This window comes from Sphingobium sp. YBL2, from assembly GCF_000943805.1.
In the GTDB taxonomy this organism is placed as follows: Bacteria; Pseudomonadota; Alphaproteobacteria; order Sphingomonadales; family Sphingomonadaceae; genus Sphingobium; species Sphingobium fuliginis.
Genome location: NZ_CP010954.1, coordinates 2,256,589 through 2,484,214, shown reverse-complemented (window position 1 = coordinate 2,484,214; position 227,626 = coordinate 2,256,589). Strand labels below are relative to the sequence as shown.

Annotated in this window: 211 protein-coding genes, 5 tRNA genes, 1 pseudogene and 1 riboswitch (2 of these 218 running past the window's edge); of the genes and pseudogenes, 123 read left to right on the top strand and 94 right to left on the bottom strand. The window is 65.6% G+C overall.

Annotated features, from left to right (window positions below; translation table 11 throughout):
* The 7 genes from rplD to rpsL all read right to left on the bottom strand — a co-directional run.
* Positions 1-279, bottom strand: partial view of a 50S ribosomal protein L4 gene (rplD, locus tag TZ53_RS11310; RefSeq protein ID WP_025547264.1) — the beginning only. 345 nt of this gene lie to the left of the window's left edge; 279 of the gene's 624 nt are visible here — the first part of the coding sequence; the start codon lies at positions 277-279; its stop codon lies beyond the left edge, outside the window.
* 2 nt (positions 280-281) lie between these two features.
* Positions 282-1,037 carry a 50S ribosomal protein L3 gene (rplC, locus tag TZ53_RS11305; protein ID WP_025547262.1) on the bottom strand — a complete coding sequence of 252 codons (756 nt, stop codon included), beginning with the start codon at positions 1,035-1,037 and terminating at the stop codon, positions 282-284.
* Between the two features lie 274 nt (positions 1,038-1,311).
* Positions 1,312-1,620, bottom strand: a complete 309-nt coding sequence (gene rpsJ, locus TZ53_RS11300; protein WP_007686587.1) for a 30S ribosomal protein S10 — start codon at positions 1,618-1,620, stop codon at positions 1,312-1,314.
* Positions 1,621-1,828: 208 nt separating this feature from the next.
* Entirely contained in the window at positions 1,829-3,019 is a 1,191-nt protein-coding gene (gene tuf / locus TZ53_RS11295) for an elongation factor Tu (RefSeq protein WP_025547259.1), read from the bottom strand.
* Between the two features lie 136 nt (positions 3,020-3,155).
* A complete protein-coding gene (gene fusA / locus TZ53_RS11290; RefSeq protein WP_044661334.1) occupies positions 3,156-5,228 on the bottom strand; it encodes an elongation factor G in 2,073 nt (690 codons plus the stop codon).
* A 174-nt stretch (positions 5,229-5,402) separates the two neighbouring features.
* Positions 5,403-5,873, bottom strand: a complete 471-nt coding sequence (gene rpsG / locus TZ53_RS11285) for a 30S ribosomal protein S7 (protein ID WP_007686590.1) — start codon at positions 5,871-5,873, stop codon at positions 5,403-5,405.
* Positions 5,874-5,888: 15 nt separating this feature from the next.
* Positions 5,889-6,260, bottom strand: coding sequence for a 30S ribosomal protein S12 (gene rpsL, locus TZ53_RS11280; protein ID WP_007686591.1), 372 nt, complete (start codon positions 6,258-6,260; stop codon positions 5,889-5,891).
* 526 nt (positions 6,261-6,786) lie between these two features.
* On the opposite strand from rpsL, the gene TZ53_RS11275 reads away from it, so the two are divergent.
* On the top strand, positions 6,787-7,965 hold the full coding sequence (locus TZ53_RS11275; protein ID WP_044661333.1) for a M23 family metallopeptidase: 1,179 nt from the start codon (positions 6,787-6,789) through the stop codon (positions 7,963-7,965).
* Positions 7,966-8,102: 137 nt separating this feature from the next.
* Here the strand turns inward: TZ53_RS11275 and rpsI are convergent, their stop codons facing one another.
* The 4 genes from rpsI to TZ53_RS11255 all read right to left on the bottom strand — a co-directional run bounded on the left by rpsI (position 8,103) and on the right by TZ53_RS11255 (position 10,607).
* Positions 8,103-8,630 carry a 30S ribosomal protein S9 gene (gene rpsI, locus TZ53_RS11270; RefSeq protein WP_044661332.1) on the bottom strand — a complete coding sequence of 176 codons (528 nt, stop codon included), beginning with the start codon at positions 8,628-8,630 and terminating at the stop codon, positions 8,103-8,105.
* Positions 8,630-9,109 carry a 50S ribosomal protein L13 gene (gene rplM / locus TZ53_RS11265; protein ID WP_007686594.1) on the bottom strand — a complete coding sequence of 160 codons (480 nt, stop codon included), beginning with the start codon at positions 9,107-9,109 and terminating at the stop codon, positions 8,630-8,632. Before rplM ends, rpsI begins: the two co-directional genes overlap by 1 nt.
* A gap of 137 nt (positions 9,110-9,246) precedes the next feature.
* Positions 9,247-9,564 carry a divalent-cation tolerance protein CutA gene (cutA, locus tag TZ53_RS11260; protein ID WP_044661331.1) on the bottom strand — a complete coding sequence of 106 codons (318 nt, stop codon included), beginning with the start codon at positions 9,562-9,564 and terminating at the stop codon, positions 9,247-9,249.
* Entirely contained in the window at positions 9,561-10,607 is a 1,047-nt protein-coding gene (locus TZ53_RS11255) for a COX15/CtaA family protein (protein ID WP_044661330.1), read from the bottom strand. Before TZ53_RS11255 ends, cutA begins: the two co-directional genes overlap by 4 nt.
* Before the next feature lie 146 nt (positions 10,608-10,753).
* Between TZ53_RS11255 and TZ53_RS11250 the strand changes: the two genes are divergently transcribed.
* Complete coding sequence (locus TZ53_RS11250; protein WP_229742745.1) at positions 10,754-12,790, top strand: hybrid sensor histidine kinase/response regulator; 2,037 nt, start codon at positions 10,754-10,756, stop codon at positions 12,788-12,790.
* A gap of 279 nt (positions 12,791-13,069) precedes the next feature.
* Here TZ53_RS11250 and TZ53_RS11245 read toward each other — a convergent pair whose 3' ends face one another.
* Positions 13,070-13,972: a 2-dehydro-3-deoxygalactonokinase gene (locus TZ53_RS11245; RefSeq protein ID WP_044662993.1), complete on the bottom strand. Its 903-nt coding sequence runs from the start codon at positions 13,970-13,972 to the stop codon at positions 13,070-13,072.
* Positions 13,973-14,094: 122 nt separating this feature from the next.
* On the opposite strand from TZ53_RS11245, the gene TZ53_RS11240 reads away from it, so the two are divergent.
* From TZ53_RS11240 to TZ53_RS11220, 5 genes are read left to right on the top strand one after another with little or no spacing between them, the layout of a single operon-like run.
* Positions 14,095-15,897 (top strand): IlvD/Edd family dehydratase, encoded by a 1,803-nt coding sequence (locus TZ53_RS11240; protein WP_044661329.1) that lies wholly within the window; start codon positions 14,095-14,097, stop codon positions 15,895-15,897.
* A gap of 24 nt (positions 15,898-15,921) precedes the next feature.
* On the top strand, positions 15,922-17,499 hold the full coding sequence (locus TZ53_RS11235; protein ID WP_044661328.1) for an aldehyde dehydrogenase (NADP(+)): 1,578 nt from the start codon (positions 15,922-15,924) through the stop codon (positions 17,497-17,499).
* Between the two features lie 20 nt (positions 17,500-17,519).
* Positions 17,520-18,497, top strand: coding sequence for an AraD1 family protein (araD1, locus tag TZ53_RS11230; RefSeq protein ID WP_044662992.1), 978 nt, complete (start codon positions 17,520-17,522; stop codon positions 18,495-18,497).
* Positions 18,494-19,417: a Gfo/Idh/MocA family protein gene (locus TZ53_RS11225; RefSeq protein WP_044661327.1), complete on the top strand. Its 924-nt coding sequence runs from the start codon at positions 18,494-18,496 to the stop codon at positions 19,415-19,417. The genes araD1 and TZ53_RS11225 overlap by 4 nt, the downstream gene beginning before the upstream one ends.
* Before the next feature lie 18 nt (positions 19,418-19,435).
* The gene (locus tag TZ53_RS11220) at positions 19,436-20,191 is read left to right on the top strand and encodes a FadR/GntR family transcriptional regulator (protein WP_044661326.1); all 756 of its coding nucleotides are present in this window, start codon (positions 19,436-19,438) and stop codon (positions 20,189-20,191) included.
* Positions 20,192-20,264: 73 nt separating this feature from the next.
* Here the strand turns inward: TZ53_RS11220 and TZ53_RS11215 are convergent, their stop codons facing one another.
* The 7 genes from TZ53_RS11215 to yajC form a co-directional block, all read right to left on the bottom strand.
* The gene (locus TZ53_RS11215; RefSeq protein WP_044661325.1) at positions 20,265-21,773 is read right to left on the bottom strand and encodes a YifB family Mg chelatase-like AAA ATPase; all 1,509 of its coding nucleotides are present in this window, start codon (positions 21,771-21,773) and stop codon (positions 20,265-20,267) included.
* 134 nt (positions 21,774-21,907) lie between these two features.
* Positions 21,908-22,579, bottom strand: a complete 672-nt coding sequence (locus TZ53_RS11210) for an RlmE family RNA methyltransferase (protein ID WP_044661324.1) — start codon at positions 22,577-22,579, stop codon at positions 21,908-21,910.
* Between the two features lie 10 nt (positions 22,580-22,589).
* On the bottom strand, positions 22,590-23,708 hold the full coding sequence (locus TZ53_RS11205; RefSeq protein WP_025551587.1) for a Ppx/GppA phosphatase family protein: 1,119 nt from the start codon (positions 23,706-23,708) through the stop codon (positions 22,590-22,592).
* Positions 23,709-23,811: 103 nt separating this feature from the next.
* On the bottom strand, positions 23,812-24,096 hold the full coding sequence (locus TZ53_RS11200) for an MTH938/NDUFAF3 family protein (RefSeq protein ID WP_037483961.1): 285 nt from the start codon (positions 24,094-24,096) through the stop codon (positions 23,812-23,814).
* Positions 24,097-24,209: 113 nt separating this feature from the next.
* On the bottom strand, positions 24,210-25,196 hold the full coding sequence (gene secF / locus TZ53_RS11195) for a protein translocase subunit SecF (protein WP_025551591.1): 987 nt from the start codon (positions 25,194-25,196) through the stop codon (positions 24,210-24,212).
* A 15-nt stretch (positions 25,197-25,211) separates the two neighbouring features.
* Entirely contained in the window at positions 25,212-26,813 is a 1,602-nt protein-coding gene (gene secD / locus TZ53_RS11190) for a protein translocase subunit SecD (protein WP_025551592.1), read from the bottom strand.
* Positions 26,814-26,822: 9 nt separating this feature from the next.
* Positions 26,823-27,158 carry a preprotein translocase subunit YajC gene (gene yajC / locus TZ53_RS11185; protein WP_044661323.1) on the bottom strand — a complete coding sequence of 112 codons (336 nt, stop codon included), beginning with the start codon at positions 27,156-27,158 and terminating at the stop codon, positions 26,823-26,825.
* Positions 27,159-27,347: 189 nt separating this feature from the next.
* Between yajC and TZ53_RS11180 the strand changes: the two genes are divergently transcribed.
* The 8 genes from TZ53_RS11180 to TZ53_RS26755 all read left to right on the top strand — a co-directional run bounded on the left by TZ53_RS11180 (position 27,348) and on the right by TZ53_RS26755 (position 35,194).
* Positions 27,348-27,424: transfer RNA gene (locus TZ53_RS11180), tRNA-Pro, on the top strand.
* Between the two features lie 187 nt (positions 27,425-27,611).
* On the top strand, positions 27,612-28,520 hold the full coding sequence (locus TZ53_RS11175; RefSeq protein WP_044661322.1) for a hypothetical protein: 909 nt from the start codon (positions 27,612-27,614) through the stop codon (positions 28,518-28,520).
* Between the two features lie 73 nt (positions 28,521-28,593).
* Positions 28,594-28,791 carry a helix-turn-helix transcriptional regulator gene (locus TZ53_RS26080; RefSeq protein WP_037464378.1) on the top strand — a complete coding sequence of 66 codons (198 nt, stop codon included), beginning with the start codon at positions 28,594-28,596 and terminating at the stop codon, positions 28,789-28,791.
* A gap of 112 nt (positions 28,792-28,903) precedes the next feature.
* Positions 28,904-29,449, top strand: coding sequence for a hypothetical protein (locus tag TZ53_RS11170; protein ID WP_044661321.1), 546 nt, complete (start codon positions 28,904-28,906; stop codon positions 29,447-29,449).
* Positions 29,450-29,656: 207 nt separating this feature from the next.
* Positions 29,657-30,028, top strand: a complete 372-nt coding sequence (locus TZ53_RS11165) for a hypothetical protein (protein ID WP_044661320.1) — start codon at positions 29,657-29,659, stop codon at positions 30,026-30,028.
* Positions 30,025-31,866: a type IV secretion system DNA-binding domain-containing protein gene (locus TZ53_RS11160; protein WP_044661319.1), complete on the top strand. Its 1,842-nt coding sequence runs from the start codon at positions 30,025-30,027 to the stop codon at positions 31,864-31,866. The genes TZ53_RS11165 and TZ53_RS11160 overlap by 4 nt, the downstream gene beginning before the upstream one ends.
* A complete protein-coding gene (gene mobF / locus TZ53_RS11155; RefSeq protein WP_044661318.1) occupies positions 31,866-34,628 on the top strand; it encodes a MobF family relaxase in 2,763 nt (920 codons plus the stop codon). The genes TZ53_RS11160 and mobF overlap by 1 nt, the downstream gene beginning before the upstream one ends.
* A gap of 266 nt (positions 34,629-34,894) precedes the next feature.
* The gene (locus tag TZ53_RS26755) at positions 34,895-35,194 is read left to right on the top strand and encodes a hypothetical protein (protein WP_044661317.1); all 300 of its coding nucleotides are present in this window, start codon (positions 34,895-34,897) and stop codon (positions 35,192-35,194) included.
* Between the two features lie 452 nt (positions 35,195-35,646).
* Here TZ53_RS26755 and TZ53_RS11145 read toward each other — a convergent pair whose 3' ends face one another.
* Both TZ53_RS11145 and TZ53_RS11140 read right to left on the bottom strand, forming a co-directional pair.
* The gene (locus TZ53_RS11145) at positions 35,647-36,576 is read right to left on the bottom strand and encodes an electron transfer flavoprotein subunit alpha/FixB family protein (RefSeq protein ID WP_044661316.1); all 930 of its coding nucleotides are present in this window, start codon (positions 36,574-36,576) and stop codon (positions 35,647-35,649) included.
* Positions 36,573-37,322: an electron transfer flavoprotein subunit beta/FixA family protein gene (locus TZ53_RS11140; RefSeq protein ID WP_044661315.1), complete on the bottom strand. Its 750-nt coding sequence runs from the start codon at positions 37,320-37,322 to the stop codon at positions 36,573-36,575. The genes TZ53_RS11145 and TZ53_RS11140 overlap by 4 nt, the downstream gene beginning before the upstream one ends.
* A gap of 420 nt (positions 37,323-37,742) precedes the next feature.
* Between TZ53_RS11140 and TZ53_RS11135 the strand changes: the two genes are divergently transcribed.
* On the top strand, positions 37,743-40,001 hold the full coding sequence (locus TZ53_RS11135; RefSeq protein ID WP_172668315.1) for a TonB-dependent receptor: 2,259 nt from the start codon (positions 37,743-37,745) through the stop codon (positions 39,999-40,001).
* A gap of 83 nt (positions 40,002-40,084) precedes the next feature.
* Here TZ53_RS11135 and TZ53_RS11130 read toward each other — a convergent pair whose 3' ends face one another.
* Positions 40,085-40,510 carry a nuclear transport factor 2 family protein gene (locus tag TZ53_RS11130; RefSeq protein ID WP_197565225.1) on the bottom strand — a complete coding sequence of 142 codons (426 nt, stop codon included), beginning with the start codon at positions 40,508-40,510 and terminating at the stop codon, positions 40,085-40,087.
* A gap of 316 nt (positions 40,511-40,826) precedes the next feature.
* Between TZ53_RS11130 and TZ53_RS11125 the strand changes: the two genes are divergently transcribed.
* Positions 40,827-42,515 (top strand): FAD-dependent oxidoreductase, encoded by a 1,689-nt coding sequence (locus TZ53_RS11125; RefSeq protein WP_044662991.1) that lies wholly within the window; start codon positions 40,827-40,829, stop codon positions 42,513-42,515.
* A gap of 69 nt (positions 42,516-42,584) precedes the next feature.
* Here TZ53_RS11125 and TZ53_RS11120 read toward each other — a convergent pair whose 3' ends face one another.
* The 7 genes from TZ53_RS11120 to TZ53_RS11090 form a co-directional block, all read right to left on the bottom strand.
* Positions 42,585-43,361, bottom strand: a complete 777-nt coding sequence (locus TZ53_RS11120) for an SDR family NAD(P)-dependent oxidoreductase (RefSeq protein WP_157009801.1) — start codon at positions 43,359-43,361, stop codon at positions 42,585-42,587.
* Positions 43,362-43,418: 57 nt separating this feature from the next.
* Positions 43,419-45,053 carry a GMC family oxidoreductase gene (locus tag TZ53_RS11115; protein WP_044661311.1) on the bottom strand — a complete coding sequence of 545 codons (1,635 nt, stop codon included), beginning with the start codon at positions 45,051-45,053 and terminating at the stop codon, positions 43,419-43,421.
* A gap of 77 nt (positions 45,054-45,130) precedes the next feature.
* A complete protein-coding gene (locus tag TZ53_RS11110) occupies positions 45,131-46,558 on the bottom strand; it encodes an aldehyde dehydrogenase family protein (RefSeq protein WP_044661310.1) in 1,428 nt (475 codons plus the stop codon).
* An 80-nt stretch (positions 46,559-46,638) separates the two neighbouring features.
* Entirely contained in the window at positions 46,639-47,634 is a 996-nt protein-coding gene (locus TZ53_RS11105) for an amidohydrolase family protein (protein ID WP_044661309.1), read from the bottom strand.
* Between the two features lie 197 nt (positions 47,635-47,831).
* On the bottom strand, positions 47,832-48,392 hold the full coding sequence (locus tag TZ53_RS11100; protein ID WP_044661308.1) for a cupin domain-containing protein: 561 nt from the start codon (positions 48,390-48,392) through the stop codon (positions 47,832-47,834).
* A gap of 47 nt (positions 48,393-48,439) precedes the next feature.
* Positions 48,440-49,624, bottom strand: coding sequence for an oxidoreductase (locus tag TZ53_RS11095; RefSeq protein WP_052628185.1), 1,185 nt, complete (start codon positions 49,622-49,624; stop codon positions 48,440-48,442).
* An 18-nt stretch (positions 49,625-49,642) separates the two neighbouring features.
* Positions 49,643-50,443 carry an SDR family NAD(P)-dependent oxidoreductase gene (locus TZ53_RS11090; protein ID WP_044661307.1) on the bottom strand — a complete coding sequence of 267 codons (801 nt, stop codon included), beginning with the start codon at positions 50,441-50,443 and terminating at the stop codon, positions 49,643-49,645.
* A gap of 104 nt (positions 50,444-50,547) precedes the next feature.
* Between TZ53_RS11090 and TZ53_RS11085 the strand changes: the two genes are divergently transcribed.
* From TZ53_RS11085 to TZ53_RS11020, 14 genes are all read left to right on the top strand, one after another.
* A complete protein-coding gene (locus tag TZ53_RS11085; protein ID WP_044661306.1) occupies positions 50,548-51,210 on the top strand; it encodes a TetR/AcrR family transcriptional regulator in 663 nt (220 codons plus the stop codon).
* Between the two features lie 232 nt (positions 51,211-51,442).
* The gene (locus TZ53_RS11080; RefSeq protein ID WP_044661305.1) at positions 51,443-53,854 is read left to right on the top strand and encodes a xanthine dehydrogenase family protein molybdopterin-binding subunit; all 2,412 of its coding nucleotides are present in this window, start codon (positions 51,443-51,445) and stop codon (positions 53,852-53,854) included.
* The gene (locus TZ53_RS25665; protein ID WP_052628184.1) at positions 53,851-54,744 is read left to right on the top strand and encodes an FAD binding domain-containing protein; all 894 of its coding nucleotides are present in this window, start codon (positions 53,851-53,853) and stop codon (positions 54,742-54,744) included. The genes TZ53_RS11080 and TZ53_RS25665 overlap by 4 nt, the downstream gene beginning before the upstream one ends.
* A complete protein-coding gene (locus TZ53_RS11070; RefSeq protein ID WP_044661304.1) occupies positions 54,744-55,253 on the top strand; it encodes a (2Fe-2S)-binding protein in 510 nt (169 codons plus the stop codon). Before TZ53_RS25665 ends, TZ53_RS11070 begins: the two co-directional genes overlap by 1 nt.
* Positions 55,254-55,267: 14 nt before the next feature.
* Entirely contained in the window at positions 55,268-55,930 is a 663-nt protein-coding gene (locus TZ53_RS11065; protein WP_044661303.1) for an O-methyltransferase, read from the top strand.
* A gap of 24 nt (positions 55,931-55,954) precedes the next feature.
* Positions 55,955-56,767, top strand: a complete 813-nt coding sequence (locus TZ53_RS11060; protein ID WP_084694365.1) for an IclR family transcriptional regulator — start codon at positions 55,955-55,957, stop codon at positions 56,765-56,767.
* 174 nt (positions 56,768-56,941) lie between these two features.
* Positions 56,942-58,102, top strand: coding sequence for a CaiB/BaiF CoA transferase family protein (locus TZ53_RS11055; RefSeq protein WP_044661301.1), 1,161 nt, complete (start codon positions 56,942-56,944; stop codon positions 58,100-58,102).
* Positions 58,099-58,869: an enoyl-CoA hydratase/isomerase family protein gene (locus TZ53_RS11050; RefSeq protein ID WP_044661300.1), complete on the top strand. Its 771-nt coding sequence runs from the start codon at positions 58,099-58,101 to the stop codon at positions 58,867-58,869. The genes TZ53_RS11055 and TZ53_RS11050 overlap by 4 nt, the downstream gene beginning before the upstream one ends.
* Positions 58,866-60,029 (top strand): acyl-CoA dehydrogenase family protein, encoded by a 1,164-nt coding sequence (locus TZ53_RS11045; RefSeq protein ID WP_044661299.1) that lies wholly within the window; start codon positions 58,866-58,868, stop codon positions 60,027-60,029. The genes TZ53_RS11050 and TZ53_RS11045 overlap by 4 nt, the downstream gene beginning before the upstream one ends.
* 118 nt (positions 60,030-60,147) lie before the next feature.
* Complete coding sequence (locus TZ53_RS11040) at positions 60,148-60,852, top strand: TetR/AcrR family transcriptional regulator (protein ID WP_052628183.1); 705 nt, start codon at positions 60,148-60,150, stop codon at positions 60,850-60,852.
* Positions 60,849-61,412: a cupin domain-containing protein gene (locus tag TZ53_RS11035; RefSeq protein WP_044661298.1), complete on the top strand. Its 564-nt coding sequence runs from the start codon at positions 60,849-60,851 to the stop codon at positions 61,410-61,412. The genes TZ53_RS11040 and TZ53_RS11035 overlap by 4 nt, the downstream gene beginning before the upstream one ends.
* Positions 61,413-61,501: 89 nt before the next feature.
* The gene (locus TZ53_RS11030; protein WP_044662987.1) at positions 61,502-62,704 is read left to right on the top strand and encodes a thiolase family protein; all 1,203 of its coding nucleotides are present in this window, start codon (positions 61,502-61,504) and stop codon (positions 62,702-62,704) included.
* 48 nt (positions 62,705-62,752) lie between these two features.
* Positions 62,753-63,628, top strand: a complete 876-nt coding sequence (locus TZ53_RS11025; protein ID WP_044661297.1) for a MaoC/PaaZ C-terminal domain-containing protein — start codon at positions 62,753-62,755, stop codon at positions 63,626-63,628.
* Between the two features lie 7 nt (positions 63,629-63,635).
* The gene (locus TZ53_RS11020; protein WP_044661296.1) at positions 63,636-64,859 is read left to right on the top strand and encodes an MFS transporter; all 1,224 of its coding nucleotides are present in this window, start codon (positions 63,636-63,638) and stop codon (positions 64,857-64,859) included.
* Between the two features lie 103 nt (positions 64,860-64,962).
* Here the strand turns inward: TZ53_RS11020 and TZ53_RS11015 are convergent, their stop codons facing one another.
* The 4 genes from TZ53_RS11015 to TZ53_RS11000 form a co-directional block, all read right to left on the bottom strand.
* Complete coding sequence (locus tag TZ53_RS11015) at positions 64,963-65,925, bottom strand: fumarylacetoacetate hydrolase family protein (protein WP_044661295.1); 963 nt, start codon at positions 65,923-65,925, stop codon at positions 64,963-64,965.
* 173 nt (positions 65,926-66,098) lie between these two features.
* Positions 66,099-67,250 carry an acetyl-CoA acetyltransferase gene (locus TZ53_RS11010; protein WP_044661294.1) on the bottom strand — a complete coding sequence of 384 codons (1,152 nt, stop codon included), beginning with the start codon at positions 67,248-67,250 and terminating at the stop codon, positions 66,099-66,101.
* A gap of 18 nt (positions 67,251-67,268) precedes the next feature.
* Positions 67,269-67,649: a Zn-ribbon domain-containing OB-fold protein gene (locus TZ53_RS11005; protein WP_238320051.1), complete on the bottom strand. Its 381-nt coding sequence runs from the start codon at positions 67,647-67,649 to the stop codon at positions 67,269-67,271.
* A 9-nt stretch (positions 67,650-67,658) separates the two neighbouring features.
* Complete coding sequence (locus tag TZ53_RS11000) at positions 67,659-69,245, bottom strand: AMP-binding protein (protein WP_044661292.1); 1,587 nt, start codon at positions 69,243-69,245, stop codon at positions 67,659-67,661.
* Between the two features lie 261 nt (positions 69,246-69,506).
* Here TZ53_RS11000 and TZ53_RS10995 point away from each other — a divergent pair, with 261 nt between their 5' ends.
* The 15 genes and pseudogenes from TZ53_RS10995 (at position 69,507) to TZ53_RS10920 (ending at position 84,495) form a co-directional block, all read left to right on the top strand.
* The gene (locus TZ53_RS10995) at positions 69,507-70,328 is read left to right on the top strand and encodes an SDR family oxidoreductase (protein WP_084694363.1); all 822 of its coding nucleotides are present in this window, start codon (positions 69,507-69,509) and stop codon (positions 70,326-70,328) included.
* Positions 70,329-70,346: 18 nt separating this feature from the next.
* Positions 70,347-71,474, top strand: coding sequence for an acyl-CoA dehydrogenase family protein (locus TZ53_RS10990; protein ID WP_044661291.1), 1,128 nt, complete (start codon positions 70,347-70,349; stop codon positions 71,472-71,474).
* A complete protein-coding gene (locus tag TZ53_RS10985) occupies positions 71,471-72,640 on the top strand; it encodes an acyl-CoA dehydrogenase family protein (RefSeq protein ID WP_044661290.1) in 1,170 nt (389 codons plus the stop codon). Before TZ53_RS10990 ends, TZ53_RS10985 begins: the two co-directional genes overlap by 4 nt.
* Before the next feature lie 221 nt (positions 72,641-72,861).
* Positions 72,862-73,827, top strand: a complete 966-nt coding sequence (locus tag TZ53_RS10975; protein ID WP_044661288.1) for an XdhC family protein — start codon at positions 72,862-72,864, stop codon at positions 73,825-73,827.
* A 513-nt stretch (positions 73,828-74,340) separates the two neighbouring features.
* Positions 74,341-75,102 (top strand): nucleotidyltransferase domain-containing protein, encoded by a 762-nt coding sequence (locus tag TZ53_RS10970; RefSeq protein ID WP_238320050.1) that lies wholly within the window; start codon positions 74,341-74,343, stop codon positions 75,100-75,102.
* A 39-nt stretch (positions 75,103-75,141) separates the two neighbouring features.
* The gene (locus tag TZ53_RS10965) at positions 75,142-76,383 is read left to right on the top strand and encodes a site-specific integrase (protein WP_044660553.1); all 1,242 of its coding nucleotides are present in this window, start codon (positions 75,142-75,144) and stop codon (positions 76,381-76,383) included.
* Complete coding sequence (locus TZ53_RS10960; RefSeq protein WP_044660552.1) at positions 76,380-77,303, top strand: tyrosine-type recombinase/integrase; 924 nt, start codon at positions 76,380-76,382, stop codon at positions 77,301-77,303. The genes TZ53_RS10965 and TZ53_RS10960 overlap by 4 nt, the downstream gene beginning before the upstream one ends.
* On the top strand, positions 77,300-78,301 hold the full coding sequence (locus TZ53_RS10955; protein ID WP_044660551.1) for a tyrosine-type recombinase/integrase: 1,002 nt from the start codon (positions 77,300-77,302) through the stop codon (positions 78,299-78,301). The genes TZ53_RS10960 and TZ53_RS10955 overlap by 4 nt, the downstream gene beginning before the upstream one ends.
* Positions 78,302-78,568: 267 nt before the next feature.
* Positions 78,569-79,153, top strand: coding sequence for a hypothetical protein (locus TZ53_RS26750; protein WP_044660550.1), 585 nt, complete (start codon positions 78,569-78,571; stop codon positions 79,151-79,153).
* Positions 79,154-79,277: 124 nt separating this feature from the next.
* Positions 79,278-79,550, top strand: a pseudogene (locus tag TZ53_RS27530) (nucleotidyltransferase); the annotation flags it as partial.
* 220 nt (positions 79,551-79,770) lie between these two features.
* Positions 79,771-80,259: a hypothetical protein gene (locus TZ53_RS10940; protein ID WP_238320049.1), complete on the top strand. Its 489-nt coding sequence runs from the start codon at positions 79,771-79,773 to the stop codon at positions 80,257-80,259.
* Positions 80,256-80,768 (top strand): sigma-70 family RNA polymerase sigma factor, encoded by a 513-nt coding sequence (locus tag TZ53_RS10935; protein WP_052628180.1) that lies wholly within the window; start codon positions 80,256-80,258, stop codon positions 80,766-80,768. The genes TZ53_RS10940 and TZ53_RS10935 overlap by 4 nt, the downstream gene beginning before the upstream one ends.
* A 243-nt stretch (positions 80,769-81,011) precedes the next feature.
* Complete coding sequence (locus TZ53_RS27525) at positions 81,012-82,361, top strand: ArdC family protein (protein ID WP_238320048.1); 1,350 nt, start codon at positions 81,012-81,014, stop codon at positions 82,359-82,361.
* A complete protein-coding gene (locus TZ53_RS10925; protein ID WP_238320047.1) occupies positions 82,325-84,217 on the top strand; it encodes a reverse transcriptase domain-containing protein in 1,893 nt (630 codons plus the stop codon). The genes TZ53_RS27525 and TZ53_RS10925 overlap by 37 nt, the downstream gene beginning before the upstream one ends.
* Complete coding sequence (locus TZ53_RS10920; protein WP_238320046.1) at positions 84,214-84,495, top strand: zincin-like metallopeptidase domain-containing protein; 282 nt, start codon at positions 84,214-84,216, stop codon at positions 84,493-84,495. The genes TZ53_RS10925 and TZ53_RS10920 overlap by 4 nt, the downstream gene beginning before the upstream one ends.
* A gap of 100 nt (positions 84,496-84,595) precedes the next feature.
* Here TZ53_RS10920 and TZ53_RS10915 read toward each other — a convergent pair whose 3' ends face one another.
* The 3 genes from TZ53_RS10915 to TZ53_RS10905 all read right to left on the bottom strand — a co-directional run bounded on the left by TZ53_RS10915 (position 84,596) and on the right by TZ53_RS10905 (position 86,545).
* Positions 84,596-84,937, bottom strand: coding sequence for a helix-turn-helix domain-containing protein (locus tag TZ53_RS10915; RefSeq protein WP_044661285.1), 342 nt, complete (start codon positions 84,935-84,937; stop codon positions 84,596-84,598).
* Positions 84,930-85,205 carry a type II toxin-antitoxin system RelE/ParE family toxin gene (locus tag TZ53_RS10910; protein ID WP_197565224.1) on the bottom strand — a complete coding sequence of 92 codons (276 nt, stop codon included), beginning with the start codon at positions 85,203-85,205 and terminating at the stop codon, positions 84,930-84,932. Before TZ53_RS10910 ends, TZ53_RS10915 begins: the two co-directional genes overlap by 8 nt.
* A 125-nt stretch (positions 85,206-85,330) precedes the next feature.
* Positions 85,331-86,545 (bottom strand): tyrosine-type recombinase/integrase, encoded by a 1,215-nt coding sequence (locus TZ53_RS10905; RefSeq protein WP_172668314.1) that lies wholly within the window; start codon positions 86,543-86,545, stop codon positions 85,331-85,333.
* Between the two features lie 409 nt (positions 86,546-86,954).
* Here TZ53_RS10905 and TZ53_RS10900 point away from each other — a divergent pair, with 409 nt between their 5' ends.
* Both TZ53_RS10900 and TZ53_RS10895 read left to right on the top strand, forming a co-directional pair.
* Entirely contained in the window at positions 86,955-87,494 is a 540-nt protein-coding gene (locus TZ53_RS10900; protein ID WP_044661282.1) for a glycoside hydrolase family 108 protein, read from the top strand.
* 9 nt (positions 87,495-87,503) lie between these two features.
* Positions 87,504-87,773, top strand: coding sequence for a 3TM-type holin (locus tag TZ53_RS10895; RefSeq protein ID WP_044661281.1), 270 nt, complete (start codon positions 87,504-87,506; stop codon positions 87,771-87,773).
* Between the two features lie 313 nt (positions 87,774-88,086).
* Here the strand turns inward: TZ53_RS10895 and TZ53_RS10890 are convergent, their stop codons facing one another.
* Positions 88,087-88,968: a LysR family transcriptional regulator gene (locus TZ53_RS10890; RefSeq protein WP_044662979.1), complete on the bottom strand. Its 882-nt coding sequence runs from the start codon at positions 88,966-88,968 to the stop codon at positions 88,087-88,089.
* 100 nt (positions 88,969-89,068) lie between these two features.
* Here TZ53_RS10890 and TZ53_RS10885 point away from each other — a divergent pair, with 100 nt between their 5' ends.
* Positions 89,069-90,580 carry an acetyl-CoA hydrolase/transferase family protein gene (locus TZ53_RS10885; protein ID WP_044661280.1) on the top strand — a complete coding sequence of 504 codons (1,512 nt, stop codon included), beginning with the start codon at positions 89,069-89,071 and terminating at the stop codon, positions 90,578-90,580.
* Positions 90,581-91,224: 644 nt separating this feature from the next.
* Here TZ53_RS10885 and TZ53_RS10880 read toward each other — a convergent pair.
* Positions 91,225-91,764 (bottom strand): hypothetical protein, encoded by a 540-nt coding sequence (locus TZ53_RS10880; RefSeq protein ID WP_044661279.1) that lies wholly within the window; start codon positions 91,762-91,764, stop codon positions 91,225-91,227.
* 317 nt (positions 91,765-92,081) lie between these two features.
* Here TZ53_RS10880 and rpsM point away from each other — a divergent pair, with 317 nt between their 5' ends.
* The 11 genes from rpsM (at position 92,082) to guaA (ending at position 103,893) form a co-directional block, all read left to right on the top strand.
* Complete coding sequence (gene rpsM / locus TZ53_RS10875; RefSeq protein WP_025552414.1) at positions 92,082-92,450, top strand: 30S ribosomal protein S13; 369 nt, start codon at positions 92,082-92,084, stop codon at positions 92,448-92,450.
* Between the two features lie 100 nt (positions 92,451-92,550).
* Positions 92,551-92,940 carry a 30S ribosomal protein S11 gene (rpsK, locus tag TZ53_RS10870; RefSeq protein WP_004208752.1) on the top strand — a complete coding sequence of 130 codons (390 nt, stop codon included), beginning with the start codon at positions 92,551-92,553 and terminating at the stop codon, positions 92,938-92,940.
* Between the two features lie 122 nt (positions 92,941-93,062).
* Positions 93,063-94,127 carry a DNA-directed RNA polymerase subunit alpha gene (locus tag TZ53_RS10865; RefSeq protein WP_044661278.1) on the top strand — a complete coding sequence of 355 codons (1,065 nt, stop codon included), beginning with the start codon at positions 93,063-93,065 and terminating at the stop codon, positions 94,125-94,127.
* 183 nt (positions 94,128-94,310) lie between these two features.
* Positions 94,311-94,736 carry a 50S ribosomal protein L17 gene (rplQ, locus tag TZ53_RS10860; protein WP_044661277.1) on the top strand — a complete coding sequence of 142 codons (426 nt, stop codon included), beginning with the start codon at positions 94,311-94,313 and terminating at the stop codon, positions 94,734-94,736.
* Between the two features lie 203 nt (positions 94,737-94,939).
* Positions 94,940-97,132: a prolyl oligopeptidase family serine peptidase gene (locus tag TZ53_RS10855; RefSeq protein ID WP_371873104.1), complete on the top strand. Its 2,193-nt coding sequence runs from the start codon at positions 94,940-94,942 to the stop codon at positions 97,130-97,132.
* 135 nt (positions 97,133-97,267) lie between these two features.
* The gene (locus tag TZ53_RS10850) at positions 97,268-97,810 is read left to right on the top strand and encodes a hypothetical protein (RefSeq protein WP_044661275.1); all 543 of its coding nucleotides are present in this window, start codon (positions 97,268-97,270) and stop codon (positions 97,808-97,810) included.
* A 91-nt stretch (positions 97,811-97,901) separates the two neighbouring features.
* On the top strand, positions 97,902-98,501 hold the full coding sequence (locus tag TZ53_RS10845) for a YqiJ family protein (RefSeq protein ID WP_044661274.1): 600 nt from the start codon (positions 97,902-97,904) through the stop codon (positions 98,499-98,501).
* 9 nt (positions 98,502-98,510) lie between these two features.
* On the top strand, positions 98,511-100,226 hold the full coding sequence (locus TZ53_RS10840; protein ID WP_044661273.1) for a flotillin family protein: 1,716 nt from the start codon (positions 98,511-98,513) through the stop codon (positions 100,224-100,226).
* An 18-nt stretch (positions 100,227-100,244) separates the two neighbouring features.
* A complete protein-coding gene (locus TZ53_RS10835; RefSeq protein WP_044661272.1) occupies positions 100,245-100,892 on the top strand; it encodes a YoaK family protein in 648 nt (215 codons plus the stop codon).
* Positions 100,893-101,037: 145 nt separating this feature from the next.
* The gene (locus TZ53_RS10830; RefSeq protein ID WP_044661271.1) at positions 101,038-102,291 is read left to right on the top strand and encodes a TCR/Tet family MFS transporter; all 1,254 of its coding nucleotides are present in this window, start codon (positions 101,038-101,040) and stop codon (positions 102,289-102,291) included.
* 42 nt (positions 102,292-102,333) lie between these two features.
* The gene (gene guaA, locus TZ53_RS10825; RefSeq protein WP_044661270.1) at positions 102,334-103,893 is read left to right on the top strand and encodes a glutamine-hydrolyzing GMP synthase; all 1,560 of its coding nucleotides are present in this window, start codon (positions 102,334-102,336) and stop codon (positions 103,891-103,893) included.
* Between the two features lie 224 nt (positions 103,894-104,117).
* On the opposite strand, the gene TZ53_RS10820 is transcribed toward guaA, so the two are convergent.
* On the bottom strand, positions 104,118-104,378 hold the full coding sequence (locus TZ53_RS10820; protein ID WP_044661269.1) for a DUF6356 family protein: 261 nt from the start codon (positions 104,376-104,378) through the stop codon (positions 104,118-104,120).
* A 103-nt stretch (positions 104,379-104,481) separates the two neighbouring features.
* Here TZ53_RS10820 and TZ53_RS10815 point away from each other — a divergent pair, with 103 nt between their 5' ends.
* From TZ53_RS10815 to TZ53_RS10790, 6 genes are all read left to right on the top strand, one after another.
* A complete protein-coding gene (locus TZ53_RS10815) occupies positions 104,482-105,669 on the top strand; it encodes an aminotransferase (protein ID WP_044661268.1) in 1,188 nt (395 codons plus the stop codon).
* Positions 105,670-105,755: 86 nt separating this feature from the next.
* Positions 105,756-107,189 (top strand): DNA recombination protein RmuC, encoded by a 1,434-nt coding sequence (locus TZ53_RS10810; protein WP_044661267.1) that lies wholly within the window; start codon positions 105,756-105,758, stop codon positions 107,187-107,189.
* A 193-nt stretch (positions 107,190-107,382) separates the two neighbouring features.
* Positions 107,383-108,012 carry a nicotinate-nucleotide adenylyltransferase gene (locus TZ53_RS10805; protein WP_044661266.1) on the top strand — a complete coding sequence of 210 codons (630 nt, stop codon included), beginning with the start codon at positions 107,383-107,385 and terminating at the stop codon, positions 108,010-108,012.
* 12 nt (positions 108,013-108,024) lie between these two features.
* The gene (gene rsfS / locus TZ53_RS10800; protein WP_044661265.1) at positions 108,025-108,414 is read left to right on the top strand and encodes a ribosome silencing factor; all 390 of its coding nucleotides are present in this window, start codon (positions 108,025-108,027) and stop codon (positions 108,412-108,414) included.
* A gap of 158 nt (positions 108,415-108,572) precedes the next feature.
* Positions 108,573-108,995, top strand: a complete 423-nt coding sequence (locus TZ53_RS10795; RefSeq protein ID WP_025549938.1) for a 23S rRNA (pseudouridine(1915)-N(3))-methyltransferase RlmH — start codon at positions 108,573-108,575, stop codon at positions 108,993-108,995.
* Between the two features lie 152 nt (positions 108,996-109,147).
* Positions 109,148-110,383: a murein hydrolase activator EnvC family protein gene (locus TZ53_RS10790; RefSeq protein ID WP_044661264.1), complete on the top strand. Its 1,236-nt coding sequence runs from the start codon at positions 109,148-109,150 to the stop codon at positions 110,381-110,383.
* Positions 110,384-110,528: 145 nt separating this feature from the next.
* On the opposite strand, the gene htpX is transcribed toward TZ53_RS10790, so the two are convergent.
* Entirely contained in the window at positions 110,529-111,476 is a 948-nt protein-coding gene (gene htpX / locus TZ53_RS10785; protein WP_170825631.1) for a zinc metalloprotease HtpX, read from the bottom strand.
* Between the two features lie 105 nt (positions 111,477-111,581).
* Between htpX and TZ53_RS26060 the strand changes: the two genes are divergently transcribed.
* From TZ53_RS26060 to gltB, 9 genes are all read left to right on the top strand, one after another.
* On the top strand, positions 111,582-111,755 hold the full coding sequence (locus TZ53_RS26060; protein ID WP_064485884.1) for a DUF1674 domain-containing protein: 174 nt from the start codon (positions 111,582-111,584) through the stop codon (positions 111,753-111,755).
* Positions 111,756-111,953: 198 nt separating this feature from the next.
* Positions 111,954-112,382, top strand: coding sequence for a hypothetical protein (locus tag TZ53_RS10780; protein ID WP_025549941.1), 429 nt, complete (start codon positions 111,954-111,956; stop codon positions 112,380-112,382).
* Positions 112,383-112,469: 87 nt separating this feature from the next.
* Positions 112,470-113,369, top strand: coding sequence for a UTP--glucose-1-phosphate uridylyltransferase (locus TZ53_RS10775; RefSeq protein WP_025549942.1), 900 nt, complete (start codon positions 112,470-112,472; stop codon positions 113,367-113,369).
* A gap of 111 nt (positions 113,370-113,480) precedes the next feature.
* Positions 113,481-113,598, top strand: a riboswitch (yybP-ykoY riboswitch).
* Positions 113,599-113,692: 94 nt separating this feature from the next.
* Positions 113,693-114,271, top strand: a complete 579-nt coding sequence (locus TZ53_RS10770; protein WP_025549943.1) for a TMEM165/GDT1 family protein — start codon at positions 113,693-113,695, stop codon at positions 114,269-114,271.
* 103 nt (positions 114,272-114,374) lie between these two features.
* Positions 114,375-115,313 carry a complex I NDUFA9 subunit family protein gene (locus tag TZ53_RS10765; RefSeq protein WP_044662978.1) on the top strand — a complete coding sequence of 313 codons (939 nt, stop codon included), beginning with the start codon at positions 114,375-114,377 and terminating at the stop codon, positions 115,311-115,313.
* A 157-nt stretch (positions 115,314-115,470) separates the two neighbouring features.
* Positions 115,471-116,280 carry an undecaprenyl-diphosphate phosphatase gene (locus TZ53_RS10760; RefSeq protein WP_044661262.1) on the top strand — a complete coding sequence of 270 codons (810 nt, stop codon included), beginning with the start codon at positions 115,471-115,473 and terminating at the stop codon, positions 116,278-116,280.
* A 165-nt stretch (positions 116,281-116,445) separates the two neighbouring features.
* Entirely contained in the window at positions 116,446-117,897 is a 1,452-nt protein-coding gene (locus tag TZ53_RS10755) for an NAD(P)-dependent oxidoreductase (protein ID WP_025549946.1), read from the top strand.
* A complete protein-coding gene (locus tag TZ53_RS10750) occupies positions 117,897-118,607 on the top strand; it encodes a DUF2059 domain-containing protein (protein ID WP_044661261.1) in 711 nt (236 codons plus the stop codon). Before TZ53_RS10755 ends, TZ53_RS10750 begins: the two co-directional genes overlap by 1 nt.
* A gap of 86 nt (positions 118,608-118,693) precedes the next feature.
* Complete coding sequence (gltB, locus tag TZ53_RS10745; RefSeq protein ID WP_044661260.1) at positions 118,694-123,232, top strand: glutamate synthase large subunit; 4,539 nt, start codon at positions 118,694-118,696, stop codon at positions 123,230-123,232.
* A 9-nt stretch (positions 123,233-123,241) separates the two neighbouring features.
* Here gltB and TZ53_RS10740 read toward each other — a convergent pair whose 3' ends face one another.
* The gene (locus TZ53_RS10740) at positions 123,242-123,718 is read right to left on the bottom strand and encodes a hypothetical protein (RefSeq protein WP_044661259.1); all 477 of its coding nucleotides are present in this window, start codon (positions 123,716-123,718) and stop codon (positions 123,242-123,244) included.
* A 149-nt stretch (positions 123,719-123,867) separates the two neighbouring features.
* Between TZ53_RS10740 and TZ53_RS10735 the strand changes: the two genes are divergently transcribed.
* The 12 genes from TZ53_RS10735 (at position 123,868) to TZ53_RS10685 (ending at position 133,957) form a co-directional block, all read left to right on the top strand.
* A tRNA-Leu gene (locus TZ53_RS10735) sits at positions 123,868-123,954 on the top strand.
* Positions 123,955-124,259: 305 nt separating this feature from the next.
* Positions 124,260-125,045 carry an LPS export ABC transporter ATP-binding protein gene (gene lptB / locus TZ53_RS10730; RefSeq protein ID WP_025549950.1) on the top strand — a complete coding sequence of 262 codons (786 nt, stop codon included), beginning with the start codon at positions 124,260-124,262 and terminating at the stop codon, positions 125,043-125,045.
* Positions 125,046-125,093: 48 nt separating this feature from the next.
* Positions 125,094-126,608, top strand: a complete 1,515-nt coding sequence (rpoN, locus tag TZ53_RS10725; RefSeq protein WP_044661258.1) for an RNA polymerase factor sigma-54 — start codon at positions 125,094-125,096, stop codon at positions 126,606-126,608.
* A gap of 161 nt (positions 126,609-126,769) precedes the next feature.
* On the top strand, positions 126,770-127,621 hold the full coding sequence (locus TZ53_RS10720) for a D-amino-acid transaminase (protein WP_044661257.1): 852 nt from the start codon (positions 126,770-126,772) through the stop codon (positions 127,619-127,621).
* Positions 127,622-127,878: 257 nt separating this feature from the next.
* A complete protein-coding gene (locus TZ53_RS10715) occupies positions 127,879-128,883 on the top strand; it encodes a winged helix DNA-binding protein (RefSeq protein ID WP_172668313.1) in 1,005 nt (334 codons plus the stop codon).
* A gap of 85 nt (positions 128,884-128,968) precedes the next feature.
* Positions 128,969-129,044 (top strand) — tRNA-Val (locus TZ53_RS10710).
* An 88-nt stretch (positions 129,045-129,132) separates the two neighbouring features.
* Positions 129,133-129,306 carry a hypothetical protein gene (locus TZ53_RS27140; protein WP_165363344.1) on the top strand — a complete coding sequence of 58 codons (174 nt, stop codon included), beginning with the start codon at positions 129,133-129,135 and terminating at the stop codon, positions 129,304-129,306.
* Positions 129,307-129,361: 55 nt separating this feature from the next.
* Entirely contained in the window at positions 129,362-129,589 is a 228-nt protein-coding gene (locus TZ53_RS10705) for a zinc-finger domain-containing protein (protein ID WP_044661255.1), read from the top strand.
* Positions 129,590-129,914: 325 nt separating this feature from the next.
* Entirely contained in the window at positions 129,915-131,357 is a 1,443-nt protein-coding gene (gene tldD, locus TZ53_RS10700; protein WP_044661254.1) for a metalloprotease TldD, read from the top strand.
* Positions 131,358-131,412: 55 nt separating this feature from the next.
* Entirely contained in the window at positions 131,413-131,988 is a 576-nt protein-coding gene (locus TZ53_RS10695; RefSeq protein WP_044661253.1) for a DUF924 family protein, read from the top strand.
* 275 nt (positions 131,989-132,263) lie between these two features.
* Entirely contained in the window at positions 132,264-132,602 is a 339-nt protein-coding gene (locus TZ53_RS10690; protein ID WP_013847864.1) for a P-II family nitrogen regulator, read from the top strand.
* A gap of 11 nt (positions 132,603-132,613) precedes the next feature.
* The gene (locus TZ53_RS10685) at positions 132,614-133,957 is read left to right on the top strand and encodes an ammonium transporter (RefSeq protein ID WP_025549956.1); all 1,344 of its coding nucleotides are present in this window, start codon (positions 132,614-132,616) and stop codon (positions 133,955-133,957) included.
* Between the two features lie 101 nt (positions 133,958-134,058).
* On the opposite strand, the gene TZ53_RS10680 is transcribed toward TZ53_RS10685, so the two are convergent.
* The 4 genes from TZ53_RS10680 to crtY form a co-directional block, all read right to left on the bottom strand.
* Positions 134,059-135,012: a phytoene/squalene synthase family protein gene (locus tag TZ53_RS10680; RefSeq protein ID WP_044661252.1), complete on the bottom strand. Its 954-nt coding sequence runs from the start codon at positions 135,010-135,012 to the stop codon at positions 134,059-134,061.
* 354 nt (positions 135,013-135,366) lie between these two features.
* Positions 135,367-135,948 carry a TIGR00730 family Rossman fold protein gene (locus TZ53_RS10675; protein WP_044661251.1) on the bottom strand — a complete coding sequence of 194 codons (582 nt, stop codon included), beginning with the start codon at positions 135,946-135,948 and terminating at the stop codon, positions 135,367-135,369.
* 12 nt (positions 135,949-135,960) lie between these two features.
* Positions 135,961-137,442 carry a phytoene desaturase gene (locus tag TZ53_RS10670; protein ID WP_025552140.1) on the bottom strand — a complete coding sequence of 494 codons (1,482 nt, stop codon included), beginning with the start codon at positions 137,440-137,442 and terminating at the stop codon, positions 135,961-135,963.
* A 13-nt stretch (positions 137,443-137,455) separates the two neighbouring features.
* On the bottom strand, positions 137,456-138,616 hold the full coding sequence (gene crtY / locus TZ53_RS10665) for a lycopene beta-cyclase CrtY (protein WP_044661250.1): 1,161 nt from the start codon (positions 138,614-138,616) through the stop codon (positions 137,456-137,458).
* 75 nt (positions 138,617-138,691) lie between these two features.
* Between crtY and TZ53_RS10660 the strand changes: the two genes are divergently transcribed.
* Positions 138,692-138,964, top strand: a complete 273-nt coding sequence (locus TZ53_RS10660) for a metal/formaldehyde-sensitive transcriptional repressor (RefSeq protein WP_044661249.1) — start codon at positions 138,692-138,694, stop codon at positions 138,962-138,964.
* Positions 138,961-139,956, top strand: a complete 996-nt coding sequence (dmeF, locus tag TZ53_RS10655; RefSeq protein WP_044661248.1) for a CDF family Co(II)/Ni(II) efflux transporter DmeF — start codon at positions 138,961-138,963, stop codon at positions 139,954-139,956. The genes TZ53_RS10660 and dmeF overlap by 4 nt, the downstream gene beginning before the upstream one ends.
* A 787-nt stretch (positions 139,957-140,743) precedes the next feature.
* Here the strand turns inward: dmeF and TZ53_RS10645 are convergent.
* From TZ53_RS10645 to TZ53_RS10630, 4 genes are all read right to left on the bottom strand, one after another.
* Entirely contained in the window at positions 140,744-141,928 is a 1,185-nt protein-coding gene (locus tag TZ53_RS10645) for an NAD(P)/FAD-dependent oxidoreductase (protein WP_044661246.1), read from the bottom strand.
* Positions 141,928-142,356 (bottom strand): TIGR01244 family sulfur transferase, encoded by a 429-nt coding sequence (locus TZ53_RS10640; RefSeq protein ID WP_025551865.1) that lies wholly within the window; start codon positions 142,354-142,356, stop codon positions 141,928-141,930. Before TZ53_RS10640 ends, TZ53_RS10645 begins: the two co-directional genes overlap by 1 nt.
* A 107-nt stretch (positions 142,357-142,463) precedes the next feature.
* Positions 142,464-144,236 (bottom strand): DNA helicase RecQ, encoded by a 1,773-nt coding sequence (gene recQ, locus TZ53_RS10635; protein WP_025551867.1) that lies wholly within the window; start codon positions 144,234-144,236, stop codon positions 142,464-142,466.
* Between the two features lie 84 nt (positions 144,237-144,320).
* A complete protein-coding gene (locus tag TZ53_RS10630) occupies positions 144,321-144,635 on the bottom strand; it encodes a hypothetical protein (protein WP_044661245.1) in 315 nt (104 codons plus the stop codon).
* Between the two features lie 38 nt (positions 144,636-144,673).
* Between TZ53_RS10630 and TZ53_RS10625 the strand changes: the two genes are divergently transcribed.
* On the top strand, positions 144,674-145,795 hold the full coding sequence (locus TZ53_RS10625; RefSeq protein WP_044661244.1) for a serine hydrolase domain-containing protein: 1,122 nt from the start codon (positions 144,674-144,676) through the stop codon (positions 145,793-145,795).
* 75 nt (positions 145,796-145,870) lie between these two features.
* Here TZ53_RS10625 and TZ53_RS10620 read toward each other — a convergent pair whose 3' ends face one another.
* From TZ53_RS10620 to TZ53_RS10595, 6 genes are all read right to left on the bottom strand, one after another.
* Positions 145,871-146,659 carry a PhzF family phenazine biosynthesis protein gene (locus tag TZ53_RS10620; RefSeq protein WP_044661243.1) on the bottom strand — a complete coding sequence of 263 codons (789 nt, stop codon included), beginning with the start codon at positions 146,657-146,659 and terminating at the stop codon, positions 145,871-145,873.
* A 111-nt stretch (positions 146,660-146,770) separates the two neighbouring features.
* Positions 146,771-148,549, bottom strand: a complete 1,779-nt coding sequence (locus TZ53_RS10615) for an SLC13 family permease (protein ID WP_044661242.1) — start codon at positions 148,547-148,549, stop codon at positions 146,771-146,773.
* Positions 148,550-148,874: 325 nt separating this feature from the next.
* Complete coding sequence (gene aroC / locus TZ53_RS10610; protein WP_044661241.1) at positions 148,875-149,963, bottom strand: chorismate synthase; 1,089 nt, start codon at positions 149,961-149,963, stop codon at positions 148,875-148,877.
* 89 nt (positions 149,964-150,052) lie between these two features.
* Positions 150,053-150,859, bottom strand: coding sequence for an enoyl-ACP reductase FabI (gene fabI, locus TZ53_RS10605; protein ID WP_025552145.1), 807 nt, complete (start codon positions 150,857-150,859; stop codon positions 150,053-150,055).
* A complete protein-coding gene (locus TZ53_RS10600; RefSeq protein ID WP_044661240.1) occupies positions 150,856-151,827 on the bottom strand; it encodes a YihY/virulence factor BrkB family protein in 972 nt (323 codons plus the stop codon). Before TZ53_RS10600 ends, fabI begins: the two co-directional genes overlap by 4 nt.
* Positions 151,828-151,841: 14 nt before the next feature.
* On the bottom strand, positions 151,842-152,780 hold the full coding sequence (locus TZ53_RS10595) for a DnaJ C-terminal domain-containing protein (RefSeq protein WP_044661239.1): 939 nt from the start codon (positions 152,778-152,780) through the stop codon (positions 151,842-151,844).
* A gap of 123 nt (positions 152,781-152,903) precedes the next feature.
* Here TZ53_RS10595 and pdxH point away from each other — a divergent pair, with 123 nt between their 5' ends.
* Together pdxH and TZ53_RS10585 are read left to right on the top strand one after the other, a co-directional pair.
* Positions 152,904-153,479, top strand: a complete 576-nt coding sequence (pdxH, locus tag TZ53_RS10590) for a pyridoxamine 5'-phosphate oxidase (RefSeq protein ID WP_044661238.1) — start codon at positions 152,904-152,906, stop codon at positions 153,477-153,479.
* Between the two features lie 174 nt (positions 153,480-153,653).
* Complete coding sequence (locus tag TZ53_RS10585; RefSeq protein WP_025552151.1) at positions 153,654-154,985, top strand: dicarboxylate/amino acid:cation symporter; 1,332 nt, start codon at positions 153,654-153,656, stop codon at positions 154,983-154,985.
* A gap of 88 nt (positions 154,986-155,073) precedes the next feature.
* Here TZ53_RS10585 and TZ53_RS10580 read toward each other — a convergent pair whose 3' ends face one another.
* Both TZ53_RS10580 and TZ53_RS10575 read right to left on the bottom strand, forming a co-directional pair.
* Positions 155,074-155,256, bottom strand: a complete 183-nt coding sequence (locus tag TZ53_RS10580) for a hypothetical protein (protein ID WP_007685461.1) — start codon at positions 155,254-155,256, stop codon at positions 155,074-155,076.
* Between the two features lie 236 nt (positions 155,257-155,492).
* Entirely contained in the window at positions 155,493-156,782 is a 1,290-nt protein-coding gene (locus TZ53_RS10575) for an adenylosuccinate synthase (protein ID WP_044661237.1), read from the bottom strand.
* Between the two features lie 327 nt (positions 156,783-157,109).
* Here TZ53_RS10575 and TZ53_RS10570 point away from each other — a divergent pair, with 327 nt between their 5' ends.
* On the top strand, positions 157,110-157,913 hold the full coding sequence (locus tag TZ53_RS10570) for an alpha/beta hydrolase (RefSeq protein WP_229742739.1): 804 nt from the start codon (positions 157,110-157,112) through the stop codon (positions 157,911-157,913).
* On the opposite strand, the gene TZ53_RS10565 is transcribed toward TZ53_RS10570, so the two are convergent.
* The 3 genes from TZ53_RS10565 to TZ53_RS10555 all read right to left on the bottom strand — a co-directional run bounded on the left by TZ53_RS10565 (position 157,907) and on the right by TZ53_RS10555 (position 162,018).
* Positions 157,907-159,037, bottom strand: coding sequence for an ATP phosphoribosyltransferase regulatory subunit (locus TZ53_RS10565; RefSeq protein WP_044661236.1), 1,131 nt, complete (start codon positions 159,035-159,037; stop codon positions 157,907-157,909). The two genes, TZ53_RS10570 and TZ53_RS10565, sit on opposite strands and share 7 nt — an antisense overlap.
* A gap of 97 nt (positions 159,038-159,134) precedes the next feature.
* The gene (serA, locus tag TZ53_RS10560; RefSeq protein ID WP_025551844.1) at positions 159,135-160,715 is read right to left on the bottom strand and encodes a phosphoglycerate dehydrogenase; all 1,581 of its coding nucleotides are present in this window, start codon (positions 160,713-160,715) and stop codon (positions 159,135-159,137) included.
* A gap of 130 nt (positions 160,716-160,845) precedes the next feature.
* A complete protein-coding gene (locus tag TZ53_RS10555; protein ID WP_044661235.1) occupies positions 160,846-162,018 on the bottom strand; it encodes a phosphoserine transaminase in 1,173 nt (390 codons plus the stop codon).
* Positions 162,019-162,179: 161 nt separating this feature from the next.
* Between TZ53_RS10555 and TZ53_RS10550 the strand changes: the two genes are divergently transcribed.
* The 6 genes from TZ53_RS10550 (at position 162,180) to TZ53_RS10525 (ending at position 168,874) form a co-directional block, all read left to right on the top strand.
* Positions 162,180-162,875, top strand: coding sequence for an extensin family protein (locus tag TZ53_RS10550; protein ID WP_044661234.1), 696 nt, complete (start codon positions 162,180-162,182; stop codon positions 162,873-162,875).
* Between the two features lie 187 nt (positions 162,876-163,062).
* Entirely contained in the window at positions 163,063-163,941 is an 879-nt protein-coding gene (locus TZ53_RS10545) for an LOG family protein (protein ID WP_044661233.1), read from the top strand.
* Positions 163,942-164,044: 103 nt separating this feature from the next.
* Entirely contained in the window at positions 164,045-164,716 is a 672-nt protein-coding gene (locus tag TZ53_RS10540; protein ID WP_025551838.1) for a pyrimidine 5'-nucleotidase, read from the top strand.
* The gene (gene dapD, locus TZ53_RS10535) at positions 164,713-165,552 is read left to right on the top strand and encodes a 2,3,4,5-tetrahydropyridine-2,6-dicarboxylate N-succinyltransferase (RefSeq protein ID WP_044661232.1); all 840 of its coding nucleotides are present in this window, start codon (positions 164,713-164,715) and stop codon (positions 165,550-165,552) included. The genes TZ53_RS10540 and dapD overlap by 4 nt, the downstream gene beginning before the upstream one ends.
* Before the next feature lie 74 nt (positions 165,553-165,626).
* Positions 165,627-167,498: an ABCB family ABC transporter ATP-binding protein/permease gene (locus TZ53_RS10530; protein ID WP_044661231.1), complete on the top strand. Its 1,872-nt coding sequence runs from the start codon at positions 165,627-165,629 to the stop codon at positions 167,496-167,498.
* A 392-nt stretch (positions 167,499-167,890) separates the two neighbouring features.
* Positions 167,891-168,874 (top strand): TerC family protein, encoded by a 984-nt coding sequence (locus tag TZ53_RS10525; RefSeq protein ID WP_044661230.1) that lies wholly within the window; start codon positions 167,891-167,893, stop codon positions 168,872-168,874.
* 85 nt (positions 168,875-168,959) lie between these two features.
* Here the strand turns inward: TZ53_RS10525 and TZ53_RS10520 are convergent, their stop codons facing one another.
* Together TZ53_RS10520 and TZ53_RS10515 are read right to left on the bottom strand one after the other, a co-directional pair.
* Positions 168,960-169,358 (bottom strand): acyl-CoA thioesterase, encoded by a 399-nt coding sequence (locus TZ53_RS10520; protein ID WP_044661229.1) that lies wholly within the window; start codon positions 169,356-169,358, stop codon positions 168,960-168,962.
* Between the two features lie 106 nt (positions 169,359-169,464).
* Positions 169,465-171,540, bottom strand: coding sequence for a S9 family peptidase (locus TZ53_RS10515; protein WP_044661228.1), 2,076 nt, complete (start codon positions 171,538-171,540; stop codon positions 169,465-169,467).
* A gap of 93 nt (positions 171,541-171,633) precedes the next feature.
* Here TZ53_RS10515 and TZ53_RS10510 point away from each other — a divergent pair, with 93 nt between their 5' ends.
* The gene (locus TZ53_RS10510; RefSeq protein ID WP_044661227.1) at positions 171,634-173,415 is read left to right on the top strand and encodes an aminopeptidase P family protein; all 1,782 of its coding nucleotides are present in this window, start codon (positions 171,634-171,636) and stop codon (positions 173,413-173,415) included.
* Between the two features lie 10 nt (positions 173,416-173,425).
* Here TZ53_RS10510 and TZ53_RS27760 read toward each other — a convergent pair whose 3' ends face one another.
* Positions 173,426-173,560, bottom strand: coding sequence for a hypothetical protein (locus TZ53_RS27760; protein ID WP_272947355.1), 135 nt, complete (start codon positions 173,558-173,560; stop codon positions 173,426-173,428).
* A gap of 115 nt (positions 173,561-173,675) precedes the next feature.
* On the opposite strand from TZ53_RS27760, the gene TZ53_RS10505 reads away from it, so the two are divergent.
* Positions 173,676-173,750, top strand: a tRNA-Thr gene (locus TZ53_RS10505).
* Positions 173,751-173,930: 180 nt separating this feature from the next.
* Here TZ53_RS10505 and TZ53_RS10500 read toward each other — a convergent pair.
* The 12 genes from TZ53_RS10500 to TZ53_RS10450 form a co-directional block, all read right to left on the bottom strand.
* Positions 173,931-174,006: transfer RNA gene (locus TZ53_RS10500), tRNA-Phe, on the bottom strand.
* Between the two features lie 51 nt (positions 174,007-174,057).
* Positions 174,058-174,252 carry a DNA gyrase inhibitor YacG gene (locus TZ53_RS26055; protein ID WP_076605773.1) on the bottom strand — a complete coding sequence of 65 codons (195 nt, stop codon included), beginning with the start codon at positions 174,250-174,252 and terminating at the stop codon, positions 174,058-174,060.
* On the bottom strand, positions 174,242-175,231 hold the full coding sequence (locus tag TZ53_RS10495; protein WP_044661226.1) for a hypothetical protein: 990 nt from the start codon (positions 175,229-175,231) through the stop codon (positions 174,242-174,244). Before TZ53_RS10495 ends, TZ53_RS26055 begins: the two co-directional genes overlap by 11 nt.
* A 6-nt stretch (positions 175,232-175,237) precedes the next feature.
* Positions 175,238-175,810 (bottom strand): Maf family protein, encoded by a 573-nt coding sequence (locus TZ53_RS10490; protein WP_044661225.1) that lies wholly within the window; start codon positions 175,808-175,810, stop codon positions 175,238-175,240.
* A 12-nt stretch (positions 175,811-175,822) separates the two neighbouring features.
* A complete protein-coding gene (gene infA / locus TZ53_RS10485) occupies positions 175,823-176,041 on the bottom strand; it encodes a translation initiation factor IF-1 (RefSeq protein ID WP_003049127.1) in 219 nt (72 codons plus the stop codon).
* Positions 176,042-176,100: 59 nt separating this feature from the next.
* Positions 176,101-177,390: an adenosylmethionine--8-amino-7-oxononanoate transaminase gene (locus TZ53_RS10480; RefSeq protein ID WP_044661224.1), complete on the bottom strand. Its 1,290-nt coding sequence runs from the start codon at positions 177,388-177,390 to the stop codon at positions 176,101-176,103.
* 56 nt (positions 177,391-177,446) lie between these two features.
* The gene (locus tag TZ53_RS10475; RefSeq protein WP_371873097.1) at positions 177,447-177,830 is read right to left on the bottom strand and encodes a hypothetical protein; all 384 of its coding nucleotides are present in this window, start codon (positions 177,828-177,830) and stop codon (positions 177,447-177,449) included.
* Between the two features lie 253 nt (positions 177,831-178,083).
* Positions 178,084-180,111, bottom strand: a complete 2,028-nt coding sequence (locus TZ53_RS10470) for a M13 family metallopeptidase (protein ID WP_044661222.1) — start codon at positions 180,109-180,111, stop codon at positions 178,084-178,086.
* A 110-nt stretch (positions 180,112-180,221) separates the two neighbouring features.
* Positions 180,222-180,839, bottom strand: coding sequence for a dethiobiotin synthase (bioD, locus tag TZ53_RS10465; protein ID WP_044661221.1), 618 nt, complete (start codon positions 180,837-180,839; stop codon positions 180,222-180,224).
* Positions 180,836-181,960, bottom strand: a complete 1,125-nt coding sequence (locus tag TZ53_RS10460; protein ID WP_044661220.1) for an 8-amino-7-oxononanoate synthase — start codon at positions 181,958-181,960, stop codon at positions 180,836-180,838. The genes bioD and TZ53_RS10460 overlap by 4 nt, the downstream gene beginning before the upstream one ends.
* A gap of 175 nt (positions 181,961-182,135) precedes the next feature.
* Positions 182,136-185,294 carry an efflux RND transporter permease subunit gene (locus tag TZ53_RS10455; RefSeq protein ID WP_025549753.1) on the bottom strand — a complete coding sequence of 1,053 codons (3,159 nt, stop codon included), beginning with the start codon at positions 185,292-185,294 and terminating at the stop codon, positions 182,136-182,138.
* Positions 185,295-185,346: 52 nt separating this feature from the next.
* Positions 185,347-186,519 (bottom strand): efflux RND transporter periplasmic adaptor subunit, encoded by a 1,173-nt coding sequence (locus tag TZ53_RS10450; protein ID WP_025549752.1) that lies wholly within the window; start codon positions 186,517-186,519, stop codon positions 185,347-185,349.
* Between the two features lie 185 nt (positions 186,520-186,704).
* Here TZ53_RS10450 and TZ53_RS10445 point away from each other — a divergent pair, with 185 nt between their 5' ends.
* Positions 186,705-186,953, top strand: a complete 249-nt coding sequence (locus TZ53_RS10445) for a GlsB/YeaQ/YmgE family stress response membrane protein (RefSeq protein ID WP_025549751.1) — start codon at positions 186,705-186,707, stop codon at positions 186,951-186,953.
* A gap of 59 nt (positions 186,954-187,012) precedes the next feature.
* On the opposite strand, the gene TZ53_RS10440 is transcribed toward TZ53_RS10445, so the two are convergent.
* From TZ53_RS10440 to TZ53_RS10430, 3 genes are all read right to left on the bottom strand, one after another.
* On the bottom strand, positions 187,013-187,267 hold the full coding sequence (locus TZ53_RS10440) for a GlsB/YeaQ/YmgE family stress response membrane protein (RefSeq protein ID WP_025549750.1): 255 nt from the start codon (positions 187,265-187,267) through the stop codon (positions 187,013-187,015).
* A gap of 158 nt (positions 187,268-187,425) precedes the next feature.
* Positions 187,426-187,725 carry a CtrA inhibitor SciP gene (sciP, locus tag TZ53_RS10435; RefSeq protein ID WP_007687284.1) on the bottom strand — a complete coding sequence of 100 codons (300 nt, stop codon included), beginning with the start codon at positions 187,723-187,725 and terminating at the stop codon, positions 187,426-187,428.
* Positions 187,726-187,833: 108 nt separating this feature from the next.
* Positions 187,834-188,130, bottom strand: a complete 297-nt coding sequence (locus TZ53_RS10430) for a hypothetical protein (RefSeq protein ID WP_025549749.1) — start codon at positions 188,128-188,130, stop codon at positions 187,834-187,836.
* 124 nt (positions 188,131-188,254) lie between these two features.
* Here TZ53_RS10430 and mnmA point away from each other — a divergent pair, with 124 nt between their 5' ends.
* The 8 genes from mnmA to TZ53_RS10390 all read left to right on the top strand — a co-directional run bounded on the left by mnmA (position 188,255) and on the right by TZ53_RS10390 (position 198,296).
* A complete protein-coding gene (gene mnmA / locus TZ53_RS10425) occupies positions 188,255-189,361 on the top strand; it encodes a tRNA 2-thiouridine(34) synthase MnmA (protein ID WP_044661219.1) in 1,107 nt (368 codons plus the stop codon).
* Between the two features lie 95 nt (positions 189,362-189,456).
* A complete protein-coding gene (gene hisG, locus TZ53_RS10420; RefSeq protein ID WP_044661218.1) occupies positions 189,457-190,119 on the top strand; it encodes an ATP phosphoribosyltransferase in 663 nt (220 codons plus the stop codon).
* Positions 190,120-190,236: 117 nt separating this feature from the next.
* Positions 190,237-191,526 (top strand): histidinol dehydrogenase, encoded by a 1,290-nt coding sequence (gene hisD / locus TZ53_RS10415; RefSeq protein ID WP_044661217.1) that lies wholly within the window; start codon positions 190,237-190,239, stop codon positions 191,524-191,526.
* 65 nt (positions 191,527-191,591) lie between these two features.
* Complete coding sequence (gene nusB, locus TZ53_RS10410; protein ID WP_025548292.1) at positions 191,592-192,038, top strand: transcription antitermination factor NusB; 447 nt, start codon at positions 191,592-191,594, stop codon at positions 192,036-192,038.
* A 123-nt stretch (positions 192,039-192,161) separates the two neighbouring features.
* Positions 192,162-193,076 carry a thiamine-phosphate kinase gene (gene thiL, locus TZ53_RS10405; RefSeq protein ID WP_044661216.1) on the top strand — a complete coding sequence of 305 codons (915 nt, stop codon included), beginning with the start codon at positions 192,162-192,164 and terminating at the stop codon, positions 193,074-193,076.
* Positions 193,077-193,305: 229 nt separating this feature from the next.
* Positions 193,306-195,429: a sodium-translocating pyrophosphatase gene (locus TZ53_RS10400; RefSeq protein ID WP_044661215.1), complete on the top strand. Its 2,124-nt coding sequence runs from the start codon at positions 193,306-193,308 to the stop codon at positions 195,427-195,429.
* Positions 195,430-195,535: 106 nt separating this feature from the next.
* Positions 195,536-197,458 carry an alpha/beta hydrolase family protein gene (locus TZ53_RS10395; RefSeq protein WP_170825587.1) on the top strand — a complete coding sequence of 641 codons (1,923 nt, stop codon included), beginning with the start codon at positions 195,536-195,538 and terminating at the stop codon, positions 197,456-197,458.
* A 157-nt stretch (positions 197,459-197,615) separates the two neighbouring features.
* Positions 197,616-198,296 carry a DUF2490 domain-containing protein gene (locus tag TZ53_RS10390; protein ID WP_044661213.1) on the top strand — a complete coding sequence of 227 codons (681 nt, stop codon included), beginning with the start codon at positions 197,616-197,618 and terminating at the stop codon, positions 198,294-198,296.
* A 307-nt stretch (positions 198,297-198,603) separates the two neighbouring features.
* Here TZ53_RS10390 and feoB read toward each other — a convergent pair whose 3' ends face one another.
* The 3 genes from feoB to TZ53_RS10375 all read right to left on the bottom strand — a co-directional run bounded on the left by feoB (position 198,604) and on the right by TZ53_RS10375 (position 201,474).
* A complete protein-coding gene (gene feoB, locus TZ53_RS10385) occupies positions 198,604-200,466 on the bottom strand; it encodes a ferrous iron transporter B (RefSeq protein WP_044661212.1) in 1,863 nt (620 codons plus the stop codon).
* On the bottom strand, positions 200,463-200,720 hold the full coding sequence (locus TZ53_RS10380; RefSeq protein ID WP_025548285.1) for a FeoA family protein: 258 nt from the start codon (positions 200,718-200,720) through the stop codon (positions 200,463-200,465). The genes feoB and TZ53_RS10380 overlap by 4 nt, the downstream gene beginning before the upstream one ends.
* An 88-nt stretch (positions 200,721-200,808) precedes the next feature.
* Complete coding sequence (locus TZ53_RS10375) at positions 200,809-201,474, bottom strand: COQ9 family protein (protein ID WP_044661211.1); 666 nt, start codon at positions 201,472-201,474, stop codon at positions 200,809-200,811.
* 187 nt (positions 201,475-201,661) lie between these two features.
* Here TZ53_RS10375 and TZ53_RS10370 point away from each other — a divergent pair, with 187 nt between their 5' ends.
* A complete protein-coding gene (locus TZ53_RS10370) occupies positions 201,662-202,744 on the top strand; it encodes an alkene reductase (protein ID WP_025548282.1) in 1,083 nt (360 codons plus the stop codon).
* Positions 202,745-202,907: 163 nt separating this feature from the next.
* Here TZ53_RS10370 and ribH read toward each other — a convergent pair whose 3' ends face one another.
* The 6 genes from ribH to TZ53_RS10340 form a co-directional block, all read right to left on the bottom strand.
* Positions 202,908-203,330: a 6,7-dimethyl-8-ribityllumazine synthase gene (gene ribH, locus TZ53_RS10365; RefSeq protein ID WP_044661210.1), complete on the bottom strand. Its 423-nt coding sequence runs from the start codon at positions 203,328-203,330 to the stop codon at positions 202,908-202,910.
* A gap of 11 nt (positions 203,331-203,341) precedes the next feature.
* A complete protein-coding gene (gene ribB, locus TZ53_RS10360) occupies positions 203,342-204,625 on the bottom strand; it encodes a 3,4-dihydroxy-2-butanone-4-phosphate synthase (protein ID WP_025548279.1) in 1,284 nt (427 codons plus the stop codon).
* A gap of 70 nt (positions 204,626-204,695) precedes the next feature.
* Positions 204,696-205,310, bottom strand: a complete 615-nt coding sequence (locus TZ53_RS10355; protein WP_044661209.1) for a riboflavin synthase — start codon at positions 205,308-205,310, stop codon at positions 204,696-204,698.
* A 62-nt stretch (positions 205,311-205,372) separates the two neighbouring features.
* On the bottom strand, positions 205,373-206,362 hold the full coding sequence (gene ribD, locus TZ53_RS10350; protein WP_268236559.1) for a bifunctional diaminohydroxyphosphoribosylaminopyrimidine deaminase/5-amino-6-(5-phosphoribosylamino)uracil reductase RibD: 990 nt from the start codon (positions 206,360-206,362) through the stop codon (positions 205,373-205,375).
* A 20-nt stretch (positions 206,363-206,382) separates the two neighbouring features.
* Complete coding sequence (locus tag TZ53_RS10345; protein WP_044661207.1) at positions 206,383-206,910, bottom strand: hypothetical protein; 528 nt, start codon at positions 206,908-206,910, stop codon at positions 206,383-206,385.
* A gap of 26 nt (positions 206,911-206,936) precedes the next feature.
* Positions 206,937-207,629 carry an energy transducer TonB gene (locus tag TZ53_RS10340; protein ID WP_044661206.1) on the bottom strand — a complete coding sequence of 231 codons (693 nt, stop codon included), beginning with the start codon at positions 207,627-207,629 and terminating at the stop codon, positions 206,937-206,939.
* A 415-nt stretch (positions 207,630-208,044) separates the two neighbouring features.
* Here TZ53_RS10340 and ssb point away from each other — a divergent pair, with 415 nt between their 5' ends.
* The 10 genes from ssb (at position 208,045) to TZ53_RS10290 (ending at position 219,374) form a co-directional block, all read left to right on the top strand.
* Positions 208,045-208,614, top strand: coding sequence for a single-stranded DNA-binding protein (gene ssb, locus TZ53_RS10335; protein ID WP_044661205.1), 570 nt, complete (start codon positions 208,045-208,047; stop codon positions 208,612-208,614).
* A gap of 223 nt (positions 208,615-208,837) precedes the next feature.
* On the top strand, positions 208,838-210,127 hold the full coding sequence (locus TZ53_RS10330; protein ID WP_044661204.1) for an RsmB/NOP family class I SAM-dependent RNA methyltransferase: 1,290 nt from the start codon (positions 208,838-208,840) through the stop codon (positions 210,125-210,127).
* A 44-nt stretch (positions 210,128-210,171) separates the two neighbouring features.
* Positions 210,172-210,657 carry a hypothetical protein gene (locus tag TZ53_RS10325; RefSeq protein WP_044661203.1) on the top strand — a complete coding sequence of 162 codons (486 nt, stop codon included), beginning with the start codon at positions 210,172-210,174 and terminating at the stop codon, positions 210,655-210,657.
* Positions 210,658-210,761: 104 nt separating this feature from the next.
* Entirely contained in the window at positions 210,762-211,424 is a 663-nt protein-coding gene (gene rpe, locus TZ53_RS10320) for a ribulose-phosphate 3-epimerase (RefSeq protein ID WP_044661202.1), read from the top strand.
* Entirely contained in the window at positions 211,421-213,187 is a 1,767-nt protein-coding gene (locus TZ53_RS10315) for a heparinase II/III family protein (protein ID WP_025548266.1), read from the top strand. The genes rpe and TZ53_RS10315 overlap by 4 nt, the downstream gene beginning before the upstream one ends.
* A 151-nt stretch (positions 213,188-213,338) precedes the next feature.
* On the top strand, positions 213,339-214,928 hold the full coding sequence (gene purH / locus TZ53_RS10310) for a bifunctional phosphoribosylaminoimidazolecarboxamide formyltransferase/IMP cyclohydrolase (protein ID WP_044661201.1): 1,590 nt from the start codon (positions 213,339-213,341) through the stop codon (positions 214,926-214,928).
* Between the two features lie 182 nt (positions 214,929-215,110).
* A complete protein-coding gene (locus tag TZ53_RS10305; RefSeq protein WP_044661200.1) occupies positions 215,111-215,452 on the top strand; it encodes a UrcA family protein in 342 nt (113 codons plus the stop codon).
* A gap of 142 nt (positions 215,453-215,594) precedes the next feature.
* Entirely contained in the window at positions 215,595-217,121 is a 1,527-nt protein-coding gene (locus TZ53_RS10300; RefSeq protein ID WP_044661199.1) for an NAD(P)/FAD-dependent oxidoreductase, read from the top strand.
* A gap of 5 nt (positions 217,122-217,126) precedes the next feature.
* A complete protein-coding gene (locus tag TZ53_RS10295) occupies positions 217,127-217,546 on the top strand; it encodes a GtrA family protein (RefSeq protein WP_044661198.1) in 420 nt (139 codons plus the stop codon).
* Positions 217,524-219,374: a hypothetical protein gene (locus TZ53_RS10290; RefSeq protein WP_044661197.1), complete on the top strand. Its 1,851-nt coding sequence runs from the start codon at positions 217,524-217,526 to the stop codon at positions 219,372-219,374. Before TZ53_RS10295 ends, TZ53_RS10290 begins: the two co-directional genes overlap by 23 nt.
* Here the strand turns inward: TZ53_RS10290 and msrB are convergent.
* From msrB to TZ53_RS10275, 3 genes are read right to left on the bottom strand one after another with little or no spacing between them, the layout of a single operon-like run.
* The gene (msrB, locus tag TZ53_RS10285; protein WP_044662976.1) at positions 219,332-219,805 is read right to left on the bottom strand and encodes a peptide-methionine (R)-S-oxide reductase MsrB; all 474 of its coding nucleotides are present in this window, start codon (positions 219,803-219,805) and stop codon (positions 219,332-219,334) included. The two genes, TZ53_RS10290 and msrB, sit on opposite strands and share 43 nt — an antisense overlap.
* Before the next feature lie 19 nt (positions 219,806-219,824).
* Complete coding sequence (locus TZ53_RS10280; RefSeq protein ID WP_044661196.1) at positions 219,825-221,015, bottom strand: ABC transporter permease; 1,191 nt, start codon at positions 221,013-221,015, stop codon at positions 219,825-219,827.
* Positions 221,012-221,968 (bottom strand): ABC transporter ATP-binding protein, encoded by a 957-nt coding sequence (locus tag TZ53_RS10275; RefSeq protein ID WP_044661195.1) that lies wholly within the window; start codon positions 221,966-221,968, stop codon positions 221,012-221,014. The genes TZ53_RS10280 and TZ53_RS10275 overlap by 4 nt, the downstream gene beginning before the upstream one ends.
* Before the next feature lie 43 nt (positions 221,969-222,011).
* Here TZ53_RS10275 and queG point away from each other — a divergent pair, with 43 nt between their 5' ends.
* Positions 222,012-223,034 (top strand): tRNA epoxyqueuosine(34) reductase QueG, encoded by a 1,023-nt coding sequence (queG, locus tag TZ53_RS10270; protein ID WP_083198962.1) that lies wholly within the window; start codon positions 222,012-222,014, stop codon positions 223,032-223,034.
* A 73-nt stretch (positions 223,035-223,107) separates the two neighbouring features.
* Here queG and TZ53_RS10265 read toward each other — a convergent pair whose 3' ends face one another.
* Together TZ53_RS10265 and TZ53_RS10260 are read right to left on the bottom strand one after the other, a co-directional pair.
* Positions 223,108-223,482: a hypothetical protein gene (locus TZ53_RS10265; RefSeq protein WP_025548253.1), complete on the bottom strand. Its 375-nt coding sequence runs from the start codon at positions 223,480-223,482 to the stop codon at positions 223,108-223,110.
* A complete protein-coding gene (locus TZ53_RS10260) occupies positions 223,479-224,159 on the bottom strand; it encodes an EI24 domain-containing protein (protein ID WP_044661193.1) in 681 nt (226 codons plus the stop codon). The genes TZ53_RS10265 and TZ53_RS10260 overlap by 4 nt, the downstream gene beginning before the upstream one ends.
* A 110-nt stretch (positions 224,160-224,269) precedes the next feature.
* Between TZ53_RS10260 and TZ53_RS10255 the strand changes: the two genes are divergently transcribed.
* Positions 224,270-225,271 carry an adenosine kinase gene (locus tag TZ53_RS10255; protein ID WP_044661192.1) on the top strand — a complete coding sequence of 334 codons (1,002 nt, stop codon included), beginning with the start codon at positions 224,270-224,272 and terminating at the stop codon, positions 225,269-225,271.
* A 39-nt stretch (positions 225,272-225,310) separates the two neighbouring features.
* Here TZ53_RS10255 and TZ53_RS10250 read toward each other — a convergent pair whose 3' ends face one another.
* Both TZ53_RS10250 and TZ53_RS10245 read right to left on the bottom strand, forming a co-directional pair.
* Complete coding sequence (locus TZ53_RS10250; protein ID WP_371873103.1) at positions 225,311-226,831, bottom strand: lipopolysaccharide biosynthesis protein; 1,521 nt, start codon at positions 226,829-226,831, stop codon at positions 225,311-225,313.
* Between the two features lie 63 nt (positions 226,832-226,894).
* A protein-coding gene (locus tag TZ53_RS10245) for an NAD(P)H-dependent glycerol-3-phosphate dehydrogenase (RefSeq protein ID WP_044661191.1) crosses the window boundary here: on the bottom strand, positions 226,895-227,626 show its 3' portion. The gene runs 255 nt beyond the window's last position; the window shows 732 of its 987 coding nt (coding positions 256-987); the start codon falls outside the window, past its right edge; its stop codon occupies positions 226,895-226,897.

The following is a 227,626-nucleotide window of genomic DNA, read 5'->3' as shown; positions in this document are numbered from 1 at the left end:
GGCGCGGGCGCCGTGCGCCTTACCACCGCCGATGAACACGGGCGCCTTGCGGTCGCCGTGACGGGCGGTGCCGCCGCCCTTCTGGCGGCCGAACTTCTTGCCGGTGCGGGCAACGTCCGAACGCTCGCGGGTGGCGCGGGCCGGGGCGCGACGCTTTTCGAGTTGCCAGGTGACGACGCGGTGCAGGATGTCGGTGCGGGGTTCGACGCCGAACACGGCATCGTTCAGTTCCACTTCACCGGCGGCTGCGGCATCGAGGGTCTGTACCTTGACCTTCATGATTAGCCCTCCTGGCCTTCGGTCGCTTCGGGAGCGGCCGCTTCTTCAGCGGGCGTTTCGGCCGGAGCGTTGTTGCTGTTGGCAGCCTGCTTCAGGCTCGCCGGATAGGGAGCGTCGGCTGGACGCTTGACCTTGACGGCGTCGCAGACGGTCAGCCAGGTGCCCTTGGCGCCGGGGACGCTGCCCTTGACGAACAGCAGGCCGCGCTCGACGTCCGTGCGGACGATTTCGAGATTCTGCTGGGTGCGCTCGCGGTCACCCATGTGACCGGCCATCTTCTTGTTCTTGAAGACGCGGCCCGGGTCCTGACGGTTACCGGTCGAACCATGGGCACGGTGGCTGATCGAGACGCCGTGGGTGGCGCGCATACCGCCGAAGCCCCAGCGCTTCATGGCGCCGGCGAAACCCTTACCCTGGGTGTGGCCGGCAACGTCGACCAGCTGGCCGGCGATGAAGTGGTCGGCCGCGATCTCGGCGCCGACATCGAGGAGCGCATCCTCGGCAACGCGGAATTCGACCAGGCGCGCTTTCGGCTCCACTTCCGCCTTGGCGAAGTGACCGCGCTGCGGCTTGGCGACATTCTTGACCTTCGCGACGCCCGCACCGAGCTGAACCGCGACATAGCCGTCGCGATCGGTTTCCTTGCGGGCCACGACCTGATTGCCCTCAAGGGCCAGAACCGTAACCGGAATATGACGTCCGTCCTCCTGGAACAGACGGGTCATCCCGACTTTCTTAGCGATCACGCCTGTGCGCATCACCGATTACTCCCATAGAGGCCCGCCTTAGCAGCGGGCGTATCCAACGAAAAAACCGCTCAGGATTTCTCCCTCGCGGCCCAACCCCAATATAGATCACCCCGTCCGGGTTGGATGCCGACCCCTATTCGGGACCAGCGACGGGGGACCAGGACCACGAGCCCTTTCCGGTTCACCGGAGAGGCCGTGCGGTATCCCTGTGTCTTTTGAGCTTCCGGCCAGCGGAATGCCCGATACCCTGCCCACCTTGCGGGTTGGCAGGGACTTGCCGGCTTCAGGCCAGCTTGATTTCGACGTTCACGCCGGCAGCCAGATCCAGCTTCATCAGCGCGTCGACCGTCTGCGGCGTCGGCTGCACAATGTCAAGCATGCGCTTGTAGGTGCGGACCTCGAACTGCTCGCGCGACTTCTTGTCGATGTGCGGGCCACGGTTGACCGTGAACTTTTCGATGCGCGTCGGAAGGGGAATCGGACCGCGGATAAGGGCGCCGGTGCGGCGGGCGGTGTCGGCGATGTCGCCGGTCGCCTGATCGAGCACGCGATGATCGAACGCCTTGAGGCGAATGCGGATGTTGCTGTCCATTGTTCCTGTACCGATGCGAAAGAGCCAAAACCCGGAGCATTTTCAGAAATCAGCCGGAGCAGCCGATGATTTATGAAAATGCGCCAACCAAAAAATATCCGCCCCGTTCCTTGCCCTTCTAGCTCGACTGGAGCCGGAGAAAGGCGATCCGGGGCGGTAAAAAACTCAGCGGCGCGAATCAGGCGATTCGCGCCGCTGCGGTCCTATATTACTTCGAGATCGTGCCGACAACCCCTGCGCCGACGGTGCGGCCGCCTTCGCGGATGGCGAAGCGGAGACCCGCGTCCATCGCGATCGGGGCGATCAGCTTCACGCCGAGCTTCACGTTATCGCCGGGCATGACCATCTCGGTGCCCTCGGGCAGGATCACTTCGCCGGTCACGTCGGTGGTGCGGAAGTAGAACTGCGGACGATAGTTGGCGAAGAACGGAGTGTGACGGCCGCCTTCTTCCTTCGACAGGACGTAGACTTCCGCGTCGAACTCGGTGTGCGGGGTGATGGTGCCGGGCTTGGCCAGAACCTGACCGCGCTCGACTTCTTCACGGCCCACGCCACGGATCAGCGCGCCGATGTTGTCGCCGGCCTCACCCTGATCGAGCAGCTTGCGGAACATTTCGACGCCGGTCACGGTGGTCTTGCGGGTATCCTTCAGACCGACGATCTCGACTTCCTCGCCAACCTTGACGATGCCGGTCTCGACGCGGCCGGTCACGACGGTGCCGCGACCCGAGATCGAGAACACGTCTTCGATCGGCATCAGGAACGGACGATCGACCGGACGCTCCGGCTGCGGGATGAACGAGTCGACAGCGGCCATCAGCTTCAGAACGGCGTTCTTGCCGATTTCGTCGTTCGAACCGTCCAGAGCCTTGACGGCCGAACCGGGGATGACGGGGATGTTGTCGCCGTCGAAGTCGTAGGACGACAGCAGCTCGCGGATTTCCAGCTCGACCAGTTCCAAGATTTCCGGATCGTCGACGAGGTCGACCTTGTTCATGAACACGACGAGCTGCGGCACGCCGACCTGGCGGGCGAGCAGGATGTGCTCGCGGGTCTGCGGCATCGGGCCGTCGGTGGCCGAAACGACGAGGATCGCGCCGTCCATCTGGGCCGCGCCGGTGATCATGTTCTTGACGTAGTCGGCGTGACCCGGGCAGTCGACGTGCGCGTAGTGACGGGCTTCGGTCTCATATTCGACGTGGGCGGTCGAGATGGTGATGCCGCGCTCGCGCTCTTCGGGCGCCTTGTCGATATTGGCATAGTCGACGAAGGTCGCGCCGCCGGTTTCGGCGAGCACCTTGGTGATCGCCGCGGTCAGCGAGGTCTTGCCATGGTCGACGTGACCGATGGTGCCGATGTTGCAGTGCGGCTTGTTCCGCTCAAACTTAGCCTTAGCCATTTTATCCTACCTTCTAATCAAATCAGCTTTGGTCTGACCGCTCGGCCGCGCCTCGCGAAGGCGCGTCCATAGCAGCAAATTTAGAGAATGCCAGCCCAAAACCGAGCCGCTTGCGCGGCCCGGCCCGGGAAATTCATCAGGCCATCTTCGCCTTGACCTCGTCCGCCACATTCTGCGGCACTTCGTCATAGTGCGAGAAGATCATCGAGTAGTTCGCGCGCCCCTGGGTGAACGAGCGAAGCTGGTTCACATAGCCGAACATGTTGGCCAGCGGGACCATCGCCTCGACCACCTGCGCGTTGCCGCGGCTGTCGGTGCCCTGGATCTGGCCGCGGCGGCTGTTCATGTCGCCGATGACGTCGCCCAGATATTCCTCCGGGGTCACGACCTCGACCTTCATGATCGGTTCAAGCAGCTTGATGCCCGACTTGGCGGCCGCCTCGCGCATGGCGCCGCGGGCGCAGATTTCAAAGGCCAGGGCCGACGAGTCGACGTCGTGATAGGCGCCGTCCGTCAGGTGGACTTCGAAGTCGATGATCGGGAAGCCGATGAGATGACCGGTCTCGGCCGTCTCGCGGAAGCCCTTTTCCACCGACGGGATATATTCGCGCGGGATGTTGCCGCCCTTGATCTCGTCGAAGAACTGGTAGCCCGAACCGCGCTCGCCGGGGATGACGGTGACCTTGACGCGGCCGAACTGGCCCGAGCCGCCCGACTGCTTCTTGTGGGTGTAGTCGATGTCGACCTTCTTCGCGAGATATTCGCGATAGGCGACCTGCGGCGCGCCGACATTGGCCTCGACCTTGAACTCGCGCTTCATGCGGTCGACGAGGATTTCGAGGTGCAGTTCGCCCATGCCCTTGATGATGGTCTGGCCCGATTCGTGGTCGGTCGAGACGCGGAAGGACGGATCCTCGGCGGCCAGGCGGTTGAGCGCGATGCCCATCTTTTCCTGGTCGGCCTTGGTCTTGGGTTCGACCGACAGCTCGATCACCGGCTCGGGGAATTCCATCCGCTCCAGGATGATCGGCTGGCGCTCGGCGCACAGCGTATCGCCGGTGGTGGTTTCCTTGAGGCCCGCCAGGGCGACGATGTCGCCGGCATAGGCGGTGTCGATGTCCTCACGCGAGTTGGCGTGCATGAGGAGCATGCGGCCGATCTTTTCCTTCTTGTCCTTGACCGAGTTCAGATAGCTGCCCTTGGTCAGCGTGCCCGAATAGACGCGCAGGAAGGTGAGCGAACCCACGAACGGGTCGTTCATGATCTTGAACGCCAGACCCGAGAAGGGCGCATCGTCGGCCGTCTTGCGGCTGTCGGGCTCGTCGGTATCGGGGTTGATGCCCTGAACGTCGGGAATGTCGAGCGGCGAGGGCAGATAGTCGACCACCGCGTCGAGCAGCGGCTGCACGCCCTTGTTCTTGAACGCCGAACCGCACAGCACCGGCACGAAGGCATGGCCCAGCGTGCCCTTGCGGATCAGCTTCTTGAGCGTGGCGACGTCGGGCAGATTGCCTTCCAGATAGGCTTCCATCGCATCGTCGTCCTGTTCGACGGCGAGCTCGATCAGCTTCTCGCGATATTCGGCGGCCTTGTCGGCGAGGTCGGCCGGAATCTCCTCATAGGTGAACTCGGCGCCCAGATTCTCATCCTTCCAGATGATGGCGCGGTTCTCGACCAGGTCGACCAGGCCCTTGAAGTCCGATTCCGCGCCGATGGGCAGATAGAGGACGGCCGGGGTGGCGCCCAGACGGTCGATGATCGTCTGCACGCAATAATAGAAGTTGGCGCCGGTGCGGTCGAGCTTGTTGATGAAGCACATCCGCGGAACCTTGTACTTGTCCGCCTGGCGCCACACGGTTTCCGACTGCGGCTCAACGCCCGCGACGCCGTCGAACGCGGCGACCGCGCCATCGAGCACGCGCAGCGAACGCTCGACTTCAATGGTGAAGTCGACGTGGCCGGGGGTGTCGATGATGTTCAGGCGATGATCGTTCCAGAAGCAGGTCGTCGCAGCCGACGTGATGGTGATCCCACGCTCCTGCTCCTGCTCCATCCAGTCCATGGTGGCGGCGCCGTCATGGACTTCGCCGATCTTGTAGGACTTGCCGGTATAGTAAAGGATACGCTCGGTCGTGGTGGTCTTGCCGGCGTCGATATGCGCCATGATACCGAAATTGCGATAGCGTTCGAGCGGATGGCTGCGGGCCATGATGCTTCTCCGTTGCCGGCGCGCCGGCGGTTGGGGATTCGTTAAATCTGCGCGTGGCCCCTAAACCAATCCGTCCGCCATGGGTAGCCACCCGTGGCGAACGGACCGATTTTTCGAAACCATGAGAGGAAGCGGACGATATGGGCGCCCGCTTCGCCTTTTTCCAGCGCCGGATTACCAGCGATAGTGCGAGAAGGCGCGGTTCGCTTCCGCCATGCGGTGCGTGTCTTCGCGCTTCTTGACGGCATTGCCGCGGTTGTTGGCGGCGTCCAGCAGTTCACCCGACAGGCGGGCGGCCATGGTGGTTTCGCTGCGGTTGCGCGACGCGGTGATCAGCCAGCGGATCGCCAGCGCCTGGGCGCGCTCCGGGCGCACTTCGACGGGGACCTGGTAGGTCGCACCGCCGACGCGGCGGCTGCGGACCTCGATGCCGGGCTTCACATTGTTCAGCGCGTCATGGAACATGGCGATCGGGTCCTTCTTGGACTTCGCCTCGACAGTGTCGAGAGCGCCGTACACGATGGACTCGGCGACGGCCTTCTTGCCGTCCTGCATGATGCTGTTCATGAACTTCGACAGCACGACATCACCGAATTTGGGATCGGGCAGGATGACGCGCTTTTCGGGGCGACGACGACGTGACATATTACTGGTCTCCCCTTACTTCGGACGCTTGGCGCCGTACTTCGAACGGCTCTGCTTGCGGTCCTTGACGCCCTGGGTATCCAGAACGCCGCGCAGCACATGATAGCGCACACCGGGAAGGTCGCGCACGCGGCCGCCGCGGATCAGCACGACGCTGTGCTCCTGAAGGTTGTGGCCTTCGCCCGGAATGTAGGTGATGACTTCGCGCTGGTTGACCAGGCGCACCTTCGCCACCTTGCGGAGAGCCGAGTTCGGCTTCTTCGGGGTCGTCGTGTAGACACGGGTGCAAACGCCGCGCTTCTGCGGGTTCGCTTCCATTGCAGGGACCTTCGACTTGGTCTTCTGCAGTTCGCGGCCCTTGCGGACCAGCTGGTTGATCGTTGGCATGAAGCCCTTCACCTCTTTCAGTTACTTTACCGCATGCATTCCCGCGTTCCTTGCGGCCTGGAAAACGAATCGCCTCCAAACAGCAAAGGCTCCGGCGGAAACCCGCCCGGAGCCGCAAGAGCACCGGCAATGTTCAGCTCTGATGCCCTGAGGACCGGGGTTCGGCGCGAACGAATCCGTCCATTCCGGCCTTTGGGCAGGCGCGCCTATAGCCATGTGGCGGCCGCCGGTCAAGAACAGGCCCGACGATCCGCCCCGTCCCGATCCGACGTGGCGGGGACGCCAGGAGATGACGCCTTTCTATCCAGCGCCGCAGAGGCTGGCGAGGCCGGTTTGCGAAGGGCGGAGAGCGCCGGCAAAAATTTCGCGGGGGACCGGAACCCTTTGCCCGGTTCCACGTTTCACCCCGTTCATCTTTCGACTCGTCACGACTCCGCTCCCCCGGATTCGCGCGACTCGATTCCTTTTGTTAGCGCCCCGTTCACTAAAAAAGCACGCGGGGTCGCAATTGTCGCAATGGAGCAAGATGGGGGCAGCCGCCCTCTGGGCCGGCATGACTGCCCGGTGTTCGAAGCTGTGTCCGGAACGGGAGATTTTCCTGCGCTCCGGCGGCCAGGTGAAGTTCATCCGTATCTCGCGCAGGGCGCAGCTCGCCACGGTCGGCCTGCTCTCTTCCGCCTTGATCGGTGGGCTTGCGCTATCCCTGTCCATGGCCGCCAACAACGCGGAGATCGAGCAGGAGCGCGCCGCCCTCGCCGCCCGTGACAAGGCCGTTGCCAACAGCGCCAGCCAGGTCGAGCGCTACCGCAAGTCGGTCGACCAGCTCGCGCAGGAGTTGCAGGAACGCCAGGATTTCATGGACGACCTCTACCGCACGCATTTCGGTCAGGAGGGCGCGGCCCCGGCCGGCGATGTGGTCGGCAAGGCCGACAGCGGAACCAGGAACGGCACGTCCAAGCTCGACACCAAGATCAGCGTCGCGCCCGAAGCGGCGCCGTTGTTCCGGATCGACGCACGGCAGCGCCGTTTTGCCGCCCTGCTGACCGACGCCGTCCGGCATCGTGCCGACAAGGCCGCCGCCGCGATCCGCAGCTTCGGCCTCAATCCCGACAGCCTCGCCCGCACGGCGGCCCGCGCACAGGGCGGCCCTTTCGTGCCATGGGAAGGGCAGGACGTCCTGCCGGACGAGTTCGAAAAGCTCGCCCAGGCGCTGTCCCGCATGGAATTTCTGGAAGGGAGCCTGCTCGCCATCCCCTCCGGCAAGCCCACGGCGACGCCGATGCTGAGCAGCAGCTATGGCTATCGGAGCGATCCGTTCAACGGCCATGCGGCCTTTCACGCGGGTCTGGATTTTCCCGGCAGCATGGGCCAGCCGATCCTGGCGGCCGCATCGGGCAAGGTCAGCTTCGTGGGCCAGCGCAACGGCTATGGCAATGTGGTCGAGGTCACCCATGGCAATGGCATCCTGACCCGATATGCCCATCTTTCGGGCTTCAGCGCGCGGGTCGGCCAGCAGGTGGCGCGCGGCGACGCCATTGCGCGGATGGGATCGACAGGCCGCTCCACGGGGCCGCATCTTCATTTCGAGGTGCGGGTGAACGGCAATGCCATCAATCCCCGCCGCTTCCTGGAGGCGCGCAAGGATGTCCTCCAGATCCAGCAGATCGCCACGGCGCGCCTGGCGGATGTCGGCGGCCGCGGTTAGCGCTTTTGCTTTCGGCTGATCCGGATTTCCAGCTCCGCCTGATCCGCGCGCCCTGCCTGCCGGGGGTTCATCTGCCCCAAAAGGAAAAGGGGCCGGAAACCCGACCCCTTCCCTTGCATTCGTAACGGTCGAACCGATCAGCGCTTCGAGAACTGGAAGCTGCGGCGGGCCTTGGCCTTGCCGTACTTCTTGCGCTCGACGGCGCGGCTGTCGCGGGTCAGGAAGCCTTCGGCCTTGACCGCGCTGCGCAGCGCCGGCTCGTACTTGGCGAGCGCCTGGGCGATGCCGTGCTTGACTGCGCCGGCCTGGCCGGACAGGCCGCCGCCCTTGACGGTGGCGATCACGTCATACTGGCCTTCGCGCTCGGTGACGCCGAAGGGCTGGTTGATCACCAGACGCAGGGTCGGGCGGGCGAAGTAGATTTCCTGATCGCGGCCGTTGACCGTGATCTTGCCGGTGCCGGGCTTCACCCAGACGCGGGCGACGGCATCCTTGCGGCGGCCGGTCGCATAGGCGCGGCCGAGGCTGTCGATTTCCTGGGCGCGCAGCGGAGCCGAGGGCTGGACCGGAGCGATCGGCGCGTCGGCGGCGACGGTTTCGGCAGCGGCCGGAGCGTTAGCGGTCAGCGACGCGAGGTCGGACAGAGACTGGCGGTTATCGGACATTATGCACCCACCTTGTTCTTGCGGTTGCGCGACGCGAAGTCGAGCACTTCGGGGTTCTGCGCGGCGTGCGGATGTTCGGCGCCGGCGAAGATGCGCAGGTTGCGCATCTGCTGACGGCCCAGCGGACCGCGGGGGATCATGCGCTCGACGGCCTTTTCCAGGACGCGTTCGGGGAAACGGCCTTCCAGAACCTTCTGGGGGGTGGTTTCCTTGATGCCGCCGGCATAGCCGGTGTGCTTGTAATAGACCTTGTCGGTCAGCTTGCGGCCGGTGAACTTCACCTTTTCCGCGTTGATGATGATGACATTGTCACCGCAATCGACATGGGGGGTGAAGCTCGGCTTGTGCTTGCCGCGCAGGATGTTCGCGACGGTCGAGGCGAGGCGGCCGACGACGAGGCCTTCCGCGTCGATCAGGACCCACTTCTTTTCGACCGTGGCCGGGGTCGCCGGCTTGGTGGTCTTCATCAGCGCCTTCATGGTGCCAATACTCCAAGAATGAAACAGTGAATTGAAGGCTGTTTCCAGCTTTCGGAAGATGCGGGCTAATGACGGGTGGAAGGGCGCAAGTCAAGAGATTCGGCGGCTTTGCTGACGGGTAAAATAATACCTGTCGATCAGCCCGTCCGATCGTCCACCCACCGGGCGAAGGCGGCGTGGGCGGCGTCTACGGGCAGAGCGAGGATCGCCGGAACCCGATAATCGTGCAGTTCCGCGATGCGCGCCATCAGCGCGTCACGGCGGGCGGGCGCGGTCTTGAAGAGGACGGGCACCTCCGCCGCGGTATCGACCGCGCCGTTCCATTCGTAGATGGAGGTCGCCTCCCCCAGCAGGTTCGCGCAGGCGGCCAGCCTTTCCTCCACCAGCTGGCGGGCGATGCGGGTCGCGGCCTCGCGCGAGCCGAACAGCGTGTAGACGAGCGCGACGGCGCTCATCCCCGGCGTTCCCCCAGCGCATGGGCGCCCCAGGTCGCGGACGCCACCACCAGCGCGCCGACCGCCTGGTGCAGCACCGCCAGCGGCAGGGCGATGCCGCTAATGACCGTGGCGATGCCGAGCGCGACCTGCGTGCCCACCGCCGCGTTGATCGCGATGGAGGGGCCGCGCTGCCCCGCCTGCTTCGCCATGCGCGCCAGCATGACCAGCAGGATCGCGGCGACCCAGGCCCACCAGCGATGGATGAAATGGACGAGATAGGGATCGCTGGAAAGGGTGGCCCAGAGCGAACCCAGCCATTCGATCCCCTCCGGCACCAGATGGTCGTTCATCAGCGGCCAGGTGCTGGAGACATAGCCCGCGTCCAGACCGGCGGTGAAGGCGCCGAACATGAGCTGCACCAGCAGCGCCAGCAGCGCGACCACCGCGAAGGGATGGAGCATGGCGGGCCTGGCGAAGGGGGTGTTCGCACGGGTCAGCAGGTCGAGCGCGGTCCAGATCAGCCCGCCCATGATGAACAGCGCCGTCAGCAGATGCACCGCCAGCCGGTAATGGCTGACGTCGGTGCGCACCGACAGGCCCGATTCCACCATCCACCAGCCGATCGCGCCCTGCAGCCCGCCAAGCGCCAGCAGCGCGACGAGACGGAAGCCATAGCCCTGCGGGATCGCCCGTTTCCACGCGAACCAGAGCAGCGGCAGCGCGAAGGCGACGCCGATCAGCCGCCCGAGCAGCCGGTGCACCCATTCCCAGAAGAAGATGAACTGGAAATCGCCCAGCGTCATGCCCTGCCGCAACTGCCGATATTCGGGAATCTGCTGATAGGCGCGAAACGCCTCCATCCACTGGTCGTGGGTCAGCGGCGGGATGGCGCCGCTGATCGGTTTCCATTGCGTGATCGACAGGCCGGATTCGGTCAGGCGGGTGATGCCGCCGACCACGACCATGCAGAAGACGAGGGCGGCGACCGTCAGCAGCCAGCGCGCGATCGGCGCGGGGCGTGGGACGGCGGTGGCGGGGCGGCTCAGGGTCGTCGCGGTCATGGCGCCGATCCATGCGCGCTTGTTTCGCCTGTTGCAAGGATAACCCTGACCGGTGGACAAAAGGTCGTAACGCCTTCTGCCTGAACGGATACAAAGCGCCGGACAGGCGTATCTCGCCCTATGAACAGGCTGACCGAGGATAATCGATGAGCGGCGCGCCGGGCATAGCGGAGATGATCGCCGCGCAGGGGCCGCTGGGCGCCCTGACCGCGCGCATCGACGCCGGATCGCCGCTGGGGCCGGTGCACGGCTGGTCCCCGGCGCTGGTGTCGACCGTCCGGCTGATGCTGTCGTCGCAGGCGGAGATCGTGCTGTTCTGGGGCCCCGATCTCTGCGCGCTCTACAACGAAGCCTATGCGCCCACCATCGGGGACAAGCATCCCCGCGTGCTGGGCCGCCCGGCGCGGGAGGGGTGGACGGAACTGTGGGACGATCTGGAGCCGCTGCTGCGTTCCGTCGTCGACCAGGGGCAGTCCGTGCATGCCAAGGACCGCCCCTTCTATATCGAGCGGGACGGCGGACAGGGCGAACAGGTGTTCTTCGACATCAACTATTCCCCGGTGTTCGAGACGGACGGCTCCGTCGGCGGCGCGCTGTGCATCGTCAGCGAGACGACCAAGAGGGTGGTCGCGGAAAAGGAGATGCGCGCCGATCGCGCCCGCCTCTGGGCATTGGCGCGCGACCCGTTCCTGGTCGCCGACCGGGACGGCACTTGGCTGGCCGCCAGCCCCGCCTGGACCGAAATATTGGGATGGAGCGAGGCGGACCTGATCGGGCGCACGTCCGAATGGATGGAGCATCCCGACGATCTGGAGAAGACGAAGGGGGAGATCGCCGGGCTGGCGCGGGGCATGCCGACGGTGCGATTCGAAAACCGGTTCCGGGCGAAGGACGGCAGCTACCGCAATTTCAGCTGGACGGCGGTGCCGGAAAACGACCTTATCTATTGCGTCGCCCGCGACGTGACCGAGCAGCGCGCCCATGCCCGGGCGCTGGCGGAGGCGGAAGAGGCGCTGCGGCAGGCGCAGAAGATGGAGACGCTGGGCCAGTTGACCGGCGGCGTCGCGCATGACTTCAACAATCTGCTGCAGATCGTCACCGGCAATCTGGAACTGCTGCAACGCGGCCTTCACGAGGATCAGGCGCGGCTGCGGCGCGCCGCCGACAATGCCATGGCGGGCGCGGAGCGCGCCGCGCTGCTGACGCAGCGGCTGCTCGCCTTTTCCCGCCGCCAGCCGCTGGCGCCCGAGCGGATCGACCCCAACCGGCTGGTCAGCGGCATGTCCGACCTGCTCAACCGCACATTGGGCGAGACGATAGAGGTGGAGACGATCCAGAGCGCGCGCATCTGGCCGATCGAGATCGACGTCAACCAGATGGAGAATGCGCTGCTGAACCTGGCGGTGAATGCGCGCGACGCCATGCCGGACGGCGGCAAGCTGACCATAGAGGTGGCCAATACCCATATCGACGAGGATTATGCCGCGCAGGAGGTGGAGGTAAAGCCCGGCCAATATGTGCTGATCAGCGTGTCCGATACGGGCGAGGGCATGGACGAGGAGGTGCTGAGCCACGCCATCGAACCCTTCTTCACCACCAAGGAGGTCGGGCGGGGCACCGGCCTTGGCCTGTCGATGGTCTATGGCTTCATCAAGCAGTCCGGCGGCCATATCCGCGTCTATTCCGAAAGCGGCCATGGCACGACGGTCAAGATCTACCTTCCCCGCTTCTACGGTCCGCTGCCGGACAACGACACCGGGTCGGTGGACCGCGCCGCGCCGATATGCGGCGGCGACGAGACGGTGCTGGTGTGCGAGGATGACGAGAAGGTGCGCGCCTATACCGTCGATGTGCTGAAGGAACTGGGCTATCGGGTGATCGAGGCGAATGACGGCGCGGCGGCCTTGCAGGCGCTGGACAGCGCTTCGCAGTCCATCGACCTGCTGTTCACCGACGTCATCCTGCCCGGCGGCATGACCGGGGCCGACATCGCGCAACAGGCGCGCGCGGAGCGGCCGGGGCTGAGGGTGCTGTTCGCCACCGGCTATGCGCGCAACGCCATCATCCATCACGGGCGGCTCGATCCGGGCGTGGAACTGCTGACCAAGCCGTTCACCTATGCCGAACTGGCCGCCAAGGTGCGCGACATGCTGGACCGGAACGGAGCGCGGCAGGTGGGCTGAATCCCGAGTTGAAGGGAAGTTCGAGAATGCGGGTGCCCGCCCCTATCAGGGCGGCGCCGACTGCAAGCGCTTCCTCCGGCCCGATGCCGTGCAGGATCGCGCAAATGGGCGGCGCGCCTTCGGCGAGCAGGTCGTCCAGGGTCATGAGGGGTCTCCGTGAGATGGGGCATTGGAGGGATGGGGCGTTGGCGGATGGGGCGGCGGGAACAGCCTCTCTCCTCCCCGGTCCTCATCAGGACAGCCCCCCATCGGGACAGCCCCCATCAGGACAGGCCCCCATCAGGACAGACCAGCGAGCGAGCAGGCGTCGCCGTCCAGCGTCTCGCTCGGCACGCCGCGCCTGCCCAGCGCCTGGGCGTAGCGCACCGAGAGCCGGGCGTCCCCGATCAGCCATATGTCGTCCGCCTGTCCGGACGTGGCGAGTCCGGACGTGGCGAGGATTTCCGCGACCTCCGACCCGATCAGCAGGCCCGACAGATAGCCTGCCGGCCAGTCCGCCGAACGTCCGGCGCGCAGCCGCATGCTGCGCGCGGCGAACAGGGAGGAGAGCAGACGCCCCTCCTCCTCCGCCCGGCGCAGGCCGTCCGCGAAGCCCTGCGCCTCCTGCGCCGGATCGGGCCGGTCGGCCGGCGCGCCCAGGGTGGAACGATCCCGCAGCAGGGCGAAAAGCTCCCCCGTCGGCATGGTGCGGAAGGAGGTGACGCGGCCATCCTGCACCACCGCCCATTTATTGTGGGTGCCGGGCAGGACGATGAGCCGGCGGCCCTGCCCCAGCGCCGGATCGCGCGCGATGGCGCCGAATATCTGCGTTTCCTCTCCGCGCATGAGGTCGGGCGCGCCGGTCGTCCCGGTGCAGGCGAGGCCCGCCATGATCGCGACGGGCACGCCGCGCCAGTCGAACCGCGCCGCCGCCGCACGCCAGGTCGCGGCGTCGGCGGGGCAATCCGCATAGGGCGCCTCCACCCAGCCGTCGCGGGCGCCGGCCATGCCGCAAAGGCGTATTTCCGTCGGCGCGGCTTCCTCCAGCCAGGGGGCGATGGTGGCGGCGAAGGCCGCTTCCGCCTGCCCGGCCGCCGCAGCGATGCCGGGGCCGTCATGGCGGGCGGTGACGCGGCCCTGCTCGATACGGAACAGCCGCAGGCGGCTGGTGCCCCAGTCCCCGACGACCTCGTAGCGGCTCAGCAAATTCGTCACTTGGCCCGAACCATCCTTGAATTTCTATTTGTATGAGTATATCGGAGAGGCAAGCGCGTCAACGTGCCCGAGAATCCATTGACCATTTTCTTCGACAGGGTGCCTTCTCAATGAGCGATTCGTCCAAGCCCGCCAACAAGCTGCGCAGCCGCGCCTGGTTCGACAACCCAGACAATATAGACATGACCGCGCTCTATCTGGAGCGTTATCTGAATTTCGGCCTGAGCCTGGACGAACTGCGCAGCGGCAAGCCGATCATCGGCATCGCCCAGACCGGCAGCGACCTGTCGCCCTGCAACCGCCATCATATGGTGCTGGCCGAGCGCGTGCGCGAGGGCATTCGGGAGATGGGCGGCATCGCGCTGGAGTTTCCGGTCCACCCGATCCAGGAAACCGGCAAGCGGCCGACGGCGGGGCTGGACCGCAACCTGGCCTATCTGGGGCTGGTCGAGGCGATCTACGGCTATCCGCTGGACGGGGTGGTGCTGACCACGGGCTGCGACAAGACGACGCCCGCGCTGCTGATGGCGGCGGCGACGGTCAACATCCCCGCCATCGCCCTGTCGGTCGGGCCGATGCTGAACGGCTGGTTCAAGGGCGAGCGGACGGGTTCGGGCACCATCGTCTGGCATGCGCGGCAATTGCTGGCCGCGGGCAAGATCGACGATGAGGGCTTCATCAAGCTGGTGGCGTCCTCCGCGCCGTCGACCGGCTATTGCAACACCATGGGCACGGCGACGACGATGAACTCGCTGGCCGAGGCGCTGGGCATGATGCTGCCGGGATCGGCGGCGATCCCCGCGCCCTATCGCGACCGGCAGGAGGTCGCCTACCTCACCGGCAAGCGCATCGTCGAGATGGTGGCGGAGGACCTGAAGCCGTCCGACATCCTGACGCTGGACGCGTTCCACAACGCCATCGTCGTCAATTCGGCCATTGGCGGGTCGACCAACGCGCCGATCCACCTGGCGGCGATCGCGCGCCATGTGGGGGTGGAGCTGCCGCTCAAGGACTGGGAGACGGTGGGGCACAAGGTGCCGCTGCTGGTGAACCTCCAGCCCGCGGGCGAATATCTGGGCGAGGATTATTATCGCGCCGGCGGCGTGCCGGCGGTGGTGGGCCAGCTGATCGGGCAGGGGCTGATCCGCGAGGGCGCGATGACCGTCAACGGCAAGACAATGGGCGAGAATTGCCGGGGCGCGGAGATCGAGGACGAGAAGGTCATCCGTCCCTTCGCCCAGCCGCTGAAGGAGGAGGCCGGGTTCCTCGTGCTGTCGGGCAATCTGTTCGACGCGGCGGTGATGAAGACCAGCGTGATTTCGGACGAGTTCCGCCAGCGCTATCTGTCCAACCCCGAAGATCCCAACGCCTTTGAAGGGCCGGCGGTCGTGTTCGACGGGCCGGAGGATTATCATGCGCGGATCGACGATCCGACCGTCGGCATCACGCCCGATACGCTGCTGTTCATGCGCGGCGCCGGCCCGGTCGGCTATCCGGGCGCGGCAGAGGTGGTGAACATGCGGCCGCCCGCCTACCTCATCACCGAGGGCGTGTCCGCCCTGCCCTGCATCGGGGACGGGCGGCAGTCGGGGACTTCGGGCAGTCCCTCCATCCTCAATGCCTCGCCCGAAGCGGCGGCCATGGGCGGCCTGGCGCTGCTGCGGACCGGCGACCGGGTGCGGATGGACCTGAACAGGGGCACGGTGAACGTCCTCATTCCCGACGAGGAACTGGCCGGCCGCCGGGCGGCGCTGGAGGCGGAGGGCGGCTATCCCTATCCCGCCTCGCAGACGCCGTGGCAGGAAATCCAGCGCTCCGTCGTCGGCCAGCTGAACAGCGGCGCGATCCTGGAGGGCGCGGAGAAATATCAGCGCATTGCCCAGACCATGGGCCTGCCGCGCGACAATCATTAATCCCCCATTTCGGAGTTTATCCCCATGTTCAACGGAGCCATTCTTGTCGGCGCGAGCGAGCGCCAGGGCGGCGAGCCCTTCTTCGCCATCGACCCGTCGACCGGCGCGAAGGGCGGGATCGCCTTTCACAACGCCTCGGCCGCCGATGTCGCGGACGCCTGCGCGCTGGCGGATGCCGCGTTCGAGAGCTTCTCCACGCTGACGCCCGACGCCCGCGCCGCCTTTCTGGAGGCGGTGGCCGACGGGATCATGGCCATTGGCGACCTGCTGATCACCACCGCCATGAGCGAGACCGGCCTGCCGCGCGGGCGGCTGGAAGGCGAGCGGGGCCGCACCGTCGGCCAGCTTCGCCTGTTCGCAGGCTATGTCCGCCAGGGCGACTGGCTGGACGCCACCATCGACAAGGCCTTGCCGGAGCGGCAGCCGCTGCCGCGCAGCGACCTGCGCCGCGTCAACCAGCCGGTCGGACCGGTCGCGGTGTTCGGCGCGTCCAACTTCCCGCTCGCCTTCTCGGTCGCGGGCGGCGACACCGCATCGGCCTTCGCGGCGGGTTGCCCGGTGGTGGTGAAGGGCCATCCGGCCCATCCCGGCACCGGCGAACTGGTCGCCCGCGCCATCGCCGCGGCGGTCGAGGCCAGCGGCCTGCATGAAGGCGTGTTTTCCTACCTGCCCGGCACGACCAACGACCTGGGCGGCGCGCTGGTGGCCGATCCGCGCATCAAGGCGGTGGGCTTCACCGGGTCGCGCGGCGGCGGCCTTGCCCTCATGAAGATCGCGGCCGGGCGCGACGAGCCGATCCCGATCTATGCCGAAATGTCGAGCATCAACCCGGTCGTGCTGCTGCCCGGCGCGCTGGCCGCCCGGGCCGAAGCGCTGGGCGCCGCCTTCGTCGGATCGCTGACGCTGTTTTCGGGCCAGTTCTGCACCAATCCCGGGCTGGTGATCGCGCTCGACAGCCCCGATCTGGACCGTTTCGTCGCTGCGGCGGCCCAGGCGCTGTCGGCCAATGCGGCGCAGGTCATGCTGACGCCCGGCATCCATGCCGCCTATGAAAAGGGCGTCGCGGCGCTGGCCGGGGCGGAGGGCGTCACCACCATCGCGCGCGGCGCGGCGGCGGACGGCGTCAATCGCGGCCAGCACGCGCTGTTCGCCGCCAGCGGCGAGCAGTTCCGCGCCAATCCGGCGCTGGCGCATGAAGTGTTCGGTTCCTCCTCCATCCTCGTCAAATGCGCGACGATCGAGGAGGTCATCGACACCATCGCCCGGATGGAGGGCCAGTTGACCGCGACGCTCCAGATGGACGACAGCGACCAGGCCGATGCCGCGAAGCTGCTGCCCACCCTGTCCCGCAAGGTCGGACGCGTGCTGGCGAATGGCTGGCCGACCGGGGTGGAAGTCACCCATGCCATGGTGCATGGCGGCCCCTTCCCCTCGACCTCTGACGGCCGTTCGACGTCCGTGGGCACGCTGGCGATCATGCGCTTCCTGCGCCCGGTCTGCTATCAGGACGTGGCCGACGCGGTGCTGCCGCCCGCCTTGCAGGCCGCCAATCCGTGGAAGCTCAACCGCCGTATCGAGGGCAGGCTGGAGATCGCCCGGTGATGCCGTCCGTGGATGAATCCATGATCCGGTCGCTGGTCCAGTTCGAGGAAGGCGGCCGCCGCGGCGTCGCCGCCCTCGACCGGACCGGCGCGGCCCGGCGCGTGGAGGGCGCAAGCTCCACCCGCGCGCTGGCGCTGGAGGCGATTGCGGCCGGGCAGGGCCTGGCCGCCATGGCGGAAGCGCGGCTGGGCGGGGCGGTGGACCTTTCCGCCGTCCGGCTGCTCTGCCCCATCGACCATGAGGATGCCGCGCACCTGCTGGTCGCGGGCACCGGCCTCACCCATCTCGGCTCGGCGGAAGGCCGCGACAAGATGCACAAGGCGGCCGCGTCGGGCGATCTGACCGACAGCATGCGCATGTTCCTGATGGGCGTGGAGGGCGGCAAGCCCGCCGACGGCGGCGTCGGCGCGCAGCCCGAATGGTTCTACAAGGGCGACGGCCAGATACTGGTCCATCCCGGCGAGGATTTCACCATGCCGGCCTTCGCGGAGGATGGCGGGGAGGAGCCGGAGGTCGCCGGCATCTACCTGATCGACGGGGACGGCGCGCCGGTTCGCCTCGGCTTTGCCATCGGCAATGAATTTTCCGATCATGTGACCGAACGCGGCAATTATCTGTGGCTTGCGCACAGCAAGCTGCGTCAGGCCGCGCTGGGCCCCGAACTGCTGCTGGGCGACCTGCCGGAGGACCTGCGCGGCACCAGCCGCATCGTCCGCAATGGCGTGACGGTGTGGGAAAAGCCCTTCCTTTCCGGCGAGACCAACATGTCCCACCGGATCGACAATCTGGAACATCATCATTTCAAATATGGCCTGTTCCGCCGTCCGGGCGACATCCATGTCCATTTCTTCGGCACCGCCACCCTTTCCTTTTCGGAAGGCTTCGCCGCGCAGGAAGGCGATGTGTTCGAGGTGGAGGCCGCGCCCTTCACCCTGCCCGTGCGCAACGGCCTGCGCCGCGCGGCGGACGAGGGCAAGACGAAGGTGAAAGTCCTATGACCATCAGGGCAGGCCTTGTGGGCCTGGGCAAGATCGCCCGCGACCAGCACCTTCCCGCCATCGCGAAGACCGGCGGCATAGACCTTGTCGCCGTCGCCAGCCGCAATGCGCGGGGCGAGGGCGTGAACAACTATCCCGATATGGACGCGATGCTGGCGGGGGAGCCGGACATGGACGCCGTGATCCTCTGCCAGCCGCCGCAGGTCCGATACCAGGCGGCGCGGCAGGCGATCCTGGCGGGCAAGCACGTCTTCCTGGAAAAGCCGCCGGGCGCCACCGTGTCGGAAGTGGAGGCGCTGATCGCCCTCGCCCGCGCGCAGGGCGTCACCCTTTATGCAAGCTGGCACAGCCGCTATGCCGCCGCGGTCGCGCAGGCGAAGGCGTGGGTGGCGGAGCGCACGATCCGGCACATCGACATCCAGTGGCGCGAGGATGTCCGCCACTGGCATCCGGGCCAGCCGTGGATCTGGGAAGCGGGCGGGTTCGGCGTGTTCGATCCGGGCATCAACGCCCTGTCGATCCTGACGGAGATCGTGCCGGAGCCGGTGACGATGCTGTCGGCCAGCCTGGAAGTGCCGGAGAACAGGGACGCGCCCATCGGCGCCGCGCTGAGCATGGCGACGGCGTCGGGCGCGACGGTCGAGGCCGTGTTCGACTGGCGCCAGACCGGCCCGCAGACATGGGACATCGCGGTCGAGACGGCGAATGGCAGCCTGCTGCTGTCGGAGGGCGGCAATATGCTGCGCCTGGACGGGGAAATCCAGATCAAGGCGCCGGACGAGGAATATCCGGCCATGTATCGCCGCTTCGTGGGGCTGGTCGAGGACCGGGCGATCGACGCCGACATCGCGCCGCTGCGTTTGGTGGCGGACGCCTTCCTTTGTGGGCGGCATTGCCCTACGACGGCCTTCGAGGACTGAACCGGGGGGGCCTGAACATTGGGAAGCGAGCGCAAGGACGTAACGGAACGCAAATTCGCGACGGACGAAGGCTCGCTTCGCATCCATCAGGCCATCGCCCGGCAATTGGGCACGGCGATCCTGATGGGCGTCCACAAGCCCGGCGACCTGTTCGAGGGGGAGATCGAGGCGTCGGAGCGGCTTCACGTATCCCGCACCGCCTATCGCGAGGCGGTGCGCATCCTGATCGCCAAGGGAATGCTGGAAAGCCGGCCCAAGGCCGGTACCCGCGTGCTGCCGCGCAGCCGATGGAATGTGCTGGACCCGGAAATGCTCGCCTGGATGTTCGCGGGGGAGCCGGACCGCGACTTCATCCGCGACCTGTTCGAACTGCGCGGCGTGATCGAACCGGCGGCGGCCGAATTCGCGGCGCGGCGGCGGACCGACGAGCAACTGGCGATCATGGCGCGGGCGCTGGACGAGATGGAAAAGCACGGCCTTTCGACGCCGGAAGGGCGGGCGGCGGACCAGCGTTTCCATCATGCGGTGCTGGCGGCGACGCATAATGACGCGCTCGCCGCGCTGGCCAGTTCGGTGGGGGCGGCGGTGAGTTGGACCACCACCTTCAAGCATCGCAAGAAGCTGCTGCCGCGCGATCCCCTGCCCGATCACAAGGCGGTCTATCGCGCCATCGCCACCCGCGACACGGCCGCCGCGCGCAACGGCATGGTGGAGTTGCTGCGGCTGGCCATGGCGGACATGGACGTGGTCATGACGGAACCCGGCAAGCTTTAACAGGGCGTAGAAAAGCGGGCGCCGGCTTTCCGGGCGATGCCGTGGAGGGCCGACCCGGCCGGGTCGGGCGCCGTCAGTTCACCGGGGCCCGCCGCCTGTAGCTGAGCGCTTCGGCCACATGGACGCGCCCGACGCGATCCGCCCCCGCCAGATCGGCGATGGTCCGCGCCACGCGCAGCACGCGGGTATAGCCCCGCGCCGACAGCTTCATCGCCGCAGCCGCCTGCGCCAGCAGTTCGCGCCCGGCCTGATCCGGCCCGGCGACATCCTCCAGCCGCTCTCCATCGACCTCCGCATTGGTGCGCAGCGACGTCCCTTCATAGCGGCGCGTCTGCACGGCCCGTGCGGCGGCGACCCGGACCGCGACCTCCGCCGATCCTTCGGCGGGCGGGGGCAGGACCAGGTCCGCCGCCGTCACCGCCTGCACCTCCACATGCAGGTCGATGCGGTCGAGCAGCGGTCCCGACACCTTGGCCTGATAGTCCGCCGCGCAGCGGGGGGCGCGGGAACAGGCCAGCGCCGGATCGCCCAGATGGCCGCAGCGGCAGGGGTTCATCGCCGCCACCAGCTGCACCCGCGCCGGGAAGGTGACATGCGCATTGGCCCGCGCCACGGTGACTTCCCCCGTCTCCAGGGGCTGCCGCAGCGAATCGAGCACCGTCCGCTGGAATTCGGGCAGTTCGTCGAGGAACAGCACGCCCAGATGCGCCATGCTGACCTCGCCCGGCCGCGCCTTGTGCCCGCCGCCGACCAGCGCCGCCATGGAGGCGCTGTGATGCGGATTGCGGAAGGGACGGGCGCGGCTGATCCGGCCGCCCTCCAGCGTGCCGGCGACGCTGGCCACCATGGAGGTTTCCAGCGCCTCGCCCGGCGTCAGTTCGGGCAGGATGCCGGGCAGGCAGCTCGCCATCAGCGACTTGCCCGCGCCGGGCGGGCCGACCATCAGCAGATTATGGCCGCCCGCCGCCGCGATCTCCAGCGCGCGCTTGGCGCTTTCCTGCCCCTTGACCTGCCTGAGGTCCGCGGTCCGGATCGGCGGCTCCACCTGCCCGGGCTGCGGCGGCGAGAGGGCGGCGGCGCCCTTGAAATGGTTGAGGATGGCCAGCAGGTCGGGCGCGGCGATCACCTCCACCTGACCGGCCCAGGCGGCTTCGGCGCCCTGCGCCACCGGGCAGACGAGGCCCAGTTCCCGCTCCCCCGCATGGAGCGCGGCGAGCAGCACGCCGGGCGTCGGAGCGATGCGGCCGTCCAGACCCAGCTCGCCCACGACGACATAGCCCGCCAGCGTCTCGGCATCGATCACGCCCATGGCGCCGAGCAGGGCCAGCGCGATGGGGAGGTCGAAATGCGACCCCTCCTTGGGAAGGTCGGCGGGCGAGAGGTTCACGGTGATCCGCTTGGGCGGCAGCGAAAGGCCGATGGCGGCGATGGCGTTGCGCACCCGCTCCCGGCTTTCCGCGACCGCCTTGTCCGGCAGGCCGACGACGATGAAATTGGGAAGGCCGGGAACGAGCTGGCACTGAACCTCCACGCCGCGCGCTTCCAGCCCCAGATAGGCGACCGTCGATACCGTCGAAACCAATGATGTTCCCCCATGCCCCGGACGGCCTCCATGGCGCTCCCGCGAGGGCAGGAGTGCCGCGTCAGGGGCCGAACCGGGTTCCTGCCTTCGCAGGAACAGGGAGGCATTTCAATCTCTTGGTGATGGTGGACGGATCAGCCCTCTTCCGGGCGGCCCTTGAAGCCCTGCGCCACGACATACCATTCGACGCTGCCCTTGCGGCTGGCGGGCGGCTTGGCATGCTTGATCGTGGTGAAATGCCTTTTGAGGATGGCGAGCAGGTCGGCGTCGGTGCCGCCCGCGAACACCTTGGCCACGAAAGTGCCGCCCTTGCGCAGATTCTCCACCGCGAACATGGCCGCCGCCTCGACCAGCCCCATGGTGCGCAGATGGTCGGTCGCGGCATGGCCGACGGTGTTCGCCGCCATGTCGGAAATGACCAGATCGGGCGCGTCGCCCAGCGCCTCCGCCAGCAGGGCGGGCGCGCTGTCGTCCATGAAGTCCATCTGGAACAGGGTGACGCCCGGAATGGGATCGGTCGGCAGCAGGTCGATGCCCACCACCTTCGCCTTGGGGCAGAGTTTCCGCACCACCTGCGCCCAGCCGCCAGGCGCCACGCCCAGGTCGACCACCGCGCGGGACCCCTTTACGAAATGGAACTTCTCGTCCAGTTCGATCAGCTTGAAGGCGGCGCGGCTGCGCCACCCCTCCGCCTTGGCGCGGCGGACATAGGGGTCGTTCAACTGGCGTTCGAGCCAGCGGGTGGACTGTGCCGTCCGCCCCTTCGCCGTCTTGACCCGCACCTTGCCAGCACCGGTACCTCTCACAGGGGGCCTCTCACATCTTCACTCCGTCGCGGTCCATCAGGCCGCGCAATATGCCCTCGCGAATGCCGCGATCAGCCACGCCCAGGCGCTGGGCGGGCCAGATGTCGAGGATGGATTCCAGGATGGCGCAGCCCGCAACGACCAGATCGGCCCGCTCCGTCCCGATGCAGGGCAGCTTCTGCCGCTCCGCCAGGGGCATGGAGGACAGCCGCGCCGAAATCGCTCGCATCGACGTCGACGGCACGATCAGCCCGTCGATCGCCTGCCGGTCGTAGCGCGGCAGGTCGAGATGCAGGCTGGCCAGCGTCGTCACCGTGCCCGACGTGCCGAGCAGGCGGATATCCGCCTGCGGAGCCGGCAGGCGGCGGGCCAGCGGCGCGAAGGCATCCGCCACGCGGGCGCGCATCCGGGCATAGGCGGACAGCCGGTCCATGGGATCGGCATGGTCGAAAGGCTCGCTCTCCGTCAGGGAGACCACGCCCCAGGGGGCGCTCACCCAATCGACGATATGCGGCGCGCCGGCGCGATTGGCGTCCACCAGCACCAGTTCGGTCGAGCCACCGCCAATGTCGAAGATGAGCGCGGGGCCGTCGCCCGGCTCCAGCAGCGCGTGGCAGCCGAGCACCGCCAGCCGCGCCTCTTCCTGCGCGCTGATGATGTCGAGGGCGATGCCGGTTTCCCGATAGACGCGCTGGATGAATTCGGCCCCGTTGGAGGCGCGGCGGCACGCCTCCGTCGCGACCGAGCGGGCCAGGGTGACGTGCCGGCGGCGCAGCTTGTCGGCGCAGACCGACAGGGCGGAAATCGCGCGCTCTATGGCGGCGTCGCTGATCCGGCCGGAAGCGGCAAGCCCCTCCCCCAGCCGCACGATTCGCGAAAAGGCGTCGACGACGATGAAGCCGTCCGCCGATGGCTTGGCGATCAGCAGGCGGCAATTATTGGTGCCAAGGTCGATGGCCGCGTAGGACCGGCGTCCGCGCAGCGGATGAGGCAAAAGGCCCCGCGATTTCGACGGGGGAGTGAGGGCCGCAGCCTTGCTCCCATTGCCCTGACCGGAACGGACCCCCTTGCCCGAAATTCCGCCGGCCGGGCCGGAACTCTGCGGCGATGGGCGGCTGTGCTGCACCATGGCCGTATCTCTTTTCTTCTTCGCCAGCGCCGAAAAGCGCCGGAACTTGGCGACAAGAGTAGGCAAAGGAACAGGAAAGCGCAAGGCGGGGCGGACAGCCCCCTCAGACAAGCGGCATGAGGGCCGCGACGATCCACCGTTCCTCGGCGCGCAGCACGCCCCAGGCGCGGGCGGCGGCGCGGCTGTCCATCACCTCCACGCCGATGCCGCGCCCCTCCAGTTCGCGCACGAAGGCGCGCGGCGGCTGGCGCAGGGCGGCGCCCGTGCCGACCAGCAGGAATTCCGGCTGGACGTCGAGGTCGAACAGGTCGCCCAGATGCGCCACCGTCAGCGCATCGACGGGCGGCGCATCCTGCCAGGCGAGCGCCCGCACCGGGGAGAGCAGCAGGCCTTCGGGAAAGACATCGTCGCGGACCCGAAAACCCCGCCCCTGAAAGCCGGTGACGATCGGCCCCTGCCCCGATTCATCGCGGCGCAGCTCTATGCCGGAGCGGTTCCCGTTCAGGGTCGCGCCCCGTCGTCGCGCGGGCCCATCCGCTCGGCCTGGGCGGCGATATTGACCTTGCTCGCCTTCTTCTCCGCCGTGGCAGGCGACAGGCCCAGGCTGATGAGCAGCGAGGAGGAGACATAGACCGACGAATAGGTGCCGACGATGATGCCCAGCATCATGGCCGCGGTGAAGCCGCGCAGCACATGGCCGCCCAGCAGCAGCAGCGCGCCCAGCGCCAGCAGCACCGTGACCGAGGTCATGACCGTGCGCGGCAGCGTTTCGTTGACCGACAGGTCGATCAGCGACTTCATGTCCATCTTGCGATATTTGCGCATATTTTCGCGGATGCGGTCGTCGATCACCATCTTGTCGTTGATCGAATAGCCCACGATGGTCAGCACGGCGGCGACGATGTTGAGGTCGAATTCGAGCTGGGTGATGGCGAAGAAGCCCAGCGTCATCAGCACGTCGTGCATGATCGCGACGAAGGTCGAGACGCCGAACTGCCATTCATAGCGGAACCAGGAGAAGATCGCGATGCCGATCACCGCCAGCATCACCGCCAGCACGCCGTTCTGGATCAGTTCGCCCGACACCTTGCCCGACACCGTGTCGTAGCGGGAGAAGGTGACGCCGGGGAATTCCGCCGTCATCGCCTTGCGCGCCTTTTCGACGATGGCGTTGGCCGCGCCAGCGCCGCCCTGTTCCGGCAGAGGGAGGCGGATCTGCACCGTTTTCGGATCGCCGAACTGCTGGAGCGAACCGTCGCCGACGCCCAGGCGGTCGATTACCGTGCGCACCTTGTCGGTCTGCGGCGGCGTTTCGAACTTCGCCTCGATCATCAGGCCGCCGACAAAGTCGACGCCCAGGTTCAGCCCCTTGTAGAAGGTCGCGCCGACCGCCAGCACCGTCAGCAGCGCCGTCAGGGCAAAGGCCCAGTGGCGCAGCTTGACGAAGCCGATATTGGTGTTGTCCGGGACGAGCTTAAGCAGTTTCATGTTTCTCTCCGCCCGTCAGATGTGGATTTCGGTCGGGCGCTTGGCGCGGACCCAACGCGACACCAGCAGGCGCGTGAAGGTGACGGCGGTGAACACGCTGGTCGCGATGCCGATCAGCAGCACGATCGCGAAGCCCTTGACCGGTCCCGACCCCAGAGCGAGCATGATGCCGCCGGCAATGGCATGGGTCACGTTCGCTTCGAAAATGGTGCGGCTGGCTTCCTTATAGCCATGTTCGATCGCCTGCACGACCCCGCGCCCGCGCCGCCGCTCCTCGCGGATGCGCTCATAGATCAGCACGTTGGCGTCGACCGCGGTGCCGATGGTCAGCACGAAACCGGCGATGCCCGGCAGCGTCAGCGTCGCGCCCAATATGCCCATGACGCCCAGGATCACCAGCACGTTGATGGCGACGGCGAGGTTGGCGTACATGCCGAAGCGGCCATAGCTCATGAACATGAAGGCCGCGACCGCCGCCACCGCGATCACCGAGGCGAGCAGGCCCGCGCGGATCGAATCGGCGCCGAGTTGCGGGCCGACCGTGCGTTCCTCCACCACGGTCAGCGCGACGGGCAGCTTGCCCGAACGCAGCGCGATCGCAAGCTGGTTGGCGCTTTCGACGGTGAAGCTGCCGCTGATCTGCGCGCTGCCGCCCAGGATCGGCTCGTTGATGTTCGGCGCGGACAGCACCTTGCCGTCGAGGATGATGGCGAAGGGACGGTTGACGTTCTGCGACGTCACCTGGCCGAATTTGCGCCCGCCCGCACCGTTGAAGCGGATGTTGACGATCGGCTCGTTGCCCTGCTGGTTATAGCCCTGCTGCGCGTCGGTCAGATCCTCGCCCGACACCATGACCTGCCGGTAGACGGCGATCACCGGCGGGCCGGCGGGATTTGTGGGATAGGGCAGCACTTCGCTGCCCACAGGCGCGCGGCCCTGCGCCACCTCGGCGGGGTTGGCGTTGACGTCGACCAGCTTGAATTCCAGCTTGGCGGTCTGGCCCAGCAGGTCCTTCAGCGCCCTGGGGTCCTGAAGGCCGGGCACCTGCACGACGATGCGGTTGTCGCCCTGCTGCTGGATGGTCGGTTCGCGCGTGCCCATTTCGTCGATGCGCTTGCGGATCACCTCGGTCGCGACTTCCATCGCGCCCTTCACCGCATTGTCGATGCCCGCCTTGGTCGGGGTGATGACGATGGTGGAGCTGTTCACCACCTCCACATTGAAATCGCGCTGGCCGGTGAGACCCGCACCCTGGGTCAGCGGCCGGATGCGCTCGACGGCAGCATCGACCTGCGACGGGTTGCGCACCATGAAGCTCAATTTCCCGTCGCGGCTGGAAATATCCCCGATCGCGATCTTCGTGTCGCCCCGGCGCAGTTCCGTGCGGACCTGCTCCTCCATATTGGCGATGCGCTGCTTCGCCACGTCCTGGGTCGAGGCTTCGAGCAGCAGGTGGCTGCCGCCCGACAGGTCGAGGCCCAGATTCACGCGGGTCTGCATGAATTTGGGCAGTTGCCCGACCACCGTGTCCGGCAGGAAGCTCGGCACGGCGCAGGCTATGCCGATCAGCAGCGGCAGCAGGATCGCGACGACCGCCCAGCGAGGGAAATTCAGCATGGGTGGGGCTCAGTCGTTCGCGGGCTTGGCGGTGGCGGGATCGATCACGTCGGTCAGGGTGGACTTCACCGCCTTCACCTTCATGCCCGGCGCCAGTTCGACTTCGGCGTAGAATTCGTCGACGCGCACCACCTTGCCGACCAGACCGCCGCCGGTCACGACCTGATCGCCCTTCTTCACGGCGTCGATCTTGGCCTTGTGCTCCTTCATCTTCTTTTGCTGCGGACGGATCAGCAGGAAATAGAAGACGACGAAGATGAGGACCAGCGGGGCCATCTGAACCAGCATGGAGGCGCCGGACGATTCCCCGCCCGCAGTCTGGGCAAAGGCTGGAGATATGAACATGCTTGGGACTTTCGCCTTATTCTCTTGTCCAGTCGCGGGCGCCGATAAACGCCCACAGATCAAGGGCGCGCGGCTAACACAGATCGCACGGCGGAGGCAACATGATTAGGGTTTCCGACGAATGCGCAAAAAGCCTGCATCGAATGGCTTGCATATTCCCCAAACTGCTTCTAATTGCGCCGCTCCGGTCGGGACGTAGCGCAGCCTGGTAGCGCATCACACTGGGGGTGTGGGGGTCGGAGGTTCGAATCCTCTCGTCCCGACCAATATTTCAATGACTTAGCCAATACTTTTACCCCGTCGGGGGCCACCATATTCGCTCTGGTGGTGCGCCGGTGGTGCAAACATAATTTTGGCGATTGCCACGCAGTGCATCTCAACGCCTCGGCTTCGCACGCGCCCGGCACCCTTCCGATTGAAGATTCGCCTTACTCTGCTTATGCCAGCCGATAGATGCGAGAGCAGTTGCCTCTTCGCCCCGCCGAGTTCGTCAAAATTCGGGATGGCTATATTGCGTTTCTGAAACGACCAGCAGGAACGGCCTTGACTGCCATCATCCCGACAAGTGTGCTCGGCGCGATGGCATCGGCGGCGAAGCGCGGACGCAAACGTCGCAACGGGCTCCACTTAGCGCAATTAGCCTCGGTAGTCGTCGTATTGCTAGCTGTGGTCCTGATCGCTGCTCAGGATCGGATCGCACAAGGCAGCGGTTTGGTCCTCCTTTTTGCTGGAGGCTGCACCTTCGTATGGGCGCGCAAACGCGCCAAGGTGCGCGATGAACCGGAAATCGAAGAAATCCTCACCGAGCCGGATGAAACGCTGGCGCGTAATCTACGGGCACTTGACGACTTTCGAAAACAGATCGCCAGCGGCGACATCTCATGCGTCGAGCGACTTCCCGATGGGAACCTTAAGCCCGTTACGAAGAGCGCCCTTCGGGCATTTCTTGCCGATCACGGCACGCTTCTCATTGTCAGCCGGGATCAAAACCTTTGGCAATGCATCCCGCACCGTCCAATTCCCATGAGCGAATTGCTGGTCAAGCTGGGCGGTCGCGTTGCCCCTGCCCTCGTCACCTCCAGAACATTGCTCGACACCGCCGACGGCGACTTATTCGACCGCCGCATAAAGTGGCTTCTTGCCCATTCCGAAGCAGACCGCCGTGCAAACTCTTTCCGCGAGGCGATCCAGATCATCATAGCTTTGCGACGCCCCGAACTCGACGGACTGACGTTCGAACGAAAAAAGGAAATCCTTAGCAAAGAGAGGATTAGCGATAGCCGGATGGAGAAAATCCATGCTGGCGTCTATCCAGCCTTCAACAATTATCTGCGCCAATTGCCCATGCATGAATTCCCGTGAATGCGGAACTGAATAGCGTCCAGCGCCTCCCAAAGCCACGTCCTGCACTCCAACCAGTGAAAAGGACGCCTACATGCCCCCTGATCGCAACCAACTCCTTACTGTCGTGGACGTGCTCAACGTCACCGGTTTCAAATCTCGGACCACCCTCTATCGCCGCGCCCGCAACGGCAGCTTTCCAAGCCCCTGCCACATTGGCTCTGGCAAAATTCGATGGCGATCCGGCGATGTCGAGGATTGGCTGAACAGCCTTCAACCCCGCCGCTACTGAACTAAACCGTAGATGCTTCCCGGCTCCGGTCTAATGGCTGGGCGGGCCCGTCGCGTCTGCATCTCGCGAAACGATGAACCACCGCAATCGTGGTTTCACGAAAGGACGACTCATGCCTTCAATCCGCAACAGCATCGATTGGCTGGCCGCACGGCTGCGGGGCCAGTCCCATGTCACGCTGCGCTTCACGGTCCATCAGCGGCTTGCGCCCATGGTCGAACCGCTGATCGAGCGGCTGCTACCCTTCAATGATGATGGTGAAACTTACCGCTGTTCGATCAGCCACTGGATGCTCAATGAACGCCCCGTTCTGCACACCCACCGTGGCGTCGTATCGACCCTGCGGGTGGATGGCCCCCTGCAGGATGCAGGTGGGACCTATCTCCCGCTAGGCGGACTGATCGAAGCCCCGCACGTCACCGCGCATCTCGATCCCATCACGGTAAGGCAGCTCGACAGGCGGTTGCAGGATGCCATCGATGAAGTGACCCAGAATTGGATCATCGAACACGGCCTTTATGACCAGCCCCGTCAGCGCCGGGAGATCGATCGCCCCAAGGCCGACCGCGAAGCCAAGCGTGTCATCGCCGCTTGGGTAAGGGCCACCACCCCTGACGCACCGGGCGAAGCCTGCCGGGAAGGATCGGACCATGCCTGATCCGGTCGCCCAACGGACAAAGTCGCAGGGCTGCGATGCTACGCATCGAGCCGACAATTCAGATACACACCTCACGCACGGGTGCATCCAGCATTTCTGCGGGTTTGACAGGATGCGGATAGCATCTCGTCAAACGGGAGGACACGAGAACGGCGCAATTGCGCCGTTCCTCGCGATGGCGAATAGCATCTCGCCAGGAGCGGTGCGATGAGCGCCCGCGCCCAGACCGTGCGGCTCTCTCCGGCCCAGCACCGCACCCTTGCCGGCTTTGCCAGACAACGCGGACTGAGCGAATATGCCATGCTCGCCCGCGTCGTGGACATGGGGCTGGCTGCCCTCGTCCAGGGGACAAGTGGAGGGATCGACGCCCGCGAGATCGTCACCGAACTGGCATCGGTCGGTACGCGCATCGTGGATGTGGAGCGGATGCTGGACCGCGCGTTGTTCACCGCCTGCGCTGCCTATTGCTACGCCCGCAGCGCCGCCAGTGGCGCGCGCAAGAGCGACGCGATCCTCACCGAGGAGATCACAGCCGCCTATAATCGCCAGCGGGGCCTTGCGCGGGAGAACCGGCCATGACCCGCCCCGACGATCGCCGCAACCATGCCGATGCCCTACGCAAGCATCATCTCAGCACGCAAGGCGCCCGTCTCAAGCGGCAGGCCCTCGTCATGCTGGCCTCGGTTGCTCTCGGCGGACTGACACTGCCCAACATGATGCTGGGCCGCGACGCGATGCTCGCCACCGGCACCTACTACTGGGCCAGGACCAAGCTCTGGGCCGTGTCCGGCTGGGAGGCGGACACAGGGATCGACGTTCACTATCCCGACCATATCGAGGAAGGGCGATCGGCACGCCAGATCATCGCCCACCCCTATTTTCGGCGGCGCGTCGATCTTGTCTGGGCCTGGGCCATATGGGGATGTTGGCTTGGCTTCAGCACCTGGCTCGTGGGCCTGATTGCGTCACGCGGCGCGTTGGGGCGGCGGCGCGAGCGCCTGCTGGCCGATCGCTGGATCGGCGGAACGCAAGTGGTGGACGAGAAGCAACTGGCCAGGCTGACCGGCAAGGAGGCTGACGCCCGCACCCTGTTGATCGGCAAGGTTCCTATCCCCGCTCGTCTGGAAACACGCCACATGGCGATGATCGGCACGACGGGCAGCGGCAAGACCACAGCCTTGCGCCAGTTGCTCGATCGCATCGAGACGCGCGGCGAAGCCGCGCTGGTCTACGACACCAGCGGCGAATTCATCGCGCACTATTATGATCCGGCGCGCGGCGACGTGATCCTCAATCCGTTTGACGCCCGCTGCGCCTTCTGGTCGCCCTTCGCCGAGATCGCCCATCCGGCCGATGCCGACCGCATCGCCCACCAGCTCATCACCGAGACCGGGCAACACGACAGCGATGTGTGGCTCGATACCAGCCGTATCCTTGTCGCCAACATGATCCGGGCCTTGTGGCAGGAGAACAGGCGCACCCTCCCCGACCTGCTCCATGCGCTGAAGAACCGCCCCAAGGATGACCTCAAGGAATGGCTCGCCACCAGTTCGTCGGCGCGGACTTTTGCCGACGATGCCGACCGGGCCACGGGCAGTGTGCTGTTCATGCTGGCCAAGGCAGCGGACCTGATCCAGTTCCTGCGCGCTGAGGATGGCAAGACCAAGCCCTTCGCCTTCCGCAAGTTCATTGAAGCGCTCGACCGGCATCCCGGTGCGCTGCCCTGGATATTCGTGCCGAGGAAGGAGGACTATTTCGAGGCGTCGAAGCCCCTGCTCGCCTGCTGGCTAGAATGCGCGGCCAGCGCCGTGCTGGGCCTGCACCCTTCCGAGGACCGGCGCATCTGGTTCGTGCTGGACGAACTGGCCGACCTGCCCCGTGTCGACAATCTGGCGCGGCTGCTGCCCGAGGGCCGCAAGTTCGGCGCTGCGGTCGTGCTGACCTTCCAGGCGCTGGGGCAGATGCAGCACCGTTATGGGCCGCAGATCGCCGAATCCATGCTGGGCTGCTGCAACACCAAGCTGTTCCTGCAAACCATCGACAGCGACACACGGCAATGGGCCAGCCAGACCATTGGCGATTGCGAGATGGAGATCCGCACCAAGACAGACATGCTGGGTGACGGCGCCGAGGGCCACCGCATCAACTTGGGCAGAATGCGCGAGGTGCGGCCCGCCATTATGGAGAGCCAGCTCCGCCTTGCGCGGCATGAGGGATATCTCCTGCTCCCCGACGGCTTGCCGGTGGCGAGGATCAGGCTGACCGCCGATCATATCGCGCGGCGCGGCGATCCCCACCAGCCGGGGTTCATCGCCGCCGATCCGTCGACCATGCTCTGGGGGCAGGCCTCGCAAGCTGTGCCACCATCACCGGAGCCGTCACCGTCCCCGAAGCCCGACAGTGAGGGACCGGTGTGATGGTAGCTTCCGTTTCTGCCCTCACCAGTTCAGCGCAGGCCAGCAGCTATTATGAGGCCGACGACTATTATGCCGAGGCCGGGCTATCGCCCTCCCAATGGCGGGGCCAGGGTGCGGAGGCGCTGGGCCTGTCCGGCGAGGTGGATCGCGATCAGTTCCGCGCCTTGCTAGACGGCAAGGTTGGCGACCAGCAGCTTGGTACGTTCCGCGACGGGCAGTTGGAGCATCGCCCCGGCTGGGACGTGACCTTGAGCGCCCCCAAGTCGGTGTCGATCATTGCCGAGGTTGCGGGCGACCGGCGGTTGATCGAAGCGCATGGGCAAGCCGTTAAAACAGCGCTGGCCCATGTCGAACGCCATATGGCGGCCACCCGCATCCGCGATGGCGGCACGGTCGCCCGCGAGGCGACCGGCAATCTGGTGATCGCGAGCTTCCAGCACGGCACCAGCCGCGCCCAGGACCCTCAGCTTCATACCCACAATGTCATCATGAACGCGACGCAGGGCGAGGATGGCGCGTGGCGCAGCCTCGAACCGCGCGCGATCTACCAGCTTCAGAAGCAGATCGGGGCGATCTACCGGCAGGAACTGGCGCTGAAGGTCCGGGAACTGGGCTATGAGATCGAGGCGGGAAAGGATTCCCTGTTCGAGATCAGGGGTGTTTCCACCGCAGTCATCGAGGCGTTCAGCACCCGCAGCGCGGAGATCGAGGCGGCATTGGCGGAGCGCGGTACGTCCCGCGACACGGCAAGCGCCATCGAGAAGCAGGTTGCCACGCTCGATACCCGCGAGGCCAAGTTTGCCGCCGATCATGGGAGCCTTGTTGTGGAGTGGCGGGAGACAGCGGCCAAAGCGGGGTTTGGCGCCGAGGCAAGACTGGCGATGGTCAGAGAGGCCGAAGCGAAGGCCGCCGATCCTGCCCATCGCGCGGCCATGGAATTGCAGGGCGACGGCTCCGCCGTCCGCGCCGTCGTCCATGCCGCCGACAAGCTGGGCGAGCGGCAGTCGGTATTCTCAGCCGCCGCCTTGCAAGAGGAGGCTGGACGGATCGCACTGGGCAAGATCGGGTACGCCCAGATCGGGGCGGCCATCGATGCCGCGACGAAACAGGGCGGCTTGATTGACCGCTCCCATATCGACCGGCGTGGGGCGGAGTTCGCCGGGTTTACCACCCGTCAGAATGTTGAGACTGAAGCCAGGATGCTTCGGATCGAGGCCGAGGGGCGCGGCGGGCTTGCCTCCATCGCCTCGCCGCTTGCCGCCGCCAAGGCTGTCGCCAGCACAGCGGCGCAGGCCGAGCGCGCAGGTCATGGCTGGAATCCCGATCAGCGCGCCGCCACCGAGCAGCTTCTGACCAGCCGCAACCGGATCACCGCCGTCCAGGGCTATGCCGGCACCGCCAAGACCACGACCGTGCTGGCGACCTTCGCCCGCGAAGCCAAAGCGCGGGGGATAGCCGTGACGGCCTTGGCTCCGACCGCGTCGGCGGCGATGGTATTGGGCGAGGCGCTGGGCACGCGCGGCGATACCGTGGCGCGGCACCTGTTGTCGCCAGAGCGGGCTGATCCCACCCGGCCCGCCGCGTGGATCGTGGACGAGGCATCCCTGTTGTCGGCGCGCGATACCGCGCGGCTGTTCGACCTCGCCGCGAAGCATGACGCCCGAATCGTGCTGGTCGGAGACGTGAAGCAGTTGGGGTCTGTCGAGGCGGGTGCGGCCTTCGTCCAATTGCAGGGCGCTGGCATGGAAACCGCCAAGCTGGCCGAGATCGTGCGGCAGACCAATCTTGCCACCAAGGAGGCTGTGCTGGCGTCAATCGAGGGGGATGCCAGGAAAGCCATGGCCGCGCTCGATCAGGGTGGTGGGCAGATCATCGAGGAAGCTGACCGAGACACACGCTTCGTGGCCATTGCCGAGCGGTATGCGGCGTTGGACAAGGCTGAGCGTGCCCACACGATCGTCATCGAGCCATCGCGCGAGGGGCGCGATGCGTTGACCGCCGACATTCGCGCCGCGCTCCGCGCATCGGGGGCGCTGACGGGGCCTGCCGTCCCGGTGGAATCCCTCGTCAACAAGGGGCTGACCCGTGCGGAGGCGCGCGATCCGTTGAGTTACGACAAAGGGGATGTAGTGCGCTTCACCCGCGACTATGCCGACAAGGGTGTGACGCGGGGCGCAGCCTACCACGTCGAGAGCATCGATCCGGCCAAGGCCGCCATCGCGCTCAAGACCGAGGATGGGCGTGAGGTGGACTGGCGCTTGCGGCAATGGGGTGCGGGGCATGCCCAGGCCTTCTCAGCCCAGCCCATCGACCTGAAAGCCGGCGATGCCATCCGGTTTACCCGCAATGACCGGGAGGCGGGTCGGATCAATGGCGCGCGCGCCGAGGTGATCGCCGTGGATCAGCAGGCCCGCACCGCCACCATCCAGACCGGGCGAGGAACGAACGAGACGCTTCATCTCGATTCTGCCCGCGACCGGCACATCGCCCATGGCTATGTTGATACCGCCTTCGCCGCCCAAGGGCGGACTGCCGATCACGTCATCATCCATGCCGACAGCAAGTCGACCAATCTGGTCGACCAGAAGTCCTTCTATGTGGGGATATCCCGGGCCAAGGAGTCCGCGACCATCTTCACCAACGATCGCAGCAAGCTAGTCGCTGCGATCAATGAGCGGGCTGGCCAAGTGCAGACTGCTATCGCTCAGACTGCGGCATCGGGACTGGCGGCGGGCAACGCGAAAGGAGCTGGTCTGGGATAAGGCTTGGCTTACGCCCACGCGCCTGCTCGAAAAGCGTAAATAGACTACCTTATTTTGCTTTCCCTTCCACCCAACGGCCGCAACTCGCCAGCCCAGTTCCATGAGTACGTCGAGCTTTCTGGCGCCCCTTTCAACGTTGGCGGCGAATTTCGCCGCGCCCAATCAAATGCCCTGTCTAATCTACTAATCAGAGGGAGTGACGGGTAATTCTGTCTTCATATCGGCTGCATTTTCGTGACCGAGAATAGAAGTTATCGGACAGGAGATTGACTGAGGAAGCCATCGCGTACGACATAGGAGTCCCAGTCCAGACCGCGCGAGAAATCGCCGCCCTGCGCGTTCAACTCGTCTTCGACGAGGAAAGTCATGACCTCGGTGAGACCGAACGGCGTTGGAGTCGAGAATTGCTGGAAGGCTTGGGCTTCCTCGGACCGGCGCGTGTGCGTCGGCAGCAAACCGATGCTCTTGCCGAGCGCGGCGAGCCGTTCAGCCGGAGACGAGGCCTTGCGAGCGGCTTTCCGTATTTGCGCAGGAAGAGCACCGTCGCCGTCTCGCAGGCGTTGTAGGCCGCCCTCCAGCCTCAGGCGCTGGTGGCTTCAAAGGCACTGAAGGCCTGCTTTATAGGTGAGCGCAAGATCGCGGCGTCGATCGTGCCGCCTTGTTTGAGATGAGGAAGGAGAGGGCAAGCGGCGGCGAGAATGACGGCGGCTGGAGGCCCGTCGGGCGTGAGCGGAAGCGAAGCCGCCAGAGCGGCTCCAGAGACGGGAGCGTGAAGCATGAAAGATACCTCGTCAAAGCGGGAGACGGAGGAGCCGACCCAGCGCTCTCTCTCGACCGAACGGGCTCAACCCGTCCCGGCCAACCTCTCACTCTCTGGATCACGCGCCAGAATCTTATGCGTTAACACCATTGCAAGAAGTAAGTAGGATCCGGCATTCCGGTGATGCTGGGCATTTGACCAGACCCGCCCCCCGCTGAGGTTACATTATACTCGAGCAACTACAAGCCCAGGCGCTACTTAAAGCTTTTCGAGGAGTTCTGGTACGATCGTATAGAGATCGCCGACGAGGCCGATGTCCGCGATCTGGAAGATGGGGGCATCCTCATCCTTGTTGATCGCGATGATGGTCTTGGAATCCTTCATGCCCGCAAGGTGCTGGATGGCGCCGGAGATGCCGACCGCCATATAGACGTCGGGTGCGACGATCTTGCCGGTCTGGCCGACCTGATAGTCGTTGGGGACATAGCCTGCGTCCACCGCGGCGCGGCTGGCGCCCACCGCCGCCCTCAGCCTGTCGGCGAGCGGAAAAATGGTGGCCTCGAAGGTTTCGCTGTTCTTAAGCGCCCTGCCGCCCGACACGATCACCTTGGCATTGGTGAGTTCGGGACGTTCCGACTTCGCGATTTCCGCGTTCACGAATTTGGAAAGCTCCGCGTTGCCGGTAGAGGCAACCGCCATGATCTCACCCGATCCGCCTTCAGCGTCTACTTTCACAAAGGCGGTGCCGCGCACGGTGATCACCAGCTTGCTGTCGCTGGTTCGCACGGTGGCGATGGCGTTGCCCGCATAGATGGGACGGGTGAAAGTATCGGCTCCTTCGACCGACAGGATTTCGCTGATCTGCATGACGTCAAGCATCGCGGCGACACGCGGCGCGATATTCTTGCCGGTCGTTGTCGCGGGTGCGACGAACGCATCATGATCGCTCATAAGTGCTACGATCAACGGCGCGACATTTTCGGGCAATGCATGTTCGAATGCCGCATCGTCGGCGACATGGATCGTGCCTACGCCGGCGATCTTCGCGGCGGCCGCGGCCACGGCCCCTACGCCCGATCCGGCAACCAGCAGATGAACCTCGCCTAGCTTGGTGGCGGCGCTCACCGCCGGAAGGGTCGCATCCTTCATCAGGCCAGCTTCATGCTCTACCCATACAAGCGTCTTCATGCTGCAACTCCCAATGCCTTGAGCTTGGCAACCAATTCATCAACGTCTGCGACCTTAATCCCTGCGGTCCGTTTAGGCGGCTCGCTGACGGTGAGGGTGGTCAGGCGTGGCGCGATGTCGATATCGTAATCGCCGGGCGTCCGCGTCGCCATCGGCTTGGTCTTGGCCTTCATGATGCTGGGCAACGATGCGTAGCGCGGTTCGTTCAGGCGCAAATCCGTCGTCACGATCGCAGGCAGCGTAAGCTGTACCGTCTCCAGGCCGCCATCGACCTCACGGGTGACGACAACATTGTCGCCCTCGACCTCGATCTTGCTGGCGAACGTGCCCTGAGCCCAGCCCAATAGCGCAGCCAGCATCTGTCCGGTCTGGTTGCTATCGTCATCAATCGCCTGCTTGCCCAGGATCACCAGGCCCGGCTCCTCCTCGGCAACCAGTTTCGCCAAAAGCTTGGCCACACCTAAAGGCTCCACGCTCACGTCAGTCTCGATCAGGATCGCACGGTCTGCGCCCATGGCCAGCGCCGTGCGCAGAATTTCCTGCGCCTTGGCCGGGCCGATGCTGACGACCACAATTTCATCGGCTATGCCAGCCTCTTTCAGACGAACTGCCTCTTCAACGGAGATCTCGTCAAATGGGTTCATCGACATCTTGACGTTCGCCAGATCGACGCCGCTGCCATCTGCGGCGATCCGCGGCTTCACATTATAATCTATCACACGCTTGACGGGCACCAACAGCTTCATTGCGACATCTCTCCATTCGTCCGGGCAGGCGCGTCGTGTCATGTCATGACGGTTGTGCTGCCGATGCGAGTTTCGTGACAGGACATGAGGGGGCGTCCCTAGATCAGTCATGTCTGACTGCGGTATCCGCCTTCGCCCTCATGATTGGCAGCATTTCGAACGCGAACGCAACGGGGTCGGCAATTTAGCACATATGAGTTTTCACGCGCAGCTCGCTTGACCCTCATCACTTGTTGATTTCATACTCATCACAGGTTCCGGCGTCAGCAAACGCGCTTTGGGAGGGTGGAAAACCTTCACGATCGCGCCTGCTGCGAGCCAGAACTCGCCAAAAAAGTCGCATCAATCGCGACATATGTGGGAGGGGTTATGAGTATTCGAACATCTGCGCTGCTATTGGGCACGGCTATTGGCCTTACGATGTCGGCCCAGTCAATGGCCCAGGACTCGACCGGCGCCAACAACACCGCCGCGCCGTCCAATTCGGGCGACATCATCGTCACCGCGCAGAAGCGCGAACAGTCGATCAACAAGGTCGGCGCGCCGATCGTGGCGCTTTCCGCCGACGCGCTGAAGGACAAGGGCGTCAAGAGCGCGGCCGATCTGGCGGCGGCGGTGCCGGGCCTCAACTATTCGCCCAGCAATACGGGAACGACCGTCTATACCCTGCGCGGTGTCGGCTTCACCGACGGTACGCTCTCGGCCTATCCGGACGTCACCGTCTATCTCGATCAGATACCGCTCCCGTTCCCGATCCTCGCGTCGCTCACCAACTTCGACCTGGAACGCGCCGAAGTGCTGGTCGGCCCCCAGGGCACGCTGTTCGGCGCCAACGCGACCGGCGGCGCGATCAACTATATCGCGGCCAAGCCGACATCCACCTTCCAGGCGGGCATGAGCCTCGATTTTGGACGCTTCAACACGCTCGTCGCCGACGCCTATGTCAGCGGCCCGCTCAGCGACACCGTCAAGGTCCGCCTGGCGGGCCGGGCGAGCACCGGCGACGACTGGCAGTACAGCTATACGCGCAACGACACCACCGGCGCGACCAGCACCTGGGCGCTGCGCGGGCTGCTCGACTGGCAGCCGACCGAGCGCCTGACCATCAACCTCAACGTCAACGGCTGGCGCGACAAGTCCGACCCGCAGCAGCCGCAATTCTATCAGCTCAACATCCAGAATCCGGGCCTCGCCCCGGACTATGAGCTCAACTATCCGCCCGCGCCGCACACGCCCCGCGCCGCCAGCTTTTCCCCCAACCTGCCGCTGTACAACGACACCCACCTGATCCAGGCGAGTATGCGCGCCCAATACGAGCTGACCGACAGCCTGACGCTGACGTCCCTGTCCTCCTACCTTCATGCCAAGCGCGATGCCTTCCAGCAGAATGGCGGCGCCGATTTCGAACAGTCGATGTACGGCTCGTTCGGCACCTTCAACAGCTATTTCCAGGAACTGCGGCTGGACAATGGCGCAAGGGGCCATGTGCGCTGGACCGTCGGCCTCAACTACGCCCAGGACGACGCCAACGAAGGCATCGACGCGCGCTTCTCGCAAAGCTCTGTCTTCTTCGCCACCGGGCTGCGTGGCGACCTGGTGACGCTGCGTCAGGACACGAAGAATTACGCGGCGTTCGGCGCCGCCGAAATCGACATCCTGCCCACCCTCACCCTGAAGGGTGGCCTGCGCTACACCGAAACGACGCGCGATGGCGACGGATGCGTGTCCGACCGGGGCAATGACGGGCTGGCCGCCTTCTTCGACATTCTTCAGGGCCTTTTCAGCGGCCAGTCGAACCTCCCGCCGCTTCAGGTCGGTGATTGCGTGTCGATCAATCCGGCGACCGGCCTGTCGGGACGCTATCTGGACCGACTCAAGGAAGATAATCTGGCCTATCGCGTGGGCATCGACTGGCGCGCGAGCGACCAGATCCTGTTCTATGCCAATATGTCGAAAGGCTACAAGGCCGGCGGCTTCCCCTCGCTGGGGGCTTCCACTTGGACTCAGTTCCAGCCGGTGCGGCAGGAATCCGTCATCGACTATGAAGCGGGCATCAAGGCGCGCCTGCTCGACAACAAGGTCACTCTGACCGCAAATGGCTTCTATTACGACTATAAGAACAAGCAGCTGAAGTCGAAGCTGATCGATCCGGTGTTCGGCGCGCTCGACGGGCTCGTCAACATTCCCAAGTCGACCGTGAAGGGCGCGGAACTGGCCGTATCCACGGCGCCGCTGTCGGGCTTCACGCCGACCCTGGCCGTCACCTATCTTGACGCCAAGATCGACACCTTCACCGGCGTGAATGCGGGCGGCCTGCCGCCGACCGACTATGCCGACACCAAGATGCCCTTCGTGTCCAAATGGTCGATCAATGCCGGCCTGGGCTATGAATGGCCGATCAGCGACAATTGGCACGGCATATTGGGCGGCGACGTCGCCTATCGCAGCGGCACCAACGCGCTGGTCGGCAATCCCGCCGCCTATGCGATACCGGGCTATACGACGCTCGATCTGCGCGCGGGCGTTGAAACCAACGATGGCGAGTGGAAGATCATGCTCTACGGCAAGAATGTGACGAACAAATATTACATCACTAACGTCGCCCTCGCTTACGACTATATCGTCCGCTTCACCGGCGCGCCGGCGACCTATGGCATCATGGCGTCGCACAAGTTCTGACCGACCCGTTCCCGTAAACGGGGAAGCCGCCCGCACGATCACCAAGGGGAAGGGTCATGCGGGCGGCTTTTTTGTCGTCCGGGTCAGTCGTCGAACAGGTCGATCATCTTCTTCTGATCGTAGAAGCCGATGATTTCGACGATCCTGCGGTCGGCGACGCGGATGAGCCAGCAATAGGTCATGCTGAAATCCTTGCCGTTCTTCCCGGACACGTCTTCGGAATGGAACAGGATGGTCGCCCATTCGCCGTCGACGAGCACCCGGTCCACGATCGGTATCGGCATGGCCGCCACACGCTCTTTGATCGGCGTCAGCACATTGTCCATATAGCATTGCTTGCCGACATAGCGGCCCGCCACCGGGGACGTGCCCGTGGCCTGAAATATGATGTCGTCTGACAGGATGTCGAAAAACGCCTGCCCGAAGCCCGATCGCGCGACTTCGTCGAACAGGGGGCGAATAAACTCGGCATCTTCCATTGTATCGCAATGTCCCTTGGGTCGGTCCATGTCCGTTCGGCATGGCATGTCGATGCGATCCACGGGTGCGACGCGATCGTCGGCGGGATCGTCAACCAGGCTGGCGATTTTGCATGTCGGCCGAGGAACCAACAAGAATATCGGCCAAATAACAGATATGTAATTCTTCTCCGCACGCCTCCCCAATCTGTTCCAGTGCATCTAGGCTACAAGGCAAGGGGCCGGTCGACGAGGCTGATCGACGATGCGGGACATCGCCGGCGCGGCGGGCCGACATGCCCCTGGCCATCACGATCGCCCTGTCGGTGCCCTTTATGTTTTCAACGAGATAAGTGGCCAGGACGGTATGGAGAGTGATTGCGACATCATCATCATGGGAGCGGGCGCAGCCGGCCTGACGGCGGCCATCGTCGCCGCCGACGCCGGCCTGTTCGTGCGCATCCTGGAAAAGACCGATCTTGTCGGCGGCGCCACGGCCTATGCGGCGGGCGGAGCCTTCCTGCCCGGCTGCCACCATCTGCCTCCCGAGGATGTCAAAGCGCCGCTCACCTATCTGGAACATAAGACGCAGGGCAGGCTCGACCGGGCGCTGGTGGAGCGGCTCCTGCGCGCGGGCCCGCAAGCACTTGCCTATCTGGAAGGCCATTCGGAGATAGCGTTTCAGGGCTATGGCGGGCTGGACTATGACGCCGAAGCGCCGGGCGCCCGGAATTTCAGGACCGTGACCCCCGTCCCCTTCGACGGCCGGGTGCTCGGCCGGTGGCTGAAGCATGTTCGCCCCCCGCTCGAAGCGATGACGATCTTCGGCGGAATGCAGGTCGACTATGCCGATATCGCGCGGCTGCTGCGCGCCACCCGGTCGCCCAGGGACATGCTCTACGCCACCGGCCTGCTGTCACGTCATCTCGCCGGGCTGCTGCGCTATGGACGCTCTCCCCGCATGGTGTTCGGCAACGCCTTCGTCGGTCGCCTTCTCAAATCGGTTCTTGATCGTGCCGACCGGATAGAATTGCTGCTGAACACGGCGGTCAGCGACCTGTTGGTCGAACGGGGGCGCGTGTCGGGCGTGCGCTGTTCGCACAAGGGACAGAGCCGCGAACTGCGCGCACGCAGGGGCGTCCTGATCGCGTCGGGGGGATTTTCGGGAAATCGGACGATGCGCGAACAGCGCGCGCCATTTCCCGCCGACCATCTGTCCCTGCCCCCATCGGGCAACAGCGGAGACGGCATTTCGGCCGCTCTGGCGGCGGGCGCCAGCCTGTCGGACAGCACCATCAACGACTATTGCTACACGCCGGTCTCCCGCATGGTCGCGCGCAGCGGCCGGGAAATCCTGTTCCCACATTTCGGGCTCGACCGCTGCTATCCGGGCGCGATCGCCGTCAACGGGGACGGCCGCCGCTTCATCAACGAAGCCGCAGCCTATTCCGATTTCGTGCCCGCCATGCACGCCAACGGCGCGGTGCCAGCCTATCTGATATGCGATCATCGCTTCCTGCGGCGCTACGGGCTGGGGCTGGTGCGCCCGAGCCCCCTGCCCTATCGGTCCTTCGTCAGGAACGGTTATCTGACCGAGGCAAAAACCCTGGACGGGCTGGCGCGCAATCTTGGCATTTCCGCGGAGGGTCTGCGCGATTCCGTCGCGCGCAACAATGGTTATGCGCAGACCGGCATCGACCTGGACTTCGCCAAGGGGCGGGACGCATATAGCCGGTCCATGGGCGATCCGTCGCATGGGCCAAACCCCTGCATCGGACCGATCGCGGTCGCGCCCTTCTACGCTATCCGCCTCTATCCCGGAGACACGAGTTCGACGGCGGGGCTGGCGGCGGACGCGCAGGGTCGCGTGCTGGACAAGCAGGGCGAGCCTATCCCCGGCCTGCACGTCGCGGGCGCCGACATGGCGAACCCCTTTCTGGGCACCAACCCCAGCGGAGGTTGCAACATCGGCCCGGCGATGACGGTAGGCTATCTGGCGGCCAAGGCGATCGCGGCGCAGATCCCGCAGGATGGCGACAGGCCGGGCCCGGCATGAGCGGTTGAAGCGGCTTCCACACTTCGGGTGGGGTTCAGGACGAACGGATCATGGTGGCCGCATCGCAGCTTAGTAGCGCATCATGCCCACGCATCCACCGCTCAGATCGAGGGACTCGCCGTTGATCGCGCCCGCGAGCGGCGAACATAGGAAGGCGATGGTCGCGGCGATCTCCCGCGCGTCGATGAAGCGGCCCAATATGCTGCGCGAGGCGAAGCGCCGGCGCACCTCCTCCTCGCTCACCTTCTGGTCGGCGGCGACCTTGGCGATGATGTGATCGGATCGCTCCGTTACCGTCGGACCGGGATGGATGCAGTTGACGGTGATCCCCAGCGGACCCAGCTGGGCGGCAAGGTTGGAGGTGATCGCGCCGACGCTGATGGTGCGGATGCTGCCACCCAGCGCACCATTCAGATAGGCGGCCACACCACCGATATTGATGATCCGGCCCCAGCCGCGTTCCTGCATGTGCGGCGCTACGCTGCGCGCGGACCGCAGATAGCCCAGCACCTTGACGTTGATCTCGTCGAGCAGCGGGTCGAGATCGAGCTCAGCCAGCCTTTCGAACTCGCCTGCTGCAGAAGGCAGCGCCGCGCCGTTCACCAGAATGTCGATCCGGCCGAAATCCGCGCAGAGTTGCGCGACGGCGCGATCGACCTGATCATCACTGGCAAGGTCCGCGGAATAGGCGCGCACGGTCGCGCCGCTGTCCCGCTCCACCTCCTGCGCCAGCGCCCTGCCTGCTTCGGCGTCGCGGCCGACGATGGCGACATGCGCGCCCTCTGCGGCCAGGAAGCGGACGATCTGCCGGCCCATGCCGCCGCTGCCGCCCGTCACAACGGCCACCCGCCCAGAAATATGAAGGTCCAAACCGAAAAATCCTCGTCAGCGTCTTCGGTGAGCCTAGGCGGCGGCCATCGCCGGCTCGGAGGGCGCGGCTGGATGGTCCTGACCCAGAATCATCGCGGACGCCTTCTCTGCGATCATCATTGTGGGGAAGTTGGTCGTCGCGGTTATCAGATCCGGCATGATCGAGGCATCGATGACGCGCAGCCCCTGGACGCCGCGTACGCGCAATTCGGGGTCGACCACGGCGGCATCGTCCGTCCCCATCTTGCATGTGCCGACCGGATGGTAGAAGCATTGCGCCTCGGCCCGGATATAGGCTGCAATGTCCGCGTCCAAGGTCACGCTGGCGCCGGGATAGAGTTCTTCGCCCCGGATGGACCTGAATGCTTCCTGGTCGATGATCTTGCGGACGTTGCGCACCGCTGAGATGAGCGGCGCCATGTCCGCTTCGCTGCCCAGATAATTGGGGTCGATCAGCGGCGCGTCGGCCGGGTCGCTGGAGGCGAGCCGCAGCGTGCCCACGCTTTGCGGGCGGCAGGCGCAGGACACGACCGTGAAGCCGTGCTCCATCGTCACCTGCCGGCCATGGTCGCTATATATCAGGGGCACGATGATGCTCTGTATGTCCGGGTCGGCCAGATGCTCGGCGGACTTGTACAGCGTCCAGACCTGCAACGCGCTGTTCGCCACCACGCCCCGCTTGTACAGGGCCCAGTTGGCGAAGCCCTGCAACATGCCGAGCGGCCGCAGGTCGTCCACCATCGACAGCGGCTTCGTCAGCTTCTGCTTGACCGAAATGGTCAGATGGTCGCGCAGGTTGTTGCCCACGCCCGCCAGTTCATGCTCGGTCTTGATCCCGACCTGACGCAGATGCTCCGGATCGCCCACGCCCGACAGCAGCAGGATCTGCGGCGATCCGATCGCGCCGGCGGACAGGATCACTTCGGTCGAGGCATGATATTGCTTGAGCTCATTCCCCTTGCGCACCTCCACGCCCTCGCACCGGCCGCTCTTCATGAGAAGGCGTGTGACATGGGCGTCGGTGACGACTTGCAGGTTGGGCCGCGTCAGCGCCGGGCGCAGATAGCCGGTGGACGCGCTGTTGCGCAGGCCGCTCGTGCAGTTCGTCTGGATCATGCCGACGCCCGTGACGTCCAGCCCGTTGCTGTCCGGATTGAAGGGGTGGCCCGCCTGCATGGAGGCGTGGACCCAGGCGTGCGACAGGGGACGAAGCTCGTCGAAGCCCGGCATCCCCACGCACAAGGGGCCGTCCCGTCCCCTGATGTCGTTTTCACCGCCGGCGAAACTCTCGATCTTCCTGAAATAGGGGAGGCAGTCATCGAAGCTCCAGCCCACATTGCCGAGCTGTCGCCACTGATTATATTCGTCCGGATTGCCCCGTGACACGACCATCGCGTTGATGGAGCTCGACCCGCCAAGCACCTTGCCGCGGGGGAACCAGATTTTGCGGTCGTTCAGATGCTTCTGCGGAACCGTGTGATAGTTCCAGTTTCCACGCCCCGATCTGAGCAGCGGGAAGGACCCGGCGGGCATCTTGTACAGGATGCTCTTGTCGCTGCCACCAGCCTCGATCAGCAGGACATTGATATCGGGCTGTTCCGACAGTCTGTTGGCGACGATGCAGCCAGCCGAGCCGGCGCCGACGATAATATAATCCGGACTGAACATGACGATTATCCTCACCCTATTTATTATGGTTTATATTGCGGCACACGGACGCAATACCCGTGTGCCGCAAAGGTCATTCAGCCAGGCAGGGAAATGGCCTTGGTCTCGACATAATCGTGGAACGCGAACTCGCCCCACTCGCGACCATTGCCGCTCATCTTGTACCCGCCGAAGGCCAGGTTCACCATGTCGATGTTGCCGCCGTTGATGAACACCATGCCGGCCCGGATCCGGTCGGCGATACCCCTGGCGTGGTCGACATCCGATCCCCAGACATAGGCGGACAGGCCATAGGGCGTGTCGTTGGCGATACGGATCGCCTCTTCCTCGTCCTGATAGGCCATGATCGAAACGACGGGCCCGAAAATCTCCTCCTTGGCGATCTTCATGTCCGGCGTGACGTCGCCGAAGACGGTGAATTTGGCGTAATAGCCCTTGGTCAGACCGTCCGGACGACCGGGACCGCCGGCCACCAGGGCCGCGCCTTCATCGATGCCCGCCTGGATATAGCCCTGCACCTTGGTCCACTGCGCCTCGCCGGTGAGCGGCCCCATCATGCACCCGTCCATGAAGGGATCGCCGGTGACGACCTTGACCGCTTCCTCGGCCGCGACCTGCTTGGCTTCCTCCATGCGGGCGGCGGGCACGAGCATACGGACCGGCGAAGCGCAGGACTGACCCGTGTTCATCGTCAGCGCCTGGATGTTCTGGCGCACGCCGTCGGCGAACCGTTCATCGTCCAGGATGATGTTGGGGCCCTTGCCGCCCAGTTCCTGCTGCACGCGCTTGACCGTGGGCGCGGCGTTCTTGGCCACTTCGACGCCCGCCCGCAGGGAGCCGGTGAACGACACCATGTCCACCTCGGGATGGCTGGACAGCACGCTGCCCACGCCCGGCCCGTCGCCGTTGACCAGGTTGAAGACACCGGCCGGCACGCCGGCGGCGTCCAGCATCTCGGCGACGATATAGGCGGAATAGGGCGCGATTTCGGAGGGCTTGAGCACCATGGTGCATCCGGTCGCCAATGCCGGCGCGACCTTCGTGAAGATCTGGTTCAGCGGATAGTTCCAGGGCGTGATCATCGCGCAGACGCCGATCGGCTCCTTGCGGATGACCGTGTTGTTGCGCTTTTCCTCGAACACGAAATTCTTGAGAATCTCGATCGCCACGGACACATGGGCCAGGCCGAACGGCACCTGCCCGCCCGACGACCAGTCCTTCTGGGCGCCCATTTCGGCGGTCATCGCCGCGGCCAGGTCGGCCGCCCGCTTTTCGCCCTCGGCCGCGATCCGTTCCAAGAGGGCGATACGGTCCTCCCGGCTGGTCCGCGACCAGCTGTCGAACGCGCGGCGCGCCGCCGCGACGGCGCGATTGACGTCTTCCTCATTGCCGAGCGCGACGATGCCGTCCGCTTCTTCCGTCGCCGGATTGATGACATCGACCGTGCGCAGATTGCTGGGTTCGACCCACTGCCCGTCGATATAGAATTTGGTACATTCACGCATTATCATCTCCTTGGAATAGCGGGATATTCATCCGAGCAGCGACAGCCGGCCCACCGTCTGCGGGTCGGCCGGCCTGATGCTCAGGCAGGTAGGGTCGCGGGGTCGGCAACGTCGTGCGGGGCGCCGAGCGCCGCCTCGATCCTTGCCTTCGCGTGCGGGAACAGGGTGAGCGCGTTCCGCCCGATCGCATTGATCTGATCGCGGCTCAGCCCGTCGAAATTGACCAGCGCGTCGAGATTGAGCGACAGGGACTCGTCGGTGGAACAGGGCACGCCGCCATCGGAGCCGTACAGGATCTTGTCGGGCGAGGTCATCGCCAGCGCGGCATTGAGCCCCGTCGGCATGGTCATCGCCGTGTCCAGGAATATGCGCTGGAACGTATCGCGCATGTCGTCGCGCGTGATATTGTTGGGATTGGGCACCCAGGGCTGCGTGCCCAGCAGCAGCAGGCGGCCCGACAGCGCCGGGAAGGCGCCGCCACTGTGCGTGAAGATGAACTTGACGTCGGGCGTCCGGCGGAACAGCCCGCGATAGATCAGGTCGGTGATCACGCTGGCGGTCTGGAACGCGACCTCGATGAGCGCGCCGGGCCTTCCCCAGGCGCTGCCGAAGGCGTTTGGATGGGCGAAGACCACGGCCTCCCGCCGGTTCAACTCCTCCCAGACGGGGTCGAGCGCCGGATCGCTGATGGTCGCGCCGCTGAAGATATGCTGCACGGCGAACCCGTCGGCGCCCAGTTCGTCCAGCGCATAGGGTATCTCCCTCAGACACGCCTCGGGATCGTTCGTGGGCAGTGCGTAGAGCAGGCCGAACCTGTCGGGATGGCGGCGCACCAGTTCGGCGCCATAGTCATTAGCCTTCTGCAAGGTCTCGGCGCTCGACCCCATGAAGCTGAGCATCTGCATCTGGATGCCGACCTCGTCCATCATCCTGAGCGTCGCTTCGGGCGTCCATTGGTCGAGGTGCGAGAGGCACCAGCAATTCTGATTGAGGATGTCGACGATCGCCTGCCGTCCTTCGTCCGGCATGGGCGGGAAGAAGTGGCAGTGAACATCTATCCAGCGGTCAACAGGCATAGCTAACTCCGTCCTATCAGGATCATCCGCGCGCGGGCCGCGCGGGTCGGGCAAGGAGCGATCCCCCTATTATCCGCGTCCGCACATCATATCAACATATGATGTTTAATGGCTCAACATCTGTTGACTTCAGAGATGCGGTTTCCTGCGGCCTGGGGCACGATTCCGGTATGGCGGGGCGATCCGCCCCCTGGCGTCTATCCCCCCGATTCCGGCCCGAACCGTCCGTCGAGCAGGACGAAGGCGATCCGCACGGCCTGGTCGGTACGGTTGGACCAGGCATGATTGGTGCCCCGCTGTACGACGACATCGCCCGGACCGACCGTGACTTCGCCCTCGTCCAAGATCAGCGTCAGATGCCCTTCGATGACGATGCCGAAATCGACCGTCCCCGTGCGGTGCATGTGTGGATGCGGCTGCGCCTGATGCTCGGTCGTGGTGGTGTGATGCGCGGCGCCGATACTCTCGAAATATTCGGTGATCTTGGCCGGATCATACAGGTCGGGCGTGTCGGGCGGGATCACCGCCATGCGGATGACGGCGCCGCCGGGCGACGGATCGAACTCGAACGGGCGGGCGGTCGGATCGGGCTCGTTGCCGATCTCGACCGGCAGCTGCGGCGTGCGCCATATCTCCCAGGATCGCAGCTCCGGCTGCACCGGCGACGTGACGCAGGTGACGCACCGATCTTCCCAGGAAATTACGGCCCGGCCCTCGCTGTTATGGCCCGTGACGATTCTGCGGGGTGCACCTTCCATAAACTCTCCTCTGTGTCGCTATCGGTCTTTATGCTTTTGCCGGCCCGTCATACGGGACCGCCCGCCCTTACTCCATCGCGCTCCCACCCCATCCGGGGATTGCGATGGCAGCGCACCGGTAGGCCGCCGAGCAAGCGGGTGACGCAAAAATTGCTGCGGTCGCACGGCGTGATGCTCTCCACCTCTCCCCGGCGGGCCTTGTTGGCCCATTCTGGATCCGCCAGCAGAGGCCGGGTGACGACGGCGAAGTCGACATGCCCCGCTGCGACGGCACGGGCGGCATTGCGCGGATCGTGCATCCCCGGAACCATGATGGGGATCTTCACAGCCGCCTTGAACGCCTGGGCATAGCCATGGTCCTCGAACAGGTTGTCGCGCTGCGAAGCGGCGATTTCCATCACCTCGTAACTGCCCATGAACAGCGACAGATAGTCGACGCCTTCGCTTTCGAGCCGCTGCGCCAGCTGCAGCGCCTCCTCCAATTCGATGCCGCCCGGCACATGGTCGCTGCACGTCAGCCGGACGCCGACGGGAATGTCGGGGCCTATGGCAGCGCGCACCGACCGCACATTGTTGATGATGAAGCGGGAGCGATTGTCGAACGAGCCGCCATATTCATCCTCGCGCCGGTTCAGCAGCGGCGAGAAGAAGCCCGCCGCCAGATAACCCACGAAGCAGGGAATTTCGACCCCGTCGAAGCCGGCGCGCACGGCATGACGCGCGGCAACCCCCATCGCGGCCTCGATCTCCCGGATTTCCGCGACGGGAAGCGCGCGCGGCGTTTCGCCGACATAGGGATCGGTATAGCCCTCTATGCCGAAACCCTTTTGCGCGACGAGCGGGACTGCGCTCGCCGCCACGGACTGCACGCCCCTCATTCGCGACGATCCGCCACGACCATAGCCCTGCATGAGTTGCGCGAAAATCTTTACGTCATGCCGGTGCACCGTTTCGGTGAGCTCGCTCAGGCTGGGCAGCGTCTCGGGCGTGTCGAAGCGCATGACGGGCGCGAAGGGTGCGGATTCCCAGGCCCAGCGCGTCGCCACCGTGCCCCCCGTGACGATCAGGCCGACCCCGCCGGCGGCGCGCGCCGCATAGGCCGCGCGCGTCTGCTCGCTGGCATATCCGGGCGGATGCGCGTCCAGCAGCGCCATCGGCCCCATCACCACCCTGTTCTTGATAGTGACGCCGCCAATGGCGAGCGGGGTGAACAAGGCTTCCGTATCGGTCATGCCGCGCCAGCCGTCCCTTCAATATCTGATGACGCCCCGCGTGCCGCCGGCCAGTTCGAGCGACTCGCCGTTGACCACGGCCGACCCGGCAGAGACGAGGAAGGCGACGACCGTCGCGACCTCGTCGGGCGTGACGAAACGGCCCAGCACGCTGGTGGCGGCGAATTGCCGCTCGATCTCGGCTTCCGTCTTGCCCTGCGCGGCCGCCATCTTCGCGACCACGTCGCGCGACCGCTCGGTCAGGGTGGGACCGGGATGGATCGCATTCACCGTCACGCCGTCCGGACCCAGTTCGTCGGCCAGATTCTTGGTGAAGGCGCCCACCGCCGCGCAGCGGATGCTGCCCTCGGTCGATCCGGTGTGATGCACCGCCATGCCGCCGATATTGACGATCCGCCCCCATTTGCGGGCGACCATATGGGGCGCGACCTGGCGCGCCATCCGCAGATAGCCCATGACCTTGACGTTCAGGTCGGTCAGCACGTCGTCCGTATCGATCTGCGCCAACGGACGAAAGCCGCCACCGCCGCCCGGCAGCGAAGCGCCGTTGACCAGAATGTCGATGCGTCCGAAATCCCCGGCGATTGCGTCGACCACCGCCGAAACCCGTCCGTCGTCGCCCGTGTCACAGGCATAGGGCCGCACCGTCCTGCCCGTCTCGTCGGACAGGCAGGCGCACAGATCGGACGCCTCGTCCGCGTGACGCGACAGGATGGCGACGTCGCCGCCTTCGCGCGCGAGCATGGATGCGACGGCGAAGCCGATGCCCCGGCTTCCCCCTGTCACGATCGCCAGACGGTCCTTCAACCCTAATTCCATGTCCTCTCCTTGCCCCTTTTCCTGGACGACAACCTCATCTACCATTCACCCAAGGATGAATCGCTCAACAATTGATGAGTCATTGTTAGGATATGAGATTGTAGATGGCCAAAGTCAACGCAGTTCGCTCCACGTCGCGCGGCAGCGACACCGACAAGCGTCGACGCATCTTCGATGCCGCGGAACAGCTCTTTGCCCGCGACGGCTTCGCGGGAACCCCGCTCCGGTCCATCTCCACTGCGGCGGAAGTCGACCTGGCGCTCATCAACCATCATTTCGGGTCCAAGCAAAAGCTGTTCGAGGCGGTGATCGCCCGGCGGGCCGACATCGTCCACCGCGACCGGCTGGAGGCGCTGGAGGATTGCAGGACCAGAGCCAAGGGCGCGCCGCCGATCGAGGATTTGGTCGCCGCCTTTCTCCATCCGCTGTTCGGACGCGCGCAGTCCAGCCCGGAATGGCGGAACTATCTGCGCCTCGTCGCCCGGCTCAGCGTGGAAAAGGAATGGGTCGAAATGCTCGCGGCGCTCTACAATCCGACGGCAAAATATTTCATCAACGCGATGCGCATGGTCTACACCGAAGCGTCCGAGGAGAAATTATACTGGGCCTATCATTTCCTGCTGGGCAGCATGGTGTTCACAGGCGCAGATAGCGGCCGCATCGACAAATTGTCCGACGGGCTAGTGCAGTCGGGCAATTTCTCCACCGCCTATGACCATCTCGTCACCTTCACCAGCGCCGGCATACGGGCGATTCTGGAGGACTGACGACGGGCGCGGCACGGGCCGACTGCACGGATCCGCCCGCTCCCCATGCTCACGGACGGCACGGGTCGGAAGCCTTACTCATCAGATGTTGAATAATAATTCATCGTGATATAGACGGTTGCGGCGCGCGGCCCGTGACTTCGGTCGCCAACCGCCGCACCGGCCCGCCGCCTCCCCCGGCGACGGGTTCGTGAACGTACAACATAACATTCTGGTTATACGGGAGAATGTGATGCAAGCCGATACCGGCCACTCATCCTATGTCGGCAAGGCGGAACCCAACCGGCGGGGCGCCGCCCAGGTTTCCGGGCAGGTCAGATATGCTGACGACTATGTCTTTCCCGGCCAGCTGTACGCGCATTTCATCCGCAGCCCTCACGCGTCGGCCACGATCAGGTCGATAGACCTGTCCGGCGCGAAGCGGATTCACGGCGTCGTGCTGGCGATCGACGGAGAGGATGCGGCGCGGACCATGGACGCCATCCCGCATCCCTGCGACCCGGTGCTGGTCGGCGGCAAGCATGTCGCGCATCACTGCCTGGCGCGCGAGCATGTCGGCTATGAAGGACAGGCCGTCGCCGTCATCGTAGCCCAGGACAGGGACAGCGCGATCGAAGCGGCCGCCCGTGTCCAGATCGACTACAAGGTCCACAAGCCCGTCATCACGACGCAGGACGCCATGGCGCCCGACGCGCCGCGCGTCGTGCCCGGATGGGACGACAACATCCTGGTGGCCATGCCGATGGGAGACGGCGACTGCGCCCAGGCCTTCGAGGCGGCCGACCATGTGGTCCGGGGCAGCATCGACATCCACCGCTATTCGACCCAGCCGATCGAGACGCGCGTCTATAACGCCCTGTGGAACGGCGAGGACGAGATGGTCACGCTGTACAGCACGACCCAGTCTCCCCACAGCCTGCGCTATTTCCTGTCCAGGGCGTTGCGCATGGCGGAAAACCGCATACGCGTGATCGCGCCCCTCAATGGCGGCAGCTTCGGCCTGAAGATGCACATCCATCCTGAGGAGGTGCTGCTGTGCGAACTGGCGCGCCGGACGCGCAAGCCCGTCAAATGGGTCGAAACGCGCGAGGAATGCCTGATGTTCGGCAGCCGCGAACAGACCCACGATGTCGAGATGGCCTTTCGCAGCGACGGCCGCATCCTGGCCATTCGCGACCATGTCCGCGCGAATATCGGTGCGCCCGCGCCGAACCTGGGATGGTGCATGTGCTTGGTGACGGGCGTGACGATGCCCGGCCCCTATGCGGTCTCCAATCTGGACATGAACATCAGCGTCGCCGTGTCGAACAAGGCGCCGTGGAACTCCGCCCGCGGCTACGGCAAGGAAGCGGCAGCGGCGGCGCTCGAATATATGATGGACAAGGCCGCGCGCGAGCTGGACATCGATCCGGCCGAAATCAGGATGCGCAATTTCATCCCGTCCGACCAGTTTCCCATCAAGAGCCCGACGGGCGTCATCCTCGATTCCGGCGACTATGCGGGCGCGCTGACCAAGGCGCTGGATGCGGTACAGTATCGGGCGCTGCGCGAACGCCAGGCCCAGTTGCGCCGCGAGGGCCGCCATCTGGGGATCGGCATCGCCTATGAGGTGTGCCCGGAGGGGGGCACCATGCCGGGCACTCTGGCGATCGGCTACGACACCGCCACGGTGAAGATCGACGCCAGCGGGCATGTGACCGTCGCCACCGGCGTCACCGATCCGGGCACCGGCAACGCCACCGGCATCGCGCAGATGGTCGCCGACGAGATGGGCGTCCATATCGACCAGGTGCGCGTCGTTCAGGGGGACACGGAAACCACGCCCTTCGGCGCGGGCAATTACAGCAGCCGCAGCCTGGTGTTGGGCGGCGGCGCCGCCGTCATGGCCGCCGCCAAGGTGCGCGACATGCTGTCCCAGGTGGCCGCGCGCATGATGGACGTGCCGCAATCCGACCTGCGCATCGAGGACGGCATGTTCACCGCGCCGACCACCAACAGGAAGCTGTCGATCGGCGAGGTCAGTTGGGCCGCGCACACGCACAATAATGACGACATCGCTTCCTTCATCACGCCACCGCTCGAAGCCACCGGCACCTGCCGCTCGGCCTCGCTCAACCACAATCCCGACGAAAAGGGGCGGATGAACGGTTACGCGACATTTTCCAACGGCGCCTACATCGCCGTGGTGGAGGTCGATCCCGATACCGGCGCCGTCACCATGCTCGATTTCGCGACGGCCCATGATTGCGGGAAGGTGATCAATCCCCTTCTGGTCGAAGGCCAGATCAGCGGCGCCATCGCGATGGGTCTGGGCGGCATATTGAGCGAACAGCAACTCTATGGCGAGGGCGGGCGGCTGCTCACCCGATCCTTCGCCGACTATGTCATGCCGCGCGCGCTCGACATGCCACCGCTGCATATCCTGCATCATGACTGTCCCAGCCCGCATACGCCCCATGGCGCGAAGGGCGCGGGCGAATCCGGCGTGGGCGGCACCTTCTCCGCCATCTTCAACGCGGTGAACGACGCCCTGTCGCCGCTGGGCGCGGAAATCTGCGAATTTCCCGTAACCTCGGCGGCGGTCTGGAAAGCGATCGACGAGGCGCGGCGGGCATCCGACGCCACGAGGGGAGAAGCGGCATGATCGGCGTGCAATATGCCCGCCCGCGCAATGTGGAGGCGGCGACCGCCCTGCTGGCCAGCCTGGGTCCGGGCGCGTCCATCATCGCGGGCGGCCAGGAACTGATGCCCGAACTCAACTACAATGTGTTCGTGCCCAGCGTGCTGGTCGACATCAACGGGCTCAAGGAATTGAAGGGCATCGAGCCCGGCGAGGACGCGCTGTCCATCGGCGCGCTGTGCGCGCACCGGGACATCGAACGCGACCCCCATGTCAACCGGCACGCGCCGCTCCTGGCCCATGCGGTCGCGCAGATCGGCGGCGGCTGGCAGGTCCGGAACCGGGGCACGATCGGCGGCAACATCGTGTCCATGCACCCGCTGTACGACACGATCCCCGCCCTTCTCGCCATGGACGCCTCGCTCAGGATCGCGCGCGACGGGGCGGTGCGCGACCTGGGTGTGGGCGAACTGCTGCGCAGCACCGACCACGGCCTGGGCAGCGAAGCCATATTGACCCGCATCATCGTGCCGCACGCATCCCGCAATGCGAACTGGGGCTATTACAAGCTGAAGAACACGCATGGCGCCTATGCCTCCGCCACGGCGGCGGCGCTGGTCGAACTGGACGAGAGCGGCTGCCTGACCGACATCCGCGTCGTCGTGGGATCGGTGGAGGCGCTGCCCCGCGACATCAGCGCGGCCCTTGCCCCGCTGCATGGCGCGCCCGCCGACCGGGACATGCTGCTGCGCGTCGAGGACATCGCCCGCGGCTGCGTGCGCGAGCCGATTTCCGACCAGCGGGGCGACGGCGCATATCGCACGGCGATGGCCGGCGTCTGCGCGCGGCGCGCCGTCGAGCGGGCGATCGCCCTGTCGAAACAGCCGGAACACCAAGCGATGGGAGGCCTGTGATGTCTGACGCCGAGGAAATGTTCGAAGACGTCGTCCTGCTGCGCGGCCGGATCAATGGGACCTTATGCGAGGAACTGGTGCCGCCCGCCATGTCGCTGCTCACCTTCCTGCGCGAAGGCCAGGGGCTGACGGGCACGCATATGGGCTGCATGACCGGCCATTGCGGCGCCTGCACCGTGCTGATCGACGGCAAGGTCGCCAAATCCTGTCTGACGATGGCCGGCACGGTGGGCGGAACGAAGATCACCACGATCGAGGGGCTGGCCGACGCTGACGGTACGCTCAGCGTCATCCAGCAGGCATTTCGCGACGCGGGCTCGTTCCAGTGCGGCTTTTGCGCACCGGGAATGGTGCTGACCGCCGTCGAGCTTCTGGCGGAGAATGCGACCCCCGACGAGACCGAGATTCGCGAAGCCCTGTCGGGCAATCTGTGCCGCTGCACCGGCTACAGGAGCATCGTCGCCGGGATCAGGCTGGCGGCCGAGCGGCTGGCGGCGGAACGCGGCTGACGGCGGAGGCGGGCATGTCGATCCTGAACCAGGCACCCGTCGCCGCGCTGCTCGACCGGCTGTTCGAGGAAGCAGAGGCCGGCATGGCCCCCGTGCGGGAGGAATTTTCGCGCCTGTCGGGGGAAGAACAGGCCGCTCTCCTCGGCAGCCGCACGGGCTATGTCGACTTCTACCGGCGGATGAAGGATGTCGCCCTGCCCGTCTCCCGAGAGGACGGGACGCTGCTCTACATGCTCGCGCACGCGACGCGGGCGACGTCGATCGTGGAATTCGGCATGTCGTTCGGCATTTCGACGATCTACCTTGCCTCCGCCCTGCGCGACAATGGCGGCGGGCGGCTGATCACGAGCGAATTTGAACCGTCCAAGGTCGCGCGCGGCCGCGCCAACATCGACGCCGCCGGCCTGCTCGATCTGGTGGACATTCGCGAAGGGGATGCGCTCGACACGCTGGGGCGGGACCTGCCCGGGAGCATCGACCTTCTGTTCCTGGACGGGGCGAAGGGCTTGTATCTCGACATATTGGCTCTGGTCAGGGAGCGGCTGAGGCCAGGCGCGCTGATCGTCGCCGACAATGCCGACATGGCGTCGGCCTATGTCGATCACATCCGCTCGCAACCGTCGCGATATCTGTCCCTGCGCCTGGGCGAGGCCGAACTTTCCATCCACCTCCCTTAGGGAACGTTCCGACTGGGCAACGCCATGACAAAGCTTTCATCCTGGTCCGACATTCCGATGCTTCAGGATATCGGGGCATCACCCGAAGCCGTCAAATCGGCGGCGCGCACGTTGCGCATCATGGAATTTTTCGACGAGATACGTCGCCCGGCCAGGGCGAACGAGATATCGGGCCGTCTCAACTTCCCGCAATCCTCGACGGCCGCCCTGCTCAAGAGCTTGGTGAAACTGGGATATCTGGATTTCGAGGCGGCGACGAAAGCCTATCTTCCGTCCTTGCGGACCGCCGTTCTGGCGACGTGGCGGGACACGGGATATTTCCGGGACGGGTCGATACTCGATATGCTGGAGGATCTGGCGGCTGCCAGCGGACTGGCCGCCTGCCTCACGTCCCGCGCGGGCATCTTCGTACGCTATCTTCACGTCGTGCAGAACCGCAAGCCCGGCGACGTGCATATAGCCCTCAACGTGCGCCGCTACGCAGTTCGCAGCGCAGCAGGCATCGCTCTGCTCACGGACATTACCGACACCGACATCCGCATGTTGGTGCATCGCACGAAGGCTGAAGGCGATCCCGCGCTCGCCACCCTTTCGCTGGCTGAGGTGATGGAGCGGGTGAACACCGCCAGATCCGACGGACACTTCATTTCCAAGGGGCTGGTCCATGAAGACAATGGTGCGATCGGGATACCGTTGCCGCGCGACATCACCGGCGGATGGCAGCATATGGCCCTGTCGCTGGCAGGCCGGATCGGCCAGGTCGAATATCATAGCGCGGACACGGCCCGCGCCATGAAGAGAGCCGTCGCACAGCTCATCAACCGGCGCGCCCGATAAGCGGCGACCCAAGAAAACACATTTTTGTTATTTGGCCGCAACCCTGTTCACCACCATGGGCCTCGCCTAAAGCTTCGGCTGCATTTGGCAATGATATTCAGGCTTTAAACATGCCGAAAGGGCGAGGATAGTTTTGAACAACGCGATCTCGACATCTGGGAATTCGAGGCGGGCATGAGCGGCATATTGGATGGCGTTCGCATCATCGATCTCAGCACGGTCATCATGGGCCCCTATGCCAGCCGCATCCTGGCCGACCTGGGCGCCGACGTCATCAAGGTCGAAGCACCGTCGGGCGACAGCGTCCGCGCGCACCGTCCGCACCTGACCCCCACGATCAGCGGCATGTTCCTCAATCTCAACCGCAACAAACGCTCCATCGTGCTCGATCTCAAGAGCCGCCATGGTCAGCGGGCGCTGGAGCGCCTGCTCGAAACGGCCGATGTCATCCTGCACAATCTGCGTGCGCCCGTGATGAAGCGGCTGGGCTTCGATTATGACCGCTGCCGCGCGATCAAGCCCGACATCATCTATTGCGCCGCCTACGGTTTCGGGGCGGACGGCCCCTATGCGTCCAAGCCCGCCTATGACGACATGATCCAAGCCGGTTCCGGCTTTGCCGCGCTGTCGCAGGAACTGACGGGCGCCCCCGCCTATGCCCCATCGGTGATATGCGACAAGATCGTGGGACAGGCGACCGCGAACGCCATATTGGCCGGGCTGGTTCACAAATTCCGCACGAATGAGGGCCAGGCGATCGAAGTGCCGATGCTGGAAGTGTCGATCGACTTCAACCTTGTGGAGCATTTCGGCGGCGCGGCCTTCGTCCCGCCCCGGGGCAGGCCGGGCTACCCCCGGATCAGGAGCACCGAGCGGCGCCCCTTCGCGACGGCGGACGGATATTGCTGCATCCTGCCCTATTCGGACCGCAACTGGCAGGATTTCTTCGCCTTCACCGGGCGGGCCGACCTGATGGCGGACGAACGGTTCCGCACGCTGGAAACGCGCCAGGATCATTTCGGCGAACTCTATGCCGAGGTCCGCAAGGAAGCCCCGCGCTGGACGAATGCCGAATGGGTCGGCTTCTGCGAGTCCGCCGACATTCCCTGTATGCCGGTCATCGACCTTGAACATATCCATGACGACCCGCACGTCCGCGCCGTCCATCTGTTCGACACGGTCGAACATCCGGCGGGCGGGACCTATCGGGCGATACGATCGCCGGTAAACTATGGCGCGTCCTCGTTCGAAATCCGGCACCACGCGCCCGAGCTGGGCCAGCATACGCGGGAGATTCTGGCGGAGATCGGCTGCGACGAGGAGCCCGTGCCATGAGCGGCGACGCCCTGACCTTCCGCACGGACGGGCCGGTCGCCACCATCACCCTGTCCCGGCCGCCGCACAATTTCTTCGACGTAGCGATGATCACGCAGATCGCGGACCTGATCGAAGCGTGCGACAGGGACCCCGGCGTCCGGCTGTGCCTGCTCACATCGGACCAGAAGAATTTTTGCGCCGGCGCCGATTTTTCCGGCGGCAATCGCCCCGACCCAATGCCGATCTATCAGGCGGCCGCCCGGCTGATCGACCGCCGCAAGCCGCTGGTCGCCGTCGTTCACGGCGCGGCCATAGGGGGGGGCCTGGGACTGGCGCTGGCGGCCGATTTCCGCATCGGCGCCAGCGACTGCTGGTTCCAGGGCAATTTCGTTCGGATCGCGCTCTCGCCCGGCTTTGGGCTCAGTTACACGCTGCCCCGGCTGGTGGGGGCGCAGCGGGCGAGAGACCTTCTCCTCACCGGCCGCCGGGTCGACGCGCAGGAGGCGCTGGACATCGGCCTGATCGACCGGCTCGCGCCCAGAGAGGGGTTGCACGAGGCGACGGGGGCGTTCGCCGCCGAACTGGCGGAAAACGCCCCCGCCGCGATGGTCGCGACGCGAACGCTGCTGTCGAAGGATGCCGGGCGGGATTTCCGGGCCGCGGTGGAGGCGGAACTGGCGCACCAGCGCCTGCTGTTCGCCTCGCCCGATTTCGCGGAGGGCGTCGCCGCCTCGCGCGAGCGGCGCACGCCGCATTTTTCAGCTTTTCCGGGGGAGCCCCAATGAATTTCGAACTGAGCGAGGAATATCGGCAGATCGTGGACCTGGTCGAACGGTTCGTCGCGGACGAGCTGATGCCGCTGGAGGCAGGGATATTGGAAAAGGAGGCGCGCGGGGAGGAATGTATCCTGGCGGCCGACGATCTGGCGCGCATCGACGCCCGCGCGAAGGAACTGGGCCTGTGGGGCATGGACGCCCCGGTCGAACTGGGCGGCTCCGACCTGCCCCACACGGTGATCGCCGCGACCAACATGGCATTGAGCAGGACCGTCGTCCCCTACACCTTTCCGCCCGATTCCCCGAACCTGCGGATGATGATGGCGGCGGCCGACGCCGATCAGCAGGCCCGCTATCTCGCCCCCTATGTCGAGGGCAAGACGATATCCGCCATCGGCATATCCGAACCGGATGCCGGGTCCGACCCGCGCCGGATGCGGACGCGGGCGGTGCGGACGGAAGCCGGCTGGCGCATCAACGGGACGAAGATTTGGATCAGCAAGGCGAACAAGGCGGATTTCACGATCCTGATGGCGCTGACATCGTCGCCCGACGACGGCAGGCCCGCCATCTCCGCCTTCCTGGTCGACCAGGACCTGCCCGGCATCGCCGTGAGCAGCCCCATCCGGATGATCGGCGGAACCTACACCTATGAAGTGATCTATGAGGATGTGGATGTTCCCGAAAGCGCCTTGCTGGGCGTCGAGGGTCAGGGGTTCGGCCCCATGCAGACGCGCCTCGCCACCCGCAGGCTGGAAATCGCCAGCTGGTGCATCGGCATCGCCGAACGCGCGCTGGACATGATGCTCGCCCATGTGAAGGAGCGCGTGACATTCGGCCAGCGGCTGGCCGACAGGCAGGCGGTCCAGTGGTGGATCGCCAATGCCGCCGCCGGCATCCGTTCCTGCCGATTGCTCACCTTCGACATCGCCTGGCGCCTCGACCAGGGGGAGGATGTCAGCACGCTCGTGTCGATGATCAAATATCAGGCGACCGACATGGCCACCCAGGTGGTCGACGACGCCATGCAGGCGTTCGGCGCGATGGGCGCGAGCAAGGAGATGCCGTTGCACCTGATGGCGGCCAAGGTGCGGCTCATGCGCATCTATGACGGCCCCAGCGAGATTCACCGCTGGGTCGTGGCGCGCGATCTGCTGCGCGCCTCCTGATCGCCCCGCCCCTGCCCCGCCGCCCCGCGACGCTCCCCTCTGCCGAACCGGATAACTGGACATTCAAATGTATATCTGGTCAACATTTGATGAGCCATTACTGGGGGCAGGAGTTCAAATGGCGAGGATGCGATCGGAAACGGCGCAAGAGGGACAGGATACGGAGCGCAAGATACGCATTCTGGATTCGGCGGAAAAGCTGTTCGCCGCCACGGGTTTCAACGACACGTCGCTGCGGTCGATCGCCCGGTCGGCCCAGGTGGACCTGGCCCTGATCGGCCATCATTTCGGGTCGAAGGTCAACCTGTTCAATGCCGTGCTCGCGCGGCGGGCGGACCTGGTGCATCACGACAGGCTCGAAACGCTCGAACATTGCCGCAGCCGGGCGAAGGGCGCGCCACCGATCGAAGAGCTAGTCCAGGCTTTCTTCGAACCGCTGTTCGCGCGCGCCATACGCGATCAGGACTGGCGGAACTATCTCAAGCTGGTCGCGAAACTGTCCGTCCAGCGCGAATGGGCCGGCGCCCTGGGCAGGCTCTACAATCCGACGGCCAAATATTTCGTGAATGCGATGCGCATGACCTACCCCCAGTCCACCGACGAGCGGCTCTACTGGGCGTATCAATTTCTGCTCGGCGGCATGGTCTATACCGGCGCCGACTGCGGCCGGATCAACGGCCTGTCGGGCCAGATCGTGCGATCGGACGATTTCGAGACCGCCTATCGCAACCTCATCGTCTTCGTCAGCGCGGGCGTCCACGCGATATTGAGGCAATCCGATTTTTCCATCGACAGCAGAAAAGACAAGGAGATATCCCGATGAAAGCGCCGCCCCGTCGCATCGTCACCGGCCATGATGCCGCAGGCAAGGCGGTGGTCGTGTTCGACGACCATTGCCCCCATTACGCCACCTCGCCCGTGCAGGAGGAATTGCGGTCCTACGAGGTCTGGGAAACGCAGGGTATGCCCGTTCCCATCAACAGCAGCGACAAGGATCCGATGGACCGCCCGCATCAGATGCAGCCGGTCGCCAACGGATGCCGCATCCGCATAGCCGACATCCCGCCCGACATCCCCGAACTGTCGCAGCCTGACAAGATCGCCACCTATTTCAGCGCGCTGGGCACGCCCGACGCGACGACGGCCCTTGAAAAGAGCCAGCCCCACCCGCTGATGCACCGGACCGAAACCGTCGATTATGGCGTCGTCATCGAAGGAGAGATCGTCCTGGTCCTGGACGATTCCGAAGTCACCCTGCGGCCGGGGGACGTGTGCGTCCAGCGCGGCACCAACCATGCCTGGAGCAACCGCACCGACCAGGTGGCGCGGATCGCGTTCATCCTGATCGACGGCACCTATGAAGGCGCGCTTCAGGCGAAGTGACGCCGCGGCCGCGCGCGGCGAGCGGGACGATGCGCCCGCTCGCCATGCCGCCCCGCCCCCAGATCCCCCATCGCGATGAAAGGCCAGCCGTGCGCGAAGCAGTAATCCTATCCACGGCCCGAACCCCCGTGGGCCGCGCCTATAAGGGTGCGTTCAACGACACGGAGGCGCCGCTGCTCGCGGCCCATGTCATGAAGGCGGCGGTGGAGCGCAGCGGCGTCGACCCCGAGCGCATCGGCGACATATTTTTCGGCGCCGCCAGCCAGTGGGGCACACAGTCCTACAATATCGGGCGCATGGCGACCTTCGCCGCCGGCCTGCCGCAAAGCGTCTCCGCCTTCACGCTGGACCGCAAATGCGGGTCCGGGCTCACCACCCTGGCGCTGGCGGCGCGATCCATCCAGTGCGACGAAATGGATTTTGCCTTGTCCGGGGGCGTCGAATCCATCTCGCTCACCCTGAACGAGCACAGGCCGACCTATCGTTCGGAATCACAGGCCGTGATCGCCGCCGAGCCCGACGCCTATATGGCGATGATCGAGACGGCGGAGATCGTCGCCGAACGCTACGGCGTCAGCCGGGACGCGCAGGATCATTATGCCGCGCTCAGTCATCAGCGCGCCGCCGCCGCGATGCAGGCGGGCCGCCTTTCCGAGGAGATCGTCCCGATCGCCGTCGAACGGCGCGTCGCCGGACCCGATCGGAGCGAAATGATCAAAGAGCATGTCCTTCTGGCCGAGGATGAGGGGGTGCGTCCCGAAACGACCCAGGAACGCCTGTCCCAGCTCAAGCCCGTCTGGCAGGGCGGCGGACGGGTGAAGGAAGGCCGCTTCATCACCGCCGGCAACGCCAGCCAGCTTTCGGACGGCGCGTCGGCCCAGATGCTGGCCGACCGCGCCACCGCCGAGCGGGAAGGTCTGCCCATCCTGGGCATATATCGGGGATTTCAGACGGCAGGATGCGGCCCGGACGAAATGGGCATAGGGCCGGTCTTCGCCATTCCCAAACTGCTCGACCGCGCGGGGTTGCGCGTCGAGGATATCGGCCTGTGGGAAATCAACGAAGCCTTCGCGTCCCAGCTGCTCTACTGTCGCGACCGGCTGGGGATCGACGATGACCGGCTCAACGTCGACGGCGGCGCGATCGCCATGGGTCATCCCTTCGCGATGACCGGCAGCCGGCTGGTCGGTCATGCTCTTCTGGAAGGGCGGCGCAGGGGCGTGCGCTATGCCGTCGTGTCGATGTGCATCGCGGGCGGCATGGGCGCGGCGGGCCTGTTCGAACTTCCCTGACGCAAGGCGCCCCAGCCCACATGCATCCCTCATCATGAAAGGCAGACCATGCCACTGGACCCGGAAAAGCTGCTAGCATTCGACATACCCAAGGGGCGGCAGACGCTGAGCCCGCGCGACGTGGCCCTCTATGCCCTGTCGATCGGCATGGGGCGCGATCCCGTGGATGAAGACGAACTGACCTTCATCGACGTGAACCGTCCGATGAAGATCGTCCCCAGCATGGCCTTCGTCCTGGCCCATCCCGGTTTCTGGTTCGCCAATCCCGCGACCAGCCTGGATGCGTCGGGCGTGCTGCACGCCGACCAGAGCCTGGAACTGCTTGCCCCGATCGCGGTCGACGCGACGGTCGCGAGCAGCACCAGGATCGTCGATCTGATCGACAAGGGTCCGGGCAAGGCTGCGCTGATGCGCACCGAAACGATGCTGCGCGACGATCGCGGCCAGGCCCTGGCCCGGCTGCTGCGCACCGTCTATCTGCGCGGCGCCGGGGGGTTCGGCGGTAAGAGCGAACAGGCCCCGCCCGCGACCGCAGCGCCCGACGGCCCGCCCGACCATGTGGTAGACCTGGCCACGCGACCCGATCAGGCCCTGCTCTACCGGCTGAACGGCGACCTCAACCCGCTCCACGCCGATCCCGCTTTCGCGAAAAAGGCGGGGTTCGAACGCCCCATCCTGCATGGATTGTGCACGGCGGGCATCGTCTGCCGCGCGCTGTTGCAGGCGGTGCTCGGCTATGATGACGCCGCGCTGCACCGCTTCCATGTGCGCTTCGCCGGCGTTGTGCTGCCGGGCGAAACCATCCGGACCGAAATCTGGAACAGCGGCCATTTCCGGGCGATCGCGGTCGAGCGCGATGCCGTGGTGATCGACAACGGCCATTTCACGCTGAAGGGGGCAGGCCCGGTATCCGGTCCTGAATGACGCAATCATGACAGACCCGGCAAGCGATCGGCACGCGCCCGAAATCCGACGAAATTGGCGGATATTGTCGGCGGTCACGATCGGCAGCGCCTTCAGCGCGGTGTCGCTGCTGACGGCGAGCTTTGGCACCTTCATCATCCCCCTGTCGCGCGAGTTTGGCTGGACCAGGGGAGAGATCGGCCTGGCCCTGCTGTTCATGACGGGAGTCCAGGCGCTCGTATCGCCGCCGCTGGGAACCTTGCTGGACCGATACGGCACACGCCGCCTCGTTCTGCTCTCTATCCCCTTCCTCGCCTGCGCCCTTATCGCCCTGTCCCTGACACCGGGATCGCCGGCCTATTTCTATTCTTGCTTCGTCTTGGCCGTCGTCGTCGGCGGCGGGACCGCGCCGGTCAGCTATTCGCGCGCCGTCAACCAGACATTTTCGGCCAGGCGGGGCATGGCGCTCGGCATCATGTTCTCGGGCATGGGCTTTGCGGCGGCGCTGCTCCCCATCCTGTCGACCGCCGTCATCCAGGGTGTGGGGTGGCGATGGTCCTATGCCATGCTCGCTTTGCTGGCGTTGGCGGCCTTTCCCATCGCCTGGCTCGGCTTCCCCCGAACGCCGGGCGGGACTGCCAGCGCTCCGGCGCAGGGCCGATCCGGCACCTCCTACGCCTTCCTGCGCAGCCCGACATTCTGGACCATCGCCCTCGCCTGCTCCCTGGCCTCGTTCGCGAGCTATGGCCTGCTCGTCAGCCTGATCCCGATGCTGATCGACACCGGCCTCACCGCCGCCGATGCGGCGGGCTATGCGGCGCTGGTGGGCATGTCGAGCGCCGGCGCGCGGCTCCTGGTTGGTTTCCTGCTCGATCGGCTCTATGCGCCCTACATCGCCGCGACCATATTGCTGTGCAGCGCCGCGGGTTGCGTCCTTTTCCTGTCGCTGGGCCTGCCTGCCGCGCCGGTGCTGGCGGTGCTGATCGGCCTGTCCTTCGGCATGGAGGTCGACCTCGTTTCCTTCCTGGTGGCGCGCTATTTCGGGCTTCGCCAATATGGGCTCATCTACGGGATCATGTATTCGGGCTTTTCCGCGTCCGCCGCGTTCGGCCCCGCCGTCGCCGGTTTCATCTTCGACGCGACCCGTTCCTACGACATCGCCCTGGTCGGCGGCGCGGTCCTGATGGTGCTGGCCACCTTCGTGTTCCTCTGCCTGCCCCAATATCCCGTCCGGGATCAGGCACCCGCCTGAACGGGTGCGACCGACCGTCCGCGACGGGCTCCGTCCCGATCGCGGACAGCAAAAAGGGGAGCAGGACGACCCTGCTCCCCCATCACGGTCGGGCCATCCGCGATCAGGCGGGCAGCATGTCCATCGTCCGCGCCTTGAGCGGGAAAGGCTGCTTGCCGCGCTTGAGCCGGTTGGTCATCTTGCCGAGCCGCTCGATCTCCACCGTCACCTCGTCGCCTTCCTGAAGCCAGGGATAGGTGTCGCGCCCGAAGGTGCCGCCAAGCTCCAGAATGCAGCCGCGACCGACCGTCCCGCCCCCGATCACGTCGCCCGGGCGCAGCCAGACGTTGCGCGAGGCATAGGACAGCATTTCACCGAAGCTCCAGTTGATCGACGCCCAACTGTTGTTGCTATATTCTTGGCCGTTGACCGTCGCCGTCATCTTCAGGTCGAAGCCCAGACCCTTGCGCCGGTCTTCCAGTTCGTCCGCCGTCACTAGGAACGGGCCCAGCCCCATGCCGGCATCCTTGCCCTTGGCGGCCATCGGCGCGCGCGACAGTTCCTCCGCCAGAAGATCCCGGATGCTCCAGTCGTTTAGGATGCAATATCCCGCGATGTGGCTCTCGGCCTCCTCCGGGGTCAGATCGATGCCCGCCTTGCCGATGATGCAGGCGATTTCCAACTCATAATCCATGCTCTGGGCATGACCGGGAATGCTGACCTCGTCCCCGTCGCCTAGCATGTTGGTGTTGTTGGTATAATAGAAGATCGGCAGCGTCAGCAGCTTCTCGTTGAACTCCTGACCCAGATTGATGATGCTGGTGCGATAATGTTCGAGAAAGGACGAGAAATCCCGGATCGAGGGCGGCGCGGACAAGAGCGGCCGCAATTTGACGGCGGCCAGGTCGACGGTTTCCAGCGGATTGCTCTTCGCCTCCTGGGCCGCCTGCCGCAAACGGTCGCCGTCGTCGCCCAAGAGCGCGATCAGGTCGCCGGTCCCGCGGTAGCCATGTATGACGTCGCCGTCCACAAGGCCCAATTTGTCGACGCCCGGCGCGTCAACGGTTTGATAGGTCGCCCAACGCATCTCAATCTCCTTTTTTTGATGACGATCTTGGCTTTTCGGTTCCGAAATCTCCGGGCCTTCGTCCCGGTGGCGGAGCAGGCGCGAGCACCGCTCGCAATTACTTTTGTATAATTAATACTCATCAAATGTTGAGCGTCAAGCATGATCCGACCCCGGCGTCCCTGCACGCCGCGTCACACCGTGTCGGGATGTCCCAGGACGAGGGTGGCCTGGCTCGACAGGAAGCCGCCCGATGCGTGGGTCAGCGCCACGCGCGCATCGGCTATCTGGCGCGCGCCGGCCTGGCCCGTCAGCTGGACGAACGCCTCCACCATTTCGAACAGGCCGTACATCCCCGGATGGCAGCAGGACAGGCCGCCGCCATTGGTGTTGAGCGCCAGATCGCCGCCAGGTCGTATCCGCCCGTCCGACACGAAGCGCCCCCCCTCCCCCTTCGGACAGAAACCCAGATCTTCCAGAAAGAGGATCGGGTTGATGGTGAAGGAATCATAGAGTTGCAGGACGTCCACGTCTCGCGGTGCAAGCCCGGCCTGCGCGAAGGCGCGCGCGCCCGATTCCCGCGCGGCCGTCACCGTGAGATCGGGCATACTGGAAATATGATAATGGGTAGTCGCCGCCGCGCCGCCCAGCAGGTGGATGGGCGTCGCCGCATGATCCTTTGCCCGATCGGCGCGCGTCATCACGATCGCCGCCGCGCCGTCCGTTACCAGACAGCAGTCGCGGATACCCAGCGGATCGGCAACCCGGCGCGCGCCCAGCACATCTTCAATGCTGAGGTCATCGCGCATGAAGGCATCGGGGTTGCGCTTTGCCCACAGGCGCGCGGCCACGGCGACCTCCGCCAGCTGTTCGGGCGTGGTGCCATAGTCGTGCATGTGGCGCGCCGCGGCCAGGGCATAGGCTGCGGTCGGCAATCGCGGCTTGTAGGGCGCCTCGAACGGGTCCGCACCCGCCACCGTCTGAAGCCGTCCGGCGGCGCTGCGCTGGGTACTGCCATAGGTGATGAGCGCCACGTCGCACAGGCCCGCGTCCAGCGCCAGCGCCGCCCATATCGCGTGAGTCTGGAAGGCTGATCCGCCGGTACGGTTATTGTCGGTGATCCTGGGCTGGATGCCCAGATATTGCGCCATGGTCAGCCCCGCCAGATGATCGTCGGGCAGGCACAGAAAGAGCGCGTCGACGTCGGCCGGGGTCATGCCCGCCGAACGCAGCGCCTCGACCGCGGCATAGGCCGCGATATCGATCGCCTGATAGCCGGGCGCTTCGCCCATGCCGAAGGTGGCGGCGCCAACGATGGCCGTTCTACCGCGGGGAAATCCATTCATGATCGGGTTCCTGCAAATCTAGGCCGGGCGGAAAATCACCAGCGGCTGGTCGTTCTCCGTGACGATCCGCGCCCGCACCGCCATGCCGATCGCGACATCTTCGGGCGGCACGCCGTCGACGCGGGCCATCATGCGCGGCCCTTCCTCCAGGTCGATGAGCGCCACATTATAGTCCTGAGCCGGCGGCTTCTGGCGCACCACGGTCGTGGAATAGACCGTCCCCCGGCCGGACAGCTCCACCCATTCGAGGTTCGTACTGCCCGTGGCGGGCGCCGCCACGCGGGGATGGAAGAACAGGTCCCCGCTGTCGCGGCACCGCTGCACCATGAAGCGGCCCTCGGCCAGATGGGCGAGATATTCCTCTGCCGGCCGCACCGGCCATTCCATGTCGTCCCTCATCGCCCTGCCCTATCCCAGCAACTTTACAAGCTCGTTCTTCGCGACCTTCTCCAGCGTCGCGCGCGGAAATTCGTCCAGCAGCCGGATCTCGCGCGGCATCTTGAACGCGGCCAGGCTGTGCCGGCACCGATCCATGATCGCGTCGACCAGTTCGGGGGACGCATGGTCCACGCCATCGCTCGGGATGACGAACATGACCGGCACCTCGTCGAGCATCGGATGGGCCTTGCCGACCACGGCCACCTCGCGCACGCCCGTCACGCCCATCGCGATCTGCTCGATCTCCGAAGCCGCCACATTCTCGCTGCCGACGCGGATCAGGTTCTTGGCGCGGTCGGTGAAGCGCAGGACGCCATTTTCCAGCAGCTGCACCCTGTCGCCCGTGATGAAATAGCCATGTTCATCGAAGCTGCTCTGCATGGCCTGCGCATTGTGCAGATAGTCTTTGAACAACGAGAGCCCCGGCGTCCCACCGATCAGCAGATTGCCCGCATCCCCCACCCGCGTCGGGGACCCGTCATCGTCGACCACCCTAACGTCATATTCGGGCGCCGCGCGCCCGATGCCCAGCGGCTGGGTCACATGGTTGAAGTCGCCGACGATCCCATGGGATATGGTTTCGGTCATGCCCCACCATCCGATCGTCTTGATGCCGAACCGGTCGAAGGCGGGCGGATCGGAAATCGGCGCGCTCCACATGCGGAAATGGTGATCGGGCGGCACGTCCCGCTCCATCAGCACGCGCGTGGAGAAGGAGATCATCGATGCCCAGGTGCAGCGATGGCGGATCGCATAGTCCCAGAAGCGGCTGGCGGAAAAACGCGGCATCAGCACGGCGCTCGCCCCCGCCCACAGCGTCGCCAGTATCGAATAGGACAGCGCGTTGGTGTGAAAGAGCGGCAGGTAGACGAGGTGGACGTCGTCGGCGCGCAGCCCTTCATGCTGGGCGTTGACCTTGGCACCCCACAGGGCGTTGGCGTGGGACCAGACGACCGCCTTGGGCCGGGCGGTCGTGCCCGATGTGAACTGGATGCTGCATGATGCGTAGGGGTCGGCCGGTCGGCGCGCCGGACCGGCATCGTCCAGGAACAGCCGATCGAAGGATTCCGACCGGGCCGGCCGATCCTGCACGGCGGGCGTTGCGCCGGCATCGTGCGCGGTGACGGCGATCCAGCGCAGATCGGGGCACGCCTGCGCCAGCATGGCGGCGAAGGACGGCTGCGTTATCGCCGCGACCGCGCCGCAATGATCCGCGAAATAGGCCAGTTCTCCCGCCGCCGCGCGCGCATTGGTGGTCACGGCGATCACCCCGATTTCGGCGCACGCGAACCAGGAGAAGAGAAATTCGACGCAGTTTTCCAGATGGATCAGCAGCGTGTCGCCCGCCTTCAGGCCGCGCTTGAGGAAGCCGGCAGCCAGCGCCTCGACCCGCTCGTTGAACGCGCCATAGGTCCATGTGCGCGCGTCGCTCTCGAACGGCGCCCAGATGACGAACGGATGGTCGCGGCGGTGCTGCGCCTGCATCTTGAGCAGCCAGGGGACATCGAGCCCCGCAAAGGGTCCGACATGACCGGGCGGCAGGGACGGGATCGTCATAGCGCTGCCCGTGCCGCGCGGCGGGACATGCCATGTCTATCGGCCCCCGGCCGCGCCGGCCGATGCCGGCGTCCAGACGCCTTGAAAAGCCCGCTCATCGCATCCCTCTCCCAACTTGACTTTGAAACATATGACTAGCATATGCTCAACATATGTTGAGGGCAATAGCCGACGGTTCGAACCGGACGGTCGATGGCGGCGACGCCGGCGAAGCCATCGCGACACATCGTCCGATTTCGGAAAAAATAAGATGAGGAAAGCATGACGGGCACCGCCGAAGCGACCGCAGACCAGCAACAGTCATCCAGTATAATCGCCAATCCCATGTCGCTCGATGGTCGTACCGTCATCGTCACCGGCGCGGCACAGGGCATAGGGCTCGCGATAGCCGATCTGGTCTGCGCCCTGCGCGGCAATGCGGTGCTGGTGGACCGCAACGCCCAGGCACTGGAGCAGGTCTGCGGCGACACCGCCGCGAACCGGCTGGCACAGGTCGGCGACATCAGCGACCCCGCCTTCGCGCAGGCAGTCGTAACGCAGGCGTGCGACCGCTTCGGCGCCGTCCACGGGCTGGTCAACAATGCCGGGATCACGCGTCCCGCGATGCTGGGCAAGATGGCGCTGGACGACTGGCGGCAGGTGCTCGACGTTCACATGACGGGCGCGTTCCTGTTCATGCAGGCCGTCAGCCAGCATATGGTGGACCGCGCGAAACAGGGGGATGCCGCGCCCGGTGCCATCGTCAACGTCTCGTCCGATGCGGGCGTCCAGGGCACCGTCGGCCAGATCAACTACAGCGCGGCCAAGGCCGGGATCGCGGGCATGACGATGAGCGGCGCGCGCGAACTGGCCCGCTATGGCATCCGGGTCAACACCGTCGCGTTCGGCATGGTCGAAACGCCCATGACGGAAGTCATCCGCGGCGAGAAGTTCCGCGACACCTATCTCTCGCGCATTCCCCTGCAACGGTGGAGCGCGCCCGAGGAGGTCGCCCGGCCGGTATGCTTCCTCCTTTCCGACGCGGCATCCTACATCACCGGCCAGCGCCTGTCGGTGAATGGTGGCAGCCAGATGTGCGCTTGATGTTGCGGGGTACTGGCCATGTGGCGCGCTGAAGGCGAAATCGACACGCTCATCCGGGAATCGGCGGCCGCGTTCGCCGACGACCGGCACGACCTGGCCCGGCTGCGGAAGCCGGCGAGTGGGGTGGACCGGGCGATCTGGACCGGCATCGCCGAAATGGGGTGGACCGGCATCCTCCTGTCCGAAAGCGATGGCGGTTCCGGCCTGCCCCTGTCGGCGGCGCTCGTCGTCGCGGAAATGTTCGGCCGGCGCCTGCTGCCCGAACCCTTTATCGAAAATGCCGTGATCGCGGCCACGGTCCTGGCCCTGTCGGATACGGCATTGGCCCGGGCCTGCGCCCGGCGGCTGGCGACGGGCGAGGGGCTGTTCAGCCTGGCGCATGGCGAAGCGACGGCGGCCGGCCATCAGGACGATCCCTTGTCTACCACGGCGCGCATCGCCGACGGCATGATCGTGCTGCATGGCGACAAGGCGAGCGTGCCCGGATGGTCGGACGGCGTGTCGATGCTCGTGACGGCCGACCATGATGGCGATCTGGCGATCGTCATGGTGCCGGCCGACAGCGCGGGCATTACGGCCACGTCCCATGCGATGGCGGATGGCAGCGTCACGGCGGACGTCCGGTTCGACGGCGTCACCCTGCCGCAAGACCATTTTCTTGCGCGCGGACCCGCCGCTCGGGACATGGTGACGCTGGCGATGGGCCGGGGCCTGCTCGCGGTTTCGGCGCAGTTGGAGGGGCTGGCCCAATCGATGCTGGCGATGACGATCGATTATGTCGGTCAGCGCGTTCAGTTCGGCCGGCCGCTGGCATCCAATCAGGCGCTTCAGCATCATTTGGTCAACCTCTTCGGCCAGATGGAACTGGCCGGCGCGTCCTGGCGCAGTGCGGCTACGTTGTTGGGCACGCAGGGCGCCGCCCACGCGCGTGGCCCCATCAGCCGCGCAAAGGCCCGCTGCTCCGACATGGCGATGGCGATCGCCAAGGCGGCGATCCAGTATCATGGCGCCTTTGGCTATACCGAGGAAGCCGATGTCGGGCTCTACGTCAACGCCGCGCTGCGCCATTCCGCCTGGCTGGGCAATGCCAGCACGCACCGGGAGCAGGCCTTGCGCGCGCACGAACAGAACAGGATATCGTCGTGACCGAACCCGCAGAACTGGATTCCCTGTCCGACGAGGCGTTCCGCAAGAGGCTGCGGGACTGGCTGGAGGAATATTATCCGCCCGAATGGCGGCGGCCAGTCATATTTCGCCTGCGCGGGGACAGCGAAAAGCGTTGGCTCCGCCTGATGCACGACCATGGCTGGCGGCTTCCCTCCTGGCCAAAGGAATATGGCGGGCTAGGGCTGCCGCTCACCAAGCAGCTCGCCTATCATGAGGAAATGGCGCAGTTCGGGACTGCCCGTTGGCTCGACATGGGCGGCACGCTGCTTGGTCCGACGCTGATCAAGTTCGGGACGCCCGAACAGAAGGCGAAATATCTGCCCGAAATCGTGCGCGGCGACGTGATCTGGTGCCAGGGCTATTCGGAACCCAACGCCGGATCGGACCTCGCCAGCCTGAAGACGACGGCGCGGCGCGACGGCGACCATTTCGTGGTCAACGGGACGAAAATCTGGACGACCATGGCCACCGACGCCCAGCGCATGTTCCTGCTGGTCAGGACCAGCCAGGAAGAACGCAAGCAGCAGGGCATTTCCTTCCTGCTCGCCGACATGGACCTGCCCGGCATCACGGTCGAACCGATCGTCAACCTGGCAGGAGAGGATGAGTTCGCCCAGGTATTTCTGGACGATGTCCGCGTGCCGGCGGAAAACTTGGTCGGCGAACCGGGACAGGGATGGACCGTCGCTAAAGCGCTGCTCGGCGTCGAGCGGATCACCACGGCGAGCCCCGCTCCAGCGCGGTACGCCTTTGATGTCCTCGACCGCCTGATCAGCTTTGCTCAGAGCGATCAGCATGCCTTGCGCCAGTTGCATGGGCAATTGCTCTGCGATCTCGAGGATTATGTCGCGCTCTATGCGCAAACAACGGACGCCTACATCGATGGCCGCGTTGAAGGGCATGAATTGTGTGTACTAAAGATGCTGTCGTCCGATCTATTCCAACGCATTAGCGAGGCATGCCTGCAGGCAGCAGGGGAGCGCGGCGGCAGTCGGGGTGCCGTCCCGCTGGGAGCGGACAACGAGGACCTCCGTCTCATCTATTTGATTGCGCGCCCGACCAGCATCTATGGCGGCGCCAATGATGTGCAGCGCGACATCATCGCGAGAGCGATTTTCGGCAGCCGGACGACCTTGTCGCGATAATATGGAATGATCTGGCCCGACAGAACGGATATCCTCGCCATGTTAATCAAGTACTCCACCAGAGCCATGGCAAAGGGCATCATCGAAAAGCCGATTCGAGCTAGGCGAAATCTGGTCGTCCACGGCTGCAATACTGCAGGAGTGGCCATAATTAACCAGGTATACTGCGCATCAACGAATGACAGCTTGGCCATGGGTCAAGCGCGAGGGAAGAATCTTACGTGCGCCTGATCGATGCTGACTGGCCTTTGTTCGGCTGGACTAATGATATCAGACCAGCTTTGCGAGCTGCTACAGATCGAAATGCCCACCTTGTATTAGGCACTTTAATCCGCGTTGCTGGATCATCGCCGCGCCCGGTGGGAACCCAGATGGTCTTCGAAGGAGATTCCGCCTCAGGATATTTTTCTGGGGGATGCGTTGAAGCCGACATTGCCAATCACGCTAAGATGGTCATGCAGGACGGCAAGCCGGAACGGCTGTTGTATGGCGATGGTAGTCCATGGATTGACATACGGCTTCTGTGTGGCGGCGCATTAGAAGTCCTGCTGGAGCGCATCTCATCCGACGAGGGAGCGGTCGCTAGTCTTCTCGCGCTCTCCGCTAAGCGCAAAGCCGTCCGTTGGCAAAGCAATGGTTTGGAACGGACGGTCGCAGAAAGTTGTCAGCGTCCTGCCTTCCAGCTCACCGGAGAGATATACAGTCTTTCTTATTATCCCCCATGGAGATTGGTAATCGCAGGTGGCGATCCGATTGCGTTGGCGATTGCCGCGCTCGGCGCCATGTCTGGCTTTGAAACTCTCCTAATTCGTCCAAACGGTCCCGACCACCCTCCGCCGATCGCGAATGTGCAATATGATCGCAATTCAGCGGATGAAGCGATCAAAGACATAAAGCCGGACCATTGGACGGCGGTTATCGCTGCCAATCATGACGATGAGTTGGATGACCAGATTTTATCGGCTACGTTACAACACGATCCTGCCTATCTAGGAGTGCTTGGCGCCCAAAGTCGCGTCGCCGGCAGAAATCACAGATTGGCCCGTGCCGGCTATGATGCCGAAAAGCTGCGGTCGATCCGTTCGCCTATCGGGCTGGCACGTACTGGCAAAGCTCCGTGGGAGGTAGCAGTTTCTGTGATCGCTGAGATAATGCAAACAAGGAACCAGCAAACAGACCGGATATAGCAGCAAGTATCAGTGCATCTTTCACGCACCCGATTCATTCATCGTCATCGGGATGTGGATCGCAGGGAATTGACCCGTGTCGAAGACCTATGACGTCTCGGGAGATAATTTAAAGTAGGGCTTTGCTTCCGGGCCGATCTACAGCGACGCGTCGCATCCCATTTCGAGAAAACTGTTTAATCCCACGGTTTGATGATGCGATCCTTTCGTTGGAATAGAAGGAAGCATTATGTGGCAGGCACGTCAGGGGAGCCCACGACCACCCGAACGTCAGGCGCATCCGAACGGGCAAGACGCTCGGCATCGCTGTGGATGCGCCGATCAGTGCGAATGACCTCCCTTCCCCTCGCCGATAACCGCCGTCCCTCGCCCAACGCAATCTGCCGAAAAGCGGGCGCGTCAGATTTGCGGACAAGCCCCCGCGCGCGCAGTTCGAACGGCTTGATCATTATGCCATAGCCTTGCTGCGATTGGACTTGCCAAACATCGGCGAATGCAGAAAGAATCCCGGCAATGCGTACCGATACCGACCATCTTCCTGCGGCAAAGCAGCGCGAGCTTGAGCGCATCGTCGAGGTCATTTTCGAAGAGTTTCGCGGCGCCATAGAGAATGCCACCGGCCCCCGGAAGGGCGCGCGCATCCTGAAGGTTGTCCTCTTTGGCAGCCATGCGCGGGGTGACTGGGTAGATGCGCCGCTATCAGCGAACCAGTACAAGTCCGACTACGATATCCTCATCATCGTCAGCCAGAAAGAACTGACCGATCGGGCCGCTTACTGGGCAAAGGCAGAGGAGCGGCTGATCCGCGCTTACACAATCGAAAAGACGCTGCGCACGCCGGTCAATTTCATCGTCCATTCTCTGCACGAGGTGAACGACGGCCTAGCCCATGGTCGCGTGTTCTTCATGGAAGTCGTCAAGGATGGGACCGCCCTCTACGAGGCGGACGACCGCGAACTGACGAAGCCGAAACCGAAAACACCGCAGCAAGCGCTAGACGCCGCGCGGGAGTATTTCGAGGACTGGATGCCACAAGCCGCCAGTGCGCAGAAGGGCTTCTTGTTTTTCCTTTCTCAGCATGAGCATCGGGATGCGGCCTTTATGCTGCACCAGGCCGCTGAGCGTCTATACTCCGCCTTGCTGCTCACGTTGACTTTTTACACTCCATTATGCCGCGCGCGGCATAAAGGGGTTTATGCCGAGCAGCTTACTATGCCGATGGGTTCCCGCTTTCACATCGGCTCCGGTGCCTTAGCGGCTATCGACGCGGCATAGTTTCCTCCTCACGCACATCATGTGCGTGGAGGAACGACGATGATCACCGATGGATATTTGAGCAGCAGTCGGATCTTGCGCGGCCTGAAGCGTGGTCCGTTCGCCGAACACATTCACCTCTACATCGAGTGGCTTCGGCGGCGCGGTTACAGCCGGGAGATCGGCCATCGGTATCTGAGCCTTGCTCGGGATTTCGGGTTCTGGCTTGCTGCCACCGGCTCGGATCTTGCCGATGTCCGGGAAGGGCTCGTCACCCGATATCTCGCCGAGCGGTCACGGCACCGTCCGCAGTACAGAGGGGATGCCCTGGCCCTGGCCCGGTTGTTGTTAGTCCTGCGCGAAGCCAACGCCATTGCGCCCCGACCCATGCCCTGCGGCGATCCGTGCGAAGATATCCTCCAGGCTTACGCGCTCTATATGGAACGCCAGCGTGGCCTCGCGCCAATGTCGATCGCGAGCCACCTGTGGTTTCTTCGGCCGTTCCTTAAGGAGCTGGGTATCGCGACCCGCGTCGATGCTGCGCGTCTTTCGGGTCGGGAGGTGGCGCGCTACGTCGAGCGGCATGGCGGTGATCGCGGGCCGACAACCGCTCGGATCATGTGCTCTCGCCTACGGGTGTTCCTGCGATATCTGCACGCCGAAGGTTTTCTCGCCGAAGACCTGACGACTGCGCTTCCATCCGTGCGCCGGCCTGCCGAAGCCGGATTGCCTAGCTTCATGCCGAACGAAGATGTGCAGCGCGTTCTCGCCAGCTGCGATCAAAGCACGGCTATGGGTCGACGTAACTATGCGATCCTCATGCTGCTCGCCCGGTTGGGGTTACGGGCGACCGAGGTGGCGAGGCTCAACCTCGACGATTTTGACTGGCGGGCGGGCCAGTTCACGGTTCGCGGCAAGGGACGCAAGACGGCTACCATGCCGCTGCCGCCCGACGTCGGCGCGGCGATCGCCAGCTATCTGCAGGATGGGCGCCCGCCGTCGGACAGTCGTAGCCTGTTCCTGCTCGCGGTAGCGCCATATGCTGGGTTCAAGGGGGCACCTGGCGTCCAGACTGTTGCGCGTAAGGCGATCGCCCAAGCCGGCGTCATCGGCGTCGCCCATCGCGGCTCACACGCCTTCCGTCACAGCCTGGCGACCGATCTGCTGCGGTCCGGCGCGACGCTGACCGAGATCGGCCAACTTCTGCGCCATGAGCAGCACGACACGACGCGGATCTACGCTAAGGTAGATCTCGACAGCCTGCGTCCCCTGGGCATGCCTTGGTTGGGAGGCGAGCAATGAGCGTGCTGCGTCAGGCGCTGACCCGCTATGTGCTCATGCGGCGCGGGTTTGGCTATCGCTTTGACAACGAAGAGCGCTGCCTCAGCGATTTCGTCACCTTGATGGACGCAGCCCAGGCCAGCGTCATTACACGCAAGTTGGCAGTGGCCTGGATTACCCAAGCCCAGCGCGCGTCCTGGTCGAACAGGCTATCGATGGTGCGCGGGTTTGCCCGGCATCTCTCGAGCCTCGATATCCAGACCGAGACACTGCCTGCCGGGATATTTCCATCACCCCGGCGGCCGCGCCCCTATATTTACACCGAAGCGGAGATCCAGCGACTGCTCGACGCGACGCTGCGCTGGGGATTGGCCAAGGGCATCAACCGTCGCACCTATCATTGCCTCTTCGGCCTGCTCGCGACCACGGGCATGCGTTTGGGCGAGGCGATTGGCCTCAAGCGCGCGGATGTCGATCTTCAGGCCGGGATATTGACGCTGCCTGTGACTAAGGGTGGCAAGGATCGGCTTGTCCCGCTGCATCCGACCACCACCCGGGCGCTCGCTGACTACGCCGCACAGCGTGATGACTGTCGCGCCTGCCGCAATAGCCCCTGGTTCTTCGTCCTGCGAGGAGGTCAGCGGCTGCGGCCTCAGTACCCCGAACGCATATTCATCAGCGTGCTGCGGCGGATCGGGTTACGCGATCCCGAGCTATATAGCCGGGGTCCGCGCCTCCACGACCTGCGCCACAGCTTTGCCGTCAACACCCTCCTGCGTTGGTACCGGGCAGGTGAAGATGTTGAGCGCCTGCTGCCAACGCTCACCACCTATCTCGGCCACAGCAAGGTTCGCGACACATATTGGTACCTCTCGGCCTGTCCCGAGCTCATGAGCGAAGCTGCGAGCAGACTCGAAGCGCGCTGGGAGATGGTGTCATGACCGGCACCGCGGCCCTGCCATCGCTCATCGAGCGCTTCTTCACCCTGCGCCTCATGCACCACCGCAACGCCAGTCCGCACACCATCGCATCCTACCGCGACACGTTCCGGCTGCTGTTCACCTTTGCGCAGGCAAAGTTGGGTAAGCCGCCCTCCCGGCTCGATCTCACCGATTTTGATGCTCCGTTTATCGGCGCCTTCCTCGACGATCTAGAGGCGAACCGGGCGATCGGGATCAAGACGCGCAACCTGCGCCTGACCGCCATTCGAGCCTTCTTCCGCTTCGTCGCGTTCGAGGAGCCCGCCCTTGCTGGGCAGATCCAACGCATACTCGCGATCCCTGGCAAGCTTCACGACAAGCGCGAGGTGCATTTCCTGACCCGCGGCGAGATCGACGCGATCCTCGCAGCACCCGATCGGAGCACTTGGATCGGCCGACGTGATCACATGCTGCTGCATCTCGCCGCGCAGACCGGCCTGCGGTTGTCCGAGATCGTCCAGCTTGAGCGCGACGCCGTCGTTCTGGGCACCGGCGCGCACGTCCGATGCCTCGGCAAGGGTCGCAAGGAACGCTGCACTCCGCTTACCAGACAGACGTGTCGTGAGCTTCAAGCCTGGCTTAAAGAGGCAGGGCAGCGCGGTTCGACGATGCTGTTCCCCAACATACATGGCGGCCATCTAAGCCCTGACGCTGTGCAGCGTCTGTTGGCACGCCATGCTGAGACCGCGAAGCTGCGATGCGCCTCGCTCGGCCGCAAGCGGGTCACCCCTCATGTCCTCCGACATAGCGCGGCGATGGAACTGCTCCAGGCTGGCGTGGACATCTCCGTTATCGCGCTCTGGCTTGGGCATGAGTCCATCAAGACCACCCAGGTCTACCTGCACGCACACCTCGCATTGAAGGAGGCGGCGCTAGCCAAGGTCAAGCCGTTCAAAGGGCAGAAGGGAGGACGCTATAAGCCGGGGGATCGGCTGCTCGCCTTCCTCGATGCACTGTAGCTTGGCGCGGGGACTCGCCTCTGCTAACATCTTGATGCGCTGTGCAAAGGTCAGCGCCGGGACTGGTAATCCCGCCAGAGAAGCAAGCTCGGACACTTCGGTTTCCGGGGTGCCGTCGCGTATGTCCAAACCTTCGGGTGAAAGGCGGCGGCGCATGTCTCTGGCATGTTACCAGCTCCGGCGGCTCCCGCGCCTAGCGTGCGGGAGTTCGGGACTGTTCCGCATCCGTCTCGTCCTTTCCGCGTGACCGCCTAATGCGGACCGGAGATGACCATGGACCAGTTTGTTCCTGTTCGATCACAGCACGCGGCGAGTTCCGCGCCCCCAACGGCGTTGATCTCATCAACAGACGATAATTCCGCTCTCGCCGCCCTATGGAAGATCTATGGCGCCGAACCGGTCAAGCTCCGACGCACGCAGGAGGGACGCGAGCTCAGCCGCGTACGCTACCGCCGAGCCGAAGAATTCATGACTTCCCTAGCGCCCGAAGCGCCCGGTGACTGGCCCGATTTCCTCTACTCTGCCGGCATCGTCGTGCAACTCGCGGTTTCGTCCCATCTGCTGGATGTGGGTTTCCCCGATGCCTGGTGCGCTCGGCATGTTGGCCTGCACGTTGATCGATCGTTAGCCTACGCCAACGTCACCGGGTTCGGCTGCGAATGCGCTGAGACGGTCCGATTCACGCAAATTCTGGCGCCTTATTGGAAGTGGAACCGGCGACATCTGACTGACCGCGTCCACCCGGACGACGGCGGCTTCACGGCCGATCGGGTTCGAGCGCTGGTGTGTGCACTGCTGGATCATGTGTGTCATGTCACAGGCCACCGTCATCGTCCAACGATGAGGTCATGACCACTGCCTTTTGCACCGCGTGCTTTGGAGGGACGTAAAACTATGCCGAGCCGATTGCCGGGATGACCTGGGAAACCGGATCATTCCACGGTGGCGCGGCATAGTTCGCCGTTCGGCATAAGCACCCCACAACCACAACATCGCCTTTCTCCGCTCGCTGGCCGAAGGGCTGGACCGCCGCCTCTATGGCATATGGCCGGAAGCCACGCACGCCGAACGCGCCAAGTTCCAGAAGCTGAAGGAAGCGTACACCAAAGCCCGCTATTCCAAGCACTACCGGATAAGTGCCGAAGAACTGGCATGGCTTGGCGAACGCGTCGAGGAACTGGGCCGCGTCGTCCATCAGGTCTGTTCGGAACGGATTGCCGAACTGGAAAGCGCAGTCGCTGGTAAATAGCGATCCCGCCAGACAGCTTGCCCGGATTCCTCCAGTCTGGCATATTCGGCGGCACGGGATGGAAGAACTGGCGGCCATCTCGGGGATAACCCTGCCAGGCATCATGTAGGTTCGGCCACTAAGGTCGGGCAGTTGCTGCAAGCCGCGACGGCGGCGCACAGCGGACACCGCTTGCACGATCCGCGCCCAGACGCGCGGACCGCTGGTGTGCGAGCTGCAAATGACACCCCCTATCGACGTTTACGCGCGCGAAGTGGTGATGGCGCGCGTCAATCATCTAATCCGGCGTAAACAGAATGAGATCGAACGCATCGCGCGTATCATCCGCGCCTGCTTCGAGCCCGAGAAGGTCCAGGCACCCCGACCGGGGAAGATCAGACGGATCATCCTGATCGGCCCCTATGCGCGCCGCTCCTGGTATGAGGACCGGCAGACAATCCAGTTCTCGGATTATGAATTCTGGATCATCGTCAACCATCCCGCCTTCAAGGACGAGCGCTGCTGGCAGCGGGTGCGCGATGTCATCGACAGCGAACTTGGCAACCGGTGCGCGGTCGATCTCGACATATTATCCAAGGCCGACATCCGCATCGCCAGGATCGAGCGCGACACCTTCATCCTCGACCGCATCGAAGCCGGCATCACGCTCTACCGCGCCTCGCGCGACGCGCCACTAAACAAGCGCGAACGCCGGGAGGCAAGACGATGACCCCCTCCCATTCCACAGTTGCGTTCGAGGCGCTTTACCGAGAAGAATATGCACGGGTTCTGCGTTTCTTCCGAAAGCGCGTGGGAGGGGACGATGCCCCCGACCTCGCGCAGGAAGTTTTCATGAAGCTTTTCGCTGCGGACGTTATCGAACACATAGAGAACCCGCCGGCCTATCTCACTCGATGCGCGCGCAACCTTCTTATCAGCCGTGCGCGTCGCAGGGCGTCGGCACACATCGTCACCTATCCCATCGACGAGGGTCGGGATGCACCTGCGCCTCCCGAGCAGACCTGGAGGATCGAAGAGGGAGACGTCCGGAGGGTCTATCGACGGACACTGCTGGCCATGCCACGCAAGACCCGCCGCATCTTCCTCATGCACCGGCTGAAATGCATGACCTATGCGGAGATCTCCGCGCAGGTCGGCATCGGCTACAGTGGCGTCGAATATCATATGACGCGCGCCCTGGCACGGTGCCGCAGGACGGCTTCTGTGCATCGATTGTAGAATGGCTTCCTAAGCTCATGATTGAGCGCCGCCAGCGGCGCAACCTTTCCACAGTTCCGGAGGGAGAAAGAGGCTCTGCCTCTCTCTCCCTGCAAGGTGCCGCTTTGGGGCCGTGGCTCGCTGCGCTGCGCCCGCACCACCCCCGGCACCGGACCTTGCCCCCACTCTCTCCGCCCCTCGCCGGGTCGGCAGGGGGTCATGCGCGGCATGACCCCCTGCGCGGATTGGAAGGGAGTAACATCAATGACCCAGAACACCGGCAAGCAAGACCCTCACAGCCATATCACCGACCGCATCCTGGCCGAACTTGAGCAAGGCACCCGCCCCTGGCTGAAACCGTGGAGCGGCGGCGACATCGCCAAGTCCGGTCAGGCTCGCCCCTTGCGCGCCACCGGCCAGCCCTACCGTGGCATCAACGTTCTTCTTTTGTGGATAGAGGCGCAGGCATCCGGTTTCGTCAGCCCGTCATGGATGACCTACAAGCAGGCGCAAGCCTTGGGCGCGCAGGTGCGCAAAGGGGAGCATGGCGCAACCGTGGTCTATTATGGCGACAGCACCAGGACCGTGCATGACGATGCCAGTGGGGAGGATCAGGAACAGGGCTTCCGTTTTCTGAAGACCTATACCGTGTTCAACGTGGCGCAGATCGACGGCTTGCCGGAACGGTTCCATATCGTGCCGGAACCATGGCCGGAGGCGGAGCGCATCGAAGCCGCCGAGGCATTCTTTGCCAGCATCCCGGCAACCGTGAACCACGGCGGCGACAAGGCCTATTACATCCCGTCAGCCGACCGCATTCAGCTACCGCCCTTCGCAGCCTTCCATGATGCCCACGGCTATTACGCCACCAGGGGGCATGAAACTGTCCACTGGACTCGGCACGAGAGCCGCCTTGATCGCTCATTCGGGCGCGAGAAATGGGGCGATGAAGGATATGCCCGTGAGGAATTAGTGGTGCGCCGTGTCGGCGCGAATATAGGAGTGAAGATATGTCTTCTGGATAGCTGGGAAAATCCATGCGTCCCCGACTTACCGGTGCCGGTGACGAACCGGCTGAAATCCCGAAAGGGGAACGGGACCATAGCATGTCGGGAAAAGGCCCAAACTGCCGAAACCATCGTAGGTCGGGCGGGTCATCGCAAGATGCGTACGGCGAAAGCTACACTGCCTGAACTCCAGTCCTCAGGGTTTTATCCTCGACAGCGGCGCAGCGATGGTTGCAGCGTCGCACCGCGCAGAAATCGGATCGCGATGAGGTCCGATATGAAGGGAGAGTGGCGACCGAGCACTCCCGGCCCAGCCAGCGCGGCCTGCCTGCCATCGGTGGGATCAAAGGGACGAACGGAGCGCCTAACCGCATCGCATCTCCTTGTTCGCGTAAACACGGGATCGCCTAAATGGGCGCGTCAGCGACCCACATGGCGACAGAGCCGCAATAATAGCCAAATGCCGGGAGTAATGCCCCGGACAGCCATTTTCGGATGGACGGCCACGGATGAAAGATGCCGGGCAACCGGTGTGGGAATCCTCACTGGTCGGGTGAAGGGCGGCAGTGCTTGCGAGACTGGTCAGCCAACAGGGTGGGCGTGCTGATGCTACCCGATACCTTGCAACGGCGACTGGAATCGATCCCAACCCTGTCGAGACAGGGCAAGCGGATCAACGGCTTGTCGCGTATGATGGCAGACCCGCTCCTGTGGGAGCAGGCCTATGCCGAGATCGCCTCCAATCGAGGCGCGCTCACGCCCGGCGTCACCGACGAAACGCTCGACGGATTCTCCCTAGAGCGGGTCGAACGGATCATCGGGCAAATCACAAACGGCAGCTACCGCTTCGCCCCCGTGCGTAGGGTCTTAATCCCAAAGGCCAACGGGAAAACACGCCCACTGGGCATCCCCACGGCCAGCGACAAACTGGTTCAGGCGGCGGTAAAGCTGCTGCTGGAACGCATATACGAGCCGGTGTTCTCGCCGCGCTCGCATGGCTTCCGGCGTGGCCGATCCTGCCATACCGCCCTTGAGAATATCAAGGACATCTGGACTGGTGTGAAATGGCTGGTGGACGTCGATGTTGTCGGGTTCTTCGACAATATCGACCACGGCATCCTGATCGACCTGCTTGAGCGGAAGATCGACGACAAGCGGTTCATCCGCCTGATCGAAGGGATGCTCAAGGCCGGTTACATGGAGGACTGGTCCTTCAACGCCACCTATAGCGGCACGCCGCAGGGTGGTGTCGTCTCACCGATCCTCGCTAACATCTACCTGCACGAACTGGATCAGTTCCTGACGGAGATGAAGGCGCGGTTCGACCGGGGCGAGCGGAGGGCTGAGAATCCGCGATACCGCAACCTTACCATTGGCATGTATAAACGTCGCCTCCGGGTCGAGAGGCTGCTGAGCGAAGGCCGAGAGGCCGAAGCGCAGGTGGTCCTCGCCAAGATCCGGGAGATGGAGACGGAACGCTCCACCATGCCGTCGAAGAACGGGCTCGACCCGAACTTCAAACGGCTATTGTTCTGCCGCTATGCCGATGACTTCATTATCGGCGTGATCGGCTCGAAGGCGGATGCCCGAGAGGTGATGGCACAGGTGACGGATTATCTCCGTCACCACCTTCGCCTCGAAGCGTCGCCGGAAAAGAGCAAGGTGAGCAAGGCGTCGAAGGGGACCATGTTCCTCGGCTACACGGTCATCACCGTGACCGGGAGCAGGGTCCGGCGGACGAAGCTGGGCAGGCGGGTCGTGCGTTCGCGCGACTGCGCAGACCGCATCCACCTCCGCGTCCCGCACGACAGGCTCGTGCGGTTCAATCAACGCAAGGGCTATGGTGACCTAGGGCGTCTGAAAGCGATGCACCGCCGGTATCTGGTCGACAGCTCGATGCTGGAGATCGTGCTGGCATACAACGCCGAGATGCGCGGGCTCGCCAACTATTACCGGTTGGCCTATGTCGCGAAGTTCAGCCTTCGCAAGCTGTGGTTCCTCTGGGAAACCAGCTTGTTGAAGACGCTGGCGTTCAAGCTGCGGCTGTCGGTCAATCAGGTCGCCCACCGTCTCAAGACACGGGATGGACTCGCCGTCCGCTTCAAGGTGGACGGAAAGGAACGGTCGGTTGCTGTCTTCAATCTAAAGCATATCGACCGGCTGCCGAACCTTGGGCCGAATGTTGATCGCTGGGCAGTCCCTCACTTCACGAAGGGGCGCTCGGACGTGATGGATCGGCTTCGGGCGAAGCAGTGCGAATACTGTGGCTCGACCGACAATCCGTGCGAGGTCCATCATAGCCGCCGACTGGCGGACGTGAAGGACACCCCGCTCTGGAAACAGGTCGCGGCGGCACGGCGGCGCAAGCGCGTCGTCCTCTGCCTGCCATGCCACAAGGCGCTCCACGCCGGGCAACTCAAGCCGCTCGATAGCGGCGACATGCAAGCACGGAGAGCCGGATGATGGGAAACTATCACGTCCGGTTCGGTGGGCGGGAGAGGCGTGTCCTCATCGAGGCGCGACCCTCCCGACCCAATGCGGAATTGGGCGCTGCCTTCCTGGCCGCCGATCTTGGGCTTTGTATCGAGCCGCGCCTCGATCATGCCAGCTACATCGCAAGCTGGATCAAGGTGCTGCAGAACGACACCCGCGCCATCGTGCAAGCCGCCGCCCATGCCGAACGCGCCGTTGCCTATCTGCACCAACTGGCGCCCACAAAAGCGATCGAGAAAGCGGCGTAGATTATTTTGATGAGGCCGCCCCAAGAAGGGGCGGCCCCTTCGCTTGTCCCACCACCAACCCCATGCGCGGGCCGCTCCCTTCGATCGCGGCTAATTGGTTTCAGGCAGCAAGCGTTGATATTGAAGCCCGCTTTCCACCCGCACGCGGCGCGACGGAAATCTTCACCCGAACGTCCCGGTTGAGCCGGTCGAGGATCCGTAACAGCCGGTCGATGGTGAATCGCTCCAGTTTGACTTGGCGGATACGCGAAAAATCGGCAGCCGATATGCCGGTGCGCGCTTCGGCATCCCGAACCGTCAGCCGCTCGGCATCGAGCGTTTTGACGATTTCAGCGGCAAGTATCGCACGAAACTGCCGAATGCTGGCATCGGGCTGATCGAAGTCTGCAAAGACATTGCCCGAACCGCGAACCAGTTCGAAATCGTCATCATGGTCAGCCATTGAGCATCTCCTTCAGCCGCTTGATCCGCTCGCGCACGAGATCGATCTCGTGGCGCGGCGTCGCAATCCCCTTGGTCGATTTCTTCTGGAAGGCATGAACCACCCATATGTCATCGCCCAGTTGAAGCGCATAGACGACCCGAAAGGCGTCGCCGCGCTCTTTGAGAGCCAACTCGCACACACCGGCACCCAGACCGGCAAGCGGCTTGGCAATGTCCGGCGTTCCGCCATCGGCGACCACGGTCAGGGCATCCAATGCCCGATCCATGGCACGCGCAGGGAACGCCTCAAAATCTCTTCGCGCCGCCTTGATCCAAGAGACAGTGCGGAGTGTGTCACGTGATTTCGCCATATGTAGTCAAATCTGCCAACAATGTCAATCCGCATGCAGCATCATGCCGCCGCTGCAAATGGCGAGGTGCTGACCAGCACTTCCACGGCTTTCAGCTTATGTTCGGGCGCGAGATGGGCATAGCGCAGCGTCATCGCATAATCGCTATGCCCAAGCAGTTCGCGCACGGTGTTGAGATCGACCCCGCCCATTACGAGCCGCGAGGCGAAATGGTGGCGCATGTCGTGCCAGCGGAAGGCAGTGATGCCTGCATCCTTGAGCAAATGCCGCCACGAGAAATTGACGCGATCAAACCGCTGGCCCGCGTCGTTGACAAAAACCATCCCGTCGGTGCTTTCCGCTTGCGCGCGCCAGCCCTGCAAAACGAACATGGCCTCCCGATTGAGCGGGATATGGCGCGTTCGCCGCGATTTCGCGGTCGCACCCGTCACGGTCAGAATACGCCGGTCGAGATCCACATTCGACCAGGTGAGATCGAAAAGTTCACCGCGACGGCAGCCCGTGTTGATCGAGAGCAGGATCAGCGGCTTCACATGGTCGGTAAAGGCCAACTGCCGCAGGCTCGGCAGCAATTCATACCCGCGTTCGCTCCGCCAACGGTTAGCCGAATCGCGCTCGGCGCAGCGGCGCTCTTCGCGAGCATCGAGCGCCGCTCGCAAGCGGGCCTCTTCGTCGTAGGAGAGATAGCGAACTTTGGGGCAATTGTCGGTGCGCGATTTCTTGACCTTGGCGAGTGGATTGGTCCCAAGCAATTCCCATTCCACCGCGCGGTTGAACGCGGCCTTGATTGAGGAAATATCCCGGTTAATGGTTTCGAGGCTCAACCCGCGTTCGACCTCGCCTCCACGCCAGCGTTCGACATCCAGAGCGGTGATTGCATCGAGGCGTTTGTCCAGCAGGACCTTGAACGCGGTCGCAAGCCGGTTGAGGTTTTGCTTATGCGCTTTTTGATTGGCCTTGGCCCAAAGCCCATAGTCGCCATCGAGAAAGGCGCGGAAGGTCGGCACCTCCCGCTTGGGCTTGCGCGCTTCGATGGGATCAATGCCGCGATAGACTTCGGAGAGAATGACGCGGGCGCTCTCGCGGGCCTCGGACAAACCCACCGCATCGGCCCTGCCCAGCCACACCCGCTTGCCCCGCGCATATTCGCAATAGAAAGACTTCACCCCGGCGGGCGTTATGCGCAGGATCAAGCCTTTGAGCCGGGAATCCCTATAATCTTTAACTTTAACCGATATGGGAAACTTATCGACCATGGATTGTGTCAAAGCAGCTCGCATTATTCCGGCCTCGCCTGCCAAAATTAAATCCCGAATCGCATCGTTCTGGTGGTGCACTCATGGTGCAACTTGCTGCAACAGAGCGGAACATAAAGGGACAATCTGCACCACCGGAGATGTCAGCAGACTGGCAGAAAAGACCCTATTTTGCAAGGTTTATCGTTTATTTTCGGTGCATTAGGAACCATCAAAAAGGCGGGCTGGGGGTGTGGGGGTCGGAGGTTCGAATCCTCTCGTCCCGACCAAATTTCCGGCAGGGCCTTTTCCGGCCTGCCTGCCTTTTTCCCATTTTTATCCATTTCGCCCGCGCGAGCGCTTTTCCGCTGTCCTACAGCTAACCAAATGGGATAAATGACCCGCCTTTCCGGAACAGGAGGGCGTTTTCATGGATATTGCGGCTCTGATCGATGAAGTCATCGCGCGGGAGGGTGGCTACGGCAACCATCCGGCGGATCGCGGCGGACCGACCAATTTCGGCATCACCCAGGCCGTAGCGCGGGCCAACGGCTATGGCGGCGACATGCGGGCGATGCCCCGGACGGTGGCCGAGGCGATCTATCGCAGGCTCTATTGGGAGAAGCCGGGCTTCGCCTTCGTCGCGGAACTGGCGCCGGCGGTGGCGGAGGAACTGTTCGACACGGCGGTCAACATGGGGCCGGGCACGGCCGGCGGTTTCCTGCAGCGGGCGTTGAACGCGCTCAATCGCAACGGGCGGGACTATGCCGACCTGAAGGTGGATCAGGCGGTGGGGGCGAAGACGCTTTCCGCGCTGGGCGCCTTTCTGGCCGTTCGCGGGCGGGCGGGCGAGAAGGTGCTGCTGAAAGCCCTCGAAGCGCTTCAGGGCGAGCGCTACCTGGCGCTGGCCGAGAGCAGGCCGGCCAATGAGGCCTTTCTCTATGGCTGGCTCGCCAACCGGATCGGATAGGAGGCAGGGATGACGTCTTCACGCAGGCGAGTCGCGGGGGACCGGTGGACGCTGCGGGCGCGGCCGGCCTTTCTCTACATGATGTACGGGTTGCTGCTGTGGTCGGTGCCGCTGGGGCTGGTCGGCGGGGTGCGGCCCGATGTGGCGGCGGGGATCATCCGGGCGATGCGAGCCTATTTCAACGCCCTGCCGGAGCCGCTCTATGCGCTCTTCGGGACGGGCTATCTGGGCTATACGGCGGCGCGGGCCTGGGGGAAGGCGAAGGGGGTGGAGCGGTAAGAGGCGCCCCTTGCCCCTTATCCTGTTCCTGCGAAGGCGCTCGAATGAGCGCGGCGGGTCTTCAGGCCAGAGCATCCTGCGCAAAAGTGGGAACCGGTTTTGCGTTCAAAAGGATGCGACAACAAAAGCTTGGAGCGCGCGGCCTGCCTATGATTTGACGCAGCGCGCTCTAGAGCCAATCGCCATTCAGCCCTGACGGCCTGCAAATGACGCTTTTCCGTGCTTCCGGTGCTCACCTACCTTGAGTAGGCTGCGCTCCGGGTCACGGAAAAACACCATTTTCGGCTCGTCATCATCTGAATGTCGATTGGCTCTAGGGCCGTTCACCGGGGAAATTCTCCTTGAGGAAGTCCAGCACCACCCGCGCTCTTGGCGGCAGGCGTTTGTGGGACGGGTGGACGGCCCAGATGTCGAGCGGGGCGATGTGGCTTTCCGGCAGGACCGGGACCAGCCGTCCCGCCGCGATGTCGCCCTGCACCCGGATGGCGGGGAGCAGGGCGATGCCGAGGCCGCTGATGGCGGCGCGGTGGACGGCTTCGCTGCTGTCGCTGCGGAAGGTGCCGCCCACCACCCTCTCCCGCCCGTCGATGGTCCAGCGGGCGGGCACGTCGCCATAGGCATAGGCGATGCACTGATGCCCCGGAAGGTCTTCGGCGGACGAGGGCATGCCGTGGCCGGCAAGATAGGCGGGATGCGCGACCAGCAGGCGGGGCAGCGCGCCCAGCGGATGAACCACGAGGCTGTCGTCGCCCACGGGGCCGACGCGCAGGGCGAGGTCGAGGCGGTCCTCCACCACGTCGCGTTGCCAGTCCGTCATCGCGCAATCGAGCTGGAGCGCGGGGTAGCGCGCGGTCAGATCGCCCAGGCGCTCGACATAATAGAGGCCGAGCGCGGTGGTGAAGCCGATGCGCACCAGGCCGCCCGGTTGATCGCGGACCGGGCCGAATTCCTGTTCCGCCCCATCCAGCGCGTCCAGCATCGCGCGGGCGTGGACCAGCAGGCGGTCAGCCTCCGGCGTGGCGATCAGCCGGCGGGTGGTGCGATGGAACAGGATGGCGCCGAAATGCGATTCCACCTGATCCAGCCGGCGGGCTATGGTCGTATGGCTGGCGTGCATCTCTCCAGCCACGCGGGAGAAGTTGGGTTTTTCGCATAGCCGGACGAATGTCCGCAGGGCGATCAACAGATCGGACATTTGCACGATACTCGCACAGATATTGTGCGGCTTATCCTTATTGTCTGATCGGCCGAAAAGCCAGATGCCAGCGCGCAAGGAAGGATGGAAGAGGATAGCCATGACCGATCGCATCGCCCATGCCGGGCTGGCCGCCAAATGCCGGACGGCGGAGGAGGCCGCGGCGCTGATCCGCAACGGGATGGCCGTGGGGATGAGCGGCTTTACCGGGTCGGGCTATCCCAAGGCGGTGCCGCTGGCGCTGGCGAAGCGGATCACCGAGGCGCATGCGGCGGGCGAACCCTTCCGCGTCAGGGTGTGGACCGGCGCGTCGACCGGGCCGGAGCTGGACGGGGCGCTGGCGCAGGCCGACGGCGTGGAGTTCCGCCTGCCCTATAATAGCGATCCCATTGCCCGGGAGCGGATCAACAAGGGCCAGATGCAATATTTCGACATGCATCTGAGCCAGGTCGCGCCGATGGCGTGGCAGGGTTTCCTGGGCGATCTGGATGTCGCGGTGGTCGAGGTGACGGGGATCACCGCCGGGGGCGAGCTGGTCCCCTCCGCCTCCGTGGGCAACAACAAGACCTGGATCGACCGGGCGAAGGGCGTGATACTGGAGGTCAATCGCTGGCAGAACCCCGCGCTGGAGGGGATGCACGACATTTATTACGGCACGGCGCTGCCGCCGCATCGCCAGCCGATCCCGCTGATGCGGGCGGACCAGCGCATCGGCCAGCCGACCTTCCGCTGCGATCCGGACAAGGTGATCGCGGTGGTCGAGACGGATGCGCCGGACCGCAACGCGCCCTTCAAGGCGCCGGACGACAAGGCGCGGGCGATTGCCGGGCATTTGCTGGAATTCCTGAGCCATGAGGTGAAGAAGGGGCGGTTGCCCGCTTCGCTGCTGCCGTTGCAGTCGGGGGTCGGCAATATCGCCAATGCGGTGCTGACCGGCCTGATCGATGCGCCGTTCGAGGATATGGTCGCCTTTACCGAGGTGATCCAGGACGGGATGCTGGACCTGCTCGACGCGGGCAAGCTGCGGATGGCGAGCGCGACGGCCTTTTCCCTGAGCCCGGAGGCGGCGGCGCGGATGAATGCCGATATGGGGCGCTATCGGGACCGGATGATCCTGCGGCCGCAGGAGATCAGCAACCATCCCGAGCTGGTGCGGCGGCTGGGCTGCATCGCGATGAACGGGCTGATCGAGGCGGACATCTACGGCAACGTCAATTCGACGCATCTGATGGGATCGCGCATCCAGAACGGCATTGGCGGGTCGGGGGACTTTGCGCGCAATGCGTTTCTGTCGATCTTCATGACGCCGTCGACGGCCAAGGGTGGGGCGATCTCCGCCATCGTGCCGCATTGCAGCCATGTCGACCATATCAACCAGGATGTGCAGGTGATCGTGACCGAGCAGGGGCTGGCGGACCTGCGCGGGCTGGCGCCCCGGCAGCGGGCGGAGGTCATCATGGAGAATTGCGCGCATCCGGACTTCCGGCCGATGCTGAAGGACTATTTCCGGCGGGCGCTGGCGGGGTCATATGGGTTGCAGTCGCCCATGCTGCCGGGGGAGGCGCTGGCGTGGCACCAGCGCTTCATCGATACGGGGACGATGCGGGGGTAGGGATTGGGGAGATGGGGATGAGGTGGCCGGGCTGGCTCGATTTGGCCAATGGCGGACGTCAATGCTTCCCCTCCCCTTCAGGGGAGGGGACTGAGGGGTGGGGGCGTGCCCCAAAGGAAAACCAAGCCTGTAGAGGCACGCCCCCACCCCAACCCCTCCCCTGAAGGGGAGGGGCTTAATGGCAAGAAACCAACCATCAAACCGCCATCAAAAATGAGAGGGGCCGCCGGGTAGATTAAACCCCGACGGCCCATCATTGACATGGTCAGCGGCCGGAAGCGCCGCCCAAGGGAAACGTTGATCGCGCTATTTTCCAGATACGGCGCCTCGATCGCGAAACCGCGGTCGACAGTCACCCTATTCTGGAAAACCGACGCATAAGGCGTCGCTCAGCGGCGCGTTCCCCGAATGGACTTGACCGACCCCATTGCTGAACCATGAGACATCGGATCACCTCCTTTCGCTAGTTGAAGCCCCTATAGCCGTTCCCGGTACTGGTCCTTCGCCGTCTATGAAATGATATGTGAATCAGACCGGCCGCCACTTCAAGGCTTGTAAAATTCTTTTTTCGAATCATACTTTTGCGTCCGCCTTTTGCAGGCGATTTGCGTTGAAACCAGCGCCTTTCGCCTGAAATCAAGGACTTAGGCGCGGCAGTCCTCCACGACGCGGCCGACCTCCGCCCAGCTTGGCAGGACCAGCATCTCCAGACCCTGCACCTCGACCGCGAAACGGCCCCGGCTGTAGGCGATCTGATCGAGCGTGGCGTCGCTGGCGGCGCGGGTCGCCTGGGTCGCGGCGATGGCGCCGGTGGCGGGGCCGGCCGGCCAGTTGACCGCGCCATAGCTGGTCCGCACCGTCATCGCCGCCTGCGCCGGGCCGGGCCGCAAAAGGCTGACGCGGCGCGTTGTCCGGTCGCAGCGGATGACGAACAGGCTGCCTTGCGCATCCGGGCCGAACAGGGCGGCCGATCCGGCGCCGTCGACCTGATAGCGCCAGTCGCCCGCGGTGGTCGCGCGGTCCTGCCAGTCGGCCGGCGGCGGCGGAGGGGGCGCCGGCTGGGCCGCGGGAGCCGGCCGGGGCGCAGGCGCGGGAACAGGCGCGCGCTGCTGGGGCGCGCCCACGCAGGAAGCCAGCAGGACGAAGGCGGCCGCCGGCATGGCGGAGGGCAGAGTGAAGCGCATCCCGCCTCCATGCCTTAGGCACGGGGATGGCATCAACCCGAAAAGGGCGGGACGACATGCCGGACCGGTCGAAAGAAAGGGCGGCGGAAGCGCCGGATTACGCCGCTTTCGCGCCTGCCCGTCATTGACAGCCGGAGGCCGAATCGCTAAGGGCACCCCTTCCCGACACGCTGACGAGCGGCAGTGCAGTGGCACTGGCCGTCTTTTTTGCGTCTTGGGGCCTATCGAATCGGCTGTCGTCTCCTTAAGGACTTCAGCCCTGACGCTTTGAGATGGGGCGGCGCCAACCGCCCCGTGGAGCAGGAGTACAGAATACCATGGCACGTATTGCGGGTGTCAACATCCCGACCAACAAGCGCGTGATCATCGCGCTCACCTACATCCACGGCATCGGCCGCAAGACCGCCGTCGACATCGCCGACAAGCTGGGCATCGACCACAGCCGCCGCGTGCAGGACCTGTCCGACGCCGAAGTGCTGCAGATCCGCGAAGCCATCGACGCCGACCACACGGTCGAGGGCGACCTGCGCCGCGAAACCGCGATGAACATCAAGCGCCTGATGGACCTGGCCTGCTATCGCGGCCTGCGTCACCGCAAGGGCCTGCCGGTCCGGGGCCAGCGCACGCACACCAATGCGCGCACCCGCAAGGGCAAGGCGAAGCCGATTGCCGGCAAGAAGAAGTAAGAAATAGTCCGGGGGACTATTTCATCTTCTTCTCCGCCGGAGGCAGCCCTACCTGGGCGCAGCCTCCCGGAACACAAGATTTCAGTAGGATAGAGCAAAAATGGCACGCGAACCCCAGCGCATCAAGCGCCGCGAACGCAAGAACATCTCGGCCGGCGTCGCGCACGTCAACGCCAGCTTCAACAACACCATGGTGACCATCACCGACGCCCAGGGCAATGCGATCAGCTGGTCCTCGGCGGGCATGATGGGCTTCAAGGGCAGCCGCAAGTCGACGCCCTATGCCGCGCAGGTCTGCGCCGAAGACGCCGGCCGCAAGGCGGCCGAACATGGCGTGCGCACCCTGGAAGTCGAAGTGAAGGGTCCGGGTTCGGGCCGTGAATCGGCCCTGCGCGCGCTGCAGGCCGTCGGCTTCCACATCACCTCCATCCGCGACGTGACGCCGATCCCGCACAACGGCGTGCGTCCTTCCAAGCGCCGCCGCGTCTAACAACGACGCGCGGCTTGTCGGCGGGCGGCGGACGCGTCGCCCGCTCACCCATCTGCATCGGTCGGAACGTCCTGTCGGGTCAGGATTTTTGAACGTTTCGGCCTCATCCCCAGGGGAAATACATGACTGTCAACATGAAGAACTGGCAGGAATTGAAGAAGCCCAACAGCCTTGAGATCAAGGTCGCGGGCGACGGCAAGCGCAAGGCGACCTTCGTCGCCGAACCTCTGGAGCGCGGCTTCGGCCTGACGCTTGGCAACGCGCTGCGCCGGGTTCTTCTGTCCTCGCTCCAGGGCGCGGCGGTCACCTCGATCAAGATCGAGAACGTCCTCCACGAATTCTCCTCGCTCGCGGGCGTGCGTGAGGACGTCACGGACATCGTCCTCAACATCAAGCAGGTTGCGCTGAAAATGGAAGGCGACGGTCCACGCCGTCTCCAGCTTTCCGCCACCGGCCCCGCCGAAGTGCGCGCGGGCGACATCACCACCGTGGGCGACATCGAAGTGATGAACCCCGACCTGGTGATCTGCCACCTGGACCAGGGCGCGACGCTGAACATGGAACTGACCGCCGACGTCGGCAAGGGCTATGTCCCCGCCGTCGCCAACCGTCCGGCCGACGCCCCGATCGGCCTGATCCCGGTCGACGCGCTCTATTCGCCGGTGCGTCAGGTCGCGTACAAGGTCGACAATACCCGCGTCGGCCAGGAACTGGACTATGACAAGCTGTCGCTGACCGTCGAGACCGACGGCACCGTCACGCCGGAAGACGCGGTGGCCTATGCCGCCCGCATCCTGCAGGACCAGCTCCAGCTGTTCGTCCACTTCGAGGACGCGCTGCCCGTCGCCGCTCCGGCCGCAGGCGCCGCTGCCGGTGGTTCGGCCAGCGAGGGCGAGAGCGACGCGAACCAGATCAACCGCTACCTGCTCAAGAAGGTGGACGAGCTGGAACTGTCGGTCCGCAGCGCCAACTGCCTCAAGAACGACAACATCATCTATATCGGCGATCTGGTCCAGAAGACCGAGGCCGAGATGCTGCGCACCCCCAATTTCGGCCGCAAGTCCCTGAACGAGATCAAGGAAGTGCTGTCGTCCATGGGCCTGCGCCTGGGCATGGACATCCCCGGCTGGCCGCCGGAAAATATCGAGGAAATGGCCAAGAAGCTCGAACAGGAGCTGCTGGGCTGATCCGCCTTCCCTCCGGTCCGCCCGGAGGGATGCTGGACACCGGAAAGCACGGATTCGCGTCCGCTTTGAACGGTGTGAACTTCGCCCCTTTTTAAGGGGCAGGGCAAAGGGGCGGCGGCCCTGAAACGCCGCCTGGTCTGGGGTACCTGAAACGGCCCCTTAACGAACGGAAGGAAGAACATCATGCGTCACAAGGTTGGTCATCGCAAGCTGCAGCGCAGCGCCGGACATCGTAACTCGCTGCTCCGCAACCTCGCGGCTTCGCTCATCAAGCATGAGCAGATCCTGACGACCACGCCCAAGGCGAAGGAACTGCGCCCCTATGTCGAGAAGCTGATCACCCTCGCCAAGAAGGGTGGCCTGTCCAATCGTCGTCTGGCCCATGCCCGCCTGCAGGACGACGCGCAGCTCACCAAGCTGTTCGACGTTCTGGCCGAGCGCTACAAGGACCGCAATGGCGGCTACACCCGCGTGATCAAGGCCGGCATCCGCGCTTCGGACGCGGCGCCGATCGCGATCATCGAACTGGTGGACCGCGACGTCGACGCCAAGGGTCAGGATTCCGGTCCGGTCCAGGGTGCGGACGCCGACGAGCTGGAAGCGGCGTGATCCGCTGACGGCTCGCGCAAGCGGGCAGATGAAGAGGGCCGCGGCTTCCGGAAGGGGGCGCGGCCCTTTTTCTTTTTTGGGGCGTGGATATGCGGGGTGTCGGGCCATTCGGTTGGCCCCCACCCCCGGCCCTCCCCTGAAGGGCGGGGAGATAGGAAATATTCTTTGTTTTCTTGCCTTTCCTCGCCATGAGACGCCAGAGAATGGGAATGGGATTTCGGGGGGATCGGATGCGCGCCTTTGGCTGCTTTGCTTTGGCGGCGCTGTTGTTCGCGGCGCTCCCCGCGCAGGCGGAGCCGGATGCGGCGGTCGCTGGCGCTTCAGGACTGCGCTATCCCGCCGCCAAGCGGCTGGACCTGGTGGAGGATCATTTCGGGGTCAAGGTGACCGATCCCTATCGCTGGCTGGAAAACGATTTGCGCGCTGATCCCGCCGTCCGCGACTGGGTGGGACAGGAAAACCGCCTCACGCGCCGCCATATCGACGGGCTGCCGGGTCGCGAGGCGCTCAAGAAACGCATGCAGGCACTGTTCGCCCATGGCCGCTACACCATCCCGCGCAAGGCGGGCGGGCGCTATTTCTACGGCTATAACAAGGGGCTCCAGAACCAGACGCCGCTCTATGTGCGCGACGGCCTGAACGGTGCGCAGCGGCTGCTGATCGACCCCAATGACTGGGCGGAGGACGGGTCGGACGCGCTGGCGGAATGGGCGCCCTCCCCCGACGGCCGGTTCCTGCTCTATGCCGTGCAGGAGGCGGGGAGCGACTGGCGCACACTGAAGGTTCTGGACGTCGCCACCGCCCGGCCGCTCGACGATGTCGTGCAATGGGTGAAATTCTCCCAGCTTGCCTGGGACGGGCGAGGACAGGGTTTCTTCTATTCGCGCTTCGCCGCGCCGCAGGAAGGCGCCGGCCTGCAATCCTCCACGGTGGGGCAGGAACTTCATTATCACCGCCTCGGCACGCCGCAGGCGCAGGATCAGCTTATCTACGCGACTCCGGACCAGCCGCGCCTCAGCCACACGGCGCAGGTGACGCAGGACGGGCGCTGGCTGGTCATCAGCAGCTTCCAGGGCACCGACCCGCGCCGCGAACTGCATCTGGCCGAACTGACCGGCGGCAAGGTGAAGGTCCGCCCGCTGGTGAAGGGCATGACCAACGACTGGCGGCTGATCGGCAGCCGCGGGCCGACGCTCTATTTCATCACCGACCAATATGCCCCGCATCTGCGCGTCGTCAGCATCGACGCCCGCTTCCCCCGGCGCGGCGCCAGGCAGGTGGTGGCGGAACGCATGGACACGCTGGCGGGCGGGTCGCTGGTCGGGGACCGGCTGATCCTGGCCTATCTGTCCGATGCGGAAAGCGTGGCGGAGCTGATCGATCTCAACGGGCGAAAGGTCAGCGACGTGCCGCTGCCCGGCCTGGGCACGGCGGCCGGTTTCGGCGGGCGCGACGGCGATCCGGAAACCTTCTTCAGCTTTTCGGGCTTCACCACGCCGTCGAGCATCTACCGCTTCGACACGGCGACGCTGCGTTACGAGCTGTTCGCGCGGCCGGAGCTGCCCTTCAATCCCGACGATTACGGCATAGAGCAGGTCAGCTATCCGTCGAAGGACGGCACGATGATCCCGATGACGGTGATCCGCAAGAAGGCGCTGGCCCTTTCCAAAGCGCCCGCGCCCACCATCCTGTACGGCTATGGCGGCTTCAACATCGCGCTGACGCCCGGCTATTCGGCTACGCGCATGGCGTGGCTGGAGCAGGGCGGCGTCTATGCCATCGCCAATCTGCGCGGCGGCGGCGAGTTCGGCAAGGCATGGCACGATGCGGGGCGGCTCGCCAACAAGCAGAATGTGTTCGACGATTTCATCGCGGCGGCCGAATATCTGAAGGCGAATGGCTATACGACGAAGGACGGCCTTGCCATCGAGGGGCGGTCCAATGGCGGGTTGCTGGTCGGCGCGGTGGTGAACCAGCGGCCCGATCTGTTCGCCGCCGCCCTGCCCGCCGTGGGCGTGATGGACATGCTGCGCTTCGACCGTTTCACCGCCGGCCGCTACTGGATCGACGACTATGGATCGCCCGACCGGGAGGAGGATTTCCGCCTGCTCTACGCCTATTCGCCCTATCACAACATCGCGAGCGGGAAGGACTATCCGGCGATCCTCGTCACCACGGGCGACACCGACGACCGGGTGGTGCCGGCGCACAGCTTCAAATATGCCGCGGCCTTGCAGGCGGCGGAGCTGGGGCCGAAGCCCCGCCTGATCCGGATCGACACCAAGGCCGGGCATGGGGCGGGCAAGCCCGTGGACAAGCTGATCGACGAATATGCCGACAGCTATGCCTTTGCGGCCTATTATACCGGGCTGAAACTGGACGCGCAGCCGCGATAGCCGGGCAGCAGGGCGGGCGCTTTCCGGTTCGGGAGGGATGCGTCCATGGCCGCCGGTGGCGGCGCATCCGCGTTCAGGCCTCCGACAGCCATGATCGCCTAGCCATCGGCAAATTTCGGCTGAGGGACGAGGGTCATGAACAAGATGAGGTGGATGACGGGATCGCTGATCGCGACGGCCCTGCTGGCGGGCGGCGTCGCGTCGGCACAGGCCTATCAGCCGCGGCAAGGCGCGCCGCAGGAACAGGATGACCTGTCGGACGAAGCGCAGCCGCCCGCCGATGACGCCGCCCCGGACGACCGAGCGAGCCCTACGCGCGCCGACGATGATTTTTCCGATGTCGTGGCGGCGGATCAGGACCATGCCGGCGCCCGATCCCCTGACAGCGACGGCGGGCGGGGCGATCTGGCGGAGGCGCCCGCCGACCGGGATGGCGAGGATGCGATCACCTATTGCGCGCTCGCCGCCCGCGACGAGGCCGAGCGGGAGGGCGGCTTTGCCGAGGTGCGCCAGGTGCAGGAGCCCCGCGAGACCCGCAACGGCTATGATGTGGAGGGCGATGTCGAGGTCCGGTCCGGCTGGCGGGCGCAGGATGGACGGTCACGCCACTTCACCTGTTCGGTGCAGAATGGCCGGATCGCGGACCTTTATTTCCGGCGGGAACGCGCCGCCCGATAAGCGCGCTCCGTCCGCCGCATCGCGGCCACGCTTTGCCCTATCCTGTTTTACGTCAATCCATTAGCATCGGCGCGAATCAGGGGAGTCAGGGGTGGCCGCGTTCCTTTTCGCGACCGAGAATGTCGTTTTCGTCTCAGCGATCGTCCTGATGCTGCTCATCGGGGCGGTGCAGGCCATCGGAATCGCGGGCGACTTCGATCTCGACATTGACGGCGATGCGGATCTGCTGGGCTGGCTGGGCGTCGGTCGCCTGCCGCTGTTGATGCTGCTGGCGATATTCCTGGCGCTGTTCGGCATGATCGGGCTGATCGGGCAGCATCTGCTGCTCGATCTGACCGGTGCGATGCTGCCGCCGCTGATCGCCGCACCCGCCGCCCTGATCGCCAGCCTGCCTGCGACCGGCCTTGCCGCGCGACGGCTCGCCCCCCTGCTTCCCCGCGACCAGAGCAGCGCCGTTCCGCTGGACGCGCTGACCGGAAGCTTCGCCCGCATCGTCACCGGCGTCGCGCGCAGCGGCTCCCCTGCCCGCGCCCGCGTCGAGGATGCCTATGGCCAGGCGCATTATGTCATGGTCGAACCCGACAATTCCGGCCAGACGCTGGAAGAGGGCGAAACCATCCTGCTGGTCCGCCGGGAGGACCATGTCTTCCGCGCCATATCGCATGGCGACCATTATCTTCCCCGCCTTTAGCAGTTTCCCATGAATCTGCCCGCCGTGCAGGAGAGCTTTTCGCTCATGCCCTATCTGATCATCTCCGGGACCGGGCTTCTCCTCCTGATCGTGCTCGGCGTCGTGCTGGCGCGGCTCTACAAGCGGGCGTCGAAGGAGATCGGCTTCGTGCGGACCGGCTTCGGCGGGGAGAAGGTGGTGATGAACGGCGGCGCGCTGGTGCTGCCGATCTTCCATGAAACGATGCCGGTGAACATGAATACGGTGCGGCTGGCCGTGGAACGCAAGAACAGCGACGCGCTGATCACGCTGGACCGCCTGCGCATCGACGTGAAGGCGGAATTCTACGTCCGCGTGAAGCCCGACGCGCAGTCCATCGCCACCGCCGCGCAGACGCTGGGCGCGCGGACGATGAATCCGGAGGCGTTGAAGGAATTGGTCGAGGGCAAGTTCGTCGATGCGCTGCGTTCCGTCGCTGCGGGGATGACGATGAACCAGTTGCATGAGCAGCGCAGCGAGTTCGTGCAGAAGGTGCAGCAGGTGTCTTCCGTCGATCTCGCCATGAACGGGCTGGAGCTGGAGAGCGTGTCCCTGACCGGGCTGGACCAGACGTCGATCGAGCATTTCAACGCCAACAACGCCTTCGACGCCGAGGGGCTGACCAAGCTGACCGAGCAGATCGAACTGCGCAAGAAGTCGCGCAACGACATCGAGCAGGAAACCCGCGTCCAGATCGAGACCAAGAATCTGGAGGCGGAGCGCCAGTCGCTGCTGATCGCCCGCGACACCGAATTCGCCCGGCTGGAGCAGGAGCGGGAGGTCGAGATGCGCCGCGCCGTTCAGGCGGCGGAGGTGGCCCGCGAACAGTCGCTGCGCCAACAGGAGGCCGACCAGGCGCGGATCGAGGCGAAGAAGCTGGTCGACAGCCAGCAGATCGAGGCTGACCGCGCCGTGCAGCAGGCCCGCATCGCGCAGGAACAGGCGCTCGAACTCGCCCGGCAGGAACAGCAGATCGCGGTGCAGAACAAGAGCCGCGAGGAAAGCCAGGCCAAGGCGCAGGCCGACGAGGCGCGCGCCAAGGCGGTGGCCGCCGAGGAGCAGGTCCAGACGTCGCGCCAGACGGAGATTGCCGAGCGGACCAAGCGCATCGAACTGATCGACGCGGCGCGGGAGGCGGAGCGCGCCGCCATCCAGGTGCGGGTCGAGGCGGAAGCGGAGAAGCAGGCCGCGGCGGACCGTGCCGAAGCGCTGCGCCTGTCGGCGGAGGGCGAGGCCGAAGCCGCCAAGCTGCGCGCCGAGGCGGACCGGGTGCGTTTCGAGGTCGAGGCGGCAGGTCAGCGCGCGGTCAATGAGGCGGCGAACATCCTGTCGTCGGACCAGATGTCGCTGCAGACGAAGATGGCGCTGCTCAAGGTGCTGCCCGATCTGGTGCGGGAGGCCGCGAAGCCGATGGAAGCGATCGATTCGATCAGGATCGTGCAGGTCGACGGCATCACCGGATCGCATTCGGATGGCGCGGCGGTTATCGGCGGCGGCGAGCAGAACCTGGCCAATGCCGCGGTGTCCGCCGCCCTGCGTTACCGGGCGCAGGCGCCGGTGATCGATGGCCTGATGAAGGAATTGGGGTTGGATGGCGCGAGCCTCGATTCGCTGGTGAAGGGCGCTGTGGAGCCTGCCGCGGCCTCATTCGCGCCGGTCGTCGTCGAACCCGTGGACGGCGCGCGCAAGGCACCGCCGCAGGCCTGATGGTGCGGGGGCCAGCGCATGCGCGGATATGATGCTTCCCGCCACATGCTGGCCATCGGACTGGCGGCGCAGGCGGGGTTCATCGATGCGCTGGGGTTCCTGAAGCTGGGCGGGTTGTTCGTTTCCTTCATGAGCGGCAATTCCACCCGGCTGGGCGTGGGGCTGGCCAAGGGCGCGGCGGTCGCCGGGATGGCGGCGGGACTGGTCGGGGCCTTTGTCGGTGGCGTGCTGGCCGGTGCGCTGGTCGCGCGCCGGGCGGGCCGCTGGCGCAAGCAGGCGGTGCTGGGCCTTGCGACCGCGCTGCTGTTCTGCGCCGCGTTGCTGGCCCTGCCGGACCGGCCGGGCTCCGGGCTGACGCTGCTGATGGCGGCGGCGATGGGCGCGGTGAACAACGTCTTCCAGCGCGACGGCGAAGTCAGCATCGGCGTCACCTATATGACCGGCGCGCTGGTGAAGCTGGGCCAGCAACTGGCGGTGGCGCTGACCGGCGGGCCGCGATGGAACTGGCTGCCCTATCTGCTGCTGTGGCTGGGGCTGGTGGCGGGCGCGGTGGCGGGGGGTGGCCTCTTCGCGCTGATGGGCCTGCATGCGCTGTGGGTCGCCCTGGCCTTTTCCGGGCTGTTGCTGCTGTGGAGCGGCCGCCTGGGACCGTTGGACTTGGCATGACTGGGCGCAGCGCCTAGAGCCCTTTGCAAGCAGAAGGAATCATCTGCCGGCTCGAAAAACGCGGTAGAACATCAGGCTGTGGCATTCGATCCGATGCAGTCGGCTCGGAACAAGCTCTGTCCGGATCGACACCCAGGAGTCCATCATGTCACCGCGCCCATCCCATCGCCGCAAGGCCGCGATCGCCTTCATATTGGTGACGGCGCTGCTCGACGTGATGTCGATGGGGATCGTCATCCCGGTGCTGCCGCAACTGGTCGAGACGCTGTCGGGTTCCGGAAGGGCGGCGGGGATGTGGAACGGGTTGTTCGTCGCGCTGTGGGCCGGGATGCAGTTCCTCTGTTCGCCGGTCATCGGATCGCTGTCCGACCGGTTCGGGCGGCGGCCGGTGATCCTGGTCTCGGTCGCAGGACTCGCGCTCGATTTCCTGCTGATGGCGATCGCGCCCAATCTGTGGTGGCTGGCGGTGGGGCGGATGCTGGGGGGCGTGACGTCGTCCAGCTTCACCTCCACCTTCGCCTATATGGCCGACATCACCCCGCCCGAAGAGCGGGCGCGGGGTTATGGGCTGATCGGGGCGGCGTTCAGCGGCGGCTTCGTCGCCGGGCCGCTGCTGGGCGGGGTGCTGGGGGAGATTTCGCTGCGCGCGCCCTTCTGGGCGGCGGCGGGCCTGTCGGGGCTGGCCTTTTTCTACGGGCTGTTCGTGCTGCCGGAATCGCTGGCCGCCGACAAGCGGATGGATTTTTCGTGGAAGCGGGCCAATCCGTTCGGGGCACTGCGGCTGCTGCGGTCGCATCCCGAGCTGTCGAGCCTGGCGGTGGTCAATTTCCTGCTTTATTTCGCGCATCACCTCTTCTCCGCCGTGTTCGTGCTTTATGCGGGGGACCGCTATGGCTGGGGGGCGTGGCAGGTGGGGACGCTGCTGGCGCTGGTGGGCCTGATGGACATGGGCGTGCAGGGAATATTGGTCGGGCCGGTGGTGAAGCGGCTGGGCGACCGCACGACCATGGTGATCGGGCTTGGCTTCGGCGCGGTCGGGATTTTCGCGATGGGGCTGGCGCCGACCGGCTGGCTGTTCGTTGCGGCGATGTTCCCCAATGCGCTCTGGGGCCTTGCCATGCCGACCATCCAGTCGCTGATGACGCAGCGCGTGTCGGAATCCGAACAGGGCCAGTTGCAGGGCGCGAACAACAGCGTCGGCTCCATCGCGGGCATCGTGTCGCCGCTGTTCTTCGGCACGGTCTATTCCCTGTCGGTGGGCGCGAAGCCGCTGCTGCCCTTCATCGGCAGCGCCTTCCTGATCGCCGCGGCGGTGCTGGCGGGCGGGGCCGTGCTGGGATGGGCGGCGGGGCGGCGCGAGGACGCGGCTTCGCTGGACAAGGGGGCGCAAGCGCACTAACCGGGCGCGAATCCCTTCCTCTGGACATATAAAGGCGATTCGATGACGCTGCCCCTTCAGGATTCCATCCTTATCGTGGATTTCGGCAGCCAGGTGACGCAGCTCATCGCCCGGCGGGTGCGCGAGGCGGGCGTTTATTCCGAGATCGCGCCGTTCAACAGCGCCGCCGAAGCCTTCGAACGGCTGAAGCCCAAGGGCATCATCCTTTCCGGTGGCCCCTCCTCCGTCATGTGGGAGGACAGCCCCCGCGCGCCCCAGCATTTCTTCGAGGCGGGCATTCCGATCCTGGGCATATGCTACGGCCAGCAGACGATGATGCAGCAGCTTGGCGGCCATGTCGAAGGCGGCGAGAGCGGCGAGTTCGGCCGCGCCTTCATCGAGGTGAAGAAAGGCTGCGCGCTGTTCGACGGCCTCTGGACGGAGGGTGAGCGCCATCAGGTGTGGATGAGCCATGGCGACAAGGTGACGCGGCTCGCCCCCGGTTTCGAGGTGGTGGCGGTCAGCGAGGGCGCGCCCTATGCGATCACGGCGAATGAGGAGAAGCGTTTCTACGCGACGCAATTCCACCCTGAGGTCGTGCATACGCCGGATGGCGCGAAGCTGCTCGCCAATTTTGTGCGCCATGTCTGCGGCCTCAAGGGCGACTGGACCATGGCGGAATTCCGCGCGACCAAGATCGCGGACATCCGGGCGCAGGTGGGCGAAGGCCGGGTGATCTGCGGTCTGTCCGGCGGCGTCGACAGCGCCGTCGCGGCGGTGCTGATCCATGAGGCGATCGGCGATCAGTTGACCTGCGTGTTCGTCGACCATGGCCTGATGCGGCTGGGCGAGGCGGAGCAGGTGGTGAGCCTGTTCCGCGAGCATTATGGCATCAAGCTGGTCCATGTGAATGCCGAGGAACGCTTCCTGGGCGGGCTGGCGGGCCTGACCGACCCCGAGAAGAAGCGGAAATTCATCGGCGGCGAGTTCATCGCCGTGTTCGAGGAGGAAGCGAAGAAGATCGGCGGGGCGGACTTCCTGGCGCAGGGGACGCTTTATCCCGACGTGATCGAGTCCGTGTCCTTCACCGGCGGGCCTTCGGTGACGATCAAGTCGCACCATAATGTCGGCGGCCTGCCCGAGCGCATGAACATGAAGCTGGTCGAGCCCTTGCGCGAACTGTTCAAGGATGAGGTGCGCGTGCTGGGCCGCGAACTGGGGCTGCCGGAGATTTTCGTCGGGCGGCATCCTTTCCCCGGACCCGGCCTCGCCATCCGCATTCCGGGCGAAGTGTCGAAGGAGCGCTGCGACATCCTGCGCAAGGCCGACGCCATCTATCTGGAGGAAATCCGGAGCGCCGGGCTGTACGATGCGATCTGGCAGGCCTTCGCCGTGCTGCTGCCGGTCCGCACGGTAGGCGTGATGGGCGATCACCGCACCTATGACAGCGTGTGCGCCCTGCGGGCGGTGACGTCGACCGACGGCATGACGGCGGACATCTATCCCTTCGACGCCGCCTTCCTGAGCCGGGTGGCGACGCGGATCATCAATGAGGTGAAAGGGATCAACCGGGTGGTTTACGACTACACCTCGAAGCCGCCGGGGACGATCGAGTGGGAGTAAAGCCGGAAAAGCGAATGTCCGGGGGACATTCGCCGGCTTTACTTGGCGCCGTGCGGCGCCGGAGCGGTTGCAGAGCGCCGGGGAAATAGATGCAACTGCGCCTGCGAAGGTCTGATCCAGTCCAAGCGTCGCCGTTTTAGCGCACCGCCAGCACTGGGCTCCCGCCTTGGCAGGAGCGCGTTGCCCTATAAGCGAAGCCGCGCCCTGCCGGTCGCCTTCTTCCTTCAAATCTCATATTCCGGGCGCCATTTCGGGTTGAGATAAGCGGGTTCGGGAAGGTCCGGCTGGCGTTGGCGCATTTCATCGTACAGCCGCTTCACCGTTGCGCTGCCGGTGCGGGTGAAGAAAGCCGGGACCAGCCCATGGATCATGCAGGCAAGCCCCGCCCGCACCATCAGGAAGCCGAAGCGCGTCGCCACCTCCAAATGCTCGCCATAGCTTTCATTGACCTCTCTGGGATGCTTCAGGAACAGGCGGTCGATCATGTCTGCTCGCTCATGGCCATGGGAAAGCGGCATCCTAATGCATAAGCGGGCCGAAGCAGAGGGCCGATTGCACGGAACTTGACCCCCCACCCCGAAAACCGGCATGTCCACCGGCATGAGCGAACGCGATCCTCTCGGCCATCCCGTCTATCGGAACATGCCCACCACCATCTTCGAGAAAATGTCCGCCCGCGCGCGGGAGACCGGTGCGATCAACCTGGGACAGGGCTTTCCCGACGCCCAGGGACCGGAGGAGATACTCCGCGCCGCCACCGACGCGCTGCTGACCCGGTCCAACCAATATCCGCCCATGGCGGGCCTTGCCGAACTGCGCGAGGCGGTGGCGGCGCATTATGCGCGGCATCAGGGGCTGGACCTGTCGCCGCAGGAGGTGATCGTCACCTCCGGCGCGACGGAGGCGATCGCGGCCAGCCTGCTGGCGCTGGTCCGGCCCGGCGACGAGGTGCTGGTGCTGGCGCCGCTCTACGACGCCTATCTGCCGCTGATCGAGCGGGCGGGCGGGGTGGCGCGGGTGCTGCGGCTCACCCCGCCCGAATGGCAGATCGGGCGGCAGGCGCTGGCGGCGGCGGTCACGCCAAAAACCCGGTTCCTGCTGATGAACAATCCGGTGAACCCGACGGGCATCGCCCTGCGCGAAGAGGAACTGGCGCTGCTGGCGGAATTTTGCGTGGAAAACGACCTGATCGCCATTTGCGACGAGGTGTGGGAGCATATCGCCTATGACGGCATCGCCCACAGGCCGCTGATCGGCTTTCCCGGCATGCGGAATCGGACGGTGAAGATCGGGTCGGCGGGCAAGATCTTCTCCGTCACCGGATGGAAGGTCGGATGGATGTGCGCCGCCCCGCCGCTGGCGACGCTGCTTGCCCGCGCGCACCAGTTCATCACCTTCACCACCCCGCCCCATCTGCAATGGGCGGTGGCCGAGGGGCTGGCCAAGCCGGAACGCTGGTTCGACGCGATGCGCGCCGCCTATCAGGCTTCGCGCGATCGCCTGGTCGCGGGGCTGCGCGGGGCAGGCTATGTCGTCAATTCCAGCGCGGCGACATGGTTCGTGACCGTCGACCTGCCCGCTTCCGGCATCGACATGGACGACGTCGCCTTTTGCGAGCGGATCATCGATGAAGCGGGCGTGGCGGCGATCCCGATTTCCGCCTTCTATCCCGCAGAACCGGTGACGCATCTCGTCCGCCTGTGCTTTTCCAAGGCGGACGAAATATTGGACGAGGCGGTGGCGCGGCTGGCGGCTTTCCGAACGTCCCTGACCTGAAACGCCTGGCCGGCGGATGCCGCATGCCGCTTGCGGCGGTGACGTCATGCGGCTAGGTTCACCTTTCGTTCTGCAAAGGGGCATATATGGACAGCCTGGCCGCCATTCTCATCATTGTCGCTCTGGTCGCGGGGCTGGCGATCGGCTGGCTGGCGCGGGGCCGGTCCGTGGCGCCGCTGCTGACGGAAAAGGCCGATCTGGCGGGCAAGCTGGACATGGCGGCGGCCCAGCGCAACGCCGCGATCCAGGAGCTGGTGGTGGCGCAGGAGCGCGCGGCGCAGGCGGCGGATCTGGCGCAGAAGCTGGAGGCGGAGCGCGCGGCGCGCGAAGCGGCGGCGCGGGAACTGGCGGCCTTGCGATCCGACACGCAGGCGCGGGCGGAAGCCTTCGAAGCGCAGATCGCGGCGCTCAAGGATGCGAAGGAGCAGCTTTCGGCCCAGTTCAGCGAAATTGGCGGCAAGCTGCTGCACCAGGCGCAGAGCCATTTCCTGGAACGCGCCGACCAGCGCATGATGCAGGCCCATGAGAAGAGTGAGGCGCAGCTGAGGCAATTGCTTCATCCGGTCAACGAGACGATCCAGCGTTACGACCAGAAGATCACCCAGATCGAGCAGCAGCGGACGGAAGCCTATGGCATACTGCGCGGCGAGATCGAATCGATGAAGTCGGGGCAGGAGGCGGTGCGGGCCGAAGCGCAGCGGCTGGTCGATTCGCTGCGCCATGCGCCCAAGGCGCGGGGCCGCTGGGGCGAGCAGCAATTGCGCAATGTCCTGGAGACATGCGGCCTTTCCGAGCATGTGGATTTCCGGACCGAGGTGAGCGTGGAGGGCGAGGACGGCCGGCTGCGCCCCGACGCGATCCTGCGCGTGCCGGGCGGGCGGGCGCTGGTGATTGACGCCAAGGTGTCGTTGAATGCCTATCAGGACGCCTATGGCGCGGAGGGCGAGGAGGAGAGGAAGCGGCTCCTGTCCGCCCATGCGGCTGCGATGCGCGCGCATGTCGAGACGCTGGGGCGGAAAAGCTATGCCGACCAGTTCGACGAAGCGCCCGATTATGTGATCATGTTCGTGCCCGGGGAACATTTCCTCTCCGCCGCGCTGGAGCATGATCCGCAGCTTTGGGACCATGCCTTCGGGAAGCGGGTGCTGCTGGCCACGCCGACCAACCTCATCGCCATTGCCCGGACCGTCGCGGCGGTGTGGCGGCAGGAGAAGATGGCGGATGAAGCCAAGCGGATCGGCATGCTGGGCAAGGAGCTTTACGAGCGGCTGGCCGGAGCGGCGGCGTCGCTCAAGAAGCTGGGCAACCGGCTGAACGGGGCCGTTGCGGATTATAACAGCTTCGTCGGCAGCTTCGAGGGTCGCGTGCTGGTGACGGGCCGCAAGCTGCGCGACCTGAATATCGAGACGGGGGGCAAGGAACTGGAAGAACTGGAGCCCGTGGAGGCGCTGGTTCGCGAACCGTCCTCGGCTGAGGCCGTGCGGGCTTTGCCGGAGGCGCTGCCGGATGCGGCGGAGTAGATTTCCTGTGCATGAGGTTAGGAGGCTAATTATTTTAGGGTGAAGCGGGATTCGGGAACTGGGCTGCTGCCGTCTCAGGAGCGTGGACCGGAGGAGGCCTGTTTGTCGCTCGATCTATCTATTAGCTGGCTAAGCATCATGCCCACTCGGCAGGAAATTTGCTCCCGGCCCCGCCAACTGGCATGGGCGAATCATGAAACGCATCGGCCTTCTCGGCGGCTCCTTCAATCCGGCGCATGACGGGCATCGGGACATTTCCCGGTTCGCGATCCACGCCTTGCGGCTGGATGAAGTCTGGTGGCTGGTTTCGCCGGGCAATCCCCTGAAGCCCCGGGCCGGCATGGCGCCCCTCCCCGCCCGTCTCGCCCGGGCCCGAAAAGTCGCGCGGCGCAACCTCATCCGGCCCACGGCCATAGAAACGCAGCTGCGCACCCGCTACACCATCGACACGGTGAAGGCCTTGCGAAGGCGCTATCCGCGCCACCGGTTCCTTTGGCTGATGGGGGCCGACAATCTCGCGCAATTCGGCCAGTGGAGGGACTGGCGCGGCATAGCCCGGATTATGCCCATTGCCGTGATCGCCCGGCCCGGCTATGATGAGGCCGCCCGTGGCTCACCGGCCATGAGCTGGCTGCGGCGCTTCGTCCGGCCCGCACGCCAGAGTGCAGCATGGACGGATTGGAGACCGCCGGCGCTTGTGCTTCTGCGCTTTCGCCCTGATCCAAGATCGGCGACCCTGCTGCGGCAGGCAGACCCCCTCTGGCATCGCGAATATGAACACAAACGCGTGCGCGACCCGCTCACGCGCCGGTTGATTGTCTAGAATGGAGCATCTTTGACCAGACCGCATCCCGCCAACGACACGGCTCATAATGCCGACAGCGTTGCCGCCCTGCATGACCTTGTCTTGAAGTCGCTTGACGACGACCAGGCGCAGGAAACCATCTCCATCCCCCTTGAAGGCAAGAGCAGCATCGCCGATCACATGGTGATCGCCAGCGGGCGTTCGTCCCGTCAGGTGGCGTCGATGGCGCAGAAGCTGGCTGAGCGGATCAAGCAGGCGACCGGGCGCTCCGCCCGCATAGAGGGCCTGCCCGTGGCCGATTGGGTGTTGATCGATGCCGGCGACGTGATCGTTCATCTGTTCCGGCCGGAGGTGCGCAGCTTCTACAATCTGGAGCGGATGTGGGGCTTTGTCGACGCGCCGGTGGCGGGAACCGCCTGACCCGCCGCTTCGACAAGCGCGTCCCGCCTTGTTAGAGCGCGCTGCGTTCCATCGGGCGCAGGTCGCGCGCCCTAATTTTCGTCGTCGCAACATTAAGCGGAAACCGGTTCCCACTTTTCTGCACGATTTTTCTGCACGATGCTCTAAGGGGGCAGACCATGCTCCTCCACATCATCGCGCGCGGAAAGATCGGGCGCTCGCCCGAGGCGGAACTGGTCGACCGTTATGCGAAGCGGCTGACCATGCCGTTCAGGATCACCGAACTGCCCGATCGGGGCGGCAAGCTGCCGCCGGCCCCGCCGGGCACCGTCACCGTCATGCTGGACGAAAAGGGCCGGCAGCTCAGTTCCATCGATTTCGCCCGCCGCATCGAGGGGTGGCGAGATTCCGGCAAGCGCGAATGCCGCTTCCTGATCGGCGCGGCGGACGGCTTCGACGATGCGGATCGGGACAATGCGGACCTGCTGATCGCCTTTGGCGCGATGACATGGCCCCATATGATGGCCCGCGCCATGCTGGCCGAGCAATTGTGGCGGGCCTGCTCGATCCTGGCCGGGCATCCCTATCATCGCGAAGGGTAGGGTCTGAAGTTTCTCCTGCTCTGAACAGGGAGTGCAAGAGCCGGGTTCCTGCCTGCGCAGGAACCTGCGGGATGGAGGTTCTTTCATTCCGCCGGAACACAGCCTAGTCAGGGACGGTCGGCGCCGAACCGCGGACCGGCAGGGGGTTTTGGTTGAAACGGACGGCGATCATCGCGGCCTTTCTTGCCGGCGCGGCAGCGCTCGCCGGATCGCGCCTGCCCGCCGCCGAGGGGCAGGCCATCATCCTGACCGGCACTGGCGGCACCAGCCTCAGCGAGGAACAGGCCGCCCTGAAGGCCGCGCGCCGCCAGTCGGAAGAAGCGCGGTCGCGCTCCGAACGGCTGGAACAGCAGGCCGCCGCCGCCCGCAACGAAGCCGACCAGGCCCGCCGCCGCGCCGCCGCCATGGCCGCCCGCATCCAGCAGGCGGAGGCGGACATACAGGCCGCGCAGGCCCGCATCGCCATCGTCGCCCGGCTCCAGCGGGCACAGGCCGTTCGCCTGGCCGCCAGGCAGGAGCCGGTCGTCCGCCTGACCGCCGCCTTGCAGATGATGGCGCAGCGGCCGCTGGCGCTGGCGCTGGTCCAGCCGGGATCGATCGACGACGCCATCCATATGCGCGCCGTGCTGGGGCAGGTGCTGCCCGTCATCCGGGAGCGGACCGCCGGCCTGCGCGCGGAACTGGAGCGCAGCCGCGCCCTGCGCGCGACGGCCGAGCAGGCGGCGGATTCGCTTGCGCAAAGCCAGCGGGACCTGAAGCAGCGGCAGGCGGCCCTGCAAAGGCTGGAAACGCAAAAGCGGCTGGCAGCGCAGGATTACAGGGCCAATGCCGATCTGGAAAGCGACCGCGCGCTTGCCCTTGGCGAGCGGGCGCGCGACATCGTCGACCTGATGGACAGGCTGGAGGAGGCGGGCGACCTGCGCGACCGGCTGGCTGCCCTGCCCGGTCCCCTGTTGCGCCCCGCCCGACCCGATCAGGCGCGCGCGTCCGCACCGGCCCGTCCGCGCAGCCCTGGCGCGCCGCCGCCCTATCGCCTGCCGGTCGTCGGCCAGCTGGTGACGGGCATGGGCGAAGTGTCGGAAGGCGGCGTCCGCTCACGCGGCCTGACCATCGCCACGCGCCCCGATGCTCTGGCCGTGGCGCCGACGGCCGGCCGCGTCGTCTTTGCCGGCCCCTATCGCGGCTATGGGCAGATCGTCATCATCGACCATGGCGGCGGCTGGACGACGCTGATCACCGGCCTGCTGCGCCTCAACGCCGCCGTGGGGGATGTGGTGCGGCAAGGCGATCCGCTCGGCAATGCCGGGCCCGGGCGGCCCAGCATCACCGTCGAACTGCGACGGAACGGCCGCCCTGTCGACATCGTGCCGCTGGTGGGCGCTGGCTGATCCGTCGCGCAAGTCGGGAGGTGATCCCCTGTCCCGGAATGGCGGCCCCAGAGCGCGCTGCGTTAAATCGGACGCAGGCCGCGCGCTCCCACGGGACAAGCGGCTCGTGGGAACGGGGTGCAAGGATGCCAGCGGCGTGCGATGCTTAATCCCGGCGCAGCGGATCGAGCGCGCTCGACCTGCGGGCTCGGGTCGCTGCCGGGGGCTGGACTGCCGGAAACTGGGCTGGCGGGGATAGGGCGGATGCGCGCCGCGGCAGGGATGGGCCGCCCGCCATCTCCTCCAGCGCGGTGATGCGCTTTTCCGTTGCCGGGTGGGTGGAGAAAAGCTCGCTGACATGCACCGGCACGATATAGAGCTGGGCCGCGGCGGGATTGCGTTCGGCCACCGGATTGGGAATCGCCTCCGCACGGCCGGAAATCTTGGCGAGGGCGGAGGCGAGCGCGCGGGGATTGCCGCTGATCTCCGCGCCGGCGCGGTCGGCGCCATATTCGCGCGTGCGGCTGATCGCCATCTGCACGATCATCGCGGCGAAAGGCGCGACGATCACCGCCAGCAGCGTCGCGGCGACATTGCCATGGCCGTTGTCATGATTGCCGCCGCGGAAGAACAGGCCGAAATTGGCGAGCATGGAGATCGCGCCCGCAATGGTCGCCACCATCGTCATGATCAGCGTGTCGCGGTTGCGAACATGGCCCAGTTCATGCGCCATGACGCCCGCCACTTCGTCCCGGCTGAGCATCGACAGCAGGCCGGTGGTGGCGGCGACGGCCGCATGCTTCGGGTCGCGGCCCGTTGCGAAGGCATTGGGGTGCGGCTCATCGATCAGATAGACGCGCGGCATGGGGAGATCGGCGCGCCGGGCGAGGTCCGCGACGAGGCTGTAGAATTCGGGCGCGCTCCGCGCATCCACCTCCCGCGCATGATGCATCGACAGCACGATCCTGTCGGCGTTCCAGAAGGTGAGCAGGTTCATGCCCGCCGCCACCAGCAGCGCGATCACCGCGCCGCCGCCGCCGCCGAGCGTGTAGCCCAATGCCATGAACAGCGCCGTCAGCGCCGACAGCAGCATCACCGTCTTCATCCCACTCACTTGCGAAAGTCTCCTTTACGGCCCAGATAGCGGCCTTACTCTGAATATGGGGCGCCCCTGAATATGGGGTGACGATGACGCCCCCGCAATCGAAAGGATGGACCGATGGGAACCTTCAACGGCAAGCGCCCCGCGCATGTGAAGCCGCCCGCGCACCTTTCCAAGAGCCCGCCGGTGCCGCAGCCCGACCCGATCGACAGTCCCTCCCGCCATGACGAGTTATTGAGCCCCGTTCGCTACGGCGACTGGGAACGCAAGGGAATCGCTATCGATTTCTGATCCGGCCGCCAAAGACGGTTAACGGTTCATCGCTGTTTGGGCACAGTTGGCGATGGCCTGTGCCGCGGATGCGGGCGGCACCGAACGCCCCCCTAGCCTTTTGCGCTGCAAAACGGGCAGGCTTTTATCCGAGCGGAAAGCATAACATACCGGGGCGCGGATGAAGTGAACGTGGTTGCCGAAGTCAATGTGAGGTCAGTGTCGGATTACGCGCCGGAGGATGCGGCGCTTCTGTGTGCAGTGGGTCGTCTGGTCTGTGCCTGGACGATGCTGGAACAGAGCCTGGAGGCGAAGATCGCGATGATGCGGGAAGCCATGGGGGATGTGCGGACCGTGGGTGCCCGGACCCGTCCGGGCATGACGAAGCTGATGACCGAACTGCGGACCATGGTGTCGATGCGGGACAGGCGCAATGCCGGCGCATTGACGGAAATAGCGGATATCGAGCGCGACATGCAGAGGATCGACCGGTTCCGGTCGCTCATCATCGGCGGCTTTCAGCAGCCCGCGCCCGGCGGCTTCACATGCCGCGATGCGCGGAACAATCAGACGCATGTCTCGCTTGAGCAACTCGAAGCGGAAATTGCTTCCCTCGAAAGGGTGGCGCAGCGCCTGCTGGCTGTCTGAACGGGTTAAGTAATCTTCCACGCTTGATCTTTATGCGGCGGAGGGCGAAGCCTTCATTCCGCGCGCGAGCCAAGAAACAGGAGCCTCATGTCCTACAAACCGATTCGCAAAGCCGTTTTCCCTGTCGCGGGTCTTGGCACGCGCTTTCTTCCGGCGACCAAGTCGGTGCCCAAGGAATTGCTGCCGGTGGTCGACCGTCCGCTGATCCAATATGCGGTGGACGAAGCGCGGGAGGCGGGGATCGAGCAGATGATCTTCGTGACCGGCCGCGGCAAGGGCGCGATCGAGGATTATTTCGACATGGCCTTCGAGGCCGAGGCGACGCAGCGCGAGCGGGGCAAGGACCTGTCCGCGCTGGACGGCACGCGGCTGTCGCCGGGCAATGCGGTGTTCCTGCGCCAGCAGGAGCCGCTGGGCCTGGGCCACGCCATCTGGTGTGCGCGGGACATTGTCGGCGATGAGCCTTTCGCGATCCTGCTGCCCGACGAATTCATGAAGGGCGCGCCGGGCCGGGGATGCCTGAAGCAGATGGTCGACGCCTATGACAGGGTCGGCGGCAATCTGGTCTGCGCGCTGGAAGTGCCGATGGCCGACACGCCGAGCTATGGCGTGATCGATCCCGGCCAGCGCGACGGCGCGCTGACCGAGGTGAAGGGACTGGTGGAAAAGCCCGCGCCGGGCACGGCGCCGTCCAACCTGATCCTGCCGGGGCGCTATATCCTCCAGCCCGAAGTGATGAAGATCCTGGAGACGCAGGAGAAGGGCGCCGGCGGCGAGATCCAGCTTACCGATGCGATGGCGTCGATGATCGGCACCCAGCCCTTCCATGGCGTGACCTTCGATGGACGCCGCTTCGACTGCGGATCGAAGGCAGGATATATCGAGGCGAACCTCGCCCTCGCGCTGGACCGCGAGGATATGGGCGAGCATATCCGCAAGTTCGCATTGGCCGAACTGGGCGTCAGCGGGATCGCCGCCGCGGCCTGACAGGGCGATGGAGAGGAAAGGCGTGGCCGGCCGCCACGCCTTTCCCGTCTCTGCGGCGCGCGGCAACAGCGCCGGGCGGTCTTGCCTCTGCCGCCGATTCATCCTATGGGCCCCTGCGTCATCTGGGGAGTAGCCAGCCGTTCCCGAGGGAGCGGGCCGTTCGTCAACATATTTGGCCGAGAGGCCATGGCGGGCGGGATGCGGGAGACCTTCGGCGTCCTTCCGCATCGGGCGAGACCAATGGCATCATCTTCTCCGTCCAGCCGGGCGGGAGGGGATGGTGGCATTGCGTCTTCACCTTCGCCCGGCCCGGACAGACCCTGATGGAAGCATTTCTCACCTCCACCGCCCTCGTCGCGCTCGCGGAAATGGGGGACAAGACGCAATTGCTGGCGATGCTGCTCGCCACCCGCTTTCGCAAGCCAGCGCCCATCATAGCGGGCATATTCGCCGCCACTTTGGCCAATCATTTCCTCGCCGCGCTGGTGGGCCATTCGGTCGCCGGCGTGCTGACGGAACCATGGTTCCGCTATGCCGTCGCCGCCAGCTTCGTCGCGATGGCCGCGTGGACGCTGATCCCCGACAGGATCGACGAGGATGAGCCGTTGCGCGCGCCGTCGAAGGCGGGGGTATTCCTGACGACGCTGGTCGCCTTCTTCCTGGTGGAGATGGGCGACAAGACGCAGGTGGCGACGGTGATGCTGGGCGCGCGGTTCGACAATGTGCTGGCGGTCACCGCGGGCACGACGCTGGGCATGATGATCGCCAACGTGCCCGCCGTGCTGTTCGGCGAGGTGCTGGCGAAGAAGGTGCCGATGCGCGCGCTCCAGATCGGGGCGGCCCTGCTGTTCCTGGGCCTGGGCCTGTGGATGATTGCTGATTTGCGGGGCTGGATCGGGTAAAGCAGTTGTCAGCGGGCCGCGGCTGTTGCAAGGGGATGGCGGAAAGCCATTCCTTATCGGATGACAGGGGATGCGCGGAGTCATTCCCTTTGAACAGACAGGCATGGGACGCGTGATGAAGGACAGTCTGGTTACGGTGTTCGGCGGCGGCGGCTTTGTGGGGCGGCAGGTCGCCCAGGCGCTGATGGCGCGCGGCGCCCGGGTGCGCGTGGCGCAGCGCGATCTGTCGACCGCCGTGCGCGTCAAGCCGCTGGGCGCCCTTGGCCAGACGCAGTTCGTCGCGGCGGACATCCGCAAGCCCGAAAGCGTCGCCCGCGCCATTGCCGGCAGCGACATCGTCATCAATCTGGTGGGGGTGCTTTCCGGCGATTTCCAGGGTTCGCACCATGACGGCGCGGCGAACGTCGCCAGGGCGGCGGCGGAGGCGGGCGTCCAGGCGCTCGTCCACATCTCCGCCATCGGCGCGGATGCGCAGAGCCCCTCCGCCTATGGCCGGTCGAAGGCCGAGGGCGAGGCGGCGGTCAAGGCCGCCTTCCCCAATGCGACCATCCTGCGCCCCTCGATCATTTTCGGGCCGGAGGACCGGTTCCTCAATCGCTTTGCGGAGATCGTCCGCATCGCCCCGGTGGTGCCGGTGATCGCCGCCGACACCCGGTTCCAGCCGGTCTATGTCGCGGACGTGGCGCAGGCCGTCGCCAACGCCGCCGAAAATCCCGGCGAGCATGGCGGCAAGACCTATGAACTGGGCGGGCCGCAGACCTATACGATGCGGGAACTCAACGCCTGGATCGCCAGGACCATCGGCCGCGATCGCAGCCTGTGCGCCGTTCCCGCTTCGGTCGCCTCGCTGATCGCCATGCTGCCGGGCGGACCGATCACGCGGGACCAGTTGTCCATGCTGGCCAAGGACAATGTCGTCGCGCCCGGCGCGGACGGGCTGGCCGAACTGGGCGTCGCGCCCACGCCGATGCCGGCTGTCGCGGAGAAATGGCTGGTCCGCTACCGCAAGCATGGCCGTTTCGCGGGCCGGGTTCAGGCCTGATCCGCCGGAATCCGATCAGCCGGACCGACATCGGGCCGCGACGGGCCGTCTTGCGCGGGCCGTTCGCTTCTGCACAATGGGCGCAACGCACCCAACGCCCTCTCCCGCCCCGGGGGAGGGTTTCCCTTTGTTCGCCCCATAAGGACTGCATCCCTCCATGGACCTGCATTATCTGACAGTCATCCTGCTTGGCATCGTCGAGGGGTTGACCGAGTTCCTGCCCGTATCCTCGACCGGCCACCTGATCCTGGCGAGCGAATTGCTGGGCTATGACGCGTCCACCTGGGCGATGTTCAACGTCATCATCCAGTTGGGCGCGATCCTGGCGGTGGTGGTGCTGTACTGGCGCACATTCTGGGCGGTGGGCATGGGCCTGCTGCGCAAGGAGCCGACGAGCTGGCGTTTCCTGCGCAATCTGCTGGTCGCCTTCATTCCGGCGGCGGTGATCGGCCTCGCCCTGCATAATCATATCGAGGAACTGCTGGGCGCGCCGCGGGTCGTCGCCTGGGCGCTGATCGTCGGCGGCGTGGCGATCCTGGCGATCGAGCGGATGGTGAAGGAAAACCGGTTCCACGGCATAGCCGACATTCCCTTCGTGCGGGTGGTGGGCATCGGCTTCATCCAGTGTCTGGCCATGATCCCGGGCGTCAGCCGGTCGGGCGCGACGATCATGGGCGCGCTGACGCTGGGGGTGGAACGGCGCACGGCGGCGGAGTTCAGCTTCTTCCTCGCCATTCCGACCATGCTGGGCGCGTCCGCGCTGGAACTGCTGAAGAATGGCGACAAGATCACCTCCGGCGCGGTGGGATGGGACAGCATCGCGCTGGGGTTCGTGGTGTCCTTCATCGTCGCCGTGCTGGTCATCAAATGGTTTGTGGGGCTGGTGTCGCGCCATGGGTTCGCGCCGTTCGCCTGGTATCGAATCGTCGCGGGAATAGCCGCCCTGCTGTGGCTTTCCATGCGATAAGACCGAAACGGACCTATTTAACGCAAGATTATTTCAGGAGCGGAGAAGTTCCGGAGGCATTTCCCGGAAAATAGGTCAATCATGCTGACATAAGTCGCAGAATCCGCGTGACTCTGCGGGTTTTTCTGCTATGCGCTCCCTGCAAATTCATTTCAGGGACTCATCATGGCAGACAATCCAATGCTGAAATTCGTGGGAACGGGCCAAGCCTATCCCGAGAAGCGTTCGGCCGACGATCGCGCCGACGATTTTCTGGAAATCAGCCGCAGCTTCATATTGGATCGGGCGGAGGAACAGGCGTCGCGCTGCTCGCAATGCGGCGTGCCCTATTGCTCGACCCATTGCCCGCTGCACAACCATATCCCCGACTGGCTGCGCCTGACCGCCGAAGGGCGGCTGCGCGAAGCCTATGAACTCAGCAACCTGACCAGCACCATGCCGGAAATCTGCGGCCGCATCTGCCCGCAGGACCGGCTGTGCGAGGGCAATTGCGTCATCGAATTTTCGGGTCACGGTTCCGTCACCATCGGTTCGGTCGAAAAGTTCATCACCGACACCGCCTGGAAGGAAGGCTGGGTCGAACCGCTGGTCCCCGGCGCCCCCACCGGCCAGTCGGTCGGCGTGATCGGCGCGGGTCCGGCGGGTCTGACGACCGCCGAATATCTGCGGGTCGCAGGCTATGAGGTGCATGTCTATGACCGGCACGACCGGGCGGGCGGGCTGCTGACCTATGGCATTCCCGGTTTCAAGCTGGAGAAGGATGTGGTCATGCGCCGCATCCAGCGGCTGAAGGACGGCGGCATTGTCTTCCACGAAAGCTTCGAGGTCGGCCGCGACGCGACCATGGAGGAGCTGCGCGGCCGCCATGACGCCATCCTGATCGCGACCGGCGTGTACAAGCCGCGCGACATCAAGGCGCCGGGCGTCGGCGCGCCGGGCGTGGTCAAGGCGCTCGACTTCCTGATCGCCTCCAACAAGGCCGGTTTCGGCGACGCCGTGCCGGAACATGAGGACGGTTCGCTGCACGCCAATGGCAAGAAGGTCGTCGTCATCGGCGGCGGCGATACGGCCATGGACTGCGTCCGCACCGCCGTGCGTCAGGGCGCGACTTCGGTGAAGTGCCTCTATCGCCGCGACCGCGACAATATGCCCGGATCGCAGCGCGAGGTCGCCAATGCCGAGGAAGAGGGCGTTGAATTCGTCTGGCTTTCCGCGCCCATCGCCTTTGAAGGCACGGAGCATGTGACCGGTGTCAAGGTCACGAAGATGCGCCTTGGCCAGCCCGACGCATCGGGCCGCCGCGCGCCGGAACCCGATCCCGGCACGGAGCACACGTTGGAGGCGGACCTCGTCATCAAGGCGCTGGGTTACGATCCGGAGGAACTGCCCAGGCTGTTCGGCGCGGAGGACCTGTCCGTCACCCGCTGGGGCACGCTGCGCGTCGATCACAAGACGATGATGACCAGCATGGACGGCGTGTTCGCGGCAGGCGACATCGTGCGCGGCGCTTCGCTGGTGGTCTGGGCGATCCGCGACGGCCGCGACGTGACCGAACATATGCACCGCTATCTCAAGGCCAAGGCGAAAGCGGCGGCCGGGGAAAGGCAGGCCGCCTGATGCGCGCCGCCCTCCTCCTCCTGCTGGCGACGCCGATCGCGGCTGAGGCGCAGACCCCGGTTCAGGCGGCAGCCGTCCAGTCTGTCGATCCGGCACTGCTGACCAAGGCTCAGCCGATTGCCGCCGTCATCCTGCCCAACGGCACCATGGAAAAGATGATGGGGCCGATGATGCAGAAGATGATGGGACCGATGATGGACGGCATGACCAGGATGCCGATCCGCGAGTTCCTGAAGGTCGGCGGCCTCGACCCGGAGCGGGCGGAACATCTGGGTGAAGGCACGATCGAGGAAATGATGGCGATCATCGATCCCAATTTCCGCAAGCGGATGGACGTGATCGTCAACAGCATGATGCCGGCCATGGGTCGTTTCATGGGACGTTATGAACCGGACATGCGGGAAGGCATGGCGGAAGCGTTCGCCCATCGCTACAGCGCGGCCGAGCTTGATCAGATCGGTGCGTTCCTGAAAACGCCCGTCGGCGCCAAGTTCGGCGCGGGCTTCATGGAGCTGGCCGCCGACCCGCATTATATCGGGCGGATGCAGAAGATCATGCCTGAAATGATGCAGGCCATGCCGGAGATCATGAAATCCTCCACGGCGGAACTCGCCAAGCTGCCCAAGCCGCGAACCTATAATGATCTGACGAAGGCTGAACGCGAGCGTCTCACCGCATTGCTCGGCGCGGACGCCAGGAAGGCCCACTGACAAAAGCGCCGGCGATGCCGGCAACCAACGGAATGACAGCGGCCTTACCCAAAGACAGGGACGGCCACATGCAAGGGTAAGTCATCATGACCGACACCAATTTCATGGCCAGCCCCGAAGAGCGCGCACGGATCGCGGCCGAGGGCATGTATCACCCGGAAATGGAAGGCGATGCCTGCGGCGTCGGACTGGTCGCCGCGACGGACGGCCGCCCGAGCCGTCGCGTGGTCGCCAGCGCCATCGACGCGCTGAAGGCCGTCTGGCACCGTGGCGCCGTGGACGCCGACGGCAAGACCGGCGACGGCGCGGGCATCCATGTCGACCTGCCGGTGCGTTTCTTCGATGACGCCATTGCCGACTCCGGCCACAAGCCGCTGCCCAACCGCCTTGCCGTCGGCATGATCTTCCTGCCGCGCACGGATTTGAGCGCGCAGGAAACCTGCCGCACCATCGTCGAGGCCGAGATCATCGACGCGGGCTACACCATCTATGGCTGGCGCCAGGTGCCCGTCGACGTCTCCGTCATCGGGGAGAAGGCGCAGCGCACCCGTCCGGAAATCGAGCAGATCATGATCGCCGGTCCCATGCCGGAAGAGCGCGATCAGGCCGAGTTCGAAAAGGACCTCTATCTCATCCGCCGCCGGATCGAGAAGAAGGTGATCGCCGCGCAGATTCAGGATTTCTACATCTGCTCGCTGTCGTGCCGCTCGATCATCTACAAGGGGCTGTTCCTCGCGGAATCGCTGTCGGTCTTCTATCCCGACCTGCAGGACGAGCGGTTCGAGAGCCGGGTCGCGATCTTCCACCAGCGCTATTCGACCAACACCTTCCCGCAATGGTGGCTGGCCCAGCCGTTCCGCACGCTCGCGCATAATGGAGAGATCAACACCATCCGCGGCAACAAGAACTGGATGAAGAGCCACGAGATCAAGATGGCTTCGCTCGCCTTCGGTGAGCAGTCGGAGGACATCAAGCCGGTGATACCGGCGGGCGCGTCCGACACCGCCGCGCTCGACGCCGTGTTCGAGGCGATCTGCCGTTCGGGCCGCGACGCGCCGACTGCCAAGCTGATGCTCGTGCCCGAAGCCTATCAGTCGGCCAGCGCCGAACTGCCCCAGGCGCATGCGGACATGTATGAATATCTCGCCTCCGTGATGGAGCCGTGGGACGGCCCCGCCGCGCTGGCGATGACCGACGGCCGCTGGGTCGTGGCGGGCGTCGACCGCAATGCGCTGCGCCCGCTGCGCTACACGCTGACCGGCGACAATCTGCTGATCGTGGGTTCGGAAACCGGCATGGTCGTCGTGCCCGAAACCACCATCGTGCGGAAGGGCCGCATGGGTCCGGGCCAGATGATCGCCGTCGACCTGCAGGAAGGCACGATCTACGACGATCATGAGATCAAGGACCAGATTGCGGGCGAGCGCCCCTATTCGGAACTGATCAAGGACTTCATGACGGTCAATGATCTGGGCGATGTGCCCAGTGCCCTGCCCTCATGGGACAAGGCCGAACTGACGCGCCGTCAGGTCGCCGCCAACCTGACGCTTGAAGACATGGAGCTGATCCTCGCGCCGATGGTCGAGGATGCGAAGGAAGCCGTCGGATCGATGGGCGACGACACGCCGCTGGCCGTCATTTCCGACAAGCCGCGCACGGTCAGCCATTTCTTCCGCCAGAATTTCAGCCAGGTCACCAACCCGCCGATCGATCCGCTGCGGGAACGGTACGTCATGAGCCTGAAGACGCGCTTTTCCAACCTCCACAACATATTGGAGCAGGACGCGCAGAACAGCCATGTGCTGGTGCTGGATTCGCCGGTGCTGACCTCTTCCGAATGGGCGAAGCTGAAGGGGCATTTCGGCCCTGCGGTGGCCGAGATCGACTGCACCTTCCGAGCCGAGGGCGGGCAGGAGCAGTTGCGCGCCGCCATCGCCCGCATCCGGGAGGAAGCGGAACAGGCCGTGCGCGAAGGCCGCACCGAAATCTTCCTGACCGACGAGCATGTCAACGCCGACCGCGTCGCCATCGCCGGCGTGCTGGCGGCGGCGGCGGTGCATACGCATCTCGTCCGCAAGGGCCTGCGCAGCTATGCATCGATCAACGTGCGTTGCGCCGAAGCGCTCGACACCCATTATTTCGCGGTGCTGATCGGCGTCGGCGCGACCACGGTGAACGCCTATCTGGCCGAAGCCAGCATCGCCGACCGCCATGCGCGGGGGCTGTTCGGCGATCTGACGCTGGACGCCTGCTTCGAACGTTATCGCATCGCCATCAACGAAGGCCTGCTGAAGATCATGTCCAAAATGGGCATCGCGGTCATCAGCAGCTATCGCGGCGGCTATAATTTCGAAGCGGTGGGCCTCAGCCGCGCGCTGGTCAACGACCTGTTCCCCGGAATGCCCGCGAAGATTTCGGGCGAGGGCTATCAGTCGCTCCACTACAGCGCGAAGCTGCGCCACGACACCGCCTATGACAGCGCCATCGTGCGCCTGCCGGTCGGCGGCTTCTACCGCCAGCGCAATGGCGGCGAGACGCACGCCTATTCGGCGCAGCTCATGCACCTGTTGCAGACCTCGGTCGCGACCGACAGCTATTCGACCTATCTGCAATTCTCGCGCGGCGTGCGCGATTTGCCGCCGGTCTATCTGCGCGACCTGCTGGAGTTCAACTTCGCCCGCGAGGCGGTGCCGATCGACGAGGTCGAGGCGACCACCGAAATCCGCAAGCGTTTCGTGACGCCGGGCATGTCGCTCGGCGCGCTCTCTCCGGAGGCGCATGAGACGCTGGCCATCGCCATGAACCGCATCGGCGCCAAGGCCGTGTCGGGCGAAGGGGGCGAGGATGCGAACCGCTTCAAGCCCTATGAGAATGGCGACAACGCCAATTCGGTGATCAAGCAGATCGCGTCAGGCCGCTTCGGCGTCCATGCGGAGTATCTGGGGTCGGCCGAGGAAATCGAGATCAAGGTCGCGCAGGGCGCCAAGCCCGGCGAGGGCGGCCAGTTGCCCGGCTTCAAGGTGACCGAGTTCATCGCCAAGCTGCGCCATGCGACGCCCGGCGTGACGCTGATCTCGCCGCCGCCGCACCATGACATCTACTCGATCGAGGATCTGGCGCAGCTCATCTACGACTGCAAGATGATCAATCCCCGCGCCCGCGTCTGCGTGAAGCTGGTCAGCCAGGCGGGCATCGGCACCGTGGCGGCGGGCGTGGCGAAGGCCCACGCAGACGTCATCCTGGTCGCGGGCCATGTCGGCGGCACCGGCGCTTCGCCGCAGACGTCGGTGAAATATGCGGGCACGCCTTGGGAAATGGGCCTCAGCGAAGCCAATCAGGTGCTGACCCTCAACGGCCTGCGCCATCGAGTGAAGCTGCGCACCGACGGCGGGCTCAAGACCGGCCGCGACATCGTGATCGCGGCGATATTGGGCGCGGAAGAGTTCGGCATCGGCACGCTGTCGCTGGTCGCCATGGGCTGCATCATGGTGCGCCAGTGCCACTCGAATACCTGCCCGGTCGGCGTCTGCGTGCAGGACGAGCGCCTGCGCGAGAAGTTCACCGGGACGCCAGAGAAGGTCATCAACCTCATGACCTTCATCGCGGAGGAAGTGCGCGAGATTCTGGCGCGTCTGGGCTATCGCAGCCTGGACGAGGTGATCGGGCGGACCGAACTGCTGAAGCAGGTCAATCGCGGCGCCGAGCATCTGGACGATCTGGACCTCAATCCGATCCTCGCCAAGGTGGACGCGCCCGACGACCAGCGCCGTTTCAGCCTGACGGAATGGCGCAACCCGGTGCCCGACAGCCTTGACGCGCAGATGATGAAGGACGCCCGCGCGGTGTTCGAGCGCGGCGAGAAGATGCAGCTCACCTATACGGTGCGCAACACGCATCGCGCCGTGGGCACCCGCCTGTCGGCCGCCGTCACGGAGAAGTTCGGCATGTCGACGCTGGCGGACGGCCATCTGACCGTGCGGCTGCGCGGTTCGGCCGGCCAGTCGCTGGGCGCCTTCCTGTGCAAGGGCATCAAGCTGGAGGTCTTCGGTGACGCCAACGACTATGTCGGCAAGGGGCTGTCGGGCGGCATCATCACCGTGCGCACCACGGTGTCCTCGCCGCTGTCGAGCAAGGACAACACCATCATCGGCAACACCGTGCTCTACGGCGCGACCAGCGGGAAGCTGTTCGCGGCGGGACAGGCCGGGGAACGCTTCGCCGTCCGCAATTCGGGCGCGCAGGTGGTGGTCGAGGGCTGCGGCGCGAACGGCTGCGAATATATGACCGGCGGCACCGCGGTTATCCTGGGCAGGACCGGCGCCAATTTCGGCGCGGGCATGACGGGCGGCATGGCCTTCATCCTGGACGAGGACGGCAGCTTCCCGACGCGCGCCAATCCGGAAAGCATCGTCTGGCAGCGGCTGGAAAGCGCCCATTGGGAGGCGGAGCTGAAGGCGCTGATCGCCCAGCATGCGGTGGCGACCGACAGCAAATGGTCGAACACGATCCTGGACGATTGGGACCGCTGGCGCCGCTACTTCTGGCAGGTCTGCCCGAAGGAAATGGTGGGCCGCCTCGCCCATCCGCTGAGCGATGCGCCGACGCAGGTCGTTGCCGCCGAATAAGCGGCCGGTTCAGTAAGACAGGGCAGCGTCCGCCGGGGCTTCCTCGGCGGACGTTCTGCTTTCGGGCGCCTGCGCGATCCGGACGGGCTGGAAACTGCCTTCGCTCTCGCCATTGGCGAATCTTTCGATGGAGGCCGGCAACGTCCGGACGGTCTGGGGCGGTTCGGCATGATCAGGCGCCATCTCGTCCCCCTGCGCCGCATAATCGCGCACCACAGGATCGTTCATTCCGTCCCAGCCAGCCATGTCGGCCGCCATCTGCCTGTCCGCAAGCGTCGGACCGCAGCCGTCGCAGCGAACGATGGCGGGGCCGGTCAAATCGGCAGACCCCATGTCGTAACCGGTCCCGTCGGGACTGACCGCCTGCGGCAAGGAGGTTTCGGTTCCAGGCCTGGGCTGTGTCGTGGCGTACAGGCCCAGACCGAAGCCGCCGGTCAGCGCCACCCCGGCACATGCACATGAAAACAACCAGAAACGCGCGGACATGGGGCAACCCTTCCTCTATCCTTCACCCGCCCCCTGACTTTCTCCGACCAAAACAACGCAAATGAAGATCGGTTGTTGCATGAGGAAAAAGCCTTTGCTAAGGGCCGCCTCCTACCAAGGCACCGGCCCCGCCGGTTCCCGGAAAATGTGCGGTCGTGGCGGAATTGGTAGACGCGCAACGTTGAGGTCGTTGTGGCCGAAAGGCCGTGGAAGTTCGAGTCTTCTCGACCGCACCATTTTCCTTGAGATCCAATAGTCTCATCATCGCCAAATTCAGAAACGCAGCGATGCGTATGCGGGCAGCATATGATTGGCTGGTTGGAAAATCTGGCCGGGCGCGCTCGCCAACCGAGGATGCTTCCCGCCATCGTCATTGAAAGCGCCACCGCCAGTCCCAATCTTGCGGCCTTTCACAGCCCTAAAAGGCGCATGGAACCATTTTCCCCTTGCCCCGGCGGCGATCCCATGCACAAAGCTTGCCAATTGCCGCACGGGTCATGGATTCAACCCGCAAGAAGCATGCGGCAGCAAGGATGACGTGATGGACGACGTGATGATGCAGGACCGCTCAGCCCCGGCATCGCCCCTTCCCCCGCAGGAAGTGGGAGAAGGCCTGTCCGTCATCTCCATCGCCAAAAGCTATGACAAGCGCGTCGTGCTGGCCGATGTGTCGCTGACCGTCGGCAAGGGCGAGGTGGTCGGCCTGCTCGGCCCCAATGGCGCGGGCAAGACGACCTGCTTCTATTCGGTGATGGGGCTGGTGCGGCCGGACCATGGCCGCATCGTGCTGGACGGGCAGGACATCACCGGCCTGCCCATGTACCGCCGGTCGATATTGGGGCTGGGCTATCTGCCGCAGGAAACATCGATCTTCCGGGGCCTGACCGTGGCGCAGAATATCGGCGCGGTGCTGGAACTGGCGGAACCGGACAGGGCGGCGCGGCAGGCGCGGCTGGAACAGTTGCTGGAGGAATTCGGCCTGACCCGGCTGCGCGATTCCTCCGCCATGGCGCTGTCGGGCGGCGAGCGGCGGCGGTGCGAGATCGCCCGCGCCTTGGCGGCCAATCCTTCGATCGTGCTGCTGGACGAGCCGTTCGCGGGCATCGATCCGCTGTCCATCGCGGATATTCGCGACCTGGTGAAGCAGTTGAAGACGCGCGGCATCGGCGTCCTCATCACCGACCATAATGTCCGCGAGACGCTGGAGATCGTGGACCGCGCCTGCATCATTTATGACGGCAAGGTGCTGTTCGCGGGCAGCCCGACGGAGCTGGTCGCCAATGCCGATGTGCGTCGGCTCTATCTGGGCGAGAATTTCTCGCTCTGACATGGGCGGCGGGCGGGTCCTTCCTGACGGCGGCGAGGGGGAAGGCTGATGGCGCTCGCGCCCCGTCTCGACCTGCGGCAGAGCCAGTCGCTGGTGATGACGCCGCAGCTTCAGCAGGCGATCAAGCTGCTGGCGCTGTCCAATCTGGAGATCGAGGCGTTCGTCGCGGGCGAACTGGAAAAGAACCCGTTATTGGAATCCGGCGGAGCGGATGATTTCGCGCCGCCCGCCGACGGCGTGGACCGGGCGGCGGAACAGCATGACCTGCGCGCCGAGACCGGCGATGCCGACCAGTTGATCGGCCAGGGTCTGGGCGGCGCGGATTCGCCGCTGGACGTCGACTATAGCGCGGAGACCTTCATCGACGATGGGCCGGGCGACCGGATGGCGACGGCGGCCATCGGTTCCGGCGGCATGGACCTGCTGTCCGGCGGCAGCGGCGAGGCGCCGGATTTCGACAGTTTCGCCAATCCGGAGCAGGGCCTTCAGGAACATCTGATGGATCAGGCCCGCAGCGCGCTGTCGGGCATGGACCTGATGATCGCCGCGCAACTGATCGGGCAGATCGACGAGGCCGGCTATCTGGAGGCCAATCTGCTGGAGACCGCCCATGGCATGGGGGTGCCGCTCTTTCAGGTCGAACAGGTGCTGGCGGTGATCCAGGCTTTCGATCCGACCGGAGTGGGTGCGCGGTCGCTGTCGGAATGTCTGGCGTTGCAGGCCAAGGAGGTCGATCGTTACGATCCCTGCATGGCGAAGCTGCTCGCCAATCTGGACCTGCTCGCCAAGGGGGCGCTGCCGCAGCTACGCCGGATCTGCGGCGTGGACGAGGAGGATATGGCGGACATGATCCGCGAGCTGCGCGACTATGATCCCAAGCCCGGCCTGCGCTTTTCCACCGAGAGCGCGGCGCCGGTGACGCCCGACCTGTTCGTGCGGCCGACGCGGGAGGGCTGGGCGATCGAGGTCAACAGCGCCACCCTGCCCCGCGTGCTGATCAACCGGACCTATTATGTCGAGCTGGCGTCCGGTCCGCAGGACAAGACGTCCAAGGCCTGGCTGGCCGACTGCCTCGCCAGCGCCAACTGGCTGGTCAAGGCGCTCGACCAGCGGCAGAAAACCATCATCAAGGTCGCGAGCGAGATCGTCCGCCAGCAGGAGGATTTCTTCCGCAAGGGGGTGGAGCATCTGAAGCCGCTGACGCTGAAGGCCGTGGCGGATGCGATCCAGATGCATGAATCGACCGTCAGCCGGGTGACGTCGAACAAATATCTGTCCTGCCCGCGCGGGCTTTACGAACTCAAATATTTCTTCACCAGCGGCGTTTCTGCGGCCGGGGGCGACGGCGCGGTGTCGGCCGAGGCAGTCAAGAGCCACATCAAGGCGCTGATCGCGGCCGAGACGCCCGACGCCATCTTGTCCGACGACACGCTGGTCGACCTGCTGCGCGCCAAGGGCATGGACATCGCCCGCCGCACCGTCGCCAAATATCGCGAGGCGATGGGGATCGGGTCATCGGTGCAGCGGCGGCGGCAGAAGGCGTTGCGCGGGCAGGCGGCTTAGCGCGGGTTTAGACGCGGAGAGCCCCCCTCTCCCCTTCGTCATGCTGAACTTGCTTCAGCATGACGAAGGGGAGAGGGTACAAATCCGCTCATAAGCTTGACCCGGCCGACACAAGCGGCAACATCGACCCCCTCTTCCCTCAAGGATTTCATCGTCATCCCATGTCCATCGCCTATCTGAACGGCCGCTTCCTGCCGCTGGAACAAGCCCAGCTGTCCGTGCTGGATCGCGGTTTCCTGTTCGCGGACGGCATTTATGAGGTCGCGGCGGTGATCGACGGCAAGCTGGTCGACAGCGCGTCCCATCTCGCCCGGCTGGAGCGGTCCACCCAAGCGATCGGCATCGCCCTGCCCCTCTCCCTGACGGAGATCGAGGCGGCACAGAAGGAACTGGTGGCGCGCAATGCGCTGGCCGAAGGGCTGGTCTATCTCCAGATCACCCGCGGCGCCGATGCGACCCGCGATTTCCTGCCCTCGCCCGGCATCCAGCCCACGCTGGTCATGTTCGTCCAGGCCAAGCCTTTCCTCGACGTGCCCGCCGTGCGCAACGGGATCGCGGTCGCGACCATGCCCGACCTGCGCTGGGCGCGGCGCGACATCAAGAGCGTCGGCCTGCTCGCCCAGGCCATGGCCAAGCGCGCCGCCGCCGAAGCAGGCGCGCAGGAGGCCTGGATGGTCGAGGACGGCTTCGTCACCGAAGGGGCTTCGTCCACGGCCTTCATCGTGACGGAGGAGGGCATCGTCACCCGGCCCTATAGTCAGGCGGTGCTGGCGGGCTGCACCGGCGCGGCGCTGACCGCGCTGGCGGAGGAAAGCGGCATCGCCATCGTCCGCCGCCCCTTCACCGTTGCGGAAGCGTTGGCGGCGAAGGAAGCCTTCATCACCAGCGCTTCGACGCTCTGCCAGTCGGTGGTGCGGATCGACGGCCGGGCCATTGGGGACGGCAAGCCCGGCCCGCTCGCGATGCGGCTGCGCGCGCTCTATATCGACTTTGCGCGGCGCACCGCTGTCTGAGCAAAAGGCGGTTTGAGCAAAAGAACGCGCAAAACTTGATCCATTTCGGATGAACTAAGGGAATGCCGCCATTCCCGCCATTTCGGCGGGGATCGAGGCTCCATTTTGGCGGTCCGTTACGGTGAGGCTGGAAAAGAGCCGTTTACAGGGCGCTCCATGAACGCGATGGGCGGCATTATCTCCATAATGGAGAATGGTTTGGCTGCGTAACGACGGCGTTGCGATAAGCTGGAACAAACAGGATGGAGATTTTCGGCGTGGGTTTGGATCATGATGAGATCGGTTTCGGCGCATCCCTGGACCAACCCTTCGGCGCGCGCGACGAACGGCCGGGCCTGCTGATCCTGGCCGACGACATCTATCTGGACGACGCCGCGATGCTGAGCCAGGCGGCGGGCCTTCGGCTGCTGGGCACGGTGCCGCTGGACCAGGCGTCGACCCGGCTGGACGTGCAGATCGGCTGCGACATCATCCTGTGCTTCTGCCCGACGCCCGATCCGATGATCGAGCGGCTGCTGGTGCAGATCGAGACCTTGGCGCTGCAGAACGACATGCCGGTCATATTAGTGGCCGATCTGGGAACCGTCGATCTTGCCTATGCCTGTCTGCGCAGCGAGCGGACGCAATTGCTTTGCCGGCCGGGGCATACGGATCTGGCCGCCGCCCTTCTGGCGGCCGCCCGCCAGAGGCCGTCCGAATCGCTGCACGAGGCGAACCGGGATAATGAAGGCCTGCGGCTGCAACAGTTGAGCGACGAGGTGAGCCGCCTCGCCCGCACGCTGGAGGCGCTGACGCTGCGCCCGCGCCATGCGACGCCGTCCTTCGACCTGGGGCCCCGCATATCGGACGAGCCGAGCGACTATATCGGCATGCCGGCGCTGGAACCGATCGGGAGCGCCGACAAGTCCGCCGATGCCGCGGCCCTGGAAGCGGCGCAGGTGCGCGACCTGTTGCGGGCGCGTCGCTTGCGCGACGATTTCCTGCCCGCCGATCTGTTCGCTGACCCGGCCTGGGACATGCTGCTGGACCTGCTGGCGGCGCGGCTGGAGCATGAGCGCGTGTCCGTGTCCAGCCTGTGCATCGCATCGGCCGTGCCGCCCACCACCGCGCTGCGCTGGATCAGGACGCTGACCGAGATGGGCTTTGTCGACAGGCAGGCCGATCCGCATGACGGGCGCCGCGTCTTCATCGCGCTGGCCGACCACACGGCGGAGGCGCTGACCCGCTGGTTCACCGCCAGCCGCCGTTTCCTTTGCGCATGACGTACCGGTGCGCATCGCCGCTTGACCGACGCCCGGATTGCCGTAGATAGGCGCGCACCGGACGCTTGGCATCAGGACAGGCATCGGGCGATTAGCTCAGTTGGTAGAGCGTCTCGTTTACACCGAGGATGTCGGCGGTTCGAGCCCGTCATCGCCCACCATGCCCCCTTCTTGGAGAAAGCTGTTCCCGCGGCCGGGGGAATGGCGTAAGGTTCCGGCAACGGAACGCTTTTGTGAGGCACTTGCATCATGTCTCTCACGCTTCTTCTCGCTGGAACGGTGGCCCCCTTCCTGCTGATGTTTTCGCCGGTTTCGCTGGCGGCCGCCCGCGATTGCCTGGATTGGGAAGCGCCGGCCAAGGCGGTGGACCTGGGCGTGGAGAAGCCCTGCCCGAAAAAGAAGCCGCCATTGCTGCTGATGTAAGCCCCGTCTCCACGGATATTGCGGCGCAGCGCCAGCGCTGCTAATCGGTGCGGCCATGATCCAGCCGCCTGAAATCATCCGAGTCACCAAGTCCCGCATCTCCTGCGACGGTTCGGGCGACATTCCCGCCGCGCTCGGCCATCCGCGCGTCTTCCTTGAGATCGATGAGCATGGCTATATCGACTGCGGCTATTGCGACCGCCGCTTCGTGCTGACCGGCAGCGTTGCGGATACGCCGGAAATCGCCGGGCTGCCGGATATTCCTTCGGGCGCTAGCCTTTAAGTAGGGCAATCCCATTCAAATCGTTATTCCCGCGAAGGCGGAAATCCATCTCCTGCACGTTCCGCCTGACGCGAGTGGGGGAGATGGATCCCCGCCTTCGCGGGGATGATGGAAATGCCTTTTTAATTGGCTTAGGGCCAATCGACATTCAGATGATGACGAGCCGAGCCGAAGACCACCGAAGGTAAAATGATGGTTTTCCGTGACCCGGCGCGCAGCCTACTCAAAGTAGGTGAGCACCGGAACCACGGAAAAGCGTCATTTGCAGGCCGTCAAGGCTGAATGTCGATTGGCTCTAGCCTCTGCCGCCCCTATATCGGACGGCATGACCGATGCTGCTCCCCAGTTCACCGACGCCCGCGGCCTGCTCTACCGGCCCGGCCTCCTCGATCCCGACGGCGCGCGCCGCCTGACCGCCGAGGCGCTGAAAGGCTGCGACGATGGCGAACTCTACCTGCAATATCGGGCGAGCGAGAGCTTCGGCTTCGACGATGGGCGGCTGAAGACCGCCGATTATTCGACCGATGCGGGTTTCGGCCTGCGCGGCGTGTCGGGCGAGATGACCGGTTTCGCCCATGCCAACGACATCAGCGAAGCCGCGATCCGCCGGGCGGCCGAGACGCTGACGCTGCTCGATCCGGCCAAGGGGCAGCCCGCGCCGCCGCCGCAGCACACCAACCGCCATCTCTATACCGACGTCAATCCGCTGGAGATCGTGCCCTTTGCCGAGAAGGTGACGCTCTGCGCCGCCATCGACGCCGCCGCCCGCGCCCGCGATCCGCGCGTCGCGCAGGTGTCGGTGAGCCTGGCGGGAAGCTGGTCGGTGGTCGAGATCGTGCGCGCCGACGGCTTTACCGCGACCGACATCCGCCCGCTGGTGCGGCTCAACGTCTCCGTCATCCTGGAGGAGAATGGCCGCCGGGAGACGGGCGTGTTCGGCATTGGCGGGCGCTATCTCTACGATGAGGTGATGGAACCCGCCATCTGGAACCGCGCCATTGACGAGGCGCTGGCGCAGGCGCGGGTCAACCTGCGTTCCGTGGCCGCGCCCGCGGGCGAGATGACCGTGCTGCTGGGACCGGGCTGGCCGGGCGTGCTGGTGCATGAAGCCATCGGGCACGGCCTGGAGGGCGACTTCAACCGCAAGGGCACCAGCGCCTTTTCCGGCCGCGTGGGCCAGCGGGTCGCCGCGCCGGGCGTCACGGTGGTCGACGACGGATCGATCATGAGCCGGCGCGGCTCGCTCTCCATCGATGACGAGGGCACGCCGACGAAGGAAAATGTGCTGATCGAGGACGGCATCCTCAAGGGCTATATGCAGGATCGGCTGAACGCCCGGCTGATGGGCGTCGAACCCACCGGCAACGGCCGCCGCGAAAGCTATGCCCATGCGCCGATGCCGCGCATGACCAACACCTTCATCAAGGGCGGACAGGACGATCCGGAAGAGCTGCTGAGCCGGATGAAGTCGGGCATTTTCGCGAAAAGCTTCGGCGGCGGGCAGGTCGACATCGTGTCGGGCAAGTTCGTCTTCTCCTGCACCGAGGCCTATAAGGTCGAGAATGGCAGGCTGGGCGAGCCGATCAAGGGCGCGACGCTGATCGGGGACGGGCCGACGGCGCTGACCAAGGTGATCGGCATCGGCCATGACTGGGCGCTGGACGAAGGCATCGGCATGTGCGGCAAGGCCGGGCAGAGCGTGCCGGCGGGCGTGGGCCAGCCGACCCTGCTGATGGAGGGCCTTACCGTGGGCGGCACGGCGACCTGAGGCACCAACGCCACGGGCGGAGGAACCAGCGTGAGAGTGCGTCTTTATCTCTTTCATGAACATGCTGACCGACAGCCATGATGCGGTGACCGCCGATTGGGCGGCTGCCCTGCTGGATTTCTGGTTCAACCGGATCGGGGAACAGGGGTGGTGGAGCCATGATCCGGCGCTGGACCGGGCCTGTCAGGCGCGCTTCCGCGCATTATGGGAGGAAAAGCGCCATTTGCCCGCCGAAGAGTTTCTGGAGCGGGCCGATGACGCGCTGGCGGCGGTGTTGCTGTTCGACCAGTTGCCGCGCAACATGTTCAGGGGATCGGCGGCGGCGTTTTCGACCGATCCTCTTGCCAGGGAAGTGGCGCGCGGTGCGGTTGCCCATGGCTATGACATCCAGATCGGCGGGGCGGGGCGTCTGTTCTTCTACATGCCCTTCCAGCACAGCGAAGCGCGGGACGACCAGAAACTGTCGCTGAGCCTGTTCGAGGGAGCGGGCGACGAGAAGTCGCTGGCCTTTGCGCGGGAGCATTATGAGATGATTGAACGCTTCGGCCGCTTTCCGCATCGTAATGCGACGCTGGGTCGCGCGAACAGACCGGGCGAGGAAGAAGCGGCGAAGGAAGGTGGGAGTTGGTGAAGGCTTGGTAAGGCTTTCCCCACTCCGTCATGCTGGACTGTTTCAGCATGACGTTGGGGATGACTTCGTTACGACTGGGCTGATGGCTCCATCCCAATTGGGGGCCTGATCATAGGCAACGGCCGTGCCTAATTTTTAAGCATCGTCCTGGCGCTGCCCATTTTTTCAGCGCCCTGTTTTGACGCACCGCATCAAAAGCCCGCATTAACCCGCCTTTTACGAATTGGCACGCCTCTTGCTGAGTAGTTTGTCGCACACCAGTAACAGGGGGCGACATGAAACTTGTCATGGCTATCATCAAGCCGTTCAAGCTTGACGATGTCCGCGAGGCACTTTCCTCGCTCGGCATCGCCGGCATGACGGTGAGCGAAGTGAAGGGCTTCGGCCGCCAGAAGGGGCAGACCGAAATCTATCGCGGCGCCGAATATTCGACCAACATGGTTCCGAAGATCAAGATCGAGGTGGTCTGCGACGACGACCTCGCGCCGCGCGTCGTGGAAGCCACCCAGGCCGCCGCCAATTCCGGCGCCATCGGCGATGGCAAGATCTTCGTTCTCGATGTCGAGCAGGCAGTGCGCATCCGCACCGGCGAAACCGGCGAAACCGCTCTGTAAGGGGGGAATTAATGACCTTTTCCAAGAAGCTTAGCGGCGTCGCGGGGGCCATGGGCCTGTCGCTGTTCGCCGCGATGCCCGCCTGGGCACAGGCCGCCGCGCCCGCGGCCACCGTCGACAAGGGCGATACGGCCTGGATGATGACCTCCACGGTCCTGGTGCTGGCGATGATCCTGCCCGGCCTGGCGCTGTTCTATGGCGGCCTGGTCCGCACAAAGAACATGCTGTCGGTCATGACGCAGATCGGCGCCGTGGCCTGCCTCGCCATGCTGATCTGGGTGATCTACGGCTATTCCATGGCGTTCGGCCCGGATTACACCAGCGGCCTCAGCAACTTCATCTCGACCTTCGACAAGGCCTTCCTGAAGGGCATCACGCCCGCATCGCAGGCGGCGACCTTCACCGCGGGCGTCGAAATCCCCGAATATGTGTTCGTCAGCTTCCAGATGACCTTTGCCGCGATCACCGTGGCGCTGGTGCTGGGTTCGGTGGTCGAGCGCATCAAATTCTCGGCCGTGATGGTGTTCGCCATCGTGTGGCTGACCATCGTCTACTTCCCGATCGCGCACATGGTCTGGGCGGCGAGTGGCCTGTTCTTCAAGGCTGGCGCGCTGGACTTCGCGGGCGGCACCGTGGTGCACATCAACGCCGGCGTCTCGGCGCTGGTCGCCTGCCTCATTCTGGGCAAGCGCGTGGGCTTCCCCAAGGAACCGATGCCGCCGCACAGCCTGACGCTGACCGGTGTCGGCACCGGCCTGCTGTGGGTCGGCTGGTTCGGCTTCAACGCCGGTTCGGCGCTGGAAGCCAATGGCTCGGCCGCTCTCGCGATGATCAACACCTTCGTCGCCACCGCCTCGGCCGGTCTGTTCTGGATGCTTGCCGAGCGCGTCAACGGCCACAAGGGTTCGGCCCTGGGCTTCTGTTCGGGCATCATCGCCGGTCTGGTCGCCGTCACCCCGGCCGCCGGCAATTCCGGACCCTTCGGCGCGATCGTCCTGGGCGCCGTCGCTTCGATCGTCTGCTTCTATGCCGTCACCGTCCTCAAGCCGAAGCTCGGCTATGACGACTCGCTGGACGCCTTCGGCATCCACGGCATCGGCGGCATGATCGGCGCCATCGGCACCGCCATCGTCTACTCGCCCTCGCTGGGCGGTCCGGGCGCTGCGGACTATGACATGGGCGCCAAGCTGGTCGTCCAGATCGAAGCGGTCCTGACCACCATCGTCTGGGCGTCGATCGGCACCGCCATCGCCATCTTCATCGCCAAGGCGGTCACTGGCCTGCGCGTCAGCAAGGAGGTCGAACTGGAAGGCCTCGACCTCGGCGAACATGGCGAGCGCGCCTACAACCCGTAAGTTTGGCAGGGCGGGCCGGTAAGGACGGCCCGCCCGCCCCACCTTGTTCCTCCTGCGAACATGCCTTGGGACCGATGCGCAAGTATCGGTCCCTTTTTTTGTCAGGTCCGGGGGCGGGTCCAGAGCATGTCCGGCCGCGATGTTCCGGCGGGCCAGCGGCGGGCGCGGCCCGGCACCTGAAGGCCCGCGCGAAAGACCCAGCGGAGCTTGTCGCCTTTCGGCGTGGTGACGCGATGGTCCCAGGCATGGTCGCCCCGGCGCGCCACTTCTCGGGCGATGTCGCCATAGATGCCGGCGGCGGCGAGGACCGCCCAGGCGGATCGCGGCGGCAGGGCGCCGGTGCCGTGGCGGGCGCTTTCCTCATAGGCGGCGGCCATGTTGGCCATGCGACGGGCAAGGATGGCGAGGCGCGGGCGGACCCACGGCTTCATATGCTCGCCCGGCGGGATGTCCATTTCGACCAGCCATTCCTCCGGCAGGTAGCAGCGGTCGGCGGCCTCATCCTCGCTGATGTCGCGGGCGATATTGGCGAGCTGGAAGGCAAGGCCCAAGTCGCAGGCGCGGTCGAGCGTGGCTTCGTCGCCGGGATCGACGCCCATCAGGATCGCCATCATGCAGCCGACCGTGCCCGCCACATGGTAGCAGTAGCGCAGCATGTCCGCCTCGCTGCGCGGGCGCCATTCGCGTGCGTCGAGGGCGAAGCCTTCGATCAGGTCATGAGCGTAGCGCTCCGGAATCGCGCATTCGCGCATGACGAGGCCGAAGCCGTCGAAGGCCGGATCGCCGGTGGGTTCGCCCTGAAGCGCCGAACCGGTCAGCACGCGGATGGTGGAGAGGCGCGCCTGACCGTCCGCGACGCCGCGCATCGTGCCGCCATGGTCCTGCCCGTCCGCGATGTCGTCGCATTTGCGGCACCAGGCGTAGAGCAGCCATGCCCGTTCGCGGGTGGAACGGTCGAAGAGTCTGGAAGCGAGCGCAAAGGATTTGGAACCCCTGGCGATGCTGTCGCGAGCCTGGGCGATGAGGGAGGGGCGGTCAGGAAATTCGGAGGACATGGTCAGGACATGCCCTGCGCAGGCGCCAAAGTCACCCGACCTCCGTTCATTTCGAGCGAAGTTGAGAAACGGCTATCCGGCGTGGACAAATTCAAGACTCGCCGGATTGGGTGATTTGGGTGGATTGCGGACATTCCCCCTCCCGCAGGCGGGAGGGGGTTAGGGGGTGGGCTGGCGCGGCATCTGCGCCGTTTTGCAACGGCTAAGTCAGAAGCTCGCTACGCTCGCGCCCACCCCTAACCCCTCCCGTTTACGGGAGGGGAATGTCCTGAATTGGCCATTTCCCGGCATTCCGAATTTGTCCGCAGCGTGGCTCAGCGCTTCCCGTTTCTCGGAACGGGTCCTGCTATGGGATCACAACCGATCCGCCTTCATCGCGAAGATGGTTTCATGCGGCTGATAGGCCGCCATCCTGTCGAGCAATGCCTCGATCGCGTTGGCATGGATCAGGATATTGGCGTGTTGCGCGCGGATGAAGCCCGCCTCCACCATATGCTGGTTGAAAGCGATGAGTTGGTCATAGAAGCCCGCGACATTGAGCAGGCCGACCGGCTTGCGGTGATAGCCGAGCTGCGCCCAACTGATCGCTTCCCACAATTCATCCATCGTGCCGACGCCGCCCGGCAAGGTCACGAAGCCGTCGGACAGGTCGGTGAAAAGCTGCTTGCGCTGGTGCATGGTCTGGACGACGTGCAGTTCCGTGCAGCCGCGATGGGCGACTTCGGCCCCGACCAGCGCTTCGGGGATGACGCCGATCACTTCGCCGCCCGCTGCCAGCGCCGCGTCGGCCACCGCGCCCATCAGTCCCAGCCGGCCACCGCCATAGACGACGCCGATGCCCCGTTCGGCTAGGATGCGTCCGACATCGCGGGCAGATTCGACATAGGCGGGATCGGCCGGGGTGGCCGAGCCGCAATAGACAGCCAGTCTCTTCATAAATCCTTCATGTCAGGCCAGGTCTTCCAGCATCAATGCGGCCGTCGCCTTGGCGCTGCCGACCACGCCGGGAATGCCCGCCCCCGGATGCGTGCCCGCCCCTACCAGATAGAGGTTGGGAATGACGTCGTCGCGATTATGCGCGCGGAACCAGGCGCTCTGGGTCAACAGCGGCTCCAGGCTGAATGCGCTGCCCAGATGCGCCGACAGGTCGCGACGAAAGTCTGGCGGCGCATAATGGAACCGCGTCACAATGCGCGAGCGGATGTCCGGAATCAGGCGATGCTGGATCTCGTCTAGGATACGTTCCGCATAGGCCGGCGCGAAACGGTCCCAATCGATAGGCAGCTTGCCCAGATGCGGCACCGGGGCAAGCGCGTAGAAGGTCGAATGGCCCTCCGGCGCCATGCTGGGGTCGGTGACGGTCGGATGGTGCAGGTAGAGCGAAAAATCCTGCGGCAACACGCCATAATCATAGATGTCGGTCAGCAGCCCTTCATAGCGCGGGCCGAACAGGATCATATGGTGCGGGATGCCCGGCCAGCTTCCCCGGATGCCGAAATGCAGCACGAACAGGCTGGGCGACCAGCGCTTGCGGGCAAGCTTCGCCGCCTGTTTCTCGCCCCTGGGATGATGGCCGATCAGGTCGCGATAGCTGTGCATCAGGTCGGCGTTGGAGGCGACGGCATCCGCCTCCCCCCGCCAGCCCGAAGCGGTGCGCACGGCGACGGCGCGGTCGCCATAGGTTTCGATCTGCACCACCGGATCGGCGAGGCGCAGCGTGCCGCCCAGCCGCTCGAAATGCGTGGCCATCGCCTGGACGAGGCGGTTGGTGCCGCCCTTGGCGAACCAGACGCCGCCATCCTTCTCCAGCTTGTGGATCAGGGCGTAGATCGAGCTGGTCTGCATCGGATTGCCGCCGACCAGCAACGTGTGGAAGGAGAGCGCCTGCCGCAGCTTCTCATCCTTCACATGAGAGGAAACCACGGAATAGACGGAGCGCCACGCCTGATGCTTCATCAGCGCGGGCGCGGCGCGGACCATGGAGGCGAAGTCGAGGAAGGCGACCGAGCCGAGCTTGCGATACCCCTCCTGATAAACGCCGTCGGCATAGTCGAGGAAGCTTTCATAGCCCGCGACATCCTCCGGATTGAGCCGGGCGATCTGGGCGCGGAGGGCGGTTTCGTCGTTGGAATAGTCGAAATTCGTGCCGTCGCGCCAGTTGAGCCGGTAGAAGGGGGAGACGGGGACGAGGCTGACATCCTCCGCCATGTCGTGGCCCGAAAGGCGCCACAACTCGCCCAGGCAATCGGGATCGGTGATGACGGTCGGCCCGGCGTCGAAGACGAAGCCGTCCTTTTCCCACATATAGGCGCGGCCCCCCGGACGGTCGCGCGCCTCGACCAGAGTGGTGTCGATTCCGGCGGATTGCAGGCGGATGGCCAGCGCAAGGCCGCCGAAGCCCGCGCCGATGACGATCGCTTTCCGGTTCATCGGGTCCGGTTCATCAGGCGGGAGGGCTCAACAGGGCGCGCATGGCGTCCCTTATGGGCACGGGGGGCCGCCCGCACAAGATGCGGATGCGATCCCCGAGCGTCGAGCGGCCCGCATAGAAGCGGCCGATAAGGGAGGGATCAAGCCGATAGAAACGTTCGAAGATGCGCCAGCGCTGGTCCGGTCTGGCCGCGCCGAACAGCATGCGGCCGAGCAACCGGTAATAAGCGCCCTGCCGCCAATGGTCCCGCGCCCAACCGCGCGTGGCCTGGGCGAGCAGTTGCCCCTCCACCGGCCATTCATTCGCCAGGCGCAGCGCGAAGCGCACCGCATCGGGCAGGGAATAGCCGGTCATGGGCTGGAATAGCGCCGCCCTTGCCCCCAGCCGCGCGACCGGATCGTCCTGCGGCCAGAAGCGGTCGAAATCGCCGCCGTGGACGACCGGAAGGACGCCGCTTTCGCCATGGACGACCTCCTCCACCTGCCAGTCCCGCGCCCGCGCATAGGCGGCGATCCGGGCGCCGAGCATGGGCACGTCGAGGTTCGGCGTGTCGCTATAATAAGTATCCTCGACGAAGACGGTCCGTTCGTCCCAGGGCAGCAGATAGACGAAGCGATAGCCGTCCATCTGCTCGACCGTGGCGTCCATGACGACCGGACGGGAAAGGCCGTGCGGGGCACGGAGGCGCAGGGTCTGGCCGACGAATTTCTGCCAGCCGCACCGCAGGGCGGAAAGATCGCCGCCCCCTCTGGCGTCGAGCACGGCCTTGGCGCGGACGACGCGGCCGTCGGACAGGGTGACGCTGGTGGGCGTCAGCCCGGTGGCCTGCGCGCCGGTCAGCACGGCATCGCCAAGCCGCTCCCGGACATGGGCGTCGAGGCGCGCCGAGGTGATGCTGTTATAAGGCACGGCAAGTTGGCGGCAGTGGCCGGGGAAGCGGACCTCATAACCCTCCGGCCAGCGATGGGCGATCAGGGGCTCGACCAGCCAGCGGTCCCCGGCGTCAACGTCGCTGTCGAAGAAGGACCAGATATGATTGCCGCCCAGCCGATCGTCGCTTTCCAGCAGGCGCAGGGAGACATGCGGGTGGCGCGCCGCGAGGGCGAGCGCGGTCAGGCTGCCGGCAAGGCCGCCGCCCACTATCGCCACGTCGCAATCGGTCATGGTCGCCATCGCACCCTTGTTAGGGGCTGCGCGGGGAAATGCACGGATTGATTTTCACACCGGCATAGTATAGGGGGGTACCCTATGCATATCGTGGCGGATCGGGACAAGCTGCTGGCGCGGGTGCGGCGCATCGCGGGGCAGATCGGCGCCGTAGAACGGCAATTGTCGGGCGATGCGGGTTGTTCGGAAACGCTGCAACTCGTCGCCTCCGTGCGGGGTGCGGTCGGCAGCCTGATGGAAGAATTGATCGAGCAGCATATGCGCGAACATGTCGCCCGGCCGGGCATCAGCGACGCAGCGCGAGAGACCGCGGCGGAGGAAATGCTGGCGCTGATCCGGCGCTACGGGAAATGAGCATGCACGACGACCATGGCCATGGCGGCCACCATCATCCCGAGGGCCATGATCATGTGCATGGCATTCCGGTGGCCAATGCGGATGATGGCGAGGAAAGCCATTATTTCGACCATATCTACCTGACGCGCGGACATGACGAGAATGCCCGCAAGACGATCTGGGTGGTGTGGCTGACCGCGGCGACCATGGTGGTCGAGATCGTCTTCGGCTGGCTGACCGGGTCGATGGCGCTGCTGGCCGACGGCTTCCACATGGCGACCCATGCCGGCGCGCTGGCGGTGGCGGCCGCCGCCTATGGCTATGCCCGGCGGCATGCGCGCAACCCGCGCTATACGTTCGGGACAGGCAAGGTGGGCGACCTGTCCGGCTTCGCATCCGCGCTGATCCTGGCCTTCACCGCCCTGTTCATCGCCGTCGAGTCCGTGATGCGCTTCTTCGAACCGGTGAAGGTGGCCTTTGGCGAAGCGACGCTGGTCGCGGTGATCGGCCTGATCATCAACCTGATCAGCGCCCTGCTGCTGGGACACGACCATAGCCATGATCACGGGCATGATCACGGGCATGATCATGATCACAGGCATGGCCATGCCGACAATAATCTGCGCGCCGCCTATGTGCATGTGCTGACCGACGCGCTGACGTCGGTGCTGGCGATCATGGCGTTGCTGGCGGGGCGCTATATGGGCTGGTGGTGGCTGGACCCCGCCGTCGGCCTGCTGGGCGCGGTGGTGATCGCGCGCTGGGCCTGGGGGCTGATGAAGGATACCGCCGCGATCCTGCTCGACACGGCCGAACCGGCGCTGATGGCGCGGATCAAGGCGCTGGCCGAGACGGAAGGGGCGACCATCCGCGACCTGCATGTCTGGCGCATCGGGCCGCATGCCCATGCCGCGATCGTCAGCCTGGCCCCCGGCGCCGATGTCGCCGCCGTGCGCCGCCAGGTCCGCGCCCTGCCGCGCATGGAGCATGTGACGGTGGAGTGCGGATAGCCAGCCCGCAGACTCCGCTACCGAAGAGATAATCCTTAAGAGTTAGAGCAGCGAAACCGCCGGGTTAAGGCGGAAATTCACCACGATGGCAGATCGGCATGGCTTGACTCGACTCGGGCGGCCATTCAATTTCCCTTACGGAAATCTATAAAATACCGTCGGAGAGGAGGCTTTATGCCGGTTGCAAAGCCCTTTGCGGGAAAGGTTTTTCACGCCCTCTTGATGGAATGTTTCGCTGAACAGCGAAGGCCCACCGCCGATGAAGTGGACTCGGTCGCCTCCAAAATCTGGCAGGACAGTCATGGATCGATGACCGGGCAGGATTGGCGGGATGTGGCAAGGGGAAGCGACGCCCACCGGCAGATGATCAATGCGGCTCTGATGGCGTTCGGGTCGGCTCCGGCGGAAATGCATAGGGAGATATCCTGACGCTCGGTCGATGTTGAAGCCAAGGCGGGGATGACCGGCGCTGGCTCCATCCTCATGATGGGGTTTGAATGGCGACTGTTCCCTATCAGCCATTGTGAGGCGCGAAGTAGACGCATCAGCCCGAAGAAAATTCTCCGTAGCATCTTGAAACTGAAATAGCTCTTCCTATTTCCCTCTTGTCCCGGCCTTCTCCCCCCTCCCGCCGGGACATCCCTCTTTGTGGCCCCGGCGTTCCCTTGCGCCGGGGCTGCTTTTTTAAGAGCATCGTGCGCAAAAGTGGGAACCGGTTTTGCGCTTAAACGATGCGGCAACAAAAGCTTAGAGCGCGCGGCCTGCGTCTGATGTAACGCAGCGCGCTCTAGAGATATTGGGCCGCTACCCAGCCGCTCGCCCAGGCCCATTGGAAATTATAGCCGCCCAGCCAGCCGGTGACGTCGACCGCTTCCCCTATGGCGTAAAGGCCGGGCAGGTGGCGCGCTTCCATCGTTTGCGAGGACAATCCCGCGGTCGAAATGCCGCCGATTGTGACCTCCGCCTTGGCGAAGCCTTCGGTGCCATTGGGCGTGAAGGGCCAGGCCGACAGGCGGCGTTCGGCGTCCTGCAGCTTGCGATCCGGGATGTTGCCCAGGTCGCCGGGAAGCGCCAGCCGCTCCGCCAAGGCGTCGGCCAGACGGTCGGGCAGGTGGCCGCGCAGGCATTGCGTCAGCGTGGCGCGCGGCCTGCCGCGCTTCGCCTCCGTCAGCCAGCCTTGCGGCTGGTCGGGCAGGAGGTCGAGAGCGATGGCATCGCCATGCCGCCAATAGGATGAAATCTGCAGGATCGCCGGGCCGGATAGGCCCCGGTGGGTGAGCAGCGCGGCTTCGCGGAAGGCGGTCTTGCCATGGCGGGCGATGACCTCGGTCGAGACGCCGGAGAGCGAGCGGAAGAGCAGCTCTTCGCCGCCGAGGGTCAGGGGCACCAGCGCCGGTCGGGGTTCCACCACCTTGAGCCCGAACTGGCGGGCGAGGTCATAGGCAAGGGCGGTTGCGCCGATCTTGGGGATGGAGGGGCCGCCGGTGGCGATGACCAGCGCCGGGGCCGTGGCGGTCCTGTCGCCATGGGTGACGCAGTACCGGCCGTCGGCATGGGTGACGGCGGCGATGGCGTGGCCGAGCCGGATCGCGACGCCGCCCGCCTCGCATTCGGCCAGCAGCATGGCGACGATCTGGCGCGCGCTCTGGTCGCAGAAGAGCTGGCCCAGAGTCTTTTCGTGCCAGGCGATGCCGTGGCGTTCGACAAGCCCGAGGAAATCTTGCGGCGTGTAGCGGCCCAGCGCCGATTTGGCGAAATGAGGGTTGGCGGACAGGTAGCGGTCGGGCGCGGTGTGGATATTGGTGAAGTTGCAGCGGCCGCCGCCGGAAATCAGGATTTTCTTCCCTGCCTGGTCGGCATGGTCGATGACGAGGATGCGCCTGCCCCGCTGGCCCGCCACGGCCGCGCACATCAGGCCAGCGCCGCCAGCGCCCAGGACGATGGCGTCATAGGTTTCCGCTGGGGAAGCCATCAACCGGCGGCGAGCGCGTCCATGATCTGGCGGACGGGCGTGACGTCATAGCCGGCGGAGGCGGCCTGCTCGGTCAGCGCCGCCGGATGGTCGCCCGCGCGGGCGCGGGTCAGCGCCCAGAGCAAGGTGCTGCGCGTGCCGGAACGGCAATAGGCGAGTATCTTGCCCTCGCCCGCCTGCTCCAGCGCGGCGGCCATGCCGTCGAGCTGCCAGGGCGCGAAGCCGCCATGGGCCACGGGGACGGCGGCATAGGCGATGCCGGCGGCCCTGGCTGCGGCTTCGATCTCCGCGCCGTTGGTCTGGCCCGGCTCCTCGTCGTCGGGGCGGTTGTTGATGATCACCGTCACGCCCAGCGCCTTGGCTTCCGCCACCTGATCGACGCTGATCTGTGGGGAGACGTAGAGGCTTTTGGTGAGCTGGCGGAACATGGGCGGGACTCCTTTTCGGGTCTCCTTGCGCTTGTGGGCGGCGGGATTCAAGAGGGTAGGCTACAGAGCAGCATGCTCCTTCGCAGGAGCAGGTCAATTCTTCCGTTCTAAAGATAAGGGCGGATCGCCGCGAGGAAGGCGTCGCCATAGGCGTCGAGCTTGCGCTGTCCCACGCCGCTGATGTGGCCGAGTTCCGTGAGGCTCGTCGGGCGCTGCTCCGCCATTTCACGCAGGGTCGAATCGTGGAAGATCACATAGGGCGGCACGCCCGCCTCCTGCGCCAGTGCGCGGCGGCAGGCGCGCAGGGCGTCGAACAGCGGATCGCCCACCGGATTTTCCGCGCTGCCGTTGCGGGCGCTCTTGCGGCGGCGTTCCTTGCGGGGCGGGAGGACCAGGCTGACCTCTTCCTCCCCGCGCAGGATCGGGCGGGCATTGGGGCCGAATTCCAGCCCGCCATGCTCGTTGGTCTGGAGCGCGTCGCGCACCAGCAGGGCGCGGGAGACGGGGCGCAGCAACGCCGTCTCCTCTCCGTCGACGATGCCGTAGACCGAAATCCTGTCATGGCCGCGTTCGCGAATCTTGTCGGTGACGGCGCCGGTCAGCACCTGCTCGATATGGCCGACGCCGAAGCTCTGGCCGGTGCGGTAAACGGCGGACAGGAATTTGCGCGCGGTCTGGGTCGCGTCGATGCTGGGCGGCGGATTGAGGCAATTGTCGCAATTGCCGCAGCCCGGCGGGGGATTTTCCCCGAAATGGCGGAGCAATATGGCGCGGCGGCAGGTGCCGGTTTCGACCAGCCCGCCCAGCGCGGTGATGCGGGCGCGCTCGCCCTGCTGGCGCAGGGGATCGAGCTCGCCGATGCGCTGCCGGGCGCGGGCGAAATCGTCGGCGCCCCAGAAAAGATGCGCTTCGGCGGGTTCTCCGTCGCGGCCTGCGCGGCCGGATTCCTGATAATAGCCCTCGATCGACTTGGGCAGCGCCGCATGGGCGACGAAGCGGACGTCGGGCTTGTCGATGCCCATGCCGAAGGCGATGGTCGCGACCATCACCATATCCTCGCTGGCGATGAAGGCGGCCTGGTTGGCGGCGCGGACCTGCGGGTCGAGCCCGGCATGATAGGCGCGGGTCGGGCGGCCGGTCTTGCTGAGGGTTTCGGCCAGCTTCTCGGTCGCGGCGCGGGTGGGGGCGTAGACGATGCCGGGGCCGGTCTGGCCGGCGATCAGGTCGGAAAGCTGGCGGGGCAGGCCATCGCGGGGATGGACGGCGTAGCGGATGTTCGGACGGTCGAAGCCCGCGATGATCAGGCCTTCGCGGGGAATGCCAAGCTGGACAAGGATGTCGTCGCGGGTGTGGTGGTCGGCGGTCGCGGTCAGTGCGAGACGGGGAACGTCCGGAAATTCATCGAGCAGCGGGCGCAGCAGGCGATAGTCCGGGCGGAAATCATGGCCCCATTCGGAGACGCAATGGGCTTCGTCTATCGCGAAGAGGGCGATCTTCGCGGCGCGCAGGAGGTTGCGGAACCCCTCCCCGCTGGCGCGCTCCGGCGCGACATAGAGCAGGTCGAGATCGCCATTGCGCAGCCGGTCCTGCGTCTCGCGCCAGTCGGCGTCGACGCTGGTGAGGCTGGCGGCGCGGATGCCGACCGCCTGCGCGGCGCGAAGCTGGTCGTGCATCAACGCGATCAGCGGCGATATGACGACGCAGCAGCCTTCGAGCGCGACGGCGGGAAGCTGGTAGCAGAGAGACTTGCCCGCGCCGGTCGGCATGATCGCCAGCGTCGCCTGCCCCGCCATGATGCGGCTGACCACCTGTTCCTGCACGCCCCTGAAGCCGGGAAAGCCGAAAACATCGTGGAGGAGGGTCGGGATGTCAGGACGCATGGGAAGGGGCTGTAGCGCTTTGAGGGGATTGGGGCCAGCTTCCCACATGGTCATCCCAGCGAAAGCCGGGATGACCATGGAAGCTCAAGGCTCCAGCAGACAGCCCCAGCCCTTGCGATAGCGCGCCGTGCGCGAAGCGAGCAGCGGAACCGCCGCGTTGACCGATTGCGATTCGGGCATGTCCTTCAGCGACACGGCCCACATGCCGGGTTCCTTGTCGCCATGACAGCTTTCCATCGACCGGCCTTCCATATAGCGGCAGGAGCAGGTGACGCGCGCGCCGAAGCCCGCGCCGACCTGGGCATGGGCGCGAAGGGCGCTCCAGTTCCACGCCAGTAGCGCCAGCGGCAGCAGGGCCACCGCCAAAACCCCATAAATCCATTTCCGGCGACCGGACATGCTCCCCTTTCCCGCGCTCCATGCTAAGGCCGCGGCTTATGAGGCTTGAGCGGAACAGCGTAAAGCGCCTTGGCATGCCGGGCGGGATTTTGGCGATTCTGGCCGTGGCCGGGTTGTGGACGGTGCGCGCCGCCGGGCCGGAGCCGGTCTACCATGTCGCAGGCGATTCGGACGCGGACGCCGCCGCCCTGCGCGCGGCCATCGATCCTTTGTTCGAGGATGCGGTGGGCGAGACCCGGGCGCTGGTCGTCATGCACGATGGCGAAATCGTGGCGGAGCGCTATGCGCCGGGCTATGGGCCGCGGACGAAGCTGCCGTCCTGGTCCACGGCCAAGAGCGTGACGGCGGTGCTGATCGGGCTGATGGTGTCGGACGGGCGGCTGGCGCTCGATTCGCCGGTGCCGGTCGCGGCCTGGGGGCAGCCGGGCGATCCGCGAGGGCGCATCACCCTGCGGCAGTTGCTGGCCATGACGTCGGGCCTCGATCATGTCGAGGACAGGGAACCGCTGGCGGAGGCCGACACGATAAGGATGCTGTTCACCGACGGAGCGCAGGACATGGGCGCCTTTGCGGAGGCCAAGCCGCTTGCCCATGCGCCTGGGACCGCCTTTTCCTATTCGACCGGCAACAGCGTCATCCTGGCCGACCTGATGGCGCGGATGCTGACCAACAGCACCGATCCCGACGTGCGGCGGCGGGCGATGCAGATGTTCATCGACGGGCGGCTGAAGATTCCGGCGCGCCTCGACAGCTTGGCGGTGGAATATGATGCGGCCGGGACGATGATCGGCGGCAGCTTCATGCATATGACGGCGCGGGATTATGCCCGCTTCGGGGAATTGCTGCGCAATCACGGGCGCGGCGTGGCGGGGCATCAGATCGTGCCGGAAAAGTGGATCGACTATATGCGCGCGCCCTCGCCCCGCAATGCCGCCTATGGCGCGCATCTGTGGCTGAACCGGGACAGCGAGGACAGCGCGCTGATGCCGGGGCGGGCGCCGCGCAGCCTGTTCGGCTGCGTCGGGCATGGCGGGCAATATATACTGGTTTCGCCTTCGCAGCGCCTGACGGTCGTGCGGCTGGGCATGTCGCCCACGAAGGAGGAGCGCGATGCGCTGAAGACGGGGCTGGCGAAGCTCGTCGGGCTTTATTCGCGGTGAACTGACCTCTATTTTCTTTGCGCAGGGCCGCCGGTTGGCTGGAATTGGCCGGACGGCCTCAGCCATCGCCACCTCTCAAAGCAGGAAATTGCCTTCGATCACCGTGCGGCAGGCGCCCGTCAGGATCACCCGGTCGCCTGAAAGCCGGCACGTTAAGCGCCCGCCGCGCTGCGATGCCTGAAATGCCGTCAGCCTGATCTTGTCGAGCCGCTTCGCCCAATAGGGCGTGAGCAGGCAATGGGCGGAGCCGGTCACCGGGTCTTCGTCTATGCCCGCGCCAGGAACGAAGACGCGGCTCACCATGTCGCTGTCCTCGCCGGGTGCGGTGGCGATGAGCAGCAGGGGCCCCGCCTTCTTCAGCGTCGCGAAGTCCGGTTCCAGCGCATGGATCGCGGCGGCATCGCGATAGACGAAGATCGCGAAGCCGCCCTCGCGCCACTGGGTTTCGAGGACGTCCCCGCCCATCGCCGCCGCCAGCTCCGGCAGCGGGCTGGGCGCGGTCGGCCAGGCCGGGAGCGAGAGGCCATAGCCGTCGCGGTCCCGCGACACGGTCAGGATGCCCGCTTCCCGCGTGCGGAAGCGGACGGCGGTACGCCCGCCCATCAGCACATGGCCGCTCGCCAGCGTGGCGTGGCCGCAGAGCTTGACCTCCACGGCGGGCGTGAACCAGCGCAGCGCATAGTCCGCCTCCGGATCGTCGGGCGTGGGCACGGTGAAGGCGGTTTCGGACAGATTATTTTCCGCCGCTATCGCCTGAAGCGTCGCATCGTCCAGCCATCGGCCGAGCGGCATGACCGCGGCCGGATTGCCGGTGAAGGGAGCGTCGGCGAAGGCGTCGACCTGAATGATGGGCAGGCTGGTCACGGGCAATCCTTTGGTTTTCGGGCCATCATGACGATGCGTTCGATGCGGGGACAGGGCCGGTCCGCCGAAAATGGCTTGGCGTCGCCCGGCTCCTCAGGCCAGGCCCGCTCCTCAAGCCAGAAGGGTGAGCGTGGTGCAGACCGCCAGTCCGACGATCAGGTTGAGCGGAATCCCGATGCGCACGAAATCGGAAAAGCGATAGTCGCCCGCCGCATGGACGAGCGCGTTGGTCTGATAACCGATCGGCGTGGCGAAGCAGGCCGACGCGCCGATCATCAGCGCGATCACCAGCGGACGCGGATCAGCGCCGAGTTGATGGGCGAGCGCGATGGTGAGCGGCGTGAGCAGCGCCGCAACCGCATTGTTGCTGAGCAGTTCCGACAGCAGAAGCGCGAAGAAATAGATGAGGAACACCAGCGTCCATGCCGGAGCGGCGGCGAGCAGCGGCTCGATCCAGCCGACCATCAGCGCGACGCTGCCCGCCTGTTCGAGCGCCAGCCCGACCGCGAGCATGGCGAAGATCAGGATCAGCACGTCGCCGTCGATGGCGGCCCAGGCTTCCTCCGGGTCGATGCAGCGGGTGACGAGGATCACGCCCACGGCGATGAAGGCGGCAAGGCCGATGCCGATGAGATCGACGGCCGAGAGCAGCACCACCGCCGTCAGGGCAAGAATGGCGATCCATGCCTTTCGCGGGCGGAAGGCGCGGGTGCGGCTGATGTCGACGCCGATCAGATGGGCATTGTCCTTGAGCGAACGGATGCTGTCGTCGCTGCCCGCGATCAGCAGGCGGTCGGCGCCGCGCACGCGGGTTTCGCTGAGGTCCGGACCCGGCAGGTGACGCGCCCGGTGGATGCCGATGATCCGCACCCGCAGCGCGTGCAGGAAGGGAATGTCGATCAGCCGTTCCCCGATGGACGGATGGCTGGGCGCGATCATCGCTTCGATGACGGTGCCGCCGCCCGGAGTCTCCGACGCCGCGGCCAGCCCGATTTCGAAATCGCCGGATTCGCGCAGGGTCATGATCGTCGCGCCGTCGGCATGGACCAGCAGGCGGTCGCCGGCGTGCAGTTCCTCTTCCTCTATCCCCCGGCGCCGTATCTCCCCCGCCCTCTTGAGGCCGAGCAGGCTGGCGGAGCGGCCGATGATCGACAGGGAGCCGACCGTGCGGCCGATGAGGTCGCTGTCGCGCGACAGGGTGAGTTCGGTCAGATAATCCTGCACATTGCCGCCATCCTCCCCCGCGATGGAGGGCGGATCGCCGGGAAGCAGGAAGGACAGGCCGGTCAGCGCGGCGACGCCGGCCAAGACCCCCGCCAGCCCATAGGGCGTGATGTCGAATATGCCGAAGGGCGCCATGCCCTGCTCGGCGGCGATGCCTGCGACGATCAGGTTGGTCGATGTGCCGATCAGCGTCACGCAACCGCCCATCACGGCAACGGCGTTCATCGGGATCAGCAGCTTCTTCACCGGATAGCCGGTCGCCTGCGCCAGCTTGAACATGATCGGGATCAGCAGCACCACCACGGGCGTGTTGTTGAGGAAGGCCGAGAGGATGACCGTGCCGAGCGTGACTTCGGCCAGCGCCAGGCGCGGGTGGCGCTGGGCGCGGGCCATGACCAGGTCGGCAACGCGATTGATCGTCCCCGTGCGGATCAGCGCGCCGGAAAGCACGAACATCGCGCCCACCGTCAGCGGCGCACTGTTGGAGAAGACGGAGAACAGGTCCTTTTCGTCGAGCAGGCCCAGCGCCGCGAACACGCACGCCCCGACCACGGAGACGACCGTGGGCGAATAGCGTTCGCGCACGAAGGCGACGAACATCAGGGCGAGGATGAGAAGTCCGATTTCCGCGCGATAGATGCCGATCAGCGCGGTGATGAAATGCATGCCTTGTGCCCCGGATCGCGTTTTCGCGTCCTGCCTGAACGAAATGGGCCAGCCATGGTTGCATGGCTGGCCCGTGTTCGCGGCTGAAGGGGACGTTTTGACCGTCAATCCATGGAAACCATGGTGACGCTCCCCAGGCTTACGCACTGCCGCTCGCCCTCCCGCGGGCGATCTGTGACGATGATGTTACCGCAGATTGGCTGAGTCGTCTCGCGCAAATCCTGCCTTTATCGAAATAATGGCTCGATTCGGCGCGTTATATTGCGGCGGTGAACGCGGTTCTCCTGCGGGCTCCTGCCCTTGCAGGAGCATGGGGACGCCTGACTCAGACTTCACCGCATTGCGCGCGGTGGAGCAGCTTCTGGTCCGCCAGCACCAGCGCCATCATCGCTTCCACCACCGGCACGCCGCGAATGCCGACGCAGGGGTCGTGGCGGCCCTTGGTGATGATCTCCGACGCCACGCCTTCGCGGGTGACGGTTTCGACCGGGATCAGGATCGAGCTGGTCGGCTTGAAGGCGATGCGGACCTTGACCGGCTGCCCGGTGGAGATGCCGCCCGCAATGCCGCCCGCATGGTTGGCGAGGAAGACGGGGTTGCCGTCATTGCCCCCGTCCATATTGGGCCGCATCGGATCGGCATTCTGTTCGCCGCGCAGGCGGGCGGCGGCGAAGCCGTCACCGATCTCCACGCCCTTGACCGCGTTGATGCTCATCATCGCGGCGGCCAGTTCGCTGTCCAGCTTGGCATAGAGCGGCGCGCCCCAGCCCGCCGGAACCCCGCTGGCGACGCATTCGACCACCGCGCCGAGCGACGAGCCGTCCTTGCGGGCGTCATCGACCAGTTTCTCCCAACGCTTCGCCGCTTCCGGGTCGGGGCAGAAAAAGGGGTTGCTGTCGATCTCGCTCGCGTCGAAACGGGCCGGATCGATGGCGTCGCCGCCGATTTCGCTGACATAGGCGAAGATGTCGACATCGGGGATGACGAGCCGCGCCACCGCGCCGGCCGCCACGCGGCTGGCGGTTTCCCGTGCCGAGGATCGCCCGCCGCCGCGATAGTCGCGGAAGCCATATTTGGCGTCATAGGCATAGTCGGCATGGCCGGGGCGATAGGCCTTGGCGACCTCGCCATAATCCTTGGAACGCTGGTCGGTATTCTCGATCATCAGGCTGATCGGGGTGCCGGTGGTCCGCCCCTCGAACACGCCGGAGAGGATGCGCACCTCATCCGGCTCGCGGCGCTGGGTGGTGAATTTGGAGGTGCCGGGCCTGCGCTTGTCGAGGAAGGGCTGGATGTCGGCTTCGCTGAGCGACAGGCCCGGAGGGCAGCCGTCGACCATCGCGCCGATGGCGGGACCGTGGGATTCGCCCCAGGTCGAAAAGCGGAAGACGCGGCCGAATGTGTTGAAGCTCATGATCCCTGCCCTTTGGGTGAGGTGGTTCGCCCTCACCCTCCCAGCGCTTCGCGCCGGGGCCCTCCCTCTCCCGGCGGGAGAGGGTTTTGTTACTTGTCCAGCGCGATGTCGGGGGCGTCCTCGGCCTTCATGCCGATGACATTGTAGCCCGCGTCGACATGATGGACTTCGCCGGTCACGCCCGCCGCCAGGTCGGAGAGGAGATAGAGGCCGGCGCCGCCCACATCCTCGATCGTCACATTGCGGCGGAGCGGGCTGTTCAGTTCGTTCCACTTCATGATGTAGCGGAAATCGCCGATGCCGCTCGCCGCCAGCGTCTTGATCGGTCCAGCGGAGATGGCGTTGACCCGGATATTTTCCGGGCCCAGGTCCATCGCCAGATATTTGACGCTGGTTTCCAGCGCCGCCTTGGCCACGCCCATGACGTTATAATGCGGGATGACCTTTTCCGCGCCATAATAGCTGAGCGTCAGCAGGCTGCCGCCCTCCGCCATCAGCGCCCGCGCGCGCTTGGCGACGGCGACGAAGCTGTAGGCGGAGATGTTCATCGTCAGCAGGAAATTCTCCAGGCTGGTGTCGACATATTTGCCGCGCAGCTCATTCTTGTCGGAAAAGCCGATGGCATGGACCACGAAATCCAGCTTGCCCCACTTCGCCCTGACCTCTTCGAAGGCGGCGTCGAGCTTTTCCATGTCCGACACGTCGCAGTCGATCAGGAAGTCGGAACCCAGTTCCTCCGCCAGCGGCCTGACCCGCTTGGCCAGCGCGTCGCCCTGATAGGAGAAGGCCAGTTCCGCCCCCTGGGCGTGCAGCGCCTTCGATATGCCCCAGGCCAGCGACTTGTCGTTCGCCAGCCCCATGATCAGACCGCGTTTTCCCGCCATCAAGCCTGTCATTTCGTCGTCCCATTCCCTTTGTCGACCTGCGCGGCGGCCGCGGCTTCCTCTTCCGGGAACTCCGCCAGCGCCGCATTCAATTCCGCGCCAATTACCACGCCAAGCCCGACAAGGAAGAAGAAAATGAGGGTGATCATCACGCCGGCCAGGCTGCCATAGGTCATGTCATAGCCGCCGAGCATGGAAAGCGTGACCGGCAGCAGCAGGGTGACGCCGTACCACCAGAGCGCCGTGGCGATGGCGCCGGGCCATTTCGGGAAGCGCGGATCCTTGTACAGGCTGGGGGTCAGGGAAACGTAGAGATAATAGAGCGCGACGCACAGGATCGCCATGGGCGCAAGCTTGGTCAGGCCGACGATCTGTATCGCCTGGTCAGCAAAGGGCAGGATCTGGTGCAGGAACTGGTCGATGCCGGTGATGATCACCTGCATGGAGAAGGCGAACATCACCGCGAACACGCTGACCAGGGTGATGCCGATGGCGGTCAGGCGATAATGCCAGAAGGGGCGCGTGCTCCTGGTGCCATAGGCGCGGCGCAATATGTCGCGGATCGTCTCTATGAGGCTGCCGACGGTCCACAGCCCGACCAGCCCGCCCAGCCAGAGCAGCGGCCCCGTGCGGGCGTTGAGCACATCGACGATCGGCTGGCGCACCACCTCCGCGACGCCGGGCGGCACCGTTTCCAGAAAGGCGCCGACCGCCGCCAGCCCGTCCTGCGACCGGCCGAAGATGCTCGCCACCGCCGCCGCCACGATGAAGAAAGGGAACAAAGTCATCAGCGAAAGATAGGCAAGGTTCCCCGCATGGATGAAACCGTCGCTATAGGTGCCGACCGCCACCCGCTTCGCGATTTCGAAGGCATGGCTGCCGGGGCGCACCCGGGCGATCTGGCGGTGGAACTTGGTGCGGGCTTCTTCGGTGAGCCGCTGGCGACGGGACTCCGGTGAATAGGGGGACGGCTGCGGCATTCCCCCCTAACCCCTCAAACGCCCAGATGGGTCCGCACGGCACGGCTGTCCCGCCAGCCTTCCACCAGCGCCTTGATCGCCGGATCGTCGGCGGGCACGTCGATCAGCAGGGTGACGAGCTGGTCGCCGCGCTGGCCGTTCCTGCCGGTGAAGCCCCTGCCGCGCAGGCGGAGCGTCTTGCCGGAGGATGCGCCCGCCGGCACGCCCAGCATCACCGGGCCGTCGACCGTCGGCACCTTGACCTTCGCGCCCTGCACCGCCTCGTCCAGGGTGATGGGCAGGTCGAGCAGCACATTGTCGCCGTCGCGGTTGAAGAAGGGGTGCGGCTTCACCTCTATGGTGACGATCGCGTCGCCCGCGCCGCCGGGACCCTGCTGCCCCTTGCCGGAAAGCCGCATCTGCGTGCCCGTCTCGACCCCCGCAGGGAGCTTGAGGTCGATGGTCTTGCCGTCCTGAAGCGTGATCCGCTGGGGCGCGAGGGTCGCGGCGTCGACGAACGGGACGGCGAGGCGATAGGTGACGTTCGCGCCCTTCTGCGGAGGCGCGCCACGGCCGAAACCGCCAAAGCCTCCGCCCGCCCCGCCACGGCGGCCTGCGCCGCCGCCGAACAGGCCTTCGAATATGTCCCCGAAATCGGCGCCGCCTTCCTGGAACTCGAACCCGCCGCCCTGACCCGGCCGGCCCCGAAAGCCGCCCGCCCCGGCGCCGCCGAAGCCGAAGGGCGCGGTCGGATTGCCCTCGCCGTCGATCTCGCCCCGGTCGAAGCGCGCGCGCTTGTCCTTGTCCGACAGCAGGTCGTAGGCGCTGGTGACGGCGGAGAATTTCTCCGCCGCCTTGGGATTGTCCTTGTTCCTGTCGGGATGCAGTTCCTTGGCGAGCTTCCGATAGGCCGATTTGATCTCTGCCTCGCTCGCGCTGCGCGCGACGCCCAGGGTGGAGTAGGGATCAGCCATTGCCGCTAACATATCCTTTTGCATGAAAAACCGTTTGCGCCTTATGTGGCGAAAGGCGAGGGATCGTTCAAGCGTGGGAAAGCCTTATCGACATGGCTTTATGAGGGGCGTACATCACCGCGCATGACCGATCCCTTCGTCCTGTTCGATGCCTGGTATGTCGAGGCGCGCGAAACCGAGATCAACGACAGCAACGCCATGGCGCTGGCCACCGCCGATGCGCGCGGGCGGCCTTCGGTGCGGATGGTGCTGCTGAAGGGGCATGGGCCGGACGGCTTCGTCTTCTACACCAATTTCGAGGGGCGCAAGGCGGGGGAGCTGCACGCCAATCCCCTTGCGGCGCTGCTGTTCCACTGGAAGTCGCTGCGGCGGCAGGTCCGGATCGAGGGGGCGGTGGGCCCGGTGGAGGAGGCCGCGGCCGACGCCTATTTCGCGACGCGCAGCCGTGACAGCCAGTTGGGCGCCTGGGCATCCGACCAGTCGCGCCCGCTGGAATCGCGCGACGTGTTCATGGCGCGATATGAGGAAGTCAGCCTGCGCTTCGAGGGCGGGCCGGTGCCGCGCCCGCCGCATTGGTCGGGCTTCCGCCTCATCCCCGAACGAATCGAATTCTGGCAGGATCGCGAACATCGCCTGCATGAGCGCCGCCTGTTCGAACGGACCGGCGACGGCTGGCGCGAGGGGCTGCTCTACCCCTGAGGCCGTGCTTTTCCGGCGCCGGACGGGGCGCGGAATATGATTCCTCATTCGTCTAACCCGATGACGGCAGGCGCGCGCCTTCGATTGCGGGCGCTGCGGGTGGCTGTTAGGTGTAGCCACCATTTGGGACAGACCATGGATGCGGTGCGCCCACGCGCCGGTTAAAGGAACGAGATGCGAAATCGACTGACGGCGTTCATCCTGACGGGCATGGTTCTGGGGGTGATCGTGGGCTTTGCCACCAATATCTGGGTGGGTGGCGACAAGGCGCTGGCGAAGGATGTGGCGGGCTATTACCACCTGCTGGCGGACATCTTCCTGCATCTGATCAAGATGATCATCGCGCCCCTGGTCTTCTCCACGCTGGTGGCGGGCATCGCGCATATGGGCGACAGCGCCGCGCTGGGGCGGATCGGCGGGCGCGCGCTCGCCTGGTTCATCATCGCCAGCCTGATCTCGCTGACGCTCGGCCTCATCTTCGTCAATTTCTTCGCGCCGGGCGAGGGATTGAACCTCGTCCGGTCGGGCGCGGATTCGGGCGTGAATACGGAGGCGCTCAACTTCCGCGACTTCATCCTGCATGTCTTTCCGACCTCCATGGTCGGGGCGATGGCGGAAAATTCGATCCTGCAGATCGTCGTCTTCTCCCTGTTCGTGGGCATCGCGCTGACCGCCATCGGTGAGAAGGGCAAGCCGGTCGTCACCGTGATCGAGGCGATGGTGGAACTGATGCTGCAGGTGACCGGCTATGTCATGCGCGTCGCCCCCTTCGCCGTGTTCGGCGCGCTGGCGTCGGTGGTGACGACCGAGGGGCTGGGCGTGCTCAAGACCTTCGGCGAACTGGTGGGCGAATTCTACCTGTCGCTGATCGCGCTCTGGCTGCTGCTGTTCGCGGCGGGATCGATCTTCCTGGGGAAGCGGATGGTGAAGCTGATCCGCTATGTGCGCGAGCCGATATTGATCGCCTTCTCCACCGCCTCGTCGGAGGCCGCCTATCCCAAGATGCTGGAGCAGCTCGACCGCTTCGGCGTGCCGCGCCGCATCTACAGCTTCGTGCTGCCGCTGGGCTACAGCTTCAATCTGGACGGGTCGATGATGTATTCGACCTTCGCGACGATCTTCATCGCCCAGGCCTATGGCATCGACCTGCCGATCGCCACGCAGATCACCATATTGCTGGTGCTGATGGTGACCAGCAAGGGCATCGCCGCCGTGCCCCGCGCATCGCTGGTGGTGGTCGCGGCGACGCTGGGGCAGTTCGACCTGCCGGTGGAGGGCGTGGCCTTCATCCTGGCCGTCGACCATTTCATGGACATGGGCCGCACCGCGACCAACGTGCTGGGCAATGCCATCGCCACATCCGTCATCACCAAATGGGAAGGCATGCTGGAGGTCGAGGAACCCGAATATGTGCCCCACCCCAAGGCGCCGGCGCATACCGCCGCGCACGGCCGAGCCGGGCTGGAACTGGCGCCCGACATGGTGGAGGAAGAGGAAAAGGGCTAGGGCGCGCTGCGTTGAATCGGGCCCGTTGCCGCCATAAGGCGTGCCGTGCCCCCGCGCTTGCGGGAACACGGCATCGTCCTTGGCTGAATTAACGCAACTTCGCGATGTTCAGCCCATCCTGCTTGGCGCGGGCCTTCACGGATTCCTCGCTGCGGGTCAGGGCCTTGGCGATGGCTTTCAGCGCCATGCCCTTCTTCGCCAGCGTGTGGAGCTTTTGCAGCTCGTCCGCCGTCCAGGGTTGCTTGTGACGCTCGAAGCGGTCGCCGGCCATCGGATTTCCTTCTAGAGCAGATTCCGATCCGATTGCGTCGGCTCGACTGCTCTAAGTTTTTGTTTTGTCGCGTTTTCCGAGTCAGCAGATGATTCCATCTGCTTGGAAAACGCTCTAGGTGACCGCTCCGGCCCGCTCCCCCACCTGGCCACCCATGTGATACTGCCCTTAGGTGGCCGGGTGGGGGAGCGAGCCGGAACCGAACGGTTTCAGCCTCGCTGAAACCGCAAAAGACGTCAATCCGCGAAGGGATCGCGGACGAGGATGGTGTCCTCGCGCTCGGGGCTGGTGGAGACGAGCGTGACCGGGCAGCCGATCAATTCCTCGATCCGGCGGATATATTTGATCGCCTGCGCGGGCAGTTCGGCCCAGCTCCGGGCGCCTGCCGTCGTGTCCTGCCAGCCTTCGATCGTCTCATAGACCGGTTCCGCCTTGGCCTGGTCCTGCGCATGGGCGGGCAGATAGTCGAAGCTCTGGTCCCCGATCCTGTAGCCGACGCAGATCTTCAGTTCTTCGAAACCGTCCAGCACGTCCAGCTTGGTAAGGGCGATGCCGGTGACGCCCGATACGGCGACCGACTGGCGCACCAGCACGGCGTCGAACCAGCCGCAGCGGCGCTTGCGGCCGGTGACGGTGCCGAATTCATGGCCGCGCTCTCCCAGACGCTGGCCGACGTCATTTTCCTGCTCGGTCGGGAAAGGACCGGAGCCGACGCGGGTGGTATAGGCCTTGACGATGCCCAGCACGAAGCCCGCGCCCGATGGGCCAAGGCCGGTGCCGCTCGCCGCCGTGCCCGCCACGGTGTTGGACGAGGTGACGAAGGGATAGGTGCCATGGTCGATGTCGAGCAGCGTGCCCTGCGCCCCTTCGAACAGGATGCGCCTGCCTTCCGCCTTCGCCTTGTTCAGCGTCAGCCAGACGGGCTTGACGAAGGGCAGGATGAAGCCGGCGATGTCGCGCAGCTCCGCCATCAGGGCGTCGCGGTCGATCGGCGCTTCGTTGAACCCGGCGCGCAGCGCGTCGTGATGCGCGGTGAGGCGGTCGAGTTGCGGGCCCAGATCGTCCAGATGGGCGAGGTCGCAGACGCGGATGGCGCGGCGGCCGACCTTGTCCTCATAGGCCGGGCCGATGCCGCGGCGGGTGGTGCCGATCTTGCCCGCGCCCGAAGCATCCTCCCGCAGGCCGTCCAGGTCGCGGTGGAAAGGCAGGATCAGCGGGCAGGTTTCCGCGATCTGGAGATTGTCGGGCGTGATCTCCACGCCCTGCCCCTTCAGCTTCGCGACCTCGTCGCGGAAGTGCCAGGGGTCCAGCACCACGCCATTGCCGATCACCGACAGCGTGCCGCGCACGATGCCGGAGGGGAGCAGGGAGAGCTTGTACACCTTCTCGCCCACGACCAGCGTGTGGCCGGCATTGTGGCCGCCCTGGAACCGGGCGACGACGTCGGCGCGTTCCGACAGCCAGTCGACGATCTTGCCCTTGCCTTCGTCGCCCCATTGGGCGCCGATCACGGTCACATTTGCCACAGTTACAGTCCTCCGCCCGCCGCGCGGACCGGCCATGCCCTTCGACGGGACTCGGCATGCCGGTGGGATAGGGTGGACGCCCCGGTTGATGATGGCCGTCCTGTGCGGGGCGCGCGTTAGCGGGGCATGGCGGGCGCGTCAAGGCGAAGGGGTTACACTTTGATACAGCGGGATGGCTTTACGCGGCCGGCCGGTCTGGCAAGCTTCCGCTCGGGAACGCGAAAGGGCGGCTGAATGCGGCAATTGACGACGGGAGCGATGCTGGCCCTGATGCTGGTCGCATCGGGCAGCGAGGCGCAGGGCCTGCGCGAACGCTGGCGGGCGCGGATGGCGGAGGGGCAGCAGAATGCGCCGGGCGGACAGACCATGGCCTATGGCAGGGATGGCCTGCAGGTTCTGGACTATTGGCCCGCCCAATCGCAAAAGGCGCCACTGGTCGTCTTCGTGCACGGCGGCGGGTGGAAACGCGGGAGCAAGGACAATGCCACCGGAGCCGCCAAGGCCGAACATTATCATGGGCTTGGCTATGCCTTCGCCTCCGTCGACTACAGGCTGGTGCCGGACGCGACGGTGGAACAACAGGCGCAGGACGTGGCCGACGCGCTGGCCTTCCTGCGAGCGAAGGCAATGGACCTGGGCTTCGATGCGGACCGGATCGTGCTGATGGGGCATAGCGCGGGTGCGCATCTGGCCGCATTGGTGGGGACGGACATGCGCTATTTCGCCAAGGCGGGGCTGAGGCCGGATGCCGTGCGTGGGGTGATCCTGCTGGACGGCGCGGCCTATGATGTCGGCAGGCAAATGGCGGAGGGCGGGCGTTTCATGGCGGGCACCTATGAACAGGCCTTCGGCACCGATCCGGCGCGGCAGAAGGCGCTGTCGCCGACATTGCGCGCCGGGCAACCCAATGCGCCCGGCTTCCTGATCCTGCATGTCGACCGCGCGGACGGCACGGCGCAGTCGGAGGCGCTGGCGGCGGCGCTGCGCAAGGCGGGAACGCCGGTGGAGATGACTGCGCTGGCGGGCCGGGGCCTGCGCGGGCATATGCAGATCAACCGGGCGATGGGCGATCCCGGTTATCCCGGAACCGCCATCGTCGACCAATATCTGAGCCGCCGCTTCGGTCAGTAAGGCCGGGGTTCTGCGCCGTCGAGCCAGTGGGAGCAGCGCAGCGTTTCGCCATTCTCCTCCCCTGTCAGCGCGGCGATGGTCTGCCAGCCTTCGGCGCGCAACTGCGCCGCGCGCGCGGCGTCATGGTGCAGCGGCAGGAACAGGCGCTTGGGGGATTGGCCGCCGAAGCCGGCATCGATCAACGGATCGGGATAGAGGGAGAAGCCCATGGCCGGTTCCTCCGACCCGTCGGCGCGGATGATCGCATAGCTGCCGCCCCGGCCGATCTCTCCGGTGAAGCCGTCCGCGAAGATCGAGAAGCCGAACCAGTTCTGATATTCGAAGCCATGCCGCTCGGTGGGATCGAGCGTCAGGGTGATGTCCCAGCCGATGGGCCTGGCAATGGCGCGCAGGCCGGCGATCCGGCTGTCGATGGCGCCGCCCAGTTCCGCGTTGAGCGCTTCCAGACGCTCCATCGCCGCGTGGAAGGGGCCGGTGCCCTCTATCAGCGGCAGATAGGCGGCGGCGGCCGGGCTGATCGCCGCGAGCGCGCCCGCATCCTTGGCGTCCAGCTCGGCGCGGACGGCTTCTATCTCTTCCGGGGCGAGAGGCAGCGGACCGGCGGCCAGCGTGTCGATCAGGTCCGGCAAGGTGAAGTCGATGGTGATGCCGGTGACGCCCGCCGCCTGCAGCGCTTCGATGGCGACGTTCACGATCTCCACGGCCGCGGCGACGCTGTCGCTGCCGATGAGTTCGGCGCCGACCTGGAAGCGCTCCCGTTCCGGCCGAAGCTGATTCGCGCGCAGGCGGATCACCGGCCCGGCATAGGACAGGCGCAGCGGACGCGGTGCGGCAGCCAGCCGGGTGGCGGCGATGCGGCCCACCTGCGCGGTCATGTCCGGACGCAGCGCCAGGCTGCGCTGGGATACGGGATCGATGGCGCGGACAAGATCCTGCGCCTTCATCGATTTCAGGCGGCCGACCAGCGAATCCTCGAACTCCGCGATCGGCGGCATCACCCGCTCATAGCCATGGGCGGCGACGGTATCGAGCACGCGGCGCGCAAGACGCGCGGAAGCCTCTGCCTGCGGCGGCAGGCGGTCGGAAAGTCCTTCGGGAAGAAGGCCGGGCGGGATCGTGGTCATGGGCTGGCCTTTAGCGGATTATGCGCGCAAGGCCAGCCCGAACCATATCAGGCCCGAACCGTGCCAGGCCCGAACCGGTGTCAGGCCCGAACCGGTGTCAGGCGAAGCGGAGGAGCTTCACCGTCTTGACGCCTGCCAGCTTGCAGATGTCGTTGAGGACGGTTTCATTGACCACGCCGTCGACCGACAGCAGCAGCACGGCTTCACCGCCCTGGTTGCGGCGGCCAAGGTGGAAGGTGCCGATGTTGACGTTCGCCTCGCCCAGAGTGGAGCCCAGGCGGCCGATGAAGCCCGGCGCGTCCTGGTTGACGATGTAGAGCATGTGCCCCGCAAGATCCGCCTCGACCTTGATCCCGAACAGTTCGACCAGGCGCGCCTGCGCATTGCCGAACAGCGTGCCGGCGACGGATTTGTCGCCGCCTTCGGTCTTCACGGTCACGCGCACCAGCGTCTGATAGTCGCCCTCACGGTCATGGCGCACTTCGCGCACGTCGAGGCCGCGTTCCTTCGCCAGGAAGGGCGCGTTGACCATGTTCACCGTGTCCGAATAGACGCGCATCAGCCCGGCCAGCACCGCGGCCGTGATCGGCTTCTGGTTGAGTTCGGCGGCATGGCCCTCGACCTCGACCGAGACGCTCTGGATGCGGTCGCCCTCAAGCTGGCCCACAAGGCTGCCCAGTTCTTCAGCCAGCGCCATATAGGGCTTGAGCTTCGGCGCTTCCTCCGCCGACAGGCTGGGCACGTTCAGCGCATTGGTGATGCCGCCGTCGAGCAGATAGTCGCTGAGCTGTTCCGCCACCTGGAGCGCGACATTGACCTGCGCTTCGTCGGTCGACGCGCCCAGATGCGGGGTGCAGATGAAGTTCGGCGTGCCGAACAGCGGCGATTCCTTCGCCGGCTCGGTCACGAACACGTCGAGCGCGGCGCCAGCGACATGGCCCGAATCCAGCGCTTCCTTGAGCGCGGCTTCGTCGATCAGGCCGCCGCGCGCGCAGTTGATGATGCGCACGCCCTTCTTCGTCTTGGCCAGATTTTCCTTGCTCAGGATGTTGCGGGTCTGGTCGGTCAGCGGCGTGTGCAGGGTAATGAAGTCCGCCTTCGCCAGCAGCGTGTCCAGATCGGCCTTCTCCACGCCCATCTCGACGGCGCGTTCCGGGGTCAGGAAGGGGTCGAAGGCGACGACCTTCATCTTGAGGCCCAGGGCGCGGCTGGCGACGATGGAGCCGATATTGCCCGCGCCGATCAGGCCCAGCGTCTTGCCGGTGACTTCCACGCCCATGAAGCCGTTCTTCGGCCACAGGCCCTGCTGCGTCTGGGCATTGGCTTCGGGCAACTGGCGGGCCAGTGCGAACATCAGCGCGATGGCGTGTTCGGCGGTGGTAATGGAATTGCCGAACGGCGTGTTCATGACGATCACGCCCTTGGACGAGGCGGCCGGGATGTCGACATTGTCGACGCCGATGCCGGCGCGGCCGATGACCTTCAGATTGGTGGCGTGGTCGAGAATGTCCTTCGTCACCTTGGTCGAGCTGCGGATGGCGAGGCCGTCATATTGGCCTATGATCGCCTTCAGCTCGTCCGGGGTCTTACCGGTGATTTCGTCGACTTCCACGCCGCGCTCCCGGAAGATCGCGGCGGCGCGGGGGTCCATCTTGTCGCTGATGAGTACCTTGGGCATCTGTGTTTCCTTTGGAAATATGCCCGTCATCCCCGCGGAAGCGGGGACCCATCTCCCATAAGAAGCCTCAAGCGGGACGTTCAGGAGATGGGTTCCCGCCTTGCGCGGGAATGACGGCTTCAAATAGAGATCAAGCAGCCTTGACGGTGGCGTAGGCCCAGTCGAGCCAAGGCCCCAGCGCTTCGATGTCGGCGGTCTCGACCGTCGCGCCGCACCAGATGCGCAGGCCCGCCGGGGCGTCGCGATAGCCCGCGACGTCGTAGGCGGCGCCTTCCTTCTCCAGCAGGGCCGCGAAGCTCTTGATGAAGGCTTCGTCGGCGCCCTCGACGGTCAGGCAGACGCTGGTGGTCGAGCGGGAGGCGGGATCGGTGGCGAGATGGCCAAGCCAGTCGCGTTCCTCGACGATCCTGTTCAGCGCCGCCGCATTGGCGTTGCTGCGCGCGATCAGCCCCGTGAGGCCGCCGATCGACTTGCCCCATTCCAGCGCGAAGATCGCATCCTCGACCGCCAGCATGGAGGGGGTGTTGATCGTCTCGCCCTTGAACACGCCCTCGGCCAGCTTGCCCTTCGAGACCAGGCGGAACACCTTCGGCAGCGGCCAGGCGGGGGTATAGGTTTCGAGGCGCTCGACCGCGCGGGGACCGAGGATCAGCACGCCATGGCCGCCCTCGCCGCCCAGCACCTTCTGCCAGGAGAAGGTGGCGACGTCGATCTTGGTCCAGTCGATCTCATAGGCGAAGACCGCGCTGGTGGCGTCGGCGAAGGTCAGGCCTTCGCGGTCGGCCGGAATCCAGTCGGCGTTCGGCACGCGCACGCCGGAGGTGGTGCCGTTCCAGGTGAACAGCACGTCATGGGCGAAGTTCACACCGTTCAGGTCGGGCAATTGGCCATAGTCGGCGCGGATGATCGTCGGATCGAGCTTGAGCTGCTTGGCGGCGTCCGTCACCCAGCCCTCGCCGAAGCTTTCCCAGGCCAGCGTCGTCACCGGACGGGCGCCCAGCATCGTCCACATCGCCATTTCGAAGGCGCCGGTGTCGGAACCCGGCACGATGCCGATGCGGTGGGTTTCGGGCAGGTTCAGCAGCTCGCGCATCAGGTCGATGCAATAAGCGAGGCGGGTCTTGCCGATCTTGGCGCGGTGCGAGCGGCCGAGGGAGTCGGCGCTCAGCTTGTCGGCGCTCCAGCCCGGAGGCTTGGCGCAGGGACCGGAAGAGAAATAGGGGCGCTCGGGTTTCTTGGCCGGACGGTTGGCGGGCTTTTCAGCAGGCGCAAGGGTGGCGTCAACGGCAGTCAGGTCAGTCATGTAATGCGTCTCCTTACAGAGAGCACGCGCGGCGTTGGGACCGCGTGGCCCGCTGGCCGCCCTAAAGTCTCCGGCCAAAGAGTCAAGTTGAATGTCTGGACGCGATGAACCGAGCATGCCGTTAACCCTTGGGCCAGCCGGACGTGGTAGATGGTCCCGTCATGATCGAGCGGGTTAGGGGGAAAGCGATTTTTCGCGGCCTGGCGCTGGCGGCCGCAGCGGCTGCCGCGCTGACGCTGGCAGGCTGCGGCGGCGACCTCGTCCCGCGCGGCCGGGTGGAACGCCCGGCAAGGCCCGCGAAGACCGCCCGGCCGGCCGCCCCGCCGCCCATGGAAGTGCGGCAGTGCATGGCGAAGCTGCAATCGCAATCCGTCCTCTTCACGCCCCTTCCAGACCAGAATTTCGGCGGCGGGTGCAGCGCCTATGGCAGCGTCAAGCTGCTCGACATCGGCGTGCCCGCGACCAATCTAGGGGCGATGACCTGCAATCTGGCGGCCAATTTCGCGGCCTGGGCCCGCTTCGGCGTGCAGCCTGCCGCCCGGTTGATCCTGGGGGCGGAGGTAGAGAAGATCGAGACGTTCGGCACCTATAATTGCCGGCCGATCGCGGGCAGCGGCAAGCTGAGCGAACATGCCCACAGCAATGCGGTCGACGTGTCGGGATTCGTGCTGAGCGACGGGCGGCGCATCACCATCCAGAACGACTGGAACGGCGACCGGCGCGTCCGCCAGTTTCTGGAGATCATCCACGCCAGCGCCTGCAAGCGGTTCCGCACGGTGCTGAGCCCCGATTACAACGCCGCCCATCACGACCATTTTCACTTCGACATGGGCGGCCGCGGCGGCTTTTGCCGCTAAGCGGAAACGGGAACGCGGCGGCTTCTGCCGCTAAGCGGAAACGGGAACGCGGCGGCTTCTGCCGCTAAGCGGAAACGGGAACGCGGCGGCTTTTGCCGCTGGGCGGGCGGAAGAAGCGGGCCGAACTTAACGGCATTTAATCTTAACCGCCTTGGCTTTGCCGCCTTGGCCGCCTACCTTGGTGAAAATGACCAGAAAAGAAATCGAAGAACGCAAATTCCGCCCCGCCCGTCAGGAAGCCGCCGACGCCCGCAAGGGGGTGGAAACACCGCAGACCAGCAGCGCTGCCTACCGCCTGGCCTTTCAGGACACCGAATTCCTGCTGCGGGAGGATTTGCGGCCGGTGCGGTTCCAGCTGGAATTGCTGAAACCCCAATTGCTGATGGACGAGGCGAAGATCGAATCGACCTTCGTCTTCTACGGATCGGCGCGCATTCCCGAACCGGAGCAGGCGCAGGCGCGCATCGACGCCGCGACCACGCCCGAACAGCGGCGGATCGCGGAAAATCTGGGCAAAAAGGCGCGCTATTATGACGAGGCGCGCAAGCTGGCCCGGATCGCGGCGCAATATCCGGTGAACGAGGCGGGATGCCGCCATTTCGTCGTCTGCTCGGGCGGCGGCCCCTCGATCATGGAGGCGGCCAATCGCGGCGCCGACGATGTGGGCGCCGCCACCATCGGCATGAACATCGTGCTGCCCCATGAACAGGCGCCCAACCGCTTCGTCACGCCGGAGCTGAGCTTCCAGTTCCACTATTTCGCGCTGCGCAAGATGCATTTCCTGCTGCGGGCGCGGGCGCTGGCGGTGTTCCCCGGCGGCTTCGGCACGTTCGACGAGATGTTCGAACTGCTGACGCTGATCCAGACCGGCAAGATGAAACCGATCCCGATCCTGCTGTTCGGGCGCCAATTCTGGACGCGCGTGGTGGATTTCGAGGCGCTGGCGGACGAAGGCGTGATCTCTCCGTCGGACCTCAACCTGCTGACCTGGGTGGAAACGGCCGAGGAAGCGTGGAAAGCGGTGCAGAGCTTTTACCAGGATTCGGAAGCGCCGGGCTGCGGGTGATGCGCGTCGCGCTCCTGCGCGCGCAGGAGCGTGGTCGGGATTGGCTGTCGGGAAGTAGGCCATGGCCCTTGCCCTGCCCGCCGCACGGGACTAGGGCCCGGCCATGCGCGCCGATCTCGCCCATGTCGACACCTGGATCTTCGATCTGGACAACACGCTCTACCCGGCGAAGGCGGACCTTTTCGCGCTGATCGACGTGAAGATGGGGGAGTTCATCCAGGGCCTGCTCGGCTGCGATCCGGTCGTCGCGAAGGAAACGCAGAAGCGCTATTTCCTGGAGCATGGCACCACCCTGTCCGGCCTGATGCACCATCATGGGATCGAGCCGCACGCCTTTCTGGACTATGTCCACGACATTTCCATGGACCGGCTGGAGGTGGACGAGGCGCTGAACGCCCATATCGCGGCGCTGCCGGGGCGGCGGCTGATCTTCACCAATGGCGACGGCGCCTATGCGACGCGGGTGCTCGACAAGCTGGGCCTGACCGGCGCATTTGAGCTGATCCACGACATCCATGCCTGCCAATATGTGCCCAAGCCCGATCCGTCGGGCTATGCCGAACTGTGCCGGATGCACCATGTGGAGCCGGGCCGCGCCGCCTTTTTCGAGGATATGGCCCGCAACCTGCGCCCGGCCAAGGCGATCGGCATGACCACCATCTGGGTCAATAACGGGTCCGAGGCGGGCAATCACGAGCATCATCCCGACTTCATCGACTTCGAAACCGACCATCTGACGCCGTTTCTGGCGGATATTTTTGGGGAGCAGCCATGAGCAACGAACTGATCGCTACCATCGACGCCGCCTGGGAGGACCGGGCCAATGTCAATCTGCAGACGCAGGGCGAGGTCCGTCAGGCGGTGGACAGGGCGCTTGCCCTGCTGGACAAGGGCGAACTGCGCGTGGCGGAGCCGGTCGCTGAAGGCTGGCAGGTCAATCAATGGGCGAAGAAGGCGGTGCTGCTGTCCTTCCGCCTCAACGACAATGTCATGATCGACAACGGGCCGGGCGCGGGCCATTGGTGGGACAAGGTGCCGAGCAAGTTCGCGGGCTGGGACGAGGCCGCCTTCCGCGCCGCCGGTTTCCGCGCGGTGCCGGGGTCGTTCGCCCGCGCGGGCGCGCATATCGCCAGGAATGTGATCCTGATGCCGAGTTTCGTGAACATCGGCGCCTTCGTCGATGAGGGCACGATGGTCGATACCTGGGTGACGGTGGGAAGCTGCGCGCAGATCGGCAAGAATGTCCATCTGTCGGGCGGCGTCGGCATCGGCGGCGTGCTGGAGCCGTTGCAGGCCGATCCGGTGATCATCGAGGACGACTGCTTCATCGGCGCCCGGTCCGAAGTCGTGGAGGGCGTGCGCGTCGGCAAGGGTTCGGTGCTGTCGATGGGCGTGTTCATCGGCATGTCCACCAAGATCATCGACCGCGCCACGGGCGAAGTGTTCATCGGCGAAGTGCCGCCCTATTCGGTGGTCGTGCCCGGCTCGCTGCCCGGCAAGCCCCTGCCCGACGGGACGCCGGGGCCGAGCCTTTATTGCGCGGTGATCGTGAAACGGGTCGACGCGCAGACGCGGTCGAAGACCGGGATCAACGAGCTGCTGCGGGATTGAAGGCTGCCTCACTCCCCTCCCCTGAAGGGGAGGGGCTTATTGTGAGGTGAAGGCTTCCCCATTACATAACCCCCATGCCGCCATCCACGCCCGACAATAGCCCCCTTCCGCCCGTCTGGGCGACGATGCGGCGCTTCTTTCCCTATCTCTGGCCGGCCGACGCCCCGGCCCTGCGGCGGCGCGTCGCCATCGCCATGGCGCTGGTGCTGGTGGCGAAGGTCGTCAGCCTTGCCATGCCCTTCGCCTATAAGGGCGCGATCGACCGCATGGCGCCGGGAATGGAATCCGGCGCGGGCCTCGCCATCGCCTTGGTCGTCGCCTATGCGGGCGCGCGCTTCGGCAGCGTGCTGTTCGACAATCTGCGTAACGCCATTTTCGAGCGGGTCGGGCAGGAAGCCGGACGGCGGCTGGCCGACGATGTGTTCGTCCACCTGCACCGGCTGTCGCTGCGCTTCCATCTCGACCGGCGTACCGGGGCCGTCACCAAGATCGTCGAGCGCGGCACCAAGAGCATCGATACGATGCTCTATTTCCTCCTCTTCAACATCGCGCCGACGGTGCTGGAACTGGCGGCGGTGTGCGTGATCTTCTTCGTGAAGTTCGGAGCCGGGCTGGTCGCGGCGACGCTGGTCATGGTGGCGCTCTATATCTGGTTCACCCGGACCATCACCGAATGGCGCAACCAGCTTCGCCGCGACATGGTGGACATGGACACCAATGCGGTCGCCCATGCCGTCGATAGCCTGCTGAATTTCGAGACGGTCAAATATTTCGGCGCGGAGGAGCGCGAAGCCACCCGTTACGGCAAGGCGATGCGGCGGTACGCCGACGCGGCGGTGAAGTCGGAAAACAGCCTTGCCTGGCTGAACATCGGCCAGTCGCTGATCACCAACCTGATGATGGCGGGGGCGATGGGCTACACCGTCTGGGGGTGGAGCCACGGGCAGTTCTCGACCGGCGACGTGGTGCTGGTGAACACGCTGCTGAGCCAGCTTTTCCGGCCGCTCGACCTGTTGGGCATGGTGTATCGCACCATCCGCCAAGGGCTGATCGACATGGAGGCGATGTACAGGCTGATCGACACGCAGGCGGAGATCGGCGACGCGCCCGGCGCGCCGATGCTGCATGTGGAGGCGGGCGAGGTGCGCTTCGACCATGTGCATTTCGGCTATGATCCGGAGCGGGAGATATTGCACGGGGTGAGCTTCACCGTGCCCGCCGGCAAGACATTGGCGATTGTGGGGCCTTCGGGCGCGGGCAAGTCCACCATCGCGCGGCTGCTGTTCCGTTTCTACGACATACAGGGCGGGCAGATCAGCATCGACGGGCAGGATATTGCCGCGGTGACGCAGCAGTCCCTGCGTTCAGCGATCGGCATCGTGCCGCAGGACATGGTGCTGTTCAACGATACGGTCGGCTATAATATCGGCTATGGGCGCGAGGGCGCGACGCAGGAAGAGATCGAGGCGGCGGCAAAGGCTGCATCGATCCATGATTTCATCATGGGCCTGCCGCAGGGCTATGAGACGCGGGTGGGCGAGCGGGGATTGAAGCTGTCCGGCGGCGAAAAGCAGCGGGTGGCGATTGCGCGGACGTTGCTGAAGGACCCGCCGGTGCTGGTGCTGGACGAGGCGACCAGCGCGCTCGACAGCCGGACCGAGACGGAGATTCAGGACGTGCTGCGCAGCATTGCGCGCAAGCGCACGACGCTGATCGTCGCGCACCGGCTTTCCACCGTGGTCGATGCCGATGAGATCATCGTCATGGAGAAGGGCTGCGTGGTCGAGCGCGGGCGGCATGGCGATCTGGTGCGGGCGGACGGGCTTTATGCGGCGATGTGGGCGCGGCAGGCGACCGAGCGGGACGATATGCCGGTTGAGCCGGGGATCGAGCCGAAGATCGAAGATGTGTTCGAGGTGGTGGAAGGGCTTGGCGGGAGAGGGTGACGGCTGATTGGGGTGGAATCAGGACATTCCCCCTCCCGCAGGCGGGAGGGGGCTAGGGGGTGGGCTGGCGCGGCATCTGCGTGAATTTTCAACGGCTAAGCTGGAAGCTCGCTACGCTCGCACCCACCCCTAACCCCTCCCGCCTGCGGGAGGGGAAGGTCTTGGATTGGCCAAAACCCGCCGGAACACCTCAGGCCGGTTGATTTTTGCCGCCTCACCCTTTATCCTCCCCTCTCGCGGACCGGGCCCCTCTGGCGCGCTTTTCCCAGCGCGTGATGTCGGACCGCATCGGACTATCCGATGCGCATGGCGGTCTGGCTCACCCCCTCCCCGATTCATGGCAGCGGATTTCTCCGATCGACCTTTGTCGTTGAACGAGAGGAGCATATCCCATGGAATTTCTCGTCACGGACTGGCTGGGGACGCCCGCCTGGTTCTGGCTCGCCTTTTTCGCCATCGTCGTGGCGCTGACCGCCTTCGACCTTGGTTTCCTGCACAAGGAGAATAAGGAAATCGGCATCAGGGAGAGCCTGAAACTTTCCGTCTTCTACATCAGCATCGCCTGCGCATTCGGCCTCTGGGTCTGGTTCGTCCGCGGGCCTGAGCCGGGCATGCAATATTTCACCGGCTTCTTCATCGAGAAGGCGCTGTCCATCGACAATGTCTTCGTCATCAGCCTGATCTTCTCCACTTTCGCGATTCCGGCGAAATATCAGTATCGGGCGCTGCTCTGGGGCATCATCGGCGTGATCGTGCTGCGCGGGCTGATGATCGCGGGCGGGGCGATGCTGCTGCATCAGGCCTATTGGGTGCTGTACCTGTTCGCCGCCTTCCTGATCTTCACCGGCATCAGGATGATGTTCACCGGGGACAAGCCGATGGACGTCGGCAACAATCCGGCGATCCGCTTCATTTCCCGCCATATGCGGGTGACGCCGGAGCTGCATGGCGAGCATTTCCTGGCGCGCATGACCGATCCGAAGACCGGCCGGGCGGTGACGGCGGCGACGCCCCTGCTGCTGGCGCTGGTGGTGATCAATTTCGCGGACCTGGTGTTCGCGGTGGACAGCGTGCCCGCGATCTTCGCGATCACGACGGACACCTTCATCGTCTACACGTCGAACGTGATGGCGATATTGGGCCTGCGGGCGCTCTATTTCGCGCTGGCGGCGATGGTGCACCGCTTCCACTATCTGAAATATGCGCTGGCCACGATCCTGGTGTTCATCGGAGCGAAGATCTTCGTGGCGGATTTCCTGCTGGATGAAGGGAAGTTCCCTCCGGCGCTGAGCCTGGGCGTGACCTTTGCGCTGATCGGCGCGGGGGTGGGCTGGTCGCTGTGGAAGACGCGGGAAGAGGGAAGGCGGGTGGCGTAAGCGACACCTCGGCCTTGCGTCCAGACCTTATGCCGGGAGATGGATCCCCGCCTGCGCGGGGATGACGGACATGGGTTAGGGGCGGTCAGGAGGTGAGGAAGCGAGCCGCGACTTCGGGGGGAACCCGGAGGATGCGGCCCGTTTCACGGTCGATGATCGCCCAGGTGGACTTGGCCGCGACCTTCACCTTGCCGTCCGGGCCGGTGAATTCCATGTGCCGGTCGAAACGGGCGCCACGCGGGCCTTCGGGAATCCACGTGCGGGCGGTGACGGTTTCGCCTTCCCGAACATTGCCGCGATAGTCGATCTCATGCCGGGTCACGACCCAGACATAGGCGTCGAGATGCTCCGGCGCGGCGTCGCGGGTCCAATGCTCGGTGGCGACCTGCTCCATCCACTGGACCCAGACAGCGTTGTTCACATGGCCGAGTATGTCGATATGCTCCGGGCCTGCGGTGAATTGGGTGGTGTAGGTGGAGGACATTATCCTCTCCCTCCGTTCGGGCTGAGCCTGCCGAAGCCCCTTCCTTCTTCGAGAAAAGAGAGCCCCTTCGACAAGCTCAGGGCGAACGGAGGAGAGGCGGGCGCCTTCATGCCTCGTCTATGCCCAGTTGCCAGAGGATGAAGGCGAATTCCTCCGCCGTTTCGTGGAGGCTTTCGAAGCGGCCCGACTTGCCGCCATGGCCCGCGCCCATATTGGTCTTGAGCAGCAGGATGTTGCCGTCCGTCTTGGTGGCGCGCAGCTTCGCCACCCATTTGGCCGGTTCCCAATAGGTCACGCGCGGGTCGTTGAGCCCCGCCGTCACCATCAGCGGCGGATAGGCCTGGGCGCTGACATTGCTGTAGGGATCGTAGGACAGGATCGTCTCGAACGCCACCTTGTCCTCGATCGGATTGCCCCATTCGGGCCATTCGCCCGGCGTCAGCGGCAGCGTTTCGTCCAGCATGGTGTTGAGCACGTCCACGAAGGGCACATGGGCCACCACCGCGCCCCACAGGTCGGGGTCCGAATTGATGACTGCCCCCATCAGTTCGCCGCCCGCCGATCCGCCGGAAATGCTGATCCGTCCCTTCGAGGTGTAGCCACGCTCGATCAGCCCCTTCGCCACGTCCACGAAATCGGTGAAGGTGTTGGTGCGCTTGTCGAGCTTCCCGTCCAGATACCATTGCTGGCCAAGGTCGTCGCCGCCCCGGATATGGGCGAGCGCAAAGGCGAAGCCCCGGTCCAGCAGCGACAGGCGGCTGGTGGAAAAGCCCGGCTCCATCGCAATGCCATAGGCGCCATAGCCATAGAGGTGCAGCGGCGCGCTGCCGTCGCGGGGCAGATCCCTGGGATAGACGATCGACACCGGGATCGGCGTGCCGTCGCGGGCCGGGATCATGAGACGCTCGGTCGCGTAGCGGGTCGCATCATAGCCGGAGGGAATCTCCTGCACCTTCAGCACTTCCAGCTCACCGGTGGCGAGGTGATAGTCGTAGATGGTGTCGGGCGTGACCATCGATTCATAGCCGATGCGCAGCTTCGTCACGTCATATTCGGGATTATCGTCCAGCGACGCCGAATAGCTCGCCTCCGGGAAGGGAATGCGCCTGGCGCTGTGGGTCGGATAGTCGCGCAGTTCGATCTGGTCGAGGCCGTCCTGCCGCCCCTCCGTGACGTAGAAGCCCTTGAACAGCGTGAAGTCGGTCAGGTAGAAATGCGCGTCCGGGGCGATCACTTCGGCCCAGTCGCCGGGATTTTCCAGCGACGCCTTCACCAACCGGAAATTGGGATGCGTGTCGTTGGTGCGGATGTAGAGCGTGCCCTCATGCTCATCCACCTCATATTCGCGGCCCACCTTGCGTGGGGCGACGAGCAGCGGCTGGGCGGTGGGATTGTCGGCGGGGAGCAGCCAGACCTCGCTGGTCACATGGTCGCCGGTCGCGATCACGATCCATTTTTCGGATGAGGTGAGGCCGACCGAGACGCGGAAGCCCTCATCATCCTCATGGAAGAGTTCGACGTCGCTTTCCACCGGCTGGCCCAGCCAGTGGAGGCGGGCATTGTCGGTGCGCCATTGTTCATTGGCGATGCCGTAGAGCAGGCCCCTGCTGTCGCTCGTCCAGACCAGCGAGGATAGGGTATCGGGGATCACCTCCGGCAGGATTTCGCCGGTGAAGAGGTCCTTGATCCGCGCCTCGAACCGTTCGGAGCCATTATTGTCGATGGCATAGGCGAGGTAGCGGCCGTCCGGGCTGACCGACAGGGCGCCCAGGCGGAAATAGTCATGCCCCTCCGCCAGCGCGGGTTCGTCCAGGATGAGCTGATCCTCGGCGCCGTCGTCCCGGGCGGCCACGGGTCTGCGATACCATTTGCGATATTGGGCGCCGACCTCGAACGCGCGCCAGTAGATATAGTCGCCGTCCTTCTGCGGGACCGAGCTGTCATCTTCCTTGATGCGGCCCTTCATCTCCTCGAACAGGCGGTCGGTCAGCGCCTTGTGCGGCTGCATCGCGGCCTCGAAGAAGCCATTCTCCTCCTCCAGATAGGAGAGCACGTCCCTGTCCTTCACCTCCGGATAGCCGGGATCGCGCAGCCAGGCATAGGGGTCCTGCACGGTGATGCCGTGACGGGTGAAGCTGTACGGGCGGCGGGCGGCGGCAGGGACTTGGGCGGGAACGGTCATTCAATGTCCTGATCTGGCGAAACTGTGCTGGTCTGCTTATGTTGGCGGCCATAGGCCCTGCGCAAGAGGGCCGGCAAGTCCAAGGGAAATTTGATGTCTAGCTATGAAGACCGGCTGAAAGCCCTGCGCGCCCAACTGGTGCGCGATGAATTGCATGGCTTTGTCGTGCCGCTGACCGATGAGCATATGAGCGAATATGTCGGCGCCTATGCGCAGCGGCTGGCCTGGCTGACCGGTTTCCAGGGGTCTGCGGGCAGCGCGGTGGTGCTGCCGGAGGAGGCCGCGATCTTCGTGGACGGCCGCTATACCTTGCAGGTGCGCGAGCAGGTGGATGGCGCGCACTGGCAATATGAGAGCGTGCCGCAAACCTCCGTCGCGGCGTGGCTGGGCGAGCATGCGCCGGTCGGCGGACGGATCGGCTATGATCCCTGGCTGCATACGCGCGCCTGGGTGAAGGCCGCGAGCGAGGCTTTGGCCGAACGCGGCGCGGAACTGGTGGCGGTGGACACCAATCCGGTCGACGCCATATGGCCCGACCGCCCCGCGCCCAGCGACGCCAAGCTGGTAGTGCATGAGGACCGCTATGCCGGGCAGTCGGCGGCGGAGAAGCGGCAGGCCATGGCCGACTGGCTGGTGGCGAAGCATGCCGATGCGGCGGTGCTGTCCGCACTCGATTCGCTGGCCTGGACCTTCAACATCCGGGGCAAGGATGTGGAGCGGACGCCGGTCGCGCTCGCCTATGCCATCGTCCATGCCGATGCGACCGCGGACCTCTATGTCGCGCCGGAGAAGATCGACGAAGCGGTGGTGAAGCATCTGGGCAATGCGGTGCGGGTGCATGACCGCAAGGCGTTCGCGGATGCGCTGGCGGGCTTTGCGGGCAAGACGGTCGCCGCCGATCCCGAACGGGCGGTGGCGGCGATCTTCACGGGCCTGGAGGCCGGCGGCGCGCATGTGCTGGCGTTGCGCGATCCGGCGGTGCTGCCCAAGGCGGTGAAGAACCCGGTCGAGATCGCCGGGCACAAGGCGGCGCAGGCGCGGGACGGCGCGGCGCTCAGCCGTTTCCTGCACTGGATCGCGACCGAGGCGCCCAAGGGCGGCGTCGACGAACTGGGCGCGGCGGCGAAGCTGGAGACGTTCCGCAAGGAGACCGGGCTGCTGGAGGACCTGTCCTTCGACACCATTTCCGGAGCGGGCCCCAATGGCGCGGTGGTGCATTACAGGGTGGAGGAGAAGACGAACCGGCCGATCGAGACGGGCAGCTTCTATCTGGTCGATTCGGGCGGGCAATATCGCGACGGCACGACCGACGTGACCCGCACCGTCGCCATCGGCACACCGACGCAGGAGATGAAGCGCCGCTTCACGCTGGTGCTGAAGGGGCATGTCGCCCTTGCCCGCGCGCAGTTTCCCAAGGGGACGCGGGGCGGGCAGCTCGACGTGCTGGCGCGTCAGTTCCTTTGGGCGGAAGGGCTGGATTATGCCCATGGCACCGGGCATGGCGTCGGCAGCTTCCTGTCGGTGCACGAAGGGCCGCAGCGGATCGCGACCTTCGGCGGCGGGGACGAAGCGCTTCAGGCGGGGATGATCCTTTCCAACGAGCCGGGCTATTACAAGACCGGCGAATATGGCATCCGCATCGAGAATCTGGTGCTGGTCGAACCCCGCGACGTGCCGGGAGCGGAGCGGGAGATGCTGGGCTTCGAAACGCTGACCTTCGCGCCCATCGACCGGAACGCGATCGCGACGGAGTTGCTGACGGACGAGGAGCGCGCATGGCTGGATGCCTATCACGCCCGGGTGCTGGAGATCGTCGGCCCGCAGTTGGAGGGCGGCGCGCTCGAATGGCTGAAGGCGGCCTGCGCCCCGCTATAATGGATCGGAATTACCCCTTGGCGCCGTCGGGGTGTCGGGGGGTTTCCGCGTCGCGCGATTCGCGGGATTGTGCCTTGCGGCGACGCAGATTGTCCCGCAACGCCTGCGCCAAGCGCTCTTTCCGTTCGTCCTGACCGTTTGTCATGGCCCGCCCATAATCAAATTGCATCTTCTGCCGCAAGCCGCCTTGACATGGCGCGAGGAGGCAGCCATAGGCCCGGCTCCGCCGACGCGATAAGCCGGATGGAACTGAAAATAGTGCTGCCGTAGCTCAGTGGTAGAGCGCATCCTTGGTAAGGCTGAGGTCGCGAGTTCAATCCTCGCCGGCAGCACCATTTTTCCTGATCTGTCTGTGATGCAGATTTTCCCAAAGCCGAAATAAGCGCCTGGCTTGAACGGGTGCGCAAGTATCGTCGCGGAGCCATCACCCGGATGGCAGTGGACGATATACCGCCAGCCAGCCAAATATATACCGTCATTCCCGACGGTCATAGGCCTATGGAATATAGGGGAAATGGTGCCCGGGGACGGAGTCGAACCGCCGACACTGCGATTTTCAGTCGCATGCTCTACCAACTGAGCTACCCGGGCACGGGCGACGGTGAGGACCACCTGTCGTTTGGTGAGGCGTGCCTATAGGCATCAGGCCGGGGTGCTGTCTACCCCATCTTCGTCACTTTTTTTCATCTCGTCTGAAGCAGGTGCGCCGGGGACGCGGTAGCCCTCGCCCAGCCATTGCAGAAGGTCGCGATCGCGGCAGGCCTTTCCGCAGAAAGGGCGGGTTTCGGGGTGCGAGGGCTGGCCGCAGATCGGGCAGGAGGAGGCTTTAGGAGACATGGCCGGCCGATATGGTTAGTGCCGCGTCCGCCTTCAAGCCGATCACGCCGCCGCGGCGTTTGGCGAGCTGTTCGATCCAGTCGGTCGCCTTGTGCAGGCGGTCGATGATCGCAGGCGCTGCCGTGATCGTCGCGGGGCCGCCATTGCCGTGGCGCTCGGCGCGGCGCAGCAGCGCCAGGGCCGCCGTCTCGACCGGGTCGGCGCGGAGCAGTTCCATGAGGTTCATGCGTTCCCGGCGGCGGATGATCTGGACGAAGCCGAAGCCGTTGACCGCCGTGCGCTCGAAGGGGAGCGGCAGATATTTGTCGATCTGGGCGGAGGCGACGGCGCGCTCGTCCTTGTTGTTCATCGTCGGCAGGTCGATGCCGATCGAGCCGGTCAGGCCCATGCGGCGGATCGCCTGCGCCGCCAGCTTCGCGCCCTTGGGGCCGAGCTTGGCCGGGGGCAGGGAGCCGTCGACGTCGATCAGGATCATCGCGGGCGTGGGGAAGATGCGCAGCGCCGCTTCCTCCGTGCCGATCTCGCCGGAGATCGCCTCTTCCATCAGTTCGCTCCAGCCATGGGCTTCGAAGCGGTCTTCCTCATGCGCGGGGCAGGGGATGATGGGCAGGCCGGTGGCGCGCAGGCGCTGGAGCAGGCTGGGGGCGGGATGCGCCTTGGAGCCGGGCTGGGCAATGCGCGCCTTGGCGAGCTTGGCGCGCCCTTCCTCCGGGATGGCTTCGCGCAGGATTTCGAGGAGGATTGTCGCGCCCTCCGCGATCTTCGGGGGGATGGGTTCGACCAGCACTTCCTCGCCGGAGATCAGGCGGGCGATGCCGCGCTTCTTCGGGATGACGGTGCGGATAAGCTTGCCCTGTATGACCGCACCGGCACGGGCGGCGTCGCTTTCCCGCTCGATCTGCGCTTCGACCAGCCGGCCCTTTTCGATCAGCGCGGCGCGGGCCTCGCCAATGCCTTCTTCGTAGAGCCATTCGGCCATGTGTGGTTAGTCCAGTGGATAGCCCGCTGCCTTGAGCAGCGCGCGGGTTTCGTAGAGGGGCAGGCCCATGATCGCGCTGTGGCTGCCCTGCATGGCGCGGATGAGTCCGGCGGCGCGGCCCTGTATCGCATAGCCGCCCGCCTTGCCGCGCCATTCTTCAGAAGCGATATAGGCTTCGATTTCGGGGCGATCGAGCCGTTTGAACGTGACGATATTGGTCGAGAGGCGGTGGCGGGCCTTGCCCTCCGCGTCGATCAGGGTGATTGCGCTGAAGACGCGATGGCGGCGGCCGGACAGGAGTTGGAGGCACTCGCGCGCTTCGGCTTCCGTTTCCGTCTTGGGCAGGATGCGGCGACCGGCGGCGACCACCGTGTCGCCAGACAGGACCAAGGCGCCGGGGTGACGCCCTGCCACCAGCGCGCCCTTTTCGGCGGCGACGCGAGCGGCGTAGGCGGCGGGAAGTTCGCCCTTCCGGGGTGTTTCGTCGAGGTCGGCCGGGTCCACCGCGTCCGGAGACGCGCCGATCTGACCCAGAAGTTCACACCGTCTGGGAGAAGCCGAAGCAAGGATGAGCCGCATGCGTGAGGCGGCTTATTTGAAGCGGTAGGTGATCCGACCCTTGGTCAGGTCGTAGGGGGTCAGTTCGACCAGCACTTCGTCGCCCACCAGCACGCGGATGCGATTCTTGCGCATCTTGCCGGCAGTGTGGCCGAGGATCTCGTGATCATTTTCAAGCCGCACGCGGAACATGGCGTTGGGGAGAAGCTCCACAACCTGTCCGCGCATTTCAAGCAGTTCTTCTTTTGCCATAATATCCTGGAAAGCCGAAAAATCGCGCCGCCATAGCGCCAAAATGCGGAAAAAGAAAGTCAGGCGGGACGTCCGAACTTTTCACCGGCTTTTTGAAGCACCGCGAAGACGTGATCGAGCTGATCTGCGTCAAGGCAATAGGGCGGCATCAGATAGATGGTGTTTCCCAGCGGCCGCAGCAAGAGGCCGTTTTCATGGGCAAAGGCGCGCAGGCGCGGCGCGACGTCGGACAGATAGCCGGCGTCCGGCGTGATCAGGTCGATGGCGGCGATGGCGCCCAGCCGGCGAGCCTTGGCAAAGGCGGGATGCGCGCCGAGTTCTTCGAGTCGATCCGCCATGGCCTGGCCGAGAGTTGCGATGCGGCCAAGCACATCCTCCTCCCGCCAGATGGCGAGATTGGCGGCGGCGGCGGCGCAGGCGATGGCGTTGGCCGTGTAGCTGCTGGAATGGTAGAAAAGGCGGGCGCGGTCGGTGGACCTGTGCGCGTCGAAGATGCGCGGCGTGGCGAGCGTCGCGGCGAGCGGGATCGCGCCGCCGGTGATGCCCTTCGCCACGGCCATGATGTCCGGCACCACGCCGGCCTGATCGCAGGCGAAAAGGGCGCCGGTGCGGCCCCAGCCGGTCATCACCTCGTCCGCGATGAAAAGGACGTCGTGGCGCGCGCAGATCGCCGCCATGTCCCGCAGGACGGAAGGCGGGTAGATCAGCATCCCCCCTGCCCCCAGGATCAGCGGTTCGACGATGAAGGCGGCCGGCCTTTGCGCGCAGGCGGCCTCCAGCGCGTCGAGCGTCGCCTGTTCCTTGCCCTCATGGGGAAAGGGGACCGTGTCCACATCGAACAGCAGCGGCGACCAGGCGGCGTTATAGACCCCGCGTTCCCCCACCGACATGGCGCCGATGGTGTCGCCATGATAGCTGTGCTGGAGGACGAGGATGCGGTGGCGCGGGTCGGAAAGGCCGTCCAGCGCCCGGTTGTGCCAGTAGCCAAGCGCCATTTTCAGCGCCACTTCGACCGCCGTGGAGCCGCTGTCCGAGAAGAAGACATGAGCGAGCGGGTCGCGGTCCGCGGCCCTGGGGGCCAGTTCGATCAGCCCGCGCGCCACCTCCTCCGCTGGTTCATGGGTGTAGCCGGCGAAGATCAGCTGGTCGAGCCGCCCGGCCTGCCCGGCGATCGCCGCGGCGATCCGGGGATGGCAATGGCCGTGGGTCGTGACCCACCAGCTTGAAATGCAGTCGATCAGCGTGCCGCCGTCGGCCAGATGCAGCAAAGCCCCCTCGGCCCGGCGGACGAGGGGGATCGGCTCGTTCAAGCCATGCTGGAAAAAAGGGTGCCAGACGGGAGAGGTCATGGCCGCTGCTTAGGCCGATGACCTCCCCCAATGCAATGATGCTTCCAACGCCGCGCTTACTGGGCGGGCGGCGTGGTCGGCGAAGCCGGAGCCGCACCGGCCGCAGGCGCCGCCGGAGCGGCGGGCGCGGACGGAGCCGCCGCCTGGATCTTCTGCTGGAGCGCGGGGTCAGCCGCAGCCGCCTGGCCGATCTGGTTGAACTTTTCCGGCGGAATGCCGGACGCCTGAAGCGCGGCCAGCATCTTGGGCTGCTTGTCGGCTTCAGCGATGGACGTATCCTGCTGAATTTTCGTCACCTCGACCGCAGCGGCGGCGAACTGCTTGATCTCCGCGTCGCTGAACGTGCTCGCGCCCGCCGCCGCTGGAGCAGCCGGGGCGGCGGGAGCGGCAGCGCCCTGCGCCAGCGCCGGGCCTGCGACCGCCAGCGCGATCGAGGCCATGCCGCTTTTCAGAATGATTGATTTCAGACCCGTCAAAATGCTTCTCCTCAAACTTGCACAGACTTTGAACGCCAAGCTGAGGAAGAGGTTGAACCGATAAAAGGGCGATCCGACAAAATGTTGCATTTAAGAGACGGTCAACAAAGAAAATGCGGTTAATCGCCCGTAACTCACGATTCATCGTCCGATGAAATCATTACGTAACAAGAACGAAAATGGGGCCGGAATCACTTCCGGCCCCCGCTCCATATCCTTACCAGATCTTCACGCGATCTTGCGGTGCAAGATAGATCTTGCCGCCCGCATCAGGCTTGAAAGCCGCATACCACTGATCGAAGTTGCGTACGGTGTCGGTACGATATTGCGATGGCGAATGCGGATCGGTGACGAGCCGCTGGCGCAGATTGGGTTCGCGATAATTGCGCCGCCACACCTGCGCCCAGCCCAGGAAGAAGCGCTCGTCGCCGGTGGTGCCGTCGATCACCGGCGCGGGCTTGCCGCCCAGGGATGCGTGATAGGCGTCGAGCGCCACCGCGACTCCGGCCAGGTCCCCGATATTCTCGCCCAGGGTGAAGGCGCCCTTCACATGCGCGCCCGGGAAGGGTTCATAGGCGTCATATTGCTTGACCAGCCTGTCGGTCAGCGCCTTGAAATTGGCGACGTCCTGATCGCTCCACCATTGGTTGAGCTTGCCGGTCTCATCATATTTCGCGCCCTGATCGTCGAAATGATGGCTGAGTTCATGGCCGATCACCGCGCCGATGCCGCCATAATTGACCGCCGGATCGGCATGGGGATCGAAGAAGGGCGGTTGCAGAATGGCGGCGGGGAAGACGATCTCCACCATGCCGAAATTGGCGTAGGCGTTGATCTCCATCGGGGTCATGCCCCATTCCCAGCGATAAATGGGCTTGCCGAGCTTGCCCATCTGATAGTCGAACTCATACTGGTTCGACCGCAGCGCATTGCCGAACAGGTCGCCGCGCTGCATCGTCAGGCCGCTATAGTCGCGCCATTTGTCGGGATAGCCGATCTTGGGCGTGAAGGCCGCCAGCTTCTTGTGGGCGCGGGCCTTGGCGGCGTCGCTCATCCAGGTGAGACCGTCGATGCGGCGGCCCATGGCGGCGATCACGTTCCTGACGAGCTGGTCCATCGCCGCCTTGGTTTCGGGCGGAAAATATTTGGCGACATAGACCTTGCCCACTTCCTCTCCCATGGAGGATTTGAGGAAGTCCACCGCCCGCTTCCAGCGCGCCTCGCGCTCCGGCGTGCCTGAGAGGGTGGTGCCGTAGAAGGCGAAATTCTCATTGGCGACCGCGTCCGGCAACTGGTCGGCAAAGCCGTGCAGCGTGCGCAGCAGCAGCGCGTCCTTGAGCACGCCGACCGGGGTCTTGGCGATCAGCGCGGCTTCCCCGGCCACGGCGCTGGGCTGCGACACCAGCAGATCCTTGGGCGCGAGCCTGTTGGCGGCGAAAAAGGCGGCGAAGTCGAAGCCCGGCGCGGCCTTTTGCAGATCGGCCAGCGTCATCTTGTTATAGGTCTTGTCGGCGTCGCGGCTGTCGACCTGGGTCCAGTGGACCTTGGCCACTTCCGTTTCGAACGCCATCAGCGCGGCGGCGCGGGCCTTGGCATCACTTTCTCCCGCTAGGGTCAGCATCTTTTCCAGATGCGCGACATAGGCGGTGCGGATCGCCGCCATCTTGGCGTCGGGTTCCAGGTAGAAGTCGCGGTCGGGCAGGCCCAGGCCCGACTGGTGCAGGACGAGGATGTAGGTTTCCGGGTCCTTGTCGTCCTGATTGACGTAGAAGCCGAAGGGGCCGTCGATGCCGGCGCGGGCGGCTTCGGCGGCGAGCCGGGCATAGGACGCCTTGTCCTTCACCGCCCCGATCTTCGCGAGCCACGGCTTGACGGGGTTCAGGCCCTTCTTCTCCACCGTCGCGGCGTCGAGATAGCTGGCATAGGCATTGCCGATCTTGCTGTTCGGATCGCCCTGCGCGGCGTCGAGAATGGCCTTGGTCCGTTCGCGGGACAGATCGTCCAGCGTGTTGAAAGCGCCGTAATTGGACTTGTCGGCGGGGATGGGCGTGTTCTTCGCCCAGCTACCGTTGGCGTAGTCGTAGAAATCGTCGCCGGGCTTCACCGACCTGTCCATGCCGGCGCTGTCGAAGCCGTAGCTGCCATAGGTGGGCTTTGCGGCGGGGTCGGTCGTCTGACCGGTCTGGGCCACGGACGCGCCTGCGGCCAGCGCAACTGCCGCCGCGCCGAGGAGGAGATATTTCATCAAAGCTTTCCCTTGCTTTATGCGATGCAGGGAATTGAGCGCTTCGAAGCGAGGATGTCCATGTCGTTTGTCGAAAAACTTGGGCGTTTTCCGCTTTGCCTCACCGGTCTTTAGCCGGGCAGACGGATCGATGCTGCGAAAGCCGTCCGCAACTGCCCCGCATCCAGCGGATCGAGACAGGGCAGGCGGCCAAGGCTGGGCACCTGGCCCAGCAGCGGAACGATCCGTTCATTTTCCTCATGCGGTTCGCCGATGAAGACGATGCCGGCGATGGGGATGGCCCGCGCCCGCAGGGCCTCCAGGCTGAGCAGGCTGTGGTTGATGGTGCCAAGCCCCGTCCGCGCGCAAAGGATCGCGGGCAGGCCCCAATGCGCGAACAGGTCGATCATCAGCATCCTGTCGCTGACCGGCACCATCAGGCCGCCGGCGCCCTCGACCACCAGCGGGCCGTCCACCTTCGGCAGGGCAAGCCGGTCAAGCGCGATCTCCACCCCGTCGATCCGCGCCGCCAGATGGGGGGAGGCGGGCGTGGTGAGGCGATAGGCTTCGGGCAGGATATGCGCCGGAGGCAGGCCCGACAGCGCGGCGACCCGCTCCCTGTCGCCCTCCGGATCGACGCCCGCCTGCACCGGCTTCCAATAATGGGCGCCAAGGGCACCCGCCAGGCCGGCGGCAAAGACCGTCTTGCCGATGTCCGTATCGGTGCCCGTGACGATGAAGCCGCTCACGTCGCCACCCGCCGCAAAATGTCGCCCAGGGCGGCGATGTCGGCGCGCCCCACGTTCAGCGTCAGCGAGATGCGCAGCCGGCTGGTGCCCGGCGGCACCGTCGGCGGACGGATGCCGCGCACGTCGAAGCCGGCCTCCTGCAAGGCGGCGGCGGTGGCCATGGCGCGGCGGTCCTCGCCCAATATCACCGGCACGATCTGGCTGCGCGGGCTTGGCAGGCCGAGCGGCGCGCAGATATTCTCGCCCGCATCGACCATCAGCGTCTTCAGCCGCTCGCGCAGGTCGCCCGCCTGCTCGATCCGGTCCAGCGCGGCGGAGACCGCCACCGCCATCAGCGGCGACGGCGCGGTCGAGAAGATGAAGGCGCGCGCCCGGTTGATGAGGTAATCGATCAGAATGCGCGGCCCGCAGATCAGCGCGCCCTCCACGCCCATCGCCTTGCCGCAGGTGTGCAGCGTCACGACATTGTGCAGCCCGTCCAGCCCGGCCGACAGGCCCCGTCCGGAAGGGCCGAAGACGCCGGTGCCATGGGCCTCGTCCAGGATCAGCATGGCGTCATGCCTGGCCGCCAGCGTCGCGAGGTCGCCGAGCGGCGCCATGTCGCCGTCCATCGAATAGAGCGTTTCGACCGCGATCCACACCCGCCCCTTGCCGCCCTCCTGCCGCCAGGCGGCGATCAGGTCGGCAAAGCTTTGCACATCATTGTGGCGGGCGAAGACGGCCGCGGCCTTCGACATGCGGATGCCGTCATGGACGCTGGCGTGAATCAGCTCGTCCGCGACGATCAGGTCGCCGCGCTGCGGCAGGGTGGAGAACAGCGCCAGATTGGCGGCAAAGCCGTTGGCCATGAACAGCGCCGCCTGGGTCCGGAAGAAAGCGGCGGCCTTCGCCTCCAGCCCTTCATGTTCGGGCGCGTTGCCGCGCAGCAGGCGCGATCCGCCGGACCCCACCGGCACCCCGCGCGCCACGGCATCGGCCACGGCCTGACCGATGATCGGATCGCCCGCCAAGCCGAGATAGTCGTTGGAAGCGAAGTCGCGCCCGGCGCGAGGCGTCAGGCTGCGCAGGCGGCCGCGCTTTTCCAGCGCGGCGAGCTGCGAACGGAAGGGTTCGCTGGTCATGGCGCGGCCTATAGGCCCGCGGAGCGGGAGCGGGCAAGCCCGACCGCCGATCCGCCGTCCGGCTTTGGCACGGTGGGGCGGATAGCGGGCGTTCGCGTTCGGTTCAGGTGAACCGTGCCCCTGCCTTCGCGGGAGCACGGCGCATTATGAGAAAAGCTGAAAGGCAGAAACCACCCTATTCCGCCGGTTGCGCCGTCGCAGCGCGGTTGTCGCCGGGCTTGTAGGTCAGCAGGCGGCGGCCCAGGCGCGGGCCGACCCATTCCTCGATCCCCAGCGCCAGGCTGAATGTCGCGGGCACGATCACCAGCGTCAGCACGGTCGAGAGGATGAGCCCACCGATCACGGTGATGCCCATGGGCGCGCGCCATGCGCCGTCGCCGCCCAGCGACAGGGCCGTGGGCACCATCCCCGCCACCATCGCCACGGTGGTCATGACGATGGGCTGGGCGCGCTTGTGCCCGGCGTCGATGATCGCCTCCAGCTTCGGCACGCCCTTGCCCATCTCCTCCAGCGCGAAGTCGATGACGAGGATCGAGTTCTTGGCGACGATGCCCAGCAGCATCAGCAGGCCGATCAGCACGGGCATGGACACCGGATTGCCGGTCAGGTGCAGCGCCACCGCCCCGCCCAGCGGCGCCAGCAGCAGCGACCCCAGGTTGACGAACGGAGGCATCAGCCGCTTGTAGAGCAGCGTCAGCACCGCCAGCACCAGCATGATGCCGGAAATGACGGCGATGACGAAATTCTGGATCATCTCCGCCTGCCACTTGCTGTCGCCGGTATTCAGCTTCTGCACGCCCAGTATCTTGCCGGCGGCGATGGCCTTCATGGTCGGCAGGGCGTCGATCTTGGCCATGGCCTGGCTGGTCACGATGCCCGGCGCCAGGTCCGCGCCCACGACGATGCGGCGGATCTGGTTGTAGCGGCGGATCTGCGTCGGGCCCGCGCCGAATTCTATGTCGGCCACGACCTTCAGCGGTACGGACCCGCCGCTGACCGTGGGCACCGGCATGTTCTGGATCGTCGCAAGGTCGCGCCGGCTGTTTTCCGCGACCGCCACGCGGATCGGAATCTGCCGGTCGGACAGCGAGAATTTGGCGCTGTTCTGGTCGATGTCGCCGATCGTCGCGACGCGGATCGTCTGGCTGAGCGCGGCGGTGGTGACGCCCAGGCTGGCGGCCAGGTCGAAGCGCGGCTTGATGACGATTTCCGGCCGGTTCATGTCGCCCGCCACCCGCGGCGCACGGATTTCATGGATGCCCGCCATTTCCGCCACCAGCCTGTTGGCGGTTTCCTCCAGCTTCACCGGATCGTCGCTGCCGAACATGATGATGATGTCGCGGCCGAAGCCGCCGCCCGATTGCGACTGGAAATTGACGCGGGCGTCGGCCACCTGCTGGAATTTGGGCGCGACCTTGCGTTCCCATTCGACGGAGGAGATGGGCCGGTCCTTCCTCAATGTCAGGAAGATGTCGGCGCCCGTCGTCTGGATGTCGGCAAAGGCGGCCTCTACCATATCCTTGTCGGCGGCGAGCATGTCCGCGACCTTGCGCGTGATCGCCGTCGTCTGTTGCAGGGTGCTGCCGGGCACGGTTTCGATCTTCACCTGGCTGAAATCGGTGTCGATCGTCGGCTGGAACGACATGGGCAGCGTGCCGAAGGCGAAGATCGTGGCGACAAAGGCCAGGAAACCCATGCCCAGCGTCCAGATGCGGTGGTCGCGAATCCAGGCGGTGAAGCGGGCCATGCCGCCACGGGCGCGATGGGCGACGGCCTTGCGCTCGTCCAGCGACCAGCGCAGCACGGCCATATAGGCGTCCATCAGCCAGCCCTCGCCATGGCTTTCCTGGCCATGCGCCTTCAGGAAATAGGCCGCGATCATCGGCGTGATCAGGCGCGCGACGGCCAGGCTGAGCAGCACCGCGACCACCACGGTCATGCCGAACTGAATGAAGAACTGGCCCGAAATGCCCGGCATCAGCGCGACGGGCAGGAACACCGCGACGATCGCCATGGTGGTCGCCAGCACCGCGAGGCCGATTTCGTCGGCGGCGTCGATGGAGGCCTGATAGGCGCTTTTGCCCATGCGCATGTGGCGCACGATATTCTCGATCTCGACAATGGCGTCGTCGACCAGCACGCCCGCCACCAGGCTGAGCGCCAGCAGCGAGATGCCGTTCAGCGTGAAGCCCATCATGTCCATGAACCAGAAGGCCGGGATCGCGGACAGCGGAATGGCGAGCGCGGAGATCATGGTCGCGCGCCAGTCGCGCAGGAACAGGAAGACGATGACGACGGCCAGCACCGCGCCCTCGATCATCGCCTGCATGGCGCTGTGATACTGGCCCTTGGTATATTCGACGCTGGTGTAGAGCTGCTTGTACTGGACCTTCGGATTTTCCTTCCGGAGCTGGTCCAGCACCTTCATCGCCTCGTCGAAGACGGTGACGTCGGACGATCCCTTGGCCTTTTCCATGCTGAAGCTGGTCACCTGCCGCCCGTTCATCAGGGACAGCGAACGCTGTTCGGCATACATGTCGCGCACGTCGGCCAGATCGGCCAGCTTGACGGTGCGGCCGCCGGAAATGGCGATCTGGGTCTGGCCCAGGGCATAGGCGTCGCGGGCGTTGCCGAGCACGCGGATCGCCTGTTCGGCGCCCGCGATTTCGGTGCGGCCGCCCGCCGCGTTGAGGTTCACCTGCTGAAGCTGCTGGTTGACCTGGGACGCCGTGATGCCATGCGACTGCAGCTTGGCCGGGTCCAAGATGACGCGGATTTCGCGGGACACGCCGCCGCCGCGCTTGACCGCCGCCATGCCCGGCACGGCCAGCAGCCGCTTCGCCACCGTATTGTCGACATACCAGGACAGCTCCTCCAGCGTCATGTCGGTCGCTTCGGCGCTGAAATAGGCGATAGGCCCGCCGTCGATGTCCACCCGGCTGACCTGCGGCTCCAATATCCCTTCGGGCAGGTCGCTGCGGATCTGGTCGACGGCGTTCTTCACATCGTTGACGGCGCGGTCGACGGGCGTGCCGATCTGGAACTGCACATTGGTGTTGGATTCGCCCTCCGACACCCAGGAAGTGATCTCGTCCACGCCGCTGATGCCGCGCACTGCGGCCTCGACGCGCTGCGTCACCTGCGTCTCCAGCTCTGTCGGCGCGGCGCCGGGCTGGCGCACGACGACGCTGGCCATGGGGAAGCTGACGTCGGGATTCTGGTTGACGTCCATCCGGCTGAAGCTGACCAGGCCGGCCAGCAGCAGCGCGACGAACAGGACGATCGGCGACACCGGGTTGCGGATGGCCCAGGCGGAGATATTACGAAAACTCATGACGGCTTCCTCGCCTGCCGGTGGATGCGCCGGTCAGACGCATCCCGCCGCTTCATTTCGACTTGCCGGCTTCCGGCTTCACCTTCTGCCCCGGCGTCAGGAACGCGCCGGCCGAAGCCACGATGCGTTCGTCGCCGTTGAGGCCGTTCAGGATCGACACGCCCGCATCGGTCACCTGACCGATCTTGACGTCGCGCCGCTGCACCTCGTCCCGGCCGTTGACGACATAGACGAAATTGCCCTTCTCGTCGCTCTGCACCGCCGATTCCGGCAGCATCGGCGCGGAGCCGGTGCCGCTGACGATCGCGGCGGATGCGAAGCCGCCCGGACGGATCGCCGGATTATAGGGGATGGCGATGCGGGCGATGCCCTGCCGGGTCTGATTGTCGACCACCGGCGACACCTGCCAGACGCGCCCGGCAAATTGCGCCGTGCCGCCGACCGGGGTCACGGTGGCGCTGTTGCCCGGACGGATCGCGGCCAGATCGCCCTCGCTGACCTGGGCCAGCATCTCCATCTCCCCGCCCTTCGCCATGCGGAACAGCACGGCGCTGCCCGAACTCACGATCTGGCCAGGTTCCACCGCGCGGGTCAGCACCAGGCCCGCGGCGGGCGCGCGGATGTCGAGGCGGCCAGTGCGAGCGCGCTGTTCGGCCAGCTGCGCGACGGCGACGCTGACGCGGGCATTGGCGGCGTCGCGGGTGGCGGTGCGCTGGTCGATGTCGGCCTGGCTGATGAAGCCGCGCGACACCAGCGCCCGGGCGCGGTCGAGCTGCGCCTGCGCCAGCTTGGCGTCGGCGCGGTTGACCTCCACCTGCGCGGCGAGGGAGCGGATCTGCTCGGTCTGGACGGAGCGTTCGACCGTCGCCAGCACCTGGCCGGCGCGCACCCAGTCGCCCGGCTGGACCAGCACGCGCGTCACCGCGCCGCCTTCCCCGACCACGCCCACCGGCATCTCCACCCGCGCCGCGAGCGATCCGGTGGCGCTGACGGTGTTGGATACGGTCGACCGGCCCGGGCTGATCACCGTCACGACCGGCGCCTGCACGGCGCCGGCGGGCGCCTCCGCCCCTTTGCCGTGCATGCTGACCCAGGTGGCGGCGGCGATCAGGATGATCGCGATCACGGCGCCGATCGTCAGCCGACGGCGCCAGACGGAGCGTTCCTCCTGCTCGCCAAGGACATTTGCCGGAGCGTCGCCGACCAATGAAGTTTCGTAATTCATCCTGAACCCATCTTTCGGCCATAGGCGCCGTTCGGGTGCTGTATTATATGAATACATCACCCGGCTCAAGCCCCCATTATCACGGCGGTGCGGAGGACGGCAAAGCCCTTCCGTCGTACCTGCTGGCCCTTGCCAAAGCGGCGCGACTATGGCGCTATGCCCTGTATGGCGGCTGGAGGGCGGCGATGGAATTGCTCGGATGGATCATGGTCGGCCTGTTCGCGGGCGCCATCGCGCGGCTGGTCATGCCCGGGCGCGATCCGGGCGGCTGCGTCGTCACCATATTGCTGGGCATCGCCGGCGCGCTGCTGGCGGGCTATGTCGGGCGGCTGCTGGGCGTCTATGCGCCCGGCGAGCAGGCGAGCTTCATCGCGGCGGTGCTGGGGGCGATCGGCGTGCTGGCGCTCTATCGCTTCTTCTCCGGGCGGGGCTGAACGCAAAAAAGGGCCGCGCCCTTTCGGAGCACGGCCCTTTTGATCGTCTCCGGCGCTGTTTAGCGGACCGAACCGCGACGGACCAGATTAACGATCGCGAGCAGGATGATGGCGCCGACCAGCGACACGAGGAAGCTGTAAAGCGTCAGGCCGTCATTGATCGAACCGCCGCTGAAGATCAGGCCGCCGATGAACGCGCCGACGATGCCGACGACGATGTTCAGCAGGATGCCCTGTTGTGCGTCGGTCCGCATGACCATGCTGGCAAGCCAGCCGATGATGCCGCCGACAACGAGCCACAAGATGATGCCCATTTCTCACTCTCCTTGGACCATAGCCCCTTTCGGGTGGGCTGATCTGTTCAACGGAGAAGTCGGCGTTACGTTCCCTTTCGCACTTGACAAAGAAGAAGGCCGCCGGATGACATATCCGGCGGCCTTCCTGTGCGACCCTTCATTGCTGAAACGGATGATCAGTATTTCTGCTGCCGTTCGTAGAGGGACTTGTAATATTGGATGCGCGTCACGCGCAGGCCGTGCATGCCCGAACGGTCGACGGCGCGCTGCCAGCTCGCAAATTCCTCCAGCGTCAGCGAATAGCGCGCGCAGGCTTCGTCCACGGTCAGCAGGCCGCCGTTCACGGCCGCCACGACTTCAGCCTTGCGGCGCACGACCCAGCGAGTCGTATCGACGGGCGGCAGGCTTTCCAGAGTCAGGGGTTCTCCCAGCGGCCCGACGACCTGTGCAGGTCTGATTTTCTGGTTTTCGATCATTATCACCCTCAATAAGCGGCACTGGCGTTGCCGATTTCAGCAGTGCTTGCCTGTTTGCGCTTCAAGCCCTGAACAGGCCCTAAAGCGCCACGGTAAACGCCCCCTTCATCATCCTTTCCCCACCTTTAAACGGTTCGCGATCAACGGGTTAAAGCTGCCCGCGAGCCCCACGGCCTCGATCTTGCCGCCGGAACGTGGCGCGAGAATATCGGCCAGTTCCTGAACCCAGTCTCCCTCGATCTCCTGCCCCCGCAGGACGCCTGCGACCGCCTGCGCGGTGGGGCTGGCCGCCTGCGCCGCCGCCGAAGCGGCCCGCAAGGACGGCCAGACCGGCACGCGCCGCCGGCCCGAAGGCTTGACGAAGCCGGCCTTGAGCCCGCCCGTCCTGAGGAATCCCAGATCCATGGGAGAGCGGTTTACGGAGCAAAGGATAAGGTCCGGTAAATTTGCCCCCAAAATGGGGTATGGAATGCGACGAAACGTTGAATTCGTCTGGCACCCCGAAGGGCGGGCGACTATATGCGCGCGCATGCAGCCCCAGTTCCAGCTCAACGAGCCGCTCGATGCGCGGCGCATCGTCGTCGCCATGTCCGGCGGCGTGGACAGCAGCGTCGTCGCCGCGCTCGCCGCGCGCACGGGGGCGGAGACCATCGGCGTCACGCTCCAGCTCTACGATCATGGCGCGGCGGTCGGGCGGACGGGAAGCTGCTGCGCCGGGCAGGACATACGCGACGCGCGGGCGGTCGCGGACCGCATCGGCATCGCCCATTATGTCTTTGATTATGAAAGCCGGTTCCGGGATTCGGTGATCGCTGATTTTGCCGACGAATATATGGCCGGGCGCACGCCCATCCCCTGCGTGAAGTGCAATATGGGGGTGAAGTTCACCGATCTGTTTGCAATAGCCCGCGATCTGGGCGCCGACTGCCTGGCCACCGGCCATTATGTGCGTCGGGTGGAGGGAGCGCAGGGCGCCGAACTGCATCGCGCCGCCGATCCGGCGCGGGACCAGAGCTATTTCCTGTTCGCCACGACTCAGGCGCAGCTCGACTATCTGCGCTTCCCGTTGGGCGGCCTGCCCAAGCCGCAGGTGCGGGAGATCGCGGCCGAACTGGGCCTGTCGGTGGCGATGAAGCCCGACAGCCAGGACATCTGCTTCGTGCCGGACGGCGACTATGCGAAGATCGTGCGCAAGCTGCGGCCGGATGCCGATGAGGGCGGCGACATCGTCCATATCGACGGCCGCGTGATGGGCACGCACAAGGGGATGATCCACTATACCGTCGGCCAGCGCAAAGGGCTGGAGATCGGCGGCCAGGCCGAACCGCTCTATGTCGTGCGGCTGGATGCGCAGGCGCGGCGGGTGATCGTCGGGCCGAAGGCGGCGCTCGCGGTTTCGGCGGCAAGGCTGAGCGACATCAACTGGCTGGGCGGGGATTTTTCCGGGCCCTTGACGGCCAAGGTGCGCTCCATGGCCAAACCCGTCCCGGCCCGGCTGGAGGGCGAGCGGCTGGTCTTCGACGCGCCCGAATATGGCGTCGCGCCCGGGCAGGCGGCGGTGCTCTATGCCGGGGACCGGGTGCTGGGCGGCGGCTGGATCGCCGCGACGGAAGCGGCGCTGGCGGAGGCGGCGTAGATAGCCCGGCGCGTTCCTGCGCACGCAAGTGCCGCGCTTGCCGGAACCAGCGCCACCTTGCCCTTTCCCGCCTCGCCCAGTAAGGCCCGCGCGTCATGACTCGTCCGCTCACCTTCGCCATTCCCAAGGGCCGCATCCTCGATGAGGCGCTGCCCCTGCTTGCCAAAGCCGGTATCGAGCCGGAGACGGAATTCCATGACAAGAAGAGCCGCGCGCTGCGCTTCGCCACCAATCGGCCGGACGTGGCGATCATCCGCGTGCGCGCCTTCGACGTGGCGACCTTCGTCGCGCATGGCGCGGCGCAGATCGGCATCGTCGGATCGGACGTGCTGGAAGAGTTCGACTATTCGGAAATCTATGCGCCCGTCGACCTCGACATGGGGCATTGCCGCCTGTCGGTGGCGGAACCCGAAGGTCTTGCCGACGAGGACGAAGCGGCGATGAGCCATGTGCGCGTGGCGACCAAATATCCCCACCTGACGCGCAAATATTATGAGGCGCGTGGCATTCAGGCGGAATGCGTGAAGCTGAACGGCGCGATGGAGCTGGCCCCTTCGCTGGGCCTGTCGCGGCGGATCGTGGACCTTGTGTCCTCGGGCGCGACGCTGAAGGCCAATGGGCTGGTGGAAACCAATGTCATCATGCAGGTGTCGGCGCGGCTGATCGTCAATCGCGCCGCGTTCAAGATGCGATCGGCGGAACTGACGCCGCTGGTGGATGCCTTCCGCAAGGCCGTGGGGGTCAAGGATGCGGCGTGATCCCTTCACCGTCGTTCGCGCGCAGGTGGGAACCCGTCTCCCGCACGTTGCGCTTGGTGCGTCTTATGGGAGATGGATCCCCGCCTCCGCGGGGATGACGGAAGGAGGTTGGGGCCTATGAACTTCCGCCTTTCCACCGCCGACAGCGATTTCGCAGCCGCCTTCGCCGCCCTGGTCGATGCCCGGCGCGAGGCCGATGAGGATGTGTCGCGCGACGTCACCGCGATCCTGAAGCGCGTGCGCGCCCAGGGCGATACGGCGCTGGCCGACTATACCAGCCGTTTCGATCGGCATGATTTGAACGTCAGCGGCTGGGCGGTCGAACCCGCCGAATGCCGCAAGGCGCTGGACGGTCTTTCGACCGAATTGCGCGACGCGCTGGAACTCGCGGCGGCGCGCATCGCGGCCTATCATGAAAAGCAGAAGCCGCAGGACAGCGACAGCGTGGACGCGGCGGGCGTCCGTCTCGGCGCGCGCTGGAATGCGGTGGATGCGGCTGGACTGTACGTGCCGGGCGGGCGGGCAGCCTATCCCAGTTCGCTGCTGATGAACGTCATCCCCGCCAGGGTCGCGGGCGTCGAGCGCATCGCCATGGTCACGCCCACCCCCCATGGCGAGATCAACCCGCTGGTGCTGGCCGCGGCCGCCATCGCCGGGATCGAGGAGATCTGGCGCGTCGGTGGGGCGCAGGCGGTGGCGGCGCTGGCCTATGGCACGGACCGGATCAGGCCGGTCGACGTCATCACCGGCCCCGGCAACGCCTGGGTGGCGGAGGCGAAGCGCCAGCTTTACGGCGTGGTCGGCATCGACATGGTCGCGGGTCCGTCGGAGATCGTCGTGGTGGCCGACGGCAAGAACAATCCCGACTGGATCGCCGCCGACCTGCTCAGCCAGTCGGAGCATGACCCGACCAGCCAGTCGATCCTGTTCACCGACGACGCGGCCTTTGCCGATGCGGTGGCGGCGGCGGTGGAGCGGCGCCTGCCCCTGCTCGCCACGCAGGCGGTCGCGACCGCGAGCTGGAACGCCAATGGCGCGATCATCGTCGTGCGCGACTTCGAGGAAGCCATGCCGCTGGTCGACCGCCTCGCCGCCGAGCATCTGGAACTGGCGGTCGACGATCCCGACGCGCTCTTCAAGCAGGTGCGCCATGCCGGTTCCGTCTTCCTGGGCCGGATGACGCCGGAAGCGGTGGGCGATTATGTCGCCGGGCCGAACCATGTGCTGCCGACCGGCCGCCGGGCGCGATTCTCCTCCGGCCTTTCGGTGCTGGATTTCATGAAGCGCACCAGCTTCCTCAGCCTCAACCAGAGCAGCATCGACGCCATCGGCCCCGCCGCCTTCGCGCTGGCGGAGGCGGAGGGGCTTCCGGCCCATGCGGCTTCGGTGGCGCTGCGTTTGAAATAATTTCCCCTTCACTGCGTTCGGCAAAGGGCTTCGACAGGCTCAGCCCGAACGGTTATGGAAAGACTATGAACGACCGCTCCAAATCCCGCTCCGCCGCGCGCCTCGCCGCGGTGCAGGCGCTCTACCAGCTTGAGATGGAGGGCACGCCGCTCCACCTGTTGCTGCATGAATTCCACCAGCACCGCCTGGGCGCGACTATAGAGGATGTCACCTATGCGCAGGCGGAGGAAAGCTTCTTCGACGATGTCGTGCAGGGCGTGGACCGGCGGCGCGAGGAGATTGACGGGCTGATCGTGGCGCGGCTCTCCAAGGGCTGGAGCCTGGAGCGGCTCGACAAGCCGATGCGGCAGATCCTGCGCGCCGGCACCTATGAACTGCTCGCCCGCAAGGATGTGGCGACCGGCACGGTGATCAGCGAATATGTCGACGTCGCCCATGCCTTCTACGACAAGCGCGAGGCGGGTTTCGTGAACGGGCTGCTGGACGCCGTGGCCAAGGACGTGCGGAAATAGGAACAGAAAATATCCGTTCGGGCTGAGCTTGTCGAAGCCCCTCACTTCCTTAAAAAGGAGAAAAAGCCGTTGGCTTCGCCGGCCTTCGGCTCGACAAGCTCAGGGTGAACGGATTTCATTTCAATGTCCGCTGAATCCCGTTTCCTGACCCTTCTCCGCCTGCTGGCGAACGATCCCGCCGCCCGGGGCTTGCGGGACGATGTGGCGGTCCTCGAAATCGGCAGCGCCCGCCTGATCCTCACCAGCGATACGATGGTGGAGGGGGTGCATTATCTGCCGGCCGATCCGCCCGCGGATATCGGCTGGAAACTGGCCGCCGTGAACCTGTCCGACCTCGCTGCCAAGGGCGCGAAGCCGGTCGGCTGCCTGCTCAACTATGCGCTGTCCGGCGACGACGCCTGGGACGCGGCTTTCCTTGAAGGATTGGGCGAGGCGCTTGGCCGCCATGCCATGCCCTTGCTGGGCGGCGACACGGTGCAGATGCCCCGGGGCGCCCCGCGCAGCTACAGCCTGACCGCGCTGGGCGAAGCGACCGGCCCGATCCCGGCGCGGAGCGGCGCGAAGGCCGGCGACCGGCTCTATCTGACCGGTCCTGTCGGGGATGCGGGCGTGGGCCTCGACCTGCTCAGGAACATGCCCGGCGCTTCGGGGCCGCTGGTGGAGGCCTATCGCCGCCCGCGTCCGCGTCTGGCGGAGGGCGCGCTGCTCGCCCGCCATGTCCATGCGATGATGGACGTGTCCGACGGCCTGCTGATCGACGCCGCCCGCATGGCGGAGGCGAGCGGCCTTGCCGTCACCATCGACCATATCCCGCTCTCCCCCGCGCTGGAGGCGACGCGCGGGGCCAGCAACGCCGTTCAGATCGCTGCGGCTCGGGCGGGGGACGATTATGAACTGCTCTTCGCCCTTCCCGCCGCGGTGAAGCCGCCCGTGCGCGCCATACCCGTCGGCCGCCTCGCCAAGGGCGGGGGACTGACGCTGACGATAGACGGCGTGGCGATCCCGCTGCCGGACCGGCTCGGCTGGGAACATGGCTGATTTGCCTTAATATCGTAACGGGTTGACGCGCGCCGTCCGCCCTGTAGCTTCACCCCCGACCTTTCTCAGCCCGGTAGGACCGCATGATGTGCGTGAGCTACGATGCTGATTGACGCGGTGCCCGACGCCGGAAGCGCATGTTCCGGCCGCCCGCCCTTACGCCCTTCGCCCGCCCGTCATTCCCTGCGGAGCGGCCGATGACAGGCATAACAGGGGGAGAGGAACATCCATGCAGATTGTCACGATTGCCATAGGGTGCGGCCTGCTGGCCGTGCTCTACGGCCTCATCACCAGTCGACAGGTGCTGGCGGCGTCCGCCGGCAATGAAACCATGCAACAGATTGCGGGCGCGATTCAGGAGGGGGCGAAGGCCTATCTCGGCCGCCAATATACGACCATCGCCATGGTCGGCGTCGTCGTCGCGGCGCTGGTCTTCTTCTTCCTTGGCGTGACATCGGCGGTCGGCTTCCTGATCGGCGCGATCCTGTCGGGGGCGGCGGGCTTCATCGGCATGAACATCTCGGTCCGCGCCAATGTCCGCACGGCGGAGGCCGCGCGCGGCACGCTGCAAAGCGGGTTGACCGTCGCCTTCCGGGCGGGCGCGATCACCGGCATGCTGGTGGCGGGTCTGGCCCTGCTCGCGATCAGCGTCTTCTTCTGGTATCTGACCGGACCCGCGGGCCATGCGCCCGACGACCGGATCGTGATCGACTCCCTCGTCGCGCTGGCCTTCGGCGCCAGCCTCATCTCCATCTTCGCGCGGCTTGGCGGCGGCATCTTCACCAAGGCGGCCGATGTCGGCGCGGACCTGGTCGGCAAGGTGGAAGCGGGCATTCCGGAGGACGATCCCCGCAACCCCGCCGTCATCGCGGACAATGTCGGCGACAATGTCGGCGACTGCGCGGGCATGGCGGCCGACCTGTTCGAAACCTATGTGGTGACGGTCGGCGCGACCATGGTGCTGACCGCGCTGCTGGTGACGGGCGTCGACAACGCCTTCCTGATGCGCCTGATGTCATTGCCGCTGATCGTCGGCGGGGTATGCATCATCACCTCGATCATCGGCACCTATATGGTGCGGCTGGGCGCGAGCCAGTCGATCATGGGCGCGCTCTACAAGGGGTTCTGGACCACCGCGATCCTGTCCATCCCGGCGCTCTATGCCGTGACGCAGTTCGCGCTGGGCGACCTCAACGCCCGTTTCGGTACCGATCTGGACGGCGCGGGGGGGTATACCGGCATGGCGCTGTTCTGGGCGATGATGGTCGGCCTCGCGGTCACGGGCCTGATCGTCTGGATCACCGAATATTATACCGGCACCAACTACCGTCCGGTGCGCAGCATCGCCCGCGCGTCGGAAACCGGCCATGGCACCAACGTCATCCAGGGGCTGGCCGTCAGTCTGGAGGCGACGGCCCTGCCGACGCTGGTGATCGTCGTGGGCATCATCGTCGCCTATCAGCTTGCGGGCCTGATCGGCATCGCCTTCGCCGCGACCGCGATGCTGGCGCTTGCCGGGATGGTGGTGGCGCTGGATGCCTATGGCCCCGTCACCGACAATGCGGGCGGCATCGCGGAAATGTCGCATCTCGACGACAGCGTGCGGGTCAAGACCGATGCGCTCGACGCCGTGGGCAACACCACGAAGGCGGTGACGAAGGGCTATGCCATCGGATCGGCGGGCCTGGCCGCGCTGGTGCTGTTCGGCGCCTATACGGAGGATCTGAAATTCTACAACTCGGCTCTCGGCCTGACCGAGCCGGTCGATTTCAGCCTCTCCAACCCCTATGTCATCGTCGGCCTGCTGCTGGGCGCGCTGCTGCCCTATCTGTTCGGCGCGATGGGCATGACGGCGGTGGGCCGCGCGGCGGGCGACGTGGTCAAGGACGTGCGCGACCAGTTCGCCACCAACAAGGGGATCATGGAGGGCACCTCGCGTCCCGATTATGCCCGTACGGTGGACCTCGTCACCCGCGCCGCGATCAAGGAGATGATCGTCCCCAGCCTGCTGCCGGTGCTGGCGCCGATTTTCGTCTATTTCGCGATCTCCGCGGTGGCTGGCACGCCCAACGGCTTTGCGGCCCTGGGCGCGTTGCTGCTGGGCGTCATCGTCTCCGGCCTGTTCGTCGCGCTGTCCATGACCTCCGGCGGCGGGGCCTGGGACAATGCCAAGAAATATATCGAGGACGGCCATCATGGCGGCAAGGGCAGCGAAGCCCATAAGGCGGCCGTGACCGGCGATACGGTGGGCGATCCCTACAAGGACACGGCTGGCCCCGCGGTCAATCCGATGATCAAGATCACCAACATCGTCGCCCTGCTGCTGCTGGCCGCCCTGGCGCACGGCGCGTAATGCCCCGTTAAAAAAGGGAAAGACAGGAAAATGGCTCCGCCCTATAGAAAGGCGGGGCCATTATATTATGGGGGTAAGATTGAGGGGGCTTTCTGTCGTCGCGGGCATGGCGCTCGCGCAGCTTTGCGTGTCGGCCAGTGCGCAAATGGCGCCTGTACCGCGCAAGGAATGGCCGATCGAGGCCTTTGCCGAACTGCCGATGATGGTGGAACCGCAACTCTCGCCCGATGGGATGCGCCTCGCCGCCAGGGTGTCGCGCAATGGCGAACTGCTGCTGATGATCGCCTCCATCATCGAAGAGCCCAACCGTATCCGCACCCTGCAACTGGGGGAAAACGATCTCAACTGGTGGCGTTGGGTCAATGACGACTGGCTGATCGCGGGCATAGGCAGCGAAACCAACGTCCAGGGCATGCCCTGGTCGATCAGCCGCGTCGTCAGCATCAAGCGCGACGGGTCGAAGATCAACCTGCTGGCCAAGAATGTGGCGGCGCAGAATGGCGATGACGTCATCTGGGTCGCCCGCGATGGCACGCCGCGCATCCTGCTCGCCTATCAATCGTCCATCTTCGGCAGTGAACTCGGCTTCTGGCCGCAGGTGGACGAGGTGGATGTCGCCACCGGCAAGATGCGCCCGGTGGTGCAGTCGCGCCAGAATGTCATGTCCTGGTATGCCGATGCGACCGGCACGGTGCGCATGGGTGTGGGCTATGACGATGCCACGCGCATGTCGAAGCTGCTCTATCGCGTCGACGGCCGGTCCGGTTTCCGCACGATCGACCGGGCGAATCGCCGCCGCGACGAATCCATGGTCGTGCCGCTGCTGTTCACGGCCGATCCGGGCAAGGCGATTGCCAGCGATGATCATGAGGGTACTGACGCGCTGTACGAATATGACCTGACAAGGCTGGAACTGGGCAAGAAGATTTTCGCCGCGCCCGGCTTCGACATAGACGGGATCGAACGCGACACCGCCGGCACCGGCCTCGCCGGGGTGCGCTATACCGCCGAAGGACCGGGGGTGCACTGGTTCGACGAGGGGTTGGCGAAGATCCAGGCCGACATCGACAAGGCGGTGGGCGCCCATCGCCGCGCCCGGATCGTGTCCACCAGCCGGGATCATCAGCGCATGATCGTTCACGTCGGCAGCGCGGACCAGCCGGGCACCTATTATTATTACGACACCGCCGCCGGCGCGATGAGCATCCTGTCGAAGATCAGCGAAAATTTCGGGCCCGGCGTCCATCTCTCCCCGGTCAGGACGATCCGTTACAAGGCGCGCGACGGGCTGGAGATCGCGGCGGTGCTGACCGTGCCGGCGGGCAAGGACCCCAAGGGTCTGCCGTTGATCCTGATGCCGCATGGCGGCCCCTTCGCACGGGACAGCGAGGAATGGGACTGGTGGGTGCAGTTCCTGGCCTATCGCGGCTATGCGGTGCTGCAGCCCAATTATCGCGGCTCCTCCGGCTATGGCACCGCCTTTGCGGACAAGGGCGAGGGGCAGTGGGGCCTTGCCATGCAGGACGACCTCAACGACGCGGTCGACTGGGCGGTGAAGGAAGGGATTGCCGATGCGAAGCGCGTCTGCATCGTCGGCGCCTCCTATGGCGGCTATGCGGCGATGCGCGGCGCACAGCGCGACGGCGCGCGCTATCGCTGCGCGGTCTCCTATGCCGGCGTGTCGGACCTCTCGGCCATGATGCGCTATGACCGCCGCTTCCTCAATCATGGTTCGCGCAAGGACTGGATGAAGGAGCAGGCGCCCGATTTCGCCGCCGTTTCTCCGATCAATTTCGCCGCGCAATTCTCAACGCCGATCCTGCTGATGCATGGCAGGAAGGACCGGCGGGTGCAGGTGAACCAGTCGCGCGAAATGGCGGAGAAGCTGAAGGCGGCGGGCAAGGTCGCCGGACGCGACTATATCTATGTCGAACAGCCTTTGGCCGACCATTTCTTTTCCCGCCAGGCCGATCGGCTGGAATTCCTCCAACGGCTCGACGTCTTTTTGAAGGACCATAATCCGGCCTGAAACCGGGCCTGCGACGCCGAACCGCGCGCTATAGCGGGTCGAACGGTTCGGCGTCGGGCGAGATTGTCATAAATTAGAAATGAGATAGTCACATGAATGTAACGCATCGGTCATAGTTCGCCCGCGTCCGCCACGATGGCGAGGGGAGATTGACTTCATGCGACTGACCCACAAGCTGCTGCCCGCGCTTGCCCTGCTGGCCGTCCCGGCCGTGGCGCATGCCAGCGAGGACGAACAGCTCTGGACCACAGCGAACGCGACGGTGAAGCTGAGCGATCATTGGCGCTTTTCGCAAGAGGTCGTCGCCCGGTTCAGCAACGATCGCGACGGGCTGTACGAGGTCGAGATGAATTCGCTGGTCGGCTACAGGATCGGCAAGAAGGTGACGGTCTGGGCGGGCTATACCCATGACCCGCAATATGACGCCGGCCATTTTTCCGTGATGGAGCATCGCGGGCGGCAGCAGGTCACCTTCGACAATATCGTGAAGATCGGGCCCGGCCAGCTCAGCGCGCGCCTCCGGCTGGAGGAGCGCTGGCGCGAGGGGATCGACGGCACCGCCTGGCGGCTGCGTCCCTATGTCAAATATGTGCTGCCGTTCAGGGAAGGCGGCAAGACCGCGCTGCTCCTCAGCCATGAGAGCTTCATCGACTTCAACACCACCAATTTCCAGCGGGTGCAGGGGGAGGAGCGGATGCGCAACCTGATCGCCATCACCACCCCCGTGGCGAAGAATGTGAATGCGGAGATCGGCTATCTGCACCAGCACGGCTTCCGCCCGGACGCTGACGACAGCAATGACAATGTCGCGTCCTTCTCGCTGAACTTCTCCTTCTGATCTGCGGCGCGGGGGTGCGATCGAACCGCATCTCCGCGCGGAAAGCCGGAAAAGCCGAGGGTTGAGGACCGCACCATAGTCTCGGACATTCTCCCTCGTCGCCATCGTGGCTCAAATGGCTCAATATTGTCCCCAATAAGACCCTCCCTTCGTGCCTTACCCCATCGGAATCCGGCCACTGACTTCTCAGGAACACGGTGCATTTGACCGTAGCAAATGGCCAGTTATGTACGTTCGCACTTCCCCTCGCCTTCAGGGGAGAGTGGGGCTTAGCATCCACTTTCCACCCAATATCAACCTGCGCGCTCTACCCTAGGCCGAGCGCCGTCGCCGTCCAGTAGGTAAGGCCCGCCGCGACATAGGCCAGGATGAACAGATAGCCGATCATGAACAGCGGCCATTTCCAGCCGTTGGTCTCGCGCCGCGTCACCGCGATGGTGGAGATGCACTGGGGCGCGAAGACGAACCAGGCGAGGAAGGCGAGTGCGGTCGGCAGCGGCCAATTGTCCTTCAGCCGGTCGCCCAGGCTGCGTTCCAGCTTCGCTTCATCCTCGTCGGCGTCCAGCGAATAGACGGTGGCGAGCGCGGACACGGCCACTTCGCGCGCCGCCATGGCCGGGATCAGCGCGAGCGAGATGTCGCGGTTGAAGCCGATCGGCGCGAGTACTAGGTTGAGCCCGTTGGCGACACGTCCCGCGACCGAATAGTTGACCTGGCTGATGCCGCTATCTTCCGGCGCCTTGGGAAAGCTCAGCAGCACCCAGAGGATCACCGTCGAGGTGAAGATGATCGTGCCCGCGCGCTTGAGGAAGATCACCGCGCGCTGCCAAAGGCCAAGCAATATGTCCTGTGGGCGCGGCCATTGATATTTGGGCATCTCCATCAGGAAGCCGCCGCTCGCGCCCTTGGTGACGGTGCGGCGCAGCACCAGCGCGGCCAGCATCGCGCCGACGATGCCGGAAATGTAGAGGCAGAACAGTACCAGCCCCTGCAAGCCAATGCCGAGCGCCACCGTTCGGGCCGGGATGAAGGCGCCGATGATCACCGCATAGACCGGCAGGCGCGCCGAACAGGTCATCAGCGGCGCGATCAATATGGTGGTCAGCCGGTCCTTCGGGTCCGCGATGGTGCGGGTCGCCATGATTCCCGGCACCGCGCAGGCGAAGGAGGAGAGCAGCGGGATGAAGGCCCGCCCAGACAGCCCCACCTTGGCCATCAGCCCGTCCATCAGGAAGGCGGCGCGGACCATATAGCCGGTCGCCTCCAGCATCAGGATGAAGAAGAAGAGGATCAGGATCTGCGGCAGGAACACGATGACCGATCCAACGCCGTTCAGCACCCCGTCGACCAGGAAGGAACGCAGCAGCCCATCGGGCAGCGCGGCTGTCACGGCGTCGCTGGCGCTGGCGACAAAGCCCTCGATCATGGCGATCGGCGCTGCGGACCAGGCATAGACCGCCTGGAACATGATGAAGAGCAGCGCGAGCAGCAGGATCAGCCCCGCCACGGGATGCAGCGCCACCCGGTCGACAGCCGCGGTCAGCCGGCGGGAGGGGGTTTCGCGCACGATGGCCGCGCGGGCAATCCGGCGCGCTTCCCGGCGCAGCCCTTCGAAATCGCGCTGTTCGGCTGAAGCGCGGACCTTGCCTGCGCTGCCGTCGAGCATCGATTCCAGCTCCCCGCGCAGATGATCCAGGCCGCGCTTGCGCACCGCCACGGTGGAGATCACCGGCACGCCCAGTTCACGGGAGAGGATATGGGCGTCCAGTTCCAGCCCGTCGCGGGTGGCGAGATCGACCATGTTGAGCGCCACGATGGTCGGCAGACCAAGCGCGATCAGTTCCAGCGCGAAGCGGAGGTGATTGTCGAGATTGGACGCGTCGACCACCACGACCAGCGCGTCAGGCAGGCGCTCGCCCGCCTGCCTGCCCAATATGACGTCGCGCGTCACCTGTTCGTCGGGACTGGTGGGGTTGAGGCTGTAGGTGCCGGGCAGGTCGACCAGTTCGATCGGGCGGCCGTCCGACAGGGAAAAGCGGCCCGCCTTGCGCTCCACGGTGACGCCGGGATAATTGCCCAGCTTCTGCCGCGCCCCGGTCAGGGCGTTGAACAGGGCGCTCTTGCCGGCATTGGGATTGCCGACCAGCGCGATCAGCGGCAGGTTCGTCACAGATCGCTGTCCGAGGGGCCGGTGCGGACCGTGATGGCGGCGGCATGGTTGCGGCGCATGGCGATGGTCATGCGGCCGACCTTGCAGGCGATGGGCCCGCGGCCCAGCAACCCGCCATGGTGCAGCGCTTCCACGCTCGCGCCCTCGCACAGGCCGAATTCACGCAGCCTTTGCCCGTCGGACGCGGACAGCGCGTTCCAGTCGATCAGGTCCACATAAGCGGGTTGGCGCAGCGGCAGGTCGGTCAGGCGCAAGGGTAAGGCACTCGTCATTTACTTCTGCGAGTGACTATCAATACCGATTGGAAAAGGCCAGCGCGAATCGGTGCGGCGGCGCGGCAGATTATATGGCCGGGTAGCGCAGCCGCCCGATGAAGCGGGCGAAGCTCAGCCGTTCGCCGCCGCCAATGCCCTTCCACTGGGCCTTGGCGCGCTCGAAGCGCATCACGCCTTCGATCCGCCGCGCCAGGAAAGCGCGGGTTTCCGCCCAGTCATCGCTCTCATCATCGACGAAGACCAGCAGGGTCGCGGCATAAACCCCCGCCAGCGTCAGGCGCTTGCTGTAGTGATTGAGGTCCGTCGACTCGTCGCCCGCGGCGCGCCACATCACGTCCGCCGCGCGCCAGCCGAGTTTGGCGGCGCGGGCCGCGTTGCGGGGCATGGCCATGACCGCCTGCGCCCGGCGCAGCGCTTCCCGGTCGCGCGCGAGCAGGGTCAGGCGGCTTTCCACCAGCCGCGTTATGCGCTGGCGGATCGACAGGGCCGCCAGCTTCTCAGCCGGCAGCGCCTCCAGCATCCGCGCATCGATGCTTTCGAACCAGGCATCGATCATGTCCATCGCGCCCCCTGGAAAGGCCAGCGCGGCGATGTCGGCATCGATGCCGCACTGCTCCGCCGCCATGGCCACCGCTTCCCGGCGCCAGCCGTCGAAGGCGGCATGGCGGGGCAGGATCGGGGCGAGCGCGGCCCGCATTTCGTCGAGCGTCATGTCTTGATGCGTCGGGGTCATGGCCCGTTATTACGCCCCGCCGCGCAGGCGTACAAGCGCGCGGACGCATTAGCCGAGATGAAGGCGGGGAAAGCAAAACTTGGCGGCATGGCGGCGGCCAGGGTCTTGAAGCGGCTCGCCAGGCATCCTAGCTGGCTTTGGCAGGCAAGTCCCGTTGCAATCTGCAACTTTGAAAAGGGAGTATTTCATGGCGAATCTGTTCGAACCGGTACAACTCGGGGCGATCCATGCCCCCAATCGCGTGCTGATGGCGCCGCTCACGCGCGGCCGCGCGACACGCGACCATGTGCCGACGCCGATCATGGCGGACTATTATCGCCAGCGCGCTTCGGCGGGCCTCATCATCAGCGAGGCGACGGGCATTTCGCGGCAGGGGCTGGGATGGCCCTTCGCGCCGGGGCTGTGGTCGGAAGAGCAGGTTGAGGCCTGGCGGCCGGTGACGGAGGCCGTGCATGAGGCAGGCGGCCGGATCGTCGCGCAACTCTGGCATATGGGGCGCGTGGTGCACAGCAGCGTGACCGGCGAGCAGCCCGTCTCGGCCAGCGCCACCGCGGGACCGGGCGACGCGCACACCTATGAGGGCAAGAAGCCCTATGAACAGGCGCGGCCTTTGGCCATAGACGAAATTCCGGGCGTGATCGCGGATTATGTCCGCGCTGCCAAAAACGCCATCGCGGCCGGCTTCGACGGTGTACAGATCCATGCCGCGAACGGCTATCTGATCGACCAGTTCCTGCGCGACGGCAGCAACCATCGCGACGATATTTATGGCGGTTCGATCGAAAATCGCGTGCGCCTGCTGCGGGAGGTGACGCAGGCGGTGGCCGACGCCATCGGTGCGGACCGCGTGTCGGTGCGGCTGTCCCCCAATGGCGAGACGCAGGGCGTCGACGACAGCAATCCTTCCGCACTGTTCGCGGCGGCCGCGGACGTGCTGCAGCAGATCGGCATCGCCTTCCTGGAACTTCGGGAGCCGGGGCCGGACGGGTCCTTCGGCCGGACCGACGTGCCGCGCCAGTCGCCGGTCATCCGCCGGCATTTTTCCGGGCCGCTGATCCTGAACAGCGATTACGACCTGGAGCGGGCGCAGCGGGATCTGGACAGCGGTCTGGCAGACGGCGTGAGCTTCGGGCGCGCTTTCCTGGCCAATCCGGACCTGCCCAAGCGCCTGCGGATCAATGCGCCGCTCAATGGCGCGAACATGGCGACCTTCTACAGCCAGGGCGAGGAAGGCTATGTCGACTATCCGGCGCTGGAGGAAGCGGCCTGAATAGAGGTCTGGGGGGTGAAAAGTGGACACCCCCCTTCACGCCTTAGGAAAGCGGGCGGGATCGGCCAACTTCGGCCTCCCATCTTGGCCCGCCGCAACCTCGAACCGCATAAAGAAAGGGGCCGCCCGGCAGCAGCCCCTTTGCAGACCTTCATCCGGCGTCTCAGGCGCTGAATCTCTCCCGCAGCGCCAGCATGGCGATGGCCGCCTTCGCCGCCTCGCCGCCCTTGTCCTTCTCGTCCCGCCTGGCGCGGGTCAGCGCCTGGGCTTCGTTCTCGACCGTCAATATGCCGTTGCCGATCGGGATGCCGTCCATGCTGAGCGCCATCAGGCCGCGCGCGCTTTCGTTCGACACGACTTCGAAATGATAGGTTTCGCCCCGGATCACCACGCCGATGGCGATGAAGCCGTCATAGCGCCCGGTTTCCGCCGCCAGCGCCACCGCGCCGGGAATCTCCAGCGCGCCGGGAACCGTCACCACCTCATATTTATGCCCCTCATCCTCCAGCGCGGCGACCGCGCCCTCGATCAGCAGGTCGTTGAGATGGTCGTAGAAGCGCGCTTCGACGATCAGGAATTTTGCCATGGATAGGTTCCTTAAAGCTCGATCGACCGTTGCCCAACCACGGCCAGGTCATAGCCGTCAAGCGCGATCAGGCTGTGGTGCGTGTTGCTGAGCAGGATCATGTCATGAACGCCCAGTTCGGCCAGAATCTGCGCCCCCACGCCATAGTCGCGCAATTCGTCCATGCCGGAGTCGGGCTGGCCCGCATGATGGCGCAGGCTGCGGCTCATGAAATCGCCCGGCGCCTGGGCGGCGAGGACGACGACGATGCCGGCTCCCTGCCGGGCGATGATCTCCATCGACTTGGCAAGCAGGCCGTTGCGCGGCCCGGTCGATCCATAGACGTCGTCCAGCAGGGAGAGCTGGTGCATGCGGACCAGCGTCGGCTCGTCGGGGGAGACATGGCCCTTCTGCAGCACGAGCTGTTCGGTCTGGGTCGCCTTGTTGTAGAAGCTGATCGCCTTCCAGTCGCCGCCCCACTGGCTGTTGAAGACCGTTTCGGCGCGGCGTTCCACCATATGGTCATGCCGGCGGCGATAGGCGATCAGGTCGCGGATCGTGCCGATCTTCATCCTGTGCTTCTGGGCGAAGGGGATGAGGTCGTCCAGCCGCGCCATGGTGCCGTCGTCCTTCATCACCTCGCAGATGACGCCCGACGGATTGAGCCCGGCCAGACGGGCGACATCCACCGCCGCCTCGGTATGGCCGGTGCGGACCAGCACGCCGCCATCCTTCGCCACCAGCGGGAAGACATGACCGGGCGTCACGATGTCTTCGGGCCCCTTCGACCCGTCGATCGCGACGGAGATGGTGCGGGCGCGGTCGGCGGCGCTGATGCCGGTGGTCACGCCCTCGCGCGCCTCGATCGACACGGTGAAGGCGGTTTCGTGGCGGGTGCCGTTGTTGCGGCTCATCAGTCCCAGGCCCAGATGGTCGACCCGCTCCTTGCTCAACGCCAGGCAGATGAGGCCGCGGCCATGGGTGGCCATGAAGTTGATCGCGTCGGGCGTCGCCATCTGCGCGGGAATGACCAGGTCGCCCTCATTTTCCCGGTCCTCGTCATCGACCAGGATGAACATGCGGCCGTTGCGGGCCTCATTGATGATCTCCTCGGGAGAGGCGAGCGCGGTGCCGCCCTCCCGCTTGGCGAGATAGCTTTCCAGCTTGCCCAGCGTTTCCGCCGTCGGATTCCAGTCCGCCTCGCCCAGCTTGCGCAGGGAATTGGCATGGAGACCCGCCGCGCGGGCAAGGCCGGATCGCGACATGCCGCCCTCCGTAACCAGCGAACGGACCGTATCGATAAGGGCTGACGACATGCTGAAGACTCCTTCCCACGGCGGGATGGAGCGGCATATCACATCAAGATGTGATTATGGCAAGCAATAATCACATTGAGCGAGAGCGAAGGCTCTGCATCCGGTCGAGATAGCGCGCCAGCACATCGATCTCCAGATTGAAGGCGCGGCCCCGCGTCAGGCTGTCCAGCGTCGTCGCGGCGGCCGTGTGCGGGATGATGTTCAGGCCGAAATGGACGGAGCCGTCCGCCTGATCCTCCACCGTGTTGACGGTCAGCGAAATGCCGTCGACGGTGATCGAACCCTTGGCCGCCAGAGCGGGGGCCAGCGCGGCGGGCGCGGCGATGACAAGGCGGGTCGAATCGCCCTCATGCGCGGCGGACACCAAAGTGCCGATGCCGTCGACATGGCCAGTGACGATATGGCCGCCCAACTCATCCCCGACCTTGAGCGCGCGTTCCAGGTTGAGGCGGCCGCCCTGGTCCCACAGGCCCGGCGCCGTGCGAGCGACGGTTTCGGCCGACAGGTCGACCGCGAACCAGTCGGCGCCCTTCTCCACCACCGTCAGGCAGGCGCCCGAACAGGCGATGGACGCGCCGATGGCGACCGATTCCATGTCATAGGCGCAGCCGATCGCCAGCCGCAGGTCGCCGCGCTGTTCATGGGTGCGGATGGTGCCGATGTCGGTGATGATGCCGGTGAACATGAGGAGCGCCTTGCTTGTGTTCCGTTGGCCGCGCCCGGAAGGGGCGGGGCTTTCGGGGTGATCTAGGCGTTCCGGCTGCGGAGGTAAACCTCCAGCCGATCATCGCCCAGCCGCCGTTCGTCGTCGAGCCGCCAGCGGCCATGCGCGCCGGCCAGATCGGTCAGGCCGATGTCACCCATCCCGGCAAGCCCGGCGCCGATCAGGATCGGCGCGCGATAGAGCAGCAGGCGGTCGACCAGATCGGCGCGCAGGAAGGCGGCGGCGGTCTGTGCCCCCCCCTCGACCAGCAGATGGTCGACATGCGGCAGGGCGGCGATGTCTTCCGGCGCGGCAATGCTATCCCACCCCTCAGGCGCGTCGCCATGGCTGAGCAGCACGCGCCGGGGCGAGCGGTCCTCCAGGCCGGCCAGGCGCACATCCAGCCGGGGCGCGTCGGTGCGCAGCGTGCCGCCGCCAACCAATATGGCGTCATGCCGTGCCCGTTCCACATGGGCATGGGCACGGGCGTCCGGACCGGTGATCCAGCGGCTGGACCCATCGGCCAGCGCGATCCGGCCGTCGAGCGACAGGCCCAGCTTGAGCGTCACGGCCGGGCGGCCCAATGTCTGGCGCAGCACGAAACCGCGCATCGCGGCGGCGGCTTCCTGCGCCATCAGCCCCATTTCGACCACGATGCCGCGCTTGCGCAGCCAGGCGGCGCCCTGCCCGTCGGTGCGCGGATCGGGATCGCGCAGGGCGATGACGACGCGGCGGACGCCTGCCCGCGCCATCAGGTCGGCACAGCGCGGACCGCGCGGGGAAAGGTGGAAACAGGGCTCCAGCGTCACATAGGCGGTGGCGCCGCGGGCGCGGTCCATGGCCTCCTCAAGCGCCTGCGCCTCGGCATGGGGGCGGCCGCCCTTTTGCGTCCAGCCGCGCCCGACCACATGCCCGTCCTTCACGATCAGGCAGCCGACATTGGGATTGGGCGTGGAAAGGCCGCGTCCCCGTTCGGAAAGCGCAATGGCGGCGGCCATGAAGCGCCGGTCCTGAGCGGGATCGGCGGGGGGCAGGACGCTTTTGGATCGGGCGCTCAGGGCTGGGCCGCCCCGCTCTGGGCTGCTCCGGGGACGGATTTCTCCGCAGCCTCGGCCTTGGCCAGCCGGGCGTCGAGCTGGGCGTTGATCTGCTTCAATGCTTCCTTGCGGCGGGCGGTGTTGCGGGCCTCGTCCTTCTTCCAGTCGATGCCGAAAATATCGGCCACGCCCTGCATTTCCTTCTGCTTCTTCTCGATCGCCGCCTCCCGCTTGGCGAGGTCGATCTTCTGCTGGAGGATGATCGCCGCGTCGGACCGGCTGGAGTCCCAGCTCTGGACATAGAATATCTGGTTGCGCGTCGGCATGGTGTTGGTGTTGGCGTCGACGATGAAGGCCCAGATGATGACCCAGGTGACCGCGACGGACAGGCCGAGCAGCGGCCATTTATGAGGCCGGTTCTCACGAAAATAGCTCCACAGGTCGCTCATCGCGCTCTTGGGAGACACCGGACGGGGGAAGATCGCCATCGCGCCGATATAGGGTAAGGCGGGGCCGGATGCAAAAGCGCTGTTGCTGTCCGTCATGATTTCCGGCCCCTTCCTGTTGGATTTCAGACGTCTGCCAGGCGGAAATGGACGGTCAGCACCTTGGTCGAACTGACCGGCACGCCATCCCGAGTCGCCGGGCGGAAGCGCCATTTGCGCAGGGCATGGCGCTGGGTGGCGATCCAGAAGGCCTCGTCCGCCGCCGACAGCCGCTCTATGTCGGTGACGCGCCCGTCGGGGCCGATGGTGACGCGGACCACCACCTTGCCCTCCATCCCCTGCCGGATCATCGCACCGGGATAGTCGGGCTGGAACGCGGCCAGCGCGCGGGGATCGATGGTGGCATCGGCCAGCACCGGTTCGGGCGTCGGCGGGACTATGGGCGGCATGATCGTGCCCGTGCCGGAATCGCCGGCGGCCATGCCATCGTCCGCCTTCGTCGTGAAGCCCGTCGGCGGCGGCGGGACGACGGGCTTGTCCACCACGGTCGGATGGGATTTGGTTCGCGGCAGGGGTTTGGAGTCGTTTTCCGGCTGCTGCTGTTCCGGGGGCGGCGGCGTATCGTCCACCGGATAGGTCAGCAGCGGCGGTGGATCGCGGAAGACATCGACCACTTCCTTGGGCATCAGCAGATAGGCCCCGACCACCAGCGCATGGACGGCGATCGCCCCGCCTATGCCGAAGGAAGATCGGTTGCCGCCGCTATAGCCGGAAACCTGAGCCTGCCCACCTGCTGTCCGCAACGTCATCAGTCGCATATCGCACCCTCCTGTCATGCGATCCTTCCCGGATCGACATGTCATGTTACAACATATTTCCATGATATGTTGCAACATTAATTTTTGGGCATTTCCAACGGTGACAGCCCCAGGTGCTGCCTCAAATTGCCCGAGAACGCTCCAGCTTGTAGTCATTGGCGGGAGGAGACGAATTGGGCGCTGACAGACCGCTTTCCCCCGTTTGCCCTGAGCCTGTCGAGCCGAAGGCGGCGAAGCCAAGGACTTCATTTCTCCTTGAAACTGTGGCGCCGGTCGTACCCCCCGTGGCTGTGCCGATCGCGGCGTCCCGGCTCGCCTTGCTGTCGGGCGCCTGCTGCTGGGCATCATCGCGCACTGATTTGTGGACCTTCCAAGACAGCCCGCTATAAGGGCCTGCTAACGCTTCGGAGGAAACATGGCGGGTTCGGTCAACAAGGTTATTCTGGTGGGCAATCTGGGCGCGGACCCGGAGGTGAAGAGCTTTCAGAATGGCGGCAAGGTGTGCAACCTGCGGATCGCGACCTCCGAAAGCTGGAAGGACCGCATGTCGGGCGAGCGCAAGGAACGCACCGAATGGCACAGCGTCGCCATCTTCTCCGAGGGGCTGGCGGGCGTGGCGGAACGCTTCCTGCGCAAGGGATCGAAAGTCTATCTGGAAGGCCAGCTGCGCACCCGCAAATGGCAGGACCAGTCGGGCAATGACCGCTATACCACCGAAGTGGTGCTGCAGGGGCCGGGCGCGGTGCTGACCATGCTGGACGGCGCGCCGGGCGGCGGCGGTCAGGGAGGCGGCTTCGGCGGTGGCGGCCGCTCGCAGGGCGGCGGCGACTGGAGCGGCGGGTCGAGCGGCTTTGGCGGCGGCGATTATGACGATTTCGGCGGCGGCGGCTTTGGCGGCGGTTCCGGCCGCTCTTCCGGCGGCGGACGCGGCGGCGCTGGCGGGCCCAATTTCGACAATGACCTGGACGATGAAGTGCCGTTCTGAGGGCATTTTCCTGAAAGAAGGATGAGCGCCCCCGCCCGGAAGGATGGGGCGTTTTTCTTTTGGTGGTCGGGCGGGATGGCGAAGGTCGATGGCCGGCCTGGTGAACCGCGTTGCTGCGCCGGCGTCGGGACGAGCCTGGCGCGCGTGATCCCCGCGACCGGCAAATATGCGCCAGCCGCCAACAAAACTTACTTTCCCCGGCATTTTGCCCTAGGCGCTTCCCATGCCCCGCCCTTTCCGCCCCGAGGACGTCCCCGGCCTCCCCGCCCGCCGCGCAGCGCTTCGCCTGCTCGACGCCGTGCTTCGGCGCGGCGATCCGCTTGAGCTGGCGCTGCATGGCGCGGCGCAGGGGCTTGCTCCCGCCGACCGGGCGCTGGTTCACGCCATCGCTGCCGAGACGCTGCGCCACCTGCCCGATCTCGACGCGCTGATCGACAGCGCCACGCGCCAGCCGCTGCCGCACGACGCCAAGGCGCGCATGGTCCTGCGCATCGCCCTTATCCAGGTGCTGGCGCTGGGCACCGCGCCGCACGCCGCCATCGCCACCGCCCTGCCGCTGGTGGATGGCGGTCCGCGCAAGCTGGTGCATGGCGTCTTCGGCACGCTGACCCGCGCCGATCCGGCGCTTCCCTCACCCCCCACCCTGCCGCCGGAGACCGCCAGCCGCTGGGCCGCGCAATGGGGGGACGCCATGCCGCAGGCCGCCGCGCACGCCTATGGCCAGCGTCCGCCGGTCGACATCAGCCTTCGCGATCCCGCCCGGACCGCGCATTGGGCCGAAGCGCTCAACGGCCGGAGCCTTGCCCCCGGGCATGTCCGCCTGCCCGAAGGTGCAGCGATCCCCGACCTGCCCGGCTTCAGCGAAGGCGCCTGGTGGGTGCAGGATCTGGCCGCCTCCACCCCCGCGCGCCTGTTGGGCTTGGGCGAGGGACGCCACGTCCTCGACCTCTGTGCCGCGCCCGGCGGCAAGACGATGCAGCTCGCCGCCGCGGGGTGGCGCGTCACGGCGGTCGACCAGTCGAAGAAGCGCCTTGAACGATTGGACGAAAATCTGGCGCGTACCGGCCTTTCCGCCGCCATCGTGCAGGGCGACCTGCGCGCATGGGAACCCGATGGGGCGGCCGACGCCATCCTGCTCGACGCGCCCTGCACCGCAACCGGCATCTATCGCCGGCATCCCGACGTGCTGCACCGCATCGGCCCGCGCCAGATCGCGGAGCTGGCCGAACTCCAGACCGAACTGCTGGCTCGCGCTGCGGCATGGCTGAAGCCGGGCGGCACGCTGATCTACGCCACCTGCTCGCTCGAACGGGCCGAGGGCGAGGAGCAGGTCGCCCGCTTCATCGACGCCCGGCCGGATTTCAGCCCGCTGCCCGCGACGCCCGGCGAGCTGCCCGACGGCATCGTGCCGACGGCGCAAGGATGGGTCCGCACCCTGCCGGACAGCCTTGCCGCGCAGGGCGGAACCGACGGCTTTTTCGTTGCAAGGCTGATACGATCCACTAAGCCTTAACCAAGCAACCCTATGGTGCGATCCGGCATTCAGAAAGACCTGCCTTGCGCCCGACCGAGCCCCTTCCCCTGAACCATAGCTGGCCGCTCTATGCGTTGCGCGACCATCTTGCGCCGGTGATGCTGGACGACCGGATCGCCCGCGACGATGGGGCGCTGGCGGAGCGCGGCCTGGGCCTGTGGCATTGCGACCTCAGCGACGACAGCCTGAACTGGACGGACGGGGTCTATGACATTTTCGGGCTGGAACGCGGGATGACGGTCCCCCGCCCGCTGGCCGTGTCGCTCTACACGCCCGAAAGCCGTGCCGCGATGGAGCAGTTGCGCGCCTATGCGATACGCCACAGGCGCGGCTTCACGGTGGATGTCGACATCCGCCCGGCGGACGGCGGCGAATGCGCCATGCGCCTGATCGCCGCGCCCATCATCCAGCGAAATCAGGTGGTTGCGCTGCACGGCGTCAAGCAGTTTCTGCCCAGGGGTTCCAGGTCGTCGACCGGCCTTGATCCCACGCTGTTCATCCTGTCCTGACAGGCCGGGCGAGTCCGCACGCCGACGCCTGTCGCCAAAAGCCTGTGGATAGCGTTAATCGGGCGTTGCCCTGACTTGCGGCCAAGGCTAAGGCCGATGGTCAAATGACCAGCCCGATCCTGATCTCACCCTCCATCCTGTCCGCCGATTTCGCCCGTCTGGGCGAGGAGGTCCGCGCCATCGACGAAGCGGGTGCGGACTGGATCCATATCGACGTGATGGACGGCCATTTCGTACCCAACATCACCATTGGTCCCGGCGTGGTGAAGGCGCTGCGTCCGCACACGAAGAAGCCGTTCGACGTCCATCTGATGATTTCCCCGGTGGACCAGTATCTGAACGCCTTTGCGGAGGCGGGCGCCGACATATTGACCGTCCATCCGGAGGCCGGGCCGCATATCCACCGCTCCATCCAGCACATCAAGTCGCTGGGCGTGCAGGCGGGCGTGGTGCTGAACCCCGGCACCCCGGCCAAGATGCTGGATTACCTGATCGACGATGTCGACCTGATCCTGGTGATGAGCGTCAATCCGGGCTTCGGCGGACAGAGCTTCATCGCCAGCCAGCTCCGCAAGATCGAGGCGATCCGGAAGATGATCGAGAAGTCCGGCCGCGACATTCGTCTGCAGGTGGACGGCGGCATCGACTTCGCCACCGCGCCACAGGCGATCGGGGCGGGCGCCGACGTTCTGGTGGCCGGCACCGCGACCTTCCGGGACGGCCCGTCCGCCTATGCCGACAACATCCGGACGCTGCGCGGCGGGTGAGCGACCGCCGCCGCCCTTCCCCCCATTCCGCCCCCGAGGAGGCCGGACCCGGCCCGGAGGACGGGATCGAACAGGGCAAGCGGCTCATCCGCATCGCGGATGACAAGGGACTTTCGCTGGCGCAGCGCATCGCCAACCGCTTCTATCTGCTGAGCTGGAAGACGCCGATCCACGGCCGCCGGCTGAAGGGCAAATATCCGCTCAAGCTGCTTGCCGTGCCCGACGATGAAATCCCGGGCAATGCCCATGCGGGTCAGGCGATCCGCGCCGGCTATTTCCTGTTCCGGGGCCTGAAACTGCCTCTCGACAGGCTGGATTTCGCCAATCCGGGCGTGACGGCGGGCTTTGCCGATTATCTGCACGGCTTCCATTGGCTGCGCGACCTTGCCACCGTGGCCACCCGCGAACAGGCCGCGCCGATTGCCGAAGGCGTGATGCGCAAATGGCTCGCCGCCCATGCCGACACGCCCAGCGAACCCGCATGGCGCGCCGACAATGCGGGCTGGCGCCTGCTCTTCTGGTCGGCCCATGCGCCGCTGATCCTTTCGTCGAGCGACCTCGTCTATCGCTCTCTGGTGCTGAACTGCATCGCCCGCACCGCCCGTCATCTGGACCGCAGCGCGGACAAGGCGCCGGTCGGCCTGCCGCGCCTGGTCGCCTGGGGCGGGATCGTCGCGGCGTCGATGCTGCTGCCGGGCGGCGCGGCGCGCAAGCTGTTCGGAGAAGCCGGCCTCAAGCGCGCGCTCGACAGCGGCCTCCATGGCGACGGCGGCATCATCTCGCGCTCGCCGCTGGACCAGCTGGAAGCGATCATGCTGCTGACCATGGTCGCCGCCGTCTATGAAGTGCGACGAGAACAGACGCCTGCCTTGCTGAAGGAGGCACTGGCCAAGGCCGTGCCGGCCCTGCTCGGCCTCACCCATGGCGATGGCGGGCTTGGCAACTGGCAGGGCGCGGGCGCCATCGATCCCGCCACGATCGACGCCGTCATCCGCGCCAGCCGCGTGCGCGCCCGTCCGCTGCGGCAGGCCAATGGCTGGGGCTATCAGCGGCTCGCCGCCGGGGGCACCGTGGTGCAGGTCGATGCCGCCCCGCCCCCTGTCGCCCAACTGGCCGATGCGGGCTGCGCCTCCACCGGCGCGGTCGAGATCAGCGACGGGCAGCAACGGCTGATCGTCAACTGCGGCGGCGCCGCGCTGGAGGGCGCGTGGATGCCGCGCGATCTGGCGCAGGGGCTGCGCACCACCGCGGCGCACAGCACATTGGTGCTGGACGACAGCAATTCCACCGCCTTGCTGCCCGACGGCACGCTGGGCAAGGGCGTGACCGAGGTGGAGATCAACCGGCAGGAGACGGAAAGCGGCAGCCGCCTCGACCTCAGCCATGACGGCTATGTGCGGCGCATGGGCTATGTCCACCGCCGCCTGCTGCTGATGAGCGCGGACGGCAAGGAAATCCGTGGCGAGGACATGCTGACGCCCGCGGTGCGGCGGCGCAAGCCGGTGAAGCTGCCGGTCCAGCTTCGATTCCACCTCGCCCCCGGCGTCGAGCCCACGCCCACCGCCGACGGCATGGGCGCCCTGCTGCGCATCGACACCGGCGCGACATGGCAGTTCCGCGCCAATGCGGGGAAGCTGGCGATCGAGGAAAGCCTGTGGGTGGATGCCCAAGGCCGTCCCCATGGCACAAAGCAGCTGGCTGTCACCAGCGAGGCCCTTCCGGGCGGCTCGACCGTGGGGTGGTTGCTGAAAAAGGTGAGCTGAGCGCCTCGCGGTCCGTGCAATGGGGTGGCCGGCTTGCCCCATGGCGATTGCCGCGATTTCCGGGACGGCGAATGTTCCCTTTCACTCGGAATCGCTCTAGAGGCCTGCGGCAAGCCTGAGCGGCACCCGAACAGCAGCAGGAAGCACCTCCATGTCAGACGTCATCATCAAGCGCGCCCTTCTTTCCGTTTCGGACAAGTCCGGCCTCATCGAACTGGGTCAGGCGCTGGGCAGGCATGGGGTCGAGCTGGTGTCGACCGGCGGCACGGCCAAGGCGCTGCGCGAGGCGGGTCTGGAGGTCAAGGACATCTCTGACCTCACCGGCTTCCCGGAAATGATGGACGGCCGCGTCAAGACGCTGCATCCGAAGGTCCATGGCGGCCTGCTCGCCGTGCGGAACAATCCCGATCATGTCGCCTCCATGCAGGCGCACGACATCGGCGCGATCGACCTGGTGGTCGTCAACCTCTATCCCTTCGCCGCCACCGTCGCCAAGGGCGCGGAGCGCGAGGAGATCATCGAGAATATCGACATTGGCGGCCCCTCCATGGTCCGTTCCGCCGCGAAGAATCATGAGAGCGTGGCCATCGTCACCGACCCCGCCGACTATGCCAGGCTGATCGCGGAAATGGAGGAGAAGGGCGGCGCGACCAGCTACGACTTCCGCCGCATGCTGGCGGCCAAGGCCTATGCCGCCACCACCGCTTACGACGCGATGATCGCAAGCTGGTTCGCCTTTGCCGATCAGGGCGTGCAGTTCCCCGAAAGCCTCTCGGTCTCCAGCACGCTGGGTTCGACCCTGCGCTATGGCGAAAATCCGCATCAGTCGGCTGCCCTCTACCTGCCCGTCGGCCCGTCGGCCAACGGTATCGCCCAGGCGAAGCAGATCCAGGGCAAGGAACTCAGCTACAATAATTACAACGACGCCGACGCCGCGCTGGAGCTGGTCAGCGAGTTCCGCGACGGCCCGCCGACCGTGGTGATCGTCAAGCATGCCAATCCCTGCGGCGTCGCCACCGGCGCCACGCTGATCGAAGCCTATGAAGCCGCGCTTGCCTGCGACAGCGTGTCGGCCTTCGGCGGCATCATCGCCGTCAACCGCCCGCTTGACGGCCCAACCGCCGAGGCGATCAGCGGCATCTTCACCGAAGTCGTCGCCGCCCCCGATGCGGACGAGGACGCGAAGGCGATCTTCGCCAGGAAGAAGAACCTCCGCCTGCTGCTGACCGGCGACCTGCCCGATCCGGCCCGTGCCGGCCTCCAGATCAAGAGCATTGCCGGCGGTCTGCTGGTGCAGGGCCGCGACAATGGCCGCGTCAGCCGCGATCAGCTGAAGGTGGTGACGAAGCGCGCGCCTACCGAGCAGGAGCTGAACGACTGCCTGTTCGCCTGGACCGTCGCCAAGCATGTGAAGTCGAACGCCATCGTCTATGCCAAGGGCAACAGCACCGCCGGCATCGGCGCGGGACAGATGAACCGGCTGGAATCCGCGCGCATCGCCGCGTGGAAGGCGAAGGATGCCGCGGAAAAGGCCGGCTGGGCGGAGGCCCGGACCATCGGTTCGGCGGTTGCGTCGGACGCCTTCTTCCCCTTTGCCGACGGCCTGCTGGCGGCGGTCGAGGCGGGCGCGACGGCGGTGATCCAGCCCGGCGGCTCCATCCGCGACGAGGAAGTGATCGCCGCCGCTGACGAAGCGGGTCTGGCGATGGTCTTCACCGGCATGCGCCACTTCCGCCACTAAGGGCGATTGATGCGGATGCGAAAGGGCGCCGATCCTTTCGCATCCGCAAAAATAGCGGTTTTCAGCCACTTTCTGCCAAGTGGCCCCTTTTCATATGCCTTCGCGAAGCCTATTTAGAAGAGGACCCTACTCCCACGTCAGGCGTTGGGCAGATCCGATAAGAGTTCGACAGGAGATACAGGATGACCAGAAAGACGTTGGTGGCGCTGACCGCCGCGATGACCCTTGCCTTGCCCGCAGCAAATGCCTTTGCCGGCATCAACGATATGGACGTGGTGGTCGACGGCCGCACCGGGACGGAAACCCGCAGCATCGCCGTCTCGATGGCTGACCTGAACCTTGCCAGCACCCATGGCGTCCGCGTGGCCGACTCCCGCATCACCAAGGCGGCGAAGAAGGTCTGCGGCTGGATGAACGGATCGATCCTGCCCGCCACGCCGGACTATCGCGCCTGTTTCGGCGAGGCGCTCGACGGTGCCCGCACGGACCTCAACACGCTGATCCAGGCACAGCGCCAGGGCTGATCCGCCCTTTTGAAAAGAGTGGAGGCCGGCGGCTCACCATGGCCGCCGGCCTTGCCTTATCTTGCATTGTTACCGGCTATTAACTACTCCTTAGAAGATTTCCTTCACCTAAACCGGCGAAGATTTCACCGGGGGGCCTTTGATGCCGCAGAACGACCACCATGTGGATGTCGCCATCATTGGCGCGGGGCCGGCTGGGTTGACGGCCGCCTATCTGCTGACCAAGAAGGGCTATTCGGTCAGCATCATCGAAAAAGACCCGGTCTATGTCGGCGGCATCAGCCGAACGGTGGAACTGAACGGCTTCCGTTTCGACATTGGCGGCCACCGGTTCTTTTCCAAGTCGAAGGAGGTCGTCGACCTCTGGAACGAGATACTGCCCGACGACTTCATCCAGCGCCCGCGGATGAGCCGCATCTATTATGAAGGCAAATTCTACAGCTATCCGCTGCGCGCCTTCGAAGCGCTCGGCAATCTGGGGCTGTGGCGATCGGCGCTCTGCATGGCGAGCTTCGCCAAGGCGAAGCTGTTCCCCAATCGCGATGTCCGTTCCTTCCAGGACTGGACGGTCAACGCCTTCGGCCACAAGCTGTTCTCGATCTTCTTCAAGACCTATACGGAGAAGGTGTGGGGCATGCCCTGCGACGAGATGTCGGCGGACTGGGCGGCGCAGCGCATCAAGGGCCTGTCGCTCTGGGGCGCAGTGACCGACGGCCTCAGGCGATCCCTGGGCCTCAACAAAAAGCCCAATGACGGCATGGCGACCAAGACGCTGCTGGAAAGCTTCCGCTATCCGCGGCTTGGCCCCGGCATGATGTGGGAAGCGGCCCGCGACTTCGTGGTCGCGCGGGGCAACCGCGTGCTGATGGCGCACAGCCTGGAGCAATTGTCGCAGGATCAGGCGAGCGGCGGCTGGCGCATGGTGGCGCGCGGCCCGGACGGCGAAGTCGCCATCACCGCCGGCCATGTCATCAGTTCCGCCCCGATGCGCGAGCTGGCCGGCCGCATCCGTCCGCTGCCCGCGACGCTGGCCCAGGCGATGGACCTTAAATATCGCGATTTCCTGACCGTGGCGCTGATGGTGAAGGGCGAGGACATCTTCCCCGACAACTGGATCTACATCCACGATCCGAAGGTGCAGGTCGGCCGCATCCAGAATTTTCGGAGCTGGTCCCCCGAAATGGTGCCGGACCCCGATCTGGCCTGCGTGGGCCTGGAATATTTCTGCTTCGAGGGCGATGGCCTCTGGTCGTCGAGCGACGCCGATCTGATCGAACTGGCGAAGAAGGAAATGGCGACCCTGGGCCTGTGCGACCCCGCCGATGTCGTCGGCGGCGCGGTGGTGCGGCAGGAAAAGGCCTATCCGGTCTATGATGACGGCTATGCCGACAATGTCCTTGCGATGCGCACCGAATTGCAGCGGCTTTATCCGACGCTGCATCTGGTCGGCCGCAACGGCATGCACCGCTACAATAATCAGGACCATGCGATGATGACGGCGATGCTGACGGTCCGCAATATCGAGGCGGGCGAGCAGCTTTACGACATCTGGGCGGTCAATGAGGATGCCGAATATCACGAAGCGGGCGAGGAAGGGCAGGACGCAGCCGGCCGGCGCGCCGCGCTCGCCAGCGAAAGGCTGGTGCCCAATCGTCTGAAGGCGGCCTGAACCCCATGCCCCATTGGGTGCGGAGCATGGCCGGGCCTTTCAACGCCGTCTTCGGCCGTTTCACCTTCACGCGCTATCTTCTGGCCAGCATCTGCGCGCTGTCGGCCGATTTCGCTCTGTTCATGCTGTTCCACCGGCTGGGCGTGCCGCCTGCCATTGCTGCGTTCGCCGGCTATTCGGGCGGACTGGTCCTGCACTGGATGATCAGCACGCAATTCGTGTTCGACATGCAGCAGCCAGCGACGCATGGACAGCGGATCGCCTTCATCCTCAGCGCCCTGATCGGCATGGCGATCACCATGGGGCTGGTGGGCGGGCTGAGCAGCCTGGGGCTTCCGCCCGCCATGGCCAAGCTGGCGGCCGTGCCGGTGAGCTTCCTGTCCGTCTATGCGATCCGGAAATATGGCATCTTCGCCCGCGCCTGACAGCGGCCCCCTTCCCAAGACAGCCTCTATCGCCGGTTGGCAGATCGGCGTGGCGGTCCTGCTGCTCTGGGCCCTGTGCTGCGCGGTCATGCTCTGGCTGTTCCGCAACGGGCTGACCACACTCGAATTCCGCGATCCCGATGACGCCATGCGGCTGCAACAGGTCCGCGACTGGCTGCATGGCCAGGATTTCTGGGACGTCAGCCAGCACCGGGTAAACCCGCCGGCGGGCGGACCGATGCACTGGTCGCGCATCGTCGACATGCCGATCGCCGCGCTGATCCTGATGCTGCAACCGCTGCTTGGGCCTACAAGGGCCGAAATCGCCGCCTGTGCGCTGGTGCCGCTGCTGCTGCTGGGCGGGCTGACGGGCACGGTCTTCCTGGCGGCGCGGCGCGCTGCCGGCGGCGTCTTCGTCCCGATGCTGGCGGTTGCGCTGCTGCTGACCACGCCGACCATCCTGGTCCAGTTCACCCCGTTCCGGATCGACCATCACGGCTGGCAGATCTGGATGGCGGCCATGGCCCTGTGCGGCGCACTGGATGCCCGTCGCCTGAGGGGCGGCATCACGGCCGGCCTCGCGCTGGCGGTGTGGCTTCAGATTTCCAGCGAGGCGCTGCCCTATGCCGCGCTGTTCGCCGGCGCCTTCGCCCTGCGGACCTGGTTCGACCGGCGGGAGGCGGCGCGGATCGCCGCCTATGCCGCCACGCTGGGCGGCGGCGCGCTCCTCCTGCTGCTGCTGCTGCGCGGCCCCGGTGCGGCGCTGGCCCGATATTGCGACAGCCTTTCGGCAGCCTATATCTGGCCGCTCGTGGCTTTTGCGCTGGCGATGCCGCTTGCCCTGCGCCTGATCGGCACGACCAGCGTCCGGCGACGCTTCATGGCGACGGCGGCGGCAGGAGTCACGGCGGCCGGCGTGTTCCTGCTGAGCGGCGGAACCTGCCTTTCCGGCGATCCCTTCAAGGCGCTCGGTCCGGTGGCCTATCGCTTATGGTATCTCCAGGTGAAGGAGGGCCGCCCGGTCTGGGAACAGGGTCTTCTGATGGCGGGGATCATCCTGCTGCCGGCGGCCATGGGGCTGGTCAGCACGATCGTCGCGGCTTGGCGCGCCACGGAAAGGGAGGCGCGGGACCGCTGGATCGTCATTGCCCTGCTGCTGACCGGAGCGCTGGCGGTCGCGATCCTCGTCCTGCGCGCCATGTCGGTGGCGCATGTCCTGGCGCTGCCCGGCACGGCCTGGCTGCTGCTGGCGATCTTTCAGCATATCCAGAGCTGGAGTAGGGCCGTGGCGCGCATCCTGGTGACGGCGAGCGTCGCCATATTGCTCACCCCGGCGGGCCTGTGCGGCGCCTGGATATTGATCACGAGCGGCGCGGCGGAAAAGGAGCAGCCCGAAACCGTCAATTGCCGGACGGCGGCGCTGCTGGCTCCCTTGCGGGCGCTGCCCCGCTCGACCCTGTTCGCGCCGCTCGATCTGGGGCCCGACATCCTCGTGCGAACCGGGCACAGCGTGATCGGCACGGCCCATCACCGCAATGCCGCCGGCATCACCGCGGTCATCGACGGTTTCACGGAAGCGCCCGAAAAGGCCTTTGCGACCATCATGCGCCTGAATGGCGGCAGGGGCGCGGATTATCTGCTGATCTGCAACGAGATGAACGAGATCAAACATTATCGCGCCGACTTCCCGAAGGGCCTGGCCGCGGCGTTGAAGCGCAACCGGCCGCTGCGCTGGCTGCAGCCGGTTCCCACCAAGGGGCCGCTCCGCATCTACAAGGTGATCGCTCAGCCGGCGACGAAGGCCAGCGCAACGCCGTTCATGCAATAGCGCTTGCCGGTGGGCTTCGGCCCGTCATCGAACACATGGCCCAGATGGCCGCCGCAGCGGGCGCAATGCACCTCCGTTCGCGGATAGCCCAGTTCGAAATCGCGCGAAGTGCCGACGGCGCGGGGCAGCGGCGCCCAGAAGCTGGGCCAGCCCGTGCCGCTGTCGAACTTGGTCTTCGAGCTGAAAAGCCGTTGCCCGCAACCGGCGCACGCGAAGATACCGGTGCGATGTTCCTTGTTGAGGGGACTGGTGAAGGGATATTCGGTCGATCGCTTGCGCAGCACCTGATAGGCGGGCGGGCTCAGGCGCTTGCGCCATTCGGCATCGCTGAGCGTGAAGGGATAGGCGGCGGCCCTGCCCAGCCCAGCCTGCCAGAGGACGATCGTCGTTGCGGCACAGCCGCCCATGCCCAGAAAGCGCCGCCGGTTCATGGGCCCCGCCATAGCAGGGTCAGCCTGTCGCGCTTCTGAACAGCTGCTTCCACCAGCCGCCGCCCGATTTCAGCACATGGCGGCGGAACAGCAGCACGCCGATGCGGATGATGAGGCCGACCCAGAGCATCTGCCAGGCTATGGCCAGGAGATGGGGCCAGAGCGTGTCCACCTGCGCCGCGCGGGCGATCATGGCGAAGGGGGAGGAGAAGGGCAGGATCACCGCCGCGACCTCCGGCGGCGATCCCATCTTGTCGACGGCATAGGTGGCGAAGAAGAAGATCAGCATCTGCCCCATGGTCACGGGCATGTTGAGCGTCTGCACCTCCCGCACGGTCGCCGCCTGCGCGCCGATGCCCAGGAAGAGGGAACCGAGCAGCGTATAGGCCATGGCGAAATAGATGACGGCCAGCATCAGGAAGAGGGGCCAGCCGATGGCGGGCTCCGGCAGGCTGACGCCAGGGGTCTTCAGCGCCAGGAACACGCAGAAGGCGGTCCCGCCCCAGAAGAGGATGCCGACGAAGCTCATCGCCAGCATCGCCATCAGCTTGCCCAGGAAGATCGCATCGACCGGCACGGCGGCGGCGAGGATCTCTATGATCTTGTTGGTCTTTTCCTCGACCAGATTGGACAGGATCATGCCCGCGAGCAGGATGGTGAGGAAGAAGACGACGATCTGCGCGATCCGGCCGATCACCAGCCTGCCCTGGGTCTGCGCGCCGACGCTGGTGGCGACCTGTTGCGCCTCCACCTGGACCATGTGCAGCGACTTTTCGGCCACGGCGGCGCTGGCGAGCAGGCTGATGTCCCCTTCCAGCCGCCGGATGTCCTGCGGCTGGCCGGTCATCACCGGCCGGGCGGGCGATCCCGACACGATCACCATGACGTCCGCATTCGCCCCGGCCAACTGAACGCGGGGCGCGGGAGACAGCGGCACGCGGCGCAGCGCCGGCAGCGCCTGCGGCCCCATGCGCTCCGCCAGCCGGGCATGGGCGCGCTCCATCCGCGCCGCATCGGCGGGGGACATGGCGACGCCGACGACCGGGCGCAGGTCGGTCGTCGAAATCTTGTCGCCCAGCCCGCCGAACGCCATGCCGATGACGATCGGGAACAGCGGGCCCAGCAGGAAGAAGATGAAGGTGCGCGACAGCACCACGGCGGTGAAATCCCGCCGGGCGATGACGAAGGCGGCGCGCATCAATTCGGTCATGCCGCTTCCTCCCTCTGCTGGTCGTCCTCCATCTGCCGGGCGGCCGCCTCGCCCGCAATGGCGACGAAGGCGTCGTGCAGGCCGGGGCGTTCGATCGACAGGCTTTCTATCCCGGCGTTGCCGTCGAGCAGGGCGCGCAGCAGCGGTTCTATGCCCTCCTGCGGCAGGGCGAAATGCCAGGTTCCATCCTGCGCCATGGTTTCGGCGGGCAGGGCGCGGCGCCAGCCGCCATCGCTGGCGCGGGTGCGCAGGCGCACCTGCGGGCGCAGCCGGTTGCGGGCGTCGTCCACCGTGCCCTCGAAGCGGACGCGGCCGCCCGCGACGATGGCGACCCGCTCGCACAGCCGTTCGGCATGGGCGATGACATGGGTGGAGAACAGCACCGTGACGCCGCGCCGGGCCTGATCCCGGATCAGCGCCTCCAGCTTGCCCTGGTTGAAGGCGTCGAGGCCGGAAAAGGGTTCGTCCAGCACGATCAGGCGCGGTTCGTGAACGATGGTGCCGAAAAGCTGCACGGTCTGGGCCATGCCCTTCGACAATTGGCGGATCGGCTTTTCGGCGGAGGCGCCCATGCCATAGTCCGCCAGCATGGCGCGGGCGCGTTCCCGCCCGATCCTGAGCGGCAGGCCACGCAGCGCGCCCATGAAGGCGATGGCTTCGAACGCCTTCATCGAAGGATAGAGGCCGCGTTCCTCCGGCAGATAGCCGACATTGCGCGCCTGGCGCAGCGGCGCGGGATCGCCCAGCAGGCTGCGATGCCCCTCATCGGGATCGATGATGCCGAGCAGCGTGCGCAGCATCGTCGTCTTGCCCGCGCCATTGGGGCCCAGAATGCCGTAGATCGACCCGGCGGGCACCGCGATGTCGATGCCGTCCACCGCCCGGAAATCACCGAATGTCTTGACAAGACCACGCCCTTCGACGGCATAGGTCGGTTGAGGAGCCCCGATCATCGGCCTCTGATAGTCGCATCGCATGCCAACGCAAAACGAAACCTTGGAACAGCGGCTTAAGGCCGAAGCGTTGCGGCTGGGCTTCGCCGCCTGCGCCATAGCGCCCGCCAATGCGGCGCCGCGTTCGGCCGAAAGGCTGCGACAATGGCTGGACGCCGGCCATCATGGCGAGATGCTGTGGATGGAGGAGCGCGCCGGGCAGCGCGGATCGCCGCAAGGGCTCTGGCCGGACGTGCGCAGCGTCGTCATGCTGGGGATGAGCTATGCGCCGGGGCGCGATCCGCTGGCGCTGGCGGATGTGCCGGACCGGGGGCGGATTTCGGTCTATGCGCAGGGACGCGACTATCATGACGTGGTCAAGAAGGGGTTGAAGGCCCTCGCCCGCTGGCTGGTTGAGCAGCATCCCGGCGCGCTCAAGGTCTTTGTCGATACCGCCCCGGTGATGGAAAAGCCGCTGGCGGAGGCTGCGGGTCTGGGCTGGCAGGGGAAGCACAGCAATCTCGTCAGCCTTGCGCATGGAAGCTGGCTGTTCCTGGGGGCGATCTACAGCGAGATCGCGCTGGCGCCCGATGCGCCGGAGAAGGACCATTGCGGCAGTTGCACCGCCTGTCAGGCGGCCTGCCCCACCGACGCCTTTCCCGCGCCCTATATGGTCGACGCGCGCCGGTGCATTTCCTACCTGACCATCGAGCATAAAGGGCCGATACCGGAGGAGTTTCGAGCCGGGATCGGCAATCGCATCTATGGCTGCGACGATTGTCTGGCCGTCTGTCCGTGGAACAAGTTCGCGGACGCGGCGGCGGCGAACCGCGCCTTTATCGGGCGGGCGGAGCTGGCGGCCCCGGAACTGGGCGACCTGCTGGCGCTGGACGATGCGGGCTTTCGCGAGATTTTCTCAGGCTCCCCCATCAAGCGGATCGGACGGAACCGGATGGTGCGCAATGCCGCCATCGCGGCGGGGAACAGTGGCGACAGGCGGTTGGCGGGCCGGTTGCGGGCGCTGGTGGCGGACGACGATCCGGTGGTGGCGGAGGCGGCTCGCTGGGCGCTGGAACGGCTGGCCTAGCGCTTGTCCTGTTCAAGCGCATGAACGGGGCTCCCGCCTTCCGCGGGAGCGCCTCCCTCTCCCATCGAAAAGATCATTTCGCCTGCAAGGCGGCAGAACAACTTGCGGGGTCGACGTCCGTGCCCGTGGGCGTACGCGCATCGACATGGGTGACGAGCGGCTCCTTCCCCTGCGGCGGCAGGTAGAGATAGGCGTCCAGCACGCAGCGGCCATTGGCGAATTGCAGCTTGCGCATGGTGCTTTCGCGAATGTCGAGCCGGGGTTGGCCGAACAGGTGCATGAGCTGCTTCGCGTCCGATCCGATCAGCGGACCGGGGCGGGTGAAGGCGCTGGCCGGGGGACCGGCGGGCGGACGGGCGATCTGGGTCGCGGGCGGCGGCACGACACCTCCGCAAGCCGCGAGGGTCAAGAGCGAAGCCAGGACGAGCGCCGGATGAGGACGGGTCATGGCATGTTCCTTCGGGCACCGTGCAGCATGTGGACCGCCATAGCCGCGCTCCAGATCGGTGCAAGCAGGTTGAGCAGCGGCACGAGGAAGATCAGCGCCGAAGCGAGGCCCATGAGCCACCGGCTGCCGCGCGGGATCGGCGGCAGGTCGGGATGGCGGGGCTCGACCATGTCGGCCATGTCCCGGCCAAGCAGGGCGGCGTTCAGGATCAGGAACAGGCCCAGCGTGCCGATGCCGGTCGCCAGCAGCAGCAGATAGGCCGTCAGGGCAAGCAGGTTCCAGCCGACGGTCCGCAGGATGGAGCGCAGCGCGAAACGAAGGCTGCGGCCCCAGCCGACCGGCCGGGCGCGGGCGGCCGCCGCGGGGTAGCTGTCCCGTTCTACGGCAATGACGATGTCGTCGGCAAAGAGGCTCATGATCGCCATGGCGGTGGCGCGGAACAGCAGCCAGCCGGCGGCGATCACGCCGATGGCGGTCGCGGTCGCCTCCGCCACCCCGCCCCAGCCCGCGCCCGGCATCCAGCCATAATGCAGGCGGGCGGCGTGGATGCCGGTCCACAAGGCGGCGGCGAGGACCGCGAAGGCGAGCAGGGTCAGGAGCAGCGTCCTGAACAGCAGCCGGAGGGCGGCACCGTGGAAGATGGAAGGGAATGCGCGAAGGACGGCGGCAAGGACCATGACACCGCTATTCCCGCCCTGGCGCGCAGCGTCAATCAGCGCCGTTGCGCAGCGCGCCCCGGATCGGTAGAGACGGCGGGATTTTTCCCCTTATTCACGAAGGATTTTGCGTGACCGCTGCTGCCCCCACGCTTGATGTTGTCGCCATCGGCAATGCCATTGTCGACGTGCTCGCCCGGAGCGACGACGCTTTCCTGGCCGAACATGCGCTGACCAAGGGCGGCATGCAGCTGATCGACGCGGAAACGGCGGAAAGCCTTTATGCCGACATGGGCGCGGGCAAGGAGATCAGCGGCGGATCGGCGGCGAACACGCTGGCGGGGCTGGCCGCGCTGGGCAAGAAATGCGGCTTCATCGGGCAGGTCAATGACGACCAGTTGGGCGCCGTCTTCGCCCATGACGTGCGCGCGCTCGGCATACGCTACGATACGCCGGCGATGCAGGGCGACGTTCCGACGGCCCGCTGCCTGATCCTGGTGACGCCCGATGCGCAGCGGACGATGAACACCTTCCTGGGGGCGTCGCAGTTCCTGCCCGAGACGGCGCTGGACCTGGACCTTATCCGTTCCGCGTCTATCCTCTATCTCGAAGGCTATCTCTGGGATCCGGAGCAGCCGCGCGCGGCGATGCGCGCCGCCATCGACGCGGCGCGGGGCGCGGGGCGGAAGGTCGCCTTCACCCTGTCGGACAATTTCGTGATCGACCGCCATCGCGCCGACTTCATCGACCTGATCGACCAAGGGCTGATCGACATCCTCTTCTCCAATGAAGGCGAAATCCAGTCGCTGGCCGGGGTGCATGATTTCGACGCCGCCGTGGCCGCCATCGCCGCGAAAGTGCCGGTGCTGGTCTCGACCCGCAGCGAAAAGGGCGCGATCGCCATGGTCGACGGCGTGCGGTACGAAGCGCATGCGGCGCCGGTGGCCGAAGTGATCGACACGACCGGTGCGGGCGACCTGTTCGCGGCGGGTTTCCTGGCGGGCCATCTGGAAGGGCTGGAGGTCGAGAAGTGCCTGAAGCTGGGGGCGGCGGCGGCGGCCGAAGTAATCTCCCACTGGGGCGCGCGGCCGGAGGACGACCTGAAGGCGATCCGGGCGAAGACGCTGGGGTAAGATGGGAGGCCGGGCGAAAGTCCGGCCTTTTCCTTTGCGTCAGGCCGGCTTCTGCTTTCGGAACAGCGCGCGGTCGTCGGGGCCGAACCCCCAGCGCCAGATGACGAAGCCGTAGACGCCGAGGATGGTGAAGACGCCGAAGACAAGCTCCACCCACTCGAAATGAGGTGGCAATGCGACGAAAGCCGCGCCAACGATGCAGGCGACGCCGGAAGCGCTGAGCAACGGCCAGCGCCAGGCGTTGACCCTGGCGCCCAGCAGGTTCGACAGCAGGCGCGCCTTGACCAGCGCACTGACGCCCAGCGCTATGCTGAGCGCCAGCGCAGGCGCGGCGGCGATGGCCATGTCGTGCAGGCCCAGGCGCCGCGCCACGAAGATCAGAGCGAAGCTGAGCGCCGCTTGAAGCCCGATCATCAGCAGCGAGATCATCAGATTGCGGTGCCGCGCGATATAGACCAGCGCCGATTCGCTGACCACGGCGGTCGCCGCCACGACTTCGGCCAGCAGCAGGAAGGCGAGCGCGCCCGTTCCGCCGACGAAATGCGGACCGACCAGCCCCATCACCGCTTCGCCCGGAATGCCGAGCGCAAGCGCGATGCCCGCCTGCGCCGCGATGATCCAGAAGCCGACCTGGCTCACCTGCCGCGCTATGGCGGTGAGATTGCCCTCCGAAAGATTGCGGGTGATGACCGGGCCCAGGATCGGGTCGAAGCTGGTCTTCAGTTTCTGGGGCAGGGAGGCGACCTGTTGCGCCACATAATAGATGCCGACGACGGCCGGGCTGACGAACAGGCCGAGGATCGCCATGTCCAGCCGGCGCGACCCCCATTCCACGCCGTCCGCCGCCGCCAGCGGCAGATTGCGGCGCGCCAGCCGCCACAGCCGTCCGAAATCCGGGCGCCAGCCATAGGGAATGCCGTAATGGCGGGTCATCGGAATGATCGAGGCGACCAGCGCGGCGATCATCGAGACCACATAGGAGAGGATCAGGCCGTCGCGGGTCGAATAATAAGCGAAGCCGAAGGCGCCGATGCTGATCGCCCAGGGTTCGATGATGGACCGGGCCCGCACCGTGGCGCCGATGTCGAAGCGATAGGCGCAGGCGGCCAGCGCCACGTCGGACCCGGCGACCGCGATCACGATCAGGGCGAGCAGGCGGTCGAGGCCGTTGATGCCGCTGTTCGGGAACATGGCCTGGGGGAAGGCGACCAGGAGCGCGCTGCCGATCAGGGAGGCGATCAGCGTCACCACCATGGCGTCGGTCACGACATGGCTGTGCGGCCGCTCGGTCTGGGCGAGCGCGCCCGCAAGGCCGCGTTTCAGGCCGAGCGTCGCGAGCTGGGCGACGAACTCCACCACCAGCACCGCATAGGCGAAGCGGCCCAGCGCGTCGGCGCCATACCAGCGGCCGGCGATGAACAGGAACGGCAGGCGCGCCGCGAGGCGGAGCAGGAAACCGAACACATTGGTCCGTCCACCCTTGGCGAGCGCCGCAATATCGTCCTGCTGCGCGGGAGAGGCCCCTTCAGCCGCCAAAGAATTATGATCCCCCTGTGACATCAATGCTGTCGCGTCATTTTGTGGAGCCGGACTGTAGCAACAAATGATGATAGGGCGATGAATTTATTCGGCGCGCAGCGGACGGGCGAGCAGCGCATCCATCACCTGGGCGAGCGGCGCGGCATCTTCCAGCAGGGCGCAGACCGCCTCGACCACGGGCATTTCGACATGGGCGGCGCGGGCGGCTTCCCGCAGCACGGGCGCGGTAAAGGCCCCTTCCGCGACGGTCCGGCGGTTGGCCAGCAGATCGCTGGCAGCCCGCCCCTCCCCCAGCCCCTTGCCGAGCGAGAAGTTGCGGCTGTTGGTCGAGGAACAGGTAAGGACGAGATCGCCCAGTCCGGAAAGGCCAGCCAGCGTTTCGGCGCGGGCGCCCCTGGCCAGACCGAAGCGGGTCATTTCGGCAAAGCCCCGGCTGATCAGCGAGGCGCGGGCATTGAGGCCCAGGCCCGCGCCCTCCGCGACGCCGCAGGCGATCGCGAGGACGTTCTTCACCGCCCCGCCAATCTCCGCGCCGACGACATCGTCGGACAGATAGGGGCGGAAGGCAGGCCGCGCAATGCGGCCCGCAATCTTCGCGGCAAGAGCGGCGTCGGCGCAGGCGAGGGTGATCGCGGTGGGCAGGCCCCTGGCGACCTCATGCGCGAAGGTCGGCCCCGAAAGGACGGCGATGGGCGAGGTCGGCTGCGCTTCCATCGCCACCTCGGACATCAGCAGGCTGGTGCCCGCCTCGATCCCCTTGGAACAGAGGACGAGCGGCGTGCCCGCCGGCGCCTGCGCCACGACGGTGCGCAGATG

Excerpts from the sequence above, each read along its gene's own strand:
- TZ53_RS10810 (WP_044661267.1), top strand. The coding sequence starts at position 105,756 with ATGGACAGCCTGGCCGCCATTCTCATCATTGTCGCTCTGGTCGCGGGG.
- crtY (WP_044661250.1), bottom strand. The coding sequence starts at position 138,616 with ATGGCGACCATGACCGATTGCGACGTGGCGATAGTGGGCGGCGGCCTT.
- TZ53_RS10495 (WP_044661226.1), bottom strand. The coding sequence starts at position 175,231 with ATGGCCGAATGGCTCTACGAAGAAGGCATTGGCGAGGCCCGCGCCGCG.
- TZ53_RS10680 (WP_044661252.1), bottom strand. The coding sequence starts at position 135,012 with ATGTCCTCCGAATTTCCTGACCGCCCCTCCCTCATCGCCCAGGCTCGC.
- TZ53_RS11005 (WP_238320051.1), bottom strand. The coding sequence starts at position 67,649 with ATGAGGGACGACATGGAATGGCCGGTGCGGCCGGCAGAGGAATATCTC.
- TZ53_RS10910 (WP_197565224.1), bottom strand. The coding sequence starts at position 85,205 with ATGGATCGGGCATTGGATGCCCTGACCGTGGTCGCCGATGGCGGAACG.
- TZ53_RS10580 (WP_007685461.1), bottom strand. The coding sequence starts at position 155,256 with ATGGCCGGCGACCGCTTCGAGCGTCACAAGCAACCCTGGACGGCGGAC.
- TZ53_RS11275 (WP_044661333.1), top strand. The coding sequence starts at position 6,787 with ATGGGGGCAGCCGCCCTCTGGGCCGGCATGACTGCCCGGTGTTCGAAG.
- TZ53_RS10525 (WP_044661230.1), top strand. The coding sequence starts at position 167,891 with ATGGAATTTCTCGTCACGGACTGGCTGGGGACGCCCGCCTGGTTCTGG.
- TZ53_RS10750 (WP_044661261.1), top strand. The coding sequence starts at position 117,897 with ATGCGCGCCGCCCTCCTCCTCCTGCTGGCGACGCCGATCGCGGCTGAG.
- dapD (WP_044661232.1), top strand. The coding sequence starts at position 164,713 with ATGAGCAACGAACTGATCGCTACCATCGACGCCGCCTGGGAGGACCGG.
- rpsJ (WP_007686587.1), bottom strand. The coding sequence starts at position 1,620 with ATGGACAGCAACATCCGCATTCGCCTCAAGGCGTTCGATCATCGCGTG.
- hisG (WP_044661218.1), top strand. The coding sequence starts at position 189,457 with ATGACTCGTCCGCTCACCTTCGCCATTCCCAAGGGCCGCATCCTCGAT.
- TZ53_RS27760 (WP_272947355.1), bottom strand. The coding sequence starts at position 173,560 with ATGACAAACGGTCAGGACGAACGGAAAGAGCGCTTGGCGCAGGCGTTG.
- TZ53_RS11170 (WP_044661321.1), top strand. The coding sequence starts at position 28,904 with ATGCCTTCAATCCGCAACAGCATCGATTGGCTGGCCGCACGGCTGCGG.
- TZ53_RS11250 (WP_229742745.1), top strand. The coding sequence starts at position 10,754 with ATGAGCGGCGCGCCGGGCATAGCGGAGATGATCGCCGCGCAGGGGCCG.
- TZ53_RS10265 (WP_025548253.1), bottom strand. The coding sequence starts at position 223,482 with ATGACCCGTCCTCATCCGGCGCTCGTCCTGGCTTCGCTCTTGACCCTC.
- TZ53_RS10290 (WP_044661197.1), top strand. The coding sequence starts at position 217,524 with ATGGCATCTTCGCCCGCGCCTGACAGCGGCCCCCTTCCCAAGACAGCC.
- TZ53_RS10865 (WP_044661278.1), top strand. The coding sequence starts at position 93,063 with ATGACTGTCAACATGAAGAACTGGCAGGAATTGAAGAAGCCCAACAGC.
- TZ53_RS10940 (WP_238320049.1), top strand. The coding sequence starts at position 79,771 with ATGACACCCCCTATCGACGTTTACGCGCGCGAAGTGGTGATGGCGCGC.
- TZ53_RS10830 (WP_044661271.1), top strand. The coding sequence starts at position 101,038 with ATGTCACCGCGCCCATCCCATCGCCGCAAGGCCGCGATCGCCTTCATA.
- mobF (WP_044661318.1), top strand. The coding sequence starts at position 31,866 with ATGGTAGCTTCCGTTTCTGCCCTCACCAGTTCAGCGCAGGCCAGCAGC.
- TZ53_RS10720 (WP_044661257.1), top strand. The coding sequence starts at position 126,770 with ATGTCCATCGCCTATCTGAACGGCCGCTTCCTGCCGCTGGAACAAGCC.
- TZ53_RS10935 (WP_052628180.1), top strand. The coding sequence starts at position 80,256 with ATGACCCCCTCCCATTCCACAGTTGCGTTCGAGGCGCTTTACCGAGAA.
- TZ53_RS11175 (WP_044661322.1), top strand. The coding sequence starts at position 27,612 with ATGCGAGAGCAGTTGCCTCTTCGCCCCGCCGAGTTCGTCAAAATTCGG.
- TZ53_RS10685 (WP_025549956.1), top strand. The coding sequence starts at position 132,614 with ATGACCTTTTCCAAGAAGCTTAGCGGCGTCGCGGGGGCCATGGGCCTG.
- TZ53_RS10890 (WP_044662979.1), bottom strand. The coding sequence starts at position 88,968 with ATGTCCGATCTGTTGATCGCCCTGCGGACATTCGTCCGGCTATGCGAA.
- dmeF (WP_044661248.1), top strand. The coding sequence starts at position 138,961 with ATGAGCATGCACGACGACCATGGCCATGGCGGCCACCATCATCCCGAG.
- TZ53_RS11165 (WP_044661320.1), top strand. The coding sequence starts at position 29,657 with ATGAGCGCCCGCGCCCAGACCGTGCGGCTCTCTCCGGCCCAGCACCGC.
- TZ53_RS10775 (WP_025549942.1), top strand. The coding sequence starts at position 112,470 with ATGTCCTACAAACCGATTCGCAAAGCCGTTTTCCCTGTCGCGGGTCTT.
- TZ53_RS10440 (WP_025549750.1), bottom strand. The coding sequence starts at position 187,267 with ATGGGCATCATCTTGTGGCTCGTTGTCGGCGGCATCATCGGCTGGCTT.
- aroC (WP_044661241.1), bottom strand. The coding sequence starts at position 149,963 with ATGAGCTTCAACACATTCGGCCGCGTCTTCCGCTTTTCGACCTGGGGC.
- TZ53_RS11010 (WP_044661294.1), bottom strand. The coding sequence starts at position 67,250 with ATGAATGGATTTCCCCGCGGTAGAACGGCCATCGTTGGCGCCGCCACC.
- TZ53_RS11085 (WP_044661306.1), top strand. The coding sequence starts at position 50,548 with ATGGCCAAAGTCAACGCAGTTCGCTCCACGTCGCGCGGCAGCGACACC.
- TZ53_RS11090 (WP_044661307.1), bottom strand. The coding sequence starts at position 50,443 with ATGGAATTAGGGTTGAAGGACCGTCTGGCGATCGTGACAGGGGGAAGC.
- TZ53_RS11235 (WP_044661328.1), top strand. The coding sequence starts at position 15,922 with ATGTTCAACGGAGCCATTCTTGTCGGCGCGAGCGAGCGCCAGGGCGGC.
- araD1 (WP_044662992.1), top strand. The coding sequence starts at position 17,520 with ATGATCCGGTCGCTGGTCCAGTTCGAGGAAGGCGGCCGCCGCGGCGTC.
- recQ (WP_025551867.1), bottom strand. The coding sequence starts at position 144,236 with ATGCGTCCTGACATCCCGACCCTCCTCCACGATGTTTTCGGCTTTCCC.
- TZ53_RS10765 (WP_044662978.1), top strand. The coding sequence starts at position 114,375 with ATGGGACGCGTGATGAAGGACAGTCTGGTTACGGTGTTCGGCGGCGGC.
- TZ53_RS10615 (WP_044661242.1), bottom strand. The coding sequence starts at position 148,549 with ATGCATTTCATCACCGCGCTGATCGGCATCTATCGCGCGGAAATCGGA.
- TZ53_RS11035 (WP_044661298.1), top strand. The coding sequence starts at position 60,849 with ATGAAAGCGCCGCCCCGTCGCATCGTCACCGGCCATGATGCCGCAGGC.
- TZ53_RS10545 (WP_044661233.1), top strand. The coding sequence starts at position 163,063 with ATGACCAGAAAAGAAATCGAAGAACGCAAATTCCGCCCCGCCCGTCAG.
- TZ53_RS10510 (WP_044661227.1), top strand. The coding sequence starts at position 171,634 with ATGTCTAGCTATGAAGACCGGCTGAAAGCCCTGCGCGCCCAACTGGTG.
- TZ53_RS10965 (WP_044660553.1), top strand. The coding sequence starts at position 75,142 with ATGATCACCGATGGATATTTGAGCAGCAGTCGGATCTTGCGCGGCCTG.
- TZ53_RS10565 (WP_044661236.1), bottom strand. The coding sequence starts at position 159,037 with ATGACCACGATCCCGCCCGGCCTTCTTCCCGAAGGACTTTCCGACCGC.
- TZ53_RS10600 (WP_044661240.1), bottom strand. The coding sequence starts at position 151,827 with ATGCCGCAGCCGTCCCCCTATTCACCGGAGTCCCGTCGCCAGCGGCTC.
- rpsL (WP_007686591.1), bottom strand. The coding sequence starts at position 6,260 with ATGCCAACGATCAACCAGCTGGTCCGCAAGGGCCGCGAACTGCAGAAG.
- TZ53_RS10625 (WP_044661244.1), top strand. The coding sequence starts at position 144,674 with ATGAGGCTTGAGCGGAACAGCGTAAAGCGCCTTGGCATGCCGGGCGGG.
- TZ53_RS10470 (WP_044661222.1), bottom strand. The coding sequence starts at position 180,111 with ATGAAATATCTCCTCCTCGGCGCGGCGGCAGTTGCGCTGGCCGCAGGC.
- TZ53_RS10595 (WP_044661239.1), bottom strand. The coding sequence starts at position 152,780 with ATGGCTGATCCCTACTCCACCCTGGGCGTCGCGCGCAGCGCGAGCGAG.
- TZ53_RS10990 (WP_044661291.1), top strand. The coding sequence starts at position 70,347 with ATGTGGCGCGCTGAAGGCGAAATCGACACGCTCATCCGGGAATCGGCG.
- TZ53_RS10640 (WP_025551865.1), bottom strand. The coding sequence starts at position 142,356 with ATGTTCCGCCAGCTCACCAAAAGCCTCTACGTCTCCCCACAGATCAGC.
- TZ53_RS10555 (WP_044661235.1), bottom strand. The coding sequence starts at position 162,018 with ATGACTGACCTGACTGCCGTTGACGCCACCCTTGCGCCTGCTGAAAAG.
- TZ53_RS10460 (WP_044661220.1), bottom strand. The coding sequence starts at position 181,960 with ATGACCAGCGAACCCTTCCGTTCGCAGCTCGCCGCGCTGGAAAAGCGC.
- TZ53_RS11160 (WP_044661319.1), top strand. The coding sequence starts at position 30,025 with ATGACCCGCCCCGACGATCGCCGCAACCATGCCGATGCCCTACGCAAG.
- TZ53_RS10585 (WP_025552151.1), top strand. The coding sequence starts at position 153,654 with ATGCGAAATCGACTGACGGCGTTCATCCTGACGGGCATGGTTCTGGGG.
- TZ53_RS10770 (WP_025549943.1), top strand. The coding sequence starts at position 113,693 with ATGGAAGCATTTCTCACCTCCACCGCCCTCGTCGCGCTCGCGGAAATG.
- TZ53_RS11050 (WP_044661300.1), top strand. The coding sequence starts at position 58,099 with ATGAGCGGCGACGCCCTGACCTTCCGCACGGACGGGCCGGTCGCCACC.
- lptB (WP_025549950.1), top strand. The coding sequence starts at position 124,260 with ATGGACGACGTGATGATGCAGGACCGCTCAGCCCCGGCATCGCCCCTT.
- TZ53_RS10695 (WP_044661253.1), top strand. The coding sequence starts at position 131,413 with ATGAACATGCTGACCGACAGCCATGATGCGGTGACCGCCGATTGGGCG.
- pdxH (WP_044661238.1), top strand. The coding sequence starts at position 152,904 with ATGACCGATCCCTTCGTCCTGTTCGATGCCTGGTATGTCGAGGCGCGC.
- TZ53_RS26055 (WP_076605773.1), bottom strand. The coding sequence starts at position 174,252 with ATGTCTCCTAAAGCCTCCTCCTGCCCGATCTGCGGCCAGCCCTCGCAC.
- TZ53_RS11070 (WP_044661304.1), top strand. The coding sequence starts at position 54,744 with ATGTCTGACGCCGAGGAAATGTTCGAAGACGTCGTCCTGCTGCGCGGC.
- TZ53_RS10705 (WP_044661255.1), top strand. The coding sequence starts at position 129,362 with ATGATCCAGCCGCCTGAAATCATCCGAGTCACCAAGTCCCGCATCTCC.
- TZ53_RS26080 (WP_037464378.1), top strand. The coding sequence starts at position 28,594 with ATGCCCCCTGATCGCAACCAACTCCTTACTGTCGTGGACGTGCTCAAC.
- TZ53_RS10305 (WP_044661200.1), top strand. The coding sequence starts at position 215,111 with ATGACCAGAAAGACGTTGGTGGCGCTGACCGCCGCGATGACCCTTGCC.
- TZ53_RS10355 (WP_044661209.1), bottom strand. The coding sequence starts at position 205,310 with ATGTTCACCGGCATCATCACCGACATCGGCACCATCCGCACCCATGAA.
- msrB (WP_044662976.1), bottom strand. The coding sequence starts at position 219,805 with ATGAACCGGCGGCGCTTTCTGGGCATGGGCGGCTGTGCCGCAACGACG.
- rpsG (WP_007686590.1), bottom strand. The coding sequence starts at position 5,873 with ATGTCACGTCGTCGTCGCCCCGAAAAGCGCGTCATCCTGCCCGATCCC.
- nusB (WP_025548292.1), top strand. The coding sequence starts at position 191,592 with ATGAACGACCGCTCCAAATCCCGCTCCGCCGCGCGCCTCGCCGCGGTG.
- TZ53_RS10740 (WP_044661259.1), bottom strand. The coding sequence starts at position 123,718 with ATGTCCGCGCGTTTCTGGTTGTTTTCATGTGCATGTGCCGGGGTGGCG.
- rplM (WP_007686594.1), bottom strand. The coding sequence starts at position 9,109 with ATGAAGGCGCTGATGAAGACCACCAAGCCGGCGACCCCGGCCACGGTC.
- TZ53_RS10520 (WP_044661229.1), bottom strand. The coding sequence starts at position 169,358 with ATGTCCTCCACCTACACCACCCAATTCACCGCAGGCCCGGAGCATATC.
- TZ53_RS10250 (WP_371873103.1), bottom strand. The coding sequence starts at position 226,831 with ATGTCACAGGGGGATCATAATTCTTTGGCGGCTGAAGGGGCCTCTCCC.
- TZ53_RS10970 (WP_238320050.1), top strand. The coding sequence starts at position 74,341 with ATGCGTACCGATACCGACCATCTTCCTGCGGCAAAGCAGCGCGAGCTT.
- tuf (WP_025547259.1), bottom strand. The coding sequence starts at position 3,019 with ATGGCTAAGGCTAAGTTTGAGCGGAACAAGCCGCACTGCAACATCGGC.
- TZ53_RS11105 (WP_044661309.1), bottom strand. The coding sequence starts at position 47,634 with ATGCCTGTTGACCGCTGGATAGATGTTCACTGCCACTTCTTCCCGCCC.
- TZ53_RS10660 (WP_044661249.1), top strand. The coding sequence starts at position 138,692 with ATGCATATCGTGGCGGATCGGGACAAGCTGCTGGCGCGGGTGCGGCGC.
- TZ53_RS10330 (WP_044661204.1), top strand. The coding sequence starts at position 208,838 with ATGCCCCGCCCTTTCCGCCCCGAGGACGTCCCCGGCCTCCCCGCCCGC.
- TZ53_RS10275 (WP_044661195.1), bottom strand. The coding sequence starts at position 221,968 with ATGATCGGGGCTCCTCAACCGACCTATGCCGTCGAAGGGCGTGGTCTT.
- TZ53_RS10345 (WP_044661207.1), bottom strand. The coding sequence starts at position 206,910 with ATGACGGACAGCAACAGCGCTTTTGCATCCGGCCCCGCCTTACCCTAT.
- TZ53_RS10475 (WP_371873097.1), bottom strand. The coding sequence starts at position 177,830 with ATGGCCTCGATCGCGCTGGCGGTCGCAGGCCCGGCGCTGGCGCAGGGC.
- TZ53_RS10900 (WP_044661282.1), top strand. The coding sequence starts at position 86,955 with ATGGATATTGCGGCTCTGATCGATGAAGTCATCGCGCGGGAGGGTGGC.
- TZ53_RS10760 (WP_044661262.1), top strand. The coding sequence starts at position 115,471 with ATGGACCTGCATTATCTGACAGTCATCCTGCTTGGCATCGTCGAGGGG.
- TZ53_RS11100 (WP_044661308.1), bottom strand. The coding sequence starts at position 48,392 with ATGGAAGGTGCACCCCGCAGAATCGTCACGGGCCATAACAGCGAGGGC.
- TZ53_RS10805 (WP_044661266.1), top strand. The coding sequence starts at position 107,383 with ATGAAACGCATCGGCCTTCTCGGCGGCTCCTTCAATCCGGCGCATGAC.
- TZ53_RS10755 (WP_025549946.1), top strand. The coding sequence starts at position 116,446 with ATGGCAGACAATCCAATGCTGAAATTCGTGGGAACGGGCCAAGCCTAT.
- fabI (WP_025552145.1), bottom strand. The coding sequence starts at position 150,859 with ATGACAGGCTTGATGGCGGGAAAACGCGGTCTGATCATGGGGCTGGCG.
- TZ53_RS10450 (WP_025549752.1), bottom strand. The coding sequence starts at position 186,519 with ATGAATTACGAAACTTCATTGGTCGGCGACGCTCCGGCAAATGTCCTT.
- TZ53_RS10820 (WP_044661269.1), bottom strand. The coding sequence starts at position 104,378 with ATGATCGACCGCCTGTTCCTGAAGCATCCCAGAGAGGTCAATGAAAGC.
- TZ53_RS10885 (WP_044661280.1), top strand. The coding sequence starts at position 89,069 with ATGACCGATCGCATCGCCCATGCCGGGCTGGCCGCCAAATGCCGGACG.
- TZ53_RS10445 (WP_025549751.1), top strand. The coding sequence starts at position 186,705 with ATGGAATTGCTCGGATGGATCATGGTCGGCCTGTTCGCGGGCGCCATC.
- TZ53_RS11065 (WP_044661303.1), top strand. The coding sequence starts at position 55,268 with ATGTCGATCCTGAACCAGGCACCCGTCGCCGCGCTGCTCGACCGGCTG.
- rplC (WP_025547262.1), bottom strand. The coding sequence starts at position 1,037 with ATGCGCACAGGCGTGATCGCTAAGAAAGTCGGGATGACCCGTCTGTTC.
- mnmA (WP_044661219.1), top strand. The coding sequence starts at position 188,255 with ATGCAGCCCCAGTTCCAGCTCAACGAGCCGCTCGATGCGCGGCGCATC.
- TZ53_RS11060 (WP_084694365.1), top strand. The coding sequence starts at position 55,955 with ATGACAAAGCTTTCATCCTGGTCCGACATTCCGATGCTTCAGGATATC.
- TZ53_RS10390 (WP_044661213.1), top strand. The coding sequence starts at position 197,616 with ATGCGACTGACCCACAAGCTGCTGCCCGCGCTTGCCCTGCTGGCCGTC.
- TZ53_RS10570 (WP_229742739.1), top strand. The coding sequence starts at position 157,110 with ATGGCGGAGGGGCAGCAGAATGCGCCGGGCGGACAGACCATGGCCTAT.
- TZ53_RS11225 (WP_044661327.1), top strand. The coding sequence starts at position 18,494 with ATGACCATCAGGGCAGGCCTTGTGGGCCTGGGCAAGATCGCCCGCGAC.
- TZ53_RS11040 (WP_052628183.1), top strand. The coding sequence starts at position 60,148 with ATGGCGAGGATGCGATCGGAAACGGCGCAAGAGGGACAGGATACGGAG.
- TZ53_RS10920 (WP_238320046.1), top strand. The coding sequence starts at position 84,214 with ATGATGGGAAACTATCACGTCCGGTTCGGTGGGCGGGAGAGGCGTGTC.
- TZ53_RS11145 (WP_044661316.1), bottom strand. The coding sequence starts at position 36,576 with ATGAAGACGCTTGTATGGGTAGAGCATGAAGCTGGCCTGATGAAGGAT.
- TZ53_RS11110 (WP_044661310.1), bottom strand. The coding sequence starts at position 46,558 with ATGCGTGAATGTACCAAATTCTATATCGACGGGCAGTGGGTCGAACCC.
- TZ53_RS26060 (WP_064485884.1), top strand. The coding sequence starts at position 111,582 with ATGGGAACCTTCAACGGCAAGCGCCCCGCGCATGTGAAGCCGCCCGCG.
- TZ53_RS11140 (WP_044661315.1), bottom strand. The coding sequence starts at position 37,322 with ATGAAGCTGTTGGTGCCCGTCAAGCGTGTGATAGATTATAATGTGAAG.
- TZ53_RS10260 (WP_044661193.1), bottom strand. The coding sequence starts at position 224,159 with ATGGTCCTTGCCGCCGTCCTTCGCGCATTCCCTTCCATCTTCCACGGT.
- TZ53_RS10795 (WP_025549938.1), top strand. The coding sequence starts at position 108,573 with ATGCTCCTCCACATCATCGCGCGCGGAAAGATCGGGCGCTCGCCCGAG.
- TZ53_RS11135 (WP_172668315.1), top strand. The coding sequence starts at position 37,743 with ATGTCGGCCCAGTCAATGGCCCAGGACTCGACCGGCGCCAACAACACC.
- TZ53_RS10630 (WP_044661245.1), bottom strand. The coding sequence starts at position 144,635 with ATGTCCGGTCGCCGGAAATGGATTTATGGGGTTTTGGCGGTGGCCCTG.
- TZ53_RS10905 (WP_172668314.1), bottom strand. The coding sequence starts at position 86,545 with ATGGTCGATAAGTTTCCCATATCGGTTAAAGTTAAAGATTATAGGGAT.
- TZ53_RS10850 (WP_044661275.1), top strand. The coding sequence starts at position 97,268 with ATGAACAAGATGAGGTGGATGACGGGATCGCTGATCGCGACGGCCCTG.
- secF (WP_025551591.1), bottom strand. The coding sequence starts at position 25,196 with ATGAAACTGCTTAAGCTCGTCCCGGACAACACCAATATCGGCTTCGTC.
- TZ53_RS25665 (WP_052628184.1), top strand. The coding sequence starts at position 53,851 with ATGATCGGCGTGCAATATGCCCGCCCGCGCAATGTGGAGGCGGCGACC.
- TZ53_RS11000 (WP_044661292.1), bottom strand. The coding sequence starts at position 69,245 with ATGACGATCCCGTCCCTGCCGCCCGGTCATGTCGGACCCTTTGCGGGG.
- rpsM (WP_025552414.1), top strand. The coding sequence starts at position 92,082 with ATGGCACGTATTGCGGGTGTCAACATCCCGACCAACAAGCGCGTGATC.
- TZ53_RS10370 (WP_025548282.1), top strand. The coding sequence starts at position 201,662 with ATGGCGAATCTGTTCGAACCGGTACAACTCGGGGCGATCCATGCCCCC.
- TZ53_RS26750 (WP_044660550.1), top strand. The coding sequence starts at position 78,569 with ATGACCATGGACCAGTTTGTTCCTGTTCGATCACAGCACGCGGCGAGT.
- TZ53_RS11240 (WP_044661329.1), top strand. The coding sequence starts at position 14,095 with ATGAGCGATTCGTCCAAGCCCGCCAACAAGCTGCGCAGCCGCGCCTGG.
- TZ53_RS10670 (WP_025552140.1), bottom strand. The coding sequence starts at position 137,442 with ATGAACCGGAAAGCGATCGTCATCGGCGCGGGCTTCGGCGGCCTTGCG.
- TZ53_RS10960 (WP_044660552.1), top strand. The coding sequence starts at position 76,380 with ATGAGCGTGCTGCGTCAGGCGCTGACCCGCTATGTGCTCATGCGGCGC.
- TZ53_RS10395 (WP_170825587.1), top strand. The coding sequence starts at position 195,536 with ATGGCGCTCGCGCAGCTTTGCGTGTCGGCCAGTGCGCAAATGGCGCCT.
- TZ53_RS10690 (WP_013847864.1), top strand. The coding sequence starts at position 132,264 with ATGAAACTTGTCATGGCTATCATCAAGCCGTTCAAGCTTGACGATGTC.
- TZ53_RS10645 (WP_044661246.1), bottom strand. The coding sequence starts at position 141,928 with ATGGCTTCCCCAGCGGAAACCTATGACGCCATCGTCCTGGGCGCTGGC.
- TZ53_RS11055 (WP_044661301.1), top strand. The coding sequence starts at position 56,942 with ATGAGCGGCATATTGGATGGCGTTCGCATCATCGATCTCAGCACGGTC.
- rpoN (WP_044661258.1), top strand. The coding sequence starts at position 125,094 with ATGGCGCTCGCGCCCCGTCTCGACCTGCGGCAGAGCCAGTCGCTGGTG.
- guaA (WP_044661270.1), top strand. The coding sequence starts at position 102,334 with ATGACGCTGCCCCTTCAGGATTCCATCCTTATCGTGGATTTCGGCAGC.
- sciP (WP_007687284.1), bottom strand. The coding sequence starts at position 187,725 with ATGATCGAAAACCAGAAAATCAGACCTGCACAGGTCGTCGGGCCGCTG.
- TZ53_RS10340 (WP_044661206.1), bottom strand. The coding sequence starts at position 207,629 with ATGCGACTGATGACGTTGCGGACAGCAGGTGGGCAGGCTCAGGTTTCC.
- TZ53_RS11095 (WP_052628185.1), bottom strand. The coding sequence starts at position 49,624 with ATGACCGATACGGAAGCCTTGTTCACCCCGCTCGCCATTGGCGGCGTC.
- TZ53_RS11080 (WP_044661305.1), top strand. The coding sequence starts at position 51,443 with ATGCAAGCCGATACCGGCCACTCATCCTATGTCGGCAAGGCGGAACCC.
- purH (WP_044661201.1), top strand. The coding sequence starts at position 213,339 with ATGTCAGACGTCATCATCAAGCGCGCCCTTCTTTCCGTTTCGGACAAG.
- TZ53_RS11045 (WP_044661299.1), top strand. The coding sequence starts at position 58,866 with ATGAATTTCGAACTGAGCGAGGAATATCGGCAGATCGTGGACCTGGTC.
- TZ53_RS10675 (WP_044661251.1), bottom strand. The coding sequence starts at position 135,948 with ATGAAGAGACTGGCTGTCTATTGCGGCTCGGCCACCCCGGCCGATCCC.
- TZ53_RS10540 (WP_025551838.1), top strand. The coding sequence starts at position 164,045 with ATGCGCGCCGATCTCGCCCATGTCGACACCTGGATCTTCGATCTGGAC.
- fusA (WP_044661334.1), bottom strand. The coding sequence starts at position 5,228 with ATGGCCCGCAGCCATCCGCTCGAACGCTATCGCAATTTCGGTATCATG.
- rplQ (WP_044661277.1), top strand. The coding sequence starts at position 94,311 with ATGCGTCACAAGGTTGGTCATCGCAAGCTGCAGCGCAGCGCCGGACAT.
- serA (WP_025551844.1), bottom strand. The coding sequence starts at position 160,715 with ATGCCCAAGGTACTCATCAGCGACAAGATGGACCCCCGCGCCGCCGCG.
- TZ53_RS11015 (WP_044661295.1), bottom strand. The coding sequence starts at position 65,925 with ATGCGTTGGGCGACCTATCAAACCGTTGACGCGCCGGGCGTCGACAAA.
- TZ53_RS11125 (WP_044662991.1), top strand. The coding sequence starts at position 40,827 with ATGGAGAGTGATTGCGACATCATCATCATGGGAGCGGGCGCAGCCGGC.
- thiL (WP_044661216.1), top strand. The coding sequence starts at position 192,162 with ATGTCCGCTGAATCCCGTTTCCTGACCCTTCTCCGCCTGCTGGCGAAC.
- TZ53_RS10955 (WP_044660551.1), top strand. The coding sequence starts at position 77,300 with ATGACCGGCACCGCGGCCCTGCCATCGCTCATCGAGCGCTTCTTCACC.
- TZ53_RS10400 (WP_044661215.1), top strand. The coding sequence starts at position 193,306 with ATGCAGATTGTCACGATTGCCATAGGGTGCGGCCTGCTGGCCGTGCTC.
- TZ53_RS10840 (WP_044661273.1), top strand. The coding sequence starts at position 98,511 with ATGAATCTGCCCGCCGTGCAGGAGAGCTTTTCGCTCATGCCCTATCTG.
- TZ53_RS10280 (WP_044661196.1), bottom strand. The coding sequence starts at position 221,015 with ATGACCGAATTGATGCGCGCCGCCTTCGTCATCGCCCGGCGGGATTTC.
- ribH (WP_044661210.1), bottom strand. The coding sequence starts at position 203,330 with ATGGCAAAATTCCTGATCGTCGAAGCGCGCTTCTACGACCATCTCAAC.
- TZ53_RS10915 (WP_044661285.1), bottom strand. The coding sequence starts at position 84,937 with ATGGCTGACCATGATGACGATTTCGAACTGGTTCGCGGTTCGGGCAAT.
- TZ53_RS10835 (WP_044661272.1), top strand. The coding sequence starts at position 100,245 with ATGCGCGGATATGATGCTTCCCGCCACATGCTGGCCATCGGACTGGCG.
- TZ53_RS10815 (WP_044661268.1), top strand. The coding sequence starts at position 104,482 with ATGTCCACCGGCATGAGCGAACGCGATCCTCTCGGCCATCCCGTCTAT.
- TZ53_RS10300 (WP_044661199.1), top strand. The coding sequence starts at position 215,595 with ATGCCGCAGAACGACCACCATGTGGATGTCGCCATCATTGGCGCGGGG.
- TZ53_RS11115 (WP_044661311.1), bottom strand. The coding sequence starts at position 45,053 with ATGTTCAGTCCGGATTATATTATCGTCGGCGCCGGCTCGGCTGGCTGC.
- TZ53_RS10490 (WP_044661225.1), bottom strand. The coding sequence starts at position 175,810 with ATGCGGCTCATCCTTGCTTCGGCTTCTCCCAGACGGTGTGAACTTCTG.
- TZ53_RS10455 (WP_025549753.1), bottom strand. The coding sequence starts at position 185,294 with ATGAGTTTTCGTAATATCTCCGCCTGGGCCATCCGCAACCCGGTGTCG.
- TZ53_RS10895 (WP_044661281.1), top strand. The coding sequence starts at position 87,504 with ATGACGTCTTCACGCAGGCGAGTCGCGGGGGACCGGTGGACGCTGCGG.
- TZ53_RS11020 (WP_044661296.1), top strand. The coding sequence starts at position 63,636 with ATGACAGACCCGGCAAGCGATCGGCACGCGCCCGAAATCCGACGAAAT.
- TZ53_RS10880 (WP_044661279.1), bottom strand. The coding sequence starts at position 91,764 with ATGCGCTTCACTCTGCCCTCCGCCATGCCGGCGGCCGCCTTCGTCCTG.
- TZ53_RS11130 (WP_197565225.1), bottom strand. The coding sequence starts at position 40,510 with ATGGACCGACCCAAGGGACATTGCGATACAATGGAAGATGCCGAGTTT.
- TZ53_RS10855 (WP_371873104.1), top strand. The coding sequence starts at position 94,940 with ATGGGAATGGGATTTCGGGGGGATCGGATGCGCGCCTTTGGCTGCTTT.
- TZ53_RS10995 (WP_084694363.1), top strand. The coding sequence starts at position 69,507 with ATGACGGGCACCGCCGAAGCGACCGCAGACCAGCAACAGTCATCCAGT.
- gltB (WP_044661260.1), top strand. The coding sequence starts at position 118,694 with ATGACCGACACCAATTTCATGGCCAGCCCCGAAGAGCGCGCACGGATC.
- TZ53_RS27140 (WP_165363344.1), top strand. The coding sequence starts at position 129,133 with ATGTCTCTCACGCTTCTTCTCGCTGGAACGGTGGCCCCCTTCCTGCTG.
- rpsK (WP_004208752.1), top strand. The coding sequence starts at position 92,551 with ATGGCACGCGAACCCCAGCGCATCAAGCGCCGCGAACGCAAGAACATC.
- cutA (WP_044661331.1), bottom strand. The coding sequence starts at position 9,564 with ATGAGCGCCGTCGCGCTCGTCTACACGCTGTTCGGCTCGCGCGAGGCC.
- yajC (WP_044661323.1), bottom strand. The coding sequence starts at position 27,158 with ATGTTCATATCTCCAGCCTTTGCCCAGACTGCGGGCGGGGAATCGTCC.
- hisD (WP_044661217.1), top strand. The coding sequence starts at position 190,237 with ATGAACTTCCGCCTTTCCACCGCCGACAGCGATTTCGCAGCCGCCTTC.
- TZ53_RS10430 (WP_025549749.1), bottom strand. The coding sequence starts at position 188,130 with ATGGATCTGGGATTCCTCAGGACGGGCGGGCTCAAGGCCGGCTTCGTC.
- ssb (WP_044661205.1), top strand. The coding sequence starts at position 208,045 with ATGGCGGGTTCGGTCAACAAGGTTATTCTGGTGGGCAATCTGGGCGCG.
- TZ53_RS11255 (WP_044661330.1), bottom strand. The coding sequence starts at position 10,607 with ATGACCGCGACGACCCTGAGCCGCCCCGCCACCGCCGTCCCACGCCCC.
- TZ53_RS10480 (WP_044661224.1), bottom strand. The coding sequence starts at position 177,390 with ATGACCTCTCCCGTCTGGCACCCTTTTTTCCAGCATGGCTTGAACGAG.
- ribB (WP_025548279.1), bottom strand. The coding sequence starts at position 204,625 with ATGTCGTCAGCCCTTATCGATACGGTCCGTTCGCTGGTTACGGAGGGC.
- rpsI (WP_044661332.1), bottom strand. The coding sequence starts at position 8,630 with ATGTCCGATAACCGCCAGTCTCTGTCCGACCTCGCGTCGCTGACCGCT.
- TZ53_RS10515 (WP_044661228.1), bottom strand. The coding sequence starts at position 171,540 with ATGACCGTTCCCGCCCAAGTCCCTGCCGCCGCCCGCCGCCCGTACAGC.
- TZ53_RS27525 (WP_238320048.1), top strand. The coding sequence starts at position 81,012 with ATGACCCAGAACACCGGCAAGCAAGACCCTCACAGCCATATCACCGAC.
- rpe (WP_044661202.1), top strand. The coding sequence starts at position 210,762 with ATGACCAGCCCGATCCTGATCTCACCCTCCATCCTGTCCGCCGATTTC.
- secD (WP_025551592.1), bottom strand. The coding sequence starts at position 26,813 with ATGCTGAATTTCCCTCGCTGGGCGGTCGTCGCGATCCTGCTGCCGCTG.
- TZ53_RS10550 (WP_044661234.1), top strand. The coding sequence starts at position 162,180 with ATGATCGAGCGGGTTAGGGGGAAAGCGATTTTTCGCGGCCTGGCGCTG.
- tldD (WP_044661254.1), top strand. The coding sequence starts at position 129,915 with ATGACCGATGCTGCTCCCCAGTTCACCGACGCCCGCGGCCTGCTCTAC.
- TZ53_RS10530 (WP_044661231.1), top strand. The coding sequence starts at position 165,627 with ATGCCGCCATCCACGCCCGACAATAGCCCCCTTCCGCCCGTCTGGGCG.
- TZ53_RS10375 (WP_044661211.1), bottom strand. The coding sequence starts at position 201,474 with ATGACCCCGACGCATCAAGACATGACGCTCGACGAAATGCGGGCCGCG.
- TZ53_RS10295 (WP_044661198.1), top strand. The coding sequence starts at position 217,127 with ATGCCCCATTGGGTGCGGAGCATGGCCGGGCCTTTCAACGCCGTCTTC.
- TZ53_RS11025 (WP_044661297.1), top strand. The coding sequence starts at position 62,753 with ATGCCACTGGACCCGGAAAAGCTGCTAGCATTCGACATACCCAAGGGG.
- infA (WP_003049127.1), bottom strand. The coding sequence starts at position 176,041 with ATGGCAAAAGAAGAACTGCTTGAAATGCGCGGACAGGTTGTGGAGCTT.
- TZ53_RS11205 (WP_025551587.1), bottom strand. The coding sequence starts at position 23,708 with ATGGTGCAGCACAGCCGCCCATCGCCGCAGAGTTCCGGCCCGGCCGGC.